Here is a 230,686-nt window from a genome sequence, read left to right on the forward strand (position 1 = left end):
ATGGCCAGGTGGACCGAGTCGATCAGCGCTCGTACCAGCAGGGAAGTATTGGGGGTCGGACTTGCCCGCAACGCGCGCAGCACCTGCGTCATGAGCGAGTCCATGCCGTCCAGGTCACCCCGATACCGGTACAAGCCCCCAAGGTTGATCTGCGACTCGATGGTGCGCAGGTCGGTCGGGCCGTACCGCGCCTGCTGGCGGCGTGACACCGTGAACAGGATCGGCTCTGCGGCCGCGTAGGCCTGGAGGCTCGCGAGGCTCCCGCCGATGAGTGCCGACAGTTCCAGCTGCAGGTCCTCGCGCCCGCGCAACGTGCTGTCCACGCGCGACGCGGCCTGGGTCAGCAGGTCAATGGCCGTCAACGCGGTGCCGTCTCCATTGTACGGGTCGGCGTCGCGAAAGATGCCCGTGACGAAGCGCGTGATCTCCTCGGCACGTTCCTGTTCTGCACGCGCACGCCGGGCCTGGAGCAGGGCCACGGTGGCACCCGCGAGCACCGTCACGGCCATGGCGGTCGCGGCGGTCACCCCCAACACGTTGCGCCGGACGAACCGGGACGCACGGTACCCCAACGAGTCAGGGCGTGCCCGAACCGGACGACGCTCGAGCCACGCCGCCAGGTCATCCGCCAGCGCCGTCGCCGTGGCGTACCGTTCCCCCGGGTCCTTGCGCAGGGCCTTCAGCAGGATCGTGTCGAGATCCCCTTGCAGCAGACGGCGCTGCGCGGGCGCGCTGACGCAGGCGCTGGGACGGAGCGGTTCCCCCGTCACGATGGCGTCCTCGAGCGCCCCGCGGGACTCCCGCGCCAGCCGGTACGGGCGCTCGCCCGTCAGCAGCTCAAAGAGCACCACACCCAGCGCGTAGACATCGGTCGCGGTCGTCACCGGGCCGGCCGTTAGCTGCTCCGGCGATGCATATCGCGGCGTCAACAGCTGGCGTCCATCCTGCGTGAGTGCCGCCCCCCCGTCGGGTGCGCCATCCTCGATCAGCTTGGCGACCCCGAAGTCGAGCAGCTTCACGCTTCCCGCGCGGTCCACGAGGATGTTGGATGGCTTCAGGTCGCGATGCACCACCAGGTTGGCGTGCGCGTGGGCGACGGCCGACAGCACATCGAGGAAGAGCGCGACGCGACGGCGCAGGTCGAGCTGTTGTTCCCGGCACCACACGTCCAGGTGCACGCCATCGATGTACTCCAGCACCAGGTACGGCTGCCCCTCGGCTGTGACGCCTGCATCGAGCAGTTGGGCAATATGGGGGTGGCGCAGCCGCGCGAGGATCTCGCCTTCGCGACGAAAGCGGCCGTCGCCCGCCTTGTCCAACAGGGAGGGGGAGAGGAGCTTGACCGCCGCGGTCCCCTGATACCGGCCGTCGCGTCGATGCGCGCGCCACACACTGCCCATGCCGCCGCGTCCGATCAGCGACTCCAACTCGTAGGGACCACAGACGAGCCCCGCCGCGCCCCCGGACGGCGAGGACCTCACGTCGGGGGCCCGCATGAACCCGTCGCGTGATGCCTCATCGCTGGAGGCGAGAAACTCCGCCACCTGTTCCGCCAGCGCCGCGTCGACGGCCGCCAATTGGGCCAACCAGCCGGCCCGCGCCTCAACCGGAAGGGCAAGCGCCTCGTCGACCAGCGCCGACAGGCGGGTCCAATGCTCCGGCGTGGTCATCGGGCGAACGCCGTCCCGAGCAGCTCAGGGCGCAGGTCGGGACGGCGAAGACCGGGGCACACCGACATCGCGCGGGTCACCGTCGCGGTCGCCCCGTCGGCGCATTGAGCCGCGTCTTGCTCCAGATCACGATCGCCGCGCACGACGACTGGCCCGGCGCCTGGAACTGCGCCGGCACGCTGGAGCCATTGTAGACCTCAACCGCCCCGACTTCCCATGGGGGAATGATGCGGTCCACGTCACCGGGGAAGATCGCCTCCCACGGCGAGCCGTCGATCCAGTACTTCACGCAACCGTTCATCGCATTGCGCGTGCTCTGGATGACGTAATCGTTGCCCGATGGCACGACGCGAAGCCCGGGGATGGTCCGAAAAACGTCGGTCAGCAGGTTGGGCGCACGTTTGGCGATGTCGTCGCCGGAGACGTGGTACCCAAAGCCCTGCTTCTTCCGCTGCGTATACCCCACCTTGTCCAGCCCGGCGTCTGCCTCGGCGGTGACCTTCACCTCGGCGAGCACCGCGGCGGCGCGGTCCATCTTCACCTCTGCGCGCGCGGCCATTCGCGTGGTGAGCTCCACGGACTGCTCCACCGGGGCGAAGCCGATCTGCCGTGCGACCAGCGTTTGCGTTCCGGAGGGAAGGGAGTCGATGCGGAACTCGCCCCCGGCGCCGGTGAGTGTCATGCCGGGGGTGCCGAGCACGTCGACACGTGCCCCAACGACCGGGGCACCGGCGGCGTTGATGACGCGCCCGGTGAGCACGGCCTGGCCGCGCTGCAACGTGGCGGCGGAGAAGGACTTGCCTACCGCGGCTTCTTTCTGGCGGGCGGCGGCGGAGTCGCCGGTGGCGACCGCGACGGTGTTCGCGTTGCCGATCTTGAGGCCCTGCACGAGCAGTGCATCACCCTCGAACTTCACGCGCACTTCGGAGGTGGTGATCCCCTTGAGGTCGGCCTGCAAGGTGCCTTCAAAGGCCAGGGGGAGTCCACAGATGCGGTAGACGCCATCTTCGCCACTGAGGGCGTCGCGTCGCCGGGGCAGTCGGCGGAGGTTGGCGTTGAGTGAGACTTCCTCCCAAACGACCGAAACCCGGCCACCCTTCACGGGTTCGTCGGTGTCGGCGTCGAGCAGGCGCCCGATGATTGCCCCGGCCCCGAGCGCGCGTCGTGCGGCGGGGCAGGAGGCTTCCACCAGCGTGGGGCCGGCCGGAATCGACAGCTGAATGCTTTCGACGCCCTGGTCCGCCAACTCGATGTCGTTGGTCACCATCGCCATCCCGATCGAGTCGAGCAGGACGTGCGACACGCGCACCTTGTAGGTGCCCGGCGGGATGGAGTCGACGCGGAAGACGCCCTTGTCGGTCGTGGTGGCGGATCGTGGCGTTCCTTCGACCGAGACGAGGGCACCGGCGAGCGGCGCCATGTGGACGGAATCGAAGACGGTACCGAACAGGGTCGCCATCGGGACCCGAGGGACCGGGGCCGCTTCCACCGGCTTGGCCGCCGCGGTGTCGGCCGCTGGCTTTTTCGCCGTGTCCGCCTTTGGTGGGGCGGGGGTCCGGTTGGGTTGACGCGCCGGCGGCACTGGGGGCCGGCGCGGCGGTTGCTGGGCCGTCGCACCGCCCGCGTTCATGAGGACGGCGACAGCAGCCAGCAGCGGTCGGAAGGTACGGCGGGAGGCGAACATGCGACGCGTGCGCGGAGGGACGAAACGCCTTGGGGCCGTTCAAGATACGGCTCGCCGGACATCTCAGGCAGTACCGACGTCGTCCGGCGATGTTCCACCCAGTCTGGTACGCCTTATGGATGTACCGCCCGGTCACCCGGACAACGCGTAACCAGATGGGTCGCACGGGTGTCGAAGACGGCGCCCTCCGGCCCTGCGGGAGGGAAACCCGCTCCCCAGGAGTCATGAAGGCCGAATTCTCCACTCGAATCGCCGTCGTCGGTTGCCTGCTCGGCGGTCTGGTCGGCACGTCCGGACCGTCCGCGCAGGATCGAACCGTGTTGGCGGATCTTCGTGCCGCGGGCCGCCCCCTCGGGGACAGCACGGCCGCGTTTCGCGCACTCGGGGCGGCAACAATGGGGGCGCGGATCATCGGCCTGGGCGAGGCCACCCACGGCCAACACGAGGCGTTCGACCTCAAGCGGCGCGCCACGATGTGGCTGATTCGACATCACGGGATTCGGGTGGTCGCGTACGAAGCGAGCGCCTCACGCGCGCGCCTGCTCGACGAATGGATCCAGGGAGGAGCGGGGGACGTCGCGGCCGCGATGCCGGGGTTCGGGATGTTGATCTGGGCAGTCGAGGAAAACGCCGCCTTGCTGCGTGACCTCCGGGACTGGAACGCGCGCGCGCCACAGGGCGACCGGGTCCGCCTTATCGGGGTGGATGCGCAGGACGGCGAGGCGGTCGCGACGCGCCTCCGGGCGCTGCTCGGTCCCATGAACACCGGCTTGGCGGACCGGATCGACAGCCTCGTTGCTGCGGCCCCGCCGGTGACGCAGCGGATGTTCCAGGGACAGCGCGCCGGCTTTGACTCGTTGGTGGCGGCGACAGAGCGCGTTGCCGGAGCGCTGTCCCGCGGGATGGCAGACCATTCGCAGCGTATTGAGCTTGGTGTGCGGGCAACGGAACTGCGCGCCCACCTCACCATGTATGGCACCCCGGGGGGGCGCGACCGCGCGATGGCCGACCTCCTGCTGGCCCAGTTGGGAGCACGGGAACGCGCCGTGTTGTGGGCGCACAACGGGCATGTCCAGCGGAGTGCCTTGGAGTACCTGCGGTCCCCGGATCTCGCGATGGGAGGGCACCTCGGCACTGCCCTTGGCGACGCCTATTACGCCGTCGGGTTTGCCTTCGGATCTGGCGGCTTTCAGGCCAATGCGCCGGACAGCAGTGGGCGATGGGGCTTTCGGCGGTACACCCACGCGGCGCCTGCCACCGGATCGCTGGAAGAGACGTTGGCGTCAGCAGGCATCGGGAACTTCTTCCTCGACCTGCGCAGTGTCCGTGCGACTTCGCCACTGAAGGCATGGCTGCAGGCGCCGCACGGGCACCGGTGGTGGGGCGGATACAACGTCCCCGATGATGCCGACGCGCGCACCCGCGATGCGACGCAGCTGATGCAGATGGTTCCGGCGCGCGATTTCGACGGCCTTGTCTTTCAGCTGCGCACAACGCCGGCAACCCCCATGGATCGGACGCGCATCCTGCGGCCGCGTTAAGTTGGACCGAGGTGCGCGGGGTCGATCCCGCGCACCCCGCACACCACCGAGTCTCAGCGGGTGATCCGCCGACCGACCAGCCGCGACGTGGTGATCCGCGGCAGGTGAGCCACGGTGGAGGCCGCCGGGGCGCCCGGGGGGGGGGGGCCCGCGCGCGCCGGGGGGGGGGGGGGGGGGGGCGGGGGGGGCCCGGCCGGGGGGGGGGGCGCCGGGGGGGCGGAGGGGGCGGGGGACTGGGATAGAGTGCCGTGAACGTGTTGGTACTCCGAATGCTCGCCCTCAGTCGTCGACGGCCATCCGGGAGGAGCAACTCCGACACCGTTCCGTTGGCCGCGAAGGAGGGCTGTGCTGGCCGGAATCCGTTGCGCGCCCAATACCTGGCATTCACCCCGCCGAAGTCGGCGATGAAGCACGGTGCGACGGGATCGTTGTCGCCGTAACAGGGGATGAACCCGATATCGTACGGCGGAGCGCCGCAGGGGATTGTGTCGTCGTCGCAATACGAGCCCTGTGCGTTGATGAACTCGTCAAACGCACTGGCGGGATTGACGGCCGCGCTGGCCCCGAGGGCCGGTCGGAGCGGGGTGGATGGGTCGCTGCATGCGGCGACGGCCAAGGCGACGCCGACCAAGGCAATCCGGGCGACGGTGGCCGAGGGAATGGGGCGTGGAATCACGGTGTTCTCCGGAGAAGGGTACACCGGGGAATCGGAGAACCGGGCCGGACGGTGACATGGGTGCCTGCGAGTGGCGCCGCCTTGCGCCGGCCCGTAACGTCAGCGGTGCCCGCGGGCCGCTCCCGACGTCCACACGGCTTTCACCCCGTCGACCCCACATCCATGGAACAGAAGACCGCCCACGATTTCGACCAGGAACTCCTGATCCTGTTCGACGCCTATGTCCACGGTGGTCTTGATCGCCGCGGCTTTCTCGACAAGGCCGCGAAGTACGCGGTGGGGGGCGTGACCGCCGCCATGTTGCTCGAACAGCTGAGCCCCAAGTTCCTGCAGGCGCAAATCGTCGCCCATGACGACGCGCGCATCCTGCAGGAGCACATCGAGTATCCCTCGCCAAAGGGCTACGGCACGATGCGCGGCTATGTGGCCCGCCCCACGGCGGCGGGACGCGCGCCGGGGGTGTTGGTCATCCACGAGAACCGCGGACTCAACCCGCACATCGAGGACATCGCCCGGCGCCTCGCTGTCGACGGCTTCGTGGCGTTTGCCCCGGACGCGCTCTTTCCACTCGGCGGATACCCGGGCGACGAGGACAAGGCGCGCGAGGCCTTCCCCAAGCTCGATCAGGCCAAGACACGCGAAGACTTCATCGCGGCGTCGCACTTCCTCAAGGCGCGGCCGGAGTGCAGCGGGAAGATCGGCGCGGTGGGTTTTTGCTACGGTGGCGGGATGGTCAATTTCCTGGCGACGCAGCTGGGCACGGACCTCTCGGCGGGCGTGGCGTTTTATGGTTCGTCCCCCAACACCGCGGACGTGCCGAAGATCAAGGCGCCGGTCATGATTCAGTCAGCGGAGAACGATGCGCGGATCAACGCGAGCTGGCCGGAATACGAGACCGCGCTGAAGGCGGCGGGGGTGAGGTACGAGCGACACCTGTATCCCGGTACGCAACACGGCTTCAACAACAACACGACACCACGCTTCGACCCAGCGGCGGCGAAGCTGGCGTGGGACCGCACGGTGGCGTTCTTCCGTCAGCACGTCACGTGATGGACGCCGGTGCCCGTCCGACCACTTCTGCCGTGATACCATGAATAACCGCCGCCACTTCCTCAAGACGACTTCCCTCGCGGCGGCGGCAGTGGCCTGGCCACGCATCGTGCGCCCCGGGGCTCCACGGTTCGAGATCTCCCTCGCGGAGTGGTCTCTGCACCGCACCCTGGGGCGACGCGAGCTGGATCACCTGGACTTTCCCGTCATCGCCCGAAAGACCTACGGGCTCGGGGCCGTCGAGTTGGTCAACACGTTCTTCAAGGACAAGGCGCGTGATGCGGCGTACCTCGCCGAGTACCGGCGACGCGCCGCGGGCGAGGGCGTCCGCACGTTGCTGATCATGTGCGACGGCGAGGGCAACCTCGGCGATCCCGATACGACCAAACGGGCGACTGCGGTGGCCAACCACCATCGCTGGGTGGAATGCGCGGCCGAACTCGGCTGTCACTCGATTCGCGTGAACGCGGCGAGCAGCGGCACCTATGAGGAGCAGCAGCGCCTGGCCGCCGATGGCCTGCGCTCCCTCACCGAGTTTGGGGCAGGGCGCGGGATCAACGTGATCGTGGAGAACCACGGCGGCTTCTCGAGCAATGGGGAGTGGCTGGCCGGCGTGATGCGGATGGTGAACCATCCGCGCTGCGGGACGCTTCCGGACTTCGGGAATTTCTGCCTGCGGTCAGGGGCGAATGGGACGTGTGAGGAGTGGTATGACCGGTACCAGGGGGTCACCGCGTTGATGCCGTTTGCCAAGGCCGTGAGTGCCAAGTCCCACGACTTTGACGACGCCGGGGTGGAAACCGGGACGGATTACACGCGGATGATGGGGATCGTGCTGGCGGCCGGCTACAGCGGGTTTGTCGGGATCGAGTACGAAGGGGGGCGGTTGAGCGAGCACGACGGGATCCTGAAGACACGGGACCTCCTGCAGCGGTTTCGCGGCGCATGAGGTCCGGAAAGGAGTCCCGCGTGATGGCGGGGACGCGACGCGCGGGGTGGGCGATGTGGCTCGCGGTGGTGCCTGCACCCCTGGCGGCGCAGTCGACCGCGCGCCCCGTGTTCGAGAACGGGATGGCGCAAGTCGTGCCCGCGTTCGCGGATAGCACACGCTGGGTTCGCCAGCGGTTGTGGGTGGAAACCGAGTTTGACTCGGACGGTGATGGTCGGCGCGATCGCATGCATGTGGACGTGACGCGTCCCGGCGCCACGGCGGAAGGGCTCAAGGTGCCGGTGATCTATGAAACGAGTCCCTACTTCGCCGGTACGTCGGGACCGCGGGAGCACCTCTGGAATGTCCAGCAGGAGGTGGGGGCACCTCCGCCCACGCGCGTGTCGCAACCGGAGATCGCCTGGCGACCGGATCGTGTGCGCATCAGTGACGCGCAGGTGCGTGACTGGGTGCCACGAGGGTTTGCCGTGGTGCATTCGGAATCACCCGGGACCGGGCTCTCGCAGGGCTGTCCCACGGTCGGCGGTACCAACGAGTCCCTGGCCCCCAAGGCGGTGATCGACTGGCTGAACGGTCGCGCGAGGGGTTTCAGTGAACGTGAGGGCGGGACCGAGGTGCGAGCGGACTGGGCGACCGGCAAGGTGGGAATGACGGGGACCTCGTTCAACGGCACGTTGCCGGTTGCGGCGGCGACCACGGGCGTCGCCGGCCTCGAGGTGATCATTCCCATCGCGCCCAATACGTCCTACTGGCACTACTATCGCTCGTTTGGCCTGGTGCGCCACCCCGGCGGGTGGTTGGGCGAAGACATCGACTTCCTGTACGACTTCATCAACTCGGGTGACCCGGCGCGACGCGCCTGGTGCAACGAACACGTGCGAGAACAGGAGATGCACGCCAACCACGATCGCCGTGGCGGCGATTGGAACGACTGGTGGGCGGGGCGCGACTACGTGCCGCAGGTGAAGGGGATCAAGGCGGCGGTCTTGATGGCGCACGCCTGGAATGACTGGAACGTGATGCCCGAACACTCGGTGCGGGTGGTGGAGGCACTCCAGAAGCAGGGGACACCTGTCGCCGTGTATTACCACCAGGGCGGACACGGGGGCGCGCCGCCATTGGACATGATGAACCGCTGGTTCTCGCGATACCTCTACGACGTCGACAACGGTGTGGAGCGCGATCCGAAGAGCTGGATCGTCCGTGAGGGGAGCAATCGCCTGGAGCCGACGCCGTATGCGGCCTGGCCGAACCCCGAAGCGCGCGACGTCACGCTGTATCCCGTGAGCGGCGGCCGGTCCGTTGGCGCACTGGCGACGACCCGGCGGACCGGCCTGGGCACCGAGCGCCTCGTCGACAACGTGGCGATTGCAGGTGACTCCCTCGCCAAGGTGGCGACCTCCGAGCACCGGCTGGTCTACGCGACCCCGGAACTCACCGAGCCGCTCCACTTGTCGGGGACGGCGCGCATCACCGTGCGCGTCGCCTCGGATCGCCCGTCGGCCAACTTTAGCGTCTGGCTGGTCGCGCTGCCGTTCACCGACGCCGGCCCACGTCAACCCAACTTCAGCGTCATCACGCGTGGATGGGCCGACCTGCAGAACCGCCGGTCACTCACGCGTGGCGAGCCGCTGGTCCCGGGCGAGTTCGTGGAGATGGGCTTCACCCTGCAGCCGGATGACCAGGTGATTCCGGCCGGCAAGCGGATCGGCCTGATGGTCTTCTCCAGCGATCGGGACTTCACGCTCTGGCCTCGCCCGGGGACGACCCTGACGCTCGACCTCAACGGGACCTCGTTGGTGCTGCCGGTGGTTGGGGGATCAGCGGCGCTCCGGCGCGCGACCGGCGGGTGAGCCACAACGGCCGGCGGGCATTCAGCCGCCGGCCCGTATCACCCGCACCGTGACGGACAGTTGGCCCACATGCCGCATGGCATGCTCGGCGCCATGCACGAGGCAGCCAATCACCGTGGACGGGAGTTGCGCGCGACCGACTCCACGAAAGGCGCCGAGCGTGGCGGGGTTGATGGTCCGGAGCTCAGCGACCGCCTGGTCCACGCGGGTGGCGAGCGCCGCCCGGATCTCGCCAATGTCGGGTTCCGTCACCGGGTGCCGCTCCGCGGCGAGGGCCGCGCGCTGTGCGTCGGAGAGCGCCTCGCCGCGGGCGTACGTGAAGAGACGGTCAATAACCCCGGCCATGTGCTTCACATGAAATGCGGGTGAGGCAACGCCGGCCGGTTGCTGGTTCCACTCAGCCACCGTGAGGGATGGGACGAGCTCCTCCACGCTCTCCCGCACTTGCAGCAGGATATGCGCGACCGGTTGCAGGGTGTCGGGGACGCCGGCCACCGGGCCGCGCTGCCACCATTCGGTGTCTGCCATGGGAGTCGGACGGGAGAACGCTACTGGTGCAGCTCAGGATGTTCAGGATACCAGGTCGCCATGCATTCCGGACACATCCCGTGTGAGAACTCCGCCCGCGTCCGGCGGGTGAGGTACTCCTCGATGGGCTGCCACGTCTCCGTGCCGTCCCGGATCCGCTTGCATCCCGCGCAGATCGGGAGGAGGCCGCTCAACGTCTTGACCTCGGCGAGGGCGGCCTGCAGTTCGGCGATGAGCTGTGCCTGGCCATCCTGCAGCCGTTGGCGTTCGGTCGCGTCGTGGAAGAGGAGAATGTAGGCCCCCACCCGGTCGCTTGAGACGGTGACGTCGATGCGCCGCAGGTCGAAGTGACGGTCGCCGTGGAGCACGGTCGGGCCGGCACCGTCGTCGGCCACGTTGAGTTGCGTGGTGGCCCACGCGGGAAGCAAGGGGGGACGTGCCTCGAGGCCAATCAGGGCGTGCGCCTCGCGTCCCAGCAACCGGGCGGCGGCCGCGTTGACGTCGATGATGCGTCGGGCGGCGTCCACAATCAGGATGCCGTCGCGCAGGGAGTCCACCAACACGCCACGGGCCACGGGAACGAGGGTCAGCAGGTTGCTCCCCAACGTGGCCCACCAGAGCGCGAGGGCCGCCACGGCCATGCCGATCGGCATGGGGTCGAACTCCGGCGGCGTCACCCCAGTGATCAACAGCATATTGCAGAAGAACGGCAGGACGAGGCTGACGAGCACCGGCATCGCCTGGGCGCGCGTCAGGATCCCGCCGGCACGCGCGGCACCAATCAACCGCCCGATCGCCACGAGCAGCAGGGCGTACAGGTATCCCGTGCACACCCAGTAGAGGGGGCCAAGCCGGATGTCGGACACCGCGGTGAGTCCGTGCGACGTCGCAAAGGTGACGTCACCAATCATCCCCCATCCGTCGCGCCACGAGGCCAGCCATCCGATCACCGGCAGCAGGAGAAATCGACCCCAGGCGCCGGCGGTCACGCGATCGCGTCGGCCAAGGTAGACCGCGACGAAGAGGTAGGTCGCGACCGGGGTGACCCCAATGGCCAGATACTTGAGGAACAGGAGCGTGCGCGCGACCGAGGGCGTGGCCAGGGCCATGGCGCCGACGAGGAGGGACCAGGCAATGGCGCCACCGACGAAAACCATGAAGGGTGCGCCGGTCGCCTGGTGGCGGTGTGGCCACGCGCGCCAGCCCAGGCTGCCGAGGAGCGTCACCGCCATGACGATGGCGATGAGGTACGCGACGTCGGGCTTCATCGCCGACTATGGCAAACGCACACCACTGGAATCTCCGCGCATCCAGAGGCAGGTCGTGGTGCCGCAGCGCCGCACGGTGATCGTGGTGCCTTCCTGCTCGCGCAACGCGCTCCGCACGATGAACGAGGTGTCAGATGCGGGCTCCAACACCACATCGTTGGCTTCATACGACGCCGTGAGCATGGTGTCCTGTGTGCGCACGCGCATCAACCCCCATCGCGTCATGTAGTCTCCGGCAAACGATGCGAGGCGAGCGGGGGCCATCCGGTGTTTCGTCCCGGGCACGGCTGGCGCAGGCGGGGCGACCTGATACGGCGACGTCGGGGCACCCGCCATAAGGGCGAGCAGATTCTGCAGGAGCTGGACCTTGCCGTAGTCCACGAGGTTGAAGACGATGGCGATCCCCACCTTCTGTTGCGGCAACATCACGAAGAGGGAGCCCATGGAGATCACGCTCCCGCCCTTCATGGTGAGCGACATCCCGCCCATGTCGTTGACCTCCCAGCCTAACGCGTACGTCGTGGGTCCGCCCAGCTCGCTCTCCCCCTTCTGCTGGGGGCGCAACAGCTCGGTGACTCCAGCCTGGGAGAGCAGCGTCGTCCCGTCGGGCGCCGTGCCCCCACGCAACAACATCCGCAGGTATGTCCCCACATCCGCCGCCGTGGACGTCAGCATTCCGGAGCCGGTCCACTCGCGACTCGCTGCGGGCGGGCGCGGCACCGGCTTCCCCGTGGTGTCCTCGCGGTACCCCAGCGTGCGCCCCATGGCCTCGCTGCGCCAGAACTCCGCCGTGCTGTGGCGCATGCCCAGCGGGCCAAACACCCGTTGCGCCATGTAGTCCTCGTACGAGAGGCCGCTGGCGTCCTGCACGACGAGTGCAGCAAGCGAGAAGCCGCGGTTGGAGTAGGTGAACCCCGTTCCCGGAGCGAAGTCGAGTGGCCGGGCGAGCATGTCCTCGCGCACGAGACGCTCCAGCGCGCCCGCGCTGGTGTCCGCACCGGTGCCGTACGGATCACCCGAAAATCCCAACGGGAGCCCGGAGACGTTGGTCAACAGGTGCCGCGAGGTGATCGCCGTGAGCCGCGGGTCGACCGGGACGTTGTCCTGCATCACCTTCACGTAGCGCTGCACGGCAGTGTCCAGAGCGACCTGTCCGGCATCCACCAGCTGCATCAGCGCGAACGCCGTAAAGGTCTTGCTCGTCGATCCGATGATCACCGGGGTCGTGTCGGTCATCGGACGTTGCGACGCGAGATCCGCGACGCCGTAGCCCTTGCTGTGAATCACCGAGTCGTTGCGCACGATGCTGATCGCCAGGCCGGGGACCTTCCCATCTGCCATGCTCTGCGCGACCAACGAGTCGACCGCCAGGTTGAACGCCGTTGGGGGGGGCGGCGCTGGCTCGGGGGCCGTGCAGCCCGCGAGCACGATCAGGGAGAGGAATGCGGCGAGGTCACGCGTCGGAAAGCGCATGCAGGATCGGTGGTGGAGTTGCCACCAATCTGCCCCCGGGCCGCGCACGCCACATCCCCCGGGTGAGTCCCGAGCCCACTAGAACTCGATCTGCGCCCCCAGTTCCACCACGCGATTTGGCGGGAGTCCGAAGAACTCCGACGCCGACCGCGCATTGCGCGCCATCAGGATGAACAGCCGCTTGCGCCACGACGTCATGCGGGATGATCCACTGGGCAGGAGGCGGTCGTGCCCGAGGTAATACGTGGTTTCCATGGCCCGTGTGTGCAGCCCATGCGCCACGCAGCGCTTGAGGATGTCCGTGACGATGGGCGTCTGCATGAAGCCGAACGTCGCATGGACACGATAGAAGCCGACACCGAGCGGCTCGCATCGGATCCCGGCGTCGTCGTCGACCGTGGGCACATTGGCGGAGCCGATCGACAGGAGCACCACCTGTTCCTGGACCGCCCGGTTGTGCTTGATGTGGTGCAGGAGCACCACCGGGGCGCCTTCGTCATCCGAGGTGAGGAAGACGGCAGTGCCCGGGACGCGCGGAAGGCGACGCCGCTGCAGGTCGTTCAAGAGCAGCTCGAGCGGCATCGACGCCTGGCGCATGCGCTGCGTCAACAGTTCGCGTCCGCGATGCCAGGTGGTCATCAGGGCAACGAAGCCCAGGGCAATGCCAAGCGGGACCCACCCGCCACGGCCAATCTTCAGCACGTTGGCCCCGAGAAAGCCGAGGTCGAACGTGAGAAACACCGCGGTCAACCCCAATACACGCCCAAGAGACCATTGCCAGCGCGTTCGCGCGATCACCGCGAAGAGCACCGTGGTGATCACCATCGTCCCGGTGACGGCGATCCCGTAGGCCACGCTCAGGGCGCTGGAGGTGCGGAACGACAACACGATCAGGATGGTGCCCACCATCAACACGGCGTTGATCTCCGGGACGTAGATCTGTCCCCGCTCGCGCGCCGATGTGTGGATGATGCGCAACCGCGGAGCATAGCCGAGTTGCACGGACTGCTGCGCCAGGGAGAACGAACCCGAGATCAGGGCCTGGGATGCGACGATGGCCGCCAGAGTGGCGATCACGAGCAGCGGGTAGAGAAACCAGCGAGGGGCCAGGAGGTAGAACGGGTTGCTGATCGCCGTGGGATCCCGCAGCAACAGCGCGCCCTGCCCGAAGTAGTTGAGCACCAGCGATGGCAGGACCAACGTGAACGCCGCCAGTCGAATGGGGCGCGTGCCGAAGTGCCCGATGTCTGCGTAGAGCGCTTCGGCCCCGGTGACGGCAAGAAACACCGCCCCGAGCACGGCAAACGCGGTGAAGCCGTTGTCGGCCAGGAACCGGATCCCATGCCATGGATTGGCCGCACCCAGAATGCGTGGCTCACGAGCGATCTCGGCGATGCCGAGGACCGCGATGGTGAGGAACCAGAGCAGCGTGATGGGGCCGAAGGCCTTGCCGATGCCCTCCGTGCCGCGGTGCTGCACAAGGAAGAGGACGACGAGGATGGCCAGGGTGGCCGTGACGACAAACGGTGCGAAGGCGGGGGTGACGACTTCCAGCCCCTCGATCGCGCCGAGCACCGAGATGGCCGGGGTGATCATGCCGTCGCCGAGCAACAGCGCCGTGCCAAAGACGCCCAGCAGGATGAGCATCGTGCGGCCCCGCAGTGGACGTGCACCAACCCGGTCCTGGAGCAACAATGCGAGCATCGCCAGCACCCCGCCCTCGCCATGGTTGTCCGCGCGGAGGATGAACACCAGGTACTTCACCACCACGACCAGGAGCAACGACCACAAGATGAGCGAGAGGAGGCCGTACACATTGGCCGCGTTCGGCGTCAGGCCGTACGCGTGGCCAAAGGTCTCCTTGATGGTGTACAGCGGGCTGGTGCCGATGTCGCCGAACACCACGCCGAGTGCCGCAAGCGTGAGTGTGGTGAGACGGGTAGCCCCTGCAGGGTGGTGCGCAACGGCGTCCTGGCCGGTCGATGGGGGGACCGGGGAGGACGCCTCGGGAGGGACAGGAGGGGACATGTCGCGGGAAGGGCTCGACGGGACAACGCCGGCCACCCGAATCGCAGGTCCGACACCCGACCATGCAGCGTACGGCGCGCGCATACGAGCAACAAGCCGACTCGGTCCGAAAGCGCGTTAAGAACGCATAAAAAGTCGGGGCGCCGCTGCGGTCCGCACGCGGCGACCGTCCGGTCGTGCGCATACCTTTCGGAGTGTCACCTGACCCCGAGCATCGCGCGTTGGCTGACTCGCGCTCGATGGCGCGGGTCCTCGTGATTGATGACGAACCCCGCATTCGCGCCGTGGTGGGCGCGGCGCTGCGGGACGACGTCGACGCGGTGCACGAAGCGCCCACGGCCGCAGAGGGCCTCGCCCTTGCTGCCGTGCTCCGGCCTGACCTCATCGTGCTCGATATCGGGCTTCCGGATCGGGACGGTCTTTCCGTGTGCCGTGAGTTGCGGCAGTGGACGACGGTCCCGATCGTGGTGCTCTCGGCGCGGCACGCGGAGGAGGAGAAGGCCACCCTTCTCGATGCCGGCGCGGACGACTACGTCACCAAGCCGTTTGGGGAGCGCGAGCTGCGCGCCAGGGTTCGGGCGCAACTGCGACGCGCACGGATGCATCCACCAACGGAGGAGGGGCCGCTGGTCCTCGGGGACCTGATGATTGACGTGACGCGCCGATCGGTGCTTCGGGATGGGGCGGCGGTGCACCTGACGCCGACCGAGTGGGGACTGCTCGTGGCCCTTGTGACAAACGCAGGAAAGACCCTCACGCACCGCCAGCTCTTTCGCGCCGTGTGGGGCGACGTGCACGGCGATGCGCACCAGTACCTGCGCGTCTACATCGCCCACTTGCGCCGCAAGATCGAGCAGGACCCGGTGACCCCGCGGTACCTCATCACGGAGCCCGGGGTAGGCTACCGGCTCGAGACGAGTGGCTGATCCGTTCGCGGACGACGGCCGGCGAGAGGGGACGGCGCGCGGCCGGGTGACCATCGCCTGGGTGGCCGTGTTCGTGGCGGTGCTGGCCGGCCTGGTTGCCCTCAGGGCCTACCTCGACAATGCGCATGTGGCGCTCGCCCTCCTCATGGTCGTCCTGGGCGGGAGCGCTGCCGCCGGGCAGCGGCTCGGGATCGCGTTGGCTGTGGCCGCGTTCTTCGGGTTTAATTTCTTCTTTGTGGTGCCCTACCACACCCTCGTGGTCGCGCATCCCCTGGATTGGTTGGTGTTGGCGGCCTTCCTCACGACCGGGCTGGTCGGGGCACGGCTCCTCGCCCGTGCGCAGGAGCGGGCCGTGACGGCGAGCCGACGGACGGCCGAAGTGGAGCGGCTCGCGGCCCTGGGTGCAGAGGCGCTGAGTGCCGGCGGCGCCGAGGAGGCGCTGCGCGGGGTCCTCGAGGTGATTCGGACCACGCTGCACGTGGCGCGATGCGACATCCTGCTGCCGCGCGGCGCGCCGCCCGCCCTGGTCGCACGCCTTCGTGGGATCGACGGCGCGACACCCGCCGACACGCAACTCTCGGACGCGCTGAGTCTCGCCGCCTGGGTCGCCGAAAAGGGGGCCGCTGCCGCGGAGTGCCAGGACGGCACCAAATGGACCAGCGAGTCGGCTGGTGTCTCCGTCACGCACCGCTGGCCGCCTGCGGGCCGCGCCCTGCGGGCCCTGTACGTCCCGCTGCAGGTCCGTGGGCGCCTGGTCGGCGTGCTGAGCATCTCCCACCTCGCGCCGTTCACGCTCGACCCAAGCCAGGAGCAGTTCCTGCGTGCGCTCTCCTACTACGCCGCGTTAGGCGTCGAGCGGGTAGCCCTCGTGGCAGAAGCCGAGCGCGCGGAAGCCTTTCGTGAGGCCGATGCGCTGAAGGCAGCGCTCCTGAGCGGCGTCTCCCATGACCTCCGCACGCCACTGACGACGATCAAGGCGCTGGCCGAACGGCTGCGTGACCGCGGGAACGCCGAAGGCGGGTTGATCGAAGAAGAAGCGGATCGCCTCAACCGACTGGTCGCCGACCTGCTCGACCTTTCGCGGCTCAATGCCGGCGCACTTCCCCTGCGGCTCGAGGTGAACGCGGCCGAGGACCTCGCGGGCGCCGCGCTGCGACAGGTGGCCGCGTTGGCCGGTGAGGGACGGGTGACCACGCACGTGGAAGGGACCGCGGGCGTCGGCGGTCCGCCGTTGCTGCTGGGCCGATTCGACTTCACGCAGGCGCTGCGCGCCCTGGTGAACTTGCTGGAGAACGCGCTGAAATACAGTCCCACCGGCGAACCCGTGGAGCTGGTGCTTCGCGGCGCGCCGGGCCGCGTGGAGTTTGTGGTGATGGATCGCGGGCCCGGAGTGCCAGCCAGTGAGCGTGATCGCATCTTTGAGCCGTTCTATCGAGCCCCCGGCGTGCCGCCTGATGTGGGTGGCGCGGGACTCGGGCTCTCAATCGCGCGACGACTGGCGGTGGAGCAGGGCGGTGAGGTGCGGTTCGAGCCCCGCGAGTACGGAGGCAGTCGGTTCGTGCTGTCCCTGCCGGTCGTCGAACTCGAGCCAGACGCGGGGTAGTCACGCCCGGCGAATTTTCACGGCACTTTCACGGCAAACCTCGTAACGTACCGGGGTCTCCCTGCACGGTACGGGTGTCATGTTAACGCTGGTGTACCTGGTGGCCATCGTGGTGGCGTACGGCATCCTCTCGGACGGCATGGACCGGGCGGTCCGCCGCACCTTTCACGCGCGACGGGCCGGGCCGCAACTGGGGTTGGTGGAGGAGTTCGATGTTCGTCCCGACCACCACACCGCCCTGTGGCGCGTTCGCAGGCACCGGTCGGCGGACGCCCCTGAGCATCCGGGGCGGCCCGCCGATCCAGGGTCAGCGGGGCCGTCTCTCTTCCTCGAACGGTGAGCTCGCGGCGCCAGAGCCGCTCGCGCGCTCGACCTTGAGCCGCTGCTTCACGGTCTTTCCGTTCTGGGTGATGGAGACGAGGTACTCGCCGGGCCCCACGAGCGGCGCTTGGGGTCGCTGGAACATGGCAAAGGCATTTCCGCCTGGTGGGGCCAGGGCCTGGATGATGCCGAACGCGGTGTTCGGGTCCGTGATCCCGGCGGGTGCGCCGGCACCACCTGGGCGACCTGGGGCCGCCGTCTCTCCGGGGCGCGCGTTGAAGCGATCGAAGCCACTGGCTGGCGTGGGCCCGCCGTCACGGAGCGCACCACCACCAAACGACTGCATCATCTGCAGCATGTCCCCGCCCTCGATCATGCGACGGAAGTTGCGCAGCGCGGTGGTGTCCATGCCGCCCTTCGCCAGCGAGTCGAAGACGAAGGTGCGCCGGTTGACGGCATTCGCCGAGTCGCGTTTCTGCGACGGTGACAGCGGCCTTGGCGCCGGCGCCTTGCCCCGGAAATCCCAGGTGACCTTGTGTACGCCGAGCCCCGAGGGGCCGGTGAGTGAGCGCAGCGTGTCGCCGGTGACGTCCTGGATGACCACGCGCGTGGGGCTGTTGCCGCGCGTCGTCAGGCGGAACGTGATCTCGGCGCCGTAGGTGGGCACGGCCTGCGCGTACCACATGTGGCCGTACGAGGCCCCGCCCGGTCACTGGCCTTCGTAGATCTGTTCGCCCCACTGCTGGGCAATCTTCGGCTCGAACAGGTGCACGTCGTTGGTCGCCACCGTGGCGTTGAGCTGCTGCAAGGGTGCGATGTCCACGATCCACGCGGCGCGGCCGTGCGTAGCGGCGATCAGCTCGCGTTCGCGCGGGTGGATCTTGAGGTCATTGACAGGCACGGTGGGGAGCCCCGTCATGAACTTCTGCCACGAACGCCCCAGGTTGGCCGAGACGAACGCGCCAACGTCCGTTCCCACAAAGAGGAGATTCGGGTTCACCGGGTCCTGCTTGATCACGTGGACAAAGTCGGGTCCGCCCGTGGGGAGGTTGGCGGCGATCGACGCGAAGGACTTTCCGCCGTCACGCGTCATGTAGACATAGGGGGTGAAGTCGCCGGCGCGGTGGTGATCAAACGTCACGAAGAAGGTGGACGAGTCGTGCGGGCTCGGCTCGATCTCGCTTACGTAGGCGTTGACGGGCAGGCCCGGGAAGTTCTTCGTGTGTTCCTCCCACGCGCCGCCGTCGTTCCGGGTGCTCCATACGCGGCCGTCGTCGGTGCCCGCGTAGAGCAAGCCGGGTCGCAGCGGGGACTCGGCCAACGACACGATCGTGCCATACGTCTCGGCGCCCGTGTTGTCCGGGGTGATCCCGCCCGTCGTGCGCGTGGAGATGCGAATCTTCATCGTGTCCGCGTACGACAGCTCGGGCGAGATGGCGAACATCTCGTCGCCGCGCTTCGTCGACTTCATCACGCGGTTCGCGCCCATGTACAGCGTGGTGTTGCTGTGCGGCGAGATGATGAACGGCGTATTCCAGTTCCAGCGCAGGTCGAGCGCGGCGGAGTCCGCCTTTTGGCGGGCACGGAGCTCGGCGAGCCGCTTCTTCATGGCCGAGGTTTCAGGAACCATCGTGTCACCGCGCGCGACGATGAGCGAGTCCTCCCACATCATCCACGTGGTGCGCCAGTTGGGCTTGGCGAGGGCGACGCGCTCGCCGGTCGTCATGTTCACGCGTCCGATGTTCCCACCCTGCGACTCGGAATAGACCGTGTTGGGGTCGGTGGGATCCTGTTGGGTGACGAAGCCATCGCCGCCACCGACCACCTTCCACATGGCGCTCGTGATGACCCCGCTCTTGCGTCGACTTGGCCCGCACCAGGAGCCGTTGTCCTGCAGGCCAACACAGATGTTGTAGGGGACGGCCATGTCGAACGACACGTTGTACGGCTGGGCGATGGCGAACGTGTTGGGAAAGACATAGCTCCCGCCCTGGTCGAACGAGATGCCGATGCCGCCGTCATTGCCCACGACCATGCGGTCCGGGTCGACCGGGTCGATCCACATGGCGTGATGGTCGACGTGAAGGCCGACGGTCGCGTTCATGGCTGTCTTGCCCCCATCGTTGGAGACCTTCACCGGCGTCGACGACCAGTAGACGCGGTTCGGGTTCTTCGGGTGGACCCGAACCTGTGAGTAATAGAAGGGGCGGGTATTGTCGGTCGCGGTGCGCGTCCACGTCTTGCCGCCGTCCTCGGATCGGTAGAGCCCGGACGGACGAACCTGCGCCGGCTTCTTCGGCGGCGGCTGCTGGCCGCGGCCGACCTTGGGCGCGGGGTTCGGCATCGTGTCCGCCTCGACCATCGAGTAGATCACGTTGGGGTTGGAAGCCGAGAGTGCGATGGAAAGGCGACCCTTGGTCGACTCGGGGAAACCACCGCCCTTGATCTCTGTCCAGGTCGCGCCGGCGTCTGTGGATTTCCAGAGCGCGGAGCCCGGACCACCGGACTGCAGGGAATACGGCCCGCGCACACGTTCCCAGCTGGCGGCCCAGACGACGTTGGGATCCGAGGGATCCAGTGCGACGTCGACGACCCCGGCCTTGTCGGAGATGAACTTCACCAGCTCCCAGGTGGTGCCCCCGTCCACCGTCTTGTAGAGGCCACGTTCCTTGTTGGCGTTCCAGATGGCGCCTAACGCGGCGACGTAGACGATGTTCGGGTTCGTGGGGTGCACCACGATGCGGCCGATGGTCTGGGTCTTCTCCAGCCCCATCAGGGCCCAGGTGATCCCGCCGTCGGTGGACTTGTAGACGCCGCCGCCCGGCGAGATCGAGTTGCGCGAGTTGGGCTCGCCCGTCCCCGCCCACACCTGCATCGTATCGCTGGGGGCGATGGCCAGGTCGCCCATGGAGATCACGCGCTGGTTGTCGAAGACCGGGCGGAAGGTCACCCCGTTGTTGGTCGTCTTCCAGATGCCCCCCGCGGCCGCGGCGACGAAGAACGTCTTGGAAGGACTCGGAATCCCTTCCACGTCTGCCACGCGTCCGCTGGTGTTCGCGGGACCGACCTGCCGCCACTTGAGGGCCGCAATCGTGAGGGAATCGAATTCGTAGCCCTGTGCAGGGAGCGCCAAGGGTGCCGCGAGAGCGGCCAGGAAAAGTCGTCGCATGGACGGGGGGGGTGAAGGCTGCCGGGAACCTAGGCGCCAACCACGGTCGCTACCACCCGGGTCGCCGCTCCCATCGCTCCCCCGTCTTCGGCAAGAAGCTGCCGGCCGCCGTCCGCCGTCTCCCGCCCTAATTCACCACGCGCACCACCTTCATCATTCCGTGCCCCACATGTGAACGTCGGGACAGCGGATTGTACAAGGTGCACAACAGGACGTACTCGCCCGGCAGAAAGTCCACCGTGATGTTGATCTCCTGGTCGGCCTCGAGCTCGGTGGTCCCTCCCACCGCTTCGAACGGCGGTGCGCCTCGTGGGTCGCTCACCCAGCTCGCGGCCTGCTCCGGGGTGCGACCTGGCAGGAGCCGAACGATCCAGACATTGTGCTCCAGCCGGCCCGCGTTTTCCACCTTGATCGTGCGTCGTCCCGCGAACAGCGGCCCCTCCACCGCGAAGTTCCACTCGAACAGACGCATGGAAAGTTCCGCTGGCGGAAGAGTCACCGGACGCAGCGGACCCACCCCGGCGGTAACCGTCAGCTCCTTTACGATCCCGTCCGGGAACGGCTGACGAAGGCTCGGTGTGCCGGCGAAGAGGCACGACAACACGTAATTCCCACGTTCGAGCACCAGGGTCGCGGAGGACACGCCCCCAGGGCTCGCCGGAGCAGGTCCCCCGAGGGCACGCAGCCAGGGCACGTTGCGATCGTTGGTCAGGACCAGGTCGCGGACCTCGGCGAGAGGGGTGAGCCGATCGCGCTTGATGAACTCGACGTGGCGCAGGGTGCCGCCGCGGTTGAACAGGCGCACGTTCACCAGGCCGGCATCCACCTGATCCGGAGCCTCGCAGCCCGTGTCCGTGGACTCGATCACCATCTCCGCCCCGGGAATTGGGCCGGGGCGCAGCGGCCGCACGCGGCGCGGCTGCGCCGGCAGCACGAGCGGCGAGAGAAGTCCGGCCGTGACCAGCGCCCATCGAGCGCTTAGGGCGATCCAACGCGGAGACACCCGGCCAACTTGCCGCTCCCAGCCGGATCGCGTAATACGGCAGAAGATGACAGTTCGATGAAAGGCCCGTGCGCCCGGAGCGGTGCGCTCAGCCCAGCGCCCCCGCGAGGGCCGCGAACCCGCGTCTCTTCACTTGTTCGGCGGCGTCGCGTCGCGTCGCGGCGAGTGACCGGATCCCCGCAGTTTCGAGCGCTGGGGCGCACTCGGCGACCAGCCACGCCGCCCCCCACGGATCCAGCTCCTCTGCGCGTCGACGCGCGCGCAAGAAGAGGTCAAACGCGGCCCCGGATTGCCCACCCGTCAGCGCCACCTGGACGGCGAAGGCATCGACGAGTTCGCGTCCCGGGAACCACCAGTCCGGCCGCGCGTCGGCGATCAGGGCACTCGCCCGGTGCCAGCGCTCCTGACCTTCCTCGCTCGCCGCCCCCCCATTGGAGAGCGCGGTCCCCGACAGCGCGGCCAGCTCCACCCAGGTCAGGTCAATTTCCTTCGCGCGGCGCGCCGCAGCGGCGAACTGGCGATGCGCCTCGTCGCGGGCGCCCTGGTCTCGGAGCAGGCGCGCGCCGTGCAGCAGCGTGACCACACGCCCCGGTTCGTCCTCCAGGGTGGTGAACAGGCGCTCCGCGTCCCCCAGCCATTGGCGCGATTCCAGCGCGGCTCCCTGCCGACCGCGGAGCACACCGAGTGCCTGCGAGATGGCGGCGGTGAGCGCCGTGTCGTGGGCGTTCCGGGCCAGTTCCAGAGCCCGCGTCAGCAGGGTGTCGGCTTCCGGGGTGACGGCTTCGCGAGCGAGGGCCGTGCCTAACGTCAACGCCCCCAGCGCGCGCAGCCCGGTGTCGCCCGCCCGTTCCCCCCGCGCATACGCGTCGCGCAAGCGAGTGAGGCCCGCGCCGGGACGCTCGGCGTGCTCCGCTTCGCCGTGGCGCAAAGACGCGGCGGCCAGGATCGCGTCCCGCCCCTCCGCCGCCTCGGCTGCCCGCCGCGCCATCGACATGGCTTCGGGCCACGCCGCCCGGGCCAGCGCGGCGTCGGCGCCGGCCAGCGCGGTGGTCGCCACGGTGTCCGGCGCCAGCCTCGCCGCCTCGTCGACCAGCGCGCGGAATCCCTCGGCGGCACGCGCGGCGCCGCGGCCGCGACGCCACTGGACCCATTCCCGCACCACCCGCCCGCGAATCGTCACCGCCGCGGTGGGCTGGCGGTCCAACCACTCCAGGGCGAGGTCGCACAGCGACGATGCCAGGCCGTATTGCCCCGCCGCTACCGCCACCTCCGCATGGCGTACTCGCACCGTGGCGAGGGATTCATTAGATGCTGCGTACCGTTGGGCCACCTGCAGGGCCGCCACGGCGAGGTCGTGCGCCCCCTGGGCCATGGCGCGCTCGGCAGATGTCGTGGCGTAGTCAAAGGCCGCACCATCGTTGCCCGCGGCGTGGTAATGCGCGGCAATCGTGGCCACCGCGGACGGGCTGCGCAGCTCCAGCACGCGAGCCGCGACGTCGTGCACATGTTGCCGCTGGCGCTCCGGGGTGGCGCGCAGGCAGGCCTCGCGCAGGTGCGGATGCGTGAAGTCGAAGGTCGTCGTCGTGGCCGTCGTGGCGACCGGCACCAGGACGCTCGCCCCCATGGCGTCATCCAGCGCGCGGCGGGCCTCGGCCTCCGGAATGCCGAGCACGGACACCAACAGCTCAATGGTCAGGTCCGGGTGCAGGAGGGCCGCCGTGGACAGCATGGTCCGGGTCGAGGCGTTGACGCGTTCCAAGCGTCGTTCCAGCACCCACCCCACCCCCCCGGACGGCGTCCCGTCCGCGGGCGGCTGCCACTCCCACCGCGTGCCGCCGTACCAGATCGTGCCATCTTCACACCCGGCGCGCAGCAGGTGCAGCACGAGGCGAGGGATTCCTTCCGACAGCTCAAACGCCCAGCGCGCCACATCGTCGCCCGGCGCCGCGTCGTGAAAGACGGCCCGGATCCATCGCCGCACGTCGTCCAGTCCAAAACGCCGAAGCGCCACGCTCGCGTGCCGCGAGTTCTGGTGGACGCGGCGTCGCCACTCGGCCGCCCCCGGCTGGATCTCCGGGCGCATGGTGCAGATCACCAACAGGCGCTCCTCGTCGACCGCGGTCAGCAACGCATCGAGGACGGCCCAGCTGGCGGCCGGGGCCAGGTGCATTTCCTCCAGCACCAGGACCACGGGCTGCGTGCGCGAGGCCCGACGCACGAAGGTCACGATGTCCTGCTGGATCTGCTGGAGCGACGGCTCGGTGGCCGACGGATCGTGCTGCGGAAACACGCCCGGGAGCCACGCCGGGAGCGCGAGCCACGCGCGGTCCCCGGGGCCACCCAGCTCAACAAGTCTGGTGATTGCCCCCGCCCACGGCGCCAACGCGCCGGCCGCGCCATCGCCCGTCGCCTGTCCGGTGACCATCCACGCCGAGCGCAGTCGCGCTTCCGCTGCCAACTGTCTGACAAACGCACTCTTGCCGATCCCCGCCTCCCCGCTAATCGTCACCGCGCGTGGCTCACCGCCCATCGCCTGGTCGAGATAGGCGGCCAGCTGGCGCAACTCCTCCTCCCGTCCGGTGAACGCGGAAAAATCGAGCGCGGCGGGTCCGCGGCTGGGCTCCTGTCCGGTGACCCCGATCCCGATGACCTGGTCGCTCCCCGTTCGCGAGGCGGCAAAGTGCGCGCGGTCGGCCGCGGCGAGGAGCGAGGCCACTGTCTCGCCGTCCCCCGGGGCCTGCGCCACGGCAATGCTCACCGTGACGCTCAGCGACTCGTCGGGCGCCGCCCGACGGGCGCACCGCAAGTCGGCCACACCTGTGCGCAGGCGTTCGGCCACCTCGCGGGTCAGGTCCAGCGACGTCTCCGGCAACAACACCACAAACTCGTCGCCGCTGCGCCGGCCGATCAGGTCGCCGGCGCGCAACCCACGCTGCAGCACCTTGGCCACCGCCCACAACACGTCATCTCCCTGCAGCCGACCATAGGCCGTGTTCACCCGCGCAAAGTCGTCCACGTCGATGAGGAGCAGGCACGCCTCGGTGGCGGCCGAGCGTCGCGCAGCCAGCAACCCCGCCGCGCGGCGCCCCCAGGAGACAAACTCGGCGACACCGGTGAGCGGATCGTCGACCAGCTCCTCCTCGGCCGTCGGCTCCGTTCGTACGCTGGCGGGCGACGTCACCCCGGGGATCGCGATGCCGTCGCGCAGCACGTCCTCGAACACGCGAAAGACCGCGGGGTCGAACTGGCGCCCCACGTCCCGGCGCATCACTTCGATGGCCTCGTCGCTGCCTAACGCGTGCTTGAACGGGCGGCGCGTGATGAGGGCGTCGTAGACATCGGCCACGCAGGTGATGCGCGCCGCCAGCGGGATCTCCTCACCCGCGCGCCCATGCGGATACCCCGAGCCGTCCCAGCATTCGTGGTGCCCCTCGACAATCGGGCGCACCTCCCACGGGAGGTCGGTGCCGGCGAGCAATTCGGCCCCCGCCACCGGGTGTCGCTTGACCGCGGCCCATTCCTCGGGCGTCAGCCGTCCGCGCTTGTTGAGGATCGCCGCGGGCACCGCAGTCTTTCCCAGGTCGTGCAGGTAGGCCCCCACGCGATACCCCAGCAACGAGGCCGGATCCACCCCCATCCGACGCGCGATCTCGCAGGTGAGGTCGGCGACCCGATCCACATGCCCCACGGTGTCATGGTCGGTTCCTTCAAATCGCTGCGCCCACCGGCGGGTGACCTGCACAAACTCCGCTTCCAGTCGTCGCAGGCGGCGGGCCCGCTCGATCGGCCCGGGTTCGCCCAAGAGTCGAACCAGCTCGCGATACGCCCGATTGAGCGCCTGCAGGGTCGCCCGGTGGTCCTCACGGCGTGCCAACACCTCCACGCGCCCGCAGGACAGCTCGCCCATCAGCATCAGGTCGTTGTGCGAGCGCGCGAGGCGCTCGGCGTCCTCGATCAGCTGCAGGGCACGCGGCAGGTCCCCCAACTCGCGCGACACCAGGGCCGACATCGCCACCGCCTCGGCCAGCAGCATGGGATCGTCCGCTCGACGCGCATGCTCCAGCGCCCGTTCGGCAGACAAACGTGCGCGAGCGGCGTTCGACCGGTCGATGGCCATCTGCGCCCGCACCAATTCCAGGCGCGTCACCATCGCCGGATGGCTGCCGGTGCCGGCGCGCGCATGCAGGTCCGCCAGGGCGTGTTCAGCTGCCGTCCAGCGACGCAGGTCAACGTACAGCGTGGCCAGCTGCACTAGCACCCGGGTCAGGTCCTCGCGCGCGTCCAGCTCACGGTAGGTCGTGGTGGCGCGCTCCAGGTCGCCGATCGCTTCCACCCACTCCTGTCGCACCATGGCGACGGCCGCGAGATGTTCGTGCGCCACGGCCACGAGCCAGGGCATGTTCGCCCGGGCCGCGTGTTGCTGCAGGTGCATGAAGTCTTCGCGTGCGGCATCCAGCGCCCCCGATTCACAGCGGAGTCGGCCGCGGAGCTCGTACAGCTCGGCGAGCACCGGTGCCATCCCCTCATGGTTGGCCAGACCGAGTACCGCCTCACAGCAATCGAGGGCTGCCGTCGCCTGACCCGAGTCCATGTAGTCCCGCGCCGTCTGCAACAGGAGCGCGCCCACCGCCGCCGGGGGCGCATCCTGGTCCAGGTCCCGCATGACCCGCTCGTAGTACCGACGGCTGGCCATGGCGTCATGACCGTCGTCGGAGGGACCGGTAGCGTGGGGGAACGGAGGGGGGGCGGCCATGCAGGATGAGGACGACTGGCGCGGGCTCCCCGTTGCGGTCCAAAACCCGGCACTCCCTGCCGCGCGAGGCCCCGTCCGGTTACCCTCGGCAGACCGGTCCAGGTTCCCCGACATGAAGCTCGTTTCGCTCTGTCCCTCCCTCACGGAACTCGTCTTCGACCTTGGCGTCGGCGACGCAGTCGTCGGGCGCACGAAGTTCTGCGTCCATCCCCAGGGACGGGTGGAAGTGGTCGAGCGGGTCGGCGGGACCAAGAACCCCAAGGTCGACCGGATCATCGCCCTTGCCCCCGACCTCGTGCTCATGAATGAGGAGGAGAACCGGGTGGAGGATGCCGAGGTCCTCCGGGCGGCCGGGCTGAAGGTTCACAGTTCCATGCCCCGGACGGTCGCGGAGACATCGGCGATGGTTCGCGAGATTGCCGCCCTCGTGGGTGCCGAGGAGCGCGGCAACGCCCTGGCTGCGGTCATCGACGCGGAGGGGGCAAGGGTCGCCGCTGCGACCGAGGGAGAGCGTCCGATCCGCTATGCCTACCTGATCTGGTGGGAGCCGCTCATGGCTGCCGGCGGCGGGACCTTCATCGAGGGCATCCTCGCGGCGGCCGGTGGGGTGAACGTGTTCGCGACGGGGGCGGAGCGGTACCCGACGGTTTCGTCGGAGGCGTTGGCACCCGAGGCGGTCGACGCGGTCCTCCTGTCCAGCGAGCCATTTCCGTTCACCACACGGCACCTGGACGCATTGGCGGACGCGACGAAGATCCCCCGGCGCCGTTTTCGGCTGGTGGATGGGGAATTGCTGTCGTGGCATGGCTCGCGCACCGTGGCCGGGCTGCGGTATGCCGGGGAGCTGATGGCCTCCCTGCGCGCCGACTAACCGGCGCGACGCCTACTTGTGGCGGAAGGTAATCCGGCCGCGGTTCAGGTCGTACGGTGACAGCTCAACGGTGACCTGATCGCCCGCCAGGATCCGGATGCGATGCTTGCGCATCTTGCCCGCGGTGGTGGCCAGGAGCTGGTGTCCGTTGTCGAGCGAAACGCGAAACATGGCAGACGGCAGGACTTCGGCGACGACGCCCTGCATCTCGATGTTTTCCTGCTTCATTGAATTCCGTTGTTCGGCACGGGCGGTCGAGCATCGCCCGTGACCGTGTGAAAGGCGTCACGCAGCGCGTCGACACAACGCGCGGCGAGTTGGGCGCCTGTCTGTCCATGGGCGGCTTCCTGCCCATCTTCGAGCCAGCGCCAGCTGTCCGCCCCGACGACCCCCGGGTGCAGGACCTTCTGCCACACCTCGCGAGCTGCCGAGGGGGGCGGGCCGGAACTGACCCGCTCGAAATGGTAGTCCGGGCGGGGACCCAGGATCCCATGCCATACCACGACCAGCAGTTCGCCGGTCGCGATGTCGCCACCCACGGAGGGGAGCCAGGTGATGGACAGGGCGACCGGTCCTACCTGGATCACGCACCGCTTGGGGGAGCGACGAGCTGCGGGCTTGTCGGCGATGCCGGTGGAGTGCCAAGCATCGACCTCTGCCACGGCGGCATCCGCGAGGGCTTCCAGCTCCCGAGCACAGGCCGTGATGGCCCTGTGTGTCTTGAGGAAGGGAGGTGGAAGCCAGCCCTCAGCCACAGCGCGCTCGCTCAACGCGAGACGCGGGTGACGTTCTCGGCGGCGGGACCCTTGGGGCCCTGAACGATGTCGAACTCGACCTGCTCACCGTCGGTGAGGGACTTGAAGCCGCTGCCCTGGATGGCCGAGTGATGGACGAAGCAGTCTTTCGAACCGTCCGATGGGGTGACGAAGCCGAAGCCCTTGGAGTCGTTGAACCACTTGACGGTGCCCGTTGTGCGCATTGCTGTTGCCTTGGTGGGGATGAAAAAAGGGCCTGCGCGACTGGCAGGCCCTGGGTCTAGAGGACGTGTTGCGCCGCCTGAGCGGCACGAGTGCTAGGTAAAGGGTACACCCGGGACCCGGCGATGACAAGGGCGGAGACAAATTCGGAACCGCCGGGCCGGAGCCTTCCTGGGGGGCGCCGCGGTTTGAGGAGGCTCGGGGCCGGGAGGTGAAACCCTCGTTGCAGCCGTGGCGTAGGCCCCGACCATGCCGCTGTTCGAAGCCATCCGCCTGGCCCTGAGCCAGATCCGCGCCCAGAAGCTGAAGAGCTTTTTCACGCTCCTGGGCGTCACGATCGGCGTGATGTTCCTGATCGCGATTGTGTCGATCGTGAACGGGATGGGGCGGTTCATGGAGGACGACCTGGTCGGCAAGCTGATCCCCAAGAACAGCTTCGAGGTCCGGCGGCGTCCCAACATCACGATGGGTGACATCGACGACGCCGAGTGGCGCGAGTGGAATTCGCGGCCGCGCCTGCGCGAGGAAGATGTCCAGCCGGTGCTGGATGAACTCCCGGCGTCCGCAAGTTGGTCCTATTACTCGGAATCAAACGTCTCGGCGCAGTCCCGGTATGCCAGGCCGCGCAGCATCAGCGTGACCGTGGCCGATGGGGCCTGGTTCGAGCAGAAGAACATGGCCGTGACCGTGGGGCGCGTGCCGTCGGCGCAGGAACAGGCGCTGGGGTCCACCGTGGTGGTCATCGGCGAGGACGTGAAAAACCACTTCTTTCCCGGGTTGGACCCCATCGGGCGCGAGCTGATGTTGGGCGGGATCCCGTACCAGGTGATTGGGGTGGCTGAGAAGCAGGGGAACGCGTTTGGCATCTCCCTGGACAAGTTCGCGGTAGCGCCCTACAAGACTCCTGCGCGGCGGCTCGTGAACCCGCCGCGGGTGATCGACGGGATCATCGTCAAGCTGCCGGACGACCAGCAGATGCAGGCGACCATGGAGGACATCCGGGTCTTCATGCGCAGCCATCGCGGGTTGCGTCCGGCGCAGAAGGACAACTTCTCGCTGCAAACGTCAGACAGCGCGCTCGAGTTCTGGAAGAAGATCCAGGGGTTCCTGGTGCTGGCCGGGATTGCGCTGCCGGCGATCGGGCTCCTGGTGGGGTCGATCGTGATCATGAACATCATGCTGGTGGCCGTCGCGGAGCGCACGCGGGAGATCGGGGTGCGGAAGGCCTTGGGCGCTCGCCGACGGGACATCATGTCACAGTTCCTGGTGGAGTCGACCACGCTTGCCATTGTTGGGGCATCGCTCGGGGTGGCGGTCGGCTTTGGCCTGGCCCGCCTGATCTCCGCGGTGTCCCCGTTGCCCACCAGCGTGGAGTTGTGGTCGGTCGTGGTGGGGGTCCTGGTGGGTGGGGGGGTGGGGATCATTTCCGGGGTCTACCCGGCGAGCCGGGCCTCGCGGCTCGACCCGGTAGCCGCGCTGCGGCAGGAGTAGACCATGCGACTCGGGCAACTCGTCGAGGGAGTCGGCATCGCCGTCGAGCAGCTGCGCGGCAATCGTGTGCGTGCGGCACTGACCATCCTGGGGATCGCTATCGGGGTGTTCGTCGTCGTCGTGATGTCGGCCGCGATCCACGGGATCAACCGCGGGGTGGCCCAGGAGTTCGAGAAGGCCGGTCCCACCACCTTTGGCGTGAACCGCTTTCCGATCTCGCTGGAGGCCTGCGATGGCAGCGACGACACCTGCAAGTGGCGCAACAACCCGCCGATCCGCCTGAGCGAAGTGGCCGCGCTCAAGCGCCTGGAGACGGTGCAGGGGGTGAACATCGGGTCCGGGACGTCGGCCTCGTTCAAGTACTTCGATCGCCAGCTCCCCGGGGCGCGCGTGAATGCGACGACCTCGGACTGGCTGGAGATCAGCGGCGGCGACATCACCGAGGGGCGCAACTTCACCGCGTCCGAGGACCTGAATTCCGCCCGAGTTCTCGTGATCAACACGGAAATGAAGAAACGGCTGTTCGGCGAGGCCAGTGATCCGCTGGGCAAGGTCGTGCAGGTGAACCGTGCGCCATACGAGGTGATCGGTGTGTTCGAGGGGGGCGGGGAATTCCTCGGCACCCCCAGCCCGCGCGCCTACGTTCCCTTCAGCACGGGGAACAAGTACATGAACATCTGGATCGACTGGATCGAGCTGGCCGTCAAGCCGCGCGCCGGCGTCTCCCGTGATGAGGCGATCGACGATGTCGTGGCCACGCTGCGCTCGCAGCGGGGGTTGCGGCCAGCGCAGGAGAACGACTTTGCCATCATCACCCAGGAGAAGTTGTTCGAGACCTGGGGACGCATGACGGGCATCTTCTTCCTCGTCATGATCACCCTGTCGGGGATCGGGCTGATCGTTGGCGGCGTCGGCGTGGTGGCGATCATGATGATCTCGGTGACCGAACGCACGCGAGAGATCGGCGTGCGCAAGGCCCTCGGCGCCACCAAGGCGACCATCCTCTGGCAGTTCCTGGTGGAGGCGGCCACGCTCACGGCCATCGGGGCGATGGTGGGGCTCGTGGTCGGATGGGGCGTGTCCCTGTTGATCCGCAGCACCACGCCCTTGCAAGCCTCGGTGCCCACCGGCGCTATTCTGGCCGCGTTAGGCGCCAGTGCGCTGACCGGGATCCTGTTCGGGCTCTTCCCGGCGTCCCGCGCGGCTCGCCTCGACCCGATCGACGCCCTGCGCTACGAGTAGGCGTTGCGCGCCGCGTGTGCGGCGCGCGGCCGGCGTTACGACGCGCGGGCCACGGCGGGTTTTTGGCCGGTGGGCATCTGTTCGGTCGCCCACTGCACGCACTCCTCGTACAGCCCTGGCAGCTTGGCCGGGTCGAGCCCGATGCGCTGCGCCGCCTCGCCGGCACTCTCCCACAGGCCCAGCTCGTACGATTCGATCACCAGCAGCGGGTCCGCGTACGGCCCCGAGCGGTCGAGCAGCGCCGCTTTCACATCGTCGGCCAGGTTGACCCGCTCGAGGACCTCGGACATCGGCATCCGGAACACCGCATCCAGGAGCGAGAACAGTCCCATCAAGAACAACGTCCCCTTGTCGAGTCCAGTCTTGGGCAGGGCCAGCTGCTCGCAGAACCGGGCGCGCTGCACCGTCTGGCGGATCAGCTCGTCGTCGACCCCGCGCTTGCCGGTCCGCGAGGTGGCGGAGGCGAGTGCGAGCCAGCGAATGACGTTGTTGCGTCCCACGAGGCGCAGCGCGTGCGGGATCGACGTGATCCCGCGGCCGCCTAACGCCGCCGAGTTGACGATGCGCAGTAATTGGTAGGTGATCCCCGGATCGGCGGAGATCACGCGCTCCAGCTCACGCTCCGGTGTGTTGGGATCACGGGCGAGGGCCAGCAGGCGCAGCGCCGCCGCCGTCGACGTGGGCAACTCGGCCGCTGGCAGCGGCTCCGGGCGGCTGAAGTGCGGTCCCTGGAAGATGTCGAAGCCGAGCTTGAGGCAGGCCTCGTGGAGCTTGGCGTCCAGGACGTGGTCGGCAATCACCTTCTTCTGCTGCTTCTTGAGCGCCGTGACCATCGCGCCCAGCACGGCAGGGTTCTGGACCCGCAAGTCCACCCGCACCATCGCGGCCAGTGAGAGCAGCTTGAGAATGGGGGATCCCGCCGTGCGTGGCAGCTCGAACTCGTCCAGGACGACCCGAACACCCCGCTTGGCAAGCTCCCCGACGGCGGCAATCACCTCGTCGTCGACGCCGACGTCCGGGGGGACCAGGACGACCAGGGCCCGGGGTTCCGGCGTGTTGAAGATCCCCTCGACGAGTTGTTGGCGTGACGCACGTACCCAGGCCGGGAGCCCGGACCGCAGGAACTCGAACGACCCGCTCATGTAACTCCGCGCGAACGGGTCCGTGCCATCGTCCGTCGGCCGAAAGCGCAGCTCGTACCCGATGGCGTTGTCGCCCCGGTCGAACACGGGCTGGCGGACGAGGAAGATGTCGGACATTGACGGCGCGAAGGTGGACCTGCCAGCGCTGAGTATCGGCCCCTTCCTCCCCGATCTGGAGCCCGGTCAGAACGACGGGTTTGGACGAACCGGCGCGTTGCCGTCGATCCGGCACCTTGCTGGTCCGCACAGCTGGTTAAGTTGCGCGCGTGCCGCTGCCGACCCCCTCCCCGACCTCCCCCGCCGACCTGCGTGATGCCACGTGGGACGACCTGGCGCCCCTCTACGATGCCTTGGCCGAGGCTCCCATCACCGGCGACGGCACCGCGTGGCTGACCGCGTGGTCGCAGCTGCAGTCCCTGGTGGAAGAGGCGGCGTCGATCGCCATGATCGAGTACACCTGCGACACCACGGACCCGGCCCGCGAAGCGGCCAACCTGCGCTGGTCGTCCGAGATCTTTCCGCAGGTGGTGGAACAGCACGTGCGACTGGCGCGGCGGCTGGTGGAGAGCGGGCTGGAGCCGCCGGGCATGTCGATGGTCCTGCGCGAGTTTCGCTCGGACATCGAGATCTTTCGCGAGGCGAACATCCCGCTCTTCACGCGGCTGGAAGAGCACGTGGCCGCCTACCAGAAGGTGACCGGTGGACTGGCGGTGGAATGGGAGGGGACTTCCCTGACCGTCCCCCAGCTGCAGCCGTTCCTCAAGGTCGCCGATCGCGCGGTCCGCGAGCGGGCCTTTCGCACCGGGGCCCAGGCCTACCTCGCCCAACGCGAGGTGCTCGCCGCGCAGTTCGACGCGATGTTCGTCCTGCGTCAGGAGATTGCGACGAACGCCGGGTTCGCGGATCACATGGCGTGGGCCTTTGCCGCCAAGCACCGCTTTGACTACACACCGGATGACTGTGCGCGGTTCCACGATGCCGTGGCGACCACGGTCACCCCGGTGGTCGAGCGACTGATGGCGCATCGGGCCCGGGCGCTCGGTGTGCCGACGCTGCGGCCGTGGGATACGCTCGTGCAGCTCGAGGCACGCGACCCGGTGCGGCCGTTCACCGAGGTGGACGGACTCGTCGCGCCGGCGCAGCGCATCTTCGACCGGCTGGACCCGGAGCTTGGCGCCCGGTTTCGCGAGATGTCGGCGAACGGGTTACTCGATCTGGGGAGCCGGCCGGGCAAGGCCCCCGGCGGGTATTGCACGAACCTCGCCTGGCGCAAGCAGCCGTTCATCTTCATGAACGCGGTGGGGGTGCCTGACGACGTGAATACCCTGGTGCACGAGGCGGGGCACTGCTTTCACGACTTTGCCGCCAACCAGTTGCCATGGCTGTGGCAGCGGAGTGCGGGGCACGAGGCGGCCGAGTTGGCGTCCATGAGCATGGAACTGCTCGTGACGCCATGGTTGGTCCAGCCGACGGGGTATTACACGCCGGAGCAGGCCCGGGCGGTGGAAATCGAGCAGCTCGAGGATGTGCTCACCAGCCTCTGTCACATCGCGAGCGTTGACGCCTTCCAGCGCTGGATCTACACGTCCGGTGATGGGCATGACGCGGCCGCACGCGACGCCGCGTGGCTCCGGATTCGCGCGCAGTTCGAGGCCGGCGTCGAGTGGTCCGGGTTGGAGGCCGAGCGCGTGTCGCGCTGGTATCGGCAGCTGCACATCTTCGAACTGCCGTTCTACTACATCGAGTACGGCATCGCGCAGTTGGGGGCCCTGCAGCTGTGGCGCGACGCGCGGCAGGACCCGGCCGGCACGCTGGCGCGCTACCGGGCCTTCCAGGCGCTGGGGGGGACGCGACCCCTGCCCGAGTTGTACGCGGCAGCGGGCGCGCGCCTCATCTTCGACCGTGAGGGAATGGCCGAGCTGGTGGGCCTCGTGGAGCAGCGCCTCGAGGCCCTGCGCGGCTGATCGCTACGGCTTGGTGACCGAGGTGCCCGGGTCACGCTCGACCCCGATGGTATAGTCGGTGGCGAGGGCCGCAATCGCGCCGACGGCCGCCCAGAACGGGAGGAGCGCCGCCCCAACGAGGCCGGCGCTGAGCGGCATGTCCAGCAGCTGGCGGCCCTCCGGGTTGCGGAGGATAATCCGGCGCACGTTGCCTTCCCGGATGAGCTCCTTGAGCTTCTTCTTGAGGTTCTGGCCTGAGACCTTGAACTCTTCCATGTGTCGTGCCTCCACGGGGCGCACTGGGTGACTCATCCTACCGACGGCTCGTCTCCGGGGTTTCGCCCAGGCCGCCATCTTTGTCTAGGCGTCGAGGGCCCCCGACGTTATCCTACGCTTCACCCGAGCCCGGAGTCCATGGCTGCAAACGCCATCGTCGCGCGATATGCTGACGGCCGCATCGTCAAGGGAATGAGCCTCGATGTCGCGCCGGAGCGTCCCACCTGCCATGTGCGCACCCTGGAAGGTGAGATGGTGGAGATCGCCCTGCGTGACCTGAAGGCCCTGTTCTTTGTAAAGAGCCTGGAGGGGGACGCCCAGAAGTCGGACGCGCAGGTCGTGGACGCGACCGATCCGCGCCTCCGCGGGGCCAAGCTGATCGAGGTCGTCTTCCACGACCAGGAGCGGATTGTCGGGATGGTGATGCGGTTCCCACCGCTCAAGACCTACTTCTTTCTCGTGCCGGCTGATCCGTCGAGCAACAACCTCCGGATCCTCGTGAACAAGGAACAGGTGCACACCATGGCCGTGATCCCGTCGAGTGCGTAGCCTCGTCACGACCGCTTGGGTCGCGTTGCTCGCGACGCGGGTGGCGGGAGGCCAGGAGCCACTGCCGGGGGCGTCTGGCGCGCGCGTGACCGCACAGCTCGCCGCGGGTGCCCTGCTGACGCCGATCGGGTTTTTCGGGAGTGGATGGGCGGCGAAACGACTCGCGCAGCGCACGACGTGGTCCGACGCAAGAATCCGCCGCGTCGCCTTCGTCGCTGCCTATGCGGGCGCGGCAAGCGCGGCGGCGGCCGCTCCAACGCTCATCGGCGAGCGCGGGCGCTACCCGGCCGCATTCGTCGGCGCTGCGGCCGGCGTTGGCGTGTCGGCCCTCACTGCCCGACTCGGCAATGCCCGCTATGATGGGGGCCAACGGTGCGGAGTGATCTGCTGGGGGCTGGGTGCGATGGCGATTGCCGGGCCGTCGATCGGCGCGACCGTGGGATATCAGCTCAGCCGCCGGTGATTCCCCGGTTGCGCGGGACGTCCCCCGCGCTAAGGTGTAGGAGACTCCGTGCCTCATCCCGAGTGACCCTATGAGAACCCCGATCCTCGTCGCGCTCGCCGCCGGTGTTGCGGCTTCGCTCGCAGCCGGCCGACCAGCGGCTGGCCCCACTGCGGAGACCGTCGCCGCGCCGATCATGCAGGTGTACAAGTCGGCGACCTGCGGCTGCTGCAAGTCGTGGGTGGAGAAAATGAAGGCGGCGGGATTTGAGGTGCGTGTCACTGACCTGGACGAGTCGGCCCTGCAGGAGGTGAAGGCCAAGCGGGGGGTCGGCGAGAACCTGCAGTCCTGCCACACAGCGGTGGTCAACGGCTACGTGGTCGAAGGGCACGTGCCGGCGGCCGACATTCACCGGATGCTCAAGGAAAAGCCGGCCATCGCCGGAATCGCGGCTCCGGGAATGCCTCGTGGGAGCCCGGGGATGGAAGTGCCCGGTGGCGCGAAGGATCCTTATCAGGTCCTGACATTCACTCGGAGCGGCAAGACCAGCGTGTTCGCGCGCCACTAGGTGCGGCGATCCAGGTGGTTCGCGACGCTCCTGACGGTTGGTGCCTTGATGGGCTGTGCGCCCAATGGTACCGGGAGCGCTATGCCCGATAGCTCGTGGCCGGCCCAGGGGGAGGCCCGCGCCACCGTGGGGACGGCGGACTATGGCATCGAGGTCGAGGCATGGCGCTCCTTCCAGCCGGTGGCCGGGGAGCGCGGGGATCCGCTCCTCGCCATCGTGCGCCTGACCAGTACGCAGCCGATTCCCCCGGACGTCGCGCTGGGGCGCGTGCGGTTGCAGCGGGGTCCGGACAGCTGGGGTGGCACCCTGGCAGAGGAGTCGGCGCGCCCGGGGGGCCCAACGGCGGTCGAGTTCATGCTCCGCGAGGGTCCGCGGTGGACGGCGGGCGACTCGATCACGGTGATGGCGGAGCTCGTCCGCAACGGGAGCCGTCTCGCCGTGCTTGGGCTGCGGACGGTGATCGCACGCGTGGACTAGATGAGCGGCCCGGATGCGGGGGTGCCCCACGTGGTGCCGCCGCCGGCGCTCCGCGACCGGGTCCTGGCCGTGGGCACGCCGTCACCGATGACCTTCCTGCGCGCGACGCAGGGCTTCTGGCTTGAGACAAGCGACGGCGTGCAGTCTCGGATCCTCTTTCGAGATTCGCGCGATCGGTACCAGACGCGTCAGCTGGCACTGCGGGCTGGGGCCCGGCTTCCTGCCCCGGAGTTGGCAGGACACGTTGCCGTGCATGTCCTCGCGGGTGCTCTTCGAGGGCCAGGAGCCCAACGCCTTGCAGCGGGGGACTCTGCGGGCGGCCTCGAGGGGGAGTGGCGCGCTGATGCGGCGACCCGCGTCATCGAGTTCGCGACCGCGGGCACCGAGGCGCTGCCGCCGTCGCTGGCGCCACAGGTGGGTGCCACCTGGCTGCCGCTGGCAGATGGGATACGCGTGCGTTGTGACCCGGTGGGGATGCCGGGCGGGATCCTGCTGTTCGATGCCGTGGCGGGGGCTACCCTCGCCGAGCATGTGCACGACGGCATCGAGGAGCTGCTGGTGGTGTCGGGGAGCTGCGTGGTGGAAGGCGAGGAGCTGTCGGCCGGGGACTATCACCGCGCGGCGGCGGACTCGACCCATGGGCCGACCGTCGCAGGCACGGATGGATGCCGCCTCCTGTGCGTCCATCGCGCTCCGGCGGGCGGGTCCCTGTGACGTGGCGCACTGCCGGGTGACCCTCCGGGCAGGACCTTGAGTGGCCATGTGGAGGTCCCCCATTCCCCTCGCTGTGGCGGCGGCCGTCGCTTGTGGCGACGCGATGCCGCCCGAGCCGGCCCGTCCCCGGTCGCTCGTGACCTGTGTTCCGTCGCTCGACGTGCGCGTGGACACACAGGGCGGACCTCGCATCAGTTGGAGCCCGGCCTGCGGGGCGACCTACCTCGAGGTATCATCGCCCGATAACCTGGAGACCTACTGGATCATTCGCGGCGACACCGGGAAGATCGCGCCAGGGGTGACCTACGGCGTGACGCCGCCGGACTACACGTCGCGTTTTGGTCCTGTGCCGCTTGCCGTGGGGCAATGGTATGCGGTGCGGGTTGGTGTGATGGTGGATGACGACTCCTACGCCCTGGTCGGCGAGGGGGTGTTCCAGCGGTGACCGGGAGCGCCTAACGCGGGTGGCGGGAGGGCCGCCGGCATGCTAGCGTCCGGGATGGCGAAGTTCACCGGGACCCCGACGCTGCTGGGCCTGCCGTTTGATGAGGCGTCGTCGTTCCTTCGCGGCGCGGCGGGTGCGCCGCCGCTGATACGGGCGGCGATGCGGAGCGACGCGTCCAACCTGTGGACCGAGGCGCTGGTCGACATTGGCGTTCCGGGAGCCTTTGCTGATGCCGGCGACGCCGACCTCTCGGGTGACGCGCGGGGCGCGATGACGGCGGCGGTGGCCCGCGTCATTTCGGACGGCGGCCGGCCGATGGTGCTCGGGGGGGATCATGCGGTCACCTGGCCGGTGCTGCGGGCGGTGCGCGCCGCACATGGAGCGCTCTCGATTCTTCATTTCGACGCACACAACGACCTGTACGATCACTTCGAGGGGGACCGGGGCTCGCATGCCTGCCCGTTTGCACGGATCATGGAGGCCGGGCTCGCCGATGAGCTGGTGCAGGTGGGGATTCGGGCCATGACCGGCCACCAGCGGGAGCAGGCGGATCGGTTTGGAGTGGACGTGATCGACATGAGACGCTGGGTCGCCGGGGTGCGGCCATCGCTGAAGCACCCCGTCTATATCTCGCTCGACCTGGATGCCCTCGATCCCGCGTACGCCCCGGGTGTGTCACACCGTGAGCCCGGGGGCCTCACGGTTCGGGATGTGCTCACGGTGCTGCATGACATCCAGGTGCCGATCGTCGGCGCTGATCTGGTGGAGTACAATCCTGCGCGAGATCTCGACGGCGTGACCGCCACGGTGGCGGGCAAGTTGCTGAAGGAAGTGCTCGGAGCCATGGGCTCGAGGGCATGAGGGCGCTGGGCTTGCTCGTCCTTGCGGGTTGTTTCTCCGCGACGCCAAGTGACGTGAATGGTCCCGCGCGCTGCGGGCGACCGGCGGGGCTGGCCGACGTGACGGGATGTGCCCTCGTGGCCGGGGCGGTCACCAGTACCCGTGGGGATCCCCTGGATGGCATCGAGGGGAGCATTCGTGTCGGCGCGACGTGTCCCTGTGCTGGTGTGACCTTGCAAGTGGACGAACGCGGGCTGTTCTCAGCGACGGTGTACCGCCAGGGCGGGAGTGCCGACAGCGCCCGTGTGACAGTGGTGGTGCAGGCGACGGCGTCGCGATACCCTCGGCATGTCACCGGCGCTCCATACTTCGACACGGCGTCCGTGGTGCTGCGTTTCGCGGATGTCGGATCAGCGCCTGAACTCAGCGACGTGCGGCTGCGGATCCCGCTGCCGTGAACCCAGACAGGAGACGACGATGTTGGCATCTCGAGTGACGATGGCCCCGACCCTGGACGGCTTCCAGGTGGAGGAAACGCTGGGGGTGGTCCGCGGGATCGTGGTCCGGTCGCGGTCCGTCTTTGGGACGATCGGGGCGGCGTTCCAAACCATTCGGGGTGGCAACATCTCCCTGATGACCGACCTGTGTGAACGGACCCGGGCCGATGCGTTTGCGCAGATGATCGAGCATGCCGAAGGGTTGGGGGCCAATGCCGTGACCTGCGTGCGCTACGATGCGACAGAAGTGATGCAGGGGGTCTCCGAAGTGCTGTGTTACGGGACGGCGGTCCGGGTGCGGCCCTTGTGATGTGGCCGGCTCTCGCCGCGGGGACGCGACGGGGGTAGATTCGGCGGTCCCCTCGACCAGCCACGCATCGTTAGGTATGTCGTCCAGGCGTTCTCCCACCACTCGTCGGCCCGGTGCCCGTGTTGGCGCGGCACGGTTCCTCGACGCTGCCCGCCGCTGGGAAGCGGCGGTGGTGGCCGAGGCCTTGCGAGGCAATCCGGAGTTTGCTGAGGCGGTCGACCGTCACGGGCGGACCGGGCTGCACTTGTGTGCGGCGGCGACGGCGGCATCCTCGCGCAAGCCGCTGGCCGCCTCGGTGGCGACGGCCCGGGCGCTGTTGCGCGGTGGGGCAGCGATTGACGCCGTGCACCCGATCGTTGATGGTGGGGAGTCGTTTCCGGCGCGTGCATTGTGGCATGCGGTGGCTCGCGGGCACAACCGGAGCCTGGCGCGTTTCCTCCTCCAGTCGGGGGCGAACCCTGATTGGTGTTTCTGGGCGGTGGTATGGAATGACGACGTGGTCACCGCGCGCATGCTGAGCGCACACCAGGCCAACGTGAACCTGACCTTCCAGGGGGAAACGCCCTTGTTGTACGCCACGCGGCTGCACCGGACGCGCATGATTCGCTGGCTGCTGCGCCACGGCGCCGATCCCAACGTGGCGGACGCCGACGGGGAGACGCCACTGATGGTGGCGGTGGCGCGCCGCCGGCCGCTGGCGGAAGTGGAGGAATTGCTGCGGCATGGCGCGGACCCATCGTGCTTGCCTGCCCGCCGCCGTCCCGACGCGGGCCTCGTGCGACTCCTCGAGAAGTACGGCACGACCCCTCGGGGCTGATCGCTGGGGCTGCCCGGCCCGCTCCGCGCGCATCCTCGTCAGGCAGGCGCGTGTCCCGGTGACTCGTCAGGCAGCAACTCTCCACGTGGCGTGGAAAAACGTCGGACTGGTTTGCATTCGCGAATGCCGGCGACACGCCCGGTGCGCGCCGTCGGATGGTGGCTGCGTACTCGTCAGGCACTCGTCAGGCCTAACCACTCGACAAAATCGTAACTGCCTGACACATTAGTGACCGTCGAGGCCTAACGGGCGTCGGTTGCCTGACGAGCGACCGCGCACCCCATGCGGACTCGTCAGGCAGCCGGCGCCCCCGCGGGCCGGACCCGAACACTCACGGCGTCGCCGGCCCCATTCCTGCGACCACAGCCCGAACTCCCATGGCAGCCCGCAAGAAGGCAGTGAAGAAGACCGCCAAGAAGGCCGCGAAGAAGACCAAGCGCAGCGCGGCGTCATCGGTGCCCGGCGTGAGCCGCATCGACCAGGAATCGACCCGCACGCACGGCTACTTCGTTCGCGTCGGGTACCATCGCACCAAGGAAGGAGCCTGGCGCCCCAAGCACCGCGCCTTCTTTGGCGATGCGTCGCACGGCGGCAAGGAAAAAGCCTTCAAGGCCGCCGTGAAGTGGCTCAAGACGAAGCAAACCTGATCTCGCAGTCCCCGGAACACCTCCGCCCACGATGCCCGTCGCGGCATCGTGGGCGGTCGTGTGTCCAGCGACGAGCACACCCATGACGAGCCTTCGCGGGGGCTGGCGGCTGCTCCGCGCCGACCCGTCGCTCGACTTTGCGCCCGGGGTGCGCATGGCCTTTGTGGATGAGGACACCCTCCACTACAGTTTCGAGGTCGGGTCGGAACGTCAGCTGGTCGCACTGCGATACCGCGTCGACGGCGACCTGCTCCGCACGGAGGTTCCGGGGACTACCCATGAAGCCACGGCCCGCTTTGAATTCGGTCCGGGTGATGCCCTCGTCCTCGATTTTGCCGGGGCCCGCGCCTGGTTCGTTCGCGAAGTTGACTCCAGTCTCCCCCCGCACGGCAGCGGCTGATCTTCATGGGCCACCTCGAACAGATCTGGATCAAGCGGTTCCGTGGCGGGCCCATGGACTCCAGGGTCGCGGCCGAGCTGGATGCCGGGCAGGGGCTGCGCGATAACGCCAACCGCGGCGGCAAGCGACAGGTCACCATCCTCGAGCGTGAAGCCTGGGAGCGGCACATGGCCGCCACCGGTGGATCGCTCGACCCAGCAGCCCGACGTGCCAATCTTCTCGTGTCCGGCTGTGACCTCCGTGGGGCGCGGGGCAAGGTGCTGCGGATCGGTGCGTGCCGGATTCGCATCCACGGCGAAACTCGTCCCTGCGAGCGGATGGACGAGGCGCTGCCCGGCCTGCGCGAGGTCATGGGCGAGGCGTGGGGCGGCGGTGCCTTTGGCGAGGTGCTCGATGACGGAACGATCCAGGTGGGCGATGCCGTGACCCTCGAACCCGGGGCCGGATAGGCATGCCCTTCTTTCGTTCGTCGATCTTTCGCACCGAGTGCGACGCCTGCGGCAAGCCGTTCCCGGTGAACACGGGGGGGGTCTGTGAACGCTGCCGGCGCATCCTGTGCGCGGAGCACCTGCATGGATCATTCGTCCGTCGCATCGCCATCGCGGTTGGGGCGCCGATGCTCTGTGTTACCTGCCGGGCAGGGGAATCGCCGGAAGCGCCGGACGCCAGATGACCGAGCGCCTCTACTACACCGACGCGTACTGCTCAACGTTCACCGCGCGCGTGGTCGACCGTGCGGAGGATGGACGACGCGTCTGGCTCGATCGGTCGGCGTTCTACCCGACCTCGGGTGGGCAACCGCACGACCTGGGTACCCTCGATGGCGTCCCCGTGGTCGACGTCGTGGACGACAACGACCGCGTCGCGCACCTGCTGGAGCGACCCCTCGCCGCAGCGCAGGTCACGGGCGTCGTGGACTGGGCCCGCCGCTTCGACTTCATGCAGCAACACACCGGGCAGCACCTCCTCTCCGCCATCTTCGCGGACCGGTTTGGGTGGGAGACGCTCTCCGTGCACTTCGGGGCGGACTATGCCACCCTGGACCTGGGAGCGGAGGTGGTGCCACCGTCGGCGATGGTCGAGGCGGCGGAGCTGGCCAATGCTGCCATCGTCGCGAACCATCCCGTCTCGGTGACGTTTGAGGAGGCCGCCACGGCGCAAGGGTTGCGCAAGCCGACCGATCGATCCGGCTCGATTCGCGTCGTTAGCATCGCGGGACTGGACCGCTCCGCATGCGGCGGAACACATGTTCGTGCGACGGGCGAGATTGGGGGGATCCTCCTGCGGCGACAGGAGAAGATGAAGAAGAACGCCCGCATCGAATTCCTCTGTGGCCATCGGGCCATGCGGCGCGCGCGCGCGGACTACGAGGTCCTGGCGCGGATGGCCACGGCGGCCTCGGCCTCCATCGACGAACTGCCGGCGTTGGTGGCCGGTCAGCTCGCGGAGCTCAAGGCGTCGGAACAGGCGCGGCGCAAGCTGGAGGACGAGGTCGCCGCGACGCGGGCCCGGGCGGCGTGGGAGGGTACCGCGCCGGATGCGAATGGACGCCGGTGGCACCTCGAGGTTCGATCGGTCGGTCGGGCGGATGAGGTGCGCGCCTTCGCGATCGCCTTTGCCTCGCAGCCCGGCGGGGTCTACCTCGCGCGATGCGACGAGCCGCGCGCGGTCCTCGTGGCGTCGGCGGCCGATAGCGGGATCGACGCCGGCCAGATGCTCAAGGGATTGCTCCCGGCGCACGGCGGCAAGGGCGGAGGTTCCCCGCGGCTGGCGCAGGGGAGCCTGCCGGATGCCGCGGCGCTCGCCGCCACCTGGGGAGCGTTAGGTGACCTGCGGACGGGGACAGCATGAATCTCCCGCGCCTGCGTGTGCGACACACCGTCATTCCCGCCAACGCCGTACGCGACAGCGCTGGGGTGCTGGCGGTCATGAGTGGGGTCGAGCGGAAGGGCCCGTGGGAGTTGCCGCGCAAGTTCCGTATCGCGACGGTGATGGGGAGTACGGAGATCGACCTCCGCGAGGCCGTCCTTGCCGAGGGGGAGTCGCACATCGAAGTCTTCTGCTTGTTTGGATCGGTCGAGATCACGGTGCCCAGCGGCGTCGAGGTGGTGGTGGACGGCGATGCCTTCGCCGGCGAATTCAGCCACAAGCCCGATCCCTCGGTCCCAACCGAACCGGGGGCGCCGCGGATCGTCATCCATGGGAGCGCGTACTTCGGGGCGGTGGAGTGCGACGCGCGGCTCGCGGGTGAGAGTGAGGGCCAGGCCAAGAAGCGGATAAGGCTCGCGCTCCGCAGCGGCTGACCCCTCGCGCTCGGGCTTTTCGCGTCGTATTGTAGGCCCCGAGTTCCCCTGTGGCCGCATCCTCTAGCGGAGAAATGCCATGGAGTCCGCGCTGATGGACTGGTTGGGCGGGATCGGGTCGACCGCCTTTCGCTGGTCCGTGATGGCGTTTGTGGTGATCAATGGGGTATCGATCGCGGCCCTGATCCTGACGCGTGACCGCGCGCTGGTGAACCGCTGGACGGGACGCGTCCTCGCGGCCAACCTGGCCCTCGCGGGAACGGGGCTTGGTATTCCCCTGGTGACATCGCTGACGCGACTCGCGGTCGCGGCCGTGATGCCCGGAGGGGCGCGAGAGCTGGCGCCGGCGATGCAGTTCGAGGACGGTGCGGCGGCACTGCGGTCCGAGATTCGAGCAAAGGACTGAACGGCGGGTCCCTCGGTCTCAACGCCCTGCGGCGATCCCCGCGGGGCGTTCGGTTTTCGGCACGGCGTAACGCCCCGCGCGTCGCGATTTCCGCGGAGAACGAGGCGAAGGCCCTGGCGAACTGGAAGGCGCGTTAGGCGGGATGCAGAACGCCGGTATCCCGGCGTTCCGTCCCCTTTGTGCCTACGGCCGGCGATCGCGACGGTCTTCCCGGCGGTCGCGGCGGTTCTCGGCGCGATCCCGGACGTCTTCCCGACGATCCCGCACATCCTCGCGCCGGTCGCGCACATCCTCGCGACGATCCCTCACGTCCTCGAGGCGGTCCCGGCGTCCGCCGTTGTGCATCGCGTCGCGCACGTCTTCGCGTCGGTCGCGCACATCCTCCCGTCGATCGCGGACGTCTTCCTTGCGGTCGCGGCGGTCCTCGGCGCGGTCGCGACGATCCTCGCGGCGATCGCGGACGTCTTCCATGCGATCGCAGGGCATGCGATCGCAGCGCGGTGGCGGGTTCTGCGCACTGGCGGTGGAGGCGACAACGACGAGGGCGGCGAGCGGGGCAAGCAGGGTCGAGCGCATGGGATCCTCCGGGATGTATCGGTCAGTGGCGGGAACGTCCCGCCTCACCCCATCTGACGCGAGGCCTGCCGGGTGCGTTAAGGCCGGACGGGTGGACACCTTGTCCGGGTCGGTGGTGTGAGGGGCGCCGGGACGCGCGGGTTGGGCGGTGGCGCCTAACGAGGCACGAGGGCCACCACGCGCACGGGGCCACCTGACCCGCCGGTGGTCTTGATGGGCAGTGCGATGAGTGTAGCGCCCGTGGCCGGGACGTTCGAGAGGTCGGCCAGGTTTTCGAGGGCGGGGACGTTGGCGGCGCCCAGGATCGCGTGGACGGCGAAGGATGGGGCCGCGCCGATGTCGGTTGAGGGCGAATCCACGCCGAGGATTGCGGCGCCTCGCTCGGCGGTCAGCAGGCGCGCGGCCTCGATCCCAAACGACGGAAAGTGGAGCACCGTGCGGGCTGCGGTGGTCACGGCACCAAAGTAGCGCTGTCGTCTCCCAATAACGCGCCCAGCCGGTCCACAGCACCACCGCGCTGCCCCGGGGGATGCGACCATGCTGCGCCTCATGGGCGGCGACATCGGCCGGCGTGAGCGCATAGTCGCGGGTGTTGGCCGCCTGGCGCGTGACATCGATGACGACGACGGGGACCACCAGCCGATCAAGCGGGATCTGTTCATTGGTCCACCCCGCGCCGGCGGCGTGGCGGGGAGCATCGAGGTGCGTCCCGAAGTGTTCGTTGAGCTGCAGGCGAAACATGGCCGTGGTGGCCGTGGCCGTCAGGGTATCCAGCTTGAACGGCACCCGTGAGCCGGGCCAGGCCGGCCCACGTTCCGAGACCTCATGCGTGAGGTCGATGAGGTGATACCGCGCGAGGTCCAGCGGTTGCGCCCCCGCGAGCATGGGGGCGCAAAGCCACGTCGCGATCGCGCGCCATCGGCTCATGGCAGGGTCACGCGGGCCAGGGTGTTGGCATCGGTGCCGAACCAGAGCGACTTCGTCGGTTGATGATAGATGACGTGCCGCACCGTCTGCCCGCCACTCGGGATATCGATCCCCGGGACAAACGACTTCGAGCGCGGGTCATAGCCGATGATCTTGTTGGGCGTGTTCGGGGTGTTCTCCGAGTACCAGAGGCGGTCCTTATCGTCCACGGTCAAGGCGTACGGCAACGAGTTCATCCCGCCGGGCGAGGCGATCTCCGTGACGGCCCCGGTCGCCGGATCGAGCCGTCCGAGGAACCCGCGCGTGTAGTCCACGTACCAGACGATGTCGTCGCGCGTGATGGCGATGCGGCGGCCCCGGGCCCGCTCGTTCGGCAAGGTGTACTCCTTGAGCGCCATGGTCTTCGGGTCGACCATGCCGATCTTGTTCGTGCCGAACAGGTTGAACCAGGGTTGGTCCTTGGAGTTCATCATGATCCCGTACGGCCGCGTGCCAGAGCCGGGGATCTTGACGAGATCGACCTTGCCGCTGGTGGTGTTGAGGTGGCCGACGAAGCCGCCGTTCTGCACCGTGAACCAGATATTGCCCGCCCGGTCAAACACCAGGGTGTGCGGGTCGCGGGCCGCAGGGTCCGGCATCGGATAGCGCGTGATCTCCCCGGTCTTCGGGTCCAGCTTGCCAATGTGGGCATTCACGTTGCCCGAGTACCAGATCATCCCGGCCTTGTCGATGATCAGGTTGTGCGGATTGGTGTTCTCCGAGAGTTCGTAGCGCTTGAAGTCGCCGTTCTTCGGGTCGAAGACGGCGATGTAGTTCCCCGCCTGCCCGCAGAACCAGACGCGTCCATCAGGCGCGACGTACGGATCGCGTGGACGGGTCTTCTCCCACGGCACGGTCCACTCCTTGATCTGGATGGAGTCGATCGCGGCCACGCCGGGGGCCGCAGTTGGGGCAAGCAGGGCCAACGCCAGGGACGCGAGCAGCACGTGACGTTCCGGTTCGGGACGCCTCAATACTGGGCCAGCCCGCGCTCGCTGCCTAGGCCCGCACGGGACGCGCCCAGACGACAGCAGTCGACATGCGGCGCCGCCTGGGTCAGCGAGGGGAGGTGTCGCCGGTCGTCGGGGTCGACGCGGGGTGAGGTGTCCCGAAACGGGCGGCGTCGGACCGCGTAGGTTTGGCCAACGACTCACCTGGCCTTCATGCGCGCATTCGCTGCCCTGTCCCTGCTACCAACCCTCGCCGCCGCCCAATCCCAATTCGACGCGGCCCGCCTCGTTCCCCGTTCTGATTCGTTCGCCGTGACCGTGCAGGGGCGCCAGGTCGGCGGGATAAGGGAGACCATCGAAAAAACGGCAACCGGGTATCGGCTGGTTTCCGTGCAGTCCCTCGCGGGAATGAACCAGTCCACCGAGGTGCACTTCTCGCGCGCGCTCGCCATGACGTCGGTCAAGCAGGAAGGACAGGCCCGCGGCCAGTCGATGAAGATCGATGTCGCCTACGGACGAGGTCGGGCAAAGGGCACGGCGACCACCCCCGGGGCGCAGGGAATGAAGACGATCGCGGTCGACACGACGGTTCCCGCAGGAGCGGTGGACGACAACGTGCTGCAATCCCTCCTTCCTGCCCTGCCGTTAGGCGCCGGCAAGACGTTCCAGGTCCCGGTGTTTGCCTCGGGGCAGGGGACCTCGAAGGTCATGACCGTCACGGTCAGTGGCAGCGAGTCGGTCACGGTCCCCGCCGGTACCTTCGAGGCGTGGAAGGTGGACGTGGCGGGGGGGCAGGTCCCGGTGACCTTCTGGGTGAGCCGCACGGACCCGCGAGTGGTAAAGATGGGCTTCGCCGGGGCGCCGATGGCGTTCGAGCTCGTGAAGTAGTCTGGCACCCAGCGTGGGAGGCGGCATCTTTCGCCCTTCCCTCCCCGGCAGGTTCCTGTGATCCGTCGTGCGTTGCTGTTCCTCGCCATCGCCACCGTGCCGGTCGCTGCGCAGCGCGGGGGCGAAATCCTCTGGGACACCTATGGTGTCCCGCATATCCATGCCAAAACCGAGGGCCAGCTCGGCTACGGCTTCGGATGGGCCCAGATGCAGGCGCACGCCGACCTCGTCCTTGAGCTGTATGGTGAGGCACGCGGGCGATCGGCCGAGTACTGGGGCGATCCGAGCGGGCAGCGTGAAGCGATGGACCGTTGGGTGCGCCGAATGGGCGTGGCACGCGGGGGGGCGCGGTGGTCCGCGCAGCAGGCGCCGGGCTTCAGGTCCTACCTGGATGCCTTCGTCCAGGGGATGAACGACTGGGCCTTTGCGCACCGCGACCAGATCACGGATTCGATGGAGGTGGTGCTTCCCGTGACCGTGGATGATGTACTGGCCCACGGCCAACGGGTGATCACCACCGCGTTTGTCACGAGTCCGGATCGCGTCAGCGGCACCGTGCGCGCGTGGGAGCGCGGCGGGATACGTGCGGCCGAGGAAGCGGCCGCGGCCCTCGAAGGGGCCGAGATGCGTGGCTCGAATGCCTGGGCCATCGCGCCGGCCAAGTCGGCGAGCGGCCAGGCGATGTTGGTGGCGAATCCGCACTTGCCGTGGGGATCCTTCTACACCTGGTTCGAGGCGCAGCTCGTGGCGCCCGGGATGAATCTCACCGGCGCGACGCTGGTCGGGTCGCCCATTATCACCATCGGTTTCAATGACGACATCGCGTGGACCCACACGGTCAACACGCACGACGGGCAGGACCTCTATGAGTTGGCGCTCGACGGCGACGGCTACCGCCTGGACGGCGTGCGACGCGCATTCACGACGCGCACCGAGACGATGCAGGTGAAGGGTCGCGATGGGCGGCTGGTCCCCCAGGTGCTCACCATCCGCGAGTCCGTGCATGGCCCCGTGGTCGGGGAGAAGGAAGGACGTGCACTGGCGCTGCGCGTCGTTGGGCTTGACCGGGGCGGTGCGTGGAAGCAGTGGTGGGACATGGGCCGTGCCCGCAACAAGGCGCAGTACGTGCGCGCGCTGCAGCAGATGCAGGTGCCGATGTTCACCGCGATGTACGCCGATCGGCAGGGGGAGATCCTGCATTTCTTCGGCGGGCTCACCCCGGTGCGGTCCCGTGGAGGGTGGGACTTCTGGCAGGGGATCGTGCGCGGGGACTCCACGGGCACCTTGTGGACGAAGACCCACAGCTTCGCCGACCTCCCGATGTTGGCGAACCCCGCCGGCGGCTGGCTGCAGAATGCCAACGATCCCCCGTGGACGACCACCGTCCCGCTCGTCCTCGACCCCGCGAAGTACCCGGCCTACATGGCGCCGCGCGGCATGGCGTTCCGCCCGCAGCGCTCGGCGCGACTCCTGGCCGAGACCGGCAAGATATCGTTTGACGAACTGGTGGCGCGCAAGCACGACACCCGCATGGAACTCGCCGATCGCCTGCTCGATGACCTTGGGGCGGCGGTCGCGGCCCATGGGGACGCCGAGGCGAAGGCCGCGATGGCCGTGCTCACGGCGTGGGATCATACGGCCGATGCGGCGTCGCGTGGCGGGGTGTTGTTCGCCGCCTGGTGGCGCGAGCTCAACCGACCCGGCGCTGCGCGCACGGGGCCGCAGCCCCCGTTCGCCGTCGCGTGGGATGCGCAACGGGCCCTGGAGACCCCCGATGGGCTGGCCGATCCTGCGGCGGCCGCGCGGGCGCTCAGCGCCGCCGCGCGCAGTGTGCGGGAACGGCATGGATCACTCGACGTCGCCTGGGGTGAGGTCAACCGCCTGCGCCGGGACGACGTGGACTTGCCGGCCAATGGCGGCAGCGGGCAGTTGGGGGTGTTCCGTGTCGTCGAGTTCAACATGCCGGAACGCGAACGGCAGGGCACCGGGGCCATGGGCGACTCGTTTGTCGCGGCCGTGGAGTTCTCGACGCCACTCAAGGCGCAGGTGCTGATTGGGTACGGCAACTGGTCGCAGCCGGGATCGAAACACCGGGTGGACCAGCTGCCCCTGTTTGCGAAGAAGGCGTTGCGGCCGGCGTGGCGTTCGCGCGCGGAGGTGGAAGCGAACCTCGAGAAGCGCGAAATCGCCGGGGGTCGCTGAACGACACGCGGGCCCCGGCAACCGCCGGGACCCGCGCCCCTGCCAAGGAAGGGGGTCAGCCCGTGGTGTCAGGCCGTGCGGGCGTTTCGAGGTCGTCCCCGCGACGACGTGGCGGCGGCAGGGGGCGTCGTGGCCGGTCGTCCGTGTCGCCCCGTTGCCACTGGGGAGACATGCGGCCTCCACCGCGAGGCATCCAACGATCCTCTGCCGGTCCGCGACCCCGCCGCGGGCCTGCGTCCATGCGGCCACGTCCCGGGCCCACGTCCACGCGACCACGTCCGGGGGCGCGCCGGGGGCCAAACTCGTTGCGGCGTCCTATCGCATCACGACGCAGCGCCATCCCCTGGCGCGCCCGCGCCATGCGCATCCCCTGCACACGGCCACGCTGCGTGGAATCGAGGATCGCGAGCGCCTGACGACCCATCGTGGTGTCGATCCCTCGGCTGCGCAGCTGGCCCATGCGGCCGCGCAAGGTGCGGAGGGCACTGTCGCTGCAGCGGCCGCTCGTTCCGCAGGCCGAGTCGCGCAGCGCACGCGCCTGGTTCATGAGGGACTGGCGGCGGGTGACCATCGTGCGCTCCAGGGAGTCGAGCCGCGCCACCTGTCGCGGGGTGAGGTCAAGCTCACGACGCCGATTCAGCAGTTCGGTCGGGGAGGCGCCGAGTTCCGGTCGCCGCGCGGGTGGGGCGTCCGCCGGGCGGGCCCGTCGGGTTTGGGCGGCCAATGCCGCAGGGACGAGGATCAGGGTGGCAAGAGCCACCAGCGGGCGTCGGGTCAACATGGAGCAGCTCCTTCTCGGGGACATGGATCACGTCACTTCGCCCGGTACGACGCCGGTTTGCGGCCTCCCGTTAAGCCCGAACAGGTCCGCTGGGGTCTGCGTTAACGAACGGCGCGCCCTGTCGTCCCACTCGGGTTGCGAGCGGTTTCCCCCCTGCACGTGTCGTCAATGAGAAGCCTTCGGAGATTCGCGGCCGCAGTCCTCGGCCTGTTCCTTGTTGCCCCCACCTTGGGCGCCCAGATCGGCGCGACCACCGACATCATCACCGGGGTCGTGCGCCGGGTGGAGGGCAACCTCCCCATCGAGGGGGCGCAGGTGGAGGTGTTGTCGCTGGAGTCGAACATCACGCGCCGGACGCGCACCAACGCGCAGGGCAAGTACACCGTGCTCTTCCCGGACGGCGGCGGCCAGTACCAGGTGACGGTGCGCTCGTTAGGCCTGGCGCCGCAAGCGGCGATGGTGCTGCGCACCGCGGACGAGGATCGCCTGGTACGCGACTTTGTGCTGACGACCAACCCGACCGTGCTGTCGGCGGTGCAGGTGCGGGCGCGGCAGGAGACGCCGCGGGATCGTGATGCGCCGACGCCGGGGACGGTGGAGCGGGCGATCAACACGGACCAGGCCGCGCGACTCCCGATCGATGCAGGGGACTTGACCCAACTCGCGCTGCTTGCCCCCGGGCTGGTGGCTATCCCGGGGAGCGACTCCACCCCCGGCGCGTTCTCGGTCGCGGGGCTGTCGCCGGACGCGAACAATATCACGCTCGACGGCATGTCGTTTGGCTCGGCGCAGATGCCGCAGGAAGCGGTGCGCACCTCGCGCGTGCAGACCTCCAACTTCGACGTCTCGCGCGGGCAGTTCTCCGGCGGGTTGATTTCCTCGACCAGCCGCGGCGGCTCCAACAACATGCAGGGGAACTTCACCTACTCGCTCCGCGATCGTGATCTCGCGATCGAGGGCGAGGATCCCGGACCGGCGGCGCAGGGGTTCACGCAGAACCAGTTCTCTGGCGGATTCGGTGGGCCCGTGGTGCGGGACAAGCTGTTCGGGTTTGGGGCCCTCCAGTTGCGGCGACGGAATGACGTCGTGACCTCGCTCGCCAATAGCGATGCGTTGACGCTCCAGCGGTTCGGCGTGAGCCCAGACTCCGTGACACGCTTCACGCAGCTGCTGACCAGCGCCGGCGTACGACCGTTCAGCGTGCTCGCCGACGACCGGCTCTCCGACAACGTCTCGGGGATGTTGCGCCTCGATTACCTCACCGACGGCGGCCACTCGATCACGGTACGCGGTGACTGGCGCCTGAGTGACCAGGATCCCACCCGCATTGGTCCACTGGCCTTGCCGCAAACGGGGGGAAACAACAACAGCTGGGGGGGCGGCCTGATGACCACCGTCACCTCCAACTTCGCCGGTCGCTTTCTCAATGAGTTCAAGTTCTATGTCTCCCGCGATCGCAACGAGGGGACGCCCTTCATCGAGATCCCGGCCGGGCGCGTCCAGGTCACCTCGGCCTTTGAGGACGGACAGAGCGGGATCGCCACCCTGACCTTCGGCGGGAACACCGGGCTGCCGCAGGCCGGCCGCAACACGGGCGTCGAGGCGACGAATGAGGTATCCTGGCTCGCGGACGGACACCGGCTCAAGCTCGGCATGCTGGTGAGCAGCACGGCGTTCTCGCAGGATGTGACCAGCAATCGGTGGGGGAGCTACACCTTCAACTCCCTCGAGGATTTCGAGGCCGGACGACCGGCGATGTTCACGCGCACCCTCACGCCACGCCTGCGCGAAGGGCAAGGCACAAATGTTAACCTGTACCTCGGCGATACCTGGCGCGTGAATCGCGCGGTGCAGCTGACGTATGGGCTGCGCGGCGAAGGATCGTTCTTTGGCAAGACGCCGCAGTACAACCCCGCGGTCGAGCAGGCCTTTGGGTATCGCACGGATGAGGTGCCAACCGACGTGCGGGTGACGCCACGCGTTGGGTTCACCTGGACGATCGGGATGCCGACGCAGGGGAACCCCAATGCGGCTGGCGGCCAGGGCGCCGCGGGCGGCGGCGCCGGTGGTGCGGGCGGGCGAGGTCAGGGCGGTGGTGGTGGCGGTGGAGGTGGCGGTGGTCGTGGTGGTTTTGGCGGTGGAGGTGGATTCGGCGGTGGTCCTGGCGGGGGCGGCCAACCGCGATGGACCATTCGTGGCGGCCTCGGTGAGTTTCGCTCGGCGCCGTCCACCAACCTCGTGGCCAATGCGGCTGGCGCCACCGGGTTGCCCAACAACGAATCACAGCTCATTTGCATCGGGGCCATTGTGCCCACGCCGGACTGGGGCGGCTTCGCCACCGATCCGGGGAGCATTCCGACCTCGTGCCTGGGTGGGGGCAACCAGTTCGTCCCGACGACGCGACCGAACGTGACCGTGTTTGGCGATGACTTCGCCGCGTCCCGTGCCTGGCGGTCGTCGTTAGGCGCCACCCGTCGCTTCTGGCAGCGCTATACGTTCAACTTCGACCTCTCGTATTCGCGCGGGGTCGCGCAGACCGGCTACGTGGACGCGAACCTCAATACGACGCCGCAGTTTGCCCTCGCCGCGGAAGGCGACCGGCCGGTGTTCGTGCCCGCGCAAACCGTATTCCCCGCAACGGGTGCTACGACGGTCCTTGCCTCGCGCCGGGACCCGAACTTCGGTCAGGTGCTGGTCACGCGATCCGACCTGGCGACCGATGCGCGGCAGGCCACGGTGTCGCTCGGCGGCTTCACCGGACGGGGGATCAACTTCAACCTGTCCTACACCTGGGCCCGTGCGCGCGACCAGGGGTCAGGTGGCGGGGGAGGTGGCTTCGGCGGGTTTGGCGGTGGCGGAGGTGGCGGCGGATCCTTCGGCGGTCCCACGACCGGTGGGAACCCGAACGTGCGCGAGTGGTCGCGGTCATCCAACGAGCGCCGGCACGTCTGGGTCGCCACCATGAACTATCCCGTCAACCTCGGGTTGGAGTTCACGGCCTTTGGACGGCTCACCTCGGGCTCGCCGTTCACTCCCATGGTGAACGCCGACATCAATGGGGACGGGTCGCGCAACGACCGGGCCTTCCTGTTTGATCCGGCCGCGACGAGCGACCCACTCCTCGCCCAGGGAATGTCCACGCTCATCGCCGCGTTGCCGAATGGCGCGCGGGACTGCGTCAACCGCCAGCTGGGGGGCATTGCGGCCCGCAACAGCTGTACCGGCATCTGGCAGCCCTCGCTGGACCTGCAGGCCAATTGGCGCCCGAACCTCCTCGGCCTCAACCGGCGGCTCGCGGTCTCGTTCATGACCGTGAATTTCCTCGGTGGCCTCGACCAGTGGCTGCACGGCAGTGACAACCTGCGCGGGTGGGGCCAGTTCCGTGGCCAGGACAACACCCTGCTGTATGTACGTGGCTTTGATCCAGCCACCAATCGATACACCTACGAGGTGAACCAGCGCTTCGGGGCGACGCGCAGCGGGGCGAACGGCATCACGGTGCCGTTCCAGCTGGGCGTGCAGGCCCGGTATACGTTAGGCCCCGACCGGGCCCGCGAGATGCTTAATGGCTTGATTCGTGGTGGAGGACGCGGTGGCGCCGGTGGCGCTGGTGGCCAGGCAGGTGCGACCGGTGGAGGGGCCAACTTCCCCGGCGCCGCCATCCTCAACCAGAACGCGGCCAACGCCATCCTGCAGCTCAAGGATTCGCTGCAGCTGACGGCCGAGCAGGTCGCTGCCATCCAGCCGATCGCGGATACGGTGACGGCACGCAATGCGGCGTTGGGACGCGAGGTGCAGGAGATGATTCGTTCGGCCGGCGCCAACCCGGACATGGGGGCGGTAATGTCGCGGGTGACCACGCGCCTGGAGTCGGTGCGGACCGAGTCGGAGGCGGTGCTGAAGCAGCTGCAGGGGATCCTGACCCCCGCGCAGTGGACCAAGGTGCCGGAGCGGATCAAGAACCCGCCACGTGGGCCGGGCCAAGGGCAGCAGCGGCGGCGCGGCTAGGCCCGATTAGCGCCAGGGATTTGAGAACCGGCGATCCACCAGGAACGCGGAGTCGGTGAGGGCCTGGAGAAAGGCGACCAGGTCCGCCCGACCCTGCGGTGAGATGGCAAACCCGGAAATGCGTCGGTCCTTGAACGGGTTCAGCTGTCCGTCCCCGGCATTTGGCCCCACCGGGACCAGGCGGCCACCGCGGGCGTAGTTGCCGATGACGTCGTCGAGCGAGCCGACGGATCCGTCGTGGCCATAGGGGAAGGACACGGCAACGTTGCGCAGCGTGGGAACCTTCATGCGACCCATGTCCGACGCGAGGCGCGTGTGCTCGGACAACCCGCCGTTCCGCGCGGGATAGGCCCCCGTCCCCCCGATGTTGTAGAGCCCGGTGTTGACGAACTCGTCGCCCGCCGGGGCGCCTGGCTCGAAGGCGATGGAGAAGTTGGGGCCGGCGTGGCAGCGGGTGCAGCGCAGCGCATTGAAAGCGTTGAGCCCGCGACGTGCCGCTGCGCTAAGGGCCGTGGAGTCGCCGCGATTGAAGCGGTCGATCGGGGCGTTGGCCGAGATGAGCGTGCGCTCGAACGCGGCAATGGCGCGATTGACGTTGGTCAGCGTGAACGGGTCCGGCGTGGCGCCAAACGAGGTGGGGAAGAGCGACTGGTATACCGGCTCCGTACGCAGCCTGGCGAGGACGTCGGCCTCGCGTCCCTTGATCCCCAGCTCCACGGGGAGTTCGCCGAGTTCGGGGATGAGTGCCTGGGTCTCCAGGGAAATTGTGGAAGGGTCCGCCCAGCCGAAGTTGCGCTGGTACGCCACGTTGGTCAGCCCCATCGAGTTGCGGGTGTGGGCCTGGCCGGTGGAGCCGAGGGGGATGTTCTTGGCGTCGGCGAAGCCGAACTCCTGGCGATGGCAGGAGGAGCAGGCAAACGCGCCATTGCCGGAGAGCCGGGTGTCGTAGAAGAGGCGACGCCCCAGCTCGACCTTCGCCGCGGACATCGGGTTGCCCACCGGGACGGATGGAGGCGCGACGCCCGCCGGCAATGACCACCGGAAGAGCGACGGGTTCCCGGAGAGGGGCTCTGCCGTCTCGTGCGCCTCTGCGCAGGCCAGCAGGGCGCCGAGGAGCGCTCCGTACGCCGCGCGTGGCAGGCGAATTCCGGGGGCGGCTTGGTGTGTCACGACCTGAATCTACCCGTGAGCGCGGCTGGTGTGCGCGTGCCCGGGTGGCTCCCGTCGCGGGACACGGTACGGTCGAACAGGCGCGTTCCTTCAACTGTTTCGCCGTGGCCGATCGTGCCATCATCGTTCATGACTGCGGGCGCGTTCACTTGTGCACGCCGGGCAGGAAAAGGCAGCTTCATCGGCCGTCTCCTTCTGCATCCCGTTCCTCATGCCGCCGCGCAGCCGCGTCAAGACCATTCACGGCGTGACCGGAAGTCCCTTCCTCACGCGCATCGGCCTGCACGACGATCGCGTGCAGCCCGACGTGCATCCTTTTTCCCTGCCCATCCTGGCCGATGGGCTGGACCTGCAGTTTGCGTCGCCGGTGACCTTCTTCGTCGGTGAGAATGGATCGGGCAAGTCTTCGCTCCTCGAAGCCATTGCCTGGAGCACCGGGTTCGGGATGATGGGCGGCAGTCGGGACCACCGGTTCGAGGAGGGCGGCGAAGGGGCAACCCTCGGCCGCGCCCTGAAGCTCTCCTGGCGCCAGCGCCAGGTGGACGGCTTCTTCCTGCGGGCGGAGACCTTTCACCACTTCAGTACCTACCTCGAGAGTGTTGGTTCGCGCTGGGATCGTTATGGTGGCCGTTCCTTTCACGAGCGATCTCACGGCGAGGCGTTTCTGGCCCTGTTCGAGCATCGCTTTGAAGATGGGCTCTACTTGCTCGACGAACCGGAAGCGGCGTTGTCGCCGCAGCGTCAACTGGCGTTCCTGCGCATCCTCAACAGCCTGGCGTCGCAGCGCATCGCGCAGTTCATCATTGCAACGCACTCGCCGATCTTGCTCGCCCTCCCCGGGTCCACGGTGCTGGGGTTCGACGGCGGGCGCATTGAGCCGATCGATTATCGCGAGACGGACCACTATCGGGTGACGCGAGACTTCCTTGAGGCGCCGGAGCGATTCTTCCGTCACCTGTTCGACGCCGAGGGGACGTGACAGGTCGCCGGGGCGGGCTCGACACCTCGGACTCACGGGTTGATACTTGGCGATTCCTCGTCCCGACACAGACATGGCGGAGCCGTTCTCTCGACGCGATTGGATCAAGACCGTAGGAGCGGTTGGTGCCGGGGCCCTGGTCCCGGACGTGACCGCGGCGGATACGGTCGGCATCCCCACGCCTGTGGCGGCCTCGCTCCCAGTGCGCGAGCGCCTGGCGCCGGGGGACATCGTCGAGTTGACGTCCACGAGCGATGTGTTCATTCCGTCGCGCGGCGACTCCCTGATGAAGTTCTCCTTCGACTTCCCCGAGCCTGGGGTCGTCTTTGGAGATCACCGGTTCAGCGTCCTCCTGTTCACGGAGGAGAACACCTACGCGATGGACCGCACGACGATGCGGGCGACGGGGAACGACGACGCCCTCGAACTGACCTGCTCGGGGCTGACCTGGGCCGGAGGGCAGGAGAGGGCGCCGGGGACGGTCACCGTGCGCTTTCAGCGACGCGGTCGGTCGATCACGTGGGACATCACGGCAGAGATGTCGCGACCGATCAAGTCGATCACCACGGTGATTCGCGATGTGCCCCGCGGCAAGGTCTCGTTTGGCGGCGGGGCGCTGATCGACCCGCGTGATGGCGACCTCCTCGGCGGGTACACCTTCGGTGCCGGCGACCTGCACGGGGCCCAGGTGCCGCACAGCATGACGACGCCGCTGGCGGTGGTGCAGGTGTCGGACACCGATCACCTCTACCTCACCACGCGCGACACGCGGGTGCGTCCCAAGCGCTACTACTTCCAGGCCGGCGAGCGCGCATTCCGCACCGAGGCGATCTATGAGCACGACGCCTGGCGCAACGACACCCGGGTCGTGGTCCCCACATGGGAGCTGGGCCACACGACCACCCTCGATGAGGCCGTGGCGCACCACATGGCGCACATCGAGCGCGCCTTCAACCTCCCGGCCTGGGAGACCCGTACCGACACCCCCGCATGGATGCGCGACATTGCGCTGGTGACGACGCTGCACGGGATGCACTACACCGGGTTCATCTTCAACGACTATGCGCAGCAGCTGGCGATCCTGCGCTGGATGGCGACGCAGATCCCGGCCTCGCGCGTGCTGGTGTTCCTCGCGGCGTGGGACGGCCGCTACTACTGGGACTACCCCAACTACCAGGTGCCTGCCCGCATGGGAGGGGAGGCCGGGTTGCGCACGCTGATCACCGAGGCTCGCCGGCTGGGCTTTCGGCTGATGCCGATGTACGGCACCAATTCCGCCAACCGCAAGCAGCCCATCTGGAAGGACATCGCCAGCGGGGCAACGCAGAAGATCGACGGCAACACCTACAACCTGGACTGGGTCGACTGGAACAACGACCGGCACCAGGACGGATGGTTGACCTACATGAACGTCGGCGAGGACAAGTGGCGGACGTACCTTGAGGGGCGCATTGCCGACATGATCGAGCGGTTCGGGGTGGACGCGTATTTCCTCGATATCGTCGGGGGGCACGTGAACAGCACCACGGGCGACATGCACGAGGGCACACGACGCCTCATCCGCAACCTCCGCGAGAAGTATCCCAGCGTGGTGGGCGTGGGCGAGATGCCTTACGACGCGCAGCATGAGTTCATTGGCGTGTACCACGCCGGGAACGGGCCGCTGTGGCGCAAGTACTCGCGCTTCTTCTCGCACTTGAGCGCGCCGGCCCCAGGACGTGGCAGCACGGGGGTGCACGAGTGGGGATTCTCGACCTTCCGGACGGACACGCTCGGCCTCAATCCCACCGCGATCCCGACCCTGCAGGTGGTGGACGACACCTTCACGCGACACCGCGAGACGATGGCAGCGATCATCGCCGCCGCCAAGGTGCGGGCGGGGATCGCATGACGCGCCGCACGCGCCCAATCCCCGCGCGTGGTCGGGCCACACGCGCCCTCCGCGAGGCCACCTGTGCCGCGAACATCGAACTGTTCACGCGCGGGCTGGCGCACTTCACCTTTGGCAATGCGAGCGCCGTGGATCGCGAGCGCGGGCTGATCGTGATCAAGCCGAGTGGTGTGCCGTACGATCGTCTGACGGCCGCGCGCATGGTCGTCACCGACCTGGACGGTCGGGTCATCGAGGGTTCGCTCCGGCCGTCGTCAGACCTGCCGACCCACGCGGCCCTCTTCGCCGCCTTCCCTGGCATCGGTGGGGTCGCGCACACGCACTCCCTGTACGCTACCGCATTTGCGCAGGCGCGTCGCGCCATTCCCTGCCTGGGCACGACACACGCCGACTACTTCCACGGGGCGGTTCCCGTGACACGACCGCTCTCCGCGCGCGCGGTCGCCACGGACTACGAACGGCGCACCGGCGAGGCGATCATCGCGCGCTTCCGGGCCCTCGATCCGATGGCGATCCCTGCCGTCCTGGTCGCGAACCACGCCCCGTTCACCTGGGGGGCGACGGTGCAGGCCGCCGTCGATCACGCGGCGTACCTGGAGGAGGTCGCCCAGATGGCCTGTCATACCCTGGCCCTGGCGCCGGGCGCCCGGCCGATCGCCCGGCACCTCCTCGACAAGCACTACCTGCGCAAGCACGGGGCCCGCGCCTACTACGGGCAGCGTCCGCGCACCTAACGAGCCGCCGCCCGGACCTCCGCTGCGATCCGCCGGATCTCCGGGAGCACGCGCCCCACGCTGACGGCCGGCGACTCCGGCTCCCCAAACGCGAAGTACAGCTCCCGGTACAGGGCGTACAGGCGGTCATAGGTCGCCACGTCGCGCGGGTTGGGTGCCACCTCGCGGTATGCGGGGCACAGTGCCGCCTGGGCGGCCTGCACCGAGGGAAAGGCGCCGCAGGCGAGGAAGGCGAAGATGGCGGAGCCGAGCGAGGTGATCGGCGATTCGGGGACCAGCACCGGAAGATTGAGGACGCTGGCATACACGCGGTTCAACGCCTCGTTCTTCTGCGGAATCCCGCCGCCATGGATCACCCGCCGAACCGGGACACCATGCGCCCGCATGCGCTCCAGGATGATCCGCGTGTGAAACGCGGTCCCCTCGATGGCGGAAAAGAGGTCGTCCTCGGCCGTTGAGTTCAGGGTCCAGCCGAAGGTGACGCCCCCGAGGTTGGGATTCACCAGTACCGTGCGGTCGCCGTTGTCCCACGTGAGACGCAGCAGTCCCGTCTGGCCGCCACGATAGCTCTCCAGTTCCCTCGACAGGTCGCCGACGCGCTGCCCGGTGCGTGCGGCCAGGGATTCGAACAGGTAACCACAGGCCGACAACCCGGCCTCGATTCCCATCATCGCCGGATGAATCGAACCGTCGACCACGCCGCACACTCCCGGCACGAGGCCGGTGTCGTCGGCGACCGCCATCACACAGGTCGCTGTGCCGATCACGTTGACGATGTCGCCCTCGGCGATGCCGGCGCCCACGGCATCCCAGTGCGCATCGAATGCGCCCACGGGAATGGGGATCCCTGCGCGGAGTCCGAGTCGGTCCGCCCAGGGCGCGCAGAGGTGCCCAGCGATGTGCTCCGAGGTCAACGTGGGGCTGGTGAGCTTGTCGCGGATACCGGCGAGGAGTGGGTCCACCGCGACGAAGAACGCCTCCGGGGGAAAGCCGCCTAACGAGGCGTTCCAGAGCCACTTGTGCCCCATCGCGCACGCACTGCGTCGCACCTGCCGATGGTCGGTGACGCCACAGAGCACGGCGGAGATCATGTCGCAGTGCTCGAGGGCCGTGACCATCTCGTGTCGCCGCTCCGGATGGTGCCGCAGCCAGTGGAGCACCTTGGCGAAGCCCCACTCCGAGGAATAAACGCCACCGCACCAGTCGATGGCGGGTTCGCGTCGTTCGTGCGCGATCGCCGTGAAGCGTGCGGCTTCGTCCTTGGCGCGATGGTCGCACCACAGGTAGTAGTCGTCGAGCGGAACGAGTCCCTCGCCGACGGGGAGGACCGTGGACCCGGTCGTGTCAAGGGCGAGGGCCTCGATGCTGGTGCCGGCCACGCCGGCTTCGTCCAGGGCACGCTGCATGGCGTCCACCAGTGCGCGCATGTGATCGTCGTGCGACTGGGTGGCAAAGTCGGGATCGTCACGGTCACGCTTGACCGGGTACTCGCCGACCCCGAAGCCGATCACGCGACGGACGCTGTCCACGATCGACACGCGCACGCTCTGCGTGCCGAAGTCCACTCCGGCGACCATGGTCATCAGGCGTGCCTCAGGACGTCCCAGCCCAGGTATTGGGTGGCGGCCTCGTGCACCGCATCGGCGACGTGGGAGAAGGTGCCGGCCACGTGGTGCTCGAATCCCTCGCGGCAGATGTGCCGGAGGAGGGGTTGCAGGTGCGCGATCTCCACCACGCCGGCGCCCCCAAACGTTGACAGCTTGTCCTTCGTGAAGTGCCCCTCGCCGACGTACCCGCGGATCGCCCCCGTGCGGTCATCGGTGGAGAAGCGCGCAAACGACATCGGGCCGGCCTTCACCTTGCCGACGATCGTGCCGTACGTGTTCTCGCGACCCACGGTACCGGCAATGATCTCCTGGTAGTCCATCACCGGCGCCTCGAAGAAGTCGCGGGGCAGGTTGCTGCAGTGAAAGCAGACCGCCTTGTTTGGGTGGTCGCCGTAGTTGTTGTTCCAGTCGAGCAGGGCCGCCGGGCTCCCTGAGGCCAGGGTCAGCGCGAGCATGCTGATGGTCCCCATTACGTCCACCTCGCAGGCGCTCGGCAGGTTGGCGTTGCTCATCATGCTCATGAGCGTGCACGGGACAACACCGAAGAACTCCTCGAGCGAGGTCCAGCACTGCACGGCACTCACGGTGACCTCCACTTCCTGCATCCAGCGATCCATCACCAGGCCGAGCTTCGCCATCTTGAGGAGCGCCGCATCGGGTACGCCACTGGTGTCTACGTACGCCACCATCTCGGCGAGCTTGCCCTGCACGGCGGCATCCTTGTCCTTGAGTCGCGCGATGCGCCCGAGGATCTCCGACAGGTCGATCGGTTCCACCGAGATCCCGGCGGCCTCAAGGATCTTCTCGCTGTAGCGGACCGTCTTGAACGCGGCCGGGCGGGCACCAATGGCCCCGATGCGCGCACCGCGCAGCCCCTTCACGACGCGACAGGTCGCGGCAAAACGTCGCAAGTCGGCGCGAAAGCCTGGCGACTCGGGGCGCTGCGTGTGTTCGGTCGTGAGCGAATAGCGAATGCCGTACTGCCGCAGCACGTTGCACGCCGACATCTTGCCGCAGAACGCATCGCGCCGATGATCAATCTTCATCTTCGCCGGGTCGTCGGAGGTGGCGTGGATGAGGACGGGAACGTTGAGGGCGGCGAGCCGCAGCGTGTCGGCGATGGCGCGCTCGTCCCCGAAGTTAGGCAGCGTCACCACCACACCATCGATGCGCTCGCGATGCTGGCGGAAGAGTGCGGCACAGGCGCGAGCCTCCGCCCGGCTCTCGATGGCCCCGTGGTTGGTCGCTCCCGCATCAATGATGACCGCGTCGATTCCTTCCGCCGAGAGTGCGCGCAACATCTCTTCGCGCCCCGTGGCGGCGAGATGTCCCGGGAAGAAGCCGCGGTTGCCGACGATCACGCCGAGGGTGACGCGAGGGGGCGTGGACGCCGTGGGGCGGGCGAGCTGGCGGGCGCGTTGGGCGCGGGCCTTGCCGCCAGCATTGGAGACGAGTTTGTGGAGGGCCATGCGGAGTGAGGCGGTGAGGTCGAGCGGCGTAGACGCTACAGGGAGCGCGGCCGCCGCGCCATATGAGGAAGACTGCGTTGACGCCTCCCCGGCAGCTCGTAAGTTTGCGCGTCCTCCGCCCCTTGCCGCCCTCGTGACCCCAGCTGACCCCGCGCCATCGCTCGTGAGTCGGCTGAGTCGCTCCGTGTTGCGGTCCCAGCAGTTCGGCCTGGTGATGGTCCTGCTGCTGCTCGGCGCGATCCTGACGGCCAGCGCCGGATCGCACGTGGATCCACGGAGCGGCGAGGAGGTGAACAACTTCCTGAATCGGTACACGCTGATCCAGATGGCCACCGACGCAAGCGCCTTTGCGATCATGGGGGTCGGCGCCACCATCGTGATCATCGCCGGGGGCATCGACCTGTCGGTGGGGGCGGTCTACGCATTGAGCGGCGTCTTGATGGCCATGGCGTTGCGCGCCCTTGGACCCATGGACCCCGTCCTGACGGTTGGTGCCGGACTGGCGCTCTGCCTGGCGGTTGGGCTCGCTTGCGGTGTCGCGAACGGCTTGATGGTCATCGGACTCGGCGTGCATCCGTTCATCATCACCCTCGGGACCATGTGGATCATTCGCGGCGTCGCCTTTGTGACGAGTCGCGCGGAGAGCGTCCTGGTCCCGACCTCCCTGACGGCGGTGGCCAAGGCGCCGCTGGGGCTGGGGACGGCACTCTATCCGGTCCCCTTGCTGGTGATGCTGTTGGTTACCGTCCTTGGCGGTATCTATTTGTCGCGCAGCGTCGCAGGGCGCCACATCTTCGCGGTGGGTGGCAACGCGGAAGCTGCCCGTTTTGCCGGCTTGAACGTCTCGCGCGTGACCCTCGGCGTCTTTGTCTTGTCCGGGCTGCTCGCCGGCGTCGCGGCTTTTCTCGGCGCCGCGTTTTACGGTTCGGCGACTTCATCGGATGCGAACGGGTACGAGTTGTATGTCGTGGCGGCCGCAGTGGTCGGGGGGGCGTCGCTCTCGGGGGGCAAGGGCAGCGCCACCAGTGCGATGTTGGGGGCCGTGTTGATTGTGACCATGCGACAGGCCATCCGGACATTGCGGCTGGACCAGAACTACGAATGGATCATCATCGGGACGGCGCTGATCGTCGCGGTCGTCCTGGACCAGCGGGGCTGGAAGCGGTTGGCTGACAAACTTTCCACACCATCGTGACGTTCACGCGTCACCCGTCTCGCGGAGGCTTCATGCGTGTCTTGCGGAATCCGGTCATCACGTTCGCCATGGTCGCCGTGGTGGCCACGGCATGCGGTGGGGGAGAGTCTGGGCAACGCGCCGAGGCATTCCGCATCGCGATGATCGCGAAGAGTTCCACCAATCCCGTCTTTCTCGCGGGGCGACGCGGGGCGGAAGTGGCGGCGTCGGAGCTGTCGAAGGAACTGGGCGTGACCATCACCATCGAGTGGTTGACCCCGCCGAATGAGGACGGGGCGGTTCAGGCGCAACGGATTGCGGAAGCGGCAAACTCTGGCGCGAATGCCATCCTGCTCTCGGCGAGTGATGCGGGGAAGGTTCGCGGTGCGGTGGATGAAGCCGTCGACCGTGGCGTACCCGTGATGACGTTCGACAGTGACGTGCCGGGATCCAAGCGGTTCTCCTTCTATGGTGGTGACGACGTCCAGATGGGGGCCCACGTGATGGATGAGTTGGCCACCCAAATGGGCGGGAAGGGGAAGGTCGCGATCATCGCCGGGAACCAGAACGCCCTGAACCTGCAGAATCGTGTGAAGGGCGCGCGCGAGGCCGCCGCGAAGTATCCGGGCATCACCATCGTGGATGCGTTCTATCATGCCGAGACCCCACAAGATGCCGCGGCCGAGGTGCTGCGAATGAAAAACGCGTATCCCGAGGTCAACGGCATCGCGATGATCGGCGGATGGGCGTTGTTCACGCGGACGCTGCTTACGGACCTGGACGCGAACACGATGAAGATCGTCTCCATCGATGCGCTTCCGGCGCAGTTGGCGTACCTGGAAGCTGGGCTGGCGCCCGTGTTGTTCGCCCAGCAGCCCTACAACTGGGGATACATGTCGGTGAAAACGATTGTCGACCATGTGTATCTCAAGAAGGAGGTGCCGCCGGTGGTGCCGATGGAGCTGGTGAAGGTGACGAAGGACAACCTGGGCGCGTGGGCGCAGCGGCTGGTGGATTGGGGCTTCACGGATGTGGATCCCCGGTACCTCGCACTCCCGCGCTGATCCCGCGGTGGGTCTCCCACGCATCCGGTTTCGGGGGATCACCCGTCGCTTTCCGGGGATCGTGGCGCTTCGCGACGTCTCCTTTGACGTCGCGGCGGGGAGCTGCCACGCGATTTGCGGCGAGAACGGTGCGGGCAAGAGCACCCTGGGGCGCGTGCTCGCCGGCCTGGCCGTTGCCGACGAAGGGACGATCGAACTCGACGGGCAACACGTGCGCTTCGTGTCGCCACGCCATGCGCTCGATGCTGGCGTGGCGATGGTGCACCAGGAGCTCTCGTTCTGCGAGAACCTGACGGTGGGCGACAACCTGTGCCTGGGCGGGCTGCCACATCGGCGCGGGCTGGTGGATGAGCAGGAGCTTCGTCGCCGGGCACTGGACCTGCTCGCGGCCACTGGCGCCACGATCGACCCGTCCCAGCCGGTCCACGCGCTGGGCATCGCGGACCGGCAATTGGTGCAGATCGCCGCCGCCGTCGGCCAGGGAGCGCGGGTGATCGTCTTCGATGAACCCACGAGTTCCCTCGGTGACCCCGAGTCGCAACGCTTGTTTGGGTTGATCCGCGGGCTGTGCGCCCGCGGGGTGACGGTGCTATACGTGTCACATCGCATGCCCGAGATCTTTGCGCTGTGCGACACGATCACCGTGTTGCGCGATGGCGCGCACGTGGCCACGCAGCCCGCGAGCCAGCTGGACGAGGCGACCCTCGTGCGCCTGATGATCGGGCGGGATGTGGGTTCATACTATCCACAGCACGCTTCGCAGCCGCCGGGCGAAGAGCGGCTGTGCGTGGAGCGCCTCAGTTCGCCCGGGCGCTTCGCGGACGTCTCGTTGCGTGTGTGCGCCGGGGAGGTGGTCGGGTTGGCCGGGTTGGTTGGCGCCGGCCGTTCCGAGGTGGCGCAGGCGATCTTTGGTCTGGACAGCGCATGCCGTGGTGATGTGTACGTGCGCGGCACGAAGCTGCGCCCTGGCTCACCGCGCGATGCCATGCGCGCCGGACTGGGCCTCGTCCCTGAGGACCGGAAGCGTCAGGGACTCGTCCTCGGGATGCGCGCCATGGAAAACGCGTCACTTCCGGTCCTTCCACGCTTCGCCCGGGCGGGTTGGGTGGACCTGGAGGCCGAGGCCGTCGCCGTGGATGCGAGCTTCGCGCGCGTTGGTGTGCGCCATGGTGGGCGCGAGGCGGTCGTCGGGTCGCTGTCCGGCGGGAACCAGCAGAAGGTGGTGATGGCCCGCTGGCTCACCGCGGGGAGCGACATCATCCTGCTGGATGAACCGACGCGTGGCGTGGACGTGGGGGCGAAAGCGGAGCTGCATCGCTGGATTGACGAGCGGGCGTCGGAGGGTGCCGCGTTCCTGCTCGTCTCGAGCGAGCTGCCGGAGTTGCTGGCGCTCTCGACCCGCATCGTCGTGCTTCGCGAGGGCCGCGTACACGCCGAGGTCGCGCGGCGAGACGCGACACAGGATGGATTGTTGCGATTGATGGCCGGGCTCGACTGAGGGGTCGTGGTGCGTCGGCCGACCGCAGGAGGACAGCGGTCATCGCACGTCGAACGTGCCGCGCAGGTGGATGTCGCGTGACGACGAGCCCAGCATCACCTGGAAGGTCCCCGGCTCGACCACCCAGCGCCCGTTCACGTCGAGCATTTGGAGTTGCGAACGGTTCACGCGAAAGGTGACCTCGCGTGACTCGCCCGCGGCGAGCGCCACGCGCGTGAACCCGGCGAGCTGGGCCACCGGCCGTGATGTCGTCGCGAGGATGTCACGCAGGTAGAGCTGGACCACCTCCGTCCCCGCGCGGTCGCCGGCGTTGCGTACGACGCACCGGATCGTAACGTCGCCCGTCCGGGCCTCGGGTGGATCGACGCGCAGGTCCGTGTATGCAAACGAGGTGTAGGACAACCCGAAGCCGAACGGAAAGAGCGGTTCTCCGGGCAGGTCGAGGTAACGATCGCCGCGGCCCGTGGGTCGGTGGTTGTAGCTGAGCGGCAGCTGTCCTTCTGCGAGGGGAAAGGTGATGGGCAGCCGGCCGGACGGGTTGATGTCGCCCCAGAGCAGCTCGGCCACCGCGTGTCCCCCTTCCTCACCCGGGTACCACGCGTGGACGACGGCGGCGACCGAGTCGATCCACGACGACATGGTAATGGCACTTCCGCCGACCAGCACCACGACCGTGGGGGTGCCGGTGCCTGCGACGGCGCGGATCATCGCCTCCTGGTGGCCGGGGAGGGCCAACGAAGCACGATCGCGAAATTCGCCCTCCTCGATGCCTGCGACGACCACGGCCACCTGGCTGGTTCGTGCCGCCTCGACGGCGTGGTCGATCTCTCTCCGATAATCAGCACTTTCAGGCGCATCCCAGACCAGGCGGACCCGTCCGTTGCCGCGCATCTCGCGGAACTCCACGCGGACCGCGTGGCGCGTCCCAGGCAGGAGGGGGAGGGTGGCGAGGTGCGTCCCGGCGGACTCCTTGCGCCATCGATCGAGGCGCAGCGTGTCATCGACAAACACGCGATAGCCGTCGTTGCCCTCGATCCCGATGCGGCGCGCAGGTCCCGCGGGGAGCGTCACGGTGCCTTCCCAGCGAACGCCATACCAGTCGGCCGGCAGGCCGGGTCCGGGGCCGGAGAGGGTCCACGAGTAGTCGATCGTGGGATCTCGTCGCACAAACACCGGTGTGCCGGCAAGTGTTGGCGAGGCGAAGTACGAACCCGTCCACCCTGGGGCGCCAGCGCTGGCGACCGCGTCCACCGGAATGGTCGCGACGGCCGTCGACAGGCGCCCCGGTCCTGGCGCATACGTCACGATGGCGTCGCGACCCGCACGGCCCCGCACCCCGTCGAGGATGCTGGTTACCTGCGCGTTGCTCCCACTGTACCCGCCAAGTCGTGCCTCCGTCGCGTCGGTCCCGATCACGGCCACGCGGTTCACCCGCGCTGCCAGCGGGAGCGCACCCCGGTTCTGCAAGAGGACCAGGGATTGTCGCGCCGCCTCGCGCGCGAGCCCGCGATGCGCGGCGTGATCGTTCCAGTGGATCGCGCTGTCGACGTTGGCGTACGGGTGCTCGAACAAGCCCAGGGCAAACTTGACGCGGAGGACGCGGGCGACCGCCTCGTCCAGCACTGCCGTCGGGACGAGGCCGCGCCTGATGGCGGACAGGTATGGGGCCGCTTCGTGCACGCGGCCCTGGAAGACCACGTCGAGTCCGGCGCGAAAGGCGTGCGCGGCCGCATCGGCCGTGGATCCCTCGGTCATGTGCAGGACGGTCGGCCCGCTGGTGGCCGACATGTCGGAGACCACGAAGCCACCGAAGCCCCAGCCCTCCTTGAGGGTCGCGCGCAGGAGCGCACGATTCTGCGTCGCCGGCACGCCTGCAACAGAATTGTAGGCGGTCATCACCGACCGGGCGCCGCCCTCGGCGATCGCGGCGCGGAAGGGCGGGAAGAACTGCTCCTCCAGCATGCGGGCGTTGAGCTCGATGGGATAGCTGTCCCGCCCGCCGTCGCCGACGTTGGCCACGAAATGCTTGGGGGTCGCAACGACACCGGCCCCCTCGAGTGCCGACACGAAGGCCACCCCGAGGCGCGACGCCAGCCAGGGATCTTCCCCGTAGGTCTCTTCTGTTCGTCCCCACCGGACGTCGCTGGCGACATTCAGGACCGGGGACAACACGTCGCGGATCCCGCGACTCCGGCTCTCGCGGGCAATTGCGCTACCCACGCGGGAGACCAGGGCGGTGTCCCAGGTCGCGGCCAGGCCGATGGCCTGGGGAAAGACGGTCGCCTGGGGGGCCAGGAGACCGTGGAGCGCTTCCTCGAACATGAGCCCCGGGATGCCGAGCCGGGTGTCCTCGACCAGCGTGCGCTGCAGGGCGTTGAGCTGTTCGACCTGGCGCCGCACCACGTCGGCTGGCGGGCCAGCGAGTCGCACCTGCAGCCCGAAGATCCCGTGCGCCAGCGATCCCGGCGCGTCAGTGGAGTCCCAGGGCGACATGAACAGCTGCCAGAACTTCTCCTCGAGCGTCATGCGCCCGAGCAGGTCGCGGACGCGGACGGGGATGGGTCGTCGCGCGTCGCGGTACGGAGCGGCCGCCGGTGGGCGGGCGGGCGCGGGTCGCGCTGGCGGTTGGCCGGCGGCGTGCGCTGGTCCAAGGAGGCACAGCGCCAGGAGACCGGCCCGGATGCGGGGCGTCATCGCGGTCGACCGCCTAACGCTTCACGCTCCGGATCTCGTACACCGGCGCGATGCGCCCGCTTGCGTTCGCCTGGAAGCGTACGGTCACGGTGCCCTTGCCCTGCGTCAGGCCCACCGGGATGTCATAGGTGACGCGGTGAAACCCCGAGGCCGCGTGGTTCGGCACATACGGCCCCACGCTGGTGCCGTCCACGAGGATCTCGAACGGACCAAGCGGGGCGGGGAGGCCCGGCTCCACAAACATCGTGACGTCGAGTGACATCGCCGCATCGCGGGCAACTGGCAGGTCGTACGAGAACCACCCCGGGCCGTTCCGCTGGGTGCGCCCCTCGTTCCGGGCGATCGCGCGGTCAGCCGGCTCGCTGCGATAGTTCGCGGCCCGTTCCGATTCCGGATTGCCGACGATCACGGTGCCGACCGTCATCGCATCGAGCCGGGACGAGGCCTCGCGGGCGGCACGCTGGGCGGCGAGGGAATCCCGGTACTGGTCGGGCGTCTGGAGGTCGAAGTACAGCGCGTACCGACGGCGGTGGGTGCGATAGAACGGGGTGAGCGACACGTCCGGTGCCGGGGCGTCGTCATCCGAGCGACGGGCGATCCCACGGACGAGGAAGTTGCCGGGCGTTTCCGTGGACACGACCAGGTCGCTTACCTCGCGCGTCGCGGCCACCAGGACCGGCGCAGGCAGGCGCGGTGTTGTCTGTGCGTTCTCGTCGGTGCGAGTGATGCGCGGTCCCATGTCACCCGCGAGGGCCAGCGGGCCCCAGAGGATCGCCGTGACGCTCGGATCGTCCGGCGTGGGCTCCAGGTGAAGCGCCTTGGGCACCCGGAGGGTGACCGTATCTCCCGTCCGCCAGGTGCGCGTGATCGTGACGTAGGTGCTCACCGGGGCGGTGGCTTCATTGCCGGGCCCGCCGGCGCGGCCCCCCGCCACGGGGTCGCTGAGGGTGGCGAGGGCCGGCTGCGCGAGCACCGTCCCGTTCAGCTGGACCTGGAAGTCGTCGCCGGCCCAATGTGGGCGCCGCACCTTGAGCGTAAAGGTGCGCGGCGCCGGGATCGTGACGCGGATCGTGGCAGCATCGCCATCCGGGAAGTTGGTCTCGAGGGCCAGGACGGCCCTGCCCACCGTGGTCCGGGCGACGGACGGGACAAATAGGTTGAGCCAGACAGTGTCGCTGGACTCGTACCACACGCCGTCGCCATGCAGCGCGTGGCTCTCCATGCCAGAGCCCACGCAACAGGTGAAGTCGCGCTGCATATCCTGGTACTCCTGCTGCTCGCTCCGGCCCACGGGCACCATGTACGAGGTGCGCCCATCAGTGGGATCGATCGACGCCAGGATGTGGTTGAACAGGGCGCGCTCATGAAAGTCCGCGTACGCCGCATCCGGGCGCAGGGAGAAGAGCCGACGCGTCAGCTTGAGCATGTTGTACACGTTGCACGTCTCCGCCGCGCGTCCATCGACCCGGGGGGCCAGCACATCCGGTGGACCCCAGTATTCATTCAGGCCATGCCCGCCGCTGGCATAGCTGTGGTGCCGCACGACGCGATCCCAGAAGAACGACGCCGCCACGATATCCTCCATCTCCCCGGTATAGGCGTACCGCGACGCCGACCCGATGAGCTTGGGAATCTGGCAGTTGCCGTGCTTGCCCGAGAGGTTGTCCTGGTGCCGCTTGAGGGGCTGCGTGATCGCGTGATGTTCAAAGCGGTTGGAGAGACGCAGCCAGCGCGCGTCGCCCGTGTCTGCGTAGAGGTCCGCAAACACCTCGCTCATCCCGCCGAACTCCGTGAGGAGCATCTGCTGGACCTGGGCGTCGGTGAGCGGGGCGATCACCCCCTCCGCCCACGCGGCGAAGCCGATCTCGACGCGCAGCGCCAGCGCACTCCCGGCATGGCGGTACGCGTCCCGCAGCCCGGCATAGGTCTTGTGGAGCGTGTACCACGGGGACCAGAGACCGTTGAGGTCAAACCCCCCGGACTTGATCTCGCCGCGTGAGACCCTGGCAAATGCCTCGCGCAGCCCCTCGAGTGCGCCGACATATCCGTCGCCGTTCTTGCGCTGGACGACATCCAGTTCCCTCACGAGGTAGTCAGCGCGCTGCTTGAACCGCGCGTCGCCGGTCGCGCGGTACATGAGCGACACCCCGGACAGGTGATGGCCGGCGATGTGGCCCGTGAGGTTGCGTCCACCGCCGTCCCAGCCCGTGTACCCTTCAGCTTTTGGCGGCAGTCCCGCCTGCTGCCGGTAGAAGGCGAGCATCCGGTCCGGGTCCAGGGCCAGGAGGTACTCCGCGGTGACATCCTGCGTGCGCTTGAGTGGCCCGCCGGTGAGCTTGACCCGATCGAGCGGGATGGGGTGCGCCCTCGTCAGTCGCTTCTCAACTTCTCGCGGGGCCGTTGTAGCAGGCGCTGCGGTTGAATCCACGTCCCGCGTGCCCGCCGTCGCTGCCTCCGGCGAGAGGACACCCACGGCGAGGGCGGCGGTGGTGGACGCGGAGGTCCTGAGAAAGTCGCGACGGGCGGTATCCATGAGGCGGCTGCGGGTTGGCCGGACCCCGCCAAGATCCCGCCGGATCCCGCTGTTCGGCAAGGCGACCCGTGCCGCGCCTAGCGCACGTCCACCTTCCGCAACCAGTCGCGCACCTGGCGGACGGTCTCGGCCGGATTGTCGATCGTGGTCATGTGCCCGGCGCCGGGGATCAGCATGAACTCCGAGCCCTTCACCAGGCTCGCATAGTATCGCGTGGTGTTCGGCGTGGCCTCGTCGAACTCCCCGGCGGTGAACAGGGTGGGCACCGTGATCTCACCCAGGCGCGGCGTGGCATCGAACGACTTGAGGTTGCCCGTCGCCTTGAACTCACTGGGCCCCCACATCTGCATGTAGATGCTCATGTTGGTCTGGCTGAGCACGGCGCCGAGCGCGGAGTCCATCGGCGTGCGGTTCAGGTACTGCGCACTGTACGCGGCCACCGCCTGCTGGTAGGCGGGGGCCTGGTAGTCGCCCGACGCGTTTGCCTGGGCCACGGCCCGCTGGATGGTGTCGGGGAGGAGGCGCACGAGCGAATCGGCATCGTGGGTCCATCGCGCCGCGCTCAGGCAGGGGCTGGCGAAGATCACCCCGCGCACGCCACCCGGCTTTCCCTCCATGTACGACGCGGCGAGCATGGTGCCCCAGGAATGTCCATAGAGGTAGACCTCGCCCAGGCCTAACGAGTCGCGCAGCGCCTGCAGCTCGCGCCCGAAACGCTCGGTGTGCCAGAGGGCCGTGTCGGCCGGATGGTCCGAACGTCCCGTGCCCAGCTGGTCGTAGATGTAGACGGGGCGATCATCGGCAAGGGCCAACAAGGGGCGCAGGTAGTCGCTCGGCACGCCGGGGCCGCCGTGCAGGAGGATGATTGGCGTCCCGCTGCCGCCGCCCTTCATCTCGTACCAGACGCGTCCGCCGGGGACGGCGACGAAGCCCTGGCCTTCAGTGGCGGGCGTCGCCGGCCCACGTTCACGTGTCGAGCAGGCGAGCACCATGGCAGCCATGGACGCCACGGACGCCATGGACAGCGCGCGAACGAGCTCGGACCACCGTTTCGGGATACGCGACATGCGATGAGGGGCAAGGGACGACCCAAGTTGGCCCTCCCCGGTCCCGGGGCAAGGGCACGGCGGGCCTCGGTGCCGCTGGCGCGGTGCGCAGGAGGTCCGCAGCTTGCGGCATGCCCATACTCTCCCTCTTCGCGCGCCCCGCGGGCCGCGCCCTGGTCACGGCGACGCTCCTCTCGACAGGCATTTCACGGTTGGACGCCCAGGCCCCGGGCTTCGAGGTCCTCGGTTACCGCATGACCGTACCCTCGACCTGGGAGTCGCGAACGCCCTCGTCGTCCATGCGAGTCGCGGAGTTCGTGCTTCCGTCGGAAGGAGGCGAACGCGCGGAGGTCGTGGTCTACTTCTTTGGGGCGGGGCAGGGTGGCTCCCCCGAAGCCAACATCGAGCGGTGGCGGAGCCAGTTCAGTGCCCCGGCTGGTGCGTCCGTATACGAGGCGATCACGACCCTCGCCGACGCGCCCTTCCCGACGACAGTGGCCGAGTGGCGGGGGTCGTATGCGCGCGGTGTCGGGACCGGGCCGGAGTCGGGCGCGGCGCGTCCCAACCACACCCTGGTGTCGGTCATCGTCCAGGCGCCGCGCGGTTCGATCTTCGTCCAGTTGTTTGGCCCGTCGCCGCGCGTGTCCGTCGCGCGGGACGAACTCCTGCAGGCGATCCGCGGCCTGAAGTAGCCTAACGAGCGGCCGGGATCCCCCGACGGTGCAGGCGGAGCGGGATCCCGCCGCGCGGGCGCAGGGTGATGGTCGCCTGCGTCCGGACGTGGGCGCCGGGGGGCAGGCTCATGCGCCAGTCCCGGGCGATCGTCGCGAGGACGAGGACGCCCTCCATCCAGGCGAAGTGTTCCCCGATGCACATGCGGGCCCCGCCGCCGAACGGGAAGTAGGCAAACTTCGGCCGCTCGGGATCGGGGGAGCGCCAGCGCTCCGGGTCGAACCGGTGCGGGTCCGGCCACCAGCGCGGATCGCGGTGCACCACCCACTGGGACAGCACCACCAGCGCGTCCGCCGGGATCGGGAAGCCGCCGATCTCGCACGGCCCCAGCGACCGGCGGGCGACGGCCCACGCCGGCGGATACAGCCGCATCGACTCGGCGAATACCATCCGCGTGTAGGGCAGGGCCGGGACATCGTCGGCGGTGAGCGGCCTCGTCCCTAACGCGGCCGCCTCGGCGGCCACGGCGTCCGCCACCTCGGGGTGTTGCGCCAGCAGGTACCAGCTCCAGGCGAGGGCGTTGGCCGTGGTTTCGTGCCCGGCGAGGAAGAAGGTGAGGGCCTCATCCTTCACCTGCTGGTCCGTCATCCCCGACCCGTCGCCCTCGGTGTCCCGGACGCGCAGCAGCAGCGAGAGGAGGTCGGCCTGGTCTCCCGGGTTGGCCCGCCGTTCGGCAATGAGGCGGTCGACCGAGGCCAGCAGGCGCTCGGTGCTCCGCCAGAAACGTCGCGAGCTGGGGAGCGGAAGGCGCAACAGCGTGTCGCCGAACGGGAGGAAGAACGTTCGCATGAACGTCGTGAATGTCTCGTCGAGCGCGGTGGCAATGTCATCGGACTCGTGCTCGACCTCGGAACCGAACAGCGTGCTCCCGGCGATGGCCAGGGTGAGGGCGGACATCTCGGTGTGCATGTCGAGCTGCTGGCCATCCGCCCAACGACTGATGCGACGTGCGGTTAGTGCGACCATCGACTCGCCGTACCGGTTAATGTGCTGCCGGTGGAACTCCGGCTGGATCATGCGCCGTTGCCGGCGGTGCACGTCGCCTTCGGCGGTGAGCAGGCCGTCGCCGAGGAGGAGTTTCGCGCGCTCGAGGGCACGTCCCTTCTTGAAGTTCCGCTGGTTGGTGACGAGGACGTCGCGGATGAGTTCCGGGTGGCTGACGAGGTAGGTCACCTCGCGTCCGCGGGTCCTGATGTGCACCACATCTCCCGCGCGTGCGACGTCCGTCAGGTGCGCGAGTGGATCGCGCAGCAAGCGCACGAGCAGCTGGCCCGGATACGCCGGGCGCCAGCGTGGTAGCGACGATGCGGTGGTCATGTGGGTGGAAGGTCTGCCGTCTGCCGTCCGCCGTCTACGGTCTGGTCCGTTTTGTCCGGAAGAACTCCCACATCACCGCGGTCGCGTCGATGGCATCGCTGGGCGCGTTGGCGCGCTCACGCCCCGCACGTCCTCCGGGCCACGCATGGCCGTTGTCCTTGATCTGGTGCAACTCGACCGCAAGGACATCGGGGCAGCTCCAGTTCCAGTGAATCACGCGTGACTCCTCGGCTTTCGCAGGAGTGGGCGCGCAGCGCGCGGCGCGGGCCCAGTAGTCACCCTGGGCAACGTTAGGCTTCGGAGGCGTCCCGTCCCAGGACCGTCGCCCAACCCCATCCCCCAGACCCCCGGCTGGGGGAACGCTGGTGTCCAGCAGGCCGTTGAAGATGATCGCCGAGACCGGAGAGGCTGGCGAGGGTTCGTCCCCGAAGACCGCACCGACCACCGGTGCGATCGCCGCGGGGCGGTGTCGCAACTCGGCGGCGAGGCGGTGGGTCATCATCGCGCCGTTGGACATCCCGGTGATGTAGACCCGCTGGAGGTCCACCGGGAGCTCACGCGCCAGCGCGTCCAGCATCGCATCGATGAACGCGACGTCGTCCACGCGCTGGTCCATGGCGTATCCACAGCAGTGCCGGGCATTCCAGGTCAGCAACCGTTCGCCGAGACGGCCTGACCCGTTAGGGTACACGGCGACCAACCCTTCGCGTTCCACGAGGCGCGTGAAGCCGCTCATCATCTCGGCGTTGGTGGCGTTGCCGCCGCCCCCGTGAAGCACGATGACCACCGGGAACGGGCCGGAGCGATCGCGCGGCGCGCGCACCACGTAGCTGCGCTCGCGACCGTTGACCTGGATGGCACGCAGATCCCCGTCGCGCGCGCGGCGGCGCTGGGCCTGCGTTACGACTGGGACGGCAACGAGGGCGAGCGACAGGAACAGCAGGGCGCGGATGGATGAGCGTCTCATGTCTGTCAGACGGGCGCCGGCCGCGGGGTGTTAACCGGTCAGGATTTCCGCCGTGCCGGCGTCGCGCTCTACGCTCGTGGTGGGCCGCGAAAGTGGTGTCCGCCGCTCGCGCGGTGTTGGGCGACGTTCCGGGATGACTACCCGATCTCTGTCGCGATCGTCTCGAGGGCTTCCCAGCGCGAGAGATGTGCCGCCAGGGCGGCGTCCACCGACGCCAGTTGCGCCGTCGTGCGCGTGAGTGCGGCGACGTCACGCGCCACCGCCGGGTCAGACAGGGAAGCGTACAGTCCTTCGCGCTCGCGCTCCAGCGCCTCGATCTGGTCCGGGAGCGCGGCGAGCTCCGCCGTCTCCTTGAAGGACAACTTGCGCCGTTTGGCCGGGGCAGGGACCGCGACCTTCGGTTGCGCCGCGACAGGCTTCGCGGTCTCGGCGATCCTGGCTTGGCGCACACGTGCCCAGTCGGCGTATCCGCCGGCGTATTCGCCAACAACGCCCTTCCCTTCGAGCACCAACGTCGACGTGACGACGTTGTCCAGAAACGCACGATCGTGACTGACCACGATCAGCGTGCCCGTGAACTCGACGAGCAGCTCCTCGAGGAGATCCAGCGTCTCGATATCCAGGTCATTCGTCGGCTCATCGAGCACGAGGAGGTTGAAGCTCCGCGTGAACAACCGCGCCAGCAGCAGGCGATTGCGCTCGCCACCCGACAGGGTGCCGACGGGGGTTCCTGCGCGCTGGGGAGGGAAGAGGAAGTCCTGCAAATACCCGTGGACGTGCTTTCTCGATCCGCCCTGCTCAATGAAATCGGCGCCGTCCGCAATGCTATCGAACACCGTGCGCGCGGGATCGAGTTGTTCGCGCAACTGGTCGAAGTACGCGACCTCCAGCCCGGTCCCCAGCTTCACGGTCCCGCGGTCCGGGGCAAGTTCGCCGAGCAGCAGGCGGATGAGCGTGGTCTTGCCCGACCCGTTGGGGCCGATCAGGCCGACGCGATCACCGCGCATGATCGTGGTGTTGAGGTCACGGACGATGGCGCGTTCTCCGCGCGCAAAACTGACCCCCTGCGCCTCGACCACCAACCGGCCGGAGCGATCCGCTTCCTGCGCCTGCAAACGCGCGGTCCCCACGCGGTCGCGACGTCCCTGTCGTTCAACGCGCAGGGCCTCGAGGGCACGCACCCGTCCTTCGTTCCGCGTCCGACGCGCGCGGATGCCGGTCCGGATCCAGACTTCCTCTCTCGCGAGTTTCTTGTCGAACTCCGCCCATTCCTTGTCCTCGGCGTTCAGTGCGTCGGCCTTGCGCTCCAGGTAGGTGTCGTAGTCGCCACCCCAGTCCCGCAACCGTCCACGGTCCAACTCGACGATGCGTGTGGCCACGCGGCGCAGGAAGGTCCGGTCGTGGGTGACGAAGAGCAGGGTCGTCCCGCGATCGATCAGGAGCTGCTCCATCCACTCGATCGTGTCGGCATCGAGGTGGTTGGTCGGCTCGTCGAGCAGGAGGACGTCGGGTTGCTGCACCAGGGCGCGGGCCAGGAGCGTCTGGCGCTTGCGACCGCCGGAGGACACGTCGAACGGTGCGTCCGCATCGAGGCCGAGGTGATCGAGGACGGTCTCCACACGCACGTGCAGCTGCCAGGCACTGGCGGCATCAAGCGCTTGGTGCAGCCGGTCCAGCTCGCGCAGCGACGCGTCACTCCCCTCCGCCGCGACGCGATGGCTGGCCTGGTGATACCGGGCCAGCAGTTGACCGAGGTCGCCGAGTCCCGCGGCGACGACGTCGAACGTCGAGCCCAACACGCCAGCTGGGACTTCCTGCTCCAATCGCGCGACGGTGACGCCGGTCTGGCGGACCACCTCGCCGCGATCCGGCGTGATGGATCCGTCCAGCAGCTTCATGACCGTGCTCTTGCCCGCCCCATTGCGCCCCAGCAGGCAGACGCGTTCTCCCGGTTCGATGGAGAAGGTGGCCTGATCGAGGAGTGGAGGCCCCCCGAAGGCGAGGGTCAGGTCTTTCAGGCCGAGCAGGGCCATGGAGCAGTTGCGAGGGGAATGACAGCGAGCCGACCCGAGGTTCCGCGGAGAACTTGTGGGTGGTCGTGGTGTCTCGGAGAGGAATGTACCGAAGGCGGTCGTCTCGAAGCCCCCGATGCGAGGCACGGGGGCGCGAGAAGCGCCGGTGGCTCCAGTCGGCGCCCTACTTTCGGTAGTCCAGCGCCGGCTTGTCCCGGTCGAGCCGCGTCTTGTAGACAAACCCCGGACCGCGACGACGATCGAACTCCTCCTTCGCCTTCACGAGGTGCTGGGGATCGGTGAAGAGATCCATCGTCGTGAGCGTCATTGTCTTCGCCGCGACCATCATCCCCTTCGCGCCGATCGACATCCCGCCAGCCGCCACGGCCTGCCACGAATGCGCCGCCGTTCCCGGCACCCAGGTCGCCGCACTGAGCTGCACCGTGGGCACGGTCCAGCTTACGTCGCCCATGTCCGTGGAGGCCGGGTCCACGCTCATCGTGGTCCACGGAATCACGGTGGCCTCGCTTCCCAATGGGAGCAGGTCGCCGGTCATCGACTTCCGGACCTCCTCCGCGAAGGCCCGCTCCTCCGGTGTGTAGGTGTAGCCGCCTACGCGCTTGAGGTTCTTCTCCTGCACGCGCGTCAGGTACTCGTTGCCCAGCACGTTGTACACCGCACCGATCGTCTCCTGTTCGACCGTGGTCCCGGTGCCTAACGCTGCGCCCTTGGACGCCTGGATGATGCGCTCCCAGATCCCGTCCAAGATGCGCATGTCGTTGTGCCGGGCGTACACGAACACCTCGGCGAAATCCGGCACGACGTTCGGGGCGCGCCCCCCGTTGGTGATGACGTAGTGGATGCGCGTCTCCTGCGGGACATGTTCGCGCATCAGGTTGATCATGTGCGTCATCGCCTCGACGCCGTCGAGGGCCGAGCGTCCGCGCTCGGGGGCCATCGCCGCATGGGCTGACACCCCGCGGAACCGGAACTTGGCCGAGACGTTGGCGAGGGTCGAGTTGGCGTCCGCTTGGTTGCGATCGGCGGGATGCCAGGCGACGACGGCGTCCACGTCCTTAAAGAGGCCTGCACGGACCATGTAGACCTTTCCTGAGCCACCCTCCTCCGCCGGGGTCCCATAAAAGCGGAGGGTGCCCCGGATGTTGTTGGCCTGCATCCATTCCTTGACGGCGATCGCCGCGGCCGTGGACGCCGTGCCAAACAGGTGATGGCCGCACCCGTGCCCGGCTCCGTTTTCAATGACTGCCTTCTTGAACGGCGTCGCATCCTGCGACAAGCCGGGCAGCGCGTCGAACTCACCCACGATCCCGATCACGGGCTTGCCACTTCCATAGGAGGCGATGAAGCCGGTCGGTTCGTCGGCCACCCCGGCCTGGATCGCGAAGCCCGCCTGCCTGAGCTGCGACTGGAGCAAGGCGCTCGACTGGACCTCCTGGTACCCCACCTCGGCGAAGCCCCAGATCTGCTTGGCGATCCCGGCGTATTGCGCGGCCTTCGCATCGAGGGACGCGAGGACGGCAGCCCCCGGATCACGCGGCTGGGCCGGAACGGCGGGAGCGAGTGCGAGGGCGCTGAGGGCGATAAGGCGACGCATGGCGGGTCGGGTGTCGGGGGGCGGATCTCGGGTGACGCTACCGGAGCGACCGGCGGGGGTCAACGGCCGGTCCCCCTCGAGGGTCCGCGGTGGCATACTTGACGCATGACTTCCCGATCCCTGCTCCTCGCGCTCGCCATCCCCGCCATGGCGACGGCGCAAGACCGCCCCATGCGTCGCACGGCCCCCGTGCGCACGCCCGAGTTGCCCACCCTGCCGCCCTGGTCCCAGCAGATCGCCATCCGGGAGGGCTGGCTCAACAAGCGGCACGGCATGCTCCTCGACATGATGCGTCGCCACGACATCCAGATGTGGATCGTGGTGAATGAGGAGTTCCATGACGACCCCGTCACGCAGTACATCGCGCCACCGCGCCCGTACACCGGCAACCGGGACTTCTTCATCTTCGTCGACACCGGGGGCGCGACGCTCAAGCGCGTGGCGGTGACGGGCTACTCCGAGGACAACCTCAAGCGCTGGTTCGAGTCGCCGGACGAACCCAAGCCGATCAACATCGTGTTGCCGGAGTTGTACGATCGCTTCCGGCCGAAGCGCGTGGCGATGAACTACGGCGGACGCCGCGGGGTGACCCGATCGCTCACGCGCGACACCTACGTCGACCTGGTGAACCAGCTGGGGCCGGAGGGGCAGCAACGTGTCGTGAGTGCGGCCGACCTCATTGAGGAGTACCTCGACACGCGCATCCCGGAAGAGATGGAGTACTACACCAAGGTGGTGCACCTCACGGAGGTGCTGGCGCGCCGTGCGCTGTCCAGTGAGGTCATCGTGCCGGGCAAGACCAAGGTTGGTGACGTCCGGAACTGGCTGTACGATGCACTTGGCGCCGCCGGAGTCCGGACCTGGTTCCAGCCCGACCTGCGCGTGCAACGCCCGGGGATGGGAAAGGCCACCTCGCGGGGGTTCCTTGCCGTGGCGCCAGAAAGCACCACGATCCAGCGTGGTGACGTGATGCATCTGGACTTTGGGGTGACCGCGATGGGCTTTGACACCGACTGGCAGAAGATGGCGTACGTGCTCAAGCCCGGCGAACGCGATGTGCCGGCGGGGCTCAAGGCGGCGATGAAGAACACCAACACGCTGCAGGATGTGGTGATGAAGAAGTATTCGCGGCCGGGCGCGCTCGTGTCCGATGTGTACGACTCCACGATGGCCGAGATGAAGCGACTGGGGATCACGGCGCAGGTGTATTCGCACCCGATCGGTGCACAAGGTCACGGACTCGGCGCGGCGATCGACTTCCGCTCGGCGCAGCGCCCCGAGCTCGGCGCGTCGGGCAAGCGGCTGCGAAAGGGGTCGTATATCTCGATCGAGCTAAATACGCGGACGCCGGTGCCCGAGTGGGGCGGACAGGAACTGTTTGTGATGATGGAAGACGACGCCCACCTGACCGATGACGGGTGGGTCTTTCACCGTCCACGCCAGGAGGCGTGGTACCTGATCCGATGATGCGACGCTTCCTTTGGGGCGCGGCCTTCGCTGCGGCTCCTGTGGCCGGTGCGCAGGCACCGGTGGTGATCACGAACACCTCGATCGTGGACGTCGAGACGGGGCGCGTGCGCGCGGGTCAATCCATTCGCGTCGAAGGAAATCGCATTCGCGAGATCGGGCCCACGGGGCAGTTGCGCGTCCCGGCTGGTGCGCGCGTGGTGGACGGCACGGGGCGCTTTGTCATCCCCGGGCTCTGGGACATGCACGTGCACGCCACCGGCTTCGGTATCGATCGCCTGTTCCAGCCCGTGCTCGTGGCCAACGGCGTCACCGGAATGCGTGACATGTGGGGGCAGCTCGCTGCGGCGGACTCTATGCGCGCGGCCATCGCGCGGGGCGAGGTGGTCGGTCCCCGCACGGTCATCTCAGGTCACATCCTGGACGCCGCCCCGGCGATCTGGCCGGGGAGCCTCGGCATCAAGGGCGCGGACGCCGCACGGCGCGCCGTCGACTCGTTGGCGAAAGCGGGGGCGGCATTCATCAAGGTGTACTCGCGGCTGAATGAGGAGGAGTTCCGCGCGGCCGGCGAGCAGGCCAAGCGGAACGGACTCCACTTCGCAGGCCACGTGCCGAGCCTCGTGACCGTGGATGAGGCTGTGGCGCAGGGGATGCGCACCATCGAGCATCTCCAGCAGTTCACGACGGCGTGTTCGTCGCGCGAGGCCGAGTTGCGGCAGCAGTATCGCGATGCGGTCGCGTCCCCCAAGAGCTGGGACTCGGCAGCGGTCATGGGCCGCGCACAGCTGAGTATTCAGGTGGAGACGTTCGATGCGGCACGCTGCGCCGCGCTCGCGACCCGCGTCGCGCGCAGCGAGACCTGGCTCGTGCCGACGTTCACGGTGCTGCGATCGGTCGCCTACCTGGACGACAGCACCCTCAAGCAGGACCCGCGACTCGCCTACATCCCGAAGTTCTTCAGTGCGTCGTGGGACCCCAAGCAGGATTTCCGCTTCCGCGCGATCACACCACAGGGTTGGGCCGATCGCAAGCGCATCTACGCACGCCAGCTCGAGATCGGGCGCCTCATGCACCGTGCCGGGGTCAAATTCCTCGCCGGCACCGACCTGTCGAATCCGTGGATCTTCCCCGGCTCCTCGCTCCACGATGAGCTGGCCCACTTCGTGGCCATCGGGATGACACCGCTGCAAGCGCTCCAAACGGCGACCCTTAACCCCGCCCGCTTCTACGCCGCCGTGGACTCGATGGGGACCGTGGGTGTCAACAAGGTCGCCGATCTCGTCGTGCTTGATGGCAATCCGCTGGTCGACATCCGGAACGTCACTCGCGTGTTTGCCGTGGTCGCGAACGGCCGGTTGATCGATCCCCAGCAACGTGCTGCGTTGCTGAAGGACGCCGAGGCGCGCGCGAAGTAGGAGTCATGCGGCGAGTGCCGCCCGCGGCGCTTGCCTCGGGTCACGGCGCGGTAAACGGCTTGTCTCGCGAACCGGTGCACGGGACCGAACCCTTACCTTGTCCGCCCCGACGCGCCAGATTGGCGGCGCCTAAGGGTGCCGCGGCGGGGAGGAGGATCAGCGCGCCCGACCGTGAGCCACGGGGCGTGGTGGGTTCCCTGACCCGTGTGGTGCCCGTCCCAACCCCCTCAGACGGAGCCCCTCATGAAGAACATGCTCACCGAGTTCATCGGGACCTTTTTCCTGGTCCTCACGATCGGACTCACCGTGACGGCCGGATCCCAGTTCGCCCCGCTGGCGATCGGGGCATCGTTGATGATCATGGTGTATGCCGGTGGACACATCTCGGGGGGACACTACAATCCGGCGGTTTCACTCGCGGCGATGATGCGGGGCGCGCTGCCGTCGTCGCAGTACGTGCCGTACGTGATCAGCCAGGTCCTGGGTGCGCTCGTCGCATCGATCCTCGTCTACGTCATCACGGGCAAAACCTTCGCCCCAATGCCTGGTGCCGACGCGACCACGTTAGGCGCGCTGCTCGTTGAGATCCTCTATACCTTCGCCCTCTGCCTCGTGGTGCTCAACGTTGCCGTGGCGAAGAAGACGCAGGGGAATTCGTTCTACGGCCTCGCGATCGGCTTCACCGTGGTCGTGGCGGCGTTCGCTGGCGGCGGCATCTCCGGCGGGGCGTTCAACCCAGCGGTGGGCGTCGGCCCGACGATCATCAATGCGATGATGGGCGGCGGGTCGTGGAGTGCGCTGTGGTTGTATCTCGTCGGTCCGCTGGTGGGTGGTGCACTCGCGGCGACGGTTTTCGGGATCCAGGAAGGGTAGTTCCCCAGATCGGCCCGCTTCGTGCGTCCCGCGCAAGGCTCAGACGCACGAAGGGGGACCGGTCGTGTCGGGGTGGGATGTATCTTCTCCGCATGAGTTTCCGCGCTGCTTTCGCCCTCGGTACGGTGGCACTGCTCGTGGCGGCGCGCGTTGGCGCACAGCCCACGCAGTATTGTGTCGAGGCTCATCGTTTCATGACCACGGACCGCCGCATGGCCGCCGAGGTGGAGCGAGATACCATCGATGACTGGCGCACGGGTCAGAAGGTGGTCGGGTGCCGCGTGACCGCGGCTGGGCTCACGAAGGACGGCGTGAAGCGCGCGGCCGAGCTTTTCTACGAGCGACTGCGCGCCAGCGGCTGGACGCGCACCCCGGATCCCCGCGATGCGCCCAACGAGGCATCGCTCCGGTATCGGAAGGGTGGCGCGGACTGCCTGTTCAATGTCTATCGCGACGGCACGCTCATGACCGAGGCCGAGGGGCGCGTGAGTGAGGCGCGGGTTCCCGGTCCCGGCGAAGAGCGATTCGGGATCTTCGCTATGTGCATGCGGACGATGCCGGCCCGGCCCCGCTAAGGTCCGGCGGAGACCCGCTCCTGGCCTGATCGAGAGGCCGTCTCCCAATACTTGCGACGCGGTGGTTCAGCGACGACGTTCGCGCGGACCCCACCACCAGGGAACGCGCTCCATGCTCCGCCCCGTCCTTGCCGTTGCCCTCCTCGCCCCGCTGGCCCTCGTTGCGCAGGCGCGTCCCGACACCGCCCGCTGGGATGTCACCCAGGCGCGCGGCACCACGCGCTCGATCGACTTCACCACGAGCGAGGGCACCTGGATGGCGCCCGACCTCGCGCCCGATGGGTCGTGGATGGTCTTCGACCTCCTGGGTCACGTGTATCGGATGCCCGTGGCCGGAGGTGAGGCGACGGCGCTCACGCAGAACAGCGGCGTCGCACTGAACTTCCAGCCGCGTATCTCGCCCGACGGCCGGACGATTGCGTTCATCAGTGACCGCCGCGGGCAATACAACCTCTGGCTGATGAACGCGGACGGCTCGAACCCGCGTCCGGTCTTCACCGACCTCAACGCGACCGCCTTCGAGCCGACGTGGACCCCCGACGGGCAGTACATCATCGTGCGGAAGGGCGGGCGTGGCGGCGGGGAGGGCGCACCTGCACCAGGCGGTTTGTGGATGTATCACAAGGACGGCGGCCAGGGCGTCTCGCTGGTCGCGGCTGGCACGGGCGGGAACAATGGCGCCCCGCAGTGGCCGAGTGTGTCCGGGGATGGGAAGTACCTCTATTACCAGGTGAGCATGAACGTCGAGGACGGCGAGCCCTTGTCGGGCACGCGCCAGGTCCGGCGTTTCACCTTCAAGGACGGGGAGCGCCTCGACATCACGGCGGGAGAGAGTGGCAGCGCGGCGGCCGCACGCTTCTCGTCAGGCGGTGCGGCGGCGCCCGAGGTATCGCCGGACGGACGGTGGCTGGCGTTCGCTCGGCACATCCCGGACGGCACCCTGCGCTTCAAGACGCATGAGTTCGGGCCACGCACGGCCCTCTGGCTGCGGGACCTGCGCACCGGCGCGGAACGCCTCCTCATGGACCCGATCGAACCCATGATCGGCAGCGGCTCCAAGACCATCGGCGTGTTGCCGCGCTACGTGTGGGCGCGCGATGGGCGATCGATCCTCATCACGCAGGGCGGCAAGCTGCGACGGGTCGACGTGTCGTCGGGACAGGTGAACACCATCCCGTTCACGGCGCGGGTGCAGCGTACCCTCTCGCAGATGGCCCGCAAGGAGTTCCGCATCAGCGATGACCCGGTGCAGGCGAAGTTCCTCCGTTGGCCGTCGTCCAGTCCCGATGGGCGCACGATCGCCTTCCAGGCCATCGGGCGCGTCTACGCGCAAAACGGCGCGAACGGCACACCCCGTCGATTGACCGCAGCGCCATTCGCCCCGCTCGAGTTCGCACCGGCCTGGTCACCCGATGGGCGCTGGATATCGTTTGTCACCTGGGATGACACCGGACGCGGGCACCTGTGGAAGGTGCCGGCCACGGGCGGGATGCCCCAGCGGCTGACGCGCGATCCCGGGGATTACACGGACCCCGTCTGGAGCGCCGACGGTCGCTCCGTGATCGTCGCTCGGGGTGAGGGTGCCACCGCGCGGGGGCGCACGATGACCCACAACGTCTGGTTCGACGTCGTGCGCTTTGATGCCAACGCCGGCGCCGCCGGTGACTCGGGCGTTGCCATCGCCCTGATCAATCGGCCAAGTGGGATGGCGATCAGCGGTGAGGCACGTCGACAACTGCCGCGGCCCTCGGTGGGACCCGACGGTCGCGTCTTTTGGCCCGAGGAACGCGCGGGATCGGCAGGAGCACGCGGTGGCACTGCGCTGATCTCCGTGGCAGCGGACGGGAGCGATAAGCAGGAACACCTCTCCTTCCCCGCCGCGGACGAGATCATCCCCTCGCCGGATGGTCGCTTTGTCGCGTTTGCCGAAGGCGACAACGTGTACGTCGCCCCGATGGCCTGGGGCGGGATCGGCGGCGATGCGCAGCGCATCGAGAAGCGTCGCGGGCAGTTTCCCGTCACGGCGCTCACGCGCGACGGTGGGCTGTTCCCGCGCTGGCGCGACAACACAACCCTGGAGTACGGAAGCGGCGTCGCATTCTACGTCCACCACATGACCACCGGCCGCACCGATACCCTGAAGCTGGCGCTCAGCGTACCGCGTGCCGTCCCCACCGGGACGGTGGCGCTCACCAATGCCCGCATCGTCACGCTCAACAAGCGCGAAGTCATCGAGCGCGGCACGATCGTCGTCACCGGGAGCCGCATCACCTGCGTGGGCCGTTGCTCAACGAGTGGCATCGACCGGGTCATCAACGTGAGCGGCAAGACGATCATTCCGGGGATCGTCGACATGCATGCGCACCACTATCGCGAGTGGCGCGGGATGCGCCCTCGGCACGACTTCGAGCAGGCCATCTATCTCGCCTACGGGGTGACGACCACCCTGGATGTGTCCATGTACTCGCAGAACATGTTTCCGACCGCCGAGTTGATCGAGGCCGGGGAGATGATCGGGCCGCGCGGCTTCAGCACCGGCGACAACATCACCGCGGGGGACGCCGCGCGGGCGAACGAGGTCAACAACCCGCGGGACGCGCTGGCGATGGTGAAGAAGATGGCTGACTGGGGGGCCGTCTCCATCAAGCAGTACGCTCAACCGCGCCGCGACCAGCGCCAGTGGATGGCGGAAGCCTCGCGCCAGGTCGGGATGAACGAGACCTCGGAGGGCGGCTTCTTCTTCGAGAACCTGGGCTTCATCATGGATGGACAGACCGCCTGGGAGCACGCCTTCAGCGAGGTCCCCATGTACTCGGACGGGGCCAAGTTCCTCGGCAAGGCGGGGGCGACCTACTCGCCGACGCTGGTGGTCGCCGGTCCGGGGGCGTGGAGCATCGAGTATTGGTTCCAGGAGTCCGACGTCTGGAAGGACGCCAAGCAACGCAAGTGGTTCCCGTGGCGACAGCTGGTCCCGCACACCCGCGTGCGCACCCTGCGTCCGAAGACCGACTATGCGTGGGGACTGATCGCACAGGCGATGGCCGACATCATCGCCGAGGGCGGCTGGGGCGCGTTAGGCAGTCACGGGGAGCACCATGGGCTGGCGCCGCACTGGGAGTTGTGGATGGGCGCGTCCGCGTTAGGCAATCACGGCGCCCTGGAGGTCGCTTCGCTGCATGGGGCGCGGTTCCTCGGGGCCGACAAGGACCTCGGCAGCCTGGAGGTCGGGAAGCTGGCGGACCTGGTGGTGCTTAACGGGAACCCGCTGCAGGACATCCGGAAGACCGCCGATGCGCAATTCGTCATGAAGGGCGGCCGCCTGTACGATGCGATGTCACTCGATGAGGTGTGGCCACGCCAGGTGCCCTTTGGCCCGACGTATTGGGTGAACGATGACGCCCTGCAGTCGAATACCAAGGGGACGGACTGGTACGACCGGAAACGCCCTTAAGGCGCTGGCGGGCTCGGCGGGTGACCTCCCGCCGGGCCCGGCCCGACGGGAGGCGGTCGCGCCCCGCGCGCTCGCCGCCTCCCGCCCGGGTGACCACCGCCATTGCTGCGGGTGACACCCGTCAATCCACCGCTCGCCACCGGTACGAAACGAATGGTCCCAGCCCCAAGACCCTCCGGGCAACTCCGGGGTCTGACCTGCTGCGCCCCCCTGAGAAACCCGGCCCCGCAAACCGTCGTACAGGCCACGGTGTCGAAGGTGCACCCCGTTTCGTTCCCGCAGCCCGTGAGAGCCGACCATGCAGATCCCCGTCCACCTCACCGATCTTCAGCTTGCCATCGTCCGACTGCTTTGGGACCGGGGTGAGTGTACCGTGGTCGACGTCCAGGAAGGGCTGATGCCCGACCGTAGCCTGGCCCAGACCACGGTCGCGACGCTGTTGACGCGCCTTGAAAAGCGGGGAGTCGTCAGCCACCGCACGGTCGGGCGCCAGTTCATTTACAAGGCGGAAGTCACCGAGCCGGTCGTGCGCCACTCCATGGTCGGCGAGCTCACCAATTCGCTGTTCCAGGGCCGTGCTACGGCCCTCATCTCGCACCTCCTCGTCGAGCGCGAGATTGACCGGGAAGAGCTGGGTGAGGTGAAGCGGCTGATCGCCCTCGCTGAAGAACGGAGCTACCTGCAAGTCGCGTCCTGACGGCGCGAGGTGGTGGTCGCAGAAGGGAGGTACGACCGCGGCTTTCCGCTCCTCCGCCACGTTCTCGACGCGTCGAGCCGGCACCTGCGGGAGCCCACGCTCCGTGGCCTGGTTGGTGTGCTGGGGGTGATGGGAGCGGCGGCCACGGCGGGGGCGCAAGACGCCGGGTGTGGCACCATCGAGCTCGCGCCCGCCGTGCCAACGCCGGGGCACTTCTTTCGCGTGCACCTGACGGGGGTGGTCGGGCGCCCGATCGGTGCGGAGGCCTTTGGCGAGCCACTTCACCTGGGCGCCGACTCCCTTGGTGCCATGAGCGCCCTCGCTGCGGCGCCGATTGATGCCTCAGAGGGGCAGGTGATCGTGACCTGTGACCGAAATGGGACAACGGCCACGAGCACGGTTAAGGTGTCACTCGCGCCCGCCAGCTACCCCGTGGAACGTCTTCGCGTGGATCCGCGGTTTGTCGACCCGCCCGACAGTACCCTGGCGGCGCGCATCGCGCGCGAGTCGGCACGGGCCGGGGCCGTCGCGCGGGAGGCGCATGCAACGCCTCGCCTCTGGCAGGACCCGTTTCGTGCCCCGCGGCCGTCCCGCGTAGCCAGTGGATACGGTCGTGCTCGCATGTTCAACGGCGCACTGCAAAGTCGCCATCTGGGCACGGACTACGCGGGGACCATGGGGGCGCCGGTGCGCGCGCTCAACCGGGGAGTCGTCCGAATCGTTGGCGCGTTCTACTATGGGGGCCGCGTGGTGTACATCGACCATGGAGCCGGCGTGACGACCGCGTACCTGCACCTTTCACGGCATCGCGTGGCGGAGGGGGATACCGTGGCCCGTGGGCAGGTGATCGGCGACGTGGGGGCGACCGGCCGCGTGACCGGGCCGCACCTCCACCTGATCACGCGGTATGGCGGCCACAGCCTGGATGCGTTGTCTCTCCTCAAGCTGACGGCGCCGTCGGCGCCCAGCCGCTGATCGTCGAGACTCTGGCCGCGGCACCGGGCGGCGCGCGCCGCTGGCGACGCGGAGTCATGACCCGGGCGGGGACCGTCACGCTGCGCGACGGACCTATCGATTTCCTGACATGGAGGTTCAAGAACGCTTGATGGGTTGGCCGATACGGGGCTGGCAGGCCTTCACCTCCAGCATCCGCTCCCATGCCGACCGCTCGTCTCGTCCTCCTCGCCATCGTCCTGTGTCCGGCGACCGCCGCTGCCCAGCATCCGCCCGAGAAGGTGCCCCCCAAGAAGGTGACGCAGGTGGAGGCCCATGGGGCGGTCGCCCACCCTGCGCCGGCCGTGAAGGGTGATCACGGGGCCGCACCAGCCGGTGACGCGAGTTCCTCGTGTGCGTCGCTGTCGCCCATGCGCTCGGAGGGTCCGGTGTTTCCGGAGACGGCTGGCCCGGGCTTCGCGTCGTTTGTCGACCCTTCGGTCCGGATTGAGGGACGCGAGCGCGTGATGATCGGGTGCCGGTCGTTTGTAGCGCCCTTTGCGGCGCTGGACGGCTCGCTGGGTCCCATCGCCATCGGGGACGACTCCAACATCCAGGACAACGTGATGGTCTCCGGCAAGCTGGTCGTGATCGGGGATCACGTGAGCATCGCGCACGGGGCGACCATCGTTGGCCCGGCGTCGATCGGCGCCCGCGGCGGCAAGTCTGCGTTTGTTGGATTTAACTCCATCGTCGACGGCGCGATGGTGGAGCCCGATGCCATGGTGACCCACCTGGCCAAGGTGTCGCCGGGGATCATCATCCGCGGGGGCAAGAAAGTGCTGCCGGGCAAGTGGATCCGCACGCAGCAGGAAGCCGATGACCCGGCGCTGGGCAAGGTGGCCCCCGTGACCGACGCGGACCGCGCCTTCATGGCCGGGGTGCTGCACGTGAATGGGAGCTTTGCCGCCGGGTACACCGACCTGTTCCACACGGCGCCGGCCCAGGTGCGCGGCGTGGGCCGCGATCCGGGGCACTCGGACTTCAACCACGATGCGGACCAGCCGAAGTTTGCCGGGAGTGCGATGTCTCGCCCGGACTCCAAGCTGCGGATCGTTGGTGGTGTCGACATGGCGGACTCGCTGTCGGTCGTCGAGGCCAAGGCGGGGCGCAACGTGGCGATCCGTGCCGACGAAGGAGAGCATTTCCACTTCGGCCTCGTGGGGCGCCTGCAGGACCGGGTCACCTTTCATGCCCTCGAACACACCGACATCACGATCGGGGACCGCGATGCCTTCGGCTATCACGTGGTCGTGCACGGCGGGCCGGACGACGGGTCGGACCCGCATGAACTCACCCGGATCGAGGACGACGTGGTGGTGAAGGATTGGGCCGTCGTTTTCCGCTCCAAGGTCGGGAAGGGGGTCGTGATTGGGACGCGCGCCTATGTGGATGGCTCGCATCTCGCCCCGGGCACGGTCGTGCCGGACCGCGCGATCATGATCAACGACAAGATCGTCGGCTACGTGGAGTGGTAGGCTGAGCGGGCGGCGGGGGAACGGAGGTTGACAATCGCGGGCGGGACCAGAGCTTGATCACTGCGTCTGCGCCCGACGTCCTCCCCCCTCCACTCGCTGTCCATGCCGTCTCGCCGTGAGTTCTCCCGCACGTCATTGGCCGCCCTCGGCGCCGCGGCCCTGGGCCGGTGGCCGGGCGTCGATCGACACGTCCACCAGGGCGTCAGGGTAAATGGGGAGCGCCTGAACGGACATCTCAAGGCGCTCTCCGCTTTTGGCGCCAACCCGCAGGGTGGCGTGAGCCGCGTCGCCTACAGCGAGTACGACAAGCAGGGGCGCGAGTACGCAATGGGGCTCATGCGAGCGGCCGGCTTGACCGTCACGATAGACACCGCCGGCAATATCCATGGGACCCGCGCGGGCTCCGACCCGGCGCGCAAACCGCTCTGGTTCGGGTCTCACATCGACTCGGTCCCGGAGGGCGGGAACTACGATGGCCCGGTCGGCAGCCTGGGGGCGATCGAGGTTGCCCAGACCCTGCAGGAACGAGGGATCATCACCCGGCACCCATTGCATGTGGTGCTCTTCCAGAACGAGGAGGGCGGGACGGTTGGCAGTCGGGCCGTGGTCGGTGAGCTGCACGAGGCGGACCTCGACCTTGGCAGCCGGAGTGGCAAGACGATCCGGAACGGGATCACGTTCATCGGTGGGAACCCCGCCAGGCTCGCCGAAGCTCGCAAGCAGCCCGGTGAGGCCGCCGCCTACATCGAGTTGCACATCGAGCAGGGGGGCAATCTCGACAAAGAGCAGCTGAATATCGGCGTGGTCGAGGGGATCGTCGGCATTGGCTGGTGGGACGTGACCATCGAGGGGTTTGCGAACCACGCCGGGACGACCGCGATGAACGACCGACGCGATGCCATGCTCGCCTTCGCGCGCTACACCGACATGGTGAATCGCGTCGTCACCAGCGAGCCGGGCCGCCAGGTCGGTACCGTGGGGATGGTGATGGCCTTCCCGGGGGCGCGTAACGTCATCCCGGGCAAGGTGCAGTGTTCGCTCGAGCTGCGCGACCTCGACAACGCCAAGATCACGCGCTTGTTCGAGAAGGTACGGACGGAATGCGTGGAGATTGGCAGGGCCACGGGCACAACCTTCAGCTTTCAGTCGACGCACCAATCCGCGTCAGCGATGTGCGATCCCGGGATCATGGCGACGATCGCCTCCCAGGCGAAGGGACTTGGTCTGTCGCACCGCCCCATGCCGAGTGGTGCGGGGCATGACGCGCAGCACATGGCCAAGGTCTGCCCCTCAGCGATGATCTTCGTCCCCAGCATCAAGGGGATATCGCACGCCCCGCAGGAATACTCCACGCCGCAAGACATCACCAACGGCGCGAACGTCCTCCTGCAGACCCTGCTGGCCCTCGACACGAAGTAATCCCGAACAAAGCAGGGGAGCAATCCGTAGAGGCTCTCGTTGCCCCTTCTACTCCCCTGCGTGATGCATCGCCTGGTTGCCCTCTGTGCCCTCGTCGCTCCCCTCGGTGCGGCGGCGCAATCGCGTGAGACGGACACGCGTGCGCGCGTGATCCGGACCGCGCTGCCGGTGGTGATCGACGGGCGCGACGCGGATCCCGTGTGGGCGCAGGCGCCACGCGTCGACCAGTTCCGCCAGTTCGCCCCCGCAGAGGACGGGGTGCCGACCTTTCGCACGGAGGTGCGCGCGGCCTACGACGACCGTCGACTGTACGTGTTTGTCCGTGCGTTCGACCCCCATCCGGACAGCTTGCTCAGTCTCCTGAGTCGCCGGGATGTGCGCACCAACTCCGACCAGCTCAAGATCATCATCGACGGTTACCATGACCGTCGGACGGGGATCGAGCTGATGGTGAATCCGGCGGGGGTCAAGCGTGATGGCGCGATCTATGGCGACATTATCGAGGACATGACATGGGACGGCATCTGGGATGTGGGGGTGTTGATCGACTCGCTCGGTTGGACCGCGGAGTTTGCCGTGCCGTTCAGCCAGGTGCGCTTTAACGCCGGGGCGTCGGACTTTGGCTTTGGCGTCTGGCGGGACATCGCACGGCTGAATGAACGCGTCTCCTGGCCGACCTACCGCACCTCGGTCCAGACGTTGGCGTCGCAGCTGGGCACGCTCGAGGGGTTTTCGGGGCTGACACGCGCGAGTCGCCTCGAACTGCTGCCGTATTCAGTCACCAAGAACGTGACCGAAGTCGCGCCCAAGGGGTGGAACCACCCGCAACAACTTGCAGGCGGCCTCGACGTGAAGTACGGGCTGACCTCCAACATGACGGTGGATGCGACGGTGAACCCGGACTTTGGCCAGGTGGAAGCGGATCCGGCGATCCTCAACCTCACGGCATTCGAGGTGCGGTTTGAGGAGCGTCGGCCGTTCTTCCAGGAAGGGGGCGGCCTGTTCCGATGTGGTGGGCCGTGTGAGGGGATCTTCTACACCCGACGCATCGGGCGCACGCCCCAACTGCGAAGTGCTCCTGGCGACCCGGTAGCCACAACCATCCTGGGGGCAGGCAAGGTGACCGGGCGACTCAAGAACGGGTTGTCGCTGGGGCTTGTAGAGGCCGTCACTCGGCGCGAAGTAGGGGTAGGTGGGCAGACCATCGAGCCGCGCACCAACTACCTGGTCGCCCGTGCGGTGAAGGAATTGCGCCAGGGGCGTTCGTCCTTCGGCATGATGGCGACGGCGGTCAACCGGGACCTGGACGCGGAGACCGCCCCCTTCCTGCGGCGCGATGCCTTCACCGTGGTGGCCCAGGGGTTCCATCGGTTTGCCCGAGAGACGTGGGAGGTGATGGGGTACACCGGGCAGAACCTGGTGCGTGGGAGTGCGGAGGCGATCGCGCGCACGCAGCTGAGCTCGGTCCACTACTACCAGCGCCCGGACCATGAAGCGCGTTTTGATGCGACGCGTACGTCGCTGGGCGGTGGGGTGATCGGCGGGAGCCTGTCGAAGCTCCGCGGGCAGGTGCGCTACAGCAACTTTGTGCGCGCGGCCGGTCCGGGGCTGGAGCTGAACGACCTGGGTTTTGTGCCGTTGGTGAACGATGTCTCGATCCGGCAGACGGTGTCGTTCCAGGGGCTGCGTCCCACGCGGTTCTACCGGCGAACCTTCAACTCGCTCTCGAGTGAACAGCATTGGACCACTGGGGGGCTCCCCGCCGGCTCCAACGTGACGCTGCACACGTCGGCCGAGTTTCCGAACTTCTGGGGCGGAGCGTTTACCTACCGGTCGGTGGACGTGGGTGCGTCGCACTGCATGTCGTGTGCGCGCGGCGGGCCGGCGGTGCGCCAGTCGGCCAAGCACGACTTCTCGATCAACATCCAGGGTGATCCCCGCCCGGCCTTCGTGCCGTCGCTCGACATCGGGTTCGGGGCGGGAGACGACCGCAACTCCTACGGGATTGGCGTGGGACTCAACCTGGAGATGCGCGTGGCCAGCAACTTGTCGCTGAGCGTGGGGCCCAACTACGTGCACCGCAACGACGACCAGCAATGGGTGACGAATGCTGGCGCGACGTTCAGTGACACTACGCACTACACGTTTGCTCACCTGCGGCAGCGCACGCTGGCCGTCACCACGCGGGCGAACTGGACCCTGTCGCCCACCCTCTCGTTCCAGTTCTACGGGCAGCCGTTCATCAGCACGGGGGCGTTCACCGACTGGCGGGAGTTGGCGGACCCGCGCGCGCGCGACTACGCGGCGCGCTTCCGGCCGTACGGTGCCGGCGCGAATCCGTCGGGGTTCAACGTCAAGCAGTTCAACAGCAACGCGGTGGTCCGGTGGGAGTATCGGCCCGGATCGGCGTTGTTCGTCGTTTGGCAGCAAGGGCGCTCCCAGGGGGACCGCAACCTCGGCACGTTTGACTGGTCGCGCGACGTGCGCGACCTCTTCCGCGCCCATCCGGACAACACGCTGCTGCTCAAGGCGAGCTGGTGGCTGAACCCATAGGCGGCACGATATGCCGGGCGGGTGCCGCAGCCTCGCCGCACGGGTCGGTGGTCGAGTGCCACGGTGCATCGGACATGTGCGTGTGACCCAGGTCGCAAACGGCGTCCCCCTGTGCGACGGGTCACGACAACAACAGGGCTGATGCACCTGCCCGATTCCTGCGTTAGACGGGCCGCAGACGCGACAAGCGTCCAAGCGCCCCAGACCCAATTCGCAGGAGGAGTGAATGACCGGCAAGATCTCCCGAACCGCCATGGTGCTCGCAGGACTCGCGGCCGCGCTGGCGACCCCGGCTCGTAGCGAGGCCCAGGCGTGTACTGCCGGGCCGTTGAGCGCCTACCTCGCCTCCGCCGGGCTGGGCTGCACCTTTGGAGGGGTGCGCATGAACCAGTTCAGCAGCACGGCCTTCGCCGGCTCTGCCTCCAACATCTCCGTGAATCCGTTCACGATGCAGGGGCCCCCGGGATACACCTGGGTGGGCTTCTCGATCCGCTTCGGGTCCGGCCTTTCGTTCCAGAAGGAAGCGCCGCTGGATTTCGCCTTCATGTCGAACGGCGCCCCGCTGTACGGGCTCCTCGCCAACCAGAACCTGGTCGGTGCCCCGACCTATGCGTCGACGCTGCGCGGTCGGCTCACCGGTGACGGCGGGACCTACCGTGGGTTTGATCGCATCAACGCGTCGCTGGCCCGGACGCTCCAAGCCTGCGGGAAGCTCGGCAGCAACCCGATCCAGTGCCAACAGGGTACCTCCGAATGGTCCGGCGCCATGCTGCCCGACGGCGACAACAGCTACAACGTCGACGCCACCAGCTGGGTCGGTCAGCAGGGCGTGCCGTACGACTACACGATCGCCGTCCTCGCCGACCAGTCCACGGTTGCGCCGGAGCCGGCCACGATTCTCCTGCTCTCGACCGGACTCGGTGGTGTGGGTGCGATGGTCCGTCGCCGGAAGCGCGCCTAGCGAGGACGTGCTTTCGTAGTGGGGTGTGGGGGAGCGGCGGGCCGCGGGGAGCGGCCCGTCGCTTTTTCTTGCCCTGCGCGCGTCGTGTCTCGCGCCGCCCCCGGAGTTCCGGCGAGGTATCCCGGCATGGGCTGGCCGGCCGCGGAGGAGCTGATGAGGGTCGCGAGTCGACGCGCCCGGGTCGCCTCCTGCTTGGCGCTGACCACCCAATGGACGGCCAGTCGCTGGTAGCCAGCGACCCGTGACGAGAACCAGGCCCACGCCGCCGCATCCTTCCGGAACGCCCGCTCCATCGCCTGCGGCAGGCGTTGCGGTGTCCTTTCAAAGGAATACTGGTCTGGCGGCACCGCGTCGCGTCGTTCCCATGCTGCCAGTCCGGCGGGCGTCATGCGACCCGCGGCCAGGAGCAGTTCGACCTTGGCCCGATTTACGCGGCTCCAGTAGCTCTTCGGCCGGCGCGGGGTGAATCGCACGGAGAACGACGCCGCGTCCACCGCGCGGCGCACGCCATCGATCCACCCGTGGCACAGCGCTTCGTCGAGGGCCTCAGCGTACGTGATGCCTCCGCGGCCAGAGTCCTTCTTGTAGAAACCGACAATCAGCTCCGATTTTTCGGAATGATGGGTCGCCAGCCAGGTGCGAAAGGCTCCCGCCGTTGGGAAATGGGTAGGTCCGGGCACCTTGGGAGCGGTCATGGGGCAATTCCGGGTATCATGTCGTCCAGGCAGATTCCACCGACCTCAGCCACCTCGCCCATGCACCGACGAACCTTCGTCTCGCACACGGCCCTCCTGGGAGCCACCGCCGCCTTGCGTCCCTCGCTGGCAACCGCCCAGCCCGGGCAGCGGCCGCTCATCATGGACGCGATGGGTGAACTGCGCAACGAGTACGACGATGCCCTCATCCGGGACATGCTCGCGACCGGGATGCGGGCCATCACGGTCACCTTGTGCGATCCCAAGCCGATCGGTGCTGAGGGGCTCGAGCTGGCGATCGATGGGGTGGTGGAATACGACCGAATGATCGCCGGACGCTCGGCCTTCTTCCTCAAGGCGACGTCGGTCCGGCAGATCGACGAGGCTCGTCGTCAGGGGAAGATGGCGGTCTTCTACCTCTTCCAGAACTCGGATCAGTTTGGCGCTCACCTGGATCGCGTGGACGTCTTCTACCGGCTGGGAGTGCGGAGTTCGCAGATCACCTACAACGAGCGCAACCGCGCGGGCACCGGGTGCCGAGCGGGCGAGGAGGGCGGGCTGACGCCATTCGGGCGCGACCTGGTGGAGAAGATGAACGCGGTCGGCATGCTGGTGGACCTCTCACACGCAAACCAGCGGACGATGGCGGACACGGCCGCGGCCTCGCGCAAGCCGGTGATCATCTCGCACACGGCGTGCATGGCGGTGCACCAGAACATCCGGAACAGCACCGATGAGGTGATCCGTGCGGTGGCAAAGGGTGGAGGGGTCATCGGTGTTTGCCAGATGCGGCCGTTCCTCACCAGGAAGAAAGAGGACAACCTGCACGCCTACTTTGACCACATCGACCACGCGGTGAAGGTTGCCGGCATAGAGCATGTGGGCATTGGGAGCGATCGCGACCACCGCGTGATCACCTTGACGCCCGAGTACCTCGCGGAACTCAAGAAGGAGGAAGGATCGCAAGTGGTGGACAGCGACCTGCCGTACTTCATTAATGAGCTGAACGGTCCCCGCCGCATGGAGGTAGTGCGCCGCGGCCTGGAACAGCGGAAGTATCGCGCGGCCGACATCGACCGGATCATGGGGGGGAATGTGTACCGGGTGTACCGGGAGGTGGTGGGGTGACGGGTGCGGACGGCGTGAGCCGTCGGCGGGTGTCAACAACCGCCACGGCGCGGTACGAGCAGCACGAGGAGCACGAGCAGCACGGGCAGCACGAGCGGTACGGGCGGCACGGGTGGCACGGGTGCTGAGCGGCTCGCGCGTGTGGCGTCTCGGCCTCGGCGCGGCGTGCGTCTTTCTCGCGGCGTGCGACGGGGACGCGTGGCGCGGGCGGGTGCGAGTGCTCACGCCGCATGAGCAATATGCGGCCTCATTGCACGCGGCCGGGCTGGACTCGACCGCGTTAGGCAGGGAATGGCTGGCGGCCAGCGATAGCGCGTTGCGTGCCCCGATTCCCATGCCGCTGCCGGCGCGCGAGGCGGGGTACTTCACGCGCGCCGAGGCGCGGGCGGTGGCGTATCAGCTGCGCCTGGGCCGGGGCCGTCGATTGGAGGTCTCATTCGACCAGGTGGAGGGGCTCGCGACGCGGGTGTTTGTGGACCTCTTTCGCGTGACCGCGGATACCGTGCTGCCCCTCGCCCACGTGGGCACGGCGCGTGCCGATTCCACGGGACGGCTCGTGCTGCGCGAAGACGTGGAAGATTCCACGACCTTCCTCCTCCGCGTCCAGCCAGAGTTGCTGCGCGAAGGTCGCTACGAGCTGGTCGTGCGCGCGGAACCGATCCTCGTCTTCCCGGTGGCCGGCCACGGCAATCGCGCAGTGCAGAGCTTCTGGGGAATGGAACGTGATGGCGGGCGCCGACAACATGAGGGGATCGACATCTTCGCCAAGCGCGGGACTCCCGTCGTGGCCAGCGTGGACGGGATGATCCGCTCCACGCGGCCAAACAACCTGGGTGGCAAGGTCGTGTGGCTGTCTGACCCGGTGCGCCGCCAGAGCCTCTACTACGCGCACCTCGACTCGGTCGCCGTCCTGGAAGGGGATGGCGTGCGCCGCGGCGACACCCTCGGCTTCGTCGGCAATACAGGAAATGCGAAAACGACGCGCCCGCACCTGCACTTCGGGATCTACCGACGCGGATCGGGGGCGATGGACCCCTTTCCGTGGGTGCGCTTGCCGGTGAGCGATGCCGTGGCGGTCGCGGCCGATACGACGCGCCTCGGCGCCGTGCTCGCGTCGGGCAGCCCGGCCCCCACCCTGCGTCGCTGGGCGGCGTATGGCGCCGACAGCGTGCGGACCCTCCCGGTGGGCACCCCGGTGCAGGTCGTGGGTGCACAGGGGAGTTGGTACCGCGTCCAACTCGCCACGGGTGAGGTGGGGTACGTCACGCCGCGCGCCCTCGGCCGACAGGTCGCCGCCGGGCACCCACGGGACGCCGTGTTGGCGGCGACCCCACTGGCCACGGACGCTCGGGCGACGCCTACCCCATGAAACGACGCGGCTTCGTCGCAGCGTTAGGCGCCGGCGTGTTGACCCGCCGCGTCCCGCTCCCGAACGCGGCGGGTCGCCCCGTACCAACGCCTGCGCAGCTCCGCTGGCAGCGAGAGGAGCTGTCCGCCTTCGTGCACTTTGGCGTCAATACCTACACCGATCGGGAATGGGGGGATGGCACCGAGGATCCGCGCCTCTTCCGGCCCGATGGCTTTGACGCCGACGTCCTGGTCCGACAGGCGGTGAGCGCTGGTGTTCGGTCGTTGGTCATCACGGCGAAACACCATGACGGCTTCTGTCTCTGGCCGACCGCCCTGACGCGCCACTCCGTGGCGTCGAGCCCTTGGCGCGACGGGCAAGGCGACGTCGTCGGCGACCTCGCGCGCGCCTGTCGCGCGCAGGGGATCGGGTTCGGTGTGTACCTCTCGCCGTGGGACCGTCACGATCCGTCGTACGGTGATTCCCCCCGGTACATGGACCTCTACATCGCGCAGTTGGAGGAGTTGCTGACGCGGTATGGCCGACTCGTCGAGGTCTGGTTCGACGGCGCGAACGGGGAAGGCCCCAACGGCCGGCGGCAGGTGTACGACTGGGGGCGCATCCACGGGACCGTGCGGCGGCTGCAACCGGACGCAGTGATGTTCTCCGACGCCGGCCCTGACGTACGCTGGATCGGGAACGAGCGCGGGGTCGCGGGCGAAACGTGCTGGAGCACCATCGACCCGGCCGTGGTGCCGTTCGCGGGGTTCGATGCCCCGTGGGTGGGCGACGTGCTGCAGCAGGGACATCGCGATGGGGCGGCGTGGCGACCGGGCGAGACCGACGTCTCGATTCGGCCGGGGTGGTTCTACCACGCGTCGCAGGACGCGCAGGTGCGCTCGGTCGACAACCTCCTGCAGCTCTACTTCACGTCCGTGGGTCGCAACAGCAAGTTGCTGCTCAACGTTCCGCCGACGCGCGACGGGACCTGGCACGCGAACGACCTGCGCGCCCTCGACGGGTTCGCCGTGCGGCGCCGGGCGATCTTCACGCGCGACCTGGCTATTGGCGCCAGCGTCAAGTCGGCGTCGGCCCTCCCAGGTCGAGGGGCGGCCCGGGTCGTGGATGGTTCACCCGATTCCTGGTGGGAAGCGTCGGGCACCGGCGACACGGCAACCCTTGAGCTGACCCTTCCACGTCCGGAAACGGCGACGGTCGTGCGCCTCGCCGAGCCCATTGCCACCGGGCAGCTGATCGAGCGCTTCGAGGTCGAGGCGCTGGATGCGGCCGGTGACGCCTGGTGGCAGGTCGCGTCGGGCACCACGATCGGGTATGCACGACTGGCGCGGTTCGACGCGCGCCGCGTGCAGCGCCTTCGGGTGCGGCTCTGGTCATCGTTAGGTGCGGCCCGACTCTCACAGGTGTCGCTGTACCACGACCCGCCGACCTGACGCCGTGCGCGCCCGTTGGCTTGCGGCCTGGCCGCGCGGGCACCCTTAGCGGTCCGGTCGGATGGCGCGTAGTTTTGGGGACTTCCCACTCCCTGAGGTAGTCGATGTACGTCGGCCCACTCCTGCTGGCTCTCGTTGCGGCCAGCGATACCACCACTGCTGACTCTACACGGCACACGGCGACCGAACCGGAGAGCCGTCTGGTCGCGTTCGGGACCGCGGTCACCCTGACCGGCACCCGGGCGTTCGTCGGTGAGCCCCGCGGAGCGACCCCGGGGAGCGTCCACGTCTACCAGCGGACCGGTGCGACCTGGCGCGTGGCCGGCAAGGTCGCGGCGCCCAACGGCACCGCGAACGACGGCTTCGGTGCCAGCGTTGCCGCCGATGGCAACCACCTGCTCGTGGGCCGACTCGGACTCCCGAATGCCGCCGACAGTGGTCGCGGGGCGGTCGAAGCCTTTCGACGCGAGGCCAACGGCGCATGGACCCATGTCGGGACGATCACCACATCGGTGCGTGCGCGCGCCGGATTCGGGGCGGCGATCGTCGTTCGCGGTGACCGCGCCATGATCGGCGCGCCCGGCGAAGGGGGCGGCGTCGTGTACGAGTACCGCTATGCCAACGGCGCCTGGAGCGCCGCGGGGACCATCAAGCCTGACTCGCAGGGAGTCGCCGATCGCTTTGGACAGGCGATTGCGATGGACGCCGATCATCTGGTGGTTGGCGCGCCGGGCCGAAGCACCAGCCGTGGCGCCGTCTACGTGTACCGACCGGCCGATGGCGGATGGACCCAGAATGCGATGGTGATCTCCGCTCGCGGGGCGGACAACGCCCGCCTGGGATCGAGCCTCCTGCTGAGTGGCAAGCGCATTGTTGCCGGCGCACCGGGCGCGCTGCTTCTTCCGGGACAAGGCGGGGGCAGCGTGGGGCTCGCCGCCGTGTTCGAGTACAGCGACATCGCCGAGATCTGGCGCGAACGCCGCAACTTCACGCCGTACGACTACTCGGGTGCGCGCTTTGGAACGAGCCTCGGCGCCTCGGGGAACGAACTGTGGGTCGGCGCTCCCGGGGCGGAACGGGGGACCGGGCGCATCTATACAATGCGACAGGACCGGGAAGGGAATTGGCTCGCGATGCAAGCGCTGGACGTGCCCGGCGTGGAGCCTGGGGCGACGTTCGCGAGTTCGTTCGCGATGTCAGGGGACCACGCAGTGGTCGGGATGCCAAGCGATGGGGGCGGCGAGGGAACGGTGATGTTCCTCGGCAGGACCCCGGCTGGCAGCTGGGCGGTGCGCGGGACGTTCTATCCCACCTCGACCAACAAGACCTTTGCCGCTGTGAAGGGCAAGGAGCAGGACTGCAGTGACGCGGGCAAGGTGGGCGAGTTCGAGTGCGGAAGCACGGCGCTTTCCTCGTTCCTGCCGATCACGGCCATCGGCGGCAAGCGCGGGACGCGCATGAATGACAACTGGGGGTGGACCGATCCGGTGACGGGAGCGGAGATCGCGATCCTTGGCCGGACCGACGGCAGCTCCTTTGTCGACGTGAGCAATCCCGCGAACCCACGCTACCTCGGCGACCTCCCCAAGACGAAGGGGTCGCCGCCAGCGGCCTGGCGTGACATGAAGATCTACAAGGATCATGTCTTTATCGTGGCGGACAACGCCGGCGAACATGGGATGCAGGTGTTTGACCTCACGCGACTGCGGAACGTACGCACGCCGCAGGTCTTCACCCCGGACGTGACGTACGACCGGATCAACAGTGCGCACAACATTGTCTCGAATGAGGAGACGGGTTTCATGTACACCGTGGGGACGTCCGGTGGCGGGGAGACCTGCGGCGGAGGGTATCACATGATTGACGTGCGGACGCCCAAGAAGCCCAAGTTCGCGGGGTGTTTCGGCGATCCGCGGACCGGTCGCGCGGGAACGGGGTACTCTCACGACGCGCAGTGCGTGACCTATCGTGGACCCGACACGCGTTACACCGGCAAGGAGATTTGCGTGGGCAGTAACGAGACGGCCATTTCCATCGCCGACCTGTCCGACAAGAAGAACCCGGTGGCGATCTCGCGGGCGTCGTATCCCAACGTGGCCTATGCTCACCAGGCGTGGTTGACGGACGACCACAAGTACCTGTACCTCAACGATGAAGGCGACGAGTCGCAGGGGCAGGGCGAGGCCGGCAAGGGGACGCGCACCCTCGTGTGGGACCTGACCGACCTGAGCGATCCCATCCTCGTGAAGGAGCACGTCGGGACCTCGCGGGCGATTGATCACAACCTGTACGTGAAGGGCGACCGCATGTACCAGGCGAACTACACCTCCGGGTTGCGCATCCTGGACATCAGCGATCCAAAGAACCCCAGGGAGGTTGGCTTCATGGACACGCATCCGGGTGACGATGGGACGCCGAGCTTCAATGGGGCGTGGAGTGTGTACCCGTACTTCAAGAGCGGGACGATCATCGTCACGAGCATTGGGGAAGGAGTGTTCTTCGTGAAGGACAAATCACGGAAGACGGTGCAGTGATGTTCGATCGACGACTCCCGGTCGGCCTGGTGCTCCTGCTGGCCGGGGTTGGAGCGGTGGCCCAGGCGCCAGGCGCCCGCAAGCTGTTCGTCACGAACCAGGGCGGCGCGACGATCACGGTGCTTGATGAGCGCACCGCGAAGGTCGATACCGTCCTGGACCTGCGACGACTCGGCTTCAGCGACAATGCCAAACCCCACCACGTCGTGGTGGAGCCGGACGGGAGTTTCTGGTACGTGTCGCTGATTGGCGATGGACGGGTGCTGAAGTTCGACCGGTCGCATCGCCTGGTGGGCCAGGTACGGATGGAAACCCCCGGGTTGCTGGCCCTGGATCCGGCCCATGACTCGTTGTACGTCGGGCGCTCGATGACCGCGGTCAACCCGCCAAAATCGTTAGGCGTGATCATGCGCTCGTCGTTCACCCTGGTCGAGGAGCAGGAGATCCTCGTGGCGCGGCCGCATGCGCTCGCGGTGTCGGCGGACGGGAAGTGGGTGCACACGGCGTCCCTGGCCGAGAACCGGATTGCGTCCGTGGAGACGGCGACCGGTCGGGTGACGCTCACCAGCATCCCTGGTGCGGCGCGGTCGCTGGTGATGTTTGCGATCTCTCCTGACGGGCGCACCATGGTGGCGGGGGCGGAGCTTGCGAACTCGCTGTTCGTCTTTGACCTCACGCGGCCCCCCCCACTGGTACCGGTGCGTGAGATCCCGGTCGACGGGAAGCCCTGGGAGGCGCGATTCGCTCCGGATAACAAGACGGTCTACCTCACCCTGCTGCTGAAGAACGGTGTGGCGGTGGTAGACGCCCAGGCCGGCAAGGTCAGTCGCGTGCTCACCGGTTCAATCGCTCAGCCCTACAGCATGGCGTTGGCGAGCGATGGGCGACGCGCCTTTGTGGTGAGCCAGAACACCGGGGCACTGGCCCCCGGCCAGAGTGGCCATGACAAACACGGCATGGCTGGCCACGACGCGAAGGATGGATGGCTTTCCGTGTTGGACTTGCGCAGCGGCAAGGAGACCCGGACGGTGATGCTGGGCCGCGGGCCAACCGGGTTGGGCGCGGCCGGGTTGCGATGAGGCGGGTCTTCGTCGCGCTGGCGCTCGGGTGGGGAACAACCGGCGCGGCGCAGGGAGTCCCGGGGTTCACCCGCGCGGTGAACCCCTTTCCCGTGCAGGACAGCGCGGGACGCCAGATGGCGGCGCCCTTCCTTGGCGGGTTCGACGTGCCGCGGCCCCAGCTGGTGGACATCGACGGCGATGGGGACCAGGACCTGTTTGTCCAGGAGCGCTCCAACGCCGTCATGTTCTTCGAGAACGTGCGGGGAGCGTTTACCTGGCGGACGGATGCATTCCTGGACGTGCCAGTTGGGGAATGGTACCGCTTTGTGGACCTCGATCGCGACGGTCGCGTTGACCTGCTCAGTGAGTCGCCGGTCTCCTACATACGCGCCTGGCGCAATGTGGGCACGCGCGAGGCGGCGAAGTTCGTGATCGCGGTGGACACCCTCCGCGACAGCGACGGCGCCCCGATCCCGGCGGATCGACAGAACATCCTGAACGCGGTCGACATCGACTGCAACGGACGATTGGACCTGTTTCTTGGCCGCGTCGCGGGGACGGTGGATCGCTTCGAGGCGGTGCCGGGCAGCGAGTCCAACGGGGTCCCGCGGTTCGGGCTGCACACCGAGCGATGGGAGGGGATCGAGGTGCTTGGCCCGGTGCCTGGGCAACCGGGGCCGAGCCGGATCGAACTCACCGGAACGCGCCACGGCGCCAACACGCTCGGTTTTGGTGACATCGATGGCGACGGCGACATCGACCTGTTCTGGGGGGACTACTTCGAACGCGGGCTGCTCGTGTTCGAGAATCGCGGAAGTGGATGCGGTACGCCCAACATGCGCGAGGGCTACCGCCGTTTTCCCGATAGCACGACGGCCCTCACCAGCGGGTACAACGCTCCAACGACGGGGGACATCGACGGGGATGGCCTGCTGGATGTCGTCATGGGGGTGATTGGTGGTTCGTATTCCCCTCGGACCACCGCGGTGAACAATCTCTACCTCATCCAGCAACGGGCGCGCGGACGCTTCGAGGTCGCCTCCAAGCGACTCGTGCCGACGCTGGATGTAGGGAGTGAAGCGACGCCCGTGCTCGGCGACGTGGATGGTGACGGGGACCTTGACCTATTGGTTGGGAACAAGATCTCCCCGGAGTCGGAGTCCACGGCGACGGTGACCTGGTTCGAGAATACCGGCACGCCGAAGGCCCCCATGTATCGCGATCGCGGGCTGCTGCCGATCCGCGGGGAATTTCACTACGCGCCGTCGGTCGCGGACCTCGACGGCGATGGGCGGATGGACCTGGTGATGGGGACCTGGCGCGACCGCGTGCAGTGGTGGCGAAACGTCGCGACGGCCGGAGCGCCGCGATACGAGTTGGCGGATAGCGCGCTCGTGGTCCTCACGCGTGGAAGCAACACGACGCCGGCCCTCGCCGACCTGGATGGGGACGGCGACCTCGACATGATCGTGGGGGAGGCGTCCGGGCAGCTCAACTTCTATCGGAATGCCGGGACGCGCGCCGTGCCGCGATTCGAGCTGGTGAGCGACACCTGGCTCGGGATCGATGTGGGGCGTCGCAGCACCCCCGTCCTGTACGACGTGGACGGTGACGGGGCTTCGGACCTGGTGCTCGGCAGCGAGGATGGCGGCGTGCAGTGGTGGAGGAACACATCGGCCGGTGGTGCGGTGAGCTTTGGCCCGGCCGCGGTGCTCGAGCCGGCGACCGATCTGTACTCGGCGCCCGCGCTTGGTGACGTGGACGGCGATGGTGTGCTGGACCTGGTGGTGGGAGGACAGTCCGGCGGACTTCGCTGGTTCGCAGGCCAACGCAGGCGTGCCCCCGGATCCGAGACGCCAGGGGGCCCGCCGGTTCGAGCACCCGGCAGCCGTCAGGAGTAGAGTCGCGGCCGGAGTGTCAGGTCGCGACGGGCTCGTCAGCCGCGCGGCACCATCCACCGGCGCATGGTCTCCGAGGTGCGCAACCTCGCCAGCGACGGATCGACATGGAAGTTCAGCACGTCCAACGGATGCGCTCCGTGCGGAAGGGCGCGGAGCATGGCGTCGGCGCGGCTGGAATCGCCTAACGCTGCAGCAATCTGTGCGCGGTAGAGCACCGGAAGCCCTGCGGGAAAACGCGGCGGCTGGGCCGCGAGCCAGCGGTCCGCTCGCCGGGCAGCGTCCGCGTCTCCCGTGGATGCGGCAACCAGCCCGAGCGATCCGTGTGCATGGATGGAGGTGCTATCACGCGCAACGAGGGCGGCGGCGATCGATTTCGCCTCCTCGCCGCGTCCGAGCCACTCCAGCACTCGCGTGTAGAGAATGGTCGACCCCACGGTTGCTGACTCCGTCTCGCGTATCGCGGCGAACCAGTGAGCGGATCCCCCCATGACGCGTCGCGCGTGTGCACTGTCGCCGTGGGCCGCGAGCTCCAGGGCGACCTGATACATGACCCAGCCCGGTGTGCCAATCTCCAGCGGAGGCAACAGCCCGGTCAGGCCCATCACGAGTGATGGATTGGGAGAGAGACTGGTAATACTCTCCATGAGCGCCGTGGCACTGTCGCCGCGACCGAGGGCGGCCAGCGCCCGGGCCCGGATGTACGTCGTCGCCAGGGGGTCGACGCCCGCCGCCGCCATCTGGTCGGCCACCGCTCGCTCCGCCGCGTAGTCGTGCAGCAGGTGGTGGTTCGCGGCGAGTTCTCGCCAGAAGTACGCGCGGCCGGCCTGCGGGAGCCATCCGAGGTCACGGGCGGGGACGATGTCGGCGAGCAACGCCAGGGCCTCACCCGGGCGGTTGAGCTGGCGATAGCCGGTCGACAGTACCGTGGCGACGAAGCGCGAGCCTCGCAGCAGCGCCAGGCGCTCGCGCAACAACCGGTTGTGTCCCTCCCAATTCTTGTCGCAGCGTTCGCGGCTCACTTGCACGGTGATCCAGTCCACATCGTTCGGCGACGGACGGCGTGCGCGATACGCCTCCAGGACGCTGTCGACCAGGGCGCATCGGCCAGTCCCCGCCGCCACCGTACTCACGAACGCCAGCGCCGCCACGAAGTTGGTGTCCAGGGCCACGGCGCGGCGGAAGTGCGGGAGCGCCGCTTCCCAATCGCCGCGCCAGTACACCTCCTGCGCCGCAGCAAACTCGGTGTAGGCTTCGTACCGCGGGGGCACCTGCGGCGCCGCGGTTAACTGGCCGAATCTCGGGTCAAGCAACATCGCAATGGCCGAGGCCACTTGGAGCCGGAGTTCTTCAACCGCCGCGAGGGGGCGATCCGCATCACCCTCGACCGGCCGGAGGGCCCGCACCACGCGTCCACTTGCCACGTCGATCAGTTGCACGCTGAAAGCAATGCGCGTGCCGACCTTATAGTAGTTGCCGGCGACCACGAGTCCGGCGCCGTTGGCGCGTGCCAGTGCGCGCGGCTCCATCGCCGCGCCATCGGGGGTACGCCCCGACAGGAAGAGGCCGCCGATGTCGAACACCTCGGCGCCAGGCGTTTGCGCCAGGCCTCGCGTCACCCAATCGGCGCTCATCGCGCCTAACGCATCCAGCGCACGCTCTCCCGTCCGGTTGACAAACACGGCCACGGCCACGCGATTCGCCTGCAGCTCGGCGGGTGGTGGCGAACTCGTGGCGTCGTCGGGACGCGAGCGGAAAAAGGCAACACCGACCGCGACCGCCGCGACCATCAGCCCCCCGATCGCGAACGAGCGGCGGGGCGAACGGGAGCGCCGTGAAGGCTCCGCGACGCCGGCACCACGAGGCCCCGTGTCGTCACTCGCGGGCGCCGCTGGAGGCTGGCCGGGTACACGGCGTACCGGGGGCGCGGCTTCCACCCCGCCGCCTCGGAGCGCCTCGGCGAATCGCACGACCTCGGGATCAGCAGGGACGTCGAGTTCCTGGCGAACCAGGGATTCATGCGCACGGGCGTGCAACAAGGCACCATCCCGATCGCCGGCGGCAACCAGCGCCCGCATGAGGTGCAGCGACGTCGGGGCGTGGAGCGGGTCGGCCGCGTGTCGTGCGCGCCACCAGCGCACCGCGTCGGTCAGGCGCCCTTCTGTGGAGGCGTGGGCCGCCAACCGCTCGAGGGCGTCGCAGAATTCACCCTGCACACGCGCCCGTTCAGCGCTCGCCCATTGGTCGAACTCCGGTGCGGCATCAAGATAGACACCGTCGAGGAATGGACCTCCATACGCCGCGACCGCCGCCGCATCGTCCCCGGAGGCAAGGGCGGCCCGGAAGCGTTCGATGTCGCTCGCAACCGTGCCGGGGCCCAGCCGCAACTCGGCCACTCCCACCACCGCGTTAGCGCCCAACTGCTTGCGCAGCGCGTGCACCATGGTCTTGAGCGCTCCTCGAGCGCGCTCCGTGTGGCTCTCCGGCCACAACAGCAGGAGGAGCCGGTCGCGAGAGACCCCATGTGGCGCAGCCGCCGCGAGAATCGCAAGAAGGGCAAGCGGCTTCCGTTGGTGGGCCACCTCCGGCCCCTGCTCCACGGTTCCCGACTCCGCCTCGCGGGCCAAGGAGAGGCTTCCCAACGTCCTGAGCCCGTACACGCGCATTCCCCTCCAGTTCGCTCCCGCCCGACACGGCCTGACCGAGCGCTGACCCGCACGCTGCAACGGCTGACCAGGGGCCGACCGCCGGCTGACCAGCCGTTCCCAGACTGCGCTCCGGGTGACGACGGTCAATCGGTCCGGCACCCGGGATCAACCAACCTATCAAGGGAGCGCAAACAATGTCAGGAGTCTTTCCCCCGTGGTCGTTGCGCGTGGCTGCGACCTGTGCCGTGGCGGCCGCGATGTTGGGCGCATGTGGCGACGAGACCTCCGCGCCGCGGCGCACCACGTATCGCGGCCCGCAGGTCGCCGTCGGTGCCGGGATGGCGTGGACCGAGGCGGTCTTTGGCAGCTCCGAGGAGCTCGAGGAGCTCAGTGTGGTCTTCGATGAAGGGGCGCTCCGCAACCTTCCCCCCACGCTCCCGAACACCGAGTTCATCATCCCGATGCCCACGCAGGCGCCAACTACCGTGTACAGGCACATCGGTATCAACTGGCAGCCCTCCGGACATCCGCCGTCAATGGTGTACACCGTCCCGCACTTCGATGTGCACTACTACCTGATCTCAATGTCGGAGCGAGACGCCATGACGCCGGCAGATCCGACCTTCGCCGCAAAGGCCGCCAAGGCCCCCCCACCAGGCGAAGCACCGCCCAACTACAGGCAGGATCCAATGGCCATTCCCAGAATGGGGAGCCACTGGGGCGATTCCACCGCGAACGAGCACCACGGATCGCCCTTCACCAGCACCATGATTTACGGGTTTTACGACGGGCGCATGATCTTCATCGAGCCGATGATGTCCAAGGCGTTCCTCGAGTCAAAACCCAATGAGACGAAGGCGCTCAAGATCCCCGCGAAGTATCCGGCTCCGGGGCGCTACCCGACCTCGTATAGCGTCGCCTTCGATCCGACGACGAAGGAGTACCGGGTGAGCCTGCTGGGAATGCAGACGCGGGACTGACCGGTGCGCGTCGGGGCGTGGTCCGGTGAATACGCCAGACCACGCTCGGCGGCGTCTTGGAGCCGTTCGAGCGCAGCACCATGGGGGCCGGATGGTGCGATGCTGGGCGGCCCCCGTGCGGTCCGCCCCACGGAGCGCCATCCCCCCTCGCAATGCCCCCGACGCCGTGGGCGGTTCTTAACGCATGTCGGGGTCAGGCGTCGAATGGAGTGCAGGACCCTGCGGTGGTGGGCACCGCGCCCCCGGTTGCTGCAAGACCCTTAGTGGACGGAGGCTGTTTGCGATGACGGTACCAACCGGTTTCACCTCTTGGCGCATGGCTGCGCCGCTCCTGGTCGCCGCCCTCGGCGCCTGTGCGACCGACGGAGTGAACTCCCCCCAGCTCTCTGCCGCCGCGAACGCGATCGTGAACGCGGATGTGGCCGCTGTGACTGCGGATGGGATTGGTGAGGGCGTCGAATTGATGCGGGGCCCCGGTGGCCAGTTCGCCCTCGGGCTCGCAGCGGATCGCGGCCGTTTCGAGTGCGATAACGTGGCGCGACAGGGGCTCACGGTGACTCGCACCTGCGTCTTCAAGGATGCGGCAGGCAACACCCAGGCGGCGTACGACTCCCTCACCACGGCCTCGGTGCAGGTGAACGCGACGGTCAAGGGCGACCTGACGCGCGGACCGATGAGCATGACCGTGGATCGCACCCGCGAGATGGTCGTGACCGGGCTGGCCGGTCGCGAGACGACCGCGACGTGGAACGGTACCGGCAGCGGCTCGATGACCCGCGTGCGCACCAGTGAGAGCGGCGAGTTGCGCCAGTATGAGATGACGTACACGGTGCGACGCACCAATGTCGTGATTCCGGTTCCGCGGACCGCGACGAGCTGGCCACTGTCGGGGACGGTCACCAAGTCCTTCACGGTGAAGTTCACTGGCGGCCCCAACGACGGAAAAACGGTCACGCGCGAGGTTGTCGTGACCTTCAACGGGACGGCCACCCCGGCCGCGACGATCAACGGCGAGGCCTGGGAGCTGGACCTGTCGGATCGCGGCAAGCGGCGTCGCCCGTAGTCCACAAGGACGGAAGGCGCGTCGGGCTCGGCGGGAATCTCCGCCGGGCCCTTCGTGCGTCTCGTGGGCGCCTGGCGCCCGGCCGGGCGGATCGCCGGGCCGGGCGGTGCCGGTGGCAGCGACCGCGTGGGCTGCGTACGTTCCGTCCCAACCCCACGGCCCCGTACATCGACATGCGACGCCACCTGCTGACCCTTTCCCTTCTTGCCACTGCTGCGCCGCTCGCTGCGCAGGCCCCGCTAGCCGTGGGTCGCGCGGTCCGGGCGACCCACGCACGGGGCGACACCACCCGATACCAGATGGAGGCCGATTCCGGGGTTGTCGTCCGCCTCGAAGTGGACCAGGTCTCGACGAACGTCCTGGTGCGGGTTCTCGGGCCGAAAAAGACCCCGCTACGCGGTGTGAACGCCGCCCCTCGCGGGCCCGAGCGGCTTCAGGTCGAAACCGTCGAGAAGGGGACCCACCAGGTCGAGGTGATTCCCGTTGACTCATCGGCCGGCGACTTCGTGCTCACCCTCGTCGCACGCGAGCCGCTGTCGAGCGACCCGAAGAAACTCGTCGACCAATTGCTCGCGCCGTGGGACCGTCGTGATGGCCCTGGCGCCGCGGTCGCGGTCTGGCGTGGTGGGCGCACGCTCCTCGCCAAGGGGTACGGCATGGCAAACCTGGCCTACGACATCCCCTTCACCGTCACCACGCCTACGAACATCGGCTCCACGTCCAAGCAGTTCACCGGCTTCGCCGTGATGCTGCTCGTCGACGACGGCAAGCTCTCGCTCGATGACGACGTGCGAAAGCACATCCCCGAGCTTCCGGACCTCGGCAGCAAGGTGACGGTGCGGAACCTGATTACCCATACGACCGGGTATCGCGAGATGTACAACGCCATGCTGATTGCGGCGCGCCGGATCGACGAGGGGGACTATGTGGGTCGGGAGGAGATGATCTCCCTCGTCCAGCGCCAGCCGGCGCTGCAGAACGCGCCGGGCGCCGAGTTCAACTACAACAACACAGCGTACGCGTTGGCGGCCATGGTGGTCGAGCGGGTGTCGAAGCAGCCATTCGCCGACTTCATGGCGCAGCGGGTCTTCAAGCCGCTGGGTATGACGCAGTCCATGGTGCGCGCCGACCGACACGCCACGGTGCGTGGTGCGACCGTGGGCTACTCTCGCGCGGCCAACGGTGAGTGGCGGGCCCTCGGGGACCTCGCCGGCTCGATGGGCGCCGGCGCGATCTACACCACCCTCGGCGACCTGCAGCGATGGGCCGAGAACTACCGGAAGCCCGTCGTGGGCAGCGCCGCGGGCATCAAGCAGATGATGACGCCGTTCACGATGACCAACGGCAAGTCGACGGGATACGGCTTCGGATTGTTTGTCGACAAGCAGGGGCCGCTCACGCGCGTGCACCATGGCGGGGCCGATGTCTCGCACCGTTCGATGCTCGCGATGTACCCGGAGATTGATGCGGGGGTGACGGTGCAGAGCAACGATGGCGGCTTTGACTCGGGGATCGCGTTCCGGATTGCCAAGGCGTTTTTCCCCGAGCTCACGCCGCCGAACGCCGTCGCTGCGGCGCCCTTTGATCCGGCGACCTACGATGCGAAGCGCTTCGATCCGTTCGTGGGACGTTACGCGCTCGACGCTGCCCCGAACGTGGTCCTCACGTTCAGGCGGGGCGGAGATTCGCTGATGGCGCAGGTGACCGGCCAGCCGCCGTTTCAGATCTACCCGACCTCGGATTCCACCTTTGCCGTGCGGGTCGTCGCGGCGTCGGTCACCTTCCATCGCGACGCGCAGGCCAAGGTCACCGGGATGACGCTGCACCAGGGTGGCGACAACAAGGCGACGCGCCTCGCGGGGGAAGCGGAGAAGCCCTGGGCCCCGAACGCCGCCGAACTGGCGAAGTACAGCGGGCGGTACTTCAGTGAGGAACTCGAGACGTTCTACGAGATCTCGGTGAAGGACGGCAAGCTCACGGCGACCAATCGTCGCACGGGGACGGGGTCGATGGCGCCGGGGGCGAAGGGGACATTCACTGCGAGCGGCGGGGGCGGTGAGATCACCCTGGTGTTCGAGTACGACAAGAACGGGCAGGTGCTCGCGTTCTATGCGGGCAACGGGCGTTCGCGCGACATTCGGTTCGCCCGGATGCGGTAGGGAACTCGCCCGGTAGCGTCTGTGCGCACCGGGCGTGCGGAGTCGGTGACGGGTGTCGGCATACCGCCCGTCACCGGCCCCTTGCGGGCGCGTGGTCCGCGCCGAGCTTGAGGGGATGGCACAAGCGCGAGGCCGGGCGATCGCACGACGGGTCCTGATAGGGATCGCGGGGGCAGCCCTGCTCCTGCCGCTCGCGCTCGCTGCCCAGCGCTTTCGCGGCGGCGGGCGCGTATACATCGAGCCCAACGTGCCGTATGACGGGCGCTTCACCTTCGCGCGGATCCGGTACGAGGTGTACCGGCGCAGCGGGTGGGAGTTCGATTATCCCACGATGGAGCGCCACCTCATGACCATGATGGAGGAGGTCACGGCGCTCAAGCCTCATCGCACGGGGAGCAACATCCACACGCTGGATGATCCCGAACTGCTCAAGTACCCGATCGCCTACCTCTCGGAGCCTGGTGGATGGTACCCGAATGAGTCCGAGGCTGCGGGGCTCAAGACCTACCTTGAGAAAGGCGGGTTCCTGATCGTCGATGACTTCATGCTGAATGACTGGCAGGTGTTCGATCGGGCGATCCACCTGGCGCTCCCGAACGCCCGTATTGAACGCTTGACCGTCAAGCACCCGATCTACAACTCGTTCTTTGGTGTCGACTCGATCAAGCTGCACCATCCCCAGGCGTCATACCTGGACGCCGAGTTCCTCGGGATCTACGAGGACAACGACCCGACCAAGCGCCTGATGGTGGTGATCAACTACAACACCGATATCGGCGACTTCATGGAGCACTCGGACGAGGACTTCTGGCCGGTGAACACGACGAACGACGCGTACAAGCTGGCGATCAATTACCTGATATACGGGATGACGCACTAAGAGCCAACAGCAAGGGCGCAGCACGGGCAGTACGAGGAGCACGGGCGGCACGAGGGGCACGCGGTTCCTGAGTCCGGGGGTGCGCCGCGTGCCGCACGTGCTGCCCCGTGCCGCGCGTGCTTCGCCGTGGCAGTTCGATCGCCCTTACCGGAGTCCTTTCGTCACGTCGAGGAACTTCGTCACGTCGTCCGCGGTGTTGAACAGCGCCGTCGACACCCGCACCTGCTTGAGCGCGTCACGCACCGTGACGTCGATCGTCGCGCGCTCGAACGCCTGCCGATGAGCCGCCGGCTCGCCGGTGACGTAGTACGTCACGATCGACGACGCATTGCCGGCCGGGGTGAACAGCCGATACCCCTGGCGCAGCAAGCCATCCTGCAGCTGCCGGGCGAGGGGCACGGTGTGTTGCTCGATGCGTGAGACGCCCACCCGCTCGATGTACGACAGCCCGGCGCCCAACATGTAGACCTCGCAGAACGGCAGCGTAGAGTACTCGTACTGCTTGGCCGTCTTGTGCAGCTCAAAGCGAAAGTCGGGCAACTCGCGCGCCACCTGCATCCAACCGGCGCGGTCCGGCCGGATACGATCCAGCAACTCCCGTCGCACGTAGAGCGGGGCGGGACCAAACCCACCCAGCACCCACTTGTAGCTCCCACAGCACAACAGATCCACACCAGACGCCTTCACGTCGACGGGGAACATCCCGACGGCCTGGATCGCATCTGTGTAGCACAGGGCGCCGTGCGCGTGCGCGAGGTCCGCGATGGGTCGCATGTCGTGGCGAAAGCCGTTCTGGTGCGACACCCAGGCGACACTCACCAACTTCGTGCGCCGATCCACATGCGGCTCGAGGTCACGCGCCGTTACCGCACCGTCCCGGTGCTTCACCACGCGCATGCTGATTCCCCGGCGCGCCTCGAGTGCCCGATACAGCACGAACTCCGACTCGTAGTGCAGCTCGTCGATGACCACGTTGTCGCCAGGCTGCAGGTCGAGCGCCTGCGCGACAAGGTTCTCGCCCTCGCTGGTCGAAAAGAGGAATCCGACTTCCTCCGGCGACGCACCAATGAGCCGCGCGAACTGGCCGCGCACCTCGTCGGTCTTGCGCATCATTTCGCCGACGAGGAGCGGATTCGTCGCCTTGCGCTCGATGAACACACGACCTGCCTCGGCCACCTGGCGCGGGAGGAGCGCCTGGTAGGCGGTGTTCAGGTAGGTGCGGGAGTTGGCGCCCGCGAAGTCGCCGCGCACGCCAAGGGGATCATCACCGGTGGGCATGGTGGTCACCTTGCTGGCGAGGTCGGCGAGCGGAAGTCCGGCGGCGGCCACGGAGGTGCCGAGAAAGGCGCGGCGAGAGTGGGTCATGCGGGAAACTCGTCCCGGGGGCCGGCGACCTCAAGGAGCGACTTGCAAACGGGGGATACGGGTGTAGCTCTCGTCCACAGGCGCGCGGGATGATCCTGGCGCCCGGTCTCGCCGGTTCGGGGCACCCCCATCTCATTTCGCATGCACCGTCGCCACTTCGTCGCCAGCGCGGCCGCCGGGGTCGCCTCGTTCAGCCCGGGCGCGCTCCGGGTGGCCGAGCGCCTCGCCGCCTGGTCCCCATCGCGTCCGGCCGCCGAAATGGCCGACGACGAGGACTTCTGGTTCACGGTTCGGCAGGCCTTCACGGTCGACCGCAACAATATCAACCTGAACAACGGGTCGGTCGCCCCATCGCCACTCACGGTCCAGCGCGCCCAGCAGGACTACCTGGCGATGACGAACATGAGTCCCTCGTACTACGTCGACGAAACGCTCTACCCGGCGTTCGACGTGGTCCGTCGACGGCTCGCGACGCGATTCGGCTGCGACGCGGAAGAGATCGCGATCACCCGCAACACCACCGAGGCGCTCGAGGCCGTCCAGCTCGGGATGTCCCTCCAGCGCGGCGACGAGATCCTTACGACCACGCAGGACTACCCCTCCATGATCACCACTTGGCGCCAGCGGGAGCGGCGCGATGGGGTCGTCCTGAAATTCATCTCGTTCCCGTCCCCGCCGCCGAGTGTGGACGACCTGGTGCAGCGCGTCGAGCGTGCGATCACACCGAAGACGAAAGTCATCCACATCTCGCACGTCTACTACACCACCGGCCAGGTCTTCCCCGTGCGACGCATCTGCCAGATGGCGCGCGCCCGCGGGATCGAAGTGGTGGTCGACGGCGGGCACAGCTACGCGCAGTTCCCGTTCACGCGCGACGAGCTCGACTGCGACTACTTTGGCACCTCGCTCCACAAGTGGCTGAGCGCGCCGGTGGGCACCGGGTTCCTCTACGTGCGCAAGGCGAAGATCCCGACGATCTGGTCCCTGTTCGCGTCGCCGGCGGAGATGCACGACAACATCCGCAAGTTCGAGGCGATCGGCACCTTTCCGGTGCATATCCGCAACCCGATCACCGAGGCGGTCGACTTCTGGGAGGCGATCGGCCCGGAGCGCAAGGCGGCACGGCTCCGCTTGCTGCGGCGGCGATGGGTGAACGCGGTGCGCGACCTCCCCAACGTGAAGATCCTGACCCCGGACGACGACGCCCAATCGTGCGCGTTAGGCGCCATGTCCCTGGACGGCGTGACCGGGCCACAACTCACCGACTGGCTCATGAAGCGGTATCGCGTCCATGTCCGGCCGCGCGAGGTACCTAACGAGTTCTCGTGCATCCGCGTGACCCCCAATGTCTACACGACGCTCGAGGAGGTCGACACCTTCGTGCGCGGCGTCCGCCAGGCTGCCACCCGGGGGCTGACATGATGCGACTCGGCCTCATCGCGCTGTTGCTGGGTGCCCTGGCCTTCTTTGCCTGGCGCACCGAGCAGTCCGGCGCCGCCTCCGGAGGCGGCCGCCCCCGCGACACGTCCGGGTACGGGAGCGAGACCCCCGCTGCCCGCGCCTTCGCCAACCTCGTCGACGAGTACCTCGACACCTGGGCCGGGCACCATCCGTCCATTGCGGCCGGCAACGGGATCCACGCGCACGATGGCGAGCTGGAGGACTACAGCGCGACAGCTGTTGCCGCCGAGGTGGCGTGGCTGCTGACGGTCAAGCAACGCTTGCGTGACCTGCCACGGGCCGAGTTGCCTGCGGACGAGCTCGTCGACCACCGCATCCTCGACGGGATCGTGGACGCGTGGCTGCTCGAACTGGACGGAATCAAGAACCACCAGCGCAATCCGATGCTCTATGCCTCGGCCATTGCCGATGGCGTGCACAACCTGATGACGATGGAAAGCGCCGATGCCGTCACCCGGATGCGGCGCATAACGACGAAGCTGCGCCAGGTGCCGCGCCTCCTCGATGCGGGCAAGGCGAACCTCACCAATCCGCCGAAGGTGCTCGTCGAGCGCGGGATCACCATGTTCGAGGGGGCCAGTGCGATGCTCGGCGCCGACCTCGAGCAGGCATTCCCGGCCCCCGATGGCGAGGCACGCAACGCGATGCTGGTCGAGGCGAAGGACGCGCGGGCGGCGATCGAAGAGTTCACGCGCTGGCTGCGCACAGACCTCCTGCCGCGCGCGACCGGCAAGAATGCATTAGGCGCGGAGTATGTGGAGGCGCGGTATCGTGCCGAGGAGTTGATCGATGCCAAGGTGCAGGAGTTGCTCGCGATCGGTGTCCGCGAACTCTCCCGCGAGCAGGCGATGTTCGTGGCGAAAGCCAAGGACATCGACCCGACGACCGACTTCCTCACGGTGTGGCGACGCATCCGGACCGATCACCCGGCGCCGGGTCGCTTGGTGGACGCCACGCGGAAGGCAGTGGACGACCTGCAGCAGTTCGTCGAGACCAAGGGGCTCGCGAGCATCCCGGCGGGCGAGCGCGTGATCGTCGAGGCCTCGCGCCCGTTCGATCTGGGGCTGGCGTCGATGCACGCGTCGCCACCGCTGGAGCCCGTGCCGGTGAAGTCGATCTTCTACGTGACCGATGCGAACGCCACCTGGCCCCGCGAACGACAAGACGCCTGGCTTGAGCGCTTCAACACGGCATCGCTCGCGATCACCAGCGCCCACGAGGCGATGCCCGGCCACTGGGTCCACTCGCTGTACATGCGCGATACCCCCGGGAAGATCCGGCGCATCTGGATTGGGTTGAACCCGTTTCCGCAGCCATCATCCGGACAAGACGGGTGGGCGCACTACGCCGAGCACCTGGTCGTGGAGCAGGGGTACCATGCGGAAGATCCGCGGTACGCCATGGCCCAGCTCGCCGAGAGCATGACGCGGATCTGCCGCCTCATCGCCGGACTTTACACGCACATGGGGGTCTGGAGCGTGGATGACGCGGCGAAGTTCTTCGAGGATCAGGCCTTTGTCCCCGCCCAGGCCGCCCGTCAGGAGGCCGTACGGGTCGTTTATGACCCGACCAACGGCGGGTATTTCCTGGGGAAACACGCGATGTTCAAGCTGCGAGACGACGTGCAGGTGAAGGAGGGCAGTGCCTTCGCGCTACGGACCTTCCACGAGCGGGTGATGCGCAATGGCATCGCCCCATGGTGGGCCCACCGGTTCCTCATCCTCGGCGACTCCACCGGCAAGGTCGTGCAGTAACCTTCATCCTCCCAACCATGAACCGACGAACCGCACTCAAGGCGATTGCCGCCAGCACCGCGACGCTCGGCGCCCGGCCGGCGTCGTGCGCGATGGGTGCCGCACCGGTGCCTCTCGGCCTGCAGCTTTACACGGTGCGAGCCGACATGCAGCAGGATGTGGAGCGCACGCTCGCGCGTGTGGCGGAGATCGGGTACCGCGAGGTGGAGTTCGCCGGCTACTTCGGCCGGACGCCGACGCAGGTCGCCGCGGCGCTGAAGGCGACCGGGCTGGCCGCCCCGGCGACGCACATCTCACTCGCGATGATGCGTGCGGAGTGGGACAAGGTGTTGGATGACAGTGCGGCCATCGGGCATCGCTGGGTGGTCGTCCCGTCGCTCGGTGCGGCGGAACGAGGGTCCGTCGATGCCTATATGCGTGTCGCTGGCGAGCTGAACGCGGCGGCCGCGAGGGCGAAAGCGCGAGGCCTATCGGTCGCGTATCACAACCATGACTACGAGTTTGCATCCCTTGGAAATACCGATGGTCACGCGATCCTGATGACGGAGTGCGATCCCGCCCTGGTGTCATTCGAGCTGGATCTGTACTGGATCTCGAGGGCGAGACGCAACGCGATCGAGTACGTCACGCGTCACGCCGGGCGCTTCCCGTTGGTGCACGTCAAGGACATGATGCCCGACGGCTCGATGGCCGAGGTTGGCGCCGGGACCCTCCCGTTCCAGCGTATCTTTGACGCAGCGAGGGGGCGCCTAACGCACTTCTTCGTCGAGCACGACAACCCCACCTCGCCGTTCGACTCGATCCGCGTGAGCGCGGCGGCCATGAAACGGTTCACCGCATGAAACGACGCGACGCCATCACCCGCCTCGGAGGAACCATGGCCCTCGCCGCCGCCGGCATCGACGTGGAGGCGATGCGCACCGCAATCCGAGGCGCCGGGCGCTTGCGACAAAGCGCTTGTCGCTGGTGCTACAGCCGCATCCCGCTCGAGGAGTTGTGCAAGGCGGCTAAGGAGATCGGCCTGCAGTCGATTGAGCTGCTGGACGAGAAGGAGTGGCATGTCCCGAAACAGTACGGGCTCACCTGCGCGGTCGCCAACGGTCCCTCGACGATTCCCGTGGGGTTCAACCGGCCGGACCAGCACGATCGCCTGGTCGCCGAAAGCGAACGACTCCTGCCGTTGGTCGCCGCGGCGGGGCTCCCCAACATGATTGTCTTCTCGGGAAACCGCGCCGGCATGGCAGACGCCGAGGGGCTCGAGAACTGCGTGAAGGGGTTGCAGCGGATCACCCCCACGGCCGAGCGCCTCGGGGTCACGGTGATCATGGAACTGCTCAACTCCAAGATCGACCACAAGGACTACATGTGCGACCGCACCCCGTGGGGCGCCGAGTTGGTGCGTCGCGTGGGGAGTCCACGCTTTAAGCTGCTGTATGACATCTACCACATGCAGATCATGGAAGGTGATGTCATCCGGACGATTCGCGATAACTGGGACGCGATCGGGCACTTTCATACGGGCGGTGTGCCCGGGCGCAACGAGATCGACGAGACACAGGAGCTGGCGTACCCGACCATCATGCGCGCCATCGCGGACAAGGGGTACACCGGCTTCATTGGGCAGGAGTTTATTCCGAAGCGTGATCCGCTGACGAGTCTGGCCCAGGGCGTGAAGATTTGCGACATCTGAGGACGCTCGCGCACGCGGCGGTGCTTGCCGCGGTGGCGTGCGGTGCGCCGAGCGATGAAGAGCTGCTCCCGCCGGCCGCAGTCCAGTCGGGTCCCTCACCGGCATTCATGCCATCAGGCGCCCTGACCGGCGCCGATTCGCTGCGCGTGGCGTGGTTCGGGAATGCGCTGGCTGCGATGGGCGAGCCGCGCCTCCCCGATCACCAGGGCGAGGTGCTGCGCTTCCTGTGGATGCGGACCTTTCATCGCCCCATGGCTGTGCGGCTCGAGTGGCGGCGAGACGGGTGCCTCGTGGTGCTGAGCATGCTGGAGGGACGCGCCGGGGAGGCGTTAGGCGCCGTGCGCAAGCGGGATTCCACCGTGACGGCCGTGGACCGCTGCGACGCGGTGCGGGCGTCCGTACATGCCGCCGGGTTCGCGCGGACGAGCCTCCCGCCGAACGTGCGCAAGCGCGACGGGTCTGAGTGGGTCTTCGAGCGTCAGGGGCGCGACGGATATCACGTCGTGGTGCGGTGGAGCCCGGAGCTGTCGGATGCGAGTCGTCCCTTTGCCGCGGCGGGGCGTGCCTTCCTGGATCTGGCGGCCTGGGACCAGGCACCGGATGACCCGATCTATTGATTCCCGCATGGACCGACGTGAGTTTCTGGCCGTGACCACCGCATCCCTCGGCGCCACCGCGCAGATGAACGCCCTCGATGACCCCGCACCGGGTGTGGCTGCCCACCAGGTGCAGCGGCCGTCTGTGGTGGTGGTTGGCGCAGGCGCATTTGGCGTGTGGACGGCACTCTACCTGCGGGAACAGGGCCACGCCGTCACCCTGGTGGACGCCTACGGCCCCGGCAGTTCGCGGGCGACGTCTGGCGACGAGACACGCCAGCTGCGGGTGGGCTACGGCGATCGCGAGTTGTACGCGCGCATGGCCCAACGTGCACAGCTCGCCTGGAAGGAACGCGAAGCCGAGTTCGGGATCCCCCTCATTGTCGAGACGGGCCGATTGGAGTTGGCCGCCGACTGGACGCCGTCGATGCGGGCGACGCAGTCGATGCTCGCGCGGCTCGGCGTGAAGACCGAGTCGTTCACGCCAGACGAGCTGCGGCGGCGGTATCCCCAAATGTCGTTTGACGGCGTGGGCGTCGGCCTGCTGGAGCCGACGGCGGCCGTGGTTCGTGCAAAGCAGTCGATCATTGCGGCCGGCCAGGCGTTTGTTCGCAAGGGTGGCGCGCTCACGGTGCAACGGGCGAGGCCGGGGCGCGCGGAGGGAAGCCGCCTGGTGGACGTTGAGTTGGATGCGGGCACGCGAGTGGCGGCTACGTACTTCGTCTTTGCCTGCGGTCCCTGGCTGCCGCGGCTCTTTCCCGAACTCCTCGGCGACCGCATCAAGGTGCCTGGGCGCGAGGTGTTCTACTTCGGGGTCCCGGCCGGTGATACGCGCTTCATGCCCCCGGCGATGCCCAACTACTCGGAGTCAGGCTACTACGGCTTCCCGTCCATCGACGGGCGCGGGGTGAAGGTCTGCCCCACAACGGGGCCGGTCACCTTTGACCCCGATACCGACGAACGGGTCGTCACGGCGCACGAAGTGCGGCGGGCACGCGCCTACCTGGCGCGGCGCTTTCCGGCGTTGGCCAACCAGCCGATCACCGAGACCCGGGTGTGCCAGCTGGAGAACACGGTGGACGAACACTTCATCGTCGACCGGCATCCCGCCTGGGACAATGTGCTGATTGCCGGCGGCGGGAGCGGGCACGCGTTCAAGCACGGTCCCGTCCTCGGCGAGTACGTCGGTCGCCGCGCCGTGGGCGAGGCAACCGACCCTGCGTTCGATGCGATGGTGCGCCTCACGCGTTAGGCACGAGCCCATCAACGCCGCCAGCGCACCTCGGACACCGTCCGCCCGCTCCGCGCATCACGCAGGAACTGGAGCGCACCGGGCAGGAAGTCGATCCAGAAGTGCGCGGCAATCAACTCGCCCAGCTGGTACCCATTCCGGTGGAAGCGCGTCCCCAGGTAGGCCCCCGCGACCCCCGCGATCAAGGCACCACCCATCCCGCGATTGGGGATATGGAATGCGGCAAACGCGAGGGTACTTCCCGCAATGCCGAGGGTCGGGTTCCAGCGCTCCGTGAGTTCGGTCTGCACCAACCCGCGGAAGAAGAGCTCCTCACCCACGGCGGTGCTCAGGAGGTAGAGCGCGTCGTGCCCGAGCGCCGTGAGGGCACCGCCCGTCCGCGACATGCGCTGGCCGAGCACGGTCAACTCGTTCACGTCGCGAAGGGGACGTTCGCGCTGTTGCACGAGTTCGGAGACGCCGGCGAGCGCAATGGGAACGAGCACCCACCCGGACGCGAGGTCCTTCGGGTGCACCGGCGCGAGGGACAATCGAGCGAGTGAGCTGGAATCCAAGGGGAGGGTCGCAGTATGCGAATGGCGGTGTGCCGCACGGTACGCCAGCGAGACGTCCGCCATGCGTGCGTAGAAGCCGGTGTGATACGCGAATTCCCCGGCGCGAAACCAGGCCTCGCCGGCCGGCGATCGGCCGGTCGCTCGACGATACAGCGTGTCTCCATTGACGCCGGGAAAACGCCGCGGATCCGCGACGCCGGCCCGGCCGTTGGCCAAACCACGGGCGGCGATCAATGTCCCTTCGGTGAGGGCCCAGGCAGTACCTCGTCCGTAGGCACGCTGCGCGAAGTGGCCAGCGCCGAGGTAGGGAATCAGTGCGCCGCTCGTGATCGCGGCCGTTTCCACGGCTAATGATCCGAAGAGCAAGGGCAGCCGGAGTCGCGTCCGGTCGGGTTCATCGGGGTCTTGGGCGCTCGTCCGGGCGAATGGAGCCAACAGGACGGCGGCGAGGAGGACGCGAAGCAGGCTGACGCCGGGATGCAGGGGCGGCGTGGTGTTCATTCGAATGGCGTTCAGTCGGGGAATGGGCCGCGCGGACCAACCGGGCTCCGTACCCACATCAGGGCTCAGTGATCCTTAGTGCCCGCAGTGCCGCGATGCGTTGGTCCCGCCAGGCGATGCGCTCCGGAATCCTCTCGAGGGGGAGCCGCTCCCGCATCGCCGCCTGGAGCGTCTCCCGCAGCGCGTCGGTGACCACGGGATCGGTCGCGCCCCGTTCGCGCGCCGCCTGCTCGAACATGAAGCCGTACCGCGCGAGATAATCAGTGATCCCGCCAGGGGCATTCAGGTCGATCCCTTCCATCGGTCCGAGGAGGGCCCAGCGCAACCCGAAGCCGTCGCGAATCAGGGCATCAACGTCCGCTGGCGACATCAGTCCATCGCGAACAACAGCGAACATCTCGGTCAGCAACGCGACCTGAAGCCGATTCATCACGAAGCCCGGGCGTTCACCGCGCACCAGCACCGGGACCTGTCCCACCTCCCGCAGGATCGCGAACGCCCGCTGCACCACGGCATCTGTGGTGACGGGCGTGGGCACCACCTCGATCACGGGGAGCAGGTGTGGTGGTGTGGCCGGGTGCGCGACCAGACAGCGATCCTGGCCAGCCAATCCAGCGGTGAACAGCGATGCTCCGATCGACGAGGTCGAGCTGGCGAGGATCGCTTCCGTCGGCGCGGCGGCGTCCAACTCAGCGAAGCAGGTCGCCTTCGCATCGCGCGACTCCTCGATGGACTCCTGCACCCACACCGCGCCCTCAAGGGCTTCCGCGAGGGTGGCGCTCACGGCGATCCGCGCGACGATCTCGTCAGGCGTTATTCTGGGCGCGACGGCCTGTGCCGCGGTCGCCGCGCGAAGGACCCGGGAATGGAGCGAGTCACGGACCGTGGCGTGCCGGGCGTAGACGCGGACCTGCCATCCCGCGCGCGCGAACACCAGGGCCCATGACGACCCGATGATCCCGGCGCCGACGATCGCGACGCGCGGCCCGTCGCTCACCGGGCTCGCATCCATTCACCATCCGAGCCCATCAGCGGGAAGTGCATCGACTCCACCGTGGCGTTGCGCCCCACCCGAAAGGTGACGGGTGCCTTGCCGAGGATCGGGTCGCGCATCGTAGCGGTGAAGGCGTCGTACTGGTGATGCTCGAGGTCGCCCACCCCCGTCGGGTTGTGGTCATAGCTTATCACCAGCTTGCCGCCCTGAAGGCGCACGGTGGCCGTTCCGTACATGGAGTGGCGATACGTGCCGGTGTAGGCGTCGAGGGGAAGGCTGGGTCGGGTCCCAGGCGTCGGGGGTTTGGGTGCCCCCTGTGGTTGCATCGCGGCCATGAACTCCGCTTCGCGGCGTTGGAACTCCCCTGGCCAGTCCTTCGGCGGGACTCCGAGCGCGCGATCGAACAGGGTGTTCATGATCGGGATCGTCGCGCCACTCTGGTTCATGTTGGCCAGCACCACCACGCCAATGCCGTCGTCCGGCAGGAATCCCACCATGGTGGCCATGCCGTCGATGTTGCCGCCGTGGCCGATGTGCCGCCGGCCGCGGAACGCGGCGGAGAACCAGCCGAAGGCATAGCCGGGAAAGTCCGGCGTGCCCAGCATGGCGCTCAGGTACGGATCGTCCATGGTGTGCTGCGGACGGATCGCTTCGCGTGACATCGCCTCGCTGAGCACGCGCTTGCCACTCGCGGTCCCCCCGTTGAGCCAGAGGCGCACCCACTTCGACATGTCGACGACGTTGGAGTTGATCGAGCCGGCAGCTCCCGCGTTGTCGATGTTCCGATAGGGCACGACCTTCACGACCTTGTCGAGCTCGGCGTGCGGCTGCGCAACGTTGGTCAACCCGGAGAGGTCACGCACCGACGTGTTGGACGACGTCATGCCCAGCGGCGTGAAGATCCGCGACTTCACAAAGTCGTCCCACGACATCCCGCTGGTGGCGCGCACGACCTCGCCGGCGGTGATGTACATCAGGTTCTGGTATTGAAAGCGGGTCCGGAAGCTCGTGGTCGGCGCCAGGTTGCGGATGCTGCGCACGATCTCCTCGCGCGAGCGCGTCGTGCCGTACCAGACGAGCTCCCCACGCTCCATCCCGCTCCGGTGCAGCAGCAGGTCGCGCAGCCGGATTTCGCGCGTGACCCACGGGTCGTACATCTCGAAGTACGGCAGGTGGTCCGTGACGCGGTCGTCCATCGTGAGCTTCTTGTCGTCCGCGAGCATGGCGAGCGAGGCCCCGGTGAAGGCCTTGGATGCCGAGCCGATGGCGAACATCGTCTGGGGATCGACCGGGGTCGGGTCGCCGAGTCGGCGCACGCCATAGCCCCGGGCGAAGATGACCGAGTCCCGCGTAGTGACCGCAACGGCCAGCCCCGGCACCTTCCAAGCCTTCATCGCGGCCAGGATCACGGAGTCGACGCCGGCGAACGGGTCACGCCGGACCTGGCGACTCTGGGCCGGAAGGGTGAACGGCAGGGCGGCGAGGGCGAGGAGGGCGGCGCGACGACGCATGAGAGGTGGGGTGGCGGGAGGGCGTACCAGCGGGGAATATGATAGCTGTCGCGCACTCACATGGTTTCCCTGACCACCCCCATGACCTCCCGTCGCACCGCCATCAAGCTCGGCGCCGCCGCCATCGTCGCCCCGATGTTCAACCGGGGCCGCTTTTCCCTGCCGCACATTCCCGGCCAGCAGTACTCCGCGCGGGCCATCGAGCTGATGCGGCGTGCGACGGTGATCGACATGCTGAGCCCCCTGCACATCGCGTCCAACGGCAACCGGTGGCTCGAGAAGCCGGACTCGATCACCGCCGCGGACTTCGAGCCGTTCAAGCAGTCGGGGATTCATGTGTTCCACACTGCGGTGGGCTTCGGCGGACCCAATGCCTACACCATCGGCCAGCAGTACTTCCAGCGACAGAACGCGATGATCGCGGCGCGGCCGGACCTCTTCATGCGGATCGATGCGGCAGACGACTTCGCGAAGGTCAGGGGATCGGGACGCGTCGGCATCCTCCTCGGCGCACAGAACTCCGACCACTTCGTGCGGCCGGACTACAACCCGCGCGACATGCTGGCGACCGTGGACGAGTTCCACATGTACGGCCAGCGCGTCTCGCAGCTCACCTACAACTCGCAGAACTGGTTCGCGAGCGGGTCAACCGACCGGGTGGACGGCGGCGTCTCCGACTTTGGCGCGGAACTCATCGCGCGGATGAACAAGGTCGGCATGGCCGTGGACACCTCGCATTGCGGGGACAAGACGACGCTCGATGCGTTGGCCCTCTCGAAGAAGCCGGCGCTGATCACCCATTCCAACGTCCGCGCGCTCGCCAACAACCATCCGCGCTGCAAGCCCGACGAGGTGATCCGCGCCGCGGGCAAGGCCGGGAGCGTCATGGGAATCACCGGCGTGCGCATGTTCGTGAAGGGGAGTGAGCCGACCACGGTCGAGGACTTCTTCAACCACATCGACTACGTGGCGAAGATGATCGGCGTGGAGCATGTCGGGATCGGGAGCGACATCGACCTGCAGGGCTACGACGACATGCCGCCTGACGAGTACAAGCGGCTCAAGGACAGCTACAAGGGGAGCTACGGCTTCCGCGACAAGATCGACATCGAGGGGATTGACCACCCGAGGCGGATGTTCGACGTCACGGAGGGGCTGATCCGTCGCAAGTACACCGACGACCAGATCCTCGGCATCCTCGGCGGGAACTTCCAGCGCGTGCTGACCGACATCTGGGCGGGGATGCCTGCCGGGAAGTAGGCGCACGGCGGGCAGGGATCGCCGACGCAGCACACAACATCACGGGGAGCACGAGCCTTGGCTTGTGCTCCCCGTCCTGCTTCGCTGTTGTGGGCTATTGACGCCGCGAGCTACTCGATGGCGCCGTGCTGCACGAGCAACTCCAGCACGCCGCGATTAACGAACACCTGTTGGTGAAAGCGGCGTCCCCACGACAGGGGCGTCACGTGGTGGTATTCGACGAGGCGATGGTCATCGTAGCCCGGGTGCAGCTGCTTGCGGAGCGTGGCCCGGACGTTCACGTCAGCGCCGTGCGCAAGGAATAGCTCGGCGATCCGTGTATCGTAGACCGGCGTGTGCCGATTGTAGTTCATCCAGAATGCCGGCTGCGAGACGACCGTCGAGAAGATCGCGGTGTGCCCACCAAACCCCTCGGCGTCGACGGCCGCCGGGGTGTTCGGGTCGGCACCCTTCGCGATAAGCCACTGGGCGATCTCCAGCTCGTCGTAGTCAGCGCACATGTGGAGCAGCGTGGCGTCCTTGAGCGGCGTCGCGTGCGTCGCGTTGACCTCGTCGTGGCACCCGATTTCCGGCGGATAGATCTCCTCGTGCGAGTAGGTGCGGTGCACGAGGCCGGGGTCACGCGCGAGGTGCGCCTCGAGGAGGTCGATGCGGCCGCGATGGAGGGCCATCGTCGGAGTGTCGGGATACACCATGCCATGCTGTGCATACAGCTCGAGGATGCGATGCTTCGCCTCTGGTCGGCGGCTGTCCGTCTCGAGGACCACGTCGGCCGGACAGGGACAGGCATCCGGTCCATCAAAGCGCAGCCCCAGGGCCAACAGGAACTCGTTCCCGGGTACACTCAGCGTGTAGGCCGGTCCCCCAAAGGCGTCGCGCGGAGGGCGGGGTTTCCCCAGCATCCCGTGCAACAGGGCCGCCGTGCCCAGCTGGCTCTGCAACACGGCGCGGCCGACGGCGTGTTGATGATCCGAGGCCCCGTGGTCGTGCAGCCACTGGATGATCCGGTCGCGTCCGAGGTTGGCCGCATAGGACATCGGCGGACCCCAATTGCTGTCGCGTCGTACGAGGACATGTTCGTCGCGCAGGTGCGGGTGCTGCGTCACCAGCCGGGCGACAGTGTCGAGATCGTCCTGCCAGATGGCGTCGGCCAGTTCGCAGGCCTGCACGAGGCGCGGCCAGCTGGCGCACTGGTAGCTCCGCGCCAGCACCAGCTGCGCCTCATGTAGTTGGAGTGTAGTGCTGACTCCACCTGTGGGGTGAAACGCGCGAAAGTCATCGAGCGCGCTGGCGTCGCCCGCGCGGGCGGCGGTGAGCAGGTCCTTCGCCTGGTGGCGGAGCTGCTCGAGGTTGGGACGTACGGGTAATCCACGAACGGGCATAACGAGCCTCCTTTGTACAGGGCCCGTGTCCGCAGAGTCGGGCGAAAGGAGGTTCGCAGGGTGCTCGAACCGACGGTGTACACCGGGTGGACTCGGTCCTTCCCGCGGACAGGAGGCGCCCCGCAGCGCCGACCGCAACATGGGCGGTCGGCGCGGGAGAGGCAAGGCGGCGTGGAGCCCCTCTACGGCAGTGTTTTCGGCGGCGCCTTGATCCCCCAGCGCGCCGCCCACGCCTCCGGCTGGCCCTTGAGCTGCTTGTCGTACCAGTCGAGCATGATCGCATCGCGCAGGTACTCCACGCTGGGCTTCGAGTTGATCCCGTGGTTCTCGCCCGCCACGCGGATCAACTCCGCCTCGCGCCCCAACATGCGCAGGGCCGTGAACATCTGTTCGCTCTCGGTCGGCACCACGTTGGTGTCGTCGGTGCCGTGGATCATCAACATCGGCGACGTGATCTTGTCGGCGGAGAACAGGGGCGAGCGGTCCACGTACACATCCTTGCGGTTCCACGGATAACACCCGGGGCAGGTGCCGTCGGTGTAGCTGAAGCCCGTCCAGCCGGCCCCCCAGTAGTTCGCGATGTTGCTGATGCCGGCCAGCTCGATCCCGGTACGGAAGAGCTTCGTCCGCGTGTGGATCAACATCGTCATGAAGCCGCCATACGAGTGGCCGAAGTTCCCGATGCGCGAGCCGTCTACCCAGCGGTGCGCCTTCACGAACTGCTCCGTTCCCTCGATGATGTCGGTAGCCGCCGCAGTTCCCCAGTCATTGATGTGGTAGTTGGCGAACGTCTGACCGTATCCCGGCGTGCCAGCCGGATTCATGTAGAGGACGGCATACCCATTGGACGCGAACCAGAGCAACCGCTGCTCGAAGTCCTTCTTCATCGGCAACGTCCCGCCGTAGTAGTGCACGATCATCGGGTAGGTCTTCGTGGAATCGAAGCCGGGTGGCACCCAGTACCAGGCCTCGATCGTCTCACCGCGGCTGTTGCGGAAGGTCCACTCGCGTGAGGCCGGCACAGCAACGTTGGTGAGAGCCTCGGCATTGGGGCGCACGATGGGCTGGGTCGCCCCGGTGCGCAGGTCGATCCGTGAGATGACCACCGGCGCCGTCGGGCTCTCGGTGGCGATCACCATCGTGTGGCCGCCGATGTCAAACGCCGTGCCCACCGGGCCGGGGAGGGGGCGCATCACCTCGAGCGTGGTCCTTGCCAGTGCGGAGGTCACCGGCGCAACAGTCCGCGCGGGAGGTGTCTTCGCGCCCTCATCAACCGGCACGTAGATGCGACCGTCGGTCGCGTTCCAGATCAACGAGGTGCATCCCAGCCCACCGCCGACCGACGGCACAAACCCCTCACTGAGGTGCACCATCCCGCCGCGCTCGACGGACGTCGCATACAACTCGTTCTCGAACACGCTGAATGCCGGGTCGTTCCCCTGGTAGGTTGCCTTCGCGCTCGCACAGAAGGCGAGTGCCTTGCTATCAGGCGACCAGGCGAGCGCCCCCGGGGCCTGGAACGCCTCGTTCGACAGCTCGAGCACACGCCGGGTCGCCTTGGTCGTCACGTCGATCGTCCAGATCTCGGCCCGCATCCAGGGGCGGCGGCTGTTGTCCTGCACGGTGCGCGTGAAGGCGATTGCGCGGCCGTCCGGCGAGAGCGTCGCCGCGCTGACGCCAACCGCCGTGTCGCCCACGAGGGTCACCCGTGAGCCCGACGCCGGATGGAAGGCGAAGAGGTGGGCCTTGTCGGCTGTCCATGACCAGCGGTCCCAGACCTCGGTGAGTCGCGTCGCTTCGCCGGGTTTGGCCGGAGGCGGGGCGCCGATCCGCTGGGTGGCGGTGATGTAGAGCCACTCGCCATCGGCAGACGACCCGACGATCCCGAGCCCGGGCTCCGCGCGCAGCAGGCGCTTGGTCGCACCCTCCGCGGTCCACTCCCAAAGGTCCATCCCCTGCGCTCCCTGCCGGTCCGTCGCCGCAGACACGAACAGGCGGCGTCCATCCAGGCTCCATCGCGCCTGGGCCGCGTTAGGCACGACCGCATCTGCGAGCGTGCGCCCGGTCGCCACCTCGTGCACCTGCAGCGCCGACACGTACTTGTCGCTCTCGGCATCATACCGCTGCACGAAGAGCGCGACGCGCGCAGCCGTGGGGTCCACGACCATGGACCGCACGTGCGCGATGTCCCGGAGTTCCGCCCAGGTTCCCGGGTGTTGTGCGTCCAAAGACGTCGTGATGGCGGCCGAGGACACCGTGGGCGTCACCTTCACCGTCAGTGGTTCGCTTGACGACGTGCCACGTCCCAGTCGCTGGACCAGCAGCAGGTGCTTCCCCGTGCGGAGCTCGACCTCTGGCCCCGCCACTCGTTGCCCGTCGAGCCAGACGCGACGCGTCGCGGCGTCGCCACCCGTGAAGGTGAGGGTGGCTTTCGTCCATCGGTCGGTCGTGAGGTAGGTCGCCGCGTGCAGCACCTGGCCGTCAGCGGCACCTCCCGCGCCGGGCTGCCAGCGCAACGTCGTGCCGCCGGGCATCGCCACGGCCGTGCCGCCAACCGGCCATCGTCGACCGATCGTGACGCGTGTCGCGTCCATGACCGATGAATCGCCAGCCGCGGCGTTGAACGGTGCGACGGCAGCCGTGGGCCCAAGGACCAGCCAACGGTCCACGGTGGTTTGCGCGGCGGCTGACGACACCGCCACGAAGGAGAATGCGATGAGGGAGATCGGACGCATGAGCGACCTGATGGTGGGATGTGTGAGCGACTAGCGACTGCCCTTTCGGGCGCGCGCCTGGGTGACCATCTCCTTCGCCTCGCGCAGCAGTGTCGGCCCGTGGTAGGGGATCCCGTCCTTGATGGTCCACTCCACACCGCCCGTGTGCACGATCTTCCCGTCCTTCACCGCCTCGGTGCCCGTGGGATAGAGCACCTTGAGGTCCGCAAGCGGATTGCCGTTCACGATGATCAGGTCGGCGATCCATCCTGGACGCACGCGGCCCAGGTCGTGGTCGCGCCCCAGGACCTTCGCGCCGTTCTGCGTGGCCTGCTGCAGGATCCTGATCGGGGAGAAGCCGGCCTCCTGCTTCAACTCGAGTTCGCGCACAAAGCCAAAGCCGTACATCTGGTAGATGAAGCCGGCGTCGTCACCCACGGCAATCGTCCCGCCCATGCGATCAAAGTCGCGCAACGCCTTGAACCACAGCTGGTAGTTCTCCTTCCAGTACGCTTCGTCCACCGAGGTCCAGCCGATGAAGTACGACCCATGGTTCATCGGGTTGGGCTTGAAGAACTCCTCGAGCGCGGGGTGCAGGTAGTCCTTGAACCACGGTTGCCCCTGCGCGCGCTGCAGGTCACGGCTCGCTTCGTAGATGTCCAGCGTGGGCACCCACGCGACGTTGGCCTTCACCATTCCCTGCAGCACCTCCTTGAGGCGCGCGGGGTCGGCCTCGCGCCACAACCGTCCGGCGTACCGAAAGCGGTGCGTTTCGTCGGTGATGTTGAACTCGGGCGGAAAGGGCTGCACCCCGTCCGGGATGGCGGCATCCGGAATGCCGTACCAATGCTCGATGGTCGTGCTGCCAAACCGGATGTCGTCCCACGCATTGGTCTCCTCGACGGCCGCGTGGTGCGCGATGCGCAGCCCCACCTTCTTCGCTTCGTCGATGGCCGCTTCCATCACGTCGCGCTTGGTGTTCACCAACTTGATCCCGTCCACGCCGGCCCGCTTCAACTCCTGCACCCGCGCCCGCGCCTCGGCGGGGGTATTCGGCGCGGTGGGGACGATGAAGAACGGGTAATGGAAGATGCGCGGCCCTGCGACGCGACCCGCGTTGATCTGCTCGCGCAGCGGAATCGTCTTGCGCGTGTCACTCCCGACATCGCGCACCGAGGTGATCCCGCTGGCGAGCCAGAGGTTGAGCTCATACTGCTGGTCCATCGGGATCCCGCCGCGCTCGTCCTGCACGTGGGCGTGGGCGTTGATGAACCCGGGGAGGACGTACTTGCCCGCCGCGTCGATCACGGCGTCACCGGTCGGGCGTTGGGGCGCTGTGCCACCGACGGCGGCCACGGTGGCATCGGCGATGGGGACCAGCTGGGTGATCCGCCCGCCTTCCACGATGATGTCCCACGGGCCGGACGCCGGCGTCCCGGTGCCGTCAATGACGAGCGCGTTCCGGATGACAAGCCGGTTGACGCGCTGGGCATGGCGCGCGGTGCCCTGCGCGTCGAGGGTGGTCAGGGCGAGGAGGGAGGCAGCGACGATAGACCGCAGGCGCACGGGAGTGTGGGCTGGGGAAGGGAATACCCCCAAGTTGCCACCGAACCGGCCCCCTCGCGAGCCGCCTACAGGGTGCGCTTCCCCTCCTTCCAGCGCCCACGGGTAAAGTCCGGGAACTGCTGCGGTGCGCTCCCGTTCCTTACCGACGCCTCGCTCAGCGGTCCCGGCGCACACCAGGCGGCGGCGTCATAGACGTCCATGTCCGGGGGCAGCCCCTCGCGCATGCAGTGCACGAGGCGCCACGCCATGATGAAGTCCATCCCGCCATGCCCGCCGCTTCGCGCCTGTTCGCCTAACGTGCGCCACAGCTGGTGTTCGTGCTGCGCCTTGAAGGTGTCGAGCGTCGCCCATGCGTGAGATGGCTTCATGCCGTCGACGTAAATACGCGCGGGATAGTCCTCGAAGATGCCCATCGAACCCTGGATCGAATTGATCCGCGAGTACGGCCGTGGGCTCGTCACGTCGTGCTCCAGCCGGATCGTGCGCCCATTGGCCGTCTTGATGAGCGACACGTTGAGGTCGCCGTTGAGATAGCGCTCTCGATCCTTGGGGCGCTCGCGGTCCGGGTTGTCGGCGCGCCACTTGGAGAGCCCCATCTCCGGGGTGCTCATCGACACCATGTACTCAAAGCGATCGCCCCGGTTGATGTCCATGTAGAAGGCGACGGGGCCGAGTCCGTGGGTGGTGTAGAGGTTGCCGCTGCGCTGCGTGTGGTGCCAGCGGCGCCAGAGTCCCTCGTCACGGTTCTCGAACAGGATGGAGCGCAGGTCGTGGTTGTAGGCGGCCCCACCATGCTTGAGGTCACCGAACACGCCGGCGCGCACCATGTTGAGCACCAGCAACTCGTTGTAGCCGTAGTTGCAGTTCTCGATCATGATGCAGTGGCGCCGCGTGGCCTCGGATGTGTCCACCAGCTGCCAGAGTTCCTCCATCGTGTACGCAGCCGGCACCTCGGTTACCGCGTGTTTGCCGGCGCGCATCGCGGCCAGGCAGACCGGCACGTGGAATTCCCATGGGGTGGCGGTGTAGACCAGGTCGATGTCGTCGCGAGCGACGAGTTGTTCGAAGGCCCGCTCGCTCCCGCTGTAGGTGGGCACCTCGTAGGTGTGCCCGGCCTTGCGCACCTGCTCCATGGCCATCGCCACCTTCGCGGGAACCGTGTCGCAGAGCGCGGCGATCTTCACATTGCCGACCCCAAGCAGCTCGTGCAGCACGCTGCGTCCCCGCAGCCCCGTCCCCACGATCGCGATGCGCGGCGTCGCCGTGCGCTCGAACGGGACCCCCATCATCGTGTCGGCGATCGGGGCCGTGGCTGGCGCGGCGAACCCGACCGGGGTGGGATGCCCCGTCGCGAGCGAGGCGCCGACCACGGCGCCCAGCTTGAGGAAGTCGCGGCGGTCGACGCTGGACGAATCAGTCATCTGCAGGGGTGAGGGCCGCGAACAACCTGCGCAGCCGACACCCCCTCGGGCAACACCCTTTTGCCTGGAATGGCGGTCGGCAGAGGAACGGGACTGGTGCCCTCGGTTGGCGGCGCGACCAGCGTGAGGCTCGGAAAGGAATCGGGGACCAGGGCTGCGCTGCGGTCTGTTGCCAGATGGGGCACCTGGCAGGTCTCCGTCAGATGACGTATGGGGCCGCGGAGCGGTCGGCGACACCATGGGGGTGCGGCAACGTCCGAAGCTCGGCGTGCCGCCCGACCCTTCCCTGGAGCCGCCAATGCCCGCACGACTCAGCCGTCTCGCTGTCGCCCTCTGTCTTCCCTTCGCCCTCGCCGCCTGCTCCCTGGAGGAGCTCGTCAGTGCGTCCCTCGAGGGCTGGAACCTCGTCTTGGTGAGTTTCAGCCAGGTCGACAGCTCCGGAATCACGGGACTCGGGAACGGCGACTTCAATGACGGCGAGACCGGATTTGACTTTGGAGCCCATTTCTCGCCGACCGTGGTTGGGCAGTCGTATGTCGCACACATCCACACGGGGAGCTGTACGACGATTGGTCCGATGGTCCGCGCGCTGCCTCCCGTGGTCGGTCAACCCGCGATCAACGGCGGACTGCCGTCCGCCTTCGTCCGGGTGAGCCTGCCCACGTCGTATTCGAAGGCCGCGTACGTGATGGACCTCCACGTGACCGTGGCCGGGGTGGAGCGGCGCGTGGCCTGCGGGTCGTTCACGTGACGTCCACGACCACCTCATCGGCCGCCCCCGTGACGATGCTGTAGCCATCGCTCTTCTCAGGCTCATGGCGTGGCGTCCTTGGCTTGCTTGACATATATATGTCAGATCAGTATCGTCCGGTATGCGCACGACAGTTCGCCTGCCGGATGATCTCATGCGTGCCGCCAAGCGCCGGGCAAGCCAGACGGGCCGCACCCTGACCCAGCTCCTGGAAGACTGCCTGCGAACCGAGTTGAGCCAGCCACGGGTCGCGAGACGCGTCAGTGAGCCGTTGCCGATCTACAGCGGGGGTTCAGTCCACCCTGGCGTCGACCTCTCGGACGGTAGCGCGCTTGAGGACGTGATGGGAGGCACCTGACATGGTGCTGCTGGATGTGAACGTCCTCGTGAACGCGATGCGCGATGCCGCTCCGCGACACCAGATTGCGAAGGCCTATCTGGAAGGTCTGCGCGAAGCGCCTGAGCCTTTCGGACTCAGCGAGCTCGTCTTGGCCGGTGCGCTGCGGGTACTTACGCATCCGCGGGTTTTTGTGCCTCCCACGCCGGTCGCCAGCGCCATGGCGTTCGTCGACCTGCTCCGCGACACGCCGAATGCCGTGCTCGTCGCACCCGGTCCGAGGCACTGGGCGATCTTCCGCGACTTGCTCTCCGCGTCAGGCGCCATCGGGAACCTGGTCAGCGATGCCTGGCACGCGGCGCTCGCCATCGAACATGGGTGTGAGTGGATCACCGACGACGCCGACTTCGCGCGCTTTCCAGGGCTGCGGTGGCGGCGTCCCGGATAACGCAGGGCGACGACACGCAGGCGCCTGACCGGCATCGCCGACCTTCGGTGGCCTGGCGTGACCGCCTAACGTGACACCTGAAACGCGCCGAGGGGGTACGGGATGCCATTGACCTGCACCTCGACCGGGTGGCGACCGGGATAGGGCTTCCGTGTGGTGTGCACGGCCAGCGAGACGCGCCCGGAGAAGGTCGCGCGCTCGCCCGGCGCGAGCGCGCGCTTCGCCAACTTGAACACCTTCGGTTTCGCCGAGCCGTCGGCCTTCACGAAGTGCACGGTGTAGTCGACGATCAGCTCCTGGGTGCGACGCGCCGTACTGGTGAGGGCAAAGGTGAACCGCACCACCTGGCCGACGCGCACGCGCGCTGGGGTGAAGGTGGCCCGCCCCACGCGCACCGCCGGCCTCGCCCCACCACCAAGGAGGGCGAGTGCGCCGCGGTGCCCGCGCTTGATCAACGATCGCAGCGCGTGCGATACGATCCACGCGCGCCCCTCGCTCGCGCCGCGCGACCACTCCTTCGCCACGGCCACGACGCGATCGGGATGGTCCTTTGCGATGTCGTTGAGGTGGTTGGCCACCGACCGCTGCACATACCGCTCGGGATCGTCCTTGAGCAACTCGAGCAGTGCGAGCGTTGGTGCAGGATCCGCAATGAACGCCTTGAGTTGCGGCGCCCACGGCAACCGCGGACGCGTCCCCTCGGACACCAGCCGCCGCACGTGCACGTTGGGATCGCGCGTCCACTCGCGGAGCCGCGCGAGTGTGGCGTCCGGATACCGCTCCACAAACGGCCGGATGCACCACTCCGCCGTGAAGCGCTGCGTCAACACGTATTGCGCCGCCATCGATTCCTCGAAGTGCTCGACGCCGTACTCCCGGATGAACGCCACGTACGGGAGGTAGCGAAACACGGCCATCCCGGTCAGGTCGCTGCCGCCCAACGGCGGGCCCAGGGAATCCACGAGCACGCGCACGGCCTCCGGATATGCCGCGGGCAGGTGCCGACGCATCGCGCCGGCGATATGCGTGCCGCGCGGGAGGAGCTCGAGCGCGTCGAGTCCGCGCGACGCATCGCGAATGAACGCCTTCGCGTCAAACCCCGCCCAGGCCGCCGCGAGGTCCGTGGCAAGGGAGCGAACGACCTCGGGCCCAATGTGATGCTTGAGAGGCTCCGCCATGAAATGGAGCTCCTCGTTAGGTGCCGATCACCACTGCATCGCCCCCGGCCCGGCCGGCGTGGCGAAGAAGGCCGCTTGTGCCGCACGCTCCGTGAACTCGGCCGCGTAGGCCCGTTCCCAGGCGCGCGCGAAGTCGCCGGTGGTGCCCGCGGGGACGAGGGCCCACACGCTCCCCCCGAACCCCGCCCCGAACGACGATGCCGCCGTCGCCCCGATCTCGCGCGCCATCCGCGCCAGCGCGATCGTCTCCGGCACCTGGTTCCCCAGCCACTCCGCGGCCGCCTGCTGTGACCGATCGGCCAGCCCTCCCCACGCCTCCATGTCACTGCGGGCGATGGCACTCCCCGCCGCCGGGATCAACTCGAAGGCCTCCAGCACGAACTGGTCGAGGCGATGCCGCAGCGCCGCTGCGGTGAAGGCCTCCGTCGCGGATGCGGCGGCGATCTCGCGCAACCGGTCGACCGCCCCATCGCTGCTGCGCACGGCGTCGGCGAGGGTCGCGTCCGTGCGACCTTCTGCGGCATTCCACGAAGTGAGCAGGTGGCGCACCATCAACGCCGCCCGATTGTAGGCATGCCGCGCCCCAGCCGTCTTCTCCGCCACCAAACCCGATGATGCCACCACGAAGGTGTGGGTCACCGGCAACCGATACACCGCCTCGCGGCGCACCGGAGAAAAGGCGTACTGGATGACGCGCCCCGGCGCCGAACACATGATCGCCGTGTGGTCCTGGCTGCCGCCGAAGGTCCCGACGCCGGCGTCGCCCTCCAACGAGCGAAAGTGCTCGCCGTTCTCGATGCAGCCCAGGTAGCTGGCGAGTTCTTCCCGTGAGAAGATCTCGCGACGGAACTCCTCGGAGCTTCGCAGGTCGTTCGACTTGGCGAGGGAGACAAACACCGCGATCATCAGCGCGGAGGAACTGCTCATCCCCGCCGCTACCGGCAGGTCAGACGAGAAGGCCAGGTCCACCCCGCAGCTCGCCGACGGAAAGTTGCGACCGAGCCGCCGGCCCACCGTGGCCACGTACTGCGCCCAACCAGACTCGGCGACCGGTGCGCCCGGATCCAACGAGGCTTCGCAGCTTTCGCCGGCGCTCACGTCCACGGCCCGAATCAGGTGGTCCTCACGCGCCGACACGCGCACCACGAACCCGCGCTCCACGGCGCACAACAGGCTGCGACCCCCGGCGTAGTCCGTGTGCTTGCCGAATAGCTCGAGGCGTCCGGGGACCCACACACTCCATCGCGGTCCCTTGGCGCCGAGCTGGTCGAGGGCACGGTCGCACCTCACCAACGCCTCGGCCTTCATCACCGCCTGGCCATCGGACATCCCGATCCGGCGGAGGTTCTCCACGTCACGCATCATGGCGTGAAGATAAGGGCCGCCCGGCTTGACAAGATGGGGGTGGAGACAAAATCTTATCTCCATGCCGTCCACACCTCCTGCCCCCCTCTCGCGCCGCGAGCGCGAGATCATGGACATCGTCTACCGTCTGGGCGGGGCGACGGCGCGGCAGGTGCGCGACGAGATGCCGGAGCCGCCGCACCCGGCCGCCGTGCGCACCCTCCTGCGGATCCTGGAGGGGAAGGGGCACCTCAAGCACACGGCCGACGGGGCGGCGTTTCGCTACCTCCCGACCACGCCGCGAACCGTCGCCCAACGGACGGCGCTCCATCACATGCTGAGCACCTTCTTTGGCGGTTCACGGGCCGCGGCTGTCGCCGCCCTCCTTGACGACGAGGAGCGGCCGCTGAGTCCCGCCGAGCGTGGCGAGTTGGCGGCCGTGGTCAAACGCCTGCGCGCGGAGGGCAAATGATGGCCATCGACTTGCTCAGTCCGGCCGACAGCGCCCGCGCCGTGGCCGGGGCGTACAACACCTCGCTCCTCCTGGCGGCGATCCCGCTGTTGGGCGGTGTCGGAATCGCCGTTGTCGGCCGGCGCCTCTCGCGTGGTGCGACGGCGCTGGCCTGGCGGGTGATCGTGATGGCGATGGCCGCGGTCACCCTGGGGGCACTCTGTCCCACCAGCTGGCGGGCCTGGGTGTTGCCCGAGTTGCTGGTTGCCCCGCTGCAGTCGTTAGGTACGGTCGAGCCGGGAGCAGCCGCCCCCGCCAGGTGGCCCCAATTGGCCGTCCTCGTCTGGGCGATCGGGGCCGCCGCGATGCTGGGGCGATGGATCCGGGCCCAGCGTTCGCTCGCGGTGTCACTGCGCGACGCCGTTCCCTGCGCGGACCTGCGCTGGAAGCGCGCCGCCCTCCGTGCCATGCGCACCGTCCCGACCGCGCGACCGGTTCGGTTGCTGGTGTCGCACCGTGTGCGCGTACCGATGGCGGTGGGTTGGTGGAACCCTGCCGTGGTAGTGCCCTCGGGACTCGAGCAGCTCTCGGCCGAGGAGCGTGTGGCGATCCTCGTGCACGAACGCGCGCATATCGCGTCGGGTGATCCATGGATTGGGGTGCTGCTTCGCGCCCTTGGGGTCGTTGGCTGGTTCCATCCGGGTGTCTGGATGGCGACGGTCCATGCCACCGTGACCGCCGAAGGGGCCGCCGACGAGTGGGTGCTCGCGACTGGCGTCCGCCCATCGACCTACGCGTCGCTGCTCGGCCTGCGGGCCTGGCCGGAGCCCGGTCAGCTTGCGATCGGACTTGGCGGTCGCGGTGCGCTGCGACAACGGCTCCGCTGGATCACCTCCGGGGTGGCGACCCCTCTCCCTCGGCTGAACCGACAGCGGCTTGCCATGGCCCTTGCCGGCCTCCTGGCATTCCCGTTAGGCACCGTGCAGCTCGCCCCGACGCGTGGCGCACTGGATGGGATGATGCAGCGCGATCGCTGGGAATCCCGCGCCTTCGCCGTGGCACGACTCGCCCTCCGCGCCGACACGGTCGCCGTGGCGCAGGCGGCCGCCGTTTCTGATCCCAGTCCCCAGGTGCGCGCTGCCGCACGGGCCGCGTTGGCGCGGGCCGGCCAGCGTCGGCTTCCGCGGTCTGTCTCGTGATGCCGTAGCCGCAGGTGATTCGCCGTTTCCCCAGAGCCGGTGAGCGCCAGCGCGCCGTCTTTCGGTCCCCCCGTCGTCGCAGTCGACTCCTCCGCACCACCTGAACCTTCCGTGTACCTGCACCCATGAGAGACAAGATTTTCTCCCCGGTCGTCGCCGCCCTCGTTCTCCTGGGCGGGTTCGCTGACCTGGTGCGCGGCGGGATTCACCTCGCGCCGATCCTGCTCACCCTCGCCTACTGCGTCCTGATCCCGGGCGCCATCCTCGGCGCGCAAGCGCTCCGCGGGGAGCCCGGTGCACATCCGTACCGCGCTGCCGCAGTGGCCGGGCTGGGAGTCTTCGGGCTCTACCTGCTCACCCTCGCCCCATCCACCGCGATGTGGGACACGAGTGAGTACCTCGCCGCGGCGTGGACTTTCGGGCTGCCACATCCGCCCGGCAACCCGATGTTTGTCATTCTCGGGCGCACCGTCGCGTTGCTCCCCATCGCGCCGAGTGTGGCGATGCGGATCAACCTGCTCGCCGCGGCGGCGAGCGCCGTGTCCGCGGCGATCTGGTTCCTCGTGGTCGCTCGCGCGGTGCGTCCTTGGGCTCCGGACCGTCGGGTCACTTGGCTCATCGGCGGCCTTGGTGCACTGATTGGTGCGACCGCGTTCACCGTCTGGAACCAGTCGGTCGTGAACGAGAAGGTGTACACCGTCTCCCTGGTGGGGATGGCGGTGTGTTCGTGGCTCATGTTGCGCTGGAGCGAAAATCCCGAGGCCCCGCGCGCGAACCGCTACCTGGTGCTGGTCGCCTACCTCGCGGGGCTCGGCTACGCCAACCACATGGCCGGGATGCTCCCCGTTCCTGCCGCGGCGGTGCTCGTCCTGTGGCGCCGACCGGCGACCCTGCTGCGTTGGCGGGTGGTGCTCGCCTGCGTCGGCGCGCTGGTGCTCGGCCTGACGCCGTTTGCCACCCAGCCCATTCGCGCGGCCCACCAACCCGCCCTCAACGAAGGGGAGCCCACGGCCTGTCGCAACGGCTTCCAGTGGTCGTGCACGTTGAGCAAGGGCACCTGGGAAGCGTTCAGCTACAACCTCAACCGCGAGCAATACGGCAAGCCCGACCTGAGCGTCCGTCAGGCGCCGTTTGGGGCGCAGGTCGGGATGTGGTGGCTGTACTTCAAGTGGCAATGGTTCCGCGATTCGGCCGGCACCCAGCCAGTGGTGCAGGGCGTGCTGGCTGCGCTGTTCCTCGTCCTCGGGCTCGCCGGCGCACGGGAACATCGGCGGCACGACCCCGTTGGTTTCGCCTTCTTTGGCCCGTTGGTCGCGACGTTGACCCTCGTGCTCATCTACTACCTGAACTTCAGGTACGGGGCGTCCCAGTCGCCCGGCCTCGACGTGCCGCGCGAGGTCCGCGACCGCGACTACTTCTACCTGTGGAGCTTCTCGGCATGGGGGCCGTGGGTCGCCCTCGGGCTTGCGGGCGTGTGGCGCGCCTTGAGCGGTGCCGAGTTGCGTCGTGCGGCGGTGGCCGCCCCGGTGCTGGCGATCGGCGTGCTCCCGCTGGGGCTCAACTGGCGCGATGCCTCGCGCGCGGGAGACTACACCACCGTTGCTTTTGCACGAGACCTGCTCAACTCGGTCGAGCCGTACGGCATCCTGATCACCGCCGGCGACAACGACACCTTTCCGCTATGGTACGCCCAGGAGGTCGAGGGGATCCGCCGTGATGTCACGGTGGGCGTCTTGTCGCTCATGAACACCGACTGGTTTGCGCGTGGGCTCACGCGGCGGCCGGTCTTCCCGTACGACTCGGTCGCTGGCCCAGCAGCCTATCGCGGGCGTCCGTGGCCCGTGCCAACCACGCCACCATTGGGACTCACCCTCGCCCAAGTGGACAGCCTGGTGCAGCTGCAACCCGTGCGCGAGGCGATCACCTTCCAGCACAAGACCATCCAGGCGCGCATCGACCCGCGCAACCTGCTACAGGTGTCTGGCGTCCCAGTCCTCGAGCGGTCGGACCTGATCTTCTTCCGAATGATCATGGACAACTGGCCGCAGCGTCCTATCTATGTCAGCCGCACCACCGGCGACTACGCGCAGCGTTTGGGACTTGGCAACCACGTCATTGGCCAAGGGCTGGCGCGCAAGCTCGTCGGTACGGCCGCGCCGTCTAACAACCTGGTCATGATCGAGGGGAGCGGCTGGCTGGATATCGAGCGTTCCGCGTCCTTATGGAAGGAGTTCCGCGGGCCGCAGGCGCTCGTGGATTACGGCAAGTGGGTCGATCGCCCGTCGGTGAGCACCGCGTTCGCGTACCTGATCGCGGGGAGCGAGCTGGCCGAGGCGCTGCGAGTTCGCGGGGACACGGCCGGGACCGGGGTGATGCGTCAGGTCGAGTCGATGGCGCGCGCGGTGAAGCTGGAGAACCTGTTGCAGCCCGTGGGGCCGCCGCCGCCGCGCGAGCCGTAGGTTCGTCTGCCCCGGCGAACGCCGGGGTGGGGTTGTCAGGGATCCGGCGTGTTGCGCATGTGATCCGCGAGCGGATGCAGGCGTTGCCGCAGCGCTTCGCGCGTCGCCTCGGGCATGTCGTGTTCGGTGAGGGCGCGGTCCATGCACCAGATCCACTCGTCTTTCTCGAGTGAGGTGATCTTGAACGGCAGGTGCCGCGCGCGGAGCATCGGGTGCCCGTTGCGCTCGACGTAGGTCTGCGGCCCGCCGGTCCAGTACGAGAGATAGAGGAACAACTTCTCGCGCGAGGCTTTGAGCGACGCGGCGTGGAGTGCCCGCACGTGGACGGCCTCTGGGGCGGAGTCCATGAGGTCGTAGAAGCGATCGACGAGGCGGCGGACGCCGTCTTCGCCGCCGATGGATTCGTAGGGGGCTGGGGCGGTCATGCGTGGAAGAATAGCCAAAAGACGTCGAGGCGAACCCCTCTACTAGTTCAGACGGCCGCTCGGTTCCATCGCAAGGGGGTGGCGCCCCAGGGGCGCGCATTCCGATATCCGGGCAACAACTCGCGCCGGCCTACGACCCCGACAGCAGCCTGACCGCACGTTCGGCGATCTCCTCCATCTGCCGCTCCCGCTCCCGAGCCCACCGCGGCAACCGGACCAGATTGACCGCGAAAGCCGCGAGCGACATGCCGCCAAGCACGCCGAGGAGGAACAACGCCTTCTCCGGCTTGCCTGCGGCCGCCACCGAGGCGCTCATCAGGACCGACATTGCACCCAGCCCCAGTCCCACGGCGTTGAGGGCGGCGCCATCGCTCTTGAGCGTGCTGAGCCGCAGCTGTTCACCACGTTCGGTCGGCTCAACGCAGATGTGCAGGTTGCCCTGGGACCACTCGCGGAGGCCGCCGGTCGTACTCACTCGACCTCGCGTGCCGAAGGTGGTCCGGCAGAGCGCGACCAGCTGTTCCCACTCCCGATCGGTGGGAGCGCGCGGGAGGTCGACGACCCGCGAGACCCCAACGGGCATCCCCAGCGAGCGTCGCACCGGGGCAACGCGCCCGCGTGCGTCGAGCTGCGTCGCGGCGAAGGCCACCCGCGCGGGCTCGATCCCTGCGTCCTGCCCGATGCGCTGGAGCTCGCCGAGGGTAAGCCCGCCGGGTTCGGAGGGCAGGGACCGGTCGTTCGCCTCGCCGGTCGTCGCGAGGCTGAAAATCTCGCGGACCTCGTCGTCTCCGTAGCGACGCTCGGTCATGAGCCGCACCCCTCGCCGTCTTCGTCCATGTGTCAGTACCGGAAGAGCCGGTTCACCTTCACCACCAACGCGCGGTTCTTCAAGCCACGCACGGTCGTCGGCGTCACGAACCGGTCGTTCGTCGTGTCCCGCTCGTCCGTGTACACCAGGAAGATCTCGCTCCCCGGCGCATACTCCCAGCGAAAGCGGATGTTCGTCCCGAACGCGCGGTCCGCCGAGCTGTATTGCAGCAGCGCACTGGTGAACATGAGCGGTGTAAAGGCGTAGTCGACCCGCGCGCGACTGATCCGCGTGGTGAACGACCCCGCCGCGCGGTTGATCTGCGTCACCGAGAAGGTCGGTTCCACCGCGAGTCGCGTGAGGACCGAGATGCGGCCTGACGCAAGACCACCAGGGCCGACCGTCAAGCTGCGGATCGTCCCGTCGTAGAACTCGCCGACCTTCAGTGTCACCGTCCCCGAAGCACGACGCTGCGCGCCGAAGGCATACGAGACGGCGACATCGTCGAAGGTGTACCCGCCCACGGGAATCGGCGCCGGAGAGCCCGATGGCGTGAACGGCTGCCGCAGGCCTTCATAGTCGCGCGTCACGTCAACGGATACGCGGTCGCTGTTGGCCAGCTCGGCGTCAAAGTGCCCGTCGACGATCCGCGTTTCCACGGCACCGGCGCCACTCTCGACGTACTCGCCGGAGGTCGTGAAGGTGTACTTGCGCACCCGCGTCATGTTCGCCGGGCGCGGACTAAAACGCAGCTGACCCCACGCGCGGTTGAAGTCCCAGCGCCGCCGAAAGCCCACCTGCGGATCGAAATTCGCACCCACCTTGAGGAATTCGGCCCGAGCCCCGTACCGATCCACGCTGTAGTCCACGATCCCCTGGTAACTCTGGTCATCACCGGTGGTCCCGGTGGTCTGGGTCTGTGCCCACCACGCGGTCGCCGTGAGTGCTTGCGAGAGGAGGAAGGTGCCGTCCACGCCGTAGGCGAGGTTCTTGCCAGTGCCCGTGGCGCCGATGGATCGATTGGTCGCCATTACCCCGATGGCGCTACGGCTCAATACGTCGCGCTTGTACCGTAACACCGTGAATCCCGTTGGCTCGGTGTTCGCCGTCGGTTCGTCGCCGGTACGGATGTGCACCAACCCGATCGCATGTTTGCCGACCTTCCCGGTGAGGCGGCCGCCGGCGTCGATGGGGATGACGCGCCCGGCATTCAGGCCGATCCGTCTCGTATAGAAGAGACTCGGCGTATCGCCCTGGTTGGCGCCGAAGTTGATCCCGCTGCCGCCACGCCCGAAGTCGAAGATGCCACGACCTTCAAGGAAGAACTCGCGCTTCTCAGGGAAGAAGAGCGAGAAGCGCGTCAGGTTCACCTGCTGTTCGTCGATCTCGACCTGGGCAAAGTCGGTGTTGAAGGTGAGGTCGGCGGTGAGGTTCGGGGTCACGGCGTACCGCAGGTCGCCCCCGATCTCGTTATGCAGGTCGTTGGAAATCGCGGGGCGCTGTACGCGATCGGTGGTCATCCGCTCGACCACGTACGGTTTCGCCTCGATGTTTCGGCCGGACTCCGGGAGGTCGAGCCCGACCAGCGTCCCACCGGCCGAGACGCGGTTGAGGGCCTGCGGCCCCGCGAGGATGCGCGGGACCGGAGTGAGGTAGGTCCACTCGTTCTTGTGGCGAATCGACCGCCGGATCTGCACGCCCCACTGCTGGTCCGGCCCGGCGCGGTACCGCAGCGACTTGAACGGGATCGCCATCTCAACGGTCCAGCCGCCATCAAAGCGGCCGGTCTTGGAAGTCCAGACCGGATTCCAGTCGCTGTTGGAGCCCCCTTCATCGACCACCGAGTAGTCGGCGCGGGCGCCGAGTGGGTTGGTGTAGAAGGCGAAGCCGCTGCGACGGTCGTAGAAGGTGTCGAAGAGGAGGCCGATGTGTTCGTTCTGCCGGAGCCCGTTGGTGTCGCGGCGTAGTTCGTTCACGACCCACTGTTCGGGCGGGGCCTGGTCGTAACAGCGGCACGTCAGGTAGATGTTCTTGTCGTCGTAGGTGATCCAGAGGTCGCTCTTTTCGGTGGCGGGTTCGCCCCAGTCGGGGGCGACCTGGATCATCCCGCCGAACGGCTGCTCTCGCGTGTACACCTCCTCGTCGAGGACGCCGTCGAGCTTGAGGGGTGTGGTGAGCTTGATGGCGCGCACCGTGGCCTGGCCCGTGGAGTCCCGGTTGATCACCGCCGGCGCGACCGGGGGCGCCGGTCGATTGGAGCTCGGCGCGGCCTGGCCGTACAGCGCTCGCGGCGCGGCCATCAGGCTGGTCGCGGCGATGGCAACCGAAACGAGCGGTGAAGCGAAGTGACGCACGATGGGGGAGGCAGGGGCGTGTCCCGCCGATCAGGCGGCAACGGTGTTTCGTGCCCGAATAGTAGTGGTAGCCCGGCTACCCGGCTTCCACCAATTCGAGCATCCGCCGTACCGCGGCAGCGACGAAGGCGGGGGCCTCCGCCTCAGCATCGACCTCCACCACCTCCACGCTCGTCGGCAGCCCGGCCCGGAGCGCGGCAAAAAACGCGGCATCACTCTCCGGATCGTGCAATGGGCCACCGGGAATCGAATAGCGGCCAACGCCCCGCAGCGGCAGCATGAACACCGCCTTGCCCCTGGTAGATTGCAGGCGGCGACAGATGTCCTCCGCGACGCGGACGATCTCCTCCCGGTTGAGGCGTGGGACGAAGACCACTGGGCTATGGAAGACGTGCTGGTGGTCGCGGTACTTGTCCGGGACCACGTTCGGTTCGACGAAGATGCCCAGGTGCTCGGCACCGCCAGGACAAATCACTTGCGGGATCCCGAGCTTCCCCGCGACCGTCAACCGCTCCGGGCCACCAGCACGCAAACCGCCAAATACATCGTCGGCGATTTCGCCGAGCGCGTAGTCGAAGACGGCCCCGATCACCCCTTCCTTCATGAGCTGTTCCATGGCCCGGCCGCCGGAGCCGACGGCATGGAAGACCACGACGTCGTAGCCGGCGTCGCGAAAGAGCTTCTGGGCGAGCGTCGCACCATCAGTGAGCACACCGAGGTTGGTCATCGCGACCAAGGGCTTCCCGCTCCGTCCGGTGTCGACCGTGCCCCCGACGAGTGACATGCCGTAGGCGGCCGCTGCGGCATTGGCGAGGATGCGCGCCGTGAAGGGATTCACCCCGACCAGGTCGCTCACCGAGAACATCATCGTGATGTCCTTCACGCCGACGAACCGCGAGGTGTCGCCGGAAGCGGCGGTGGAGACCATCACTTTGGGGAAGCCGTACGGCAACGCCTGCATCACTTGCGTGCAGGAGCTGGTGCCCTGCGTGCCACCCACGCCCACCACGGCGTGCGCGCGCCCTGTCGAGATCAGATCCAGCACGATCTTCGTCGCGCCGGCCACCATTACCGGGCCCGCGGACTCGCGGGTCGGCGCCTTGAGCAGCGCGGCGAGTTCACCGCCGCCGGCCTTCGCGACCGCTTCGCGACTGTAGTCTGCCGCCAGGCCAGGCATGCCGACGACTCCGAGGTCCATGATGACCGCGGATCCTCCGAGCAAGACCACCTGCTGCCGGAGGCACTCGGCCTCTTCGCTCTTGGTGTCCAGGGTAGCGAGAATGACAACGGTGCGGCTCATGCCGGCTTGCCCTTGTTGGAGAAGGTCAGGCGCGCGAACTCCTGGGCCGCGCCAAGCACCGCGCGCTCGATCGGCAGCCGCTCGGTGGAGGAACCGGTCCAGAATCCGTGCCCGGAGGTGTGGTCGAGCATGTACTGCACGTCGGCGGGTGTTTCCATCGCCGCGCCGTGGGCGATGAGGATCACCTCGCGGTGGATCTCGCGCACCCGCACATAGACCGCCTCGGTGCGCCGCGCCGTGTCCTCGATTGACTCGCCGTTATCGAAGCCCACCAGTCCGCCCCGCGTCGTCCCCGCATGAAAGCAGAAGATGTCTGGGCGGGCGCGCTCCACCACGCGCACGCTGTCCTCCAGGTCAAACGCCAGCGCGACGGTCACCATCCCCATCGACTTCGCCAGCGCGAGCATCTCGATTTCGTGATCGAACGTGATCCCGCTTTTCACCAGCACCTGGTAGAGGGTGCTGTCCTTGTCGACGTACCCGATCGACGGCCCGATGTTGGAGACGGACGGGACCCCCATCGCCAGCAGCCGCTCGAGCACGCTGCGCATGTCCTTGAGCGGATCGTTGGCGTTGAGGCAGGCACAGACGAAGGCCTCGCCCTTGAGCGCGGGGAGGATGTCCTGCTCAGTGTAGGTGAGCGTCTGCGTGTTCGAGTCGAGGATTGGCCACATCATCGACATGGTGCCCATGCCGTTGGCGCGTAGCCGGGCCCCGCTGAACGTGTTGATACAGTCGACGCCAGCGCTCTCCAGCAGCTTGGCCACAAGGCCGCTCCCGGCGCTGGCAATGAAGATGGGATCGCGCGCGTCCAGCTTGGCCTGGAGCTTCTGGAGGATGGCGGCGCGGGTGGTGCGGGGGACGATCATGAGCGCGGGTTTATGGCTCCACGCGCAGGATGGCACGCATGGTTTGGCGGTGGCCGGGGAAGGTGCAGAGGATCTCGTACGATCCTGGGGTGCTGGGGGCGCGGAACTCGAGGACCTCCGAGCGCTGGTGCTCCAGGAGGTCGGTGGCGGCAATGATCTTGTCGCTCTTTGGCCGGAAGCGCTGCGCGAAGCCGTCGGAGCCGAGTCGATCGGCGGCCGCGCCGATCTCCTCGAACGAGCCCGGGGTACCGATGATGAGGTTGTGCGGGGCGAAGTCGTCGTTCACGAAGCGGAGCCGCACCGCTGCCCCGGCCTTGACGGTGACCGTCTGCTGGTCGTAGCGCATTCCCTCGACCACGGTGCGCACCACAATCGCGCCATCGTTGGGAATGGTTGCCCCTGTGGCTGCGAGCTGCCCTGCCGACGACCCGCCCGTCGCCACCGGACGTGCGGCGCTGTGCTGCCACATCATCTCGACGCGCTGGGCGGCGTTGCGCGCGTGGAGCACAGGTGAGGCGAGCAAGCGCCCCAGGAGTTCACGGTTCACCACGTTGTGCTGCTGGTGGAGCCACAGCGCTTCCAGGAGGTGATGGGCGTCGGCTTCGCGTGCGGCATCGAATGGCGCGATCCACGCGCGCACGGCGGCCATCACCTCGGCGGTCGGTCGCTCCGACAGCTCAACGCGCGCACGGTGACGGATGCCATTCACCGGGTGTTCGAGGGCCTTGAGGAGGGCGGGGATCTGCTCACCGTCGATGGCGACATGCGGCGAGAGCGGGCGCCCCGGCACCGTCACCCGGTAGATGCGGCCGTGGGAGTGATCGCGCGCGGGATCGCGGATGTTGTGCTGCATGTGCCCGATAATCGCATTCGACCAGTCGGCGACGTACAAGGCGCCGTCGTCGCCGACCTCGAAGTCGGTCGGGCGGAAGTTGGGGTCGGACGAGACGAGGAGATCGTCGGTCTCGGTGCCCCAGGCGTTGCCGGTGGCGGGGTCGACCTTGAGCGTGTACTGCTTGATGCCGAGGAACGAGATGACGTTGAGGATCAGGAAGTTCCCCTCGTTCTTCGTCGGGAAGTGCGCGCTCGACAGGATGCCGCTGGAGGGGACCGGGCGCACCGTGTGCTTGAGGAGCTGGCGCATGGCGAAGGTCCCTCCCGCACTGTCTTTCACCTGGTAGGCGCTGCCGCCGGTCGCGTCCGTGGCGTAGTGATAACCCCAATAATCGAAACTGATGCCGTGGGGGTTTGGGCTATTGGGGGCGTGAAAGCTGAATTCGTACGTCCGCGGGTTGAACCGGTACATCGCGGACTGGTTGTTCTCCTTGTTGGCTCCCCAGGGGGTTTCCACGTTGGAGATGCTGAAGACTCCTTCCTGGTAATAGAGGAAGCCGTCGGGACCGTACACGAAGTTGTTCGCGGCGTGGTGCGTGTCCGCCGAGCCAAAGGCGCCGGCGATGCGGTACCGCACATCGGCCACGTCGTCGCCGTCGGTATCCTTGAGGAAGAGGAAGTCCGGCTGCGACGCGACGATCACCCCGCCGTTCCAGAACTCGAACGCGGTCGGGTTCTGCACGTAGGCGAAGGTGATCGCGGTGTCGGCGACTCCATCACGGTTGATGTCCGGGAGGATCAGCAGCCGGTCATTCATCTTCCCGGTTGGTTCCCACTTGGGGTACGTCCCCCACGTCGCGGCCCACAGGCGCCCGCGCGTGTCGACCCCCACCTGCACGGGGTTCACCAACTCGGGGAAGCGCTCCTCAGACGCAAAGAGGTTGGCCTGCATCCCCGGGGCCAGCCGCATCTTCTGGATGGCGGCTTCGCCGCCGAGGTAGTTGAGTGTCCCCACCTTGCTCACGCCGTCCTGTAGCTGCGGTTCGGCGAGGTTCGAGGCGACGGGCACCGGTGGCGGGACGTTGGAGTCGTCCACGGCCAGCGTCTCTCCCTGCGCTGCGGCCCAGATCACCTTGTCCCGATTGGCGGTGAGGTGGTCGAGCTGTTGCAGCTCGTTCTGGAGCACATCGTAGTTGGTCTGCCCGTTGGTGAACGCAAGCGTGGAGCGCGATCCCCACACGTCGTTGGCGTCGGTCGCCCGGAATCGGTTGAACCAGTAGAGGTTCTTGTCGAGCACGGCGGTACGCACGGCGGCTACCTTTGCCGCATCACCGCTCGGTCGCGTCCCCAACACGGCGCGCACGATCACCTCGGCGATGCGACGGTTCCCTTCGCTGGTGAGGTGGATACCGTTGCGGGTGAGCGGCGCCGTGGATTCCTCATACAACCGCTGGGACGGACCGAAGAGATCGACAAACGCGGCACCCTTGGCGCGTGCGACCGAGTCCATCACGGCGGTGTACTTCGCCAGGCGCGCGTTGTTGGCGGATCCGTCCGGGAAGTTCGGGTCGCCGAGGTTCTCGTGTGCGATAGGAGAGAAGAGGACGATGCGCGCCGCACCACGGCCGGAGTAATTCTTGTTCCGCGTGCTGTCGATCCACGTGGTCAACGCGGTGGCGAAGGCGCTGGGGTTGTCGTCGTACGATTCGTTGTAACCAAACATCGCGAAGATGACACTCGCCTGCGAAAGCCCGAGGTAGTCGTCCGCGGTGGGCACCCCCTTGGTCCGGGGTCGGTGATCGATCCGGTCCCCGGTGAACCCCTGGTCCCTTACCACGAGTTGCAGCTGCGGACGGGCGAGCTGCAGGTACGTCTCCAGCCATCCATCGTGTTGCATCCCGTCGGCCAGCCCGTTGCCGATGATGACGATGTGGTCGCCGTTCGCGAGTTCGAGCGGCGGCGTGGTGCAGGCGCTTGTGAGGGCGAGCGCGGCGAGCGCAAACGGACGGAATGCGCGGAAGGTCATCGATCGGATGCTCCGGATTTCGCGGGCGACGCGGCCCGGGTTGGACGATCAGGGGACATGATGGGGGAGTCCCACCCCGCGAGGTCGGAGGGGCGCACGCCGCGGCGATAGCCGTCAAAGCTGAAGGTCACCGGGTGGAACGGCCCGACAAACGTGACGTCGAGGTCAGGGGTGATCGCCTGTTCCATCCCGAGGGTCCAGAAGGTGGCGTTCACCAACATCCGGCGGAAACCGGGATTGAGGAGATCTTCGGACGCGCCGTGGGTAGATGTGAACACACGGCCCTGCTGTCCGTTAGCTCCCTGGTACGTGCGCGTCCACACGACCGGCAGTTCCTGCTTGGTCGTGTCCGGGGGTCCGTTCGGTCCCATCCCGTGCAGGATCTGGCCTAACGCGAGCACGTCGGACCCTGCGCTGGGATAGGCCTGGTACCCACCCGACTGCACATGCACCTCGCTCACCCCTCGCAGGATCGGATGCGAGGTGCGATCGCCGCGTGGGAGGATCCGCGAACTTTGCTCGTGGTTGGTCCCGTAGTGGCCCACCCAGGTCTCGCCGAGTACCTGCTCGCCGAACCCGCTGAGGTAGTCGGCGCCCTTGTAGTCCCAGGAATACTTCACGAACGGCCCGTCCTTGATGCGAAAGGCGTGCGTGGACGTGCGCAGGCCAAGGACGGGCCCGCCCCGGTTGATGTAGTCAACGATGTGTTGCATCTGGTCGGCGGGGAAATCCTGGAAGCGAAGGCCGACGACCAGCAAGTCGGCGGTCTGGAGCGCCTCGAGTCCGCCGATTCGGGAGCTGCCAGGCTCGATGAACCCGGCACTGTCCAGGGTGAAGAAGACGCTGACCTTGAAGCCGTGTCGGCGGGCGAGGATGCGCCCGAGCGCGGGGAGGAGCTCCTCGGAGCGGTACTCATGATCCCCGGCGATCATCACCACGTGCTTACCGACCCCGGGGCCCCGGGTGCCCTGGTAGACCACCTGTGAAGGAGGAGCCGGCGGGGCTGCCTGTCCGGGCAAGCGGGAAGGAATGGCGCAACTCGCGAGGACGACGCCGGCGAGGATGGTTCGACGCGCCCTGCGGATGGAAACTTCAGGCTTCACGATGCGCTCTCGGCGAGGCGGGTGATGGGCGCCACCAGGGGGACGACTGGTTGAACCCTGCAGGCGCCGCGTCGCCCGAAGGGCCGGCGGGCCACGTCAGGCGAACGTCGCGGCGTGAAGGTGGAGCTGGCCGGGCCCTTCGGGAAGTACCTTTCCCAGCCACGCGATCCACGAGGAGGTCGGGGTGCTTTACATGGTGATCGAGCGGTTTCGCGGGGGCGACCCCGTGCCCGTCTACACGCGCTTCCGCGCGCAGGGGCGCCTGGCGCCCGATGGCCTCACCTACGTGAACTCATGGGTGAGCGATGACCTCACGACCTGCTACCAGGTGATGGAAAGTCCCGCGCGCGACCTGCTCGACGAGTGGATCGCCGCCTGGTCCGACCTGGTCGACTTCGAGGTGATCCCGGTGATCACCTCTGCCGAGGCCGCCGCGAGGGTGCTGCCCACATGAAGCGTGTTCACCTGGCAGGATGCCGGTCGGTGGCCGTGAGCGGCCCGTCCCGATGAGGCAGCACCTGGGCCTCACCGCACTGGTCGTGCGGGACTACGACGAAGCAATCGCGTTCTTCGTTGGCACCCTCGGGTTCACCCTGCTGGACGACACCTACCAGCCCGCGCAGGACAAGCGGTGGGTGGTCGTGGCGCCGCCTGGGGCGAAGGAGTCCGGCCTCCTCCTCGCACGCGCGACAACCGATGTACAGCAGGCCGCCGTGGGTAACCAGTCGGGCGGGCGGGTCTTCCTGTTCCTGTACACCGATGACTTCCGGCGCGACTACGAGCGCTATCGCGTGCAGGGGGTCGAGTTTGTGCGCCCGCCGAAGGCGGAGCCCTACGGGACGGTGGCCGTCTTCAAGGATCTCTACGGCAACCTCTGGGACCTGGTCCAGCCCACCGGGTAACGCCGCGGCCCGGCCCTCCCGTCAGGCGCGCGACGGAATCTCCACCTTGATGTCGCGCCATTTTCCTTGACGAAAGCGCGTGACGCTCAGGGCACAGCGGGTGATGTGGCCGACGAGGATCGCAATCCAGATGTCGATCGGATCCAGGGTCGACGTCGCGCGGATAATCGTGCAGATCCCGAGCGGCACAATCACCTGCGAGATGATCGAGATGTAGAGTGGGCTCTTGGTGTCACCCGTTCCCTGCAGCCCGCCGGTGTAGCTCAACGCCACCGTGATGAACAACCCGCTCACCGACAACACGCGCAGCAGCAGCGAGCCAATCTCGACCACGGCCGGCTCGTTCATTCCGAAGATGCCAAGCAGCTGCCCCGGGATGAACAGGAAAAAGACTCCGATAAAGGCGGCGACCATCAGCCCGATGCGCGCCGCGACCTCCACGCCATGCCCGACGCGCTCGGGCTTGCCGGCGCCGAGGTTCTGCCCAGCCACCACGGCGGCTGCGCCGAGCAATCCGGTCGAGGTCCAGGTAATGAGCGAAAACAGCTGCGAATACGAGACGGCAAACGCGGCCTGCGCCTCGGCGCTCTGCGCCATCGAGCCAATGAACGACAGCATCAGCACGCCACCAACGTTCATGGCGATCCCCTGGATCCCCGCCGGCAGCCCGAACTTGAACAGCGACTTGATGATCTCCCAGTCCGGCGCATGGCCGTGCCCGTGCGGGAACGACACCACCCAACCACCACGCTGCAGCTTCCAGATCGCGTAGATCGCCACCAGCCCGGAGGCGATGCAGGTCCCCATCGCCGAGCCCACCGTGCCAAAGGCGGGGATGGGGCCGAAACCCCGGATGAGGATGATGTTGAAGACGAGGTTCAGCACCGTGAGCGCGATCCCCAGCGCCATCGGGGTTCGCGCGTCGCCCGCCGAGCGCAGGGCGCCGCCGAGCATGAAGAAGACCATCATCCCGCCGCTGAACAGGAACATCACCCGCAGGAAGGGCAGGGCTTCGGTCTTCACGGCCGGCGCGGCGTTCACCAGGTCAAGTAAGGTGGGCGCAAGGAAATACCCGATCGGCGCCATGATCCCGATCGACAGGCCGATGGCGGTGATGAACGCCTGGTAGACCGTCCGGTCGACCATGTCCGAGTTGTTCGCGCCGGTATAACGCGCGACGAGCACACTCATCCCCGTGAACAGCGAGGAGATGAAGACGATCACGACGAGGAAGATCTGCCACGAGACCCCGATCGCCCCGTTCCCGGTGAAGCCGACGAGTCGGCCGACCAGGATGTTGTCGACGATTCCCTGGAGCCCCCCGATGATGTTCGTGAGCATCGTGGGCCAGGCCAGCTTCCAGACGGCCGCCGGGAGGGGACCCTCGACAATCGATCGGTCGTAGCGGCTTGTCTTGGTGGGGGTCGGTCGGGCGGCTGTGGTCACGGCGGCGATTGGGGGCCGCGCAATGTCGCCGGTGGGCATTGCCACGTCCAGCGAAGATGGCGAACGGTGCGGCGAGCACGGTGAGGGGATCCCCTGACGGGATCGCGATCGACAGGTGGTGGACGCGCTGCGGGGCTGGCGGTAGCATCCTGCCCATGGCACTCACCCGGGGCGAGATCCTTCGCTGCGTGCGAAACGTGATCGGAGGGGCGGCGATCGTGGGCGGGCTGGGATACCTCAGCTACCTTCCCTCGCTGCTCGTCGAGGGATCCGAGGCATATGCCACGTCCGGCCAGTCGATCGCCATCGGCGTGACACTGGTCTGCGCACGGGCTGGGGCTGTAGTGGGGCTGATCTACTTCCTCATCAAGCGCCAGCTCACCCAGCCCATACCACCACCCGTATCCTAGGCGCTCATGCGACCTCTCCAGCTGGCGGCGGTCCTGTCCGCCGTCCTCGTCAGCGGTGCCTGTTCCCGCGCGTCAGAGGAGAGCCAGGCACAGGCCTACCCCCTCGGCACCCTCGGGGGCTTTGGCGAGTTGGTCAATGCGGGGGTCAAGCGACTGGCGCTGAGCGAGGTGATGTCGTCGGAGGAGATGGACCGGTTCCTGCCGGCAGCGCAGGAGGTCGCGAAGCGCAACAACGTTCAGCTCTACCGCGAGAAGGACCTCCTCGTGACCGACCTCTTTCCGGCAGACGTGGCGAAGGGGAAGGAGGTGGCGCTGGTCTATCAGGGCACCACGCTGGACGACTACCTCGACCTCAAGGCCCAGGCGCGGCGCCTGCAGCAGGAAGGGAAGTACAGCGGTCCGGCGCGTGAGGCGATTGCCCGGCGCTTCGGCCGGATGCTGAGTTATCCCTCCTGGCGGATCAACCAGCTCCTCGCGCAACAGACGTCCTTTCGCACGATGCGGGACTTCGGGCTGCGCGCTACCAACGCCTTCTTCTATTACAAGGACCTTCCGAAGGCGGCGGCCTTCTACAAGGATGTGCTGGGGCTTGAGGAAGTCGCCGACTACGGGATGGCGAGGATCTTTCGGGTAGCGGAGTCGTCGTTCCTTGTCCTGGTGGACGCGACCAAGGGGATGCACACGGCCGAGGAGCCCAAGACGGTAGCGATCGCGCTGCTCACGGACCAACTGCGCGAATGGCACGACTACCTCGCGACCAAGGGATACGCGCCCCGACGCGCGTTCGCCGAGCGTGCCGGGAGCGCGCACGATGGGTTCGTCATCCCCGACCCCGAGGGGTACCTGCTGGAGTTCGAGCGGTTCAACCAGCACCCGGAGAACGAGCAGTTCATCCCGATGCTGAAGGCCAACCGCACCGTGCGTGCCCCCAACAGCACCTTGCCGGCGGGGTTGGGCTTCAAGGCGACGGTGCTCTGGCTGTACTACAAGGAGATGCTCCCGATGCAGCAGTTCTGGGAGGAGACGATGGGGCTTCGGTTGGTCGTCGACCAGGGGTGGGCGAAGGTCTACGAGGGGTCATCGACCGGGCACATCGGGCTCGTCGACGAACGCCGCGGGATGCACAAGTGGTCGGAGACCAAGGCGGTGAACGTCTCGTTCCTGGTGGACGACCTCGACGGGTGGTTCACGCACGTGCAGTCGCAGGCGCGGTTCCCGCTGCGTGGCACGTCAGTGTCGGCCGATTCGGTAGGGCGATACCGTGCGTTCGTCGGGTACGACCCCGAGGGGTACTTCCTTGAGTTCGATACGTTCCGCGAGCATCCGATGAACGCGCGGTTGACGCCGTACCTGCAGGGCCCGCGCCGGTAGCCGGGCCCTGCAGGCAGCACCTACCAGGCGATTCCGTAGTCTTCGCCGTGGTTGGACGCCGCGCCCCACAAGGTGCGGTTCTTCCGGTCGAACCAGATCGCCGTGATCGGGCCCGAGGTCCGCGCCGAGAAGGTCATGGTGTAGCCCATGCGGCGCAGCTCGGCGCGCGTCCAGTCCGGCACGCCGTCCTGCAGCACGACATTCCCGGGCCGCGATTCGTGCGCCCCAAACGATGAGCGCATCTGGAACGAGTTCACGTTAGGCGCCTCGGCAGCCTCCTGCGGCGTCATCCCGAATTCCACCGTGTTCAGGAAGAATTGCAGCAGGTTCTGGTCCTGCGAGTCACCGCCCTGCACGGAGAACGCCATGAACGGGGCGCCGTCCTTGAGGGCAAGGCTCGGCGTCAACGTGACGCGCGGCCGCTTGCCTGGCGCGATGACGTTGAATGGCCCGTCGCGCGGGTCCGTGATGAACGACTGCGCGCGCTGGCTCAGCCCGACCCCGGTCCGCCCGGCGATCACCGCCGGCACCCACCCGCCGCTGGGCGTGATCGAAATGAACCACCCGGCGGAATCGGCGGCCTGGATGGACGTCGTCCCGGCATAGAACCCTTCCTCGAAGGTCGACGTCGGGATCACCCGGTCCTGCTGCCCGCTCATTGGCATCATCGCCGGCGCACCGGTGGTGCTCCACGCGTCCAGGTAGGCCTTGAACGGGTTGGTGCCTCCCTGGAAGGGATACGGGTCGCCCGGCTTGATCTTTGGGTCGTTGGCGTCCCAGCGGATCTGCGCATAACGAGACTTCGCATAGTCCTTGGACAGCAGCCCCTTCATCGGCTCCTCGGGAGCGAAGGCGGGGTCGCCGTAGTAGAAGTCACGGTCGGCGAAGGCCATCGACATCGCCTGGTACACCGTGTGGATGTAGCGTGTGCTGTTGAACCCCATCCCCTTGAGGTCGGCGTTCTCGAGGATATTGAGTGCCTGGAGCAGCGCCGGGCCCTGCGTCCATTGCTGCAGCTTGAAGACCTCGACCCCCTTGTAGGTCGTGGACATCGGCTCCTCGATCTTCACCTTCCAGTTGGCGAGGTCCTCGCGCGTAAACAGGCCGCCCTCCTCTCGCACGCCGCGCACGATCTCCTCGGCGATATCTCCCTTGTAGAACCGATCGTACGCGGCGTAGATCGCCTCCTTGCGCGTCTTGCCTGCCTTGAGGGCCGTCCGCTCCGCCTCCACGAGCTTGCGCAGGGTGACGGCGAGGTCGCGCTGGGCAAAGACCTCACCGGCGGCGGGGGCCTCTCGGGCCTCGCCCAGGTGCGGGAGCATCACCTCGCGCGAGTACTTCCACTTCTTGAGTTCTGCCTTGTTGCTCTCGATGGAGTTGGCGGTCTGCGCCTCGATGGGATACCCGTCGGCCATCTGGATGGCGGGCGCCAGCACCTCAGCCAACGACATCGTGCCATACTCGGCGAGCATGGTCATCAGCCCCCCCGGCGTACCGGGGGTCACCGCGGCGAGCGGCCCGAACTCCGGCGGCGCGTTCATCCCCTTGGCTCGATAGAACTCGGCGGTCGCACCGGTCGGCGCCACGCCCAGGGCGTTGATCCCGATGACCTTCTTGAGCCCCGGATGGTAGATGAGGGCCTGCGTCTCCCCGCCCCAGCTCAACACATCCCACATGGTGGAGACGGCGCCGAGCATGGCCGCGGCGGCGTCGATCGCATTGCCGCCCTTCTGGAAGATCATCGCCCCTGCGGTAGCGCCGAGTGGCTTGCCGGTGACGGCCATCCAGTGTCGACCGTGGAGGGGTGGTTTTTCCGTGCGCTGTGCCGCGGCAGGGAGGGCCGAGAGGCCAAGCGCGGCGACGACGGTGGCGAGACGGTGGGGTCGGCGCATGGGCGGGCGTGGAGAGGGGGAGGGGCCGGTCGAAGGGTGGCATGACGATCGGTCGCGGCCGACGTCGGCGCAATGGGCGTACCGGCGGCAGGTGTTCCACACCCGCCGCCTCCCGGCCACCCTCCCGAGAATCCTATTGCGTGGCCAGGCTCGATCCACGAGGGGCAGGGGTCTCCACGCAACGGTCAGAAGCGTGAGGACCGCAGCTGAACGTCCGCCTGTGCCCACGTCCGCGCGAACCGCGCCGTGGTTTCCCGGGCCTCACGCCGCTTCCCCTGGGCGAGCAGGCTCTCGGCGAGCCCCACGAGCGACCACCCGTTGTCCGGAAAGCGCGCGAGGTCCTCGCGGTACACTTGCTCCGCCTCGGCGGCACGCCCCGCCTTGAGCAGGACTTTCCCCAGCGAATGTCGCACCGGGTAGTACCAGGTTGGGGGCTCGGCATAGGTCAGCGCGTCTTCGGCGACCATGGCGCGACGGAACGCGGCGATCGCCTCGTCCAGCTGTCCGTGGCCCACCGACAGTTCACCCGCGAGGGCATCAACGGCGATACCCAGGGCGCGTCGGTTGTCGCCCTCGGGCAGCGCGCTCGCGATCGCACGGACCGAGTCATGGGCCGCATGCGCTTCAGCCCAACGACGCCGTGCGGTAAAGGCCACCCCGCGTGCGTAGTAGGCCATCCCGGTGGCGTACCGCGACGTGGAGGGCAGGGGGGCCTGCAGGACCTCCTTCCAGCGCCCAAAGGTGACGAGCGTCAGGTGGTGGAGCGGAAGGATTGCCTCCACCCACGGGTGGTCACGGGCGACCGACGGGTCGACCGCACGCACGGCCCGGGTGGCGTGCTGCAAGGCGAGCCGACTCGACCCCATCATGGTCGCGGCAAACGCCAGGAAGTGGGCGTTGTGGGCATAATACCCGCTGCCGTACAACCCGCGTCGCCCCGACGAGTCACGGTCGCGCAGCGCCTCGTCGGCGTGCAGGGCGTGTTGGTTGGCGTTGATCGCGTCGGCATATCGCCCAACGCGGATGTAGATGTGAGCGGGCATGTGGACGAGGTGCCCGGCCCCCGGCATCGCCGCCGCGAGTTGCTCCGCGCACGGCAACCCGCGCGAGGGATCCCGCGCCTCGATGGCATGCAGGTAGAGATGGCAGGCTCCGGGATGGTCTCCATCGGTCGCGAGTACATCCTGCAGTGCGCGGACGATGGCCGGCGTGGCCGGCCGTGGCGAGCCATCAGCGTTCCAGTAGTTCCACGGACTCAGGTTCATCCAGGCGTCCGCGAGTACGACGCGCGCCTCACGGTCGTCGGGGAACGCGTGCACGACGTGTTCCATCGCCTGCGCGTAGGAGGAGTCGAGGGTCGCGCGCGCGCCGTCGGCGTATCGCAGGGCCAAGGCGTCGATCATCGCGAGTTCGACCGGTCGGGCGAAGGCCCGGCGCGCCTGCGCACGCTGGACCGCCGCGCGGGCCGGTTCCACGGCCGCGGCCGGCATGGGGGCGTTGATGTTTGGTCCAAGGGCGAGCGCAACACCCCAGGCACACATCGCACAGGTCGAGTCCTCGCGCTCCGCCTGGCGGAACGCCGCGGCCGCCTCGTCATGATTGAAGGCCCAGAACCACCGCAACCCCTGGTCGAACCACGCCTGGGCACGATCCGACGCCGTGCTGATGCGGTAGTGGTGGCGTCCCAGGTCCGAGCGCAGGATGGTTGCGGGCTCAACGGATGAAAGAGGCAGCGGGCCACGACGCTGGTGTTCGTGCTGGGCCGCGAGGCCGAGCGGCAGCAGGAGGCCGATGAGGCCGGTGAGGGCAAGGCGCATGGAGTGTGTCCGGAGTTCATGGTGGGTCACGACAGGTCGGGCTAGATTGCGTCGTTCGGTGCGGCCACCCGACATGCACGTTTTTTCCTGGGCGCGTCCATGACACATGCTTCAGGGACCAATGCTTCCGGGACCCATGCGACCGGACCCGACGATGCCGGGCCCGTCACCGTGCTCCTGGCGCGACTGAGCGCGGGGGACGATGCCGCGCTCGATCGGCTCTTTCCCCTGGTCTATCATCAGTTGCGCGAGGCGGCGCAGCGGGCCATTGGTCGCGAGCGTGTCGGGCACACGCTGCAGCCGACCGCCCTGGTCCATGAGGCGTATCTCAAGCTGGTCGGGGGAGGGGCGATCCCGGCGCGCGATCGCGCCCAGTTCCAGGCGATCGCGGCGCGGGCGATGCGGCAGGTCCTCGTCGACCACGCCCGTCGTCACCGTGCGGACAAGCGTGGCGGGGGGCCGCCCTGGCGGAGCTCCCCGAGGATGTTGCCGCCAACGGGGGGCTCCCGACGGACGAGCTCGTCGCCTTGTCCGACGCGCTGGACCGCTTGTCGGCTGTGAGCCCCAGATTACGCAGTGTCGTGGAGATGCGGTTCTTCGCGGGTCTGGAAGAACGAGAAATCGCCGTGGCGCTGGGCGTCACCACTCGCACGGTCGAGCGGGATTGGGTGAAGGCGCGCGCCTGGCTGTACCGAGAGGTGTATGGCGTTGGAGGCACCAATGGGAGTGACGGTGGACGGGCGGGGTGAGGCCACGCCATGGGATCAACTCGAGCCGTTGATCGACGAGGTGCTCGAGATGGATGCGGCGAGCCGCCAGCGGTGGGTGGCGCGCGCGCGGCATGGCGACCCGATGCATCGCGAGGTCTACCAGCTCCTTGCCGGTGGGGACCGCACGGGCATCCTCGATCGCGAGCTGCCCGTGGCGCTCGTCGGGGGGGACGCGGCCGACGCCCTGGCCACCCGGCTGGGGGAGGCATTCGCCGGGCGCTACACCATCGAGCGGGCCCTGGGCGAAGGCGGGGCCGCGTTTGTTTTCCTCGCCCATGAGGCCAAGCACAACCGGGCCGTCGTGCTCAAGGTCCTCAAGGAAGAGGCCGCCCTCTGGATCGGCGCGGATCGCTTTCGCACCGAGATCCAGATCCTGGCGCGGCTCTCGCACCCGCACATCGTCCCGCTGATCGACTCGGGCGAGGTGGCAGGGCAACTGTACTATGTGATGCCGTACCTGGGGGGTGAGACCCTGCGGGACCGGCTGCGGGCCGGGGGCGTCTCCGCCGCTGCTGCGCGCTCCCATCTCGCGGACGTCGCCCGGTCACTGGCGCACGCGCACGAAGCGGGGATCGTCCATCGCGACCTGAAGCCGGCCAACGTGTTGTGCGTCGAGTCGCATGCGTACCTGATGGACTTTGGCATCGCGCATGACGTGCTCACGCGTCCCGCCGCGGAGGCGACGCAGGAAGGGTGGCCATTGGCACGCCGGAGTGGATGTCCCCCGAGCAACGTGAAGGACGCCCGGTGGATGCCCGCACGGACGTGTACGCCTTCGGCAAGTTGATCCGGGCTACGGTGGCCCATTCAGCCAGCGACGCACGCACTGCGCACCTGGAGCGCCTGGCCGCCGAGTGCCTGCAGGACGATCCGGCGCGTCGTCCGGCGAACGGCGCCGTGTTGCTGCGTCGACTTGGGGCGATCGAGCAGCGACGCACCACCCGTTGGCACCGCGCGGCCAACCGCGCCGCCTGGCTGGTGGCGGGGGCCGCCACCGTCGGGTTTGGCGCCTGGTGGGCGTGGCGCCGCCCGGCGTTGGATGCGGCCTCGCTCCCGGCTCCGGTGGTCGTCACGGCCTTCCGCAACGAGACTGGCGATTCCACGCTCGCGGTCTGGGGCCGGATGGCCGGGGACTGGCTGACGCAGGGTCTCATGGAGGCCGATGGGCTCGCGGTGGTGCCCTGGCCGGTGGCCCTGCAGGCAGCGGGACAAACCGCGGACAGCGCCGATGCCATTGGTGCGCTGATGCGCGAGACCCGGGCGCGCGCCGTGCTGACCGGGGCGTACTACCTCACCGGCGACCGGGTGCAGTTCCAGGCGCAGCTGAGTGACGCCGATGGCAAGGTGCTGGCCGCCCTCCCCGCCGTGGAATCCTCACGGGACTCGATCGCTTGGGCCATCCAGGACCTGCGGGATCGCCTGCGTGGCATGGTCGCCATGCGGGCGGACGGGGAGGTGCAGGCCTTTGCCGTAGCCACGCGTCCGCCGCTGTACGCGGCGTACCAGGAGTTCGAGCGGGGGATCGCCGCGTACAACACGCAGCGCTACGACGAGGCCGTCACCGCGCTGGACGCGGCGTTCACGCGGGACTCCACCTTCGACGCGGCGGCCGTCTACCTGGCGCGTGCGTTGTGGAATGCAGGGCAGCGGGGACGTGTCGACTCGCTGGTGAGCCGCGTGCGCGCGCGGCCCCTGCCGATGTCGCCGTACCTGGACGCCCAGTTGCGGTACCTCGAACACACCGTCGACGGGAACGGCGAACTCGCGCTCGCGGCGATCCGCGACGCGGCCGCACGCGCCCCGGGCGGGCGTGACGGGTACAACGTTGGGAATGCAGCCCTTGCCCTGGCCCAGCCGGCGGAGGCGGAGCGTGCGCTGCGTGCGCTCGACCCCGATCGCGGCGCCCTCAAGGGGTGGGCCCCGTACTGGTATGCGCTCACCCACGCGCTGCACCTGCAGGGGAAGTTCGGCGAGGAGTGGCGTGAATCCGTTGAGCTGCGTGCGCGATTCCCGCAGAGCCGGGCGGCGTGGGTACACCTCGTGCGGGCGGCGGCGGCAGAAGGCCGCACCGGGGCGGTCGATTCCCTGCTGACCCTCGCCGCTCCCGAGGCTCCGGATACCTACTGGTCGCAGGGGGCGATGATGGTGACGGCCGCCGAGGAACTGATGGCGCATGGCTTCGGAGATCGGGCCTCGTCGTACTTCGCGCAGGCGGAGCGCTGGCTCGCGAACCAGCTGACCCGGAACCCCACGCACGATGCGCATCGGTACTGGATGGGGTCGGCGTTGTACGACCAGGGGCGTTGGGACGATGCGTTGCCGTACTTCGAGTCGTTACGCGAGCAGTATCCCGACGACCTGCGCGCGCGCGGGCACGTGGCCCTCGTGGAGGCCCGTCGCGGGGATCTCGTCGCCGCGCGAGCCAGGTTGGGGAGTGCCCCGCGGTTCGAGGAGACCGAGCACCTGGTCTTCCAGGCGCGCCTTGCCGGGATCGCCGGCGACACGACGGCCAGCCTGGGCTACTGGCAAGCGGCGGTCGGTCGCGGGCTGGGAGGCATCGTCTGGCATCACAGTGGGAGCCGGCGGGACCTTGCCCCGTTGGAGGGAAATCCCGTGGCGCGGCAGCTGGGGCTTGTGGTGCGGTAGGTGTAACGCGCTGCGGATGCCCGGGACGCTGCTGCAGCATCAGGCGTGCGATACATTGCGCCAGCCGTGACCACACCAAACGAGATGCAACCCTTCGCACGTGATGTCCGGGCGGCGATCATGGAGGCCTTCCAGGCCAGCGGTCCCACCCCAACCACGCACAGCATCGCACAAGTGCTGGGGTGTGAGCCGGAACAGGTGGCGTCCGCATTCGAGGAACTGGCGCAGGCGCATGCCCTGGTCCTCCAGCCCGGGAGCCACGACATCTGGATGGCGCATCCGTTCAGCGGGGGGCCGACGCCACATCAGGTGACCATCGGGGACCGATCCTGGTTCGCGAACTGCGTGTGGGATGGGCTGGCGATCCTCGCGCTGTTCGGGGATGGTACCCTGGACACCCGCTACGGCGGGACCACCGAGCCTGCGCGTTTCACCGTGCGCGCGGGTGCGGTGCAGGGTGAGGGGATCGTGCATTTCCTGGTGCCGGCGCGGGAATTCTGGGCGGACATCGGTTTCACCTGAGCGACGATCCTGGCCTTCCGGTCGGAAGCAGAGGTCGATGGCTGGGCGGCCGCCCGTGGTCGCTCGCGCGGCGCGGTCGTCGCACCGCAGGTGGTGTTTGAGCTAGCCCGCGACTGGTACGCGGACCGCCTGACGCGAGACTGGACGCCCAGGCGCGCGGCTGAGGCGGAAGCCGTCTTCGCACGGCACGGCCTGACGGGGCCGTTCTGGAGCCTCGGCTGACGGCGCGGCGCGCGCGGCCGGCGTTAGGCGGTGGACGCGACCGGCAGGTGTCGGCGAAACGGGACGCCGTTGATCGTCGGCTCGTCGAACTCCTGCGCGAAGCGGTGCCCGGAATAGACCGCGTGGGCAATGAGCTCCGGGGGCGAGGGCATCACCAATGCAGCGCACGCCTTGGATTCCCGCGGAACCCCACTCCGCACGCCGCGCCTCCAGGGCGTCGAACAGGGCATCGTGTGGCACGCGCGACGTCACCGACACCAGGGCATCGCATGCCACGTCGCGCAGCTCGCCAGACCATGCATGCACGAGTCGGGCATGGCCATCGCCCAGCGACTCGATGTTCTCCGACACGAGTTGTGCAACGCCAACGGTGTAGAGCCGGCGCTGGATGTGTGCGAACTCGAGGGTGTTGCGGCTGTAGCTCGCCACGACGTCGTCCGGCGTCACCAGGGTCACCTGCGCGCCGGCGAGCGCGAGTGACTCGGCCATGAGGCTCCCCATGTAGAAGCCGTCGTCGTCGAACACGATCACGCGGCCCTGGGGTGTCGTGCCGTTCATGACATCGTCCGGGGTCAACACGCGCCGGTGCTCGAATCCGACGATCGGAGCGCCGTTCGTTCGGCCGAAGCCATCGCGACGCCACTGGCCACCGGTGGCGAGGACGACCTGTGGGGCGCCGAACTGGAAGACGTCATCGACATCGATCGGTGACTCCCGGTACACGGTGACCGACGCGAGCTTCTCGATCTGTCCGACGCGCCAGTCACGCACGCGCCCCCACTCGGCGAGCCCCGGCAGGCGGCACTCCGTGCGCACCCGCCCGCCGAGTTCTCGGGTGGCCTCGGTGAGGTGCACCTCGTAGCCACGCGCGCCTAACGCGCGGGTGGCCTCGAGCCCGGCGGGGCCGGCACCAACCACGAGGAACCGGGTCTCGCTGCGGCGCGGCGCGATGCGTTCCGGATGCCAGCCGCGGCGCCACTCCTCGCCCATCGTGGGGTTCTGCGTGCAGCGGATGGGCGAACTGGTCATGTCGCCCGACACGCAGATGTTGCAGCCGATGCACTCGCGGATGTCGTCGGCGCGCCCTTCGTCGATCTTCCGGGGGAGCCAGGGGTCGGCGATGGATGGGCGCGCGGCCCCGATCAGGTCCATGATCCCGCGGCGCACCTGGTCCACCATGGTGTCAGGGGAGGTGAAGCGACCGACACCAACCACCGGCTTCGTGGTCACCTGTTTGACCCAGTGCGTGAACGGTTCCTGCGATCCTTCCTTCGCAAAGCGTGAGGTCGTGGAGTCGTTGTGCCAGGGCCCGATGTTGACGTCCCACAGGTCGGGCCAGTCGGCGAACATGTGGACCACCTCGCGCGCTTCCGCGACGGTCACCCCCATTGGCCCGGTCAACTCTTCGACGGCGAGCCGCACGACCACTCCGCATCGGTGTCCGACCGCATCCCGGGTGTCGGCGATGAGTTCACCGAGGAGTCGGGCGCGATTCTCGAGGGAGCCGCCATAGGCATCGGTGCGCTGGTTGCGGCGTCGCTGCAGAAAGGACATGGCCAGGCTCAGGTCGTGGGCCGCGTACACGTAGACCAGGTCAAAGTCGGCGTGCATCGCGCGCACGGCCGCTTCGCGATGCCACCGCCGGTATTCGCGGATGTCGTGCGCCGTCATGGCGCGCGCCTGGAGCGGGTGGCCGTATTTCTGTGGCTGGTGCGACGGCCCGATGGAGACCTCGCGCGAGTACAGGTTGGAGGCGGTGGGTCCGTTGTGCGTGAGTTCGATGGCCGCCAGCGCGCCGTGGGCATGGACCTTCTCGCACATCAGCGCGAGCGCCGGGATATCGGCGTCATCCCAGAGCCGCGCCTCGACGCTTGGGGTGAGGTCGCTGCTGGGGTGGATCTCACATTCTTCGGTTGAGACGACCCCCCATCCCCCTTCGGCCTTTACTTCGCGCATGGCGGCATGGGCCGCCGGCATGGCGTGGCCCATGCCATTGCAGTGCGGCACCTGGAAGAAGCGGTTCCGCGTGGTGACAGGCCCGATGCGTACGGGCTCGAAGAGAATGTCGTATCGGGGGTCGCGTGACATCGCGGGAGAAACGCCGGTGGGGGCAGGGAAGTATGCGGCTCGAATGCAGGCATGGCGAGCACGTCCGATGACGGCAGCATGGCGGCGTGCTCAACCCCAGGGATTGGGGCACAGCTCGCGAGCGGCCCTGTAGCTGAGACCGCGGTCGCCGTGCTCATGACTCAGCTCCGCAACAGTCTGGAAACGGCGCTGGTCAGCCGGTAGCATCGGGTCCCAAATATCGTGAACAACAAGTCGCTCGCACGCCTCCCCACTCACAGCTTGCCGATCATGACTCTCCCCGGACCCCACGGTACGCGTCGTCGCCCGCTGGCGACAACGATTCTTGCGGCGGCCCTCCTCTCGGGCTGCGGCGGTGATCCCACCGCGGCCTCGCCTCGCGCCGTGGCCCCCCTCACCGAGCGCGTGGCATCGGCGAGCGGGGTGGTCATCAATCAGGTGTACGGCGGCGGCGGGAACAGCGGGGCGACCCTCACGCACGACTTCATTGAACTGTACAACGCCAGCAGCGCGGCGGTCGCGCTCACGGGTTGGTCGGTCCAGTACGCCTCGTCGTCCGGCACGAGCTGGCAGATCACGCCACTCAGCGGATCGATCGCGGCCGGCGGCTACTACCTCGTTCGCCAGGCCCAGGGAACCGGCGGGACCACGCCGCTTCCCACCCCCGACGCCATTGGCTCCATCGCCATGAGCGCAAGCAGCGGAAAGGTGGCGCTGGTGACGAGCACGACGGCGCTTACGGGGAACGGGTGCCCGATTGCTGCCCCGATCGAGGACTACGTCGGCTACGGTACCTCCGCCAACTGCTTCGAGGGCAGCGCGCCCACGGCGAACCTCTCGAACACCACGGCAGCGGTCCGCAGTAACCTGGCGGCGCTGGACACCGACCAGAACGGCACGGACTTCACGGTGGCCGCGCCGACTCCACGCAATGGGGCCGCCGGTCCGCCAACGGTGGCGAGCACGGTTCCGGTGAGCGCGGCGACGGACGTTGCCGTGAATGCCAACCTCTCGGTGACCTTCTCCAAGCCGGTGACGGTGACCGGGACCTGGTTCACCATCGACTGCACCACCAGTGGCGCACACACCGCGACCGTCTCGGGTGGTCCAGCCACCTACACACTCGACCCGGACGCCGACCTTGCCGCGAGCGAGTCGTGCACCGCAACGATCCTCGCCGCCCAGGTCGCGGACGCGAGCAATCCTGCGCTCACGCTGCCGGCTGACTATGCCTGGAGCTTTACCACGCTGGGGGGGAACGTGTGCAGTCTGCCGTATACGCCGGCCTTCGACATCCAGGGGAGCGGCACGGACACCCCGCTGGACGGACAAGTGGTCTCGACGCAGGGCGTCGTGATCGGTGACTACGAGGGTGCGTCGCCAACCTTGCGTGGGTTCTACGTTCAGGATGCCAATGGCGATGGCGATCCGGCGACCTCCGACGGGATCTTCGTCTTCAACGGCAATGCCGACAACGTCGCGCTGGGGGATGTGGTCCGGGTCACCGGCACGGCGCAGGAGTTCCAGGGCCAGACGCAGCTCGGCACGGTGACCTCGGTCATCGTGTGCAGCACCGGCGCGTCGGTCCCACCGACCGATGTCTCCCTGCCGTTCGCCTCGACCACGTCTGCGGAACGCTACGAGGGGATGTTGGTGCGCCTGCCGCAGACGCTGTACGTGACCGAGCATTTCCAGCTGGGTCGGTTCGGGCAGGTCACGATGTCGGCGGGCGGTCGACTCTTCCAGCCGACCCACTTGGCGGCGCCGGGCGCACCCGCGCTGGCCCTCCAGGCCCAGAACGACCTGAATCGCATCATCGTGGACGACGCAGACAACAACCAGAATGCCGACCCGATCGTCTTCGGGCGCGGAGGGCTTCCGCTCAGTGCCAGCAACACCCTGCGCGGTGGTGATGCGGCCGCCGGGATCGTGGGCGTCCTCACCTATACCTGGGCGGGCAACTCGGCCAGCGGGAACGCCTATCGCGTCCGGCCGGTGGGTGCCCTGGGCGGTGCGATTCCGGCCTTCACCCCGATGAATGCGCGTCCGCCGGCCCCCGCGAATGTCGGCGGCTCGCTCAAGGTCGGGGCGATGAATGTGCTGAACTACTTCAACACCTTCTCCGGCTGTACGCAGGGAGTGGGCGGCAGTGCGACGTCTTGCCGGGGTGCGGAGGACGCGTTCGAGTTCACGCGTCAGGCACAGAAGACGGTCGCCAGCATCCTCGCACTCGATGCGGACGTCCTTGGCCTTGTGGAGATCGAGAACGATGGCTACGGCGCCCCGAGCGCCATCGCGGACCTCGTGAACCAGCTGAACGCAGTGGCCGGCGCCGGGACCTGGGCCCTGGTCGACGTCGATGCGGCCACGGGGCAGCTCAACGCACTGGGCACGGATGCCATCAAGGTGGGGCTGATCTACAAGCCCGCTTCGGTCACGCCCGTCGGGGCCACGGCGGTCCTGAACTCCGTGGCGTTCGTCAACGGCGGTGACCTCTCCCCGCGCAATCGTCCCGCGTTGGCCCAGGCCTTCCGGCAGGCGAACAACGCGTCGTTCGTGGCCGTGGTGAACCACTTCAAGAGCAAGGGCAGCGCCTGCGACGCCCCGGATGCGGGCGATGGCCAGGGCGAATGTAGCATCGTCCGGACGAATGCGGCCGTCGAGTTGCGGAACTGGCTGGCGACCGATCCCACTGGGACGGCGGATCCCGACGTGCTGGTGCTCGGGGACCTGAACAGCTACGCGAAGGAAGACGCCATCACCACGCTGACGAGTGGGGGCTTTACCAACCTGATCGAGGCACGGCAGGGGACCGGGGCGTATTCGTTTGTGTTCGACGGACAGTGGGGCTACCTGGATCATGCCCTCGCCTCGTCGACCCTCGCCTCGCAGGTCACCGGGGTGACCGAGTGGCACAACAATGCCGATGAGCCATCGGTGCTGGACTACAACACGAACTTCAAGAGTCCCGGCCAGGTGAGCTCCCTCTTCGCCGCTGACCCGTATCGGTCCGCGGACCATGACCCGGTGCTGGTGGGACTCAACCTCCTGCCGGGCAACCGCGCGCCCAGTGTATCGGTGGGCGGCCCCTACTCGGCGAATGAAGGCGCCCCTATCCTGCTCTCCGCCACGGGTTCCGATCCGGATGGCGATCTCCTGTCGTACCTGTGGGACTTCGGCGACGGAAGCACCGGTTCGGGTGCGAGTCCCTCGCATGCGTTCCCGGATAACGGGAGCTACGCGGTCGCGGTGACCGTGACCGACGGTCGCGGCGGAAGCGCCACGGCGTCGACGACGGTCACGGTCAGCAACGTGGCCCCCAGCGCGGCCATCGTCAGCCCGGCGGGCGGCACGGTGTCACAAGGCAGCTTTGCCCTGGCCCTTGGCAATATCCTCGAGCCTTCCCCGATTGATGCGGCCTCACTGCAGTACCGCTTCAACTGCGGCACCGGCTTTGGTGCGATCATCAGCACCCCCAGCACGACCTGTACGATCCTTGCACCGGGGACGGCGACACTGCGCGGGGCCCTTCGCGACAAGGACGGCGCCGTGCAGACGTATACCAAGGTCGTGACTGTCGTCAACGCGCCGCCGCAGGTGACCATCCTCTCGCCCACCTCCGTCACGATTCCCGTGGGCGGGACCGTGACATTCTCCGCATCGTTTGTCGACCCGGGCACCGGCGACAATCCGTGGACGGCGCGTGTGCGATGGGCGGCCGGCCAGGCGATCATCCCCCTCGGGGCGGTCAGTCCGGCCACGCCGTTTGGCGCGTCACAGGTGTACGCCACGGCCGGGACCTTCACGGCGCAAGTGGAAGTGGAGGACAAGTACGGTGCACGCCAGCGAAGGTCCTTCACCGTCATCGTGCAGTAATCGCACGCCCATGAGGTCGTAAGCTGGCTCAGCACCCGGCCCACCGAGGCCCCGCTCTCCTGCGGGGACCTCGGTGGGCCGTGTTGCATGTGCGCGAGCGGGCAGGCGGCACCGTGAGTGTTCGGTGTGACCGATACCCAATGGGCACGGAGATCCAACGCGAGCGTTACGCAAATCGTGTCTCGATCCGTACGCGAAGGCCCCAGAATCGGTCGTCCTGTCCTTCGTGCGCCAACGTCACATCCGGAGAGCCACACCATGCGTCGCACCCTGCTCGCCCTCTCACTGCTGCTCGCCGCCTGCGCCGATGACCCGGCGCGGACGACGCCCCTTCCCTCTGAACCCTCCTTCGCCGTCGCGGCAGCGGCGCCGGTGGACTTCTGTCTCACCCTCCTGCACAACAACGATGGGGAGTCGGACCTGATCGACCTCGGCCTCGGGCGCGAGGACTTCGGCGGCATTGCGCGATTTGCAACCGTGGTGAAGAACCTCCGCAGCCTGTCGCAGAACGACCTGAGTCCCGACGCGCGTGACCTGAACTGTGGGGGCGTCGGGTTGCTGAAGCGCGGGGCCCTCATGGTGTCGTCGGGTGACAACTACCTTGCCGGTGCCGAGTTCCAGGCCAGCCTCTCCTCAGGGTCCTACTACGATGCGATCGGTCTCGACCTGATCGGCTATGATGCGCTCGCCATCGGCAATCATGAGTTCGACTTCGGGCCGAGCATCCTCGGTGGCTTTGTCCAGCAGTTCAACCCGATTCGTCCCCCATTCCTCAGTGCGAACCTGGACGTGAGCGCTGAGCCCTCCCTCGCGCGCCTCGCCGCGACGCGGCGCATCGCCCGGAGCACCATTGCCTTCGCTCGCCTGACGCCGATCGGGATCATCGGGGCCACGACGCCACTCCTGCCGTTTATCTCCAGCCCAGGCAAAGTGCAGGTGAACCCGGACGTGGCCGGTGCGGTGAACGCCGAGGCCGCGCGACTCAAGCGTCTGGGTGTCAACAAGATCATTCTCATCAGTCACCTGCAATCACGGCTCGAGGACCTCGCGCTGATCCCGTCGCTGCGCGACGTCGACATCGTGGTGGCTGGCGGCGGTGATGACCTCCTGGCCAACAGCGACGATCTCCTCATCCCCGGTGATATCGCGGTCGGCTCGTACCCGCTGAGCGCCGTCGACGCCAACGGCAAGACGGTCTCGGTCGTGACCACCGCCGGTGGATACGGCTACGTGGGACGACTCATCGTGGGCTTCGATCGTCAGGGGAACGTGATGCGCATCTCCGACAAGAGCGGGCCGGTGCGCGTTGCTGGAGGCACGCAACCCGACGCCGTCCTTCCTGACCCCATGGTCCAGAGCCAGGTCGTGACGCCGGTCGCGGCGTACGTCGCCAACCTCGCGTCCACGGTGGTCGCCAACAGCCAGGTGGCTCTCGATGGCATCCGGAACAACGTGCGGTCGGTCGAGACCAACCTCGGCAACCTGGTGGCCGACGCGCTCCTGTGGGAGGCGAAGCAGCGGGCGGCGTCGTTTGGTGCGCCGCAGCCTTTGGTCGCATTTCAAAACGGTGGGGGGATTCGCAACGCCTCGCTGCTGCCGGCCGGTCCCCTGAGCGAGAAGAACACGATCGATATCCTGCCGTTCGCCAACTTCGTGACGATCGTGCCGGCCCTTCCACGTGCGCAACTCAAGGAAATCCTCGAGAATGCAGTCTCGCGCGTCGCGTTCTTTGATGGGCGCTTCGCGCAGGTGGCCGGACTGAGTTTCGTGTGGGATGCCAACGGCACGGCCCAGGTGCTTGACGCAAGCCTGAACGTCACGACGCCGGGGACCCGGGTGCGCGACGTGACGCTTGCCGATGGCACCGTGATCGTGCAGAACGGAGTCGTCGTGGCCGGTGCCGACATCCCCGTGGCCACCATCGACTTTCTCGCCGTGCAGAATGGGGACCAGTATCCCTTCCGAGGCCTGCCATTCGTCCGGGTGGGGGCCACCTACCAGCAGGCGCTGAGCAACTACTTGCGCGTCGGCCTGGGAGGGACGGTGACAGCAGCGGCGTACCCCGTTGGTGGAGCCGGCCGTATCACGCGCCTCAACTAGGCGCCTCTAGGCGGCGGGGGGGTGAGGCAGGCCGCTCACTTCCCCGCAAGCCCTGAAGGATCGTCCGAATGCGATCGAACGAGGTCGCAAACAGGTTGAGCTGCACTGGATCCGCGAACACCACCTCCCAGTCCTCCACCGACAGGGCCCGGGCGAGCCGCACCGCGAAGTTCGTGCGCAACACCCTCGCGTAGTGCTCGGCGTCGTAGTCCCGGCGATCCTCCGCCCCTTCGGCTGGCGTGATGCGCGACTCACCGCCCTGGGCGCGATATATCCGCACCCGTTCTCCCGACTTCCAATGCGTCCTGCCGCTGGCCAACATCCCCTCGTAGGCCGCCTCCTTGCGTGCGTCGCGCACGGCGAGGTACTGCTCAGGTGACTTGGTCAGTCGGACGCGCGAACTCACCTCGCGCGTGGCGAGGTCGCGCCGATGGAGGCCGGCGATCGTGTCGAGGTACTGTCGCCGAACGGCGGGAATGTCGCCCACCAGCAGCGAGCGCACGGCCTCGCGCAGGAAGGCCTCGCCAAAGGGCTCGGCGCGGCTCGACCGAAAGGCCACGCCACGCAGGATCAACGTGCCATCGTACTTCAGCAGGGCATAGTTCTTCGGCTCGTGCGACAGCATCGCGGCGTAGCGTCCCTCGAACTCCAGCTGCACGAGGGGCGGCAGGAGCGCGGCCACCTCAGCGACTACGCGGCGTTCGTCGTCTTCGGTCCACTCGAGCGGGACCGCGAAGTACACCCCGTCGGTGTCGGCCTCGAGCAGCGTGACGCCGCGCGCGGCCAGCTCGCGACAGAGGAGGTCAAGCAGCTCGCGTCCGCGACGCGTGACCTCGTTGGCCGCATGCACATCATTGAAGCGCGTCAGGCCCCCGGCGGCCAGATATCCGTAAGCCGAATTGATCACGATCTTCATGGCCGCCGACGTGGCGTCGTGCAGGTGTCGCGACGGGGACCCGGCGGGGGCGGCGCGGGCCGCGGCCTTGGCCGCGAGCCGGTGCTCCGTGAGCCGGTCAACCAGCGCGAGAAACGCACCTAACGAGTCACGCGCCGGACCGATGCGATAGGTGCGCATGAGCGACGGGTACAGGCTCGCCACGTCGGCCTTCACCACGCGATGGGCCGCCCCGGCGGCAAAGAGGTGCAGGGCGGCACCCGTGTGGACCGTCCCATCGCCCGTGGCGTGAACGGGGACGGCTCGCCCGGCGCGCAGGTACGCACGCACGAGCAGCGGGTCGATCACCCCCGTGGCAGCGCCGGCGTCAGCGAGGCGCTCGTACCGCCGCGGGGCCATCCGGGCGAGGGCAAAGGCGGATCCCCCCAGCAACCGGGCGAGGCCAGCGACCTCCTCGACGTCGGCGGTCGCATAACGACGCACCCGCTCGGGATCGGTGCGCCAGGTCGCGTGGATCAGGTCGCCGCGCACCAACTCGCGATCGGGGCCGGCGAGGCCAAAGTGGCGCGCCACCGCCTTGAGGCCATGTCCCGGGAGTTCCCGCGTAGAGAAGTCATACCGCAACACGGCGTCCATCGTGTCGATCAACTCGCGCCCCGGGACGATGTAGCGGTGCCGCCGTTGCGCATCCCCTTCGATCACGATGCCGCGGCGCGCCGCGCGACGCTGCAGGGGGAGTTCGTTCCGGCCGAGGCGCAACGTGATGCCCGCCACCCGCGCGCGCCGCTCGAGAAACGGAAGGTCGAAGCCGTGCAGGTTGTGGTTCTCGATGACGTCGGGGTCTGCCTCGCGGATCACGGCCACAAGACGTTCGATCAGCACCCGTTCGCCGGCCTCGTCATCGCTGGGCACCTCGAGCACGGTGGCCACGCCGGACGGGTCACGCACGGCCACCATGAAGATGCGGTCATGGCGCGGGTCGAGCCCGGTGGTCTCGAGGTCGAACTGCAGGCGATGCAGGTCGTCAAAGGCAAAGTCGCGAAAGTAGGTGCGACCCGTCGCCACGAGGAACTGCTCGTCCGGCGGGAGGGCGAGGTGTGTATCCTCGCCGAGCGCGGCGAGGTGCGACACCGGGTGGCCCAGCCGACGCGACGCGCCTTCGAGGACGGCACGGCGCAGGAAACGTCCGTCGTCGGCGCCCACGAGGAAACGCAAGGCGCCGTCGCCCTCGAGTTCGCGGACATGGACGTGCGCGTCGCCATGCGTCCCGAGGCCAGTCCCGAGATGTTGCAGGTCATCGAGGCGGTCGAGGAGGAGCCAGGGGCGGAATCGCACCACGTCGTGGTGGAGCCTGCCACCCTCCCGCCGCCAGACATCGGCGCGCCCCCGATCGTCAGCCCAGACGGAGACGATCCCGGGGGTGGGGTCCCACCCCCAGAGCCATTCGTCTGCGTCGGATAACATCGGGGGAAGATACCCACCCGCAAAATGCGCAACACATGTCAAGCACGTGGAGTGGCGCGCGCGGTACCTTGGCAGGGCATGAGCGATCCATCGACTCCCGCGCGACCAGCCGGCCGCCGCATGAAAGCCTCCACGAGAAGCTTCTACCAGGACGCCGTCACGCGCGTGGTCGGCCACATCGCCGCGCACCTCGATCGGGCCGTGGACCTCGATGAACTGGCGGGACTCGCGGGGACCTCACCCTTCCACTTTCACCGGATCTGCCGGGGGATGCTGGGTGAGACGCCGCTCGAGCTCGCGCGGCGGCTGCGACTGGAACGCGCCGCATACCAACTGGGGTACGCGCGAGACTCGATCACGCAGGTCGCCTTTGCGGCCGGCTACGAGTCACATGAGTCCTTCACGCGGGCCTTCCGGGTGGCGTACGGATCGTCGCCAAGCGACTTCCGCCGAGCACAGGTCCGTCGAATCGAGATCGCCGCGGTGAATGGCATTCACTTCACACCAGACGGCCGCGCGCCGTTACCACGCTTTCGCGACACCGGAGGTGTCACCATGGACGTCGTACTCGAGGAATTGCCACCGTATCGCCTGGCGATGGTGCGGCATGTGGGGCCGTACAACCAGGTCGGCAACGCGTTTCACCAGCTTGGGGCGATCGGGGGGCCGCTCGGGCTCTTCTCCGAGCGTAGCCTGATGCTGGCGCTGTATCACGACGATCCGGAAGCGGTCCCCGCTGGTGAGCTGCGGTCCGACGCGGCCCTGGTAGTCACCGAAGAGGTCAATCTCCCCGAGGGAATCGTTGAAGGACGGCTGCCGGGCGGGACGTATGCGCGAGCCCGCTACCGCGGGTCATATGAAGGGCTCGGCGACGCGTGGGCCCGCTTCATGGGTGAGTGGCTGCCGGCAAGTGGGCACCGACTCGCCATTGGCGCTGCAGTGGAGATTTACCGCGATGGACCCATGATCAACCCGGGATCCGAGGCAGTGACCGATCTCCTCGTCCCGATCGAACGATCGGCGTAACGTCGCGTGACCTGGCATCGCAGGCGAAGGGGTCGCTTGCGGTGCCCACGGATCGGGCGTTGGTTCCAGTGCCTCCCGCCCTTCGCCGCATGCCGTCACGTCGATTGTACCACGTCGCTGCGTCCCTGATCCTGCTCGCGGCCCCCGGCCTCGTCGCCGGCCAGGGGCGACCTGATGAGTTGTCGCGATACTTCGCCACGCAGGTCGATCGGGAGGAGCTCGTGCGCATCCCGATGCGCGACGGCAAGCGGCTCAATGCATCGCTGTTCTTCCCGAAGGCACGGGCCCGCCAGGACCTGCCGACGATCCTCACCTTCTTTCCCTACCAGATCAACCCGGTCAGTGCGGAGAACCGCGCCTTCCTGGAGAATGGCTACGCCCTGGCCTACGTGAACGTGCGCGGGCGCTACTTCTCCGAGGGGACCTACACCTACCTCGGCGGTTCCGGTCCGGATTCCTACGACACCATCAACTGGCTGTCGCGGCAACCGTGGTCGAATGGCAAGGTCGGCGCGTTAGGCTGCTCGTCGAGTGCGGAGGAGCAGCACCGGATGAACGCCATGGGGCACCCGGCGTTTGCGGCGGCGGTGCCGCGGGCGTCCGGGGCCGGCATTGGTCGCATGGGGCCCTACAACGAGATGGGCAACCACTACCGGGGCGGGGTCTTCCAGAACCTGTGGTACAGCTGGTATCACGGCTCCGGGTACAAGTTCAAGCCGTCGTTTCCCGAGGAGCTGACGCGCGACCAGATGCTGCGCCTGGCCCGCAACTGGAACACCGAGCCGCAGACGATTGCGCGCGTGAACTTCGACTCGGTGATCGCGACCCTGCCGATCGGCGACATCCCGCGACGCATCGGCTCGGCGCCGAGTGACCTCGACGACTTCATGACCTGGCCGATGAACGACCCGCGCTGGAAGACGATCGAGTTCGGGAACGAGGGCGACCGGAACCATGCACCGGCGTTGTACATCAACTCGTGGTACGACGTCTCGACTGGGCCAAACATGGCCATGTTCGAGTACCAGTCGCGGAATGCCGCCTCACCGCAGGCGCGGGACAACACCTTCATGATCATCGCGCCGACGGGACACTGCCAGATGGGGCGTGTAGAGACGGAGCACACGGTCGTCGGCGAGCGCGACATGGGCGATGCGCGATTCGACTACACCGCGTTCATGGTCAAGTGGTACGACCGCTGGCTCAAGGGGATCGACAACGGCGTCGAGCGTGAGCCGCGGGTGCGCGTGTACAACATGGGAGCAAACCAGTGGCGCACGTACTCGAAGTGGCCCCCGCGTGAGGCGACGCCGATGACGTATTACCTGGACAGCGACGGGACGGCCAACACGTCCAAGGGGAACGGACGCCTGGTGCTCAAGGCGCCCAAGGCGATGGTGCGGGACACCTTCACCTACGACCCGCTGAAGCCGACGCCGAGCGCCGGGGGTCAGGTGTGTTGCTTCAACGCGGCGCAGGCGGGTGCCTTTGACCAGTCGGCGATGCAGTCACGCGCCGACGTGCTGGTGTACACCTCGGACGTGCTCACCGCGCCGGTGGACGTGACCGGGCCGGTGCAGGTGACACTGTATGTGTCGTCCGACGTGAAGGACACGGACCTGATGGTGCGGCTGGTCGACGTGCAGCCGGACGGGAAGGCCTGGAACCTCGATGAGCAGGCGCTGCGGTTGCGATGGCGTGAGGGGTGGGACGCGCCGGTGATGATGGAAGCGGGGAAGGTGTACCAGGTGAAGCTGCCCCCGCTGGTCACCAGCAACACGTTCAAGGCGGGGCACCGCATTCGCGTCTCGATCGCAAGCAGTTCGTTCCCGGTGTACGAGCGGAACCTGAACACGGGCGGCCCGAACTACAACGAGAAGGATCCGGTGGTCGCGCACACGTCGATCCACCATGGGCCGCAGCAGCCGTCGTCGATCACGCTGACGGTGGTGCCGGCGAAACGCTAGAGGAGGACAGCGACTCCTCGGAGGGCAGCGGCGACGGCGGGCACGTCGCCGCGGAGCGAGAGGTCGAGGACGCCGCCCGCGAACGGAACGACGGTGAACGGCTCGCCGAGCTCCTCGCGGGCGATCCGCACCGCGTCCTGCAGTTCCAGTTCGCCGCGCACGGAAGGACGCACGCGACGGCAGGCCTCGAAGATCGCCGGCGTGAACGACCAGAGGTTCATGCTCACGAGCGCGTGCGGCACCAGGCGCTGGTAGGTGGCCTCGTCGGGCTTCTCGACGATCTCCGCCAGGTGCAGGTGGTCACCGACGTCCGCGGTGGTCACCAGGGCAAAGGCGCGCACCCGTTCCGCCGGGATGTTGCTGTCGCGTACGAGCGCCGCGGCGTCGAACCCCACGAGGCCGGCGCCGCCAACGGCTGCAAGCCGGCGATAGGCTTCGACGGGGTAGTAGTTGTCGGCATTGAGGACGAGGCAGGTGTCGTCTCCGGCAAATGCCTCGGCTGCGGCGACGGCATCCGCGGTCCCCTTCGGCTCCGCCTGCACGGCGAAGTGCACACGCACTCGGGTCAATCCGTGCGCATAGTGGTCGCGGATCGACTGATGCTCGGGCCCGATCACCAGGCAGACCTCGGTGATCCCGGCGTCGGCGAGTGCGCTGATCACATAGTCGAGGAAGGGGCGATCGATGGGGATCATCGCCTTCATCCCGGCGTCTGCCGCGCGCGCCTGCGCGTCGTCGAGCGGGGCGGCGTCATCGGCGCGGCGCATCCGACTGCCGAGCCCGCGGGCCATGATGACCGCTTTGTGCGTCGTGGTCATGGGGGCGTCGTCAGCGGCATCGCCCGAAGATAATGCCACAGTCCCTCGACCTCCCTGGTCGTGAGGCGTCGAAAGCGACGACGCGCGGTCGTGCCCATCAAGCCGATATCGCGCCCGTCGCGCGCGCGGCCATCGAGCAACAACGCGGTGAACTGCGGCAGGGTGTACCCCAGCGCCTGGACGAGAGCCGGCGCGTTGTCCTGTCCGCGCAGTGTTAACCCGTGACACTCGGTGCACACCGTGGTCGCGCGGTAGCGACCCAGCGCGACCAGCGAGGTGTCGACGCTGCCGTTGAGGCGTGGGGCCGCATGGTCCATTGTGCCGGCGTCGGTGGGCACCTCACCGCGGAGCAACGCGACCTTCGTGAGGACGCGCAGTTCGGTCGGTGGCCAGGTGTCACCGCGAACGGGGGCGGCGCGAAGGTGGGCGATGAGCCGGCCGAGATCGACGTCGGACAGGTGAAAAAAGCCACCGGATGGCATGGCGAAGGCTGCAGTGCCGTTGCGCTTGACGCCGTGTCGGATCAGCCGCGCCAACTCCGGGTTGCTGTAGCCGCGGATCGCCTGGGTGATATTTGGGGCCACGAGCCGAATGACCCGAGGCTCCTCAACGAAGACCTTCCCCTGCAGGGAGTCGGCGTGACACCCGTGACATCCGTGCAGCCAGGCGAGCCGTTCGCCTTCCATGCGGGACGCGTCGTCCGTGGGAATGGTGACCGATTCCAGAGGGACGTCGTATGGTGTTGCCGCAAGCGTGAGGGCGCGACGATCCAGTAGCCACCAGGCCGTGGCTCCGACGCCGGCGAGCAGCGCGATGCCGAGGGCGAGGCCCAGGAAATACGGTCGCATGCGCGAAGGCGGGGCCTGAGGCCTACCGTGCGAGCCGGCGCTTCACGCGCGAACGATGGGGCGCCACCTGGCGTCACGCGCCGTGGCGCCAGTATGTCCGCGGCGCCGCATCAGGACGCGTCCCCGCTTCGCCAGATGCGCGGCAGGATCTGCATGAGGCCGATGGTGCTCACCGCAAAGACGCCCGCCCACATCAGTGCCTGCGAGGTGCGGCCGTAGAGGAAGGAGCCGGTGCCAAAGAGCGCCGCGTACACAAAGAGGCAGCCGAGAATCCAGGCCGCAAACGACATTGGCAGCGAATCGGTGGAGGCGGGAAGTCCCGTCGCCTGGCGCACGCCGGCCCATCCCGGTCCGGCCGGGCGGACGAGTCGGTAAAACGATTCGAGGGTGGCGCGGTCGTTCTGCGGCCCCAGGAATGAGACCGCGATCCAGACCACGCTCGTGATCGCGACCCCGATGATCAACGACACGTGGGAGGGGACGGTCAGGCCCATCTTGCCGGCGACAAAGAAGCCGACCGCGACCGCGAAGCTCGTGGCCATGGCGGCGACTTCGCTCCACGCAGTCACGCGCCACCAGAACCAGCGGAGCAGGTAGAGAAGGCCCGTGCCCGCGCCGACGGACATCAGGAGGTTGAAGCTGTCCTGGGCGGTGTCGAGGACAAACGTGATCCCCGACGCCGCGAGCATGAGCACTGCCGCCGTGAGTCGTCCCACCATCACATAGTGCTTTTCGTCGGCATCGGGACGGACAAACCGCCGATAGAAGTCGTGCACCAGGTACGATCCACCCCAGTTGAGGTGCGTGACGATGGTGGAGACGTAGGCCGCCAGCAGCCCGGCCACCATCAGCCCCAGCAGGCCGGCTGGCAGGAACCGCAGCATGGCAGGATAGGCCATGTCGTTGCCGAGCAGCGCGGGGTCCACGTGGGGGAAGGTTGTCGCGATGTCGCTCACCTGGGGATAGACCAGGATCGAACAGAGCGCCACGATGATCCAGGGCCACGGGCGCAGTGCGTAGTGCGCGAAATTGAACAGCATCGTGCCGGCGAGCGCGTCATTCTCGCTCTTGGAGGCGAGCATGCGTTGCGCGATGTAGCTCCCGCCCCCCGGCTCGGCGCCAGGATACCAGACCGACCACCACTGCACGGTCAGCGGGATGATCAGCACCGAGAGGGTCATCCCCCAGTCGCCAAAGTCGGGCACGAGGGCCAGCGTCGCGGGATCCACCTTGCTGATCAAGCCGGCCAGTCCCCCAACCTGCGGCTGCTGCAGGGCGTAGTACGCCGCCGCAAACGACCCCGTCAGCGCGATGCCGAACTGGATGAAGTCGACGACGAGCACCCCCCACAGGCCCGACGTTGCGGCGAAGAGCACGTTGATCACGGCGCAGGCGAGCAGCGTCTCCCACATCGGCCAGCCGAACAGCACGTTGGCGATCTTGGCCGCGGCGAGGTTTACGCTCGCCATGATCATGCAGTTGAAGAACAGGCCGAGGTAGATCGCGCGGAAGCCACGGACGAAGCTCGCGGCTTTGCCCGAGTACCGGATCTCATAAAACTCAAGGTCGGTGAGGACCTTCGACCGCCGCCAAAGCCGCGCGTAGAAGAAGACCGTCATCATCCCGGTGAGCAGGAAGGACCACCAGGCCCAGTTGTTCGCCACGCCCTTCGTGCGGACGAGGTCGGTGACGAGGTTGGGGGTGTCGGTCGAGAAGGTCGTCGCGACCATCGAGACCCCGACCAGCCACCAGGGGGCGGCTTGTCCCGAGGTGAAGAACTCCTTCGTGCTTGACCCTCCACGCCTCGTGAAGAGGAGCGCCGGGAGGAACGCCACCAGGATCGAGACGACGATGACGGTCCAGTCGAGGGGAGTGAGGGTCATTGCGGGGACGGCGGGAGGCGAAGGGCAGACGGCAGACGGCAGACGGCAGACGGCAGACGGCAGACGGCAGACAATCCTGCGCGCCCGCGCGCGGGCGGGACGTTAACCCTCGCCGGTGCATCGCGCACGAGGGCATGTGAGACTGGCCCGGGACGCTGCACCCCTGCCAACTTCTGTGCATGCGCCGACTTGCCCTGCTCCTTGCCCTCGCCGCCCCGTCCGCCGGGGCCCAGGTGGGCTCACTTCTCCCGGTTCCGTCCAGCGTGACGTCAGGGAGTGGCCGCCTGGTCCTCGACACGACCTTCCGCGTGGCGATCACGCGGTTCAGCGATGACCGGCTGCGTCGCGGGGTCGAACGGGCCATCCTCCGGCTCGAGGAACGCACGGCCGTCGAGGTCGCGCGGACCGTTGCGGCGCCCACGGCAACGGTGCAGCTACGCGTCGTGGTGGACGGGGCGGGCGACCGCATCCAGTCGATCGACGAGAACGAGAGCTATGCCCTCGACGTCTCGGCCGACGGTGCCACGCTCGCGGCCCCGACGGTCGTGGGCGCGCTCCGCGGCCTGGAAACGCTGCTCCAGCTTATCACCAGCGATGCGTCGTCCCACTACCTGCCCGCGGTGACGATTCGCGACACGCCACGCTTTCGCTGGCGCGGCCTGCTCGTGGACGTCGGGCGTCACTTCATGCCGGTCGAGCAAATCAAGAAGACGCTCGATGGCATGGCCATGGTCAAGCTCAACGTCCTCCACTGGCACCTGAGCGAGGACCAGGGTTTCCGCGTCGAGAGCAAGCGCTTCCCGAAATTGCACCAACTCGGGAGTGACGGCGAGTACTACACGCAGGACCAGCTCCGCGACGTGGTGGCCTATGCCCGCGATCGGGGCATCCGGGTGGTGCCGGAGTTTGACATGCCCGGCCACTCGACCGCCTGGTTGGTCGGGTATCCGCAATACGCCTCGCGCGCGGCACCCATCAGCATCCGCCGGGCGTGGGGCGGGGCGGACGCCATCTTCGACCCGACGAAGGAGGCGACCTACACCTTCATCAGCCAGTTCATCGGCGAGATGGTGCGCATCTTCCCCGATGCCTATTGGCACATCGGCGGCGATGAGGTCGAGGACAAGCACTGGAACCGCAATCCGCGTATCGTCCGGTGGCGCCGCGCGCGCGGCATGCGAAACAACGAAGAACTGCAGGCGCACTTCAACCAGCGCCTCATGCGCATCCTGCGCACCTACAACCGGCGCATGGTCGGGTGGGATGAGATCCTCCACCCCAAGGTGCCAGCCAATACCGTGATCCAGTCCTGGCGCGGGACCAACTACCTGCGCGATGCCGCGAAGCGCGGCTTCACCGGGATTCTCTCGGCGCCGTACTACCTCGACCACATCAAGCCGGCCACCGATTTCTATCTTGCCGATCCCATCCCGACCACCACCGACCTGACGGCCGAAGAGCAGCAACGTGTCCTTGGCGGCGAAGCCTGCATGTGGTCCGAGTTCGTCTCCTACGAAACCACCGACTCCCGGCTGTGGCCCCGGCTTGGCGCGGTGGCGGAGCGTTTGTGGTCGTCCCAATCGGTCACGGATGTCCCGGACATGTACCGACGCCTGGATATCCTGGCCGGCCGCCTGGAGGCGCGAGGGTTCCGCGTGCAGTCGCACAGCGCCCGGATGCTCCGCAAACTGTTCCCGAGCGGCGACCTCGCGCCCCTCGAGTCATTGCTCACCGTCGCGCAGCCGCCACACTTCGGCCAGGCCCTCAACGGCAAACAGACGACGCAGCTGCACCCGCTGACCCGGATTGTGGACGCCGCCCGCCCCGATCCGCCGGCCCGCTGGATGACCGAGCGCTTGGTTCGGCAGTTCGTGGGAAATAGCATGGACCCCGTGTCGCACGATTCGCTCACCGTGCTCATGATGCGCTGGAGGGCACTCGCCCCGGTGATTCAGGAGTTGGCAGGCGCCACACCGGCCATCGGCGAAGCGGTTCCGGTCGCCGTCGCCCTCGAACGCACCTCGGCGATCGGCCTGGAAGCGATGGGGTTCGTCCGGAGCGGGACCAAGCCCGATTCCGCATGGCTTGCGAACGCGACGGCAGACCTCAAGCGCTTCGACCAGCCGCAAGGTCTGCTGCGGGTGTCGGTCGTCCCCGAGGTCCGGAAACTCGTGGCGCTGCTTCAAGGTGTGATCCAATAGCGAGCACGCCTGGGGTGGCGGCCGGCCGCGAACCCCGGGCACAGCGGTCGGATTATGCCTCGCCCCTGAGCTGGCGCTCGTAGAGCGCGGCGTCGAAGGAGCCGATCGACGTGGCCACGACCCCGGAGGGGTCGAATACCCATCGCTCGGAGCCGCTGATGCGCACCCGTCGCCCAGTGCCCCCCGGGCCGGCGTTCGTGCCTGTCAGCGTCCAACGGTACTCGACGGCTTGACCCTCAATCCCGAGACCATCCATGGTCACTTCGAGGTCGGGAAACGCAGTCATGAACCCCCGGGCCGATTCGGCGACTGCAGCTCGACCCACCGACGGGGGGCCGCCGTTGATGGTCAGGGTGCCGTCGAGGGCGAAGAACGAGGCAACGGACTCCGGGTCCTGACTGCACCAGGCCTGGGTGTACCTCGTCGCAAACAGCTGTAGTTGATCCGGCGTCATCGGGATACGGAGGGGCAGCGTGTTTCGAACCGCGCCCACAGGTCTACCTCGGATTGCGCCGGTGCGGAAGGCCGTCCTCACCGGGATTCACATCTCCGGTCTGGCGGCGTCCCACGCCCGAACGCCAGACTGTCGGCGCGCGTACAACTCACACGTATGCCTATACCTATTGGATCTCTCGCCGTCCTCGGCGCTCTCGTCTTCGCCGGGGCCGGATCGCTCGCGGCCCAGCGGCCGGACTCGGTTCGCCTTTCCATGGAAGACGCCGTCCGGCGCGTGGTCCGCGAGTCCGACGAGGCGCGGATCGCCCAGGCCCAGGTGGAGGTGACGGACGCGCAAATCACCACCGCCCGCGCCGCCGGGCTTCCCCAGGCGCGGCTCTCTTCCCAGTACAGCCAGGTCCTGCGGAATGCGCGGGCCGAAATCGTTGGACAGAGCATCTTTGGCCAGAACTACAACTACACAGGGAACGTCAACTTTTCGCAGGTGCTCTTCCAGGGTGGGCGCGTCTTTGCCGGGGCGCGGGCGGCGGGTGATGCACGCCGGGCGGCCTCGCACAATCGTGCCGAGACAGAGGCAACACTCGCGGTCGACGTCCAGCGGGCGTACCTGAACGCGCAGCTCGCGCGCGAGTTGCTGCAGATCCAGGAGCGCAACGCGCAGTTGGCGTCCGAGCGGCTGACCCTGGTCGAGCAGCTCGAGCGCGGCGGTCGGGCGTCGCGCTTTGACGTCCTCCGCTCCCGGGTGGAGCGGTCGAACCTCGAGCCGCAGGTCCTGGCGGCGCGGAATGCGGTGGAGCTGGCCATCATTGAGCTGCGGCGCATCCTGAACCTCCCATCGACGACGACGGTCGCGCTGACCAGTGCACTGGATACGGCAGGGCTGCGCGCCGTCGCAGCGACCGTGAGCGCCGACTCCACGACCAACCCACTGCGCGCGTCGGAACGGGCGGCGCAGTCGAGCCTCGAGGCGCGGCGCGAGGGGATCAAGGTCGCGCGCGCCGACCTCATGCCGACGGTCACGGCGTTCTTCCAGACCGGGTATACCGCCCTGCCGAGTTCCAACGGCTTCCCGACGGTGTGGGGGCGCACGTCCTTCGCCAACTGCGGCACGCCCAACCCGGCGCGTCCGTGCCAGAACAACGGCTGGTTCGAGGACCGCAACTTCGGGTTACAGGTGGCCTGGCCGTTGTTCGACGGGTTGCGCAGTAAGGGCAACATCGACCTGGCCCAGGCCCAGACCAAGCTTGCACAGCTCCAGCTGGACCAGGAGCGGGAGCGGGTGTCGGTGGAGCGCTCGCGCACTTGGGCGGAGTTCCGCCGGGCCGAGGCAGCGTTCGATGCCCAACGCGAAAATGCCTCTCAGGCCGAGGAAGCGTGGAAGATCGCGGCCTTGCGCTTTGAGCGCGGGTTGTCGACGCAGCTCGAGGTGGCGGATGCCCAGCTCCTCCTGCTCACGGCCCGCACCAACGCGGCGCGGGCCAGCACCGAGTTCTACCTCGCGACCGCCGACCTGGCGCGCGCCCGGGGGCTGCCGATTCCGTTGCCGCCCACTCGTCCGACTTCACGATAGAGGTGTTCGTGTTCCGATTGACAATCGCGCGCGCATGCGGCGCGCTGCTGGTCCTCGCGGGTGGTGCGTGCAACCGCGAGGAGGCCTCCGGGGCGCCGCCGGGTGGCGGCGGCGGCGGGGGGGCGGCACCGGCAGCCCAAGGAAAGGCCGGTGGTGGGGCACCAGGGGGACCGGGTGGTGGCCGTGCGCCAACGGTCCTTGGACCCACCGACGTGCTGGAGGTGACGAACGGGTCCATCGAGGCGGTGCTGTTGATCAGCGGCGACCTCAAGCCGATCGAGGAAATCGCGGTTCGTGCACGCATGGAAGGCGACGTGACCGCGGTGCTCGCGCGCGAAGGGGATCGCGTGACGCGCGGCCAGGTGCTGGTGCGTTTCGAGAACGCCGTGCAGGAGGGTGACCGCGCATCGGCCCAGGCGGAAGTGGAGTCGTCAAAGGCCGATGTCGCCAACGCGCAGTGGAACGCCGATCAATCCGCGGAATTGTTCAAGGCGGGCGCGATCCCGGAACGGGACCTGCGGACCGCGCAGCAGACCCTGGCCGCGTCGCAGTCGCGCCTCGCGGCCGCGGACGCCCGGTTGCGCGGCGTGGCGCAGGTCCTGGAGGACACGCGGCTGGGATCCCCCACGACCGGTGTCGTGTCCACCCGTGCGGTGGAGCCGGGAGAACACGTGACGCGCGGCGCCACCCTCATGACCGTGGTGCGCAACGACGTCTTGGAGCTGGAGGCGGCCGTGCCGTCACGGCAGGCGGCGGAGTTGCGGGCGGGGCAAGCAGTCAAGTTTGCGGCAAACGGCCGACAGCTCGAGGGGAAGGTTGCGCGGATCTCGCCGACCATCAACCCGGCGAACCGCACGTTGACCGTGTACCTGCAGGTGCCGAACCCGCGTGGGGAGATGCGTGGCAACACCTTTGCCACGGGTCGGGTGGTCACCAAGCGGGTGGACAACACGATTGTTATCCCCGCGGCGGCATTGCGCCAGTCCGCAACCGGTGGCCAGTCGTTTGTCTATCGTATCGTCGACGACAAGGTGGATGTCGCCCAGGTGGAGCTTGGCGTGGGTGACGAGCAGGCGGCGACGGCGCAAGTGTTGTCCGGACTTGCGGTGGGCGACCGGATCATCGTCGGCAACCTGGGGGCCTTGGGGCGCGGCATGCCGGTGCGGGTCGTCTCGGCTGAACAGGGCCGCGGTGGCGGTGCGCGGGAAGCTGGGGCCACGGGGGCACGGTCCGGGGCGAATGGTGGGACACGACCGTCGCGCGGTGGCGACTCGACCAGCACGCGGCGCCCTCCGGGCGATGCCGCGGCAAAGCGTTAGGCGGAGGCGCCCATGTACCTCACAGAAGTCTCGATCAAGCGACCGGTCTTCACCACCATGATGATGGTGGCGCTGGTGGTCTTTGGGGTGGTGGCGTACCAGCGCCTCGCCGTGGACGAATACCCGGATATCACGTACCCCATCGTGATGGCGAACACCTCGTATCCCGGTGCGTCGCCCGAAGTGATGGAGCGCGATGTGTCGCGCCCGATCGAGGAAGCCCTCAACACGGTGCAGGGGATCCGCGAGATCACCTCGACGTCGTCCGAGGGCAACTCCAGCGTGCGCGTGATGTTGCAGCTCGGGATGGACCCGCTGGAAGCGCAGCAGGAGGTCATCGCCAAGCTCGCCCGCATCCGCCGCCAGCTGCCCCCGGATATCGACGATCCGGTCATCAATCGCTTTGATCCCAACGATCGGCCGATCATGGCCGTCGCGATGACCAGCAGCGAACGCCCGCTGCGCGACCTGACTGACCTGGCCGAACAGACGATCAAGCCACGCTTCGAGAGTGTGTCGGGGGTGGGTGGGGTGAACGTCAACGGCGGCACGACACGCCAGGTGCGCGTGCAATTGAATGCTGACGCGCTCGTGGCGTATGGCATCTCGCCGGCGCAGGTGTCGCAGGCCCTCGCGCGCGAGAACACCGAAACGCCGGCCGGGCGGGTGATCCGGGGCGAGTCCGAGCGCATGGTGCGGGTCACGGGCAAGATCCGGGACCCACGCGCCTTCGCCGACGTCGTCATCGCCGTGCGGAACGGCGCGCCGATTCGCGTGCGCGACGTGGCGACGGTCGAGGACGGCGTCGCAGACCGTCGCTCGGCCTCATTCATCGGCGAGACGCCGTCGGTCACCCTGGAGGTGCTCAAGGTCACCGGGTCCAACACGGTGGCGGTGAGCGATGGGGTCAAGCGGGTGGTGGAGGAGGTGCAGCGCACGCTGCCACCCGACATCAACTTGACCCTCATTCGCGACGACTCGATCAAGATCCGGCATTCCCTCGCCGATGTGCAGCTGTCGATCATCCTCGGCGCTGTGCTCACCATCCTGATCATCTACCTGTTCCTGAACTCGTGGCGCTCGACGGTCATCACGGGCCTCACCCTCCCGGTGTCGATCATCTCGGCCTTTTTCGTGATGTGGATGTTCGATTTCACGATCAACACGATGACCCTGCTGGCGCTGTCGCTCGCCATTGGGCTGCTCATCGACGACGCGATCGTGGTGCGCGAGAACATCGTGCGCCACATCGAGATGGGGAAAGGCCACCTCGAGGCCTCCCTCGAGGGGACGAAAGAGATCGGCCTGGCCGTGTTGTCCACGACCCTGGCCGTCGTGGCCGTGTTCATCCCGGTGGCCTTCATGGGAGGCCAGATCGGCAAGATCTTCTTCCAGTTTGGCGTGACCGTGGCCTTCGCGGTGCTCGTGTCACTGTTCGTGTCGTTCACGCTCGACCCGATGCTGTCCAGCGTGTGGGCAGATCCCGAGGTCGAACACGGTGGCCACGACGAGACGCGCCGCCGGACGCGTAACCCGATCCGCAAGTTCGCCTTTGCCTTTGACGCCTGGTTCGAACGCACGTCGGAGCGGTACAAGCGCGGGCTGGACTGGGCGCTCGACCGTCGCTGGCTGATGGTGGGTGTCGCGGTGGCGTCGGTGGTCGGGGCGTTCATGCTCTTCCCCCTCCTGGGGTTCACCTGGCTCCCGGACTACGACAGCGGCGAGTTCAACGTCTCGTTCAGACTGCCCCCGGGTTCACGACTTGAGTACACCACCGGCAAGGGCCAGGAGATCCAGCGCTTTCTCGCCTCGCAACCCGAGGTCGAGTTCACCTCGCTCAATATCGGCGGCGGCGGTGGGTTTGGCGGGCGCGGTTCGAGTGGGGGGCAGATCTTCGTGCGGCTCAAGCCCATTGGTGAGCGCGACAAGTCAATGTTCGACATCCAGACCGAGTTGCGCCGCAAGCTGGCGGGCATCCCCGGGGTGCGTCCGACGATCACCGGGAACATGTCGATCTTCGGCGGGATGCGGCAGCCGATCCAGATTTACGTGCAGGGCCCGGAACCTACACGACTGAAGCTGGCCGCCGAACAGGTCCTGACCACCATGCGCACGGTGGAGGGGTCGGCCGAGCCGCAATCGAGTGACGATGGCGAGATCCCCCAGCTGGATGTGCGCGTGGATCGGCAGCAGGCCTGGGCGGCCGGGTTGGCGATGCAGACGATTGGCTCCACCCTGCAGCCCCTCTTTCAGGGGCAGCGCGCAACGCGTTGGGAGGACCCCAACGGGTACTCGCACGACGTGATGGTGGTGTACCCGGACTCGGAACGGGTCAGCGCCGAGGACGTTGCGCAGATTCCCTTGCTCAGCAACAACTTTGATGCCCGCACGGGGATGGCCGCGACGGTCCCGTTGGCGCAGGTCGCCGAGATTCGGCCGGGCGTGGGACCGCAGCAGATCGAGCGCGGCTACCTCGAGCGTCGCGTGACCATCTCGGCCGGGGTCCTGCCCGGGTTCCAGATGGGGAACGTGGCCGACGACGCGCGTGCGAAGATCAACGCGATCGGCCTCCCCACCGGGTACCGCACCATCTTCGGTGGGGACGTGCAGAACCTCACGGAGACCAAGGGGTATGTGGGCGAGGCGCTCGTGTTGGCGGTGGTGTTCATCTACCTGATCATTGCGTCGATCTTCGGCTCGTTCATCCAGCCGTTGTCGATCATGCTGGCGCTCCCGCTGTCGTTCCTTGGCGTCGCCCTGGGACTGCTCGTCACCGGCGGATCACTCAATGTGATGTCGATGATCGGGATCATCATGTTGATGGGGCTCGTGACGAAGAACGGAATCCTGCTGATCGACTTCGTGAACAAGGAGCGGGAGCGTGGGATCGACCGCCGCAACGCGATCCTCAATGCCGCGCGGATCCGCGTGCGACCGATCATCATGACGACGGCCGCGATGATCTTCGGCATGTTGCCGCTGGCGTTCGCGCTCGGCGAAGGGGCGGAGCAACGCGCGCCAATGGCGCACGCGGTGATCGGCGGCCTCATCACGTCGACCTTGCTCACGCTGTTCATCGTTCCGGTGGTCTACACGATGCTGGACGACCTGTCGAACAAGGTGCTGGGACGAAAGGCGCCGGCGGCTCAGGTCTGACAGGGCGGACGGTCGCCCGCTCGTGGGGCTGTTGTCGCAGCGGTGCTCGTTGGGGATGAAATGATGACGCACGACGCGAGGGAGTTGGTCACCCTTGCCTCGTGCGTCTCTTCATTCCCCCTTGCGCCCTCGGCCCCGCCGAGCCGAACCTATGGGCATGCCCGCCCCGCTGCAGGAGTACTACACCGTGGCCGACGTCCTCGCCCTGCCGAGCGACGGGAATCGCTACGAACTCGCGTACGGGAAGCTGCTCGTGAGCCCGTCGCCTGTTTACCGGCACCAGGATGTACTGGGAAGGCTGTATCGCGTGGTGGCGGACTACTGCGACAGGCACGGATGCGCAGTTTCCAGTGGTCGAGCGCGAGCGCGTGAGCTGGTGGCCAGCCGGTGCGGCGTCCCCGCTGCTGATCGATCTGGCGTGGCTCTTTGCTGACTGACCAGGCGGACCGGTAAGGTGGTGGGGGCATCGGCGCCCCCACCATCCGTCCCCGCTTAAGAGATCGTCTTCCGCGGCGCGACGTACACCGGAGGCAACCCCACCTCCTGCAAGAGCTTGTTCAAGGCGGCCAGCTCATTCACCTCCAGGGCCTGCAGCCGCTGCAGCTGCACCTGCAACTTGCCGTTGAGGTCGTTGTAGATCTCCCCGTGCTGCTTTGTCGGGGTGTAGTCTCCCGTCTGCACCTGCATGTTCAGGGTGATGAACATGTTGTAGAGCTTGATCGGCATGTCGAGCGTGCACTGGTCCACATGGCAGCCGATCTCGTACAACTCCTCGCGCACCTTCTCGAACTTGCCGCGCACGTCCTTCGCCAGCGAATCCACGCGCTTCGCGAACGCCTGGTCCTTGGCCTGGGCGACGCGCTTGTCGATCTGTTGCTGCACGTCCTCGGTGCGCTGCGAGTTCTCGGTGATCTCGGTGATCCGGTCGCGCACACGCAGGGCGGCCGCGTATTGCTCCGTCAACTCGGCCGTGGTGCTCTTGACGCGCGGATCGGCGATGACCGCGAACCGGCGGGTCAGCGAGTCCTTGCCGGCGATGAGCCGCACAGTGTAGGTCCCCGGTGGGACGCGCGGGCCGCTTGTCGAGCCAAAGTCGAGAACCGTGTTGGGCAGTCGCTTGGGCTCCTCGACCTGCAGGTCCCACACAAACCGGTTCGACCCGGCGCGCATCGGCACCTGCTCGGTGCCCGGCATGAAGGCGAGTGCGCCGGCCTTCTCGTCGTCCACCTTCTTCGCCAGGGAGTCGGCGGTCGTCTTCAGGGTGTCGGGCTTCTTCGCCGTGCTGGTGAACGCTCGCACCACCTTGCCGCTGCCGTCGACAAACTCGAGCTTCACCTCACCCGTCGGACGCTCCTTGAACCAGTAGTCGATGTACGCGCCGCCATGGGGATTGCTCCCCGCGGTGTTGGTGCCTCCGCGCGGGCTCCCGCGCCAGCGCACTGCCGTCGCCGGCTGAAAGAGGTGCACCGGCTTCGCCGCAATGCTGTCCGCCATCTGGCGGATCGGGGACAGGTCGTCGATCAGCCAGAAGGCGCGCCCGTGCGTGGCGGCGATCAGGTCGTTCTCGTGCACCTTGAGGTCGCGCACGCTGACTCGCGGAAGATTGAGCTGCAGCGGCTCCCAGTTCGCACCATCGTCGAACGAGACGTGGACCCCGAGCTCGGAGCCCGAGTAGAGCAGCCCCCGGCGCTTGGGGTCCTCACGCACAACGCGGGAATAGGCATTGGACGGGATCCCCTTCGTGATCAACGTCCAGCTCTTCCCGTAGTCCGTGGTCTTCCATAGGTACGGGGTGAAGTCGTCCTGTTGGTACCGATTGGCGGCGATGTAGGCGACAGCGCCACTGTGCGGCGATGGATCGATGTGCGCCGTGCGGGTGAACTTGCCGTAAGCCGGCGGCGTGACGTCCTGCCAGGTGGCCCCGTTGTCACGGGAGATGTGCACCTTCCCGTCATCGGAACCGGCCCACAACACCCCCTTCTCGACGGGCGACTCCATGAACGCATACACCGTCGCGTACCACTCGGCGCCAGTCATCTCCCCGTGAATGGGGCCACCGGTCCGCTTGAGGGTGTTGGGGTCGGCGGTCGTGAGGTCCGGGGAGATGCGTTCCCAGCTCGCCCCCTCGTTGCGCGAACGCCAGACATGCTGCGACGTCACGTAGAGGGTGCTCGGGTCGTGCGGCGAGATCAGGACCGGGAAGGTCCACTGGAAACGATGCGGCACCTCGCCCGCCCCGTACCCGTCGTAGTTCATCAGGCCGACCGAGATGTCGCGCTCCTGGCGGGTGCGGTGGTCATAGCGGGAGAACATCCCCATGTAGCACCCGCCGTAGGTGACCATCGGGTCGCGCGGGTCGATCGCGATCGTCGCGTTCTCGCACCCTGCCGTGTTGTAGTAGTCGCGCTCACCGATGCCGCCGTCATCCGACCGGCTGAGCACCGACACCGCGGAGTTGTCCTGCTGGGCTCCGTAGATCCGGTACGGCCACTGGTTGTCGGTCGTGACATGGTAGAACTGCGCGGTCGGCTGGTTGGACATCGTCGACCAGGTCTGGCCGCGATCGAACGAGATGACCGCGCCGCCATCGTTACCGTTGATCAGGCGCTTGTTGTCCTTCGGGTCGACCCACATGATGTGCGTGTCGCCGTGGGGGACCCGCACCGTCTGGAACGTTCGCCCGCCGTCGGTGGAGCGCATCACCTGCAGGTTCATCACGTACACCGCGTTCTCGTCCAGCGGGTCGGCGGTGACGGCGCTGTAGTACCAGGCGCGGACCCAGAGGCGCGGGTCGGATCCCACGCGCTGCCAGGTGTCGCCGGCGTTGTCCGAGCGAAACATTCCGCCGGACGAGTCGGGCGCCTCGATGCTTGCGTAGATGCGACGCGGGTTGGCCGGTGAGACATCGATACCGATCTTGCCTAACGGCTTGCGCGGGATCCCCTCGTTGAACGTCAGCTCCTTCCAGGTGTCGCCGCCGTCTGTGGTCTTCCAGATGCCGCTGCGGCCGCCCCCGGCATCCATGGACCATGGGGTCCGCTGGAACTTCCACATGGTGGCATAGAGGATCCGCGGGTTCGACGGATCCATCGACAGGTCGTTGGCCCCGGTCGAGTCGTTGAGGAACAACACCTTCTTCCAGTTCTTGCCCCCATCCGTTGTGCGAAAGACGCCGCGCTCCGCGTTTGGGCCGAAGGCATGTCCGATCGCCGACACAAAGACGCGATCCGGATCGCGCGGGTCGATGACAACGTCCGTGATCTGGTGCGTGTCGGGGAGGCCAAGGTGCTGCCAGGTGTCACCAGCGTCGGTGGAGCGGTAGACCCCGGTACCAAAGGTGAGGTCTTCCCGGAGCTGGGATTCGCCGGTGCCGACGTAGATCACGTTCGCATCCGATGGTGCCACGGCGATGGCGCCTACCGAGGAGATGTCGGTCTTGCCGTCGGTGAGGTTCACCCACGAGGCTCCACCGTTCACGGTCTTCCACACGCCGCCATTCACGGCGCCGTGGTAGAACACCATTGGACGGGTCGGGTCGCCGGCGACAGCATCCACGCGTCCACCGCGGATCGGGCCCACGTTGCGCCAGTACATCCCCTTGAACGCGGAGCGTGTAGCCGTCGGGGAGGAGTAAACCGTCGCCGAGTACGGTGTCGCGGCGGGGGCGGCGGGCGCCGCGGGGCGGGCGCGTTGGCCCTCCAGAATCGCGGGGAGCACAGCGAGGAGCAGTGCGGCGCCGCGGCGTGCGCGTGGGCGGCCAAAGGGCTGCGGGTTCATTGAGCGCATGGGACGGGAGTTCGGGCGATCCAGGTTCGGGCCGGCCAACATGGCGGCCGCCGCTGGAATGACGGCGGGAAATCTACCCTTGGACCCGCGGGTTTCGGCTCGCGGGTAAGGCTGCGGCGCCGCATCTTCGGGGCGATCCCACCCAGACTCCTCGTGCGCCGATTCGTCCGCTCCCTCGTACCGCTGCTCCTCCCCGTGACCCTCGCCGCGCAGGCCGTCCCATCGTGGCGCGTCGACACGGTGCGGGCGCCCGGTCCACGCCTCGACTTCACGGCGACTCGCGGCACGTGGATGAACGTGGACGTTTCGCCAGACGGTCGCTCGATCGCCTTTGACCTCCTCGGCCATGTGTACGAGCTGCCCCTCGCCGGAGGAGAGGCCCGCGCGCTTACGCGCGGCAGCAGCTGGAACATGCAGCCGCGGTATAGCCCCGATGGCGCGCGCGTCCTGTTTACCTCCGACAGAGGGGGGATGAACGCCCTCTGGGCGCTCACCCGCGGTGGCGACCAGGTGGAGCAGCTATCCAAGGGGTCGCAGTGGACCGCGGGGGGCTCGTGGTCAGCGGATGGGCACGCCTTCTTCGCCACCGTCATGGACCTCGGCGCTCGCTTCTCGGCCGTTCGACTGGACCAGTGGGGGAATCGGCTCGAGTTCGTGCGGCCAGCGGTCTTCACCCCGCCGACGCATTTCGTGGAGGCGGGCGGCAAGGTGTACTACTCGATTCCGGCAGGGGCCGTGTATGCCGCCGGCTTCCAGGTGCGCTCGTACGACCTTCGCACCGGGGAGACGTCCACCCTGGTGGCACGACCCGGCGGGGCCTTCTCACCCACGCTGTCACGCGATGGCCGCTACCTCGCCTATGCCCATCGCGACGACAAGGCCACGCAGCTCGTGCTGCGCGTGCTGGGGACCGGCGCGGAGCGCGTGCTCCTCCCCGCGCTGGATCGCGACCGCCAGGAGGCTGGGGCCGGCACCGGGTATGGTGCCCATCCGCAGATGAGCTTCACCCCGGATGGGTCGGAGATCGTGCTTGCGAGGGACGGCAAGCTCATCGCCGTTCACACCCAGCGCGGTGCGGTGCGGGAGATTCCGTTCACGGCACCGGTGCAGCGGCAGCTGGCACAGCGATTGGCGTTCCCGGTCGCGGTCCCCGCCGAGGGGACCACGCGGACGCGATCGCACCGATTCGGGATCGCCGTTGATGGTGGTGTCGTGTACGAGGCGCTGGGCGACTTGCACCTCATGGCCGGGACGCAGCGCACCAACCTGACCAACAGTGCCGCGCATGAGTCGAGCCCGGTGTTCGATCCGGGGAGCCGGACCTTGTACTACGCGACGTGGGACGATGACTCGCTTGGGGCGGTCTGGTCGCGCCCCCTTGGCGGTGGCACGCCGCAGCGCCTGACGACGGTCCCGTCCCAGTACGGGTCCCTCGCCCTCTCGGCGGACGGGCGGTCACTGGCCTACATTCGGGGAGCAGGGGAGTTGCAGCGTGGGGAAACCACGATCGACGAGCAGCTCACCTTTGACCTCATGGTCCGAGGCCCTGACGGGTCGGAGCGGCGCGTGGCGGGGGTGTCCATGGCGGGGTCGAACCACATGGGGACCGCCGGGCAGCCCCCGGGCGTGAGCTTCACGCCCGACGGTAGCCGGATCTACTACACGGAATTTGCAGGTGACACCCTCTATCTCCGGCGCGTGCGCCTCGACGGCGAGGGGAAGGAGACGTTGTATGCCTTCCCGCACGCAGTCACGGCCAACGTCTCGCCCGATGGGCGTTGGGTCGCCTTCCGTGAATACCAGCGGAGCTTCGTGACGCCGTTCGCCTTTGCGGGACGCACGGTCGCCATCAGCGCCTACGATCAGCTGGGCCCCGCCTTTCGTGTTGACGCGAACGATGGGGGATACCTCGGCTGGTCGCGCGACGGCGCCCGCGTGCACTGGACCCGGGGAACGGGCTACTACGAGAAGGCGGTGGCCGAGATCGTGGCCGCGCGCGGGTCACCGACACGCACCGACCTGTCGTTCGACTTTCTCGTCGATCGCCCGAGCGGGACGATTGCGCTCACCAACGCGCGGGTTGTGACGATGGACGCGCGTCGCACCGTGCATGAACGCGCCACGGTCATCATCACCGGCAACGTGATCTCGGCCGTCGGCCCCTCGGTGCGCGTCCCCGCCGGCGCGCGCACCTTCGACCTGCGGGGCCGCACGGTGATTCCCGGGATGATTGACGCGCACGCCCACTACAACCCGACGCTTTCGACCCTCCACACCGTGGAACAGCGGCACCAGGGGCTGCTGGCGAACCTCGCGTACGGTACGACGACGATGTACGAGGTCTACGGGAACGTGTACAAGGACTTCCTCGTCTCGGACCTGCAGCGGAGTGGCGCCATTCCCGGAGCGCGCCTGTTCTCCACGGGCAATCCGATTTATGGCCTGCGCACCTACCGACCAAAGATCTTCCGCCCGATCACGTCATTGGCGGACGCCGAGGAAATCGTACGCTTCAACAAGGACCATGGGGCGACGGCCCTGAAGGACTACGTCCAGTTTGGTCGCGCGGCGCGACAGCAGCTGTACGAGGCGGCACGGTCCATGGGGGTGAACGTGGTGGCGGAGACAGCCGTCGATCCGCCGATGAATTTCACCATGCTGCTCGATGGGGTCAGCGGCCTGGAGCATACCATCGGCCTGACGCCGATCCAGGACGACGTCACGCGCCTCTGGGCGGCCAGTGGGGCTGGGAATACCCCGACGCTCATCGTCTCGTACAACGGGCCGCAGGGTGAGACGTTGTATCGGCAGTCGGAACGTCTCTGGGAGGACCCGAAGGTCCTGCAGTTCTTCCGTCGTGACCAGATGCTGGCCGGTCGGCGCCCGACGCACTTCTTTGACGACGACATCTACGCGGTGGAGATGGCGGCCGAGCTGAAGAAGCTCGCGGCGGCCGGCGTGTCGCTGCAGGGCAGCGGGCACGGCCAGCAGCACGGGCTCGACAAGCACTGGGAGCTGGAGCTGTTCGTGAAGGGCGGATTCAGCGCCCTCGATGCCCTGACCTTTGCGACGATCTCGTCTGCGCGCTACCTCGGGTTGGACCGCCAACTCGGCTCCCTCGAGGCGGGGAAGCTCGCGGACCTAGTGATCCTGGAAGCCAACCCACTTGTCGACATCCGCAACTCGCGCCGCATCGATCGCGTGATGCTCAACGGCGTGTTGTACAGCGGGAAGGATGCGGCGCGCGTGTTCCCGGATCCTCGGCCGGCGCGCCCGATGTACTTCCAGCGTTAGGCGGGTCGGCGGGAGGTGTGGCGGTCAGGGCGAGGCAAGCCGATCGAGCAGCACCGCGGCCATCGCCCGGGCGCCAACGGCGATGGCCCCTTCGTCGGCGACGTAGCCCGGTGAATGGGGCATCCCGACCCATCCCCTGGCGCTGTTCGACACGCCGAGGAAGTAGAACACGCCCGGGACCCGTTCCTGGAACGAGCCGAAATCCTCGCTGAACGCCGGGACGATCCCGGTCACGGCGCGGACGGCATCGGCCCCCAGTCGCGCGCGGATCGCCGCGGTGGCGCGCGTGGTCAAGGTGCTGTCGTTGGTCACCCCGGCGACCGCTTTCGCCTGGTAGGTCCCCTGGATCGTGACCCCCATGGGCATCAGGGCCGCAAGGCCGGCGGTGACCAGCGATTGGGCCCGCGCCCGAGAGGTCGCCGAGGCCACCGACACCGTCCCCGAGATGGTCGTCCGGCCCGGGGTGGCCTGCGGCGGCGATAACGTCAGCGCGATGAAGTCGAACGGCTGGTTGGCGAATGCCTGGTCCGGCGTGGCCGTGGCGAGCTGCTGAAGCGCCTGCAGGGTGATGTTAGTCGCCACCGAATGGTCACCGGCACCAGTGAGCGTGACCGTGAACGGATCGCGGCCGGCCATCATGGGGCCGGGGGCGGTGGCGAGCGCCCCCACCTCGTATGGGGCCGTGTGCAGGCCGTAGATCGCGACCGGCCGTTCGTTCCCGAAGACCCCGGCCGCGAGCATCGCGTTGGCCCCCGTCGCCCGTTCCTCGGCGGGCTGGAAGACAAACATGACACTGCCGGCAAGTGAGTCGCGCAGGCTCTGCATGATCCCCGCCAGGGCGATGCCGATGGTGGTGTGGATGTCGTGGCCACAGATGTGGCGGACGCCGTCCGTCAGCGACCGGAACTCCACGGGATCCGGGGCGCTGGAGGGCACCGCGTCCATGTCCGCCCGGTAGGCCACCATGGGACCCGGGCGGCGCCCGCGCACGAGGGCGACGACGCCGTGCCCGCCAACTCCCGTGCGGATGTCGGTGAGTCCCAGCCGCCGGAGTTCCACCGACACGGCATGGGCGGTGCGCACCTCGTTCCCTGACGTTTCTGGGTGGCGATGGAGGTCGCGGCGAAACTCGACCAGCCGAACGGCGTCGCGTTCGAGCACGGCGCGCGCGCGGTCGTCCACTGGACCGGTGACGGCGACGGGAGGTGCCTGGGACCCGGCTGGCGAACATGCAACCAGTGCGGCTGCGAGGGCGAACAGGCGAGGTGAGCTGGTCATGGGCTGGTCGGCACGAAGGTCGGACGATGGTGGGGGTAGCACGGCTGCGGAACGCAGGCGGGACAGGGCGCTCCACCGGGTGACCGGTTGTTCCTCGGGGCGCCCGGCCATCGCATCTTGTGGGATGCGTCTCCCCATCATGGCCTTGCTCCTGGCGCCGGCTGGCGTCCTTGCCCAGTCACGCCCCGCCTGGGAGCCCGACTCCCTGGGGAATCACCGGGCGGTAGTCCAGGTGAACACCCGTGCGGACGCCGTGTTGGCGCGCCTGGACTGGAGGCGTCGCGACAAGGCGCCGGAGGAGGTGCAGGTGGTCGTGATTGACGCGGCCACCAATCGCCGAGTGGTGAATGCGGCCCGGGTGGAAATCACCCGCGAATTCGGGGAGATCGTCTTCCAGCCCCCCACCGTCCCGGGGACGTACTACATCTATTACCTCCCCTACACGGGCACCTTCCAGTCGCCGTATCCCAAGCTGGCCTGGCGCACACCGGACGATGCCCCGCAGCGCGAATGGCTCCTGCGCAACGCGCTCACCCCGGACAACTCGCGATTCCGCGGGTACCGGCAACTGCCGCCGGTGCAGGTGCTGCGCTTTGAGTCCTCCGACGCGTTCAGCACCTTCACGGATATGGAGCGCGTGGCCTCGCGCAGCGAACTGGACGCCCTCCGGCAGCGTTACAGCTGGGCGGAGTTTTTTCTCTTTAGTGAAGACCGGAACCGGCCGATCCGGATGTTCGATGAGGTGCCGCAACGATGGGCCGTCGGCGGCCCGTTCCAGGCGCACCAGGGGAACACGGATCGGGGGGAGTACTACACCTTCCAGGTCGGGGTGTGGGCGCATCGGGCGGCCTTGCCACGGCTCGCGGTCGAGATCGATGAGCTGAGGGGGCGCAAGGGCGGCGTGATTCCGCGACGGGCGTTGACCTGTTTCAACGTCGAGGGGATCGACTGGGCGGGCCAGGGGTTCAGCAAGGCGATCAGCGTCGCCGCCGGGCGCGTGCAACCCCTGTGGTTCGGCGTAGACGTCGACTCGACCCTGGCCCCCGACGTCTACGAAGGGGACGTCACGATCAGCGCCGAAGGGGTGCGGCCCCAGAAGATCCGTGTCGCGTTGACCGTCGGGGCCGCGCTGGCGGTAAACCACGGGGATGACGAACCCAGCCGGCTGACCCGACTCCGCTGGCTCAACTCGCAGCTCGCGGCGAACGATGAGCTGGTGGCCCCGTTCACCCCGATGACGCGCGAAGGGCGGCGGGTCGGCGTCCTCGGCCGGCAGTTGACTGTTGGATTGGACGGCATGCCGGAACAGGTCACCTCCACGTTCACGCCGAGTGTGACGAGTGCGCGGGGGATGCCGCGCCAGCTCCTGGCCGCACCGATGCGCCTGGACGTGACGGCGGCGGGAGGGAGATCGGTCGAGTGGCAGAATGCCTCGGTGGCCTTCGGTCCGCGCACGGATGGGGTCGTTACCTGGCAGGTGCAGCGCGAGGGGCGCGATGGGCTCACGATGGACGTCCAGGCGCGGATGGAGTTTGACGGGACCGCAGAGTACCAGGTGAGCCTGCGCGCCCGGGAGGCCACGTCGTTAGGCGACGTGCGCCTGGTGGTCCCACTCCGCGCGGACGCCGCGCGGTACATGATGGGGCTCGGCCAACCCGGAGGACGCCGGCCCGGCGCCTTTCACTGGACGTGGGACGTGGCGCGCAAGAACCAGGACGCGGTCTGGTTGGGCGACGTGAACACCGGGGTCCAGGTGACGCTCAAGGACGAGTCGTACGTCCGGCCACTCAACACCAACTTCTACCTGTCCAAGCCGCTCGTCCTCCCGCGGTCGTGGGGGAACGGTGGGCGCGGCGGATGCGATCTCTCGGTCGCGGCGGTGCCGGTCGTGGGCCCGGTCACGCGGCCCCGGGCGCCAGCCCGCGCCACGCCGGACAGCGTCGTCACGCTCAGCTGTTTCTCCGGGCAACACTCCCTCGCCGCGGGCGAGACGCTGCGCTTTGACATGCGCTTCGCGCTGACGCCGTTCAAGCCGATCGACACGGACGCCCAGTGGGCCACGCGGTACTTCCATGCCTTTGTGCCGGTGGACTCCATCGCCGGCCGCGGGGCCAACACGGTGAACGTGCACCATGCCAACCGCGTGAACCCGTGGATCAACTACCCGTTCCTCGAGCCGGCGCAGATGAAGGCCTACGTGGACAGCGCCCACGCGCGCCGCATGAAGGCGAAGATCTACTACACGGTGCGCGAGATCACCAACCATGCCCCCGAACTGTGGGCCATTCGCTCGTTAGGTGACGAGGTGCTCGCCCGTGGCCCGGGGGGCGGTGGCGCGTGGCTCATGGAGCACGGGGGCGACGACTACCTCTCGGCCTGGCATGTGGCCCCGATCCGTGATGCCGCCCTCGTCACGAGTGGCGTGTCGCGCTGGCACAACTTCTACGTCGAGGGGCTCGACTGGCTCGTGAAGCACGTCGGCATCGATGGGCTCTACATCGATGATGTCGCCTTCGACCGCACGACGATGAAGCGCGTGCGGCGCGTGCTCGACCAGGGGAATCGCGGGGCCCTCATCGACCTGCACAGTGCCAACCAGTTCAACGTCCGCGACGGCTTCGCCTCCAGCGCCAACCTCTACCTGGAGCACTTTCCGTTCATCAATCGCCTCTGGTTCGGCGAGTACTTCGACTACAACAGCAACCCCGACTACTGGCTCGTGGAACTCTCCGGCATTCCCTTTGGCCTGATGGGCGAGATGCTGGAGAAGGGCGGTCATCCCTGGCGCGGGATGACCTTCGGGATGACGAATCGCATGCCATGGTCCGGCGATCCGGCGCCGCTCTGGGCGCTGTGGGATGCCTTTGGCATGACAGGCAGCCGGATGGTGGGGTGGTGGGCGCCGGATGCCCCGATTGTGACCGGTGACACACTGGTTCTCGCGACCACCTACCTGAAGCCGGGGCGCGCCCTCGTCGCCTTGGGGAACTGGAGTTCGGACTCCCGGTCCGTTCGCTTGCGCATCGACTGGCCCGCACTGGGGATACAGTCTCGTGGGGCGCGAATCGCTGCGCCGGCGGTGCGGGAGTTCCAGGAGGCGGGGCAGTGGGCGCCGGGTGATCCGATCACCGTCCCGGGCGGGAAGGGGCTCCTCCTCGAGGTGACCGGGACCCCGGTCGCGACCCCGGGTCGGAACCGTCGCACCCCGTAAATCGTCTTCACCGGGTGCGGGACACGGAACCTTTGACAGGTGCGGCGCTGATGGTGTTGAGCTGGTGGCAGGAGGTGTGGCGGGGAGACATGGATCGCTCCGATCTCGCGATGCAAGCCGAGCACCGGATTGCCCGCTCGCGCTTCGTCCTGATGTTCGTGCTGGCGGTCTTTGGCGGCATCCTCGCCATCTCCGACCCGACCCACGTGGACTACGTGCGAGCGGTGCCGGTCAATCTCGGCTGCCTCGCGCTCGCCTTCGCCATGCTCGTGGTGACGCGACGGGGCGAATGCCCAGTGTGGCTGTCCATTGCGACCGCCATCGGCGACGTCTCGTTGGTGTCCCTCCTGCACGTGCTGGACCTGGCGCAAGGCAACCCCAGTGTTGCAGTGAACGGGCGCGTGACCTTCATGGGGTACTTCCTGGCGTTGGTGGGCACCTGCATCCGGTGGGACCGGCGGGTGGCATGGAGTGCCGGGGCGGTGGCTGCCCTGCAGTACCTCGGCATCGTCATCGCCAGTGCCCGGATGTGGCCAACGACACCGACGCGCGACGTGCTCCAGTACGGTGCCTTCGACTGGGGCGTTCAGGTCGAACGCGCGATCATGCTCGTCCTGTTTGGGTTCGTCTGCGGGCGGATTGCCGCCTGGGCCGTGACCCTGCGCGAGCATGCGACCACCGATCTCCTGACCGGCCTGATGACGCGACGCACCTTTGAGGGACGCGTCTCGGACGAGCTGTTGCGCACCCGGCGTCTCGGAACGCCGCTCAGCGTGGCGATGGTCGACATCGACCACTTCAAGCGGATCAATGACGACTACGGCCATCAGGCGGGCGATGCCGTACTCCGTGCCGTTGGCCAGGTCCTCACCGGGGCGATCCGGCGGACCGACCTCGTCTGCCGGTGGGGGGGCGAGGAGTTCGCCATCGTCTACCTCGATACCTCGGTTGAGGACGCGGCCGTCCACGTGGAGCAGCTCCGGGCCAGGGTGCGCGCCCTCCGGGTCCGCGTTGCGTCGGGGCACACGGAGATCGGGGTCACCATCTCCGCCGGACTCGCCGGGGGGACGGGGCAGATGACCCTGGAGTCGTTGGTGCGGCAGGCCGATGCCCGACTCCTGCGGGCCAAGCGGGAGGGGCGCAATCAACTGGTCACCGTCGAGGTCCCGGTTATCACGTAGCGTCGAGCGGAGCGCGGGGGTCGCGCGTAATATCCCTGTTACCCACTTGGCGCCCCGGCGCTGGAGACTCGACCCATGCTGACGCGACGCGACTGGATGCAGGTGACCGCCGGTGCCGGGCTCTCGCTCGGGCTGACCCCGCGCCTCCTGGAGGCCCTCGCGCAGGGCCAGCTCATCCGGCGGGCTATCCCCGGGTCCGGTGAGATGTTGCCGGTGATTGGTCTGGGTAGTTCGGCCACCTTCTCCCAGGTCGCCCGCGGCGAAGACGTCGCCGCGCTCAAGGCAGTGTTTCAGGCGATGATCGACCGCGGGGCCACCGTGTTCGATACGGCGCCCAGTTATGGCGCCTCGGAACAAACCGCGGGGAACATCGTGAACGAGATGGGGGCCGCCAGGAAGTTCTTCTGGGCCACCAAGCTCAATGTTGCCGGACGTGGTGCGGCCACGGCGGACCCCGCCGCCGCCAAGGCACAGGTCGAGCGCTCCTTCGCGATCTTCAAGCAGCCGAAGATCGACCTGATCCAGGTGCACAACATGGGCGACCCGGCCACGCAGCTGGGCATCCTCAAGGAGTTCAAGAAGGAAGGACGGGTGCGCTACATCGGCATCACCACCACCTCCGACGGCCAATACGGGGAGCTGGAGCAGGTGATGCGCAACGAACCCTTGGACTTCATCGGGATCGACTACGCGGTGGACAACCGCAACGTGGAGGAGCGCATCCTCCCGCTGGCGCAGGAACGAAAGATCGGCGTGCTGGCCTACGCGCCGTTTGGGCGAACCGGGCTGTTCCGTCGCGTGGGCGACCGGCCGGTGCCGGAGTACGCGCGGGAGTTCGACGCCACCACCTGGGCCCAGGTCTTCCTCAAGTGGATCATTGGGCACCCGGCGATCACGGCGGTCACTCCGGCCACGAGCCAGGCGAAGAACATGCTCGACAACATCGCGGGCGGGGTCGGTCGGTCGCCGACGGCGGCGCATCGGAAGCAGCTCGCGGAGTTCATCGATGGGCTTCCGGCGCCGGAGCGGAGGAGGAGGGAGACCGCCAGAGCGGCCAGGAGGAACGGACCGGAAGGGCGCAGCACGGGTGGTACGGGGAGCACGGGCGGCACGAGGGGCACGCGGGACCCGTGCTGCCCCAGACCCGTGCCGCCCGTGCTTCATCGGTATCTGGCACCGCCTCTTCCGCCCACTGCTGCCCCCACTTACCATCCCGCGCCCCTCACCCTTCCTGAATGTCCGAAGGTTCACGCAACCCGGAAATCCAGCACGAAACCCGGGACGACATTGCCGCCCCCACGCACGGCGAGCCTGAGCTTCCGCCGACCGCGCACCCGGTACCACCGAGTACGATCGCGCGGCTGGGAAAGAACCTGACGTTCCGCGTCCTCGTCGCGATCACCCTTGGGGTCATTGTGGGGGTGGTCGCGCCGTCATGGGGCAAGGCGATGAAGCCGGTTGGCGATACCTTCGTCAACCTCGTCCGGATGGTGATCGCCCCGATCATCTTCCTCACGATCGTCATCGGGATTGCGCAGACCACCGACCTCAAGAAGGTCGGGCGTGTCGGGCTGCGCGCATTCATCTACTTCGAGATCGTGACCACCTTCGCGCTGGCCATTGGCGTGATCGTGATGAACGTGGTGCGTCCCGGCGACGGGATCGACGCCTCGCGCCTGGCCACGGGAGACATCTCGCGCTACACCACCGCCGGTGAGCAGATGAACTGGGTGGACTTCTTCACCCACATCGTCCCGAGCAGCGTGGTTGGCGCCTTCGCCGAGGGCGAGATCCTGCAGGTGGTCTTCTTCTCCGTGATCTTCGGCGTGGCGCTGGCGTCGTTAGGCCGGACCGCCCGTCCTGTCACGCGGATCCTCGATCGCCTGATGACGGTCTTCTTCCGCATCGTCGGCATCGTCATGGTGGTCGCCCCGATCGGGGCCTTCGGCGCCATGGCCTACACCATCGGCAACTACGGCCTTGGCTCCCTCGTGGCCCTCGGGCGCCTGATGGGGACGGTGTACCTGACGATGTTCCTCTTCATCTTCATCGTCCTCAACCTCGTCGCGCGGCTGTACGGCTTCTCGCTCTGGAAGCTCATCGTCTACATCAAGGACGAGATCCTGATCGTGCTGGGGACCTCGTCCAGCGAGGCGGTGCTGCCGCGGATGATCGACAAGATGGAGAAGTTCGGTTGTGCGCGACCGGTGGTGGGCCTGGTCATTCCCGCCGGCTACTCGTTCAATCTCGATGGCACGTCGATCTACCTCTCGATGGCGACGCTGTTCATCGCGCAAGCCTACGGGGTGGACCTCAGCATCGGGCAGCAGCTGTCGGTGCTCGGGGTGCTCATGATCACCTCGAAGGGAGCAGCGGGGGTGACCGGGTCGGGGTTCATCGTCCTCGCGTCCACCCCTCGCCGCCCTGCGCGTCGTCCCGATGGAAGGGCTGGCCCTGCTGCTTGGTGTCGATCGGTTCATGAGCGAGGCGCGCGCGATCACCAACCTCATCGGGAACGCGGTGGCGACGGTGGTGGTGGCCAAGGGAGAGAAGGGCTTCGATCCCGAGGTGCACGCCGAGGCCATTCGGTAGCGGGTCGCGACGCGCGCTTCGCCTCGAGGTGGGCGGCGTCCAAACAGCCGACCACCTCTCACGACGGCCCTCGAGGACTATTCGTTGGTGAGCTTGCAGGCAAACGGGCGCCCTTTGCGGGGCGCCCGTTTGTCACATGTGTGACTCCCGCCCAAACATCATGCGATGCTCGCCGCGGCGAATACTCAGTGAGCCTTGAGGCCCTTGAGCACCGGCAGGGCGGCCTTCGCGGCCGCAGCAGCCTTGACGTCCTTCTTCTGGGAAATGTCCTGCTGTTTCTTGCGTTCCTTGGATCGTGGAGATTTGTCGCCCATGGGGTCCGCCCGGTTCGAGGATGGGCCGGCACCTCCGCCACGCCTCCTGGTCCGGCAATGAGAGCCCGGCAGGGGAACGCACCGTGCGCCGAAGCCCATCGAAGGCTATCCGAACCCGGTCACGCACACCAGTGCCCGGTGCCTGAATACTGCATTTTTCTTTTTGCCAATTTGCGCCCTGCGGATCCCTCACCGGAAAACGAAAGGGCGCCCCATTGGGGACGCCCTTTCGCCTCGCACGTCGCTGTCGCCCTATGCGTTCCGGTTGATGCAGCCGGAGAAGGTCGGCGAGTTCCGCTCCTCGAACGGGATCACGAAGTTCAGGTCCGTCCCGTAGTTCCCCGTCAGCGGCTGGGCCTGCGTTCCCGTGGGGTACACCGACTCGGCCGGGCGCTGGTACTGCCGCACCAGGCGACGGAGGTCCGCCAGGCGGTGGCCGGTGAGCCACATCCAGTAGGCCCGCTCACGGAAGAGCATGTCGACCGCGGCCGCCTGCGTCGTAGGCGCCGCGCCGGGCATGGCGCCGACGGTGTAAGTGACGGCCGCACCACCTGCGGGGTTGGGTACCGAACGCGGCGTGGTGCGCAAGGTGTTGAGCCCCGCGAACACGGCGTCACGATCGGCCTGCGTACCACCCTGTAGCCGCGCCTCGAGCTCGATGAGGCGGGCTTCGAGGCCATCAGCCACGATGATCGACGACGTGCGCCCGTACTTCCGTTGGTCCGGAAGGCGCGTGTGCAGCGAATTGAACCCGTTGCGCGTGGTGGCAGCCCAAGGCACGCGGGGATCGACTGGTGTCTGCAGGTAGGGCAGTCCGTTCGTTCCTTCGTTGTTGATCACCGTGTAGCGGGGCGCCGTGACGGAGAGGGCACCCCAGATCCGCGTTCTCCTGCCGTCCCGAGTTGGTCGAGTGGAAGGTGAGCCACTGGAAGGTCGTCGGAACACCTTGCACGGCTGCGGCCGCCTGGGCGAACTGCCCCAGGTTCAGGAGGGCACGGGCCCGCCCGATTTGCGCGGCATAGCGCACGAAGTTGCTGGTGTCGGCCTGGAGCAGGGCGGTATCCAGGCTGGCCACGGCCATTTGGAAGACCTGCTGGGTGGTAAGCTGCGGTCCTGGAGACAGCACACCGTCGGTGTTCTTCGCGAAGCCTACGCCGGAGCAGTACATCTCCCCAAAGAAGACCTCGGCGAAGCCCTTGTACAGGAACACCTCTCCGATGTTGCGCTTCGGTTCTGGTGCCACCGCGCGCAGCACGCCGGCAGCGGTTTCGGCGCCGGATCGGGCCCGATGCAAGGCGCGATACGTCCCGAGCAGGGCGGGATTGTTCTCGATCATGGTGCGCGAGGAGACCGACAGCCGGTCCTCGAAGGTGTCCGTGCTACGGATCTCGTCGGCCATGTTGCCGGTGGACACGATCACGCCATCAATCGAGCCGGAGAACGCGGCCTGGAAGTCCGAAAGGACGCCATTGCGCAGGGCGTTGGCTCCGGCAGCAGTTTTGTAGTCCTCGACATTGAGGATGTCCGGGTCGGTGACGTCCAGGATCTGGTCGGGGCTGCACCCGGCCACCGCCGCGAGGGCGATGGCGCAGGTGGCGGCGACACGGCGGGTCACATGCTTCATGGATAGGATGGAGTTCGTCATGGTCGCCTCAGAAGGTCAAGGCGAAACGGATGTTGAAGGCGCGCAGTGGCGGTGTGGAGAAGAACTCCTCGTTCCCGCGCGTGTCGCTGTTGCCCACCGTTGCTTCCGGGTCCACGCCGGTGTAGTTCGTCCACACGGCTAGGTTCCGGCCGCTGCCGATCACGCTCAGGCGTGACGCGCGCACCTTGCGCGCCCAGGTGTCCGGCAACTGATAGCTGACCGAAAGCTCGCGGAAGCGGGTGAAGTCACCCTCTTCGTAGAAGTTCGTGAAGACGTTGGCGTTGGCGGCGACAGCGGCTGCCTGGCGTTCCAGTGCGGCGGTCTTGTCGTAGAGGCCCCGGCAGGCTTGCCCGCCCTGGCACTGGTGACGCAGCGTGTTGTTCAGCTTGCGCATCCCGCCCTTGTAGTCGAACTGCGTATTGATGCGCAGCTTGCGCTTGAGCAGCTCGATGCTCGGCGAGACGGCGAACTCCTGCGTCGGGAATGACGGACCGACGTAGCTGAGCGTGTCGTAGGTGATCTCGCTGCCGACGATGATCCCGTCGCCGTTGGCGTCGGCAAACTTCATTGGGCGACCCCACATCCCGAAGAGCGGATACCCCGGCACGTTGTACTGGGTGTTCCGGTTGCCGGTGAAGATCGGCGACACCCCCTCACCGAGTTCCAGTAGCGTGTTCTTGTTCGTCGACCCGGTCACCGTGAGGTCGATGCCCGCCCACGTGCGGTCGAGCAGCCGTGAGTTCACCACCAGTTCGATCCCCTGGTTGCGGACCGAACCAATGTTCTCGAAGCGCGTCGACACGCCAAAGCCGAGGCTCGGCGCCACCTGGCGATCGATGATCGCGTCGCGCGTCTGCTTGCGATAGTACGACATCTCGAGATTGAGCTTGCCGTTCAACATGTTGGCGTCGAACCCGCCCTCGAGCTCATACGAGTATTCGGGCTTGAGGTCCGGGTTGCCGAGCGCACCCAGACTGACGCCCGGTGCCTCGACCTGGCCGGTCAACGTCGTGCCCACGCCACTGTAGAACCGCAGGGCGTCGGTGGTGCCCGGCTGCTGCCCGGAGGCACCGTAGGTCGTGCGCAAGCGGAACGTCTGCAGCCAGTTCCACTTGGGGAAGAACGCTTCCTCAGACGCCACCCACGACGCGGAGAACTTGGGATACAGCACCACGTCGAACTGGTCACCGAACGCGGAGTTGTCGTCCGCGCGCACTGCGCCAGTCAAAAAGAGGCGCTCGTTCCAGGACAACGCTGCCTCGATGTAGGTGCCGAGGGTGATTGTCTCGTCCGTCGCCTGGCTCGGGATGCGCGCCGAGGACGTGAGGGACAACGTGCGTCCGCCTGGCGGGAGGACCTCGCCGCTCGCGCCGGTGCGGGCAAAGTAGTTTCGGAAGTACTGCAAGCCCACACTCGTCTTCGAGTTCCAGCCGCCCCACAGCATCTTGTTTGCGCTGAGGCCGGCGTCCACGGTGTACTGGTGCAGCTCCGTACGCTGGTTGTTGATCTGTCCACTGCGCGCCGGGAACTGGTAGGTCCCCTGGTCGAACAAGTTGATGGCCTGGTCCACTCGGGAGGTGATATCCACCCCGACCGTCGTCCGTGCATTCAGCCACGAAGCCGGCCGGTACTGCGTCGCAAACGAGTTGACAAAGCGGTTGACGCCTTGCGTGGTGGTCCGCGAAAAAACGTCGCCCATCGGCCAGCTGCGGTAGCCAAGGAGTGGGACCCCGCGGCTGTCGGTCAGGTCGCGCCGCCCGAGTCCACCGAGAGCCGCGACCATCAAGCCGTTCCCGTTGTCCTCGTTCTGGGGTAGCCGCTGGTCACTGGTGATGAACCCGCTCGAGACTTGCAGGTCCGCCTTGGACGTAATGGCGGCGTTCAGGTTCGTGCGCAGGCTGATGCGATTGAGCTTGTTCGGGTAGACCTGTTCGTCCGGCAGGCTCGTGACGCCACGTTCCTTCATCAGGCGATCGACCTCGATCTGCGGCATCTTGTAGTTGCCCAGTTCGTCTTCCCACTCGCCTGAGCCGAAGAACTGGACACGTTCGGTTCCGCCAGAGAGCTGGGCGCCATACTGCTGGCGAATCCCGTTCGTGAGGACCGTCGTGCGATCCTCATTGAGGACGTTGACCGTGGTGACCGAGTCCATGCGGCAAGCCCCCGTCGGGACCGACGTCAGCACACAGCGCGCGCCACTCGTGCCGTTGGGGAGGGTGCCCCAGCCGTAGTACAGCAGCGGATAGGTGTTCGGGTCGTACAGGTTCCCGTTCTCGCTGTAGAAGTTCCAGACCGTCTTGCCGGCCTTCCCCTTCTTCGTGGTGATGTTGATGACGCCATTCGCCGCTTCGGTGCCGTACAGCGTCGCGGCCGATGGCCCCTTGATGATCTCGATGTTCTCGATTTCCTCGGGGTTGATGTCGTTCAGGCGCGAGGGGCTGGACCCGCCGACGCCGAGCGCCGAGCTGCCGGTGTTGGAGATGATGCGCACGCCATCCACGTAAACCAGGGGCTCGTTGCTCAGGCCGAACGATGCCTGGCCGCGGATACGGATTCGCGATCCGGTGCCCGTTGCACCCGCAGACGTCACCTGGACGCCCGCCGCACGACCATTGAGCAATTGGCCCAGGTCGCGCACCGGCGTCTCCGCGAGCTTCTCGCCGACGCTGATGGTCGAGATCGTGTTGCCCAGCTCCACCTTGCGCTGCTGCCCAGTCACCGTGGTCACTACCTCGGCGAGGGAGTACGTGACCTGGGAGAGTACGATGTCCAGCGTCGTCGCCTCACCGGCGACGGAGACGGACAACTTCTTCGCCTCGTAGCCGAGGCGCGTTACCGTGACTTCGATGGTCCCGGTTTGTACGCCCCGCAGCGTATACCGGCCGTCGTCACCACTTTGCGTGGCCGCCGCCGTACCGGCGACGAACACACGGGCCGCGCTGACCGGCATGCCGGAGCCGGCATCCGTGACCCGGCCGGTGAGTCGCGCAGCCTGCGCGTCGGCGGCGGCGCTACCGAGTAGCAGTGCCGAGAGCACCACAACGCTCCGGCGCGCCGTACGCCAGGCCCTTCGGTGGACGAGATAGGATCCCATGCGACAACTCCCTCGTTGGTGTGGGCGACCCCAGGGGATGGGGTCTGGACGACAGATACCGCGACGGCACACGAATGCCCGCTCAATCGCGGTCAAATGCCGATTGCGCTCCTCAGGCAAAGTCCGACAACTTGGTCAGGGGAGCGCGGACAGACGCTACGATTGGAGTTGGAGGCTGTCAACAATGGCCCAACCCTTTCGTCCACCCCTCCGCTCGCGGAGCTACCGGGCTACCGTTACACCCATGTCGCTTCCGTATCGTTCAGGGGCAACCTTCGGGCTCGCAGTTGGGGTGATTTGTGCCGGAGCGAGTTACGTCGCAGCTGGAACGCCGGCTTCGCCGGGCCTGAGCGCCTGGCTTCAGCTGGCGGCGATCGCGATGCTCGTTTACTCGACCCTCGCTCTCGCCGTGGCCGACCGCGCTGCCGTGTGGGGGCGTCGCATCGCGACGGCTTGCCTCGTGGTCGGCTTTGCCGCTGCCTTGCTCATCCCGGCGACCGCCCCTCGGTTTCTGGGCGTTCCGTTGGGGACGGTGTTGATGATGACCCTCGTTGGTTTCGTTCCATTGGTCGTTCTTCCACTCCTGTTCGCCCACGGCTTCCAGTCGGCACCGCGAGATGTACGGGTCGATGGAACGCGCCGGCCGGACCAGACTCCCCCGAGCCAGGGAACGCAGGACCCGACTGCGCACCCCACCCGCACGCCGCGGCAGAAATAGTGCTCCAGTCCGCAACGCTACAGTCGGTGACCCGCCCCGAGGTGGTCGGCGTCATGCTCGCCTACCTGGCCGTCGTGCTCGGCATTGGGGCATGGGCCACGCGAAGGACCAAGACCGCGGGGGACTTCTTCCTCGCCGGCCGGTCTCTGGGGCTCTTTCCCATGGCGATGGCCGCGATGTCGGCGACGCTCTCCGGCTTCGCGTTCATCGGGGGGCCGGGGCTGGTCTACTCCGTGGGACTCGGCGCCGTCTTCATTGTCCTGCCGCTCTCCATCACCAACTCACTCTCAGCCTGGGTCCTCGCGCGCCCCCTGCAATCACTGGCGGCGCAGCGATCGATGCTGACCGTCCCGGATGCCATCGGGGCGCGGTTTGCCTCGCCCGCGGCACAGGGACTGGCCGCGATTTCGATCGTCGTGGCGTGCGCCGGCTACGTCGCCACCAACCTCCTCGCGTTGGGCCTCGTCCTGGACGCCGTATTCGGTTGGGGGCTGCCAGCGTCGATCCTGATCGGGGCCTTGGTGACCGTTGCCTACTCAGTCGGCGGCGGCATCCTGGCCGGCGTGTACACCGACGTCTTTCAGGGCACCGTGATGGCGCTGGCGTCCGCAGCGGTGACGGTCCAGGTCCTGCGCGTGGGTGGGGGCGTCACCGGGATCGCCAACGACCTCATGCAGGCCGATCCGGCGTTGCTGTCGCCGTTCGGGCGCCTCTCGCCGGTCGCCGCGTTGAGCTGGTTCCTCGTGTTCGGGATCGGGGCGCTCGGTCAGCCCCACGTCATCAACAAGTTCTACATGCTGCGCGACCCGGCGCGCCTGCGCTGGTACCCGGCCGTGATGAACGCCGTTATGGCCGTCACCCTGCTTCTCTTTGTTGGGGTTGGCTTGGTCGTGCGGGCGCTGGTGCACCGCGGCGCACTGGCTCCCCTCGCCCGGCCCGACGACGCGACCTCGACCTTCCTGCTCGGATACGCCCCGGCCGCCCTGGCCGGCTTGGTGTTTGCCGGGGTCGCTGCGGCGATCATGAGTTCAGTCAACGCCTTTCTCAACGTTGGGGCGGCGGCGGTCACGCACGATATTCCCGCCTGGGTGGGCCGCCGTTGGGGTAACCCGTTGACCGCTGGGCGAGCGGCCACGCTGTGCCTCGCCGTGGTCGCGACCGCTATTGCCCTGCGATCCACAACGCTCGTCGCGTTCCTGGGGATCTTTGGTTGGGGACTCTTTGCCTCCACCCTGGTGCCCTCTGTGGCCATCGGACTCAATTGGCCCGGGGCCACGCGACAGGGCGCCATCGCATCGATCGTCACCGGCTTTGTGGTGACGGTGGGCGTGGAGAGCCTGGCCTGGGCCAAGGTGATCGCGATGCCTGCCGGCGTCAGCGGGACGGCGCTCGGCCTCGTTGGCTCAATTGGGGCCTTCCTGATCGCTTCGTGGATGACCGGTCGCGGGGCCGATCAGGTGGCGGCCGACGAGCCAGCCTGATCGGAGCGACAGGGCGTGCTGTTCAGCCGCCCTTCGGCTTTGCCTTGCGTCCAGTGCTGGAGCCCTTGTCCGAGCTACCACCGGACGAGCCAGACGACCCCGCGCGACCACTCGAGCTCGAGCCCCCTGATTCGGCCGAGCGATCGGACGAGCCACGGCCGGAGACATACCCGCGTCCCTTCACCACCTTGCCGTGTTCCTCGTCATTCACCTCGCCGGACGGCGCACGAACCACAACCACTGGCTGGCGCCCGGGATACCAGCCGTACCCACGGCCATACCCGATGCCATAGGGGTCATAGCCGTACCCCCCACCGTAATAGTCGTCGATCATGTCCCCACCGAACACAACGCGATCATCGCCGCGCAAGTCGGGCGGTGCCTCGCCGAGTCGGGTGCGGTCCAGCGCAAACACCTCGGGGTATGACAACGCCACCATGATGTCGATCACCGACGGCGACACCCCGGATTCCTCCAGCGCCACCAACTGACGCGCATCGAGCAGGAAGCCCTGCCCGCGCTCGGCCAGCCAGGTCTGCATTACGCCAACTTCCAGGTGCCGCGACGCCTCGACCACGTCGGAAGGACGCAGCGTGCCGGAGGCGGCGATCCGTGCCGCGTGCATCCCGCGGGGACGACCACGCAGCACGGTCGCGACTTCGGTCGGAATCTGCGTCGTCGCCGGTGTCTCGCGATACCGCGCCGCCCGCACGCCGACGTTGGACCCGATCGCCACGCCCTGCACGTCGATCCATTCGCCGCCGTACGACATCGCCATCACGCTGTTGGTGAGCCGCCCAACCGTACCGCAGGTGAGCGAGGTGCGCAGGTACACGCGCATGCCGGTCGCACTGATGGTCTCTGTTCCCTTGCAGTTATCACGCGTCACTCCGCGCGGCTGTCCCGTCGCATCCAGGCGCTGGCGCGAGAGCACGCTGTCGCCCACGACGGACAGGACCTCGACCGCGTGCGACGATGCGGTGGGAATGACACAGACCCGAGACGGGCTCTCCGCGCTCGTCGCGCGCGGAATCAGGTCCCAGCAGCCAATCCATGCGTCCCACGCGGAGGTCGACGTGACCTGGGCATGCGAGGCAAAGGGCGCACCGACGAGGACGGCGGCAGCGAGGGCACCGCGAAGGAACGAGTGGCGACGGACCATGGAGCGCCTCCGATTAGAACCTGAAGTAAAGCCCGATCGAGGCGTTATACCCCGAGAGGTCGATCTTGTTGAACGTACTGAAGTCCTCTCCCATCGGACCCTTGGCCCATAAATAACGCCCCTCGGCCGTCAGCCCGTAACGGGAGCCGAGCGAGAAATCGCTTCCGGCAAACGCCGTGGCGCCAAGGGACCACCCGGAGGACTCGAACTGGTCCTCGAAGATGTCGAGGGTCTGGTTGTCGACGAACTCGCCAGCCTGGGCCAGCTTGTACCAGACCGCCCCGCCACCGCCTCCCACGAAGGGAACCACCTTTCGCGGGATCCAGGCGAAACGCCCGACGGATCGGCCCGGGGAAAGCAGGGAGAAGCGTGCTGTCGCGAACAACGGCACGCGGTGGAGTTCGGTGGTCTGCAGGATGGGGAGGTCGTCCTCCCCCTCGAACTTTCGGGACTCGGACTCCGCAGTGATTCCCGCGTATCCGGAACTGAGGGCGATCTCAACGCGCGGTGCGACCCGAACCCCGAGGGCGGCGGCGACGTGGGGACTCGCAAAGTCGCCGCGCCCGAGGGTCAGTTCCGAGGTGATGAAGTCGAAGATGTCGCTCCGGGCCCGCGGTTGGGCGAACCCGGTTTCGACCGTGAGCCGCCAGGTGGGCGCCCGGAACATGAAGCCGTCCCCACTCCCCTGGGCCCGCACGGGTAGCGAGCCGAGGAGGGTGATCCCGACGAGGGCATAGAGGCGGTTGGCGGTCACGGTCGATAGGCGTCGAAGGGCCGTTGTACCCCGAGGACCCCGGAAGGGTGCGTGGGAGGCAGCTCCATTATTGAGGGGGACGGGCCGCTCCCGTCCCGAGCCGCTCCAGCAGTTCACCAAGTCGCCGGATCTCCTCGCCGTATCGCGCCCAGTCTCCCTCACGCTGGGCGGCCAGGGCGGCCTGGTAGCGACGGCGTGCCTCGGCGAGCTGCGCCTGCACGTTGGTCGCTTCGGCTGGAGAGGCGGGGGCTGGAGTCCCCGTGGCAACCTGGGGGCTTGGTTGCCCGGTGCTCCCCCCGAACAAGTCCGCCAGGGCGGCTTCGAGCGTTTCCCGCATGACGACCTGGTCCTGGAATGCGACAACCACGCGCTTGAGCTCCGGGATGCGTCCTCCCTCGGCCTCCAGGTAGAGCGGCTGGACGTACAGCAGGGCTTCGTTGATGGGGATCACGAGCAGGTCCCCGCGGATGACCTGGGATCCCCGCTGGTCCCACAGGGAGACCTGCCGCGAGATCTCGGTGTCCTGGTTGATGCGGTTCTCGACCTGGCGGGGGCCAAAGACGAGGCTTTGGCGCGGGAAACGGTAGACGCGCAGTTTTCCGTAGTTTGCGCCATCGTTGCGTGCCACCATCCACGCCGCGAGGTTGTCCTTGCCGCGTGGGGTGAAGGGCACCATGTAGATGTATTCGGCGGAGTCCTCGTCCGGCAGGCGCATCACGATGTGCCGCATGAACGGGACGGATCCATCGGCGCGCTCCACCACCGGGATCTGCCATTGGTCTTCCCGGTGGTAGAAGTCCTCGGGCTTGTCCATGTGGTAGGTCGTGAACAAGGTCGACTGGGCCCGGTACAGTTCGTCCGGGTAGCGGAGGTGGCCGCGCAAATCGGCCGAGAGGCTGTCGAGCGGGAGCAGGGTCCCCGGAAAGACCTTGTCCCACGTCTGCACGATGGGGTCGCCGGGGTCGCTGACGTACGCGGCGATCGTGCCATCGTACGCGTCGACCACAACCTTCACGCTATTTCGCATGTAGGTCATCCCTTCGGGCGAGCGCCAGGCGTAGGGGTACCGGTCCGTCGTCGTATAGGCGTCCTGGATCCACTGCAGCGTTCCGTCGGCCGCAATCACCAGGTAGGGGTCGCGATCCAGGCGAAGGAAGGGCAGCGCCTTGCGGATGCGTGACGCGATGCGGCGGTGGTACAGTACGCGACTGTCGCTCGTGATGTCACCGGAGAGCAGCACGTTGGACGAGCCAAAGTGCATGGCAAGGATCAGGCGGCGGAACAGGTTCCCCACCGGAACGCCGCCACGGCCGGCGTAACTCGTGTACTCGTTGACCTCGCCCGCGGGATAGTCAAACTCGCGCTGCTTGGTGTTCACAAAGACGAACTGGTCGGCCAGCTCACCATAGTACATTTGCGGTCGCGTAATGCGCAGGTTCCCAACGGCCGATGGCGGCAGGTCCTTCACAAAGAGGACCGGGAGGCCCTGCGGCGTCACCTGGTTGACCGGGCTCAGTGTCAGCCCCATTCCGTGCGTGAACGTGAGGTGTTCGTTGATGAAGGTGCGGGTGGGGAGTGATGCCGGGTTCAGCTCGCGCGGCGACAGCAGGACCTGGCGCAGCTTGCCGTCGATCCAGTAGCGGTCGTCGTCCACCGCGACAAAGTCATAGTAGGTGCGGATTTCCTGCAGCTGGCCGAAGGTGCGCAGGAGCGGATCGCGGTCCCACAGTCGGACGTTGTCGATCGTTGGGGCGTTCGCCCGCAGGTCGGCCAGCGAGAGGTTGGCCTCGCCTCCGAGGTCGCGGACCTCCACGCTGTCCAGCCCCCAGGCGCGGCGCGTGGCCGCGATGTGGTGCACCAGCTGCGGGGACTCGCGCGTGAGTTCCGTCGGCGCCACGACGAACCGCTGCATCACGGCGGGAAACACACCGCGTCCCAGGACGCCGATCGCGGCATACGCTCCCACGGCAACAAAGGCATGCCAGGCCACACGCTGGCGGGCACCACCGATCATGATCCACACGGCGGCGAGGAGTGCCGCCACCGCGGAGAGCCGGATGGCGGGGAGCCGCGCATGGAGGTCGGTGTAACTCGCGCCGACCAGGGGGCCCGTGGTGGAGTACAAGAGGTTGGGCGTATCGACCAACCAGAGCCTGAGCGCGGCAAGCACAAACCACACCGCGAGCACCATGCCGAGGTGCAGGCCGGCGGACGGCTCGATGGTGACCCGTTGCGGGCGGAGCACGATGTCACCGCGCGATGCGTACACCGCGACCAGCAGCAAGAACGTCAGGGTGGCCAGGGAGGTCAGCATCCCGAGGGCCAGGGTCACCGCGGGGAGGGTGAAGACGTAGAACCCGATGTCGCGCCCGAACACCGGGTCCACACTGTTAAATGGCGTCGCGTGCATCGCCCGCAACACGGTGCTCCAGCTGCTGCTCGCGGCCATGGCGGCGAAGACCGCGAGGACCACGCTCACCGGTCGTGTCACTTTCGCGAGCGCGGTGGTAACGTCGATGGCCGTCGTCCCGCCGCCCGGGGCGTTCGCCGAAATCGTGACCGGAAGCGGCACCACCCCGCGCTGGGCGATGGCGAGATTGGTGCGCACCACGGCCAGGGTGAGGACAAAGCCTGCCGCAAAGAGCAGCAGGCGTGCGAGGATCTCTCGCGAGAAGACCACGCTATAGCCGATCTCCCGGAACCACCACAGGTCGACGAGAAAGCCGCTGGACAGGGTGGTGAGGAACGCGAGCCCGGCGAGACCGCCGAGGACGCTGAGAGCGAGGATCTGGCGCCGGGGCATCTTGCCCTCCAGCTGGGGATGGTCCAATGGGTCGCGAAGGGTCACTTGGGGAATGTACGCCCTTCAGCCGAGACGAGGGGGAAACCCCTCGCCTTCCCGGGACCGTACTGGCGTCTGCGACGAGGGGTCGCGGGTGCGGCGGAGGGTCGGGGCGTCAGCGCAGGGCCACGTCGCGAAGGTTGGCCACCCGAACGAAGCTGCGCCCTCCATCGGGACTCCTGTACACATCGTAGCCGCGAGTCACCCCATACACGATGTTGGCATCCGTGGGTGCGAATGCGATGTCCTCGAACGGTTGGGTGGACGAGACCACCACGCGGGTGGTGGCCAATCCGTCGGTGGAGTGACGGAGTGTGCCGAAATCATCCACGAGGACGACGTTCGCGTCGCGGGGCGAGACCGCCACGGCACCGTTGCTGATCATGCCGCCGGTTTCCACCCAGGTGGTCCCGGCGTCGACCGATCGCCATATCCGAAATCCCTCGGCGGTATTCGCCCAGATCACACCTCCGTCCCGCGATACATCAAAATGGGTGACGGTACGCCCGCCGAGTGGATTCGCGAGTGTTGACCAGCTGGCCCCGGCATCCGTGCTCCGCAGGAATCCCACGCTGGATTGAGGGGCGGTTCGGTTGAGCGCATAGATCAGGAGCTCACCGGTGTCGGCGACGCGGCGGATCACCGTAAACTGGCTCGTGCTGAGCAAGGTGCTGCTCTGCACCGCTTGCCACTGTCCGCCGCCGTTGCTCGTGCGGTAGATCCCGCCAGGGAACACGGTGCCGGACAGGGGGGAAAAGGTCGCGGTGCCCGCCGAGATCGCGACGAGCGCAGTGGAGCCGCTGGCGTCGAGCATGGTCACCGCAGAGGCGGAGGCGCTTGGCAGGCCGCAGTTGATGCGCGTCCAGTTTCCTCCCGCGTCCGTCGAGCGATAGACTCCGGCAATCGTGCTCGGATGATCGCCGGTGAGCGGACCGGGCGAGTCGGTGGTGGCGGCCATGAGGACGGTCCCACTGCCCGGCGCGATCGCGAGGTCGTACACCTCGGGGTATCCCGTTCCCCCGTGCCGCATGCCGGCGCGCAGGCGCTCCCAGGTGCGTCCACCGTCCCGGGAGCGAACGATCCCGTTGCGTTCGGTGCCGATGTAAAGCTCGTCGGCGTTCCCCGGCGCCACGACGAGGGAACTGAAGGCGCGATCGCTGTCCGACCCCTGGGGGCCGGCCGGGCCGCCAATGACCTGGGCGCCGTTGCCTAACGCGTTCCCGCAGGGGTCCAACGTTGTGTCCCCGCTCGTTGACTCGCGGCACGAGGTCACGACCAGGAGGAGCAGCCCCAGGGGCCAGCGGTGGTGTTGTCGAGGCGTTAACATGGCGATACGGGCGAGCCGCCCCCTCGTGGACGCGGCGTGACAAGGCGTCGTCTGCCGGAGACGCGCGCCGGACCGGTCACGCAGCGCGGCGCTGGGTCGCCGAGCCCCGCTCGGCAGCCACGATGAATAATGAAACGCGGCGCGCACGTCGGCGAGTGCAACGGTCCAGGTCGCCACCTCGTGGGCGCCCGTCGGTCCGTGTGGTATGCACTTTGCTTCCTGTGGGCCATGGCGGCCCGAGGGGGCGCGCGGTGTTAAGGGGTCCGGGAACGTCATGAGGATGCCATGAAGATGCCAGGGATGGGGTGGTGGGGAGGAATGGGCCTCGCGCTCGGTGGAGCAGCGTGTGCGGGGGACGACCCTGGGACGTCGCCGGGCGTTTCCGTGACCGCGGTGGCGGTGTCACCGGCGGTCGTGACGCTGGCGCACGGAGCAACGGTCCCGCTCAGTGCACTAGTGACCGGGAGCAACGGACAAGCTCTCGGTGGCGCGGCGGTGACATGGTCGTCGGACGCGCCCTCCATTGCCACGGTGACCGCCAGCGGGACCTCCGCCACGGTGACCGCGGTGGCCCCGGGGACCACGCTGATCCGGGCGGCCGTGGGGAACATCGAAGGGACCTCGCAGGTGACGGTCTCGCCGCCGCCCGTAGCCCGTGTAGCCCTTGCCCTGGCGGTCCGCTTCCTGCTTCGCGGAGATAGTGCGACCGCGATGGCGGTTACGTCAGACGCCAACGGTGTGCCGCTCCCGGGGCGTCGCATTACCTGGTCCACGGTCGACTCCACCGTGGCCACCGTGGGCGCTACGGGGGTGGTTCGCGCCGTGCGGCGGGGGGCCACCCATCTCGTGGCCACCTCCGAGGGACAGCGCGACTCTGTGTGGCTCGGGGTCTTGGGGGTCCGGGCGGTGGCGGCGTTACCCAGTATCATCAGCACGCGCCCAGGGACCAATGTGACCCTTCGCGCCGACGTCGCCGCCGACAGCGGTGTGCCAACCGACGTGCGGTGGAGATCGTTGGACCCGGCGGTTGCCTCCGTGTCCGTCGACGGCACGGTCGCCGCGCTCGTTCACGGACGAGCGGCCATGGAGGTACGTTCGGCGTTTGACAGCACGTTCGGTGATACGGCGATCGTCATCGTGAATGCGTGCCTGCCGCAGTCGCTGACGCTGGGCGTGCCGGTGACGGATCGCTACGAGAGCACCGACTGCAATGGGAGGGATGACGTCTTCCAGTACACAGTCACCGCGCATGAGGTGCTGCAGTTCACCCTGTCCGGGACGTTCGCCAACACACTCCTTCCCATTGACACGCTCTGGGGGTCTGGTGGCACCCTGAGGCCAACGGAGCGCAGCCAATACACGGCCGTTCCCCCCGGCACGTACTCCGTGCGAGTCGTACGGAGGGATTCCTCCAGTCTCGGTGCCGCCTACACGCTGTCGACGTCGGTGCTCGGTCGATTTCCGGACTGCGTCAGTGGAGATGTCGTCCGGGGGGCGCAGTTCACCGCCGTGCTGCTGCCCACCTGCAGCACCTACAGCTATCAGGGTGTGACCGATCGCCCCGGACTGTTCTTCCGGTTCATGTCCGCACCCGGTCGCCAGGTGAAAGTCACGGTGACCGCGCCGGACTTTCCGGTGTACGTCGAGCTCAGGCCAGGTGCCTTTGCACAGGGGTTGGCCGCCGGGGAATCCGTGAGCGTCGCGAGTCCCGCGCAGGCGGTATCCGCGGCGTACAACCTCCTGATCGCAAGCCCGGTCGCGGGCGCGGCCGGGAAGGTGCGCGTGGTCATCGACCCGTGAGTCTCGCGGACACCGCTCCCACCGCGCCCGGAGTTCCTACCGTGCGCCGTCGGGCAGGGCGAACGCCACGTATGTCCCCGAACTCGGCGCCCCGTTCTTGCCACCGCCGGCCGCGATGACAATGTACTGCCGGCCGTTCACCATGTAGGTGGACGGCGTCGTCATCCCGGCAGCGGGGAGTTGGGCCTCCCAGAGCAACTTGCCGTCGGCCTTGTGGAACGCCCGAATCTTGTTGTCGTACGTGGTGGCGGCAATGATCAGCAACCCGTTCTCCGTCACGATGGCGCCACCGTAGTTGTCGCTGCCGGTGTTGGTGAGCCCTTGTGCGACGAGCTTCGGGTACTCGCCGAACGGGATCGACCACTTCGTCTCGCCGGTGTTGAGGTCGATCGCGTTCAACGTGCCCCACGGCGGCTTCACCCCGGGGTATCCCTCGTGGTCGAGGAAGATGTCGAAGACGGTGTTGCGGTACTTGAGGAAGGTGGTCACATCCTTCGGTGTGCGCTTCGGTGCGGTTCCGCTGATCAAGAACTCCGTGAGCTCTGCGATCGCGCTGTCGCCGAGCGCGGTCGCAAAGGCGGGCATGCGCCCCGTGCCGCCACGGATGGCCGTCGCGATCTGTTCGCGGGTGAGGCGGCCGGCCACCCCGGTCAGCGACGGTGCGATCGGGGTGTCCTTCGGCCCGTGACATTCCGCGCAATACGCGCCGAACAGTGAGCCGTCCTCGCGGGGAACAATCTTGAGGATCCACCCCATTTCGTTGGCGTTCACGTACATGACGCCGGTCGTTGGGTCGAACGCCGGTCCGCCATACTCGGCGCCGCCGTCCACACCGGGATAGATGATGATTCCCTTCGTGTTTGGTGGGGTCCACGGATGTGGGGTGGGGTTCTCGCGGAAGATCTTCAGCGCCGCCGCCCGGGCGGCCGGCGTCCGGTCGGTGAGCAGATCCTCGGTGAGTTGTTGGCGCGCAAACGGCTTGGGCAGCAGGGGGAATCGCTGGGAGTCCGCCGTCACCTCGCCGTCGAGGATCGCCGCAGGCATGCGTTGCCACGCGCTGGGAAACAACTCCGCCCCCGTCTCGCGATCCAGCAGCCAGATGTGGCCGGTCTTGGTGACCTGGGCGACCGCGTCGACCGGCTTGCCGTTGCGTGTGACGGTGACGAGGGTCGGTGCGGCGGGAAAGTCGCGGTCCCAGAGGTCGTGCTTGATCCCCTGCAGGTGCCATCGGTACTTCCCCGTGTTGGCGTCCAGGGCGACGATGGAGTTGGCAAAGAGGTTATCGCCCTTCCGGTTCGCGCCGTAGAAGTCAAACGAGGCAGAGCCGGTCGCGAAGAAGACCATCCCGCGGCGTTGGTCCACCGTCACCCCGGACCACGCGTTGGCACCGCCCACGACCTTCCAGGCATCTGCGGGCCAGGTGTCGTGCCCGAATTCGCCGGGACGTGGGATGGTATGGAAGGTCCAGCGAATCGCACCGGTCTTCGCGTCAAACGCGCGGATGTCGCCGGGCGCAGATGGCAGCGCCTCTGGCACCGACGTGCCGACGATGAGCATGTCCTTGTACACGGCGCCCGGGGTACTCGCGCTGACGGATAGCCCCTCCACCGGACGGTCGAGTCCCTCGCGCAGGTCCACCCACCCGCTGTCGTTCCCCCACCCCGGTGCCTTGAGGCCGGTGCGTGCATCGAGCGCAAACAACCGATAGCGGTAGTTGAAGTAGACCCGACCGTCGTGCACCACCACGCCACGGTACCGGATGCGCGGGCCCGTGAACTCCCCGCCGGTGGGATCAAAGCTCCACAACTCGGTCCCCGTGGCGGCATCCAAGGCGAACGCTCGCTGCTTGGGGCTCATCGCGTAAAGCACCCCGTCGATCACGATGGGGTTGGACTGCATCTCCGACCCCTCGAACGCGTCCTTCGTGTCGTGCGTCCACGCGACCTGCAGCTGGCCGACGTTGTCCGGCGAGATCTGGTCCAGGGTGGTGTAGTGGGTCTTCTCGTCGCTCCCCTGGTACACGGGCCAATCGACGTTCCCGCGGGCGCAGGCGACCAGGACAAGGACTGCGAGTTTCCGCATGTGAGTGCCACCGGAAATGGGGGAGCCTCGTGATTCACGCACGTCGGCGCACGCGACGAAGATACAGCCAACCCGCCGTCGCGGCCTGTCCCAGCGGGAACTCAGGTGGAGCGTCGGGATCGTCACGTTCACGTTCAAGCGCGACTCACCATGCACACCAACGGAGAGGGGTGAGTGGTTATTCTGCCGGTCGCGGCCCAACTTCCGTGGGGTGCACAGGAAGTGGCCGCGTCATTCTGGAGGGTACCGCGTTGCTCGCCGCACGAGTCTCGGTCTTCGGCCGACCTGAAGACGTGATTGAGTTGGTCGACCTCCCTGACCCGGGAGCGGCTGGACCCGGGGAGGCTGAGGTGGAGGCCCTGTGGTGCCCGATCAACCCGGCGGACCTCGTCAACATGGAGGGTGCGTATGGCGCGTCGCGTCCGGACCTGCCACTCGTGCCGGGCTCCGAGGGGGTCGGGCGGGTCACCGCGATCGGGAGCGGCGTGGATCACCTGCGCGTTGGGGACCTCGTGTTGCTCCCCGGGCCGGGCACCTGGCAGGAGCGGGTGAAGGTGGCGGCGGCGCGCCTCGTGGCGTTGCCGGCGGTCGCCCACGCCGCGCGCGCGGCTCGCGCGGGCAAGGTGCTGCTGTCCTTCGCTGGCGCCTAGCGCGCCGTCAGGGGGACGACGAACCGAGCGGGCGCGCCGCGGCGACGGCGGCGGTCACCTCACTGACGGCAAGTCCTCGCCACTCGCGCCACGCCCCGACAGACCCTGACATCTTCATCTGGCTCGTCACAGCCTGCCGAGGGCCCAGGTGCAGCTCGGTGACCCCGGTTTGCGTGGCAAGGGCCGGGACATGCGGCGCCCGCACACCGCCCCCGGCGACGACCATCATCCGTCCGCCCGTTCGACGGACCAGCTCGCGGAGCACGTCGACCCCTTCCATTGCGGTCGCGTGACCGCCCGAGGTGAGGACTCGCGTCACCCCCAGACCGAGGCAGGTGTCGAGCGCTTCACTGAGATTGCGGGCGAGGTCAAACGCACGATGGAAGGTGAAGGGCAGCGGGGCCGCCGCCTCGATCAGTGCCTCCGTGCCCTCCTCATCGATGGTGCCATTCGGCTGCAGCGCCCCGCTGACGACGCCGTGCACCCCGCACTGCTTGGCCAGCTCAATGTCCCGCAGCATGACGTCGATCTCGACCGCGTCGTACAGAAAGTCGCCACCGCGCGGGCGGATCATGACAAACACCGGCACGTCCACGCGCGCGACGGTGGCCCGCATGGCTCCCGCACTGGGAGTGGTCCCACCTTCGGCCAGGTTGGCGCATAGCTCAATCCGGCCAGCCCCGGCCGTGGAGGCCGCCATGGCATCTGGGACGGTGTCGACGGCGACTTCGATCAGCACAGGAGGGAGGACAATACCGCGGCAAGGTGGAACATGGACTGGAAGGTAACGCGCGGCGGCGGTGGCGTCCGGGCGACAGCCTGCGCCGCCCCGCCGGGTCGCTACATTGTCGTTCCCCGGCGTGTCAGGTCCGGGTCGTCAGCACCTACTGCCGTGCCGTCTCAGCTGGATTTCTTCCCGGAACAGGTTCGCATCGACCGCCTCGACCCGGCGACCACGGTCGGGACGCGCACGCGGGTCGAGGCTATCTACCTCGTCCGCTTTGAATGGGAGCGCGGGCCACACCAGGTCTTTCATGATCAGCATGGCGTGTACTGCGCCGAGCACGGGCGCGCCTGTCGGGCTGTGAGCGCGGTCACGGCAAAAGGCAGTCACTAGGGCGCATGCTGCGGGTTGGGCCCGGGTGCGAATCGGCGGGCGAAGTGCCTTTCAGGAGATTCTCGAAATGAAGCGCTGGATCGCAGGTGCCGCAGTCATTGCCGGATTGGCCTGCGGCTCCGATGAGCCGACCGGAAACGCCGGGGTGGCTACGGTGTCGATGAACGCCAATGCCATTGCCCTCATCCCGGGGCAAACCGAGCAGCTCGAGGCCACGGCCAAGGATGCGGCCGGCAACACCATTGCCGGTACGGTCACCTGGCGTTCGGCCAACACCGGAATCGCCACGGTGAACGCCACGGGTCTCGTCACCGGGGTCACGGCCGGGCAGACTGATGTTTCTGCCACCATCGACGGAAAGGTGGGCACCACTCGGGTGACGGTGGGGGCGGTCCCGACGACGGCCTTGGTCTCGATGCCCGGGTTGTCCTTCACGCCCTTCACCACGGTGATCAAGCAGGGTGGCACCGTGACGTTTGAGTTTCCGCAGCTCGCGCACAACGTGATCTTCGAGCGCAAGACGGGGGCGCCGCAGGACATCCAGGTGACGTCGAATGTCCGTATAGCGCGCAGCTTTCCAGCGACCGGGTTGTATCCGTACGACTGCACCCTGCATCCGGGGATGAAGGGTGAGGTGAGTGTGGTGCCCTGACCCGGTCTCCGGGCGACAACGGAAAGGGGCGGCGATGCGAAGCATCGCCGCCCCTTCGTTGTCCGGGAGGGACGCCTACTTGGTGACGCCGCGCATCACGGGTGTGTATCCGGGAAAGATCACGCCGAGGTTGGTGTTGCCGAGCCGGTTCTGCACGATTTCGGCGAGAATGTCGCGGTGGTCGATCGTGACGGCGAGGTCCTGGCGGTCCACGAGATTCTCCTGCGCGAGCGGGCGCCAGTTGTTGGTGAGCACCCGGCCGCCGTTGATCCCGCGTCCGAGGGCGAACATGGCGGTGGCGCGCCCGTGGTCCGTGCCGCGACTGCCATTCTCGCGCACGTTGCGCCCGAATTCCGAGAGCACAACGACGGTCACGTTCTGCGCGAGTCCGGAGGCAATGCTGTCCTGCCAGAAGGCGCCGATGGCCTGTGAGAGCTGCGTCATCGTGCCGTTCATGCTCCCGCCTAGCGGGTCCTGGTTGGTGTGGGTATCCCACCCGCCGATGTCCAGGTGCACCGCTTCGACGCCAATATCGGCCTTGATCAGTGCGGCCGTGTTGCGCAGGCCGCGCCCGAGCCCGGTGTTGGGGTAGGTCGCGCCATTCGCTGGTTGGTAGCCCGCCACGTTGAGTGAGCGCAGCATGTTGATCGTGTTGAGCGCGTCGTTCGCGGCCGATTTGACGGGGTCAATCGTCTCGCCGTATTCCGCGGCGAGCCAGTTCTGTCGCGCCGTGCGGGTGGCCGTGCTCCCGGCGATGCCGTAGTTGGCCGGATCGCTGATCGGCAGGGCCTGGGGTGAGCCCTTGAGCGTCTCGGCGAGTCCGTCCGCCAGGGTGAGCGCGCGCAACGAGGCGCCGTTCTTCATCGGCGACGTCATCGCGAGGTGCCGCCCCAGCCACCCGGTGTTCAGGTTCGGGTCGGCCGCCTTGCCGAGCTCCATGTAGTGCTGCGCGTCAAAGTGCGACCGCGTGTTGTAGGTTAACCCTGCGCCGTGGACGACGAGCAGGTTTCCCGCCTGGTAGGCGGGCATGAGGAAACGCATCCCCTGCGGAAAACCGAAGAAGTTGTCCAGGGCGATCGCACGGTTGGCCGCCGTGCTGTCCGGCCGGGGGATCGCGATGGTCGGCCGGCCGGTGTAGTACAAGGGGTCACCGAACGGCACGCATAACGAGAGGCCGTCGGCGCCGCCGCGCAGGAAGATGGAGACGATCACGTCCCGCTCCGCCACGAACGAATCGGCGAACGACACCTTGGGCAGCCACTCGGGGTGGGCCCAGGCGAAGATGGCCGCCCCGCTCAGGCTGCCCGTTGTCGCGAGAAAATCGCGGCGCGAGGTGAGATCGTTGTATTCGTTGCACGCACAGGCGTCGTGTTCCAATCCGCTCATGGGGTACTCCAGTCGGGTGGGCGCAGTGCGCGGTTAGAGCCAGGAGAAGGTCGAGGAACTGATCGCCAGGGCGATCCCTTCGCGGGCGCGGGCCGTGTTCAGCGTCCCTCCCGCGAGGTAGGTACGGACCTGCGCCTTGAGTCGGTCCGGCATCTCCCCGCCGAACAGGTGCCGCGAGATGGCGTCGAGCACGGTGTCCGGCGTGTTGGCCGTGGCGTTCGCGGCGTTCCAGAACCGACCGAAGTCCATGGAGGCCTCGGTCGACGTGGTCGTCGTGATGTAGTTCGCGAAATTCCAGCGTTGCAGGACGCCACCGGCCCAGTAGTCGGCGCGATCGGGGTAGCCGTCCGGCGGTTCCCAGGCAAACAGCCCCTGGCCCAGCAACGGCAAGTACCGAAAGGTCAGCTGGCTGATGCGGGGGGACACCTTCGTCGGGTCGACGGTCGCCCGCATGGTGCTGAGCAGGTAGGTATACGGGCGCTTGTACTTCGGCGTAGCGGCCAGGAGGTTCGACGGCGTCAGCACCGCGCGGACCATCGACGGAATGTCACCGCTTGTCTTCGTGTAGACTGACGCGACGGCCGCGATCTGCGCGGCACTCGGGTCGTACTGCAGGAAGTACCGCAGCATCTTCCACGCGATGTACTCGGCGGTCTTCGGATGCTTCGCGAGGAAGGCCACCATTGTGTCGCCGTCGGTCTTGCCCTGGGCTCCCGCCGAAGACGGGATGGCGGCGATGCGCTGCCCGAGGACGTTCTTTTCGGCGAAGTCATGCCCGTTCGGGTCGAACGCAAAGTCACCGCGCCGGGCGATCGTCCATCCCGTGAGGCAGCGCGCCAATTCCCGCACGTCGGTCTGCGAGTAGCCGCCGTTCACCCCGACGGAGTGCAGTTCCATGATTTCGCGCGCGTAGTTCTCGTTGAGCGTGGTCCGGCGGTTGCGCGTGTTGTCGAGGTACTCCAGCATCGCCGCCGAGTGCGCGCTCGCCGTGAGCATGGCCGGGAACTTCCCGAGGGCATATTTCCGGATGACCTCGCGGTCATCGATGATCTTGAGGTAACGGACGTCGTTGAAGGAGATGTTGAAGTGGTCGCTCCACAGTTCCACGAGCCGCTCCTGCAGTTGGCGCTTGGAGAACGCGGCCCGAAACACCGTGGACTCGAACAACTGGTCCTGCACCATGCGGGCGTCCACCTGGTACAGGGAGTCGGGCGTGCCCTGCAACAGCGGCGCGTTTTCACCGACCCAGGCCTGGGTGACGCCATCCTCGATTTTCGAGGGTGCGAGGTGGTAATTGAGGTAGCCGTAGAACCCGAGCTTCCGCGCCAGCTTCATCTCCTCTTCCGTCACCCCGTTGGTCACGCGACGCACAAGCCGCGTGAGGGCGGCGTCCCACCCCTTGGTGGTGATCGTCACCTTCTTGAACGGGTCGAAGGACGGGTCCGGCGCCTGGTTCAGGAGGCGCCGCACCATGCCGCGCGCGGCGCTCGACTTGCCGGTGGGTGGTTGCTGCGCCTGGAGGTTCGATGACCCACCGAGGGACGCCGCCGCCAGCGTGGCGCCAAGGGTGAAGAACCGTCGGCGCGAGGTGCGCTCGTCTTGCGGGCGGTCCGCTTCCTGACGGTCGGGTTCGATCTCGAGCGTGGCTTCGGTCAAGTCCTTCATGCGGATCCCCGGTAAGTCATGATCGGGTGCGGCAGGGCCCCCGATAGGGGACCCTGAAGGGTGGCGGAACCTGCGCCAACCCGGTGGACAATGCAAATACCATCCCACCCCTACGCGCCGTGCCCCAGCGCACATGCAACCCAACTTCGGAGAGGCGCGTCACCAGGCGCGGCCGACACGCGCCACGGATTGGACCGTTCGCCGAGGAAGCCCTTGCAACGGCCGTGGCAAGTTGCCTCGGCACCGCCCAAGCGACCGCATCCGTGCCGGCCTGGTGCCAGCGACGCCGGCACGTTCACCCGCGCACCTCATCTGCTGGACTCCGGTCCTACTGACCGATGAGGTCGGCATCTTCCCCGGTGCCCCCAGCCTTGCCATCACGACCCAGCGTCATGAGGTCAAAGCCGTTGGGATTGCGCGCTCCCGGGCTGGTGAACACCCAGGCCCGACCCCAGGGATCGGTCGGCACGTCCTTGCGCAGATACGGGCCGCGCCACGCAGGCGCCACTGCGGCCCCTGGGTTCTCCCGCAACACCTTGAGACCCTGCGCCGTCGTGGGATACCTCCCGTTGTCCAGGCGGTAGTTGTCGAGCGCGGCACCTAACGTCGCCATCTGGGTCTTCGCGGCGACGTCCCTCGCCTCGCTCACTCGCCCGAAGATCTGCGGCGCCACCAGTCCCGCCAACAGGCCGAGCACAATGATCACCACCACCAGCTCGATCAGGGTAAAACCGGCGCGTCGCGTCATGGAAGGGTCGCGTTGATGGAGTAGATCGCCTGCAACATGGCCAGCGCGATGAAACCGACCAATCCCCCAAAGACGACGATCAGCAGCGGCTCCAGCAGGCCGACGGCCTGGCGCAGCGTCCGCTGGACGCCACCGTCGAGCGTGTCGGCCGCACGCCCGGCGGCGGGGCCGAGCGAGGCACCCTCCTCACCCACCGCGAGCAGCTGGACGGCAATCGGCGGCAGGAGCCCCTCGAGGGCGTCGGCCAGCCGCGCGCCCCGTTCCACCCGAGCGATCGCTCCATCGATCCCCCGGGCCAGAAACTCGTTAGGTACGGCGTCCCGGGCCATGCGCAAGGCGCCGAGGAGGGGGGTGCCTCCGTCGAGCAGGACGCCAAGGGTTCGCGCAAACCGGGCGGAGCTGACCTCCAGGTCAATCCGGCCCGCGAGCGGCAGGCGGAGTCGGGCGCCATGCCATCGGAGGCGTGCGTCGTCCCCACGGGCGAACCATCGGAGCGCGATCGTCCCCAGCCCTGCCGCGACGAGCAGCACGGGGCCGGCGCGTGTCACCCATGCACTCGTGGTGACCAGGATCCGGGTGCTCAGCGGCAACGCGGCACCTGCGGCATCGAGCATGGCCACAAACCGCGGGACCACAAAGCCCAGCAACACCAGGACCCCCAGTCCCGCGATGACGCCCAGGAGGGCGGGGTACAACAACGCGCCCTGCAACCGCGCGCGGAGGTCACGCTCGGCGTCGAGTTGGTCGGCCAGGCGCTCCAACGATGCGCCGAGGCTGCCGCTCGCCTCGCCGGCGCGGACGAGGGCCGGGGCCAGGGAACCAAACAATGCACTGCGCCGCTCAAGCGCCGTCGCCAGCGTGTGACCCGCCAGCACATCGGCGCGCACCTCCCCAAGGGCGGCCGCCACGTCCGGATGACCGGCGTGGGTGGACGAGAACTGGAGCGATCGTTCCAGGGTGGCACCTCCGGCGACCATCGTCGCCAACGTCCGGACGGCGGTGGCGACGGCATCACGCCGGGAGCCGTGCCAGCGTCGCCCACTGCGGCGATCCACGGGCCCGGCATGGATCGCCACCGGGACCAGCGCTCGACGCCGCAATTCCTCCATGGCCTCCTGCTGGCTCCCGGCCTGCACGACGCCCTCGATCACGTCGCCGGCCTGGGTTGCGGCCCGATACGACCACCGTGCCGCGGCCGTCATGCTGCGTCGCTCCCTTCGGTCACTCGCAGTACCTCGGCGCGCGAGGTCTGACCGGCGCGCACCATCGCTTCGCCCGCGTTGGCCAGGGACCGCGTGCCGCTGGCATGGGCGACCTGCCGCAGCGTGGCGAGGGATGCGCGTGCGACGATCGCGCGCCGGAACGCCTCGTCAGGCACCAACAACTCATAGAGGCCGGCGCGCCCCCGGTATCCCGACCCGCGGCACGCGTCGCATCCCTCGGGCTCGCGCGATCCGTCCGCGGCGGGGCGCGCACACGTCGCACAGAGCAGGCGCACCAGGCGTTGGGCCAGGATGCCCTGGACCGTCGCTGCCACGAGGTAGGGTTCGATCCCCATGTCCACGAGGCGCGTGACGCCACTCGCCGCGTCGTTGGTATGCAACGTGGAGAACACCAGGTGGCCGGTCAGCGCGGCTTGCACGGCGACGTCAGCCGTCTCGCGGTCGCGCATTTCGCCCACCATCACGATGTCCGGGTCGTGACGCAGGATCGACCGCAACGCCTGCGCGAAGCCCAACCCGGCCTTGCGGTGGACTGGGACCTGGGTGACGCCGGCCAGCTCGTACTCGACCGGGTCTTCGACCGAGACCAGCTTGACCCCCGGCGTGTTCAGGTGCGACAGCGCCGCATACAGGGTGGTGGTCTTGCCCGACCCGGTGGGCCCGGTGGCCAGCACGAGGCCGCTGGTCCGGCGGAGCACGTCCTGCAGGCGGGCGGCCAGGTCCGGGGGCATGCCTAACGCATCGAGGGTCCGCGCCTGGCCTCCCCCATGGTCCAGGACGCGGAGGACGGCCGACTCCCCATGCAACCCGGGGAGCGTGGCGACGCGCACGTCGACATCGCGTCCGCCGTGCCGCACGCGCGCGCGGCCGTCTTGTGGGAGTCGCCGTTCGGCGATGTCGAGGCCGGCGAGCAACTTGACGCGGCTTAATGCGCCGGCGGCCAGGGCGACGGGATACGTCGCCAGGTCACGGAGGACGCCGTCCTCACGGAGTCGGACGCGCAGCCCACCGGCTGCGCTTTCCAGGTGCACATCGCTCGCGCCGCGCCGCAGCGCGTCCGCGAGCGCCGCGTTCACCAACTGGACCACCGGCGCGTCGTCCGCCTGCGCCCGCAGGTCGCCGAGTGCCGTGGCCGCGCCCTCGGTCGTGGGCACGCTCACGGTGGCCTCACGGCCCGCAGCCAGCAGCGCGGCCTGCACGTCGTTGAGCGGGGCCTCGACCAGTCGCACCGCGCGGCCAAAGCGGCGGCGCAGGGTGTCCGTCACCGTGGGATCCAGCGGACGGGCCGCGGCCACGACCACGACGCCGTCGTCGCCGACGTGCAGCGGCACGAGGGCATGCTGTTCCATGAACCGCGCCGGCAGTTCGGCGGCGAGCGGTCCCAGGGCCGCGTCCCGAAGCAGGTCAGACACGGACGCTCACTCCAGCGGCTTCTTGCGCAGCGGGGTGCCTAACGTATCCGGCACCGCGCCGGGCACCTGGCCGTTCATCCGGTCGCGCACTCGCTCCCGCAGGGCGTCCGCATCCTCGTCGGACCGCACGATGTACGGGGTGACGAAGATCGCCACCTCCGTCCGGTTGCGGCTCGTGCTCCGCCGCTTGAACAGGTTGCCCATGATCGGGATGTCCCGGAGGAACGGGATCCCGCTCTCGATCTCTTCCTGCGTGGTGCCGATCAGGCCGGCGATGACGACCGTTTGCCCATCCTTCATCACCGCGCGTGTGGAGGCCTCTCGCGTGGAGATCACCGGAGCGTTGAGTGCCGACGGCAGGGTCTGTGACGTGAGCGACGAGACTTCCTGCAGGACCTGGACGCTGACGTAGTCATCGCGGTTGATGGTCGGAACAATGGTGAGCGAGGTGCCAACCTCCTCATACTGCACGTTGCGGTCGATGGCGACGTCGTTGCCCAACCGGGTCGAGGCGATGAAGGGGACGCGGCTCCCGACGAGGATGCGCGACTCGCGATTGTTGGTTGCCACGACCGAGGGGGTCGAGAGGACTTTGACCTGCGAGCGCGTGCTAAGGGCCCGCAGGATCGCCCGGACATTGGCATTGCGCAGCGTCACGACCCGCACGGCGAAATCGCGCGCGCCACTGGAGTCCGACGCGCCAGGATTCCCGAACGACGTCTGCGTGCTGCCGCCGATCGTCGACCAGTCCACCCCGAACTGATCGCCACGCCCGAGCGTCACCTCGGCCACCGTTACCTCGAGCAGCACCTGGGCCGGCCGGACGTCGAGCGACTGCACCGTCTCTTGCAGCAGCGGAAAGTTGGGGGGCGCGGTGCGGATCAGGAGCGAGTTGGTGGGCCCATGCGGGACCACGGTCGTCTGCCCCATGAGGTTCCCCGGTCCTCCGCTGGAGTCGCGCGTCGCCGCCGGGGCCTGGTTGACGATGACCGGGGGAAGTGGGGCCTCCCGGCGCATCCGGAACGCATCCGTCTCCCGTTGCCGGAACGCATCCAGGTTGCGCGATAGGCTCAGGTCGTCGAGCGAGCGCGATCCGCCACCGGCCACCGTGACGCCAAACAGCTGGCCTAACGACTCGGCCAGGTCGCTCGCCTGCGCATACTGCAAGGGCACGACGAAGGTGCGGAGGCCGGCCTCCCCCTGCGACCGTTCGTCCAGTCGACGGAGCACGTCGAGATACCGGCGCAC

Annotated in this window: 170 protein-coding genes and 3 pseudogenes (2 of these 173 running past the window's edge); 100 read left to right on the top strand and 73 right to left on the bottom strand. The window is 67.8% G+C overall.

Annotated features, from left to right (window positions below):
- On the bottom strand, positions 1-1,670 hold the 5' portion of the coding sequence (locus tag IPK85_09180) for a serine/threonine protein kinase (protein ID MBK8247552.1). 1,006 nt of this gene lie to the left of the window's left edge; 1,670 of the gene's 2,676 nt are visible here — the first part of the coding sequence; the start codon lies at positions 1,668-1,670; the stop codon falls past the left edge of the window.
- Positions 1,671-1,746: 76 nt separating this feature from the next.
- Positions 1,747-3,354, bottom strand: a complete 1,608-nt coding sequence (locus IPK85_09185) for a carboxypeptidase regulatory-like domain-containing protein (GenBank protein MBK8247553.1) — start codon at positions 3,352-3,354, stop codon at positions 1,747-1,749.
- Between the two features lie 224 nt (positions 3,355-3,578).
- Here IPK85_09185 and IPK85_09190 point away from each other — a divergent pair, with 224 nt between their 5' ends.
- The 5 genes from IPK85_09190 (at position 3,579) to IPK85_09210 (ending at position 9,423) form a co-directional block, all read left to right on the top strand.
- Positions 3,579-4,895 (top strand): erythromycin esterase family protein, encoded by a 1,317-nt coding sequence (locus tag IPK85_09190; protein ID MBK8247554.1) that lies wholly within the window; start codon positions 3,579-3,581, stop codon positions 4,893-4,895.
- Between the two features lie 446 nt (positions 4,896-5,341).
- A complete protein-coding gene (locus tag IPK85_09195) occupies positions 5,342-5,626 on the top strand; it encodes a hypothetical protein (protein ID MBK8247555.1) in 285 nt (94 codons plus the stop codon).
- A gap of 107 nt (positions 5,627-5,733) precedes the next feature.
- Complete coding sequence (locus tag IPK85_09200; protein MBK8247556.1) at positions 5,734-6,621, top strand: dienelactone hydrolase family protein; 888 nt, start codon at positions 5,734-5,736, stop codon at positions 6,619-6,621.
- 40 nt (positions 6,622-6,661) lie between these two features.
- A complete protein-coding gene (locus IPK85_09205; GenBank protein ID MBK8247557.1) occupies positions 6,662-7,570 on the top strand; it encodes a TIM barrel protein in 909 nt (302 codons plus the stop codon).
- 53 nt (positions 7,571-7,623) lie between these two features.
- Entirely contained in the window at positions 7,624-9,423 is a 1,800-nt protein-coding gene (locus IPK85_09210; GenBank protein MBK8247558.1) for a Xaa-Pro dipeptidyl-peptidase, read from the top strand.
- 21 nt (positions 9,424-9,444) lie between these two features.
- Here the strand turns inward: IPK85_09210 and IPK85_09215 are convergent, their stop codons facing one another.
- The 4 genes from IPK85_09215 to IPK85_09230 form a co-directional block, all read right to left on the bottom strand.
- Positions 9,445-9,951, bottom strand: coding sequence for a DinB family protein (locus IPK85_09215; GenBank protein MBK8247559.1), 507 nt, complete (start codon positions 9,949-9,951; stop codon positions 9,445-9,447).
- Positions 9,952-9,971: 20 nt separating this feature from the next.
- Positions 9,972-11,219: a PAS domain-containing protein gene (locus tag IPK85_09220; GenBank protein ID MBK8247560.1), complete on the bottom strand. Its 1,248-nt coding sequence runs from the start codon at positions 11,217-11,219 to the stop codon at positions 9,972-9,974.
- A gap of 6 nt (positions 11,220-11,225) precedes the next feature.
- On the bottom strand, positions 11,226-12,692 hold the full coding sequence (locus IPK85_09225; protein ID MBK8247561.1) for a beta-lactamase family protein: 1,467 nt from the start codon (positions 12,690-12,692) through the stop codon (positions 11,226-11,228).
- 78 nt (positions 12,693-12,770) lie between these two features.
- Positions 12,771-14,720 (bottom strand): potassium transporter Kup, encoded by a 1,950-nt coding sequence (locus tag IPK85_09230; protein MBK8247562.1) that lies wholly within the window; start codon positions 14,718-14,720, stop codon positions 12,771-12,773.
- Between the two features lie 239 nt (positions 14,721-14,959).
- Here IPK85_09230 and IPK85_09235 point away from each other — a divergent pair, with 239 nt between their 5' ends.
- The 3 genes from IPK85_09235 to IPK85_09245 all read left to right on the top strand — a co-directional run bounded on the left by IPK85_09235 (position 14,960) and on the right by IPK85_09245 (position 17,589).
- Positions 14,960-15,646 (top strand): response regulator, encoded by a 687-nt coding sequence (locus IPK85_09235; protein ID MBK8247563.1) that lies wholly within the window; start codon positions 14,960-14,962, stop codon positions 15,644-15,646.
- Positions 15,639-17,249 carry a DUF4118 domain-containing protein gene (locus IPK85_09240; GenBank protein ID MBK8247564.1) on the top strand — a complete coding sequence of 537 codons (1,611 nt, stop codon included), beginning with the start codon at positions 15,639-15,641 and terminating at the stop codon, positions 17,247-17,249. The genes IPK85_09235 and IPK85_09240 overlap by 8 nt, the downstream gene beginning before the upstream one ends.
- Before the next feature lie 79 nt (positions 17,250-17,328).
- Positions 17,329-17,589: a hypothetical protein gene (locus IPK85_09245; protein MBK8247565.1), complete on the top strand. Its 261-nt coding sequence runs from the start codon at positions 17,329-17,331 to the stop codon at positions 17,587-17,589.
- Here the strand turns inward: IPK85_09245 and IPK85_09250 are convergent.
- From IPK85_09250 to IPK85_09265, 4 genes are all read right to left on the bottom strand, one after another.
- Positions 17,557-18,237 carry a hypothetical protein gene (locus tag IPK85_09250; GenBank protein MBK8247566.1) on the bottom strand — a complete coding sequence of 227 codons (681 nt, stop codon included), beginning with the start codon at positions 18,235-18,237 and terminating at the stop codon, positions 17,557-17,559. The two genes, IPK85_09245 and IPK85_09250, sit on opposite strands and share 33 nt — an antisense overlap.
- A 42-nt stretch (positions 18,238-18,279) precedes the next feature.
- Positions 18,280-20,739 carry a hypothetical protein gene (locus tag IPK85_09255; GenBank protein ID MBK8247567.1) on the bottom strand — a complete coding sequence of 820 codons (2,460 nt, stop codon included), beginning with the start codon at positions 20,737-20,739 and terminating at the stop codon, positions 18,280-18,282.
- A gap of 127 nt (positions 20,740-20,866) precedes the next feature.
- A complete protein-coding gene (locus tag IPK85_09260; GenBank protein MBK8247568.1) occupies positions 20,867-21,742 on the bottom strand; it encodes a hypothetical protein in 876 nt (291 codons plus the stop codon).
- 88 nt (positions 21,743-21,830) lie between these two features.
- Positions 21,831-26,435 carry a diguanylate cyclase gene (locus IPK85_09265; protein ID MBK8247569.1) on the bottom strand — a complete coding sequence of 1,535 codons (4,605 nt, stop codon included), beginning with the start codon at positions 26,433-26,435 and terminating at the stop codon, positions 21,831-21,833.
- Positions 26,436-26,607: 172 nt separating this feature from the next.
- Between IPK85_09265 and IPK85_09270 the strand changes: the two genes are divergently transcribed.
- The gene (locus tag IPK85_09270) at positions 26,608-27,366 is read left to right on the top strand and encodes an ABC transporter substrate-binding protein (protein MBK8247570.1); all 759 of its coding nucleotides are present in this window, start codon (positions 26,608-26,610) and stop codon (positions 27,364-27,366) included.
- 12 nt (positions 27,367-27,378) lie between these two features.
- Here the strand turns inward: IPK85_09270 and infA are convergent, their stop codons facing one another.
- The 3 genes from infA to IPK85_09285 are packed head-to-tail and all read right to left on the bottom strand — an operon-like array spanning position 27,379 to position 28,345.
- Positions 27,379-27,594 carry a translation initiation factor IF-1 gene (gene infA / locus IPK85_09275; protein MBK8247571.1) on the bottom strand — a complete coding sequence of 72 codons (216 nt, stop codon included), beginning with the start codon at positions 27,592-27,594 and terminating at the stop codon, positions 27,379-27,381.
- On the bottom strand, positions 27,591-28,136 hold the full coding sequence (locus IPK85_09280) for a hypothetical protein (protein MBK8247572.1): 546 nt from the start codon (positions 28,134-28,136) through the stop codon (positions 27,591-27,593). The genes infA and IPK85_09280 overlap by 4 nt, the downstream gene beginning before the upstream one ends.
- Complete coding sequence (locus IPK85_09285; protein ID MBK8247573.1) at positions 28,133-28,345, bottom strand: cold-shock protein; 213 nt, start codon at positions 28,343-28,345, stop codon at positions 28,133-28,135. Before IPK85_09285 ends, IPK85_09280 begins: the two co-directional genes overlap by 4 nt.
- Before the next feature lie 247 nt (positions 28,346-28,592).
- Between IPK85_09285 and IPK85_09290 the strand changes: the two genes are divergently transcribed.
- The gene (locus IPK85_09290) at positions 28,593-29,834 is read left to right on the top strand and encodes an ABC transporter permease (GenBank protein MBK8247574.1); all 1,242 of its coding nucleotides are present in this window, start codon (positions 28,593-28,595) and stop codon (positions 29,832-29,834) included.
- 3 nt (positions 29,835-29,837) lie between these two features.
- On the top strand, positions 29,838-31,076 hold the full coding sequence (locus tag IPK85_09295; protein ID MBK8247575.1) for an ABC transporter permease: 1,239 nt from the start codon (positions 29,838-29,840) through the stop codon (positions 31,074-31,076).
- 35 nt (positions 31,077-31,111) lie between these two features.
- Here IPK85_09295 and IPK85_09300 read toward each other — a convergent pair whose 3' ends face one another.
- Positions 31,112-32,335, bottom strand: coding sequence for an HDOD domain-containing protein (locus IPK85_09300; GenBank protein ID MBK8247576.1), 1,224 nt, complete (start codon positions 32,333-32,335; stop codon positions 31,112-31,114).
- A 149-nt stretch (positions 32,336-32,484) separates the two neighbouring features.
- Between IPK85_09300 and IPK85_09305 the strand changes: the two genes are divergently transcribed.
- Entirely contained in the window at positions 32,485-34,182 is a 1,698-nt protein-coding gene (locus IPK85_09305) for a M3 family oligoendopeptidase (GenBank protein MBK8247577.1), read from the top strand.
- Positions 34,183-34,185: 3 nt separating this feature from the next.
- Here IPK85_09305 and IPK85_09310 read toward each other — a convergent pair whose 3' ends face one another.
- A complete protein-coding gene (locus tag IPK85_09310; protein MBK8247578.1) occupies positions 34,186-34,473 on the bottom strand; it encodes a DUF4342 domain-containing protein in 288 nt (95 codons plus the stop codon).
- Positions 34,474-34,575: 102 nt separating this feature from the next.
- Between IPK85_09310 and IPK85_09315 the strand changes: the two genes are divergently transcribed.
- From IPK85_09315 to IPK85_09395, 17 genes are all read left to right on the top strand, one after another.
- Positions 34,576-34,986 (top strand): hypothetical protein, encoded by a 411-nt coding sequence (locus IPK85_09315; protein ID MBK8247579.1) that lies wholly within the window; start codon positions 34,576-34,578, stop codon positions 34,984-34,986.
- A complete protein-coding gene (locus IPK85_09320; GenBank protein ID MBK8247580.1) occupies positions 34,979-35,449 on the top strand; it encodes a hypothetical protein in 471 nt (156 codons plus the stop codon). The genes IPK85_09315 and IPK85_09320 overlap by 8 nt, the downstream gene beginning before the upstream one ends.
- A 70-nt stretch (positions 35,450-35,519) precedes the next feature.
- Entirely contained in the window at positions 35,520-35,996 is a 477-nt protein-coding gene (locus IPK85_09325) for a DUF411 domain-containing protein (protein MBK8247581.1), read from the top strand.
- A gap of 81 nt (positions 35,997-36,077) precedes the next feature.
- Positions 36,078-36,473 carry a hypothetical protein gene (locus tag IPK85_09330; GenBank protein MBK8247582.1) on the top strand — a complete coding sequence of 132 codons (396 nt, stop codon included), beginning with the start codon at positions 36,078-36,080 and terminating at the stop codon, positions 36,471-36,473.
- Positions 36,474-37,187 (top strand): cupin domain-containing protein, encoded by a 714-nt coding sequence (locus tag IPK85_09335; protein MBK8247583.1) that lies wholly within the window; start codon positions 36,474-36,476, stop codon positions 37,185-37,187.
- Positions 37,188-37,233: 46 nt separating this feature from the next.
- Positions 37,234-37,632, top strand: coding sequence for a hypothetical protein (locus tag IPK85_09340; protein MBK8247584.1), 399 nt, complete (start codon positions 37,234-37,236; stop codon positions 37,630-37,632).
- Between the two features lie 54 nt (positions 37,633-37,686).
- A complete protein-coding gene (speB, locus tag IPK85_09345) occupies positions 37,687-38,493 on the top strand; it encodes an agmatinase (protein MBK8247585.1) in 807 nt (268 codons plus the stop codon).
- Positions 38,490-38,930 (top strand): hypothetical protein, encoded by a 441-nt coding sequence (locus IPK85_09350; GenBank protein MBK8247586.1) that lies wholly within the window; start codon positions 38,490-38,492, stop codon positions 38,928-38,930. The genes speB and IPK85_09350 overlap by 4 nt, the downstream gene beginning before the upstream one ends.
- A 19-nt stretch (positions 38,931-38,949) precedes the next feature.
- Positions 38,950-39,279 (top strand): YbjQ family protein, encoded by a 330-nt coding sequence (locus tag IPK85_09355; GenBank protein MBK8247587.1) that lies wholly within the window; start codon positions 38,950-38,952, stop codon positions 39,277-39,279.
- Between the two features lie 76 nt (positions 39,280-39,355).
- Entirely contained in the window at positions 39,356-40,096 is a 741-nt protein-coding gene (locus tag IPK85_09360; protein ID MBK8247588.1) for an ankyrin repeat domain-containing protein, read from the top strand.
- A gap of 377 nt (positions 40,097-40,473) precedes the next feature.
- Positions 40,474-40,743, top strand: a complete 270-nt coding sequence (locus IPK85_09365) for a hypothetical protein (protein ID MBK8247589.1) — start codon at positions 40,474-40,476, stop codon at positions 40,741-40,743.
- A gap of 82 nt (positions 40,744-40,825) precedes the next feature.
- The gene (locus tag IPK85_09370; GenBank protein MBK8247590.1) at positions 40,826-41,143 is read left to right on the top strand and encodes a hypothetical protein; all 318 of its coding nucleotides are present in this window, start codon (positions 40,826-40,828) and stop codon (positions 41,141-41,143) included.
- Between the two features lie 5 nt (positions 41,144-41,148).
- The gene (locus IPK85_09375; protein MBK8247591.1) at positions 41,149-41,592 is read left to right on the top strand and encodes an MOSC domain-containing protein; all 444 of its coding nucleotides are present in this window, start codon (positions 41,149-41,151) and stop codon (positions 41,590-41,592) included.
- 2 nt (positions 41,593-41,594) lie between these two features.
- On the top strand, positions 41,595-41,816 hold the full coding sequence (locus IPK85_09380) for a hypothetical protein (protein MBK8247592.1): 222 nt from the start codon (positions 41,595-41,597) through the stop codon (positions 41,814-41,816).
- Positions 41,813-42,994 carry an alanyl-tRNA editing protein gene (locus IPK85_09385; GenBank protein ID MBK8247593.1) on the top strand — a complete coding sequence of 394 codons (1,182 nt, stop codon included), beginning with the start codon at positions 41,813-41,815 and terminating at the stop codon, positions 42,992-42,994. Before IPK85_09380 ends, IPK85_09385 begins: the two co-directional genes overlap by 4 nt.
- A complete protein-coding gene (locus tag IPK85_09390) occupies positions 42,991-43,446 on the top strand; it encodes a hypothetical protein (protein MBK8247594.1) in 456 nt (151 codons plus the stop codon). The genes IPK85_09385 and IPK85_09390 overlap by 4 nt, the downstream gene beginning before the upstream one ends.
- A 79-nt stretch (positions 43,447-43,525) precedes the next feature.
- Positions 43,526-43,852 (top strand): hypothetical protein, encoded by a 327-nt coding sequence (locus IPK85_09395; protein ID MBK8247595.1) that lies wholly within the window; start codon positions 43,526-43,528, stop codon positions 43,850-43,852.
- 183 nt (positions 43,853-44,035) lie between these two features.
- Here the strand turns inward: IPK85_09395 and IPK85_09400 are convergent, their stop codons facing one another.
- Together IPK85_09400 and IPK85_09405 are read right to left on the bottom strand one after the other, a co-directional pair.
- Positions 44,036-45,355: a cyclase family protein gene (locus IPK85_09400; GenBank protein ID MBK8247596.1), complete on the bottom strand. Its 1,320-nt coding sequence runs from the start codon at positions 45,353-45,355 to the stop codon at positions 44,036-44,038.
- On the bottom strand, positions 45,352-46,341 hold the full coding sequence (locus IPK85_09405) for a lyase (protein ID MBK8247597.1): 990 nt from the start codon (positions 46,339-46,341) through the stop codon (positions 45,352-45,354). The genes IPK85_09400 and IPK85_09405 overlap by 4 nt, the downstream gene beginning before the upstream one ends.
- 216 nt (positions 46,342-46,557) lie before the next feature.
- Here IPK85_09405 and IPK85_09410 point away from each other — a divergent pair, with 216 nt between their 5' ends.
- Both IPK85_09410 and IPK85_09415 read left to right on the top strand, forming a co-directional pair.
- The gene (locus tag IPK85_09410; protein ID MBK8247598.1) at positions 46,558-47,232 is read left to right on the top strand and encodes a DUF3108 domain-containing protein; all 675 of its coding nucleotides are present in this window, start codon (positions 46,558-46,560) and stop codon (positions 47,230-47,232) included.
- A 72-nt stretch (positions 47,233-47,304) separates the two neighbouring features.
- Positions 47,305-49,434, top strand: a complete 2,130-nt coding sequence (locus IPK85_09415; protein ID MBK8247599.1) for a penicillin acylase family protein — start codon at positions 47,305-47,307, stop codon at positions 49,432-49,434.
- Between the two features lie 55 nt (positions 49,435-49,489).
- On the opposite strand, the gene IPK85_09420 is transcribed toward IPK85_09415, so the two are convergent.
- On the bottom strand, positions 49,490-50,215 hold the full coding sequence (locus tag IPK85_09420) for a hypothetical protein (protein MBK8247600.1): 726 nt from the start codon (positions 50,213-50,215) through the stop codon (positions 49,490-49,492).
- 168 nt (positions 50,216-50,383) lie between these two features.
- On the opposite strand from IPK85_09420, the gene IPK85_09425 reads away from it, so the two are divergent.
- Complete coding sequence (locus tag IPK85_09425) at positions 50,384-54,223, top strand: carboxypeptidase regulatory-like domain-containing protein (protein MBK8247601.1); 3,840 nt, start codon at positions 50,384-50,386, stop codon at positions 54,221-54,223.
- 6 nt (positions 54,224-54,229) lie between these two features.
- Here the strand turns inward: IPK85_09425 and IPK85_09430 are convergent, their stop codons facing one another.
- Positions 54,230-55,369, bottom strand: a complete 1,140-nt coding sequence (locus IPK85_09430; GenBank protein MBK8247602.1) for a di-heme enzyme — start codon at positions 55,367-55,369, stop codon at positions 54,230-54,232.
- A 235-nt stretch (positions 55,370-55,604) separates the two neighbouring features.
- Between IPK85_09430 and IPK85_09435 the strand changes: the two genes are divergently transcribed.
- The 3 genes from IPK85_09435 (at position 55,605) to araD (ending at position 58,997) form a co-directional block, all read left to right on the top strand.
- Positions 55,605-56,372 (top strand): AAA family ATPase, encoded by a 768-nt coding sequence (locus tag IPK85_09435; GenBank protein ID MBK8247603.1) that lies wholly within the window; start codon positions 55,605-55,607, stop codon positions 56,370-56,372.
- 73 nt (positions 56,373-56,445) lie between these two features.
- Positions 56,446-58,263, top strand: coding sequence for a hypothetical protein (locus IPK85_09440; GenBank protein ID MBK8247604.1), 1,818 nt, complete (start codon positions 56,446-56,448; stop codon positions 58,261-58,263).
- Positions 58,260-58,997 carry an L-ribulose-5-phosphate 4-epimerase AraD gene (araD, locus tag IPK85_09445; GenBank protein MBK8247605.1) on the top strand — a complete coding sequence of 246 codons (738 nt, stop codon included), beginning with the start codon at positions 58,260-58,262 and terminating at the stop codon, positions 58,995-58,997. Before IPK85_09440 ends, araD begins: the two co-directional genes overlap by 4 nt.
- On the opposite strand, the gene IPK85_09450 is transcribed toward araD, so the two are convergent.
- A complete protein-coding gene (locus IPK85_09450) occupies positions 58,994-60,580 on the bottom strand; it encodes a ribulokinase (GenBank protein MBK8247606.1) in 1,587 nt (528 codons plus the stop codon). The genes araD and IPK85_09450 overlap by 4 nt on opposite strands.
- Entirely contained in the window at positions 60,580-62,073 is a 1,494-nt protein-coding gene (locus tag IPK85_09455; protein ID MBK8247607.1) for an L-fucose/L-arabinose isomerase family protein, read from the bottom strand. Before IPK85_09455 ends, IPK85_09450 begins: the two co-directional genes overlap by 1 nt.
- A 133-nt stretch (positions 62,074-62,206) precedes the next feature.
- Between IPK85_09455 and IPK85_09460 the strand changes: the two genes are divergently transcribed.
- Genes IPK85_09460 through IPK85_09470 form a run of 3 tightly spaced genes read left to right on the top strand, consistent with a single transcriptional unit; the run spans position 62,207 to position 65,809 of the window.
- Positions 62,207-63,268: an ABC transporter permease gene (locus IPK85_09460; protein MBK8247608.1), complete on the top strand. Its 1,062-nt coding sequence runs from the start codon at positions 62,207-62,209 to the stop codon at positions 63,266-63,268.
- Between the two features lie 32 nt (positions 63,269-63,300).
- Positions 63,301-64,311 (top strand): substrate-binding domain-containing protein, encoded by a 1,011-nt coding sequence (locus IPK85_09465; GenBank protein ID MBK8247609.1) that lies wholly within the window; start codon positions 63,301-63,303, stop codon positions 64,309-64,311.
- Positions 64,277-65,809 carry a sugar ABC transporter ATP-binding protein gene (locus IPK85_09470; protein ID MBK8247610.1) on the top strand — a complete coding sequence of 511 codons (1,533 nt, stop codon included), beginning with the start codon at positions 64,277-64,279 and terminating at the stop codon, positions 65,807-65,809. The genes IPK85_09465 and IPK85_09470 overlap by 35 nt, the downstream gene beginning before the upstream one ends.
- A gap of 39 nt (positions 65,810-65,848) precedes the next feature.
- Here IPK85_09470 and IPK85_09475 read toward each other — a convergent pair whose 3' ends face one another.
- From IPK85_09475 to IPK85_09485, 3 genes are all read right to left on the bottom strand, one after another.
- Positions 65,849-68,503 (bottom strand): glycoside hydrolase family 3 C-terminal domain-containing protein, encoded by a 2,655-nt coding sequence (locus tag IPK85_09475; protein ID MBK8247611.1) that lies wholly within the window; start codon positions 68,501-68,503, stop codon positions 65,849-65,851.
- Positions 68,504-68,516: 13 nt separating this feature from the next.
- Positions 68,517-71,036 carry a glycoside hydrolase family 127 protein gene (locus IPK85_09480; GenBank protein ID MBK8247612.1) on the bottom strand — a complete coding sequence of 840 codons (2,520 nt, stop codon included), beginning with the start codon at positions 71,034-71,036 and terminating at the stop codon, positions 68,517-68,519.
- Positions 71,037-71,113: 77 nt separating this feature from the next.
- Entirely contained in the window at positions 71,114-72,028 is a 915-nt protein-coding gene (locus tag IPK85_09485; GenBank protein ID MBK8247613.1) for a proline iminopeptidase-family hydrolase, read from the bottom strand.
- A gap of 185 nt (positions 72,029-72,213) precedes the next feature.
- On the opposite strand from IPK85_09485, the gene IPK85_09490 reads away from it, so the two are divergent.
- Positions 72,214-72,774: a hypothetical protein gene (locus IPK85_09490; GenBank protein MBK8247614.1), complete on the top strand. Its 561-nt coding sequence runs from the start codon at positions 72,214-72,216 to the stop codon at positions 72,772-72,774.
- A 1-nt stretch (position 72,775) separates the two neighbouring features.
- On the opposite strand, the gene IPK85_09495 is transcribed toward IPK85_09490, so the two are convergent.
- The 4 genes from IPK85_09495 to IPK85_09510 form a co-directional block, all read right to left on the bottom strand.
- Positions 72,776-74,131, bottom strand: a complete 1,356-nt coding sequence (locus tag IPK85_09495; protein ID MBK8247615.1) for a cytochrome P450 — start codon at positions 74,129-74,131, stop codon at positions 72,776-72,778.
- Between the two features lie 34 nt (positions 74,132-74,165).
- Complete coding sequence (locus IPK85_09500; protein ID MBK8247616.1) at positions 74,166-75,098, bottom strand: dienelactone hydrolase family protein; 933 nt, start codon at positions 75,096-75,098, stop codon at positions 74,166-74,168.
- A 137-nt stretch (positions 75,099-75,235) separates the two neighbouring features.
- The gene (locus tag IPK85_09505; GenBank protein MBK8247617.1) at positions 75,236-77,131 is read right to left on the bottom strand and encodes an ATP-binding cassette domain-containing protein; all 1,896 of its coding nucleotides are present in this window, start codon (positions 77,129-77,131) and stop codon (positions 75,236-75,238) included.
- Between the two features lie 163 nt (positions 77,132-77,294).
- A complete protein-coding gene (locus tag IPK85_09510) occupies positions 77,295-78,725 on the bottom strand; it encodes an amidohydrolase (GenBank protein MBK8247618.1) in 1,431 nt (476 codons plus the stop codon).
- A 147-nt stretch (positions 78,726-78,872) separates the two neighbouring features.
- On the opposite strand from IPK85_09510, the gene IPK85_09515 reads away from it, so the two are divergent.
- The 11 genes from IPK85_09515 (at position 78,873) to IPK85_09565 (ending at position 94,607) form a co-directional block, all read left to right on the top strand.
- Positions 78,873-80,192 carry a M24 family metallopeptidase gene (locus tag IPK85_09515; GenBank protein ID MBK8247619.1) on the top strand — a complete coding sequence of 440 codons (1,320 nt, stop codon included), beginning with the start codon at positions 78,873-78,875 and terminating at the stop codon, positions 80,190-80,192.
- The gene (locus IPK85_09520) at positions 80,189-81,607 is read left to right on the top strand and encodes an amidohydrolase family protein (protein ID MBK8247620.1); all 1,419 of its coding nucleotides are present in this window, start codon (positions 80,189-80,191) and stop codon (positions 81,605-81,607) included. Before IPK85_09515 ends, IPK85_09520 begins: the two co-directional genes overlap by 4 nt.
- Before the next feature lie 243 nt (positions 81,608-81,850).
- Positions 81,851-82,480, top strand: a complete 630-nt coding sequence (locus tag IPK85_09525) for an aquaporin family protein (protein ID MBK8247621.1) — start codon at positions 81,851-81,853, stop codon at positions 82,478-82,480.
- 92 nt (positions 82,481-82,572) lie between these two features.
- A complete protein-coding gene (locus IPK85_09530) occupies positions 82,573-83,055 on the top strand; it encodes a hypothetical protein (protein ID MBK8247622.1) in 483 nt (160 codons plus the stop codon).
- A 112-nt stretch (positions 83,056-83,167) separates the two neighbouring features.
- Complete coding sequence (locus IPK85_09535; GenBank protein MBK8247623.1) at positions 83,168-86,506, top strand: PD40 domain-containing protein; 3,339 nt, start codon at positions 83,168-83,170, stop codon at positions 86,504-86,506.
- Between the two features lie 298 nt (positions 86,507-86,804).
- The gene (locus IPK85_09540; protein MBK8247624.1) at positions 86,805-87,203 is read left to right on the top strand and encodes a BlaI/MecI/CopY family transcriptional regulator; all 399 of its coding nucleotides are present in this window, start codon (positions 86,805-86,807) and stop codon (positions 87,201-87,203) included.
- Positions 87,204-87,212: 9 nt separating this feature from the next.
- Positions 87,213-88,178 carry a M23 family metallopeptidase gene (locus IPK85_09545; protein MBK8247625.1) on the top strand — a complete coding sequence of 322 codons (966 nt, stop codon included), beginning with the start codon at positions 87,213-87,215 and terminating at the stop codon, positions 88,176-88,178.
- Positions 88,179-88,360: 182 nt separating this feature from the next.
- The gene (locus tag IPK85_09550; protein ID MBK8247626.1) at positions 88,361-89,674 is read left to right on the top strand and encodes a hypothetical protein; all 1,314 of its coding nucleotides are present in this window, start codon (positions 88,361-88,363) and stop codon (positions 89,672-89,674) included.
- 102 nt (positions 89,675-89,776) lie between these two features.
- On the top strand, positions 89,777-91,093 hold the full coding sequence (locus tag IPK85_09555) for a Zn-dependent hydrolase (GenBank protein MBK8247627.1): 1,317 nt from the start codon (positions 89,777-89,779) through the stop codon (positions 91,091-91,093).
- Between the two features lie 60 nt (positions 91,094-91,153).
- On the top strand, positions 91,154-93,646 hold the full coding sequence (locus tag IPK85_09560; protein MBK8247628.1) for a carbohydrate binding family 9 domain-containing protein: 2,493 nt from the start codon (positions 91,154-91,156) through the stop codon (positions 93,644-93,646).
- A 226-nt stretch (positions 93,647-93,872) separates the two neighbouring features.
- Positions 93,873-94,607, top strand: coding sequence for a PEP-CTERM sorting domain-containing protein (locus IPK85_09565; GenBank protein MBK8247629.1), 735 nt, complete (start codon positions 93,873-93,875; stop codon positions 94,605-94,607).
- Here IPK85_09565 and IPK85_09570 read toward each other — a convergent pair.
- Complete coding sequence (locus IPK85_09570; protein MBK8247630.1) at positions 94,604-95,302, bottom strand: YdeI/OmpD-associated family protein; 699 nt, start codon at positions 95,300-95,302, stop codon at positions 94,604-94,606. The two genes, IPK85_09565 and IPK85_09570, sit on opposite strands and share 4 nt — an antisense overlap.
- 60 nt (positions 95,303-95,362) lie before the next feature.
- Here IPK85_09570 and IPK85_09575 point away from each other — a divergent pair, with 60 nt between their 5' ends.
- From IPK85_09575 to IPK85_09600, 6 genes are all read left to right on the top strand, one after another.
- A complete protein-coding gene (locus tag IPK85_09575; GenBank protein MBK8247631.1) occupies positions 95,363-96,430 on the top strand; it encodes a membrane dipeptidase in 1,068 nt (355 codons plus the stop codon).
- A 112-nt stretch (positions 96,431-96,542) separates the two neighbouring features.
- A complete protein-coding gene (locus IPK85_09580; protein ID MBK8247632.1) occupies positions 96,543-97,799 on the top strand; it encodes a peptidoglycan DD-metalloendopeptidase family protein in 1,257 nt (418 codons plus the stop codon).
- Complete coding sequence (locus IPK85_09585; GenBank protein MBK8247633.1) at positions 97,796-99,229, top strand: alpha-L-fucosidase; 1,434 nt, start codon at positions 97,796-97,798, stop codon at positions 99,227-99,229. Before IPK85_09580 ends, IPK85_09585 begins: the two co-directional genes overlap by 4 nt.
- Before the next feature lie 104 nt (positions 99,230-99,333).
- A complete protein-coding gene (locus tag IPK85_09590) occupies positions 99,334-101,763 on the top strand; it encodes a choice-of-anchor B family protein (GenBank protein ID MBK8247634.1) in 2,430 nt (809 codons plus the stop codon).
- Positions 101,763-102,842 (top strand): hypothetical protein, encoded by a 1,080-nt coding sequence (locus IPK85_09595; GenBank protein MBK8247635.1) that lies wholly within the window; start codon positions 101,763-101,765, stop codon positions 102,840-102,842. The genes IPK85_09590 and IPK85_09595 overlap by 1 nt, the downstream gene beginning before the upstream one ends.
- Positions 102,839-104,725 carry a VCBS repeat-containing protein gene (locus tag IPK85_09600; GenBank protein ID MBK8247636.1) on the top strand — a complete coding sequence of 629 codons (1,887 nt, stop codon included), beginning with the start codon at positions 102,839-102,841 and terminating at the stop codon, positions 104,723-104,725. The genes IPK85_09595 and IPK85_09600 overlap by 4 nt, the downstream gene beginning before the upstream one ends.
- Before the next feature lie 35 nt (positions 104,726-104,760).
- On the opposite strand, the gene IPK85_09605 is transcribed toward IPK85_09600, so the two are convergent.
- Positions 104,761-107,388 carry a hypothetical protein gene (locus tag IPK85_09605; protein MBK8247637.1) on the bottom strand — a complete coding sequence of 876 codons (2,628 nt, stop codon included), beginning with the start codon at positions 107,386-107,388 and terminating at the stop codon, positions 104,761-104,763.
- A gap of 176 nt (positions 107,389-107,564) precedes the next feature.
- On the opposite strand from IPK85_09605, the gene IPK85_09610 reads away from it, so the two are divergent.
- The 4 genes from IPK85_09610 (at position 107,565) to IPK85_09625 (ending at position 112,452) form a co-directional block, all read left to right on the top strand.
- Positions 107,565-108,350, top strand: coding sequence for a DUF5602 domain-containing protein (locus tag IPK85_09610; protein ID MBK8247638.1), 786 nt, complete (start codon positions 107,565-107,567; stop codon positions 108,348-108,350).
- 316 nt (positions 108,351-108,666) lie between these two features.
- Positions 108,667-109,413 (top strand): hypothetical protein, encoded by a 747-nt coding sequence (locus IPK85_09615; GenBank protein ID MBK8247639.1) that lies wholly within the window; start codon positions 108,667-108,669, stop codon positions 109,411-109,413.
- Positions 109,414-109,586: 173 nt separating this feature from the next.
- Positions 109,587-111,572: a serine hydrolase gene (locus IPK85_09620; protein MBK8247640.1), complete on the top strand. Its 1,986-nt coding sequence runs from the start codon at positions 109,587-109,589 to the stop codon at positions 111,570-111,572.
- Between the two features lie 115 nt (positions 111,573-111,687).
- Complete coding sequence (locus IPK85_09625) at positions 111,688-112,452, top strand: DUF4159 domain-containing protein (GenBank protein ID MBK8247641.1); 765 nt, start codon at positions 111,688-111,690, stop codon at positions 112,450-112,452.
- Between the two features lie 144 nt (positions 112,453-112,596).
- On the opposite strand, the gene IPK85_09630 is transcribed toward IPK85_09625, so the two are convergent.
- Complete coding sequence (locus tag IPK85_09630) at positions 112,597-113,817, bottom strand: aminotransferase class V-fold PLP-dependent enzyme (GenBank protein ID MBK8247642.1); 1,221 nt, start codon at positions 113,815-113,817, stop codon at positions 112,597-112,599.
- A 258-nt stretch (positions 113,818-114,075) separates the two neighbouring features.
- Between IPK85_09630 and IPK85_09635 the strand changes: the two genes are divergently transcribed.
- The 6 genes from IPK85_09635 to IPK85_09660 are packed head-to-tail and all read left to right on the top strand — an operon-like array spanning position 114,076 to position 120,570.
- Positions 114,076-115,239: an aminotransferase class V-fold PLP-dependent enzyme gene (locus tag IPK85_09635; protein ID MBK8247643.1), complete on the top strand. Its 1,164-nt coding sequence runs from the start codon at positions 114,076-114,078 to the stop codon at positions 115,237-115,239.
- On the top strand, positions 115,236-117,032 hold the full coding sequence (locus IPK85_09640; protein ID MBK8247644.1) for a DUF885 domain-containing protein: 1,797 nt from the start codon (positions 115,236-115,238) through the stop codon (positions 117,030-117,032). Before IPK85_09635 ends, IPK85_09640 begins: the two co-directional genes overlap by 4 nt.
- Before the next feature lie 17 nt (positions 117,033-117,049).
- On the top strand, positions 117,050-117,874 hold the full coding sequence (locus IPK85_09645; protein ID MBK8247645.1) for a sugar phosphate isomerase/epimerase: 825 nt from the start codon (positions 117,050-117,052) through the stop codon (positions 117,872-117,874).
- The gene (locus IPK85_09650; protein ID MBK8247646.1) at positions 117,871-118,722 is read left to right on the top strand and encodes a TIM barrel protein; all 852 of its coding nucleotides are present in this window, start codon (positions 117,871-117,873) and stop codon (positions 118,720-118,722) included. The genes IPK85_09645 and IPK85_09650 overlap by 4 nt, the downstream gene beginning before the upstream one ends.
- On the top strand, positions 118,710-119,339 hold the full coding sequence (locus tag IPK85_09655; GenBank protein MBK8247647.1) for a hypothetical protein: 630 nt from the start codon (positions 118,710-118,712) through the stop codon (positions 119,337-119,339). Before IPK85_09650 ends, IPK85_09655 begins: the two co-directional genes overlap by 13 nt.
- A complete protein-coding gene (locus tag IPK85_09660) occupies positions 119,323-120,570 on the top strand; it encodes an FAD-dependent oxidoreductase (protein MBK8247648.1) in 1,248 nt (415 codons plus the stop codon). The genes IPK85_09655 and IPK85_09660 overlap by 17 nt, the downstream gene beginning before the upstream one ends.
- Positions 120,571-120,581: 11 nt before the next feature.
- Here IPK85_09660 and IPK85_09665 read toward each other — a convergent pair whose 3' ends face one another.
- From IPK85_09665 to IPK85_09675, 3 genes are read right to left on the bottom strand one after another with little or no spacing between them, the layout of a single operon-like run.
- Complete coding sequence (locus tag IPK85_09665) at positions 120,582-121,625, bottom strand: CPBP family intramembrane metalloprotease (protein MBK8247649.1); 1,044 nt, start codon at positions 121,623-121,625, stop codon at positions 120,582-120,584.
- Positions 121,626-121,683: 58 nt separating this feature from the next.
- On the bottom strand, positions 121,684-122,637 hold the full coding sequence (locus tag IPK85_09670; GenBank protein MBK8247650.1) for a 3-hydroxyacyl-CoA dehydrogenase: 954 nt from the start codon (positions 122,635-122,637) through the stop codon (positions 121,684-121,686).
- Positions 122,619-124,130, bottom strand: coding sequence for a serine hydrolase (locus IPK85_09675; GenBank protein ID MBK8247651.1), 1,512 nt, complete (start codon positions 124,128-124,130; stop codon positions 122,619-122,621). Before IPK85_09675 ends, IPK85_09670 begins: the two co-directional genes overlap by 19 nt.
- A gap of 81 nt (positions 124,131-124,211) precedes the next feature.
- Here IPK85_09675 and IPK85_09680 point away from each other — a divergent pair, with 81 nt between their 5' ends.
- Positions 124,212-125,390 carry a membrane dipeptidase gene (locus IPK85_09680; GenBank protein MBK8247652.1) on the top strand — a complete coding sequence of 393 codons (1,179 nt, stop codon included), beginning with the start codon at positions 124,212-124,214 and terminating at the stop codon, positions 125,388-125,390.
- Between the two features lie 110 nt (positions 125,391-125,500).
- Here the strand turns inward: IPK85_09680 and IPK85_09685 are convergent, their stop codons facing one another.
- The 4 genes from IPK85_09685 to IPK85_09700 form a co-directional block, all read right to left on the bottom strand.
- Positions 125,501-126,772, bottom strand: a complete 1,272-nt coding sequence (locus IPK85_09685) for an ankyrin repeat domain-containing protein (GenBank protein MBK8247653.1) — start codon at positions 126,770-126,772, stop codon at positions 125,501-125,503.
- A gap of 182 nt (positions 126,773-126,954) precedes the next feature.
- Entirely contained in the window at positions 126,955-129,507 is a 2,553-nt protein-coding gene (locus IPK85_09690; protein ID MBK8247654.1) for a S9 family peptidase, read from the bottom strand.
- Positions 129,508-129,537: 30 nt separating this feature from the next.
- Positions 129,538-131,052 (bottom strand): amidohydrolase family protein, encoded by a 1,515-nt coding sequence (locus IPK85_09695; protein ID MBK8247655.1) that lies wholly within the window; start codon positions 131,050-131,052, stop codon positions 129,538-129,540.
- Between the two features lie 65 nt (positions 131,053-131,117).
- Entirely contained in the window at positions 131,118-132,473 is a 1,356-nt protein-coding gene (locus tag IPK85_09700; protein MBK8247656.1) for a Gfo/Idh/MocA family oxidoreductase, read from the bottom strand.
- Between the two features lie 298 nt (positions 132,474-132,771).
- Here IPK85_09700 and IPK85_09705 point away from each other — a divergent pair, with 298 nt between their 5' ends.
- The 3 genes from IPK85_09705 to IPK85_09715 all read left to right on the top strand — a co-directional run bounded on the left by IPK85_09705 (position 132,772) and on the right by IPK85_09715 (position 134,009).
- On the top strand, positions 132,772-133,224 hold the full coding sequence (locus IPK85_09705) for a hypothetical protein (protein ID MBK8247657.1): 453 nt from the start codon (positions 132,772-132,774) through the stop codon (positions 133,222-133,224).
- Between the two features lie 154 nt (positions 133,225-133,378).
- Entirely contained in the window at positions 133,379-133,582 is a 204-nt protein-coding gene (locus tag IPK85_09710) for a hypothetical protein (GenBank protein MBK8247658.1), read from the top strand.
- A 1-nt stretch (position 133,583) separates the two neighbouring features.
- Positions 133,584-134,009, top strand: coding sequence for a type II toxin-antitoxin system VapC family toxin (locus tag IPK85_09715; protein MBK8247659.1), 426 nt, complete (start codon positions 133,584-133,586; stop codon positions 134,007-134,009).
- A gap of 65 nt (positions 134,010-134,074) precedes the next feature.
- On the opposite strand, the gene IPK85_09720 is transcribed toward IPK85_09715, so the two are convergent.
- Together IPK85_09720 and IPK85_09725 are read right to left on the bottom strand one after the other, a co-directional pair.
- Positions 134,075-135,187 carry a DNA alkylation repair protein gene (locus IPK85_09720; GenBank protein ID MBK8247660.1) on the bottom strand — a complete coding sequence of 371 codons (1,113 nt, stop codon included), beginning with the start codon at positions 135,185-135,187 and terminating at the stop codon, positions 134,075-134,077.
- A gap of 27 nt (positions 135,188-135,214) precedes the next feature.
- Positions 135,215-136,552 carry a galactokinase gene (locus IPK85_09725; GenBank protein MBK8247661.1) on the bottom strand — a complete coding sequence of 446 codons (1,338 nt, stop codon included), beginning with the start codon at positions 136,550-136,552 and terminating at the stop codon, positions 135,215-135,217.
- A gap of 61 nt (positions 136,553-136,613) precedes the next feature.
- On the opposite strand from IPK85_09725, the gene IPK85_09730 reads away from it, so the two are divergent.
- From IPK85_09730 to IPK85_09740, 3 genes are all read left to right on the top strand, one after another.
- Complete coding sequence (locus IPK85_09730) at positions 136,614-137,003, top strand: BlaI/MecI/CopY family transcriptional regulator (protein MBK8247662.1); 390 nt, start codon at positions 136,614-136,616, stop codon at positions 137,001-137,003.
- Positions 137,000-138,181: a M56 family metallopeptidase gene (locus tag IPK85_09735; protein ID MBK8247663.1), complete on the top strand. Its 1,182-nt coding sequence runs from the start codon at positions 137,000-137,002 to the stop codon at positions 138,179-138,181. The genes IPK85_09730 and IPK85_09735 overlap by 4 nt, the downstream gene beginning before the upstream one ends.
- Positions 138,182-138,306: 125 nt before the next feature.
- Positions 138,307-140,640 carry a DUF2723 domain-containing protein gene (locus tag IPK85_09740; protein ID MBK8247664.1) on the top strand — a complete coding sequence of 778 codons (2,334 nt, stop codon included), beginning with the start codon at positions 138,307-138,309 and terminating at the stop codon, positions 140,638-140,640.
- A gap of 35 nt (positions 140,641-140,675) precedes the next feature.
- On the opposite strand, the gene IPK85_09745 is transcribed toward IPK85_09740, so the two are convergent.
- The 7 genes from IPK85_09745 to IPK85_09775 form a co-directional block, all read right to left on the bottom strand.
- Positions 140,676-141,065, bottom strand: coding sequence for a group II truncated hemoglobin (locus tag IPK85_09745; GenBank protein ID MBK8247665.1), 390 nt, complete (start codon positions 141,063-141,065; stop codon positions 140,676-140,678).
- Positions 141,066-141,195: 130 nt separating this feature from the next.
- Entirely contained in the window at positions 141,196-141,873 is a 678-nt protein-coding gene (locus tag IPK85_09750; GenBank protein ID MBK8247666.1) for a hypothetical protein, read from the bottom strand.
- 32 nt (positions 141,874-141,905) lie between these two features.
- Positions 141,906-144,227, bottom strand: a complete 2,322-nt coding sequence (locus tag IPK85_09755) for a carbohydrate binding family 9 domain-containing protein (GenBank protein MBK8247667.1) — start codon at positions 144,225-144,227, stop codon at positions 141,906-141,908.
- Positions 144,228-144,303: 76 nt separating this feature from the next.
- Positions 144,304-145,527 (bottom strand): Tm-1-like ATP-binding domain-containing protein, encoded by a 1,224-nt coding sequence (locus IPK85_09760; protein MBK8247668.1) that lies wholly within the window; start codon positions 145,525-145,527, stop codon positions 144,304-144,306.
- The gene (locus IPK85_09765) at positions 145,524-146,396 is read right to left on the bottom strand and encodes a phosphoenolpyruvate hydrolase family protein (protein MBK8247669.1); all 873 of its coding nucleotides are present in this window, start codon (positions 146,394-146,396) and stop codon (positions 145,524-145,526) included. The genes IPK85_09760 and IPK85_09765 overlap by 4 nt, the downstream gene beginning before the upstream one ends.
- Positions 146,397-146,406: 10 nt before the next feature.
- Entirely contained in the window at positions 146,407-149,256 is a 2,850-nt protein-coding gene (locus tag IPK85_09770; protein MBK8247670.1) for a hypothetical protein, read from the bottom strand.
- Positions 149,253-150,341, bottom strand: a complete 1,089-nt coding sequence (locus tag IPK85_09775) for a ThuA domain-containing protein (GenBank protein MBK8247671.1) — start codon at positions 150,339-150,341, stop codon at positions 149,253-149,255. The genes IPK85_09770 and IPK85_09775 overlap by 4 nt, the downstream gene beginning before the upstream one ends.
- A gap of 211 nt (positions 150,342-150,552) precedes the next feature.
- On the opposite strand from IPK85_09775, the gene IPK85_09780 reads away from it, so the two are divergent.
- Positions 150,553-150,813: a DUF3303 family protein gene (locus tag IPK85_09780; GenBank protein ID MBK8247672.1), complete on the top strand. Its 261-nt coding sequence runs from the start codon at positions 150,553-150,555 to the stop codon at positions 150,811-150,813.
- Positions 150,814-150,865: 52 nt separating this feature from the next.
- Positions 150,866-151,261 (top strand): VOC family protein, encoded by a 396-nt coding sequence (locus IPK85_09785; GenBank protein ID MBK8247673.1) that lies wholly within the window; start codon positions 150,866-150,868, stop codon positions 151,259-151,261.
- A gap of 21 nt (positions 151,262-151,282) precedes the next feature.
- On the opposite strand, the gene IPK85_09790 is transcribed toward IPK85_09785, so the two are convergent.
- A complete protein-coding gene (locus IPK85_09790; GenBank protein ID MBK8247674.1) occupies positions 151,283-152,707 on the bottom strand; it encodes an MATE family efflux transporter in 1,425 nt (474 codons plus the stop codon).
- 155 nt (positions 152,708-152,862) lie between these two features.
- Between IPK85_09790 and IPK85_09795 the strand changes: the two genes are divergently transcribed.
- Together IPK85_09795 and IPK85_09800 are read left to right on the top strand one after the other, a co-directional pair.
- Positions 152,863-153,117 carry a hypothetical protein gene (locus tag IPK85_09795; protein ID MBK8247675.1) on the top strand — a complete coding sequence of 85 codons (255 nt, stop codon included), beginning with the start codon at positions 152,863-152,865 and terminating at the stop codon, positions 153,115-153,117.
- 6 nt (positions 153,118-153,123) lie between these two features.
- The gene (locus tag IPK85_09800) at positions 153,124-154,488 is read left to right on the top strand and encodes a VOC family protein (protein ID MBK8247676.1); all 1,365 of its coding nucleotides are present in this window, start codon (positions 153,124-153,126) and stop codon (positions 154,486-154,488) included.
- A 20-nt stretch (positions 154,489-154,508) separates the two neighbouring features.
- Here IPK85_09800 and IPK85_09805 read toward each other — a convergent pair whose 3' ends face one another.
- Both IPK85_09805 and IPK85_09810 read right to left on the bottom strand, forming a co-directional pair.
- Positions 154,509-156,380, bottom strand: coding sequence for a gamma-glutamyltransferase (locus tag IPK85_09805; GenBank protein ID MBK8247677.1), 1,872 nt, complete (start codon positions 156,378-156,380; stop codon positions 154,509-154,511).
- Between the two features lie 185 nt (positions 156,381-156,565).
- Positions 156,566-158,197: a hypothetical protein gene (locus IPK85_09810; GenBank protein ID MBK8247678.1), complete on the bottom strand. Its 1,632-nt coding sequence runs from the start codon at positions 158,195-158,197 to the stop codon at positions 156,566-156,568.
- 99 nt (positions 158,198-158,296) lie between these two features.
- On the opposite strand from IPK85_09810, the pseudogene IPK85_09815 reads away from it, so the two are divergent.
- The 4 genes and pseudogenes from IPK85_09815 to IPK85_09830 all read left to right on the top strand — a co-directional run bounded on the left by IPK85_09815 (position 158,297) and on the right by IPK85_09830 (position 162,135).
- A pseudogene (locus tag IPK85_09815) lies at positions 158,297-158,946 on the top strand (sigma-70 family RNA polymerase sigma factor).
- Positions 158,930-159,754, top strand: a complete 825-nt coding sequence (locus tag IPK85_09820) for a serine/threonine protein kinase (protein ID MBK8247679.1) — start codon at positions 158,930-158,932, stop codon at positions 159,752-159,754. The pseudogene IPK85_09815 and the gene IPK85_09820 overlap by 17 nt, the downstream one beginning before the upstream one ends.
- A complete protein-coding gene (locus IPK85_09825; GenBank protein ID MBK8247680.1) occupies positions 159,715-161,613 on the top strand; it encodes a tetratricopeptide repeat protein in 1,899 nt (632 codons plus the stop codon). Before IPK85_09820 ends, IPK85_09825 begins: the two co-directional genes overlap by 40 nt.
- Before the next feature lie 84 nt (positions 161,614-161,697).
- Complete coding sequence (locus IPK85_09830; GenBank protein MBK8247681.1) at positions 161,698-162,135, top strand: hypothetical protein; 438 nt, start codon at positions 161,698-161,700, stop codon at positions 162,133-162,135.
- Positions 162,136-162,380: 245 nt separating this feature from the next.
- Here the strand turns inward: IPK85_09830 and IPK85_09835 are convergent.
- Positions 162,381-164,445, bottom strand: a pseudogene (locus IPK85_09835) (FAD-dependent oxidoreductase).
- Positions 164,446-164,715: 270 nt separating this feature from the next.
- Here IPK85_09835 and IPK85_09840 point away from each other — a divergent pair.
- Together IPK85_09840 and IPK85_09845 are read left to right on the top strand one after the other, a co-directional pair.
- A complete protein-coding gene (locus IPK85_09840; GenBank protein MBK8247682.1) occupies positions 164,716-168,321 on the top strand; it encodes an ExeM/NucH family extracellular endonuclease in 3,606 nt (1,201 codons plus the stop codon).
- 258 nt (positions 168,322-168,579) lie between these two features.
- Positions 168,580-170,421 carry a bifunctional metallophosphatase/5'-nucleotidase gene (locus IPK85_09845; protein MBK8247683.1) on the top strand — a complete coding sequence of 614 codons (1,842 nt, stop codon included), beginning with the start codon at positions 168,580-168,582 and terminating at the stop codon, positions 170,419-170,421.
- Here the strand turns inward: IPK85_09845 and IPK85_09850 are convergent.
- Positions 170,414-172,780, bottom strand: coding sequence for a ribonuclease H-like domain-containing protein (locus tag IPK85_09850; protein ID MBK8247684.1), 2,367 nt, complete (start codon positions 172,778-172,780; stop codon positions 170,414-170,416). The two genes, IPK85_09845 and IPK85_09850, sit on opposite strands and share 8 nt — an antisense overlap.
- Positions 172,781-172,900: 120 nt before the next feature.
- On the opposite strand from IPK85_09850, the gene IPK85_09855 reads away from it, so the two are divergent.
- The gene (locus tag IPK85_09855) at positions 172,901-173,806 is read left to right on the top strand and encodes an AraC family transcriptional regulator (protein MBK8247685.1); all 906 of its coding nucleotides are present in this window, start codon (positions 172,901-172,903) and stop codon (positions 173,804-173,806) included.
- Positions 173,807-173,895: 89 nt separating this feature from the next.
- On the top strand, positions 173,896-175,773 hold the full coding sequence (locus IPK85_09860; protein ID MBK8247686.1) for a CocE/NonD family hydrolase: 1,878 nt from the start codon (positions 173,896-173,898) through the stop codon (positions 175,771-175,773).
- Here the strand turns inward: IPK85_09860 and IPK85_09865 are convergent.
- The 3 genes from IPK85_09865 to IPK85_09875 form a co-directional block, all read right to left on the bottom strand.
- A complete protein-coding gene (locus IPK85_09865; protein ID MBK8247687.1) occupies positions 175,770-176,591 on the bottom strand; it encodes an NTP transferase domain-containing protein in 822 nt (273 codons plus the stop codon). The two genes, IPK85_09860 and IPK85_09865, sit on opposite strands and share 4 nt — an antisense overlap.
- Positions 176,588-177,439 carry a hypothetical protein gene (locus IPK85_09870; protein ID MBK8247688.1) on the bottom strand — a complete coding sequence of 284 codons (852 nt, stop codon included), beginning with the start codon at positions 177,437-177,439 and terminating at the stop codon, positions 176,588-176,590. Before IPK85_09870 ends, IPK85_09865 begins: the two co-directional genes overlap by 4 nt.
- Before the next feature lie 110 nt (positions 177,440-177,549).
- On the bottom strand, positions 177,550-179,322 hold the full coding sequence (locus IPK85_09875) for a Na+:solute symporter (protein MBK8247689.1): 1,773 nt from the start codon (positions 179,320-179,322) through the stop codon (positions 177,550-177,552).
- 179 nt (positions 179,323-179,501) lie between these two features.
- Between IPK85_09875 and IPK85_09880 the strand changes: the two genes are divergently transcribed.
- Positions 179,502-181,523, top strand: coding sequence for a family 20 glycosylhydrolase (locus IPK85_09880; protein ID MBK8247690.1), 2,022 nt, complete (start codon positions 179,502-179,504; stop codon positions 181,521-181,523).
- 52 nt (positions 181,524-181,575) lie between these two features.
- Here IPK85_09880 and IPK85_09885 read toward each other — a convergent pair whose 3' ends face one another.
- Positions 181,576-181,977, bottom strand: coding sequence for an ester cyclase (locus IPK85_09885; protein ID MBK8247691.1), 402 nt, complete (start codon positions 181,975-181,977; stop codon positions 181,576-181,578).
- A 156-nt stretch (positions 181,978-182,133) separates the two neighbouring features.
- Between IPK85_09885 and IPK85_09890 the strand changes: the two genes are divergently transcribed.
- From IPK85_09890 to IPK85_09905, 4 genes are all read left to right on the top strand, one after another.
- Complete coding sequence (locus IPK85_09890) at positions 182,134-183,549, top strand: TolC family protein (GenBank protein MBK8247692.1); 1,416 nt, start codon at positions 182,134-182,136, stop codon at positions 183,547-183,549.
- Positions 183,550-183,557: 8 nt separating this feature from the next.
- Complete coding sequence (locus IPK85_09895) at positions 183,558-184,868, top strand: efflux RND transporter periplasmic adaptor subunit (protein MBK8247693.1); 1,311 nt, start codon at positions 183,558-183,560, stop codon at positions 184,866-184,868.
- Positions 184,869-184,880: 12 nt separating this feature from the next.
- The gene (locus IPK85_09900; protein MBK8247694.1) at positions 184,881-188,024 is read left to right on the top strand and encodes an efflux RND transporter permease subunit; all 3,144 of its coding nucleotides are present in this window, start codon (positions 184,881-184,883) and stop codon (positions 188,022-188,024) included.
- A gap of 151 nt (positions 188,025-188,175) precedes the next feature.
- Entirely contained in the window at positions 188,176-188,457 is a 282-nt protein-coding gene (locus tag IPK85_09905; GenBank protein ID MBK8247695.1) for a Uma2 family endonuclease, read from the top strand.
- A 59-nt stretch (positions 188,458-188,516) separates the two neighbouring features.
- Here the strand turns inward: IPK85_09905 and IPK85_09910 are convergent, their stop codons facing one another.
- A complete protein-coding gene (locus IPK85_09910; protein MBK8247696.1) occupies positions 188,517-191,618 on the bottom strand; it encodes a glycosyl hydrolase in 3,102 nt (1,033 codons plus the stop codon).
- Between the two features lie 345 nt (positions 191,619-191,963).
- Here IPK85_09910 and IPK85_09915 point away from each other — a divergent pair, with 345 nt between their 5' ends.
- The gene (locus tag IPK85_09915; GenBank protein MBK8247697.1) at positions 191,964-195,104 is read left to right on the top strand and encodes a PD40 domain-containing protein; all 3,141 of its coding nucleotides are present in this window, start codon (positions 191,964-191,966) and stop codon (positions 195,102-195,104) included.
- A 24-nt stretch (positions 195,105-195,128) separates the two neighbouring features.
- Here IPK85_09915 and IPK85_09920 read toward each other — a convergent pair whose 3' ends face one another.
- The gene (locus tag IPK85_09920) at positions 195,129-196,382 is read right to left on the bottom strand and encodes an amidohydrolase (GenBank protein MBK8247698.1); all 1,254 of its coding nucleotides are present in this window, start codon (positions 196,380-196,382) and stop codon (positions 195,129-195,131) included.
- Between the two features lie 124 nt (positions 196,383-196,506).
- Here IPK85_09920 and IPK85_09925 point away from each other — a divergent pair, with 124 nt between their 5' ends.
- The 3 genes and pseudogenes from IPK85_09925 (at position 196,507) to IPK85_09935 (ending at position 203,366) form a co-directional block, all read left to right on the top strand.
- Entirely contained in the window at positions 196,507-199,593 is a 3,087-nt protein-coding gene (locus tag IPK85_09925; GenBank protein ID MBK8247699.1) for a hypothetical protein, read from the top strand.
- Positions 199,594-199,682: 89 nt separating this feature from the next.
- Positions 199,683-200,774, top strand: coding sequence for a GGDEF domain-containing protein (locus tag IPK85_09930; protein ID MBK8247700.1), 1,092 nt, complete (start codon positions 199,683-199,685; stop codon positions 200,772-200,774).
- 1,235 nt (positions 200,775-202,009) lie between these two features.
- A pseudogene (locus tag IPK85_09935) lies at positions 202,010-203,366 on the top strand (dicarboxylate/amino acid:cation symporter).
- Positions 203,367-203,932: 566 nt separating this feature from the next.
- Here IPK85_09935 and IPK85_09940 read toward each other — a convergent pair.
- Genes IPK85_09940 through IPK85_09950 form a run of 3 tightly spaced genes read right to left on the bottom strand, consistent with a single transcriptional unit; the run spans position 203,933 to position 208,419 of the window.
- Positions 203,933-204,367, bottom strand: coding sequence for a hypothetical protein (locus IPK85_09940; GenBank protein ID MBK8247701.1), 435 nt, complete (start codon positions 204,365-204,367; stop codon positions 203,933-203,935).
- A complete protein-coding gene (locus IPK85_09945) occupies positions 204,360-205,325 on the bottom strand; it encodes a hypothetical protein (protein ID MBK8247702.1) in 966 nt (321 codons plus the stop codon). The genes IPK85_09940 and IPK85_09945 overlap by 8 nt, the downstream gene beginning before the upstream one ends.
- Before the next feature lie 7 nt (positions 205,326-205,332).
- The gene (locus IPK85_09950; GenBank protein MBK8247703.1) at positions 205,333-208,419 is read right to left on the bottom strand and encodes a SusC/RagA family TonB-linked outer membrane protein; all 3,087 of its coding nucleotides are present in this window, start codon (positions 208,417-208,419) and stop codon (positions 205,333-205,335) included.
- A 244-nt stretch (positions 208,420-208,663) separates the two neighbouring features.
- Between IPK85_09950 and IPK85_09955 the strand changes: the two genes are divergently transcribed.
- Positions 208,664-209,137: a hypothetical protein gene (locus tag IPK85_09955; protein ID MBK8247704.1), complete on the top strand. Its 474-nt coding sequence runs from the start codon at positions 208,664-208,666 to the stop codon at positions 209,135-209,137.
- Between the two features lie 26 nt (positions 209,138-209,163).
- Complete coding sequence (locus IPK85_09960) at positions 209,164-210,618, top strand: sodium/proline symporter (GenBank protein MBK8247705.1); 1,455 nt, start codon at positions 209,164-209,166, stop codon at positions 210,616-210,618.
- 22 nt (positions 210,619-210,640) lie between these two features.
- Here the strand turns inward: IPK85_09960 and IPK85_09965 are convergent, their stop codons facing one another.
- The 4 genes from IPK85_09965 to IPK85_09980 all read right to left on the bottom strand — a co-directional run bounded on the left by IPK85_09965 (position 210,641) and on the right by IPK85_09980 (position 216,703).
- On the bottom strand, positions 210,641-211,780 hold the full coding sequence (locus tag IPK85_09965; protein ID MBK8247706.1) for a hypothetical protein: 1,140 nt from the start codon (positions 211,778-211,780) through the stop codon (positions 210,641-210,643).
- Positions 211,781-211,793: 13 nt separating this feature from the next.
- Positions 211,794-212,534, bottom strand: a complete 741-nt coding sequence (locus IPK85_09970) for a hypothetical protein (protein ID MBK8247707.1) — start codon at positions 212,532-212,534, stop codon at positions 211,794-211,796.
- A 67-nt stretch (positions 212,535-212,601) separates the two neighbouring features.
- Positions 212,602-215,382, bottom strand: a complete 2,781-nt coding sequence (locus tag IPK85_09975; protein ID MBK8247708.1) for a UPF0182 family protein — start codon at positions 215,380-215,382, stop codon at positions 212,602-212,604.
- A gap of 109 nt (positions 215,383-215,491) precedes the next feature.
- On the bottom strand, positions 215,492-216,703 hold the full coding sequence (locus tag IPK85_09980) for an exo-alpha-sialidase (protein ID MBK8247709.1): 1,212 nt from the start codon (positions 216,701-216,703) through the stop codon (positions 215,492-215,494).
- 285 nt (positions 216,704-216,988) lie between these two features.
- On the opposite strand from IPK85_09980, the gene IPK85_09985 reads away from it, so the two are divergent.
- Positions 216,989-218,503, top strand: coding sequence for an Ig-like domain-containing protein (locus IPK85_09985; GenBank protein MBK8247710.1), 1,515 nt, complete (start codon positions 216,989-216,991; stop codon positions 218,501-218,503).
- Positions 218,504-218,539: 36 nt separating this feature from the next.
- Here the strand turns inward: IPK85_09985 and IPK85_09990 are convergent, their stop codons facing one another.
- Positions 218,540-220,585: a PQQ-binding-like beta-propeller repeat protein gene (locus tag IPK85_09990; protein MBK8247711.1), complete on the bottom strand. Its 2,046-nt coding sequence runs from the start codon at positions 220,583-220,585 to the stop codon at positions 218,540-218,542.
- A gap of 251 nt (positions 220,586-220,836) precedes the next feature.
- On the opposite strand from IPK85_09990, the gene IPK85_09995 reads away from it, so the two are divergent.
- Positions 220,837-221,235 carry an alcohol dehydrogenase catalytic domain-containing protein gene (locus IPK85_09995; protein ID MBK8247712.1) on the top strand — a complete coding sequence of 133 codons (399 nt, stop codon included), beginning with the start codon at positions 220,837-220,839 and terminating at the stop codon, positions 221,233-221,235.
- 7 nt (positions 221,236-221,242) lie between these two features.
- Here IPK85_09995 and IPK85_10000 read toward each other — a convergent pair whose 3' ends face one another.
- On the bottom strand, positions 221,243-221,974 hold the full coding sequence (locus tag IPK85_10000; GenBank protein ID MBK8247713.1) for a copper homeostasis protein CutC: 732 nt from the start codon (positions 221,972-221,974) through the stop codon (positions 221,243-221,245).
- Between the two features lie 153 nt (positions 221,975-222,127).
- Between IPK85_10000 and IPK85_10005 the strand changes: the two genes are divergently transcribed.
- Both IPK85_10005 and IPK85_10010 read left to right on the top strand, forming a co-directional pair.
- On the top strand, positions 222,128-222,352 hold the full coding sequence (locus IPK85_10005) for a hypothetical protein (protein MBK8247714.1): 225 nt from the start codon (positions 222,128-222,130) through the stop codon (positions 222,350-222,352).
- Positions 222,353-222,419: 67 nt separating this feature from the next.
- The gene (locus IPK85_10010) at positions 222,420-223,004 is read left to right on the top strand and encodes an Ig-like domain-containing protein (protein MBK8247715.1); all 585 of its coding nucleotides are present in this window, start codon (positions 222,420-222,422) and stop codon (positions 223,002-223,004) included.
- A 75-nt stretch (positions 223,005-223,079) separates the two neighbouring features.
- Here IPK85_10010 and IPK85_10015 read toward each other — a convergent pair whose 3' ends face one another.
- From IPK85_10015 to IPK85_10040, 6 genes are all read right to left on the bottom strand, one after another.
- Positions 223,080-224,390, bottom strand: coding sequence for a DUF1501 domain-containing protein (locus IPK85_10015; GenBank protein MBK8247716.1), 1,311 nt, complete (start codon positions 224,388-224,390; stop codon positions 223,080-223,082).
- Between the two features lie 33 nt (positions 224,391-224,423).
- The gene (locus IPK85_10020) at positions 224,424-226,055 is read right to left on the bottom strand and encodes a DUF1800 domain-containing protein (protein ID MBK8247717.1); all 1,632 of its coding nucleotides are present in this window, start codon (positions 226,053-226,055) and stop codon (positions 224,424-224,426) included.
- Positions 226,056-226,383: 328 nt separating this feature from the next.
- On the bottom strand, positions 226,384-226,803 hold the full coding sequence (gene gspG, locus IPK85_10025) for a type II secretion system major pseudopilin GspG (GenBank protein MBK8247718.1): 420 nt from the start codon (positions 226,801-226,803) through the stop codon (positions 226,384-226,386).
- Positions 226,800-228,005 carry a type II secretion system F family protein gene (locus tag IPK85_10030; GenBank protein MBK8247719.1) on the bottom strand — a complete coding sequence of 402 codons (1,206 nt, stop codon included), beginning with the start codon at positions 228,003-228,005 and terminating at the stop codon, positions 226,800-226,802. The genes gspG and IPK85_10030 overlap by 4 nt, the downstream gene beginning before the upstream one ends.
- Entirely contained in the window at positions 228,002-229,438 is a 1,437-nt protein-coding gene (locus IPK85_10035; protein ID MBK8247720.1) for a type II/IV secretion system protein, read from the bottom strand. Before IPK85_10035 ends, IPK85_10030 begins: the two co-directional genes overlap by 4 nt.
- A 6-nt stretch (positions 229,439-229,444) precedes the next feature.
- Positions 229,445-230,686, bottom strand: partial view of a hypothetical protein gene (locus IPK85_10040; protein MBK8247721.1) — the 3' portion only. 516 nt of this gene lie beyond the right edge of the window; 1,242 of the gene's 1,758 nt are visible here — the last part of the coding sequence; its start codon lies off the right edge, out of view; it ends in the stop codon at positions 229,445-229,447.

The organism is Gemmatimonadota bacterium (genome assembly GCA_016712265.1).
GTDB lineage: Bacteria > Gemmatimonadota > Gemmatimonadetes > Gemmatimonadales > Gemmatimonadaceae > RBC101.

What these genes read in the sequence shown, in the direction of transcription:
- IPK85_09185 (MBK8247553.1), bottom strand. Translation starts at nt 3,354, where the DNA reads ATGTTCGCCTCCCGCCGTACCTTCCGACCGCTGCTGGCTGCTGTCGCC.
- IPK85_09190 (MBK8247554.1), top strand. Translation starts at nt 3,579, where the DNA reads ATGAAGGCCGAATTCTCCACTCGAATCGCCGTCGTCGGTTGCCTGCTC.
- IPK85_09195 (MBK8247555.1), top strand. Translation starts at nt 5,342, where the DNA reads ATGAACCCGATATCGTACGGCGGAGCGCCGCAGGGGATTGTGTCGTCG.
- IPK85_09200 (MBK8247556.1), top strand. Translation starts at nt 5,734, where the DNA reads ATGGAACAGAAGACCGCCCACGATTTCGACCAGGAACTCCTGATCCTG.
- IPK85_09205 (MBK8247557.1), top strand. Translation starts at nt 6,662, where the DNA reads ATGAATAACCGCCGCCACTTCCTCAAGACGACTTCCCTCGCGGCGGCG.
- IPK85_09210 (MBK8247558.1), top strand. Translation starts at nt 7,624, where the DNA reads ATGTGGCTCGCGGTGGTGCCTGCACCCCTGGCGGCGCAGTCGACCGCG.
- IPK85_09215 (MBK8247559.1), bottom strand. Translation starts at nt 9,951, where the DNA reads ATGGCAGACACCGAATGGTGGCAGCGCGGCCCGGTGGCCGGCGTCCCC.
- IPK85_09220 (MBK8247560.1), bottom strand. Translation starts at nt 11,219, where the DNA reads ATGAAGCCCGACGTCGCGTACCTCATCGCCATCGTCATGGCGGTGACG.
- IPK85_09225 (MBK8247561.1), bottom strand. Translation starts at nt 12,692, where the DNA reads ATGCGCTTTCCGACGCGTGACCTCGCCGCATTCCTCTCCCTGATCGTG.
- IPK85_09230 (MBK8247562.1), bottom strand. Translation starts at nt 14,720, where the DNA reads ATGTCCCCTCCTGTCCCTCCCGAGGCGTCCTCCCCGGTCCCCCCATCG.
- IPK85_09235 (MBK8247563.1), top strand. Translation starts at nt 14,960, where the DNA reads ATGGCGCGGGTCCTCGTGATTGATGACGAACCCCGCATTCGCGCCGTG.
- IPK85_09245 (MBK8247565.1), top strand. Translation starts at nt 17,329, where the DNA reads ATGTTAACGCTGGTGTACCTGGTGGCCATCGTGGTGGCGTACGGCATC.
- IPK85_09255 (MBK8247567.1), bottom strand. Translation starts at nt 20,739, where the DNA reads ATGCGACGACTTTTCCTGGCCGCTCTCGCGGCACCCTTGGCGCTCCCT.
- IPK85_09265 (MBK8247569.1), bottom strand. Translation starts at nt 26,435, where the DNA reads ATGGCCAGCCGTCGGTACTACGAGCGGGTCATGCGGGACCTGGACCAG.
- IPK85_09270 (MBK8247570.1), top strand. Translation starts at nt 26,608, where the DNA reads ATGAAGCTCGTTTCGCTCTGTCCCTCCCTCACGGAACTCGTCTTCGAC.
- infA (MBK8247571.1), bottom strand. Translation starts at nt 27,594, where the DNA reads ATGAAGCAGGAAAACATCGAGATGCAGGGCGTCGTCGCCGAAGTCCTG.
- IPK85_09285 (MBK8247573.1), bottom strand. Translation starts at nt 28,345, where the DNA reads ATGCGCACAACGGGCACCGTCAAGTGGTTCAACGACTCCAAGGGCTTC.
- IPK85_09290 (MBK8247574.1), top strand. Translation starts at nt 28,593, where the DNA reads ATGCCGCTGTTCGAAGCCATCCGCCTGGCCCTGAGCCAGATCCGCGCC.
- IPK85_09295 (MBK8247575.1), top strand. Translation starts at nt 29,838, where the DNA reads ATGCGACTCGGGCAACTCGTCGAGGGAGTCGGCATCGCCGTCGAGCAG.
- IPK85_09300 (MBK8247576.1), bottom strand. Translation starts at nt 32,335, where the DNA reads ATGTCCGACATCTTCCTCGTCCGCCAGCCCGTGTTCGACCGGGGCGAC.
- IPK85_09310 (MBK8247578.1), bottom strand. Translation starts at nt 34,473, where the DNA reads ATGAGTCACCCAGTGCGCCCCGTGGAGGCACGACACATGGAAGAGTTC.
- IPK85_09315 (MBK8247579.1), top strand. Translation starts at nt 34,576, where the DNA reads ATGGCTGCAAACGCCATCGTCGCGCGATATGCTGACGGCCGCATCGTC.
- IPK85_09325 (MBK8247581.1), top strand. Translation starts at nt 35,520, where the DNA reads ATGAGAACCCCGATCCTCGTCGCGCTCGCCGCCGGTGTTGCGGCTTCG.
- IPK85_09330 (MBK8247582.1), top strand. Translation starts at nt 36,078, where the DNA reads ATGCCCGATAGCTCGTGGCCGGCCCAGGGGGAGGCCCGCGCCACCGTG.
- IPK85_09335 (MBK8247583.1), top strand. Translation starts at nt 36,474, where the DNA reads ATGAGCGGCCCGGATGCGGGGGTGCCCCACGTGGTGCCGCCGCCGGCG.
- IPK85_09340 (MBK8247584.1), top strand. Translation starts at nt 37,234, where the DNA reads ATGTGGAGGTCCCCCATTCCCCTCGCTGTGGCGGCGGCCGTCGCTTGT.
- speB (MBK8247585.1), top strand. Translation starts at nt 37,687, where the DNA reads ATGGCGAAGTTCACCGGGACCCCGACGCTGCTGGGCCTGCCGTTTGAT.
- IPK85_09350 (MBK8247586.1), top strand. Translation starts at nt 38,490, where the DNA reads ATGAGGGCGCTGGGCTTGCTCGTCCTTGCGGGTTGTTTCTCCGCGACG.
- IPK85_09355 (MBK8247587.1), top strand. Translation starts at nt 38,950, where the DNA reads ATGTTGGCATCTCGAGTGACGATGGCCCCGACCCTGGACGGCTTCCAG.
- IPK85_09360 (MBK8247588.1), top strand. Translation starts at nt 39,356, where the DNA reads ATGTCGTCCAGGCGTTCTCCCACCACTCGTCGGCCCGGTGCCCGTGTT.
- IPK85_09365 (MBK8247589.1), top strand. Translation starts at nt 40,474, where the DNA reads ATGGCAGCCCGCAAGAAGGCAGTGAAGAAGACCGCCAAGAAGGCCGCG.
- IPK85_09370 (MBK8247590.1), top strand. Translation starts at nt 40,826, where the DNA reads ATGACGAGCCTTCGCGGGGGCTGGCGGCTGCTCCGCGCCGACCCGTCG.
- IPK85_09375 (MBK8247591.1), top strand. Translation starts at nt 41,149, where the DNA reads ATGGGCCACCTCGAACAGATCTGGATCAAGCGGTTCCGTGGCGGGCCC.
- IPK85_09380 (MBK8247592.1), top strand. Translation starts at nt 41,595, where the DNA reads ATGCCCTTCTTTCGTTCGTCGATCTTTCGCACCGAGTGCGACGCCTGC.
- IPK85_09385 (MBK8247593.1), top strand. Translation starts at nt 41,813, where the DNA reads ATGACCGAGCGCCTCTACTACACCGACGCGTACTGCTCAACGTTCACC.
- IPK85_09390 (MBK8247594.1), top strand. Translation starts at nt 42,991, where the DNA reads ATGAATCTCCCGCGCCTGCGTGTGCGACACACCGTCATTCCCGCCAAC.
- IPK85_09395 (MBK8247595.1), top strand. Translation starts at nt 43,526, where the DNA reads ATGGAGTCCGCGCTGATGGACTGGTTGGGCGGGATCGGGTCGACCGCC.
- IPK85_09400 (MBK8247596.1), bottom strand. Translation starts at nt 45,355, where the DNA reads ATGAGCCGATGGCGCGCGATCGCGACGTGGCTTTGCGCCCCCATGCTC.
- IPK85_09410 (MBK8247598.1), top strand. Translation starts at nt 46,558, where the DNA reads ATGCGCGCATTCGCTGCCCTGTCCCTGCTACCAACCCTCGCCGCCGCC.
- IPK85_09420 (MBK8247600.1), bottom strand. Translation starts at nt 50,215, where the DNA reads ATGTTGACCCGACGCCCGCTGGTGGCTCTTGCCACCCTGATCCTCGTC.
- IPK85_09425 (MBK8247601.1), top strand. Translation starts at nt 50,384, where the DNA reads ATGAGAAGCCTTCGGAGATTCGCGGCCGCAGTCCTCGGCCTGTTCCTT.
- IPK85_09435 (MBK8247603.1), top strand. Translation starts at nt 55,605, where the DNA reads ATGCCGCCGCGCAGCCGCGTCAAGACCATTCACGGCGTGACCGGAAGT.
- IPK85_09440 (MBK8247604.1), top strand. Translation starts at nt 56,446, where the DNA reads ATGGCGGAGCCGTTCTCTCGACGCGATTGGATCAAGACCGTAGGAGCG.
- araD (MBK8247605.1), top strand. Translation starts at nt 58,260, where the DNA reads ATGACGCGCCGCACGCGCCCAATCCCCGCGCGTGGTCGGGCCACACGC.
- IPK85_09450 (MBK8247606.1), bottom strand. Translation starts at nt 60,580, where the DNA reads ATGACCATGGTCGCCGGAGTGGACTTCGGCACGCAGAGCGTGCGCGTG.
- IPK85_09455 (MBK8247607.1), bottom strand. Translation starts at nt 62,073, where the DNA reads ATGGCCCTCCACAAACTCGTCTCCAATGCTGGCGGCAAGGCCCGCGCC.
- IPK85_09465 (MBK8247609.1), top strand. Translation starts at nt 63,301, where the DNA reads ATGCGTGTCTTGCGGAATCCGGTCATCACGTTCGCCATGGTCGCCGTG.
- IPK85_09470 (MBK8247610.1), top strand. Translation starts at nt 64,277, where the DNA reads ATGTGGATCCCCGGTACCTCGCACTCCCGCGCTGATCCCGCGGTGGGT.
- IPK85_09475 (MBK8247611.1), bottom strand. Translation starts at nt 68,503, where the DNA reads ATGACGCCCCGCATCCGGGCCGGTCTCCTGGCGCTGTGCCTCCTTGGA.
- IPK85_09480 (MBK8247612.1), bottom strand. Translation starts at nt 71,036, where the DNA reads ATGGATACCGCCCGTCGCGACTTTCTCAGGACCTCCGCGTCCACCACC.
- IPK85_09485 (MBK8247613.1), bottom strand. Translation starts at nt 72,028, where the DNA reads ATGGTGCTCGCCTGCTCGACACGTGAACGTGGGCCGGCGACGCCCGCC.
- IPK85_09490 (MBK8247614.1), top strand. Translation starts at nt 72,214, where the DNA reads ATGCCCATACTCTCCCTCTTCGCGCGCCCCGCGGGCCGCGCCCTGGTC.
- IPK85_09495 (MBK8247615.1), bottom strand. Translation starts at nt 74,131, where the DNA reads ATGACCACCGCATCGTCGCTACCACGCTGGCGCCCGGCGTATCCGGGC.
- IPK85_09500 (MBK8247616.1), bottom strand. Translation starts at nt 75,098, where the DNA reads ATGAGACGCTCATCCATCCGCGCCCTGCTGTTCCTGTCGCTCGCCCTC.
- IPK85_09505 (MBK8247617.1), bottom strand. Translation starts at nt 77,131, where the DNA reads ATGGCCCTGCTCGGCCTGAAAGACCTGACCCTCGCCTTCGGGGGGCCT.
- IPK85_09510 (MBK8247618.1), bottom strand. Translation starts at nt 78,725, where the DNA reads ATGCGTCGCCTTATCGCCCTCAGCGCCCTCGCACTCGCTCCCGCCGTT.
- IPK85_09515 (MBK8247619.1), top strand. Translation starts at nt 78,873, where the DNA reads ATGGCGACGGCGCAAGACCGCCCCATGCGTCGCACGGCCCCCGTGCGC.
- IPK85_09520 (MBK8247620.1), top strand. Translation starts at nt 80,189, where the DNA reads ATGATGCGACGCTTCCTTTGGGGCGCGGCCTTCGCTGCGGCTCCTGTG.
- IPK85_09525 (MBK8247621.1), top strand. Translation starts at nt 81,851, where the DNA reads ATGAAGAACATGCTCACCGAGTTCATCGGGACCTTTTTCCTGGTCCTC.
- IPK85_09530 (MBK8247622.1), top strand. Translation starts at nt 82,573, where the DNA reads ATGAGTTTCCGCGCTGCTTTCGCCCTCGGTACGGTGGCACTGCTCGTG.
- IPK85_09535 (MBK8247623.1), top strand. Translation starts at nt 83,168, where the DNA reads ATGCTCCGCCCCGTCCTTGCCGTTGCCCTCCTCGCCCCGCTGGCCCTC.
- IPK85_09540 (MBK8247624.1), top strand. Translation starts at nt 86,805, where the DNA reads ATGCAGATCCCCGTCCACCTCACCGATCTTCAGCTTGCCATCGTCCGA.
- IPK85_09550 (MBK8247626.1), top strand. Translation starts at nt 88,361, where the DNA reads ATGCCGACCGCTCGTCTCGTCCTCCTCGCCATCGTCCTGTGTCCGGCG.
- IPK85_09555 (MBK8247627.1), top strand. Translation starts at nt 89,777, where the DNA reads ATGCCGTCTCGCCGTGAGTTCTCCCGCACGTCATTGGCCGCCCTCGGC.
- IPK85_09565 (MBK8247629.1), top strand. Translation starts at nt 93,873, where the DNA reads ATGACCGGCAAGATCTCCCGAACCGCCATGGTGCTCGCAGGACTCGCG.
- IPK85_09570 (MBK8247630.1), bottom strand. Translation starts at nt 95,302, where the DNA reads ATGACCGCTCCCAAGGTGCCCGGACCTACCCATTTCCCAACGGCGGGA.
- IPK85_09575 (MBK8247631.1), top strand. Translation starts at nt 95,363, where the DNA reads ATGCACCGACGAACCTTCGTCTCGCACACGGCCCTCCTGGGAGCCACC.
- IPK85_09585 (MBK8247633.1), top strand. Translation starts at nt 97,796, where the DNA reads ATGAAACGACGCGGCTTCGTCGCAGCGTTAGGCGCCGGCGTGTTGACC.
- IPK85_09590 (MBK8247634.1), top strand. Translation starts at nt 99,334, where the DNA reads ATGTACGTCGGCCCACTCCTGCTGGCTCTCGTTGCGGCCAGCGATACC.
- IPK85_09595 (MBK8247635.1), top strand. Translation starts at nt 101,763, where the DNA reads ATGTTCGATCGACGACTCCCGGTCGGCCTGGTGCTCCTGCTGGCCGGG.
- IPK85_09600 (MBK8247636.1), top strand. Translation starts at nt 102,839, where the DNA reads ATGAGGCGGGTCTTCGTCGCGCTGGCGCTCGGGTGGGGAACAACCGGC.
- IPK85_09605 (MBK8247637.1), bottom strand. Translation starts at nt 107,388, where the DNA reads ATGCGCGTGTACGGGCTCAGGACGTTGGGAAGCCTCTCCTTGGCCCGC.
- IPK85_09610 (MBK8247638.1), top strand. Translation starts at nt 107,565, where the DNA reads ATGTCAGGAGTCTTTCCCCCGTGGTCGTTGCGCGTGGCTGCGACCTGT.
- IPK85_09615 (MBK8247639.1), top strand. Translation starts at nt 108,667, where the DNA reads ATGGCTGCGCCGCTCCTGGTCGCCGCCCTCGGCGCCTGTGCGACCGAC.
- IPK85_09620 (MBK8247640.1), top strand. Translation starts at nt 109,587, where the DNA reads ATGCGACGCCACCTGCTGACCCTTTCCCTTCTTGCCACTGCTGCGCCG.
- IPK85_09625 (MBK8247641.1), top strand. Translation starts at nt 111,688, where the DNA reads ATGGCACAAGCGCGAGGCCGGGCGATCGCACGACGGGTCCTGATAGGG.
- IPK85_09630 (MBK8247642.1), bottom strand. Translation starts at nt 113,817, where the DNA reads ATGACCCACTCTCGCCGCGCCTTTCTCGGCACCTCCGTGGCCGCCGCC.
- IPK85_09635 (MBK8247643.1), top strand. Translation starts at nt 114,076, where the DNA reads ATGGCCGACGACGAGGACTTCTGGTTCACGGTTCGGCAGGCCTTCACG.
- IPK85_09640 (MBK8247644.1), top strand. Translation starts at nt 115,236, where the DNA reads ATGATGCGACTCGGCCTCATCGCGCTGTTGCTGGGTGCCCTGGCCTTC.
- IPK85_09645 (MBK8247645.1), top strand. Translation starts at nt 117,050, where the DNA reads ATGAACCGACGAACCGCACTCAAGGCGATTGCCGCCAGCACCGCGACG.
- IPK85_09650 (MBK8247646.1), top strand. Translation starts at nt 117,871, where the DNA reads ATGAAACGACGCGACGCCATCACCCGCCTCGGAGGAACCATGGCCCTC.
- IPK85_09660 (MBK8247648.1), top strand. Translation starts at nt 119,323, where the DNA reads ATGACCCGATCTATTGATTCCCGCATGGACCGACGTGAGTTTCTGGCC.
- IPK85_09665 (MBK8247649.1), bottom strand. Translation starts at nt 121,625, where the DNA reads ATGAACACCACGCCGCCCCTGCATCCCGGCGTCAGCCTGCTTCGCGTC.
- IPK85_09670 (MBK8247650.1), bottom strand. Translation starts at nt 122,637, where the DNA reads ATGGATGCGAGCCCGGTGAGCGACGGGCCGCGCGTCGCGATCGTCGGC.
- IPK85_09675 (MBK8247651.1), bottom strand. Translation starts at nt 124,130, where the DNA reads ATGCGTCGTCGCGCCGCCCTCCTCGCCCTCGCCGCCCTGCCGTTCACC.
- IPK85_09680 (MBK8247652.1), top strand. Translation starts at nt 124,212, where the DNA reads ATGACCTCCCGTCGCACCGCCATCAAGCTCGGCGCCGCCGCCATCGTC.
- IPK85_09685 (MBK8247653.1), bottom strand. Translation starts at nt 126,772, where the DNA reads ATGCCCGTTCGTGGATTACCCGTACGTCCCAACCTCGAGCAGCTCCGC.
- IPK85_09690 (MBK8247654.1), bottom strand. Translation starts at nt 129,507, where the DNA reads ATGCGTCCGATCTCCCTCATCGCATTCTCCTTCGTGGCGGTGTCGTCA.
- IPK85_09700 (MBK8247656.1), bottom strand. Translation starts at nt 132,473, where the DNA reads ATGACTGATTCGTCCAGCGTCGACCGCCGCGACTTCCTCAAGCTGGGC.
- IPK85_09705 (MBK8247657.1), top strand. Translation starts at nt 132,772, where the DNA reads ATGCCCGCACGACTCAGCCGTCTCGCTGTCGCCCTCTGTCTTCCCTTC.
- IPK85_09710 (MBK8247658.1), top strand. Translation starts at nt 133,379, where the DNA reads ATGCGTGCCGCCAAGCGCCGGGCAAGCCAGACGGGCCGCACCCTGACC.
- IPK85_09715 (MBK8247659.1), top strand. Translation starts at nt 133,584, where the DNA reads ATGGTGCTGCTGGATGTGAACGTCCTCGTGAACGCGATGCGCGATGCC.
- IPK85_09720 (MBK8247660.1), bottom strand. Translation starts at nt 135,187, where the DNA reads ATGGCGGAGCCTCTCAAGCATCACATTGGGCCCGAGGTCGTTCGCTCC.
- IPK85_09725 (MBK8247661.1), bottom strand. Translation starts at nt 136,552, where the DNA reads ATGATGCGTGACGTGGAGAACCTCCGCCGGATCGGGATGTCCGATGGC.
- IPK85_09730 (MBK8247662.1), top strand. Translation starts at nt 136,614, where the DNA reads ATGCCGTCCACACCTCCTGCCCCCCTCTCGCGCCGCGAGCGCGAGATC.
- IPK85_09735 (MBK8247663.1), top strand. Translation starts at nt 137,000, where the DNA reads ATGATGGCCATCGACTTGCTCAGTCCGGCCGACAGCGCCCGCGCCGTG.
- IPK85_09740 (MBK8247664.1), top strand. Translation starts at nt 138,307, where the DNA reads ATGAGAGACAAGATTTTCTCCCCGGTCGTCGCCGCCCTCGTTCTCCTG.
- IPK85_09745 (MBK8247665.1), bottom strand. Translation starts at nt 141,065, where the DNA reads ATGACCGCCCCAGCCCCCTACGAATCCATCGGCGGCGAAGACGGCGTC.
- IPK85_09750 (MBK8247666.1), bottom strand. Translation starts at nt 141,873, where the DNA reads ATGACCGAGCGTCGCTACGGAGACGACGAGGTCCGCGAGATTTTCAGC.
- IPK85_09760 (MBK8247668.1), bottom strand. Translation starts at nt 145,527, where the DNA reads ATGAGCCGCACCGTTGTCATTCTCGCTACCCTGGACACCAAGAGCGAA.
- IPK85_09765 (MBK8247669.1), bottom strand. Translation starts at nt 146,396, where the DNA reads ATGATCGTCCCCCGCACCACCCGCGCCGCCATCCTCCAGAAGCTCCAG.
- IPK85_09770 (MBK8247670.1), bottom strand. Translation starts at nt 149,256, where the DNA reads ATGACCTTCCGCGCATTCCGTCCGTTTGCGCTCGCCGCGCTCGCCCTC.
- IPK85_09780 (MBK8247672.1), top strand. Translation starts at nt 150,553, where the DNA reads ATGGTGATCGAGCGGTTTCGCGGGGGCGACCCCGTGCCCGTCTACACG.
- IPK85_09785 (MBK8247673.1), top strand. Translation starts at nt 150,866, where the DNA reads ATGAGGCAGCACCTGGGCCTCACCGCACTGGTCGTGCGGGACTACGAC.
- IPK85_09795 (MBK8247675.1), top strand. Translation starts at nt 152,863, where the DNA reads ATGGCACTCACCCGGGGCGAGATCCTTCGCTGCGTGCGAAACGTGATC.
- IPK85_09800 (MBK8247676.1), top strand. Translation starts at nt 153,124, where the DNA reads ATGCGACCTCTCCAGCTGGCGGCGGTCCTGTCCGCCGTCCTCGTCAGC.
- IPK85_09805 (MBK8247677.1), bottom strand. Translation starts at nt 156,380, where the DNA reads ATGCGCCGACCCCACCGTCTCGCCACCGTCGTCGCCGCGCTTGGCCTC.
- IPK85_09810 (MBK8247678.1), bottom strand. Translation starts at nt 158,197, where the DNA reads ATGCGCCTTGCCCTCACCGGCCTCATCGGCCTCCTGCTGCCGCTCGGC.
- IPK85_09830 (MBK8247681.1), top strand. Translation starts at nt 161,698, where the DNA reads ATGCAACCCTTCGCACGTGATGTCCGGGCGGCGATCATGGAGGCCTTC.
- IPK85_09840 (MBK8247682.1), top strand. Translation starts at nt 164,716, where the DNA reads ATGACTCTCCCCGGACCCCACGGTACGCGTCGTCGCCCGCTGGCGACA.
- IPK85_09845 (MBK8247683.1), top strand. Translation starts at nt 168,580, where the DNA reads ATGCGTCGCACCCTGCTCGCCCTCTCACTGCTGCTCGCCGCCTGCGCC.
- IPK85_09850 (MBK8247684.1), bottom strand. Translation starts at nt 172,780, where the DNA reads ATGTTATCCGACGCAGACGAATGGCTCTGGGGGTGGGACCCCACCCCC.
- IPK85_09855 (MBK8247685.1), top strand. Translation starts at nt 172,901, where the DNA reads ATGAAAGCCTCCACGAGAAGCTTCTACCAGGACGCCGTCACGCGCGTG.
- IPK85_09860 (MBK8247686.1), top strand. Translation starts at nt 173,896, where the DNA reads ATGCCGTCACGTCGATTGTACCACGTCGCTGCGTCCCTGATCCTGCTC.
- IPK85_09865 (MBK8247687.1), bottom strand. Translation starts at nt 176,591, where the DNA reads ATGACCACGACGCACAAAGCGGTCATCATGGCCCGCGGGCTCGGCAGT.
- IPK85_09870 (MBK8247688.1), bottom strand. Translation starts at nt 177,439, where the DNA reads ATGCGACCGTATTTCCTGGGCCTCGCCCTCGGCATCGCGCTGCTCGCC.
- IPK85_09875 (MBK8247689.1), bottom strand. Translation starts at nt 179,322, where the DNA reads ATGACCCTCACTCCCCTCGACTGGACCGTCATCGTCGTCTCGATCCTG.
- IPK85_09880 (MBK8247690.1), top strand. Translation starts at nt 179,502, where the DNA reads ATGCGCCGACTTGCCCTGCTCCTTGCCCTCGCCGCCCCGTCCGCCGGG.
- IPK85_09885 (MBK8247691.1), bottom strand. Translation starts at nt 181,977, where the DNA reads ATGACGCCGGATCAACTACAGCTGTTTGCGACGAGGTACACCCAGGCC.
- IPK85_09890 (MBK8247692.1), top strand. Translation starts at nt 182,134, where the DNA reads ATGCCTATACCTATTGGATCTCTCGCCGTCCTCGGCGCTCTCGTCTTC.
- IPK85_09900 (MBK8247694.1), top strand. Translation starts at nt 184,881, where the DNA reads ATGTACCTCACAGAAGTCTCGATCAAGCGACCGGTCTTCACCACCATG.
- IPK85_09905 (MBK8247695.1), top strand. Translation starts at nt 188,176, where the DNA reads ATGGGCATGCCCGCCCCGCTGCAGGAGTACTACACCGTGGCCGACGTC.
- IPK85_09910 (MBK8247696.1), bottom strand. Translation starts at nt 191,618, where the DNA reads ATGTACTGGCGCAACGTGGGCCCGATCCGCGGTGGACGCGTGGATGCT.
- IPK85_09920 (MBK8247698.1), bottom strand. Translation starts at nt 196,382, where the DNA reads ATGACCAGCTCACCTCGCCTGTTCGCCCTCGCAGCCGCACTGGTTGCA.
- IPK85_09925 (MBK8247699.1), top strand. Translation starts at nt 196,507, where the DNA reads ATGCGTCTCCCCATCATGGCCTTGCTCCTGGCGCCGGCTGGCGTCCTT.
- IPK85_09930 (MBK8247700.1), top strand. Translation starts at nt 199,683, where the DNA reads ATGGATCGCTCCGATCTCGCGATGCAAGCCGAGCACCGGATTGCCCGC.
- IPK85_09945 (MBK8247702.1), bottom strand. Translation starts at nt 205,325, where the DNA reads ATGACGAACTCCATCCTATCCATGAAGCATGTGACCCGCCGTGTCGCC.
- IPK85_09950 (MBK8247703.1), bottom strand. Translation starts at nt 208,419, where the DNA reads ATGGGATCCTATCTCGTCCACCGAAGGGCCTGGCGTACGGCGCGCCGG.
- IPK85_09955 (MBK8247704.1), top strand. Translation starts at nt 208,664, where the DNA reads ATGTCGCTTCCGTATCGTTCAGGGGCAACCTTCGGGCTCGCAGTTGGG.
- IPK85_09965 (MBK8247706.1), bottom strand. Translation starts at nt 211,780, where the DNA reads ATGGTCCGTCGCCACTCGTTCCTTCGCGGTGCCCTCGCTGCCGCCGTC.
- IPK85_09980 (MBK8247709.1), bottom strand. Translation starts at nt 216,703, where the DNA reads ATGTTAACGCCTCGACAACACCACCGCTGGCCCCTGGGGCTGCTCCTC.
- IPK85_09985 (MBK8247710.1), top strand. Translation starts at nt 216,989, where the DNA reads ATGAAGATGCCAGGGATGGGGTGGTGGGGAGGAATGGGCCTCGCGCTC.
- IPK85_09990 (MBK8247711.1), bottom strand. Translation starts at nt 220,585, where the DNA reads ATGCGGAAACTCGCAGTCCTTGTCCTGGTCGCCTGCGCCCGCGGGAAC.
- IPK85_10010 (MBK8247715.1), top strand. Translation starts at nt 222,420, where the DNA reads ATGAAGCGCTGGATCGCAGGTGCCGCAGTCATTGCCGGATTGGCCTGC.
- IPK85_10015 (MBK8247716.1), bottom strand. Translation starts at nt 224,390, where the DNA reads ATGAGCGGATTGGAACACGACGCCTGTGCGTGCAACGAATACAACGAT.
- IPK85_10020 (MBK8247717.1), bottom strand. Translation starts at nt 226,055, where the DNA reads ATGAAGGACTTGACCGAAGCCACGCTCGAGATCGAACCCGACCGTCAG.
- gspG (MBK8247718.1), bottom strand. Translation starts at nt 226,803, where the DNA reads ATGACGCGACGCGCCGGTTTTACCCTGATCGAGCTGGTGGTGGTGATC.
- IPK85_10030 (MBK8247719.1), bottom strand. Translation starts at nt 228,005, where the DNA reads ATGACGGCCGCGGCACGGTGGTCGTATCGGGCCGCAACCCAGGCCGGC.